The 230,150-nt window shown below is 71.3% G+C and carries 195 protein-coding genes and 3 pseudogenes; 91 read left to right on the forward strand and 107 right to left on the reverse strand.

Annotated features, from left to right (window positions below):
* Positions 1–277: 277 nt before the first annotated feature.
* The 3 genes from AC3ANN_RS13935 to AC3ANN_RS13945 are packed head-to-tail and all read right to left on the reverse strand — an operon-like array spanning position 278 to position 2,573.
* Positions 278–934 (reverse strand): spermidine/putrescine ABC transporter substrate-binding protein, encoded by a 657-nt coding sequence (locus AC3ANN_RS13935; protein WP_488337978.1) that lies wholly within the window; start codon positions 932–934, stop codon positions 278–280.
* 47 nt (positions 935–981) lie between these two features.
* Positions 982–1,557: a hypothetical protein gene (locus AC3ANN_RS13940; protein WP_488337979.1), complete on the reverse strand. Its 576-nt coding sequence runs from the start codon at positions 1,555–1,557 to the stop codon at positions 982–984.
* Entirely contained in the window at positions 1,554–2,573 is a 1,020-nt protein-coding gene (locus tag AC3ANN_RS13945; protein WP_488337980.1) for an ABC transporter, read from the reverse strand. The genes AC3ANN_RS13940 and AC3ANN_RS13945 overlap by 4 nt, the downstream gene beginning before the upstream one ends.
* Positions 2,574–2,721: 148 nt before the next feature.
* On the opposite strand from AC3ANN_RS13945, the gene AC3ANN_RS13950 reads away from it, so the two are divergent.
* A complete protein-coding gene (locus AC3ANN_RS13950) occupies positions 2,722–3,312 on the forward strand; it encodes a hypothetical protein (RefSeq protein WP_488337981.1) in 591 nt (196 codons plus the stop codon).
* Between the two features lie 5 nt (positions 3,313–3,317).
* On the opposite strand, the gene AC3ANN_RS13955 is transcribed toward AC3ANN_RS13950, so the two are convergent.
* On the reverse strand, positions 3,318–3,932 hold the full coding sequence (locus AC3ANN_RS13955; RefSeq protein ID WP_488337982.1) for a hypothetical protein: 615 nt from the start codon (positions 3,930–3,932) through the stop codon (positions 3,318–3,320).
* A 272-nt stretch (positions 3,933–4,204) separates the two neighbouring features.
* Here AC3ANN_RS13955 and AC3ANN_RS13960 point away from each other — a divergent pair, with 272 nt between their 5' ends.
* The 3 genes from AC3ANN_RS13960 to AC3ANN_RS13970 are packed head-to-tail and all read left to right on the forward strand — an operon-like array spanning position 4,205 to position 6,065.
* On the forward strand, positions 4,205–5,062 hold the full coding sequence (locus tag AC3ANN_RS13960; RefSeq protein WP_488337983.1) for a hypothetical protein: 858 nt from the start codon (positions 4,205–4,207) through the stop codon (positions 5,060–5,062).
* Positions 5,059–5,478 carry a phage holin family protein gene (locus tag AC3ANN_RS13965; protein WP_488337984.1) on the forward strand — a complete coding sequence of 140 codons (420 nt, stop codon included), beginning with the start codon at positions 5,059–5,061 and terminating at the stop codon, positions 5,476–5,478. Before AC3ANN_RS13960 ends, AC3ANN_RS13965 begins: the two co-directional genes overlap by 4 nt.
* Positions 5,475–6,065 (forward strand): DUF3618 domain-containing protein, encoded by a 591-nt coding sequence (locus AC3ANN_RS13970; protein WP_488337985.1) that lies wholly within the window; start codon positions 5,475–5,477, stop codon positions 6,063–6,065. The genes AC3ANN_RS13965 and AC3ANN_RS13970 overlap by 4 nt, the downstream gene beginning before the upstream one ends.
* A gap of 69 nt (positions 6,066–6,134) precedes the next feature.
* Here AC3ANN_RS13970 and rpoC read toward each other — a convergent pair whose 3' ends face one another.
* From rpoC to AC3ANN_RS13985, 3 genes are all read right to left on the reverse strand, one after another.
* Entirely contained in the window at positions 6,135–10,007 is a 3,873-nt protein-coding gene (rpoC, locus tag AC3ANN_RS13975) for a DNA-directed RNA polymerase subunit beta' (RefSeq protein WP_488337986.1), read from the reverse strand.
* A gap of 40 nt (positions 10,008–10,047) precedes the next feature.
* Positions 10,048–13,548, reverse strand: coding sequence for a DNA-directed RNA polymerase subunit beta (gene rpoB / locus AC3ANN_RS13980; protein WP_488337987.1), 3,501 nt, complete (start codon positions 13,546–13,548; stop codon positions 10,048–10,050).
* Between the two features lie 299 nt (positions 13,549–13,847).
* The gene (locus tag AC3ANN_RS13985) at positions 13,848–14,192 is read right to left on the reverse strand and encodes a hypothetical protein (protein ID WP_488337988.1); all 345 of its coding nucleotides are present in this window, start codon (positions 14,190–14,192) and stop codon (positions 13,848–13,850) included.
* 182 nt (positions 14,193–14,374) lie between these two features.
* On the opposite strand from AC3ANN_RS13985, the gene AC3ANN_RS13990 reads away from it, so the two are divergent.
* From AC3ANN_RS13990 to AC3ANN_RS14000, 3 genes are all read left to right on the forward strand, one after another.
* Entirely contained in the window at positions 14,375–17,005 is a 2,631-nt protein-coding gene (locus AC3ANN_RS13990; protein WP_488337989.1) for an ATP-binding protein, read from the forward strand.
* Positions 17,006–17,167: 162 nt separating this feature from the next.
* Positions 17,168–19,273: a DUF7363 domain-containing protein gene (locus AC3ANN_RS13995; protein ID WP_488337990.1), complete on the forward strand. Its 2,106-nt coding sequence runs from the start codon at positions 17,168–17,170 to the stop codon at positions 19,271–19,273.
* 35 nt (positions 19,274–19,308) lie between these two features.
* Positions 19,309–21,507: a caspase family protein gene (locus AC3ANN_RS14000; protein WP_488337991.1), complete on the forward strand. Its 2,199-nt coding sequence runs from the start codon at positions 19,309–19,311 to the stop codon at positions 21,505–21,507.
* Between the two features lie 19 nt (positions 21,508–21,526).
* Here AC3ANN_RS14000 and AC3ANN_RS14005 read toward each other — a convergent pair whose 3' ends face one another.
* Both AC3ANN_RS14005 and AC3ANN_RS14010 read right to left on the reverse strand, forming a co-directional pair.
* Positions 21,527–23,113 (reverse strand): 5-oxoprolinase subunit B/C family protein, encoded by a 1,587-nt coding sequence (locus AC3ANN_RS14005; RefSeq protein ID WP_488337992.1) that lies wholly within the window; start codon positions 23,111–23,113, stop codon positions 21,527–21,529.
* Positions 23,107–23,862: a LamB/YcsF family protein gene (locus AC3ANN_RS14010; RefSeq protein WP_488337993.1), complete on the reverse strand. Its 756-nt coding sequence runs from the start codon at positions 23,860–23,862 to the stop codon at positions 23,107–23,109. Before AC3ANN_RS14010 ends, AC3ANN_RS14005 begins: the two co-directional genes overlap by 7 nt.
* 187 nt (positions 23,863–24,049) lie before the next feature.
* Between AC3ANN_RS14010 and AC3ANN_RS14015 the strand changes: the two genes are divergently transcribed.
* Positions 24,050–25,831: an ABC transporter ATP-binding protein gene (locus tag AC3ANN_RS14015; RefSeq protein ID WP_488337994.1), complete on the forward strand. Its 1,782-nt coding sequence runs from the start codon at positions 24,050–24,052 to the stop codon at positions 25,829–25,831.
* Positions 25,832–25,888: 57 nt separating this feature from the next.
* Here AC3ANN_RS14015 and AC3ANN_RS14020 read toward each other — a convergent pair whose 3' ends face one another.
* From AC3ANN_RS14020 to AC3ANN_RS14030, 3 genes are all read right to left on the reverse strand, one after another.
* On the reverse strand, positions 25,889–26,851 hold the full coding sequence (locus AC3ANN_RS14020) for an ABC transporter permease (RefSeq protein ID WP_488337995.1): 963 nt from the start codon (positions 26,849–26,851) through the stop codon (positions 25,889–25,891).
* A 73-nt stretch (positions 26,852–26,924) separates the two neighbouring features.
* Positions 26,925–27,929 (reverse strand): ABC transporter permease, encoded by a 1,005-nt coding sequence (locus AC3ANN_RS14025; RefSeq protein ID WP_488337996.1) that lies wholly within the window; start codon positions 27,927–27,929, stop codon positions 26,925–26,927.
* Positions 27,930–28,033: 104 nt separating this feature from the next.
* Positions 28,034–29,707: an ABC transporter substrate-binding protein gene (locus AC3ANN_RS14030; RefSeq protein ID WP_488337997.1), complete on the reverse strand. Its 1,674-nt coding sequence runs from the start codon at positions 29,705–29,707 to the stop codon at positions 28,034–28,036.
* A gap of 255 nt (positions 29,708–29,962) precedes the next feature.
* Here AC3ANN_RS14030 and AC3ANN_RS14035 point away from each other — a divergent pair, with 255 nt between their 5' ends.
* From AC3ANN_RS14035 to AC3ANN_RS14045, 3 genes are all read left to right on the forward strand, one after another.
* On the forward strand, positions 29,963–30,826 hold the full coding sequence (locus AC3ANN_RS14035) for a spermidine synthase (protein WP_488337998.1): 864 nt from the start codon (positions 29,963–29,965) through the stop codon (positions 30,824–30,826).
* Positions 30,827–30,924: 98 nt separating this feature from the next.
* Entirely contained in the window at positions 30,925–31,452 is a 528-nt protein-coding gene (locus tag AC3ANN_RS14040; RefSeq protein WP_488337999.1) for a hypothetical protein, read from the forward strand.
* Between the two features lie 47 nt (positions 31,453–31,499).
* The gene (locus AC3ANN_RS14045; protein ID WP_488338000.1) at positions 31,500–31,988 is read left to right on the forward strand and encodes a SprT-like domain-containing protein; all 489 of its coding nucleotides are present in this window, start codon (positions 31,500–31,502) and stop codon (positions 31,986–31,988) included.
* Here AC3ANN_RS14045 and AC3ANN_RS14050 read toward each other — a convergent pair whose 3' ends face one another.
* Positions 31,989–32,630, reverse strand: a complete 642-nt coding sequence (locus AC3ANN_RS14050) for a 2-phosphosulfolactate phosphatase (RefSeq protein WP_488338001.1) — start codon at positions 32,628–32,630, stop codon at positions 31,989–31,991.
* Positions 32,631–32,758: 128 nt separating this feature from the next.
* Between AC3ANN_RS14050 and AC3ANN_RS14055 the strand changes: the two genes are divergently transcribed.
* Positions 32,759–33,286, forward strand: coding sequence for a hypothetical protein (locus tag AC3ANN_RS14055; protein ID WP_488338002.1), 528 nt, complete (start codon positions 32,759–32,761; stop codon positions 33,284–33,286).
* 28 nt (positions 33,287–33,314) lie between these two features.
* Here AC3ANN_RS14055 and AC3ANN_RS14060 read toward each other — a convergent pair whose 3' ends face one another.
* From AC3ANN_RS14060 to AC3ANN_RS14080, 5 genes are all read right to left on the reverse strand, one after another.
* A complete protein-coding gene (locus AC3ANN_RS14060) occupies positions 33,315–33,908 on the reverse strand; it encodes an NADPH-dependent FMN reductase (protein WP_488338003.1) in 594 nt (197 codons plus the stop codon).
* Between the two features lie 137 nt (positions 33,909–34,045).
* Complete coding sequence (locus AC3ANN_RS14065; RefSeq protein ID WP_488338004.1) at positions 34,046–35,539, reverse strand: ABC transporter permease; 1,494 nt, start codon at positions 35,537–35,539, stop codon at positions 34,046–34,048.
* Positions 35,536–36,330 (reverse strand): ABC transporter ATP-binding protein, encoded by a 795-nt coding sequence (locus AC3ANN_RS14070; RefSeq protein ID WP_488338005.1) that lies wholly within the window; start codon positions 36,328–36,330, stop codon positions 35,536–35,538. The genes AC3ANN_RS14065 and AC3ANN_RS14070 overlap by 4 nt, the downstream gene beginning before the upstream one ends.
* A 124-nt stretch (positions 36,331–36,454) precedes the next feature.
* Complete coding sequence (locus tag AC3ANN_RS14075) at positions 36,455–37,093, reverse strand: response regulator (protein ID WP_488338006.1); 639 nt, start codon at positions 37,091–37,093, stop codon at positions 36,455–36,457.
* A 46-nt stretch (positions 37,094–37,139) separates the two neighbouring features.
* On the reverse strand, positions 37,140–38,357 hold the full coding sequence (locus tag AC3ANN_RS14080) for a sensor histidine kinase (protein WP_488338007.1): 1,218 nt from the start codon (positions 38,355–38,357) through the stop codon (positions 37,140–37,142).
* Between the two features lie 117 nt (positions 38,358–38,474).
* On the opposite strand from AC3ANN_RS14080, the gene AC3ANN_RS14085 reads away from it, so the two are divergent.
* From AC3ANN_RS14085 to AC3ANN_RS14105, 5 genes are all read left to right on the forward strand, one after another.
* Positions 38,475–39,323 carry a nitrilase-related carbon-nitrogen hydrolase gene (locus AC3ANN_RS14085; protein WP_488338008.1) on the forward strand — a complete coding sequence of 283 codons (849 nt, stop codon included), beginning with the start codon at positions 38,475–38,477 and terminating at the stop codon, positions 39,321–39,323.
* A gap of 115 nt (positions 39,324–39,438) precedes the next feature.
* Entirely contained in the window at positions 39,439–40,872 is a 1,434-nt protein-coding gene (hydA, locus tag AC3ANN_RS14090; protein WP_488338009.1) for a dihydropyrimidinase, read from the forward strand.
* A gap of 12 nt (positions 40,873–40,884) precedes the next feature.
* Positions 40,885–41,901, forward strand: coding sequence for a TIGR03842 family LLM class F420-dependent oxidoreductase (locus AC3ANN_RS14095; RefSeq protein ID WP_488338010.1), 1,017 nt, complete (start codon positions 40,885–40,887; stop codon positions 41,899–41,901).
* A gap of 22 nt (positions 41,902–41,923) precedes the next feature.
* Positions 41,924–43,240 (forward strand): aminotransferase class III-fold pyridoxal phosphate-dependent enzyme, encoded by a 1,317-nt coding sequence (locus AC3ANN_RS14100; RefSeq protein WP_488338011.1) that lies wholly within the window; start codon positions 41,924–41,926, stop codon positions 43,238–43,240.
* A 66-nt stretch (positions 43,241–43,306) separates the two neighbouring features.
* Complete coding sequence (locus AC3ANN_RS14105; protein ID WP_488338012.1) at positions 43,307–44,839, forward strand: CoA-acylating methylmalonate-semialdehyde dehydrogenase; 1,533 nt, start codon at positions 43,307–43,309, stop codon at positions 44,837–44,839.
* A 95-nt stretch (positions 44,840–44,934) separates the two neighbouring features.
* On the opposite strand, the gene AC3ANN_RS14110 is transcribed toward AC3ANN_RS14105, so the two are convergent.
* Complete coding sequence (locus tag AC3ANN_RS14110; protein ID WP_488338013.1) at positions 44,935–45,909, reverse strand: diacylglycerol/lipid kinase family protein; 975 nt, start codon at positions 45,907–45,909, stop codon at positions 44,935–44,937.
* A 107-nt stretch (positions 45,910–46,016) separates the two neighbouring features.
* Between AC3ANN_RS14110 and AC3ANN_RS14115 the strand changes: the two genes are divergently transcribed.
* Complete coding sequence (locus tag AC3ANN_RS14115) at positions 46,017–46,979, forward strand: hypothetical protein (RefSeq protein ID WP_488338014.1); 963 nt, start codon at positions 46,017–46,019, stop codon at positions 46,977–46,979.
* Here the strand turns inward: AC3ANN_RS14115 and AC3ANN_RS14120 are convergent.
* Complete coding sequence (locus AC3ANN_RS14120; RefSeq protein ID WP_488338015.1) at positions 46,976–47,422, reverse strand: Lrp/AsnC family transcriptional regulator; 447 nt, start codon at positions 47,420–47,422, stop codon at positions 46,976–46,978. The two genes, AC3ANN_RS14115 and AC3ANN_RS14120, sit on opposite strands and share 4 nt — an antisense overlap.
* A gap of 112 nt (positions 47,423–47,534) precedes the next feature.
* Between AC3ANN_RS14120 and AC3ANN_RS14125 the strand changes: the two genes are divergently transcribed.
* The 3 genes from AC3ANN_RS14125 to AC3ANN_RS14135 are packed head-to-tail and all read left to right on the forward strand — an operon-like array spanning position 47,535 to position 50,785.
* The gene (locus tag AC3ANN_RS14125; protein ID WP_488338016.1) at positions 47,535–48,947 is read left to right on the forward strand and encodes a DUF6421 family protein; all 1,413 of its coding nucleotides are present in this window, start codon (positions 47,535–47,537) and stop codon (positions 48,945–48,947) included.
* Entirely contained in the window at positions 48,940–49,671 is a 732-nt protein-coding gene (locus AC3ANN_RS14130; RefSeq protein ID WP_488338017.1) for an SDR family NAD(P)-dependent oxidoreductase, read from the forward strand. Before AC3ANN_RS14125 ends, AC3ANN_RS14130 begins: the two co-directional genes overlap by 8 nt.
* A 37-nt stretch (positions 49,672–49,708) precedes the next feature.
* On the forward strand, positions 49,709–50,785 hold the full coding sequence (locus AC3ANN_RS14135; protein WP_488338018.1) for a threonine aldolase family protein: 1,077 nt from the start codon (positions 49,709–49,711) through the stop codon (positions 50,783–50,785).
* A gap of 106 nt (positions 50,786–50,891) precedes the next feature.
* Here AC3ANN_RS14135 and AC3ANN_RS14140 read toward each other — a convergent pair whose 3' ends face one another.
* The 3 genes from AC3ANN_RS14140 to AC3ANN_RS14150 all read right to left on the reverse strand — a co-directional run bounded on the left by AC3ANN_RS14140 (position 50,892) and on the right by AC3ANN_RS14150 (position 55,416).
* Positions 50,892–52,655 carry a DivIVA domain-containing protein gene (locus tag AC3ANN_RS14140; protein ID WP_488338019.1) on the reverse strand — a complete coding sequence of 588 codons (1,764 nt, stop codon included), beginning with the start codon at positions 52,653–52,655 and terminating at the stop codon, positions 50,892–50,894.
* Between the two features lie 222 nt (positions 52,656–52,877).
* Positions 52,878–54,791: a M3 family metallopeptidase gene (locus AC3ANN_RS14145; RefSeq protein ID WP_488338020.1), complete on the reverse strand. Its 1,914-nt coding sequence runs from the start codon at positions 54,789–54,791 to the stop codon at positions 52,878–52,880.
* 37 nt (positions 54,792–54,828) lie between these two features.
* Positions 54,829–55,416 carry an NUDIX hydrolase family protein gene (locus AC3ANN_RS14150; RefSeq protein WP_488338021.1) on the reverse strand — a complete coding sequence of 196 codons (588 nt, stop codon included), beginning with the start codon at positions 55,414–55,416 and terminating at the stop codon, positions 54,829–54,831.
* 99 nt (positions 55,417–55,515) lie between these two features.
* On the opposite strand from AC3ANN_RS14150, the gene AC3ANN_RS14155 reads away from it, so the two are divergent.
* The 5 genes from AC3ANN_RS14155 to AC3ANN_RS14175 all read left to right on the forward strand — a co-directional run bounded on the left by AC3ANN_RS14155 (position 55,516) and on the right by AC3ANN_RS14175 (position 59,433).
* On the forward strand, positions 55,516–56,136 hold the full coding sequence (locus tag AC3ANN_RS14155) for a hypothetical protein (protein ID WP_488338022.1): 621 nt from the start codon (positions 55,516–55,518) through the stop codon (positions 56,134–56,136).
* Between the two features lie 27 nt (positions 56,137–56,163).
* Positions 56,164–56,448 carry a CHRD domain-containing protein gene (locus AC3ANN_RS14160; protein ID WP_488338023.1) on the forward strand — a complete coding sequence of 95 codons (285 nt, stop codon included), beginning with the start codon at positions 56,164–56,166 and terminating at the stop codon, positions 56,446–56,448.
* 34 nt (positions 56,449–56,482) lie between these two features.
* Positions 56,483–57,151 carry an alpha/beta hydrolase gene (locus AC3ANN_RS14165; RefSeq protein WP_488338024.1) on the forward strand — a complete coding sequence of 223 codons (669 nt, stop codon included), beginning with the start codon at positions 56,483–56,485 and terminating at the stop codon, positions 57,149–57,151.
* A 306-nt stretch (positions 57,152–57,457) separates the two neighbouring features.
* Positions 57,458–59,128 carry an ABC-F family ATP-binding cassette domain-containing protein gene (locus tag AC3ANN_RS14170; RefSeq protein ID WP_488338025.1) on the forward strand — a complete coding sequence of 557 codons (1,671 nt, stop codon included), beginning with the start codon at positions 57,458–57,460 and terminating at the stop codon, positions 59,126–59,128.
* A 122-nt stretch (positions 59,129–59,250) separates the two neighbouring features.
* Positions 59,251–59,433, forward strand: a complete 183-nt coding sequence (locus AC3ANN_RS14175) for a PspC domain-containing protein (protein ID WP_488338026.1) — start codon at positions 59,251–59,253, stop codon at positions 59,431–59,433.
* Between the two features lie 40 nt (positions 59,434–59,473).
* Here the strand turns inward: AC3ANN_RS14175 and AC3ANN_RS14180 are convergent, their stop codons facing one another.
* Entirely contained in the window at positions 59,474–59,938 is a 465-nt protein-coding gene (locus AC3ANN_RS14180) for a hypothetical protein (protein ID WP_488338027.1), read from the reverse strand.
* Between the two features lie 110 nt (positions 59,939–60,048).
* Here AC3ANN_RS14180 and AC3ANN_RS14185 point away from each other — a divergent pair, with 110 nt between their 5' ends.
* The 11 genes from AC3ANN_RS14185 to AC3ANN_RS14235 all read left to right on the forward strand — a co-directional run bounded on the left by AC3ANN_RS14185 (position 60,049) and on the right by AC3ANN_RS14235 (position 75,745).
* On the forward strand, positions 60,049–64,875 hold the full coding sequence (locus AC3ANN_RS14185) for an Lhr family ATP-dependent helicase (protein WP_488338028.1): 4,827 nt from the start codon (positions 60,049–60,051) through the stop codon (positions 64,873–64,875).
* Positions 64,868–65,656, forward strand: a complete 789-nt coding sequence (locus tag AC3ANN_RS14190) for a DNA-formamidopyrimidine glycosylase family protein (protein WP_488338029.1) — start codon at positions 64,868–64,870, stop codon at positions 65,654–65,656. Before AC3ANN_RS14185 ends, AC3ANN_RS14190 begins: the two co-directional genes overlap by 8 nt.
* Before the next feature lie 284 nt (positions 65,657–65,940).
* Positions 65,941–67,107: an ABC transporter ATP-binding protein gene (locus AC3ANN_RS14195; protein WP_488338030.1), complete on the forward strand. Its 1,167-nt coding sequence runs from the start codon at positions 65,941–65,943 to the stop codon at positions 67,105–67,107.
* A gap of 132 nt (positions 67,108–67,239) precedes the next feature.
* Positions 67,240–68,424 carry an extracellular solute-binding protein gene (locus tag AC3ANN_RS14200; RefSeq protein WP_488338031.1) on the forward strand — a complete coding sequence of 395 codons (1,185 nt, stop codon included), beginning with the start codon at positions 67,240–67,242 and terminating at the stop codon, positions 68,422–68,424.
* The gene (locus tag AC3ANN_RS14205) at positions 68,417–69,358 is read left to right on the forward strand and encodes an ABC transporter permease (RefSeq protein WP_488338032.1); all 942 of its coding nucleotides are present in this window, start codon (positions 68,417–68,419) and stop codon (positions 69,356–69,358) included. Before AC3ANN_RS14200 ends, AC3ANN_RS14205 begins: the two co-directional genes overlap by 8 nt.
* Positions 69,355–70,272 (forward strand): ABC transporter permease, encoded by a 918-nt coding sequence (locus AC3ANN_RS14210; protein ID WP_488338033.1) that lies wholly within the window; start codon positions 69,355–69,357, stop codon positions 70,270–70,272. The genes AC3ANN_RS14205 and AC3ANN_RS14210 overlap by 4 nt, the downstream gene beginning before the upstream one ends.
* Before the next feature lie 84 nt (positions 70,273–70,356).
* Positions 70,357–72,012 (forward strand): amidohydrolase, encoded by a 1,656-nt coding sequence (locus AC3ANN_RS14215; RefSeq protein ID WP_488338034.1) that lies wholly within the window; start codon positions 70,357–70,359, stop codon positions 72,010–72,012.
* Between the two features lie 52 nt (positions 72,013–72,064).
* Positions 72,065–72,619, forward strand: coding sequence for a cysteine hydrolase family protein (locus AC3ANN_RS14220; RefSeq protein WP_488338035.1), 555 nt, complete (start codon positions 72,065–72,067; stop codon positions 72,617–72,619).
* A gap of 272 nt (positions 72,620–72,891) precedes the next feature.
* A complete protein-coding gene (locus AC3ANN_RS14225; RefSeq protein WP_488338036.1) occupies positions 72,892–74,322 on the forward strand; it encodes an NAD(P)/FAD-dependent oxidoreductase in 1,431 nt (476 codons plus the stop codon).
* On the forward strand, positions 74,319–74,666 hold the full coding sequence (locus AC3ANN_RS14230) for a cupin domain-containing protein (RefSeq protein ID WP_488338037.1): 348 nt from the start codon (positions 74,319–74,321) through the stop codon (positions 74,664–74,666). The genes AC3ANN_RS14225 and AC3ANN_RS14230 overlap by 4 nt, the downstream gene beginning before the upstream one ends.
* A 38-nt stretch (positions 74,667–74,704) precedes the next feature.
* Entirely contained in the window at positions 74,705–75,745 is a 1,041-nt protein-coding gene (locus AC3ANN_RS14235) for a zinc-dependent alcohol dehydrogenase family protein (RefSeq protein ID WP_488338038.1), read from the forward strand.
* Between the two features lie 18 nt (positions 75,746–75,763).
* Here the strand turns inward: AC3ANN_RS14235 and AC3ANN_RS14240 are convergent, their stop codons facing one another.
* Positions 75,764–77,425 (reverse strand): PucR family transcriptional regulator, encoded by a 1,662-nt coding sequence (locus AC3ANN_RS14240; protein ID WP_488338039.1) that lies wholly within the window; start codon positions 77,423–77,425, stop codon positions 75,764–75,766.
* A 90-nt stretch (positions 77,426–77,515) separates the two neighbouring features.
* Between AC3ANN_RS14240 and AC3ANN_RS14245 the strand changes: the two genes are divergently transcribed.
* The 4 genes from AC3ANN_RS14245 (at position 77,516) to AC3ANN_RS14260 (ending at position 81,651) form a co-directional block, all read left to right on the forward strand.
* On the forward strand, positions 77,516–79,063 hold the full coding sequence (locus AC3ANN_RS14245; protein ID WP_488338040.1) for a CoA-acylating methylmalonate-semialdehyde dehydrogenase: 1,548 nt from the start codon (positions 77,516–77,518) through the stop codon (positions 79,061–79,063).
* A 27-nt stretch (positions 79,064–79,090) separates the two neighbouring features.
* Positions 79,091–80,467, forward strand: coding sequence for an aminotransferase class III-fold pyridoxal phosphate-dependent enzyme (locus AC3ANN_RS14250; protein WP_488338041.1), 1,377 nt, complete (start codon positions 79,091–79,093; stop codon positions 80,465–80,467).
* A 133-nt stretch (positions 80,468–80,600) separates the two neighbouring features.
* Positions 80,601–81,008 carry a transferase gene (locus AC3ANN_RS14255; RefSeq protein ID WP_488338042.1) on the forward strand — a complete coding sequence of 136 codons (408 nt, stop codon included), beginning with the start codon at positions 80,601–80,603 and terminating at the stop codon, positions 81,006–81,008.
* A gap of 31 nt (positions 81,009–81,039) precedes the next feature.
* Positions 81,040–81,651 carry a thermonuclease family protein gene (locus AC3ANN_RS14260; protein ID WP_488338043.1) on the forward strand — a complete coding sequence of 204 codons (612 nt, stop codon included), beginning with the start codon at positions 81,040–81,042 and terminating at the stop codon, positions 81,649–81,651.
* A gap of 7 nt (positions 81,652–81,658) precedes the next feature.
* Here the strand turns inward: AC3ANN_RS14260 and AC3ANN_RS14265 are convergent, their stop codons facing one another.
* Positions 81,659–82,057, reverse strand: coding sequence for a DUF1304 domain-containing protein (locus AC3ANN_RS14265; protein WP_488338044.1), 399 nt, complete (start codon positions 82,055–82,057; stop codon positions 81,659–81,661).
* A 35-nt stretch (positions 82,058–82,092) separates the two neighbouring features.
* Here AC3ANN_RS14265 and AC3ANN_RS14270 point away from each other — a divergent pair, with 35 nt between their 5' ends.
* Positions 82,093–82,839 carry a LysR substrate-binding domain-containing protein gene (locus AC3ANN_RS14270; protein ID WP_488338045.1) on the forward strand — a complete coding sequence of 249 codons (747 nt, stop codon included), beginning with the start codon at positions 82,093–82,095 and terminating at the stop codon, positions 82,837–82,839.
* A gap of 194 nt (positions 82,840–83,033) precedes the next feature.
* Here AC3ANN_RS14270 and AC3ANN_RS14275 read toward each other — a convergent pair whose 3' ends face one another.
* From AC3ANN_RS14275 to AC3ANN_RS14290, 4 genes are all read right to left on the reverse strand, one after another.
* A complete protein-coding gene (locus AC3ANN_RS14275; protein ID WP_488338046.1) occupies positions 83,034–85,532 on the reverse strand; it encodes a CHAT domain-containing protein in 2,499 nt (832 codons plus the stop codon).
* Between the two features lie 49 nt (positions 85,533–85,581).
* Complete coding sequence (locus tag AC3ANN_RS14280; RefSeq protein ID WP_488338047.1) at positions 85,582–87,342, reverse strand: S8 family peptidase; 1,761 nt, start codon at positions 87,340–87,342, stop codon at positions 85,582–85,584.
* 69 nt (positions 87,343–87,411) lie between these two features.
* A complete protein-coding gene (locus tag AC3ANN_RS14285) occupies positions 87,412–87,879 on the reverse strand; it encodes a hypothetical protein (RefSeq protein ID WP_488338048.1) in 468 nt (155 codons plus the stop codon).
* Complete coding sequence (locus tag AC3ANN_RS14290; RefSeq protein WP_488338049.1) at positions 87,869–88,537, reverse strand: RNA polymerase sigma factor; 669 nt, start codon at positions 88,535–88,537, stop codon at positions 87,869–87,871. The genes AC3ANN_RS14285 and AC3ANN_RS14290 overlap by 11 nt, the downstream gene beginning before the upstream one ends.
* A 126-nt stretch (positions 88,538–88,663) precedes the next feature.
* Between AC3ANN_RS14290 and AC3ANN_RS14295 the strand changes: the two genes are divergently transcribed.
* Positions 88,664–89,407, forward strand: coding sequence for a glutamine amidotransferase-related protein (locus tag AC3ANN_RS14295; RefSeq protein ID WP_488338050.1), 744 nt, complete (start codon positions 88,664–88,666; stop codon positions 89,405–89,407).
* Positions 89,408–89,409: 2 nt separating this feature from the next.
* On the opposite strand, the gene AC3ANN_RS14300 is transcribed toward AC3ANN_RS14295, so the two are convergent.
* The 5 genes from AC3ANN_RS14300 to AC3ANN_RS14320 all read right to left on the reverse strand — a co-directional run bounded on the left by AC3ANN_RS14300 (position 89,410) and on the right by AC3ANN_RS14320 (position 94,508).
* Positions 89,410–90,234, reverse strand: a complete 825-nt coding sequence (locus AC3ANN_RS14300) for a tryptophan-rich sensory protein (RefSeq protein WP_488338051.1) — start codon at positions 90,232–90,234, stop codon at positions 89,410–89,412.
* A 79-nt stretch (positions 90,235–90,313) separates the two neighbouring features.
* Positions 90,314–90,799 (reverse strand): glutaminase, encoded by a 486-nt coding sequence (locus AC3ANN_RS14305; protein ID WP_488338052.1) that lies wholly within the window; start codon positions 90,797–90,799, stop codon positions 90,314–90,316.
* On the reverse strand, positions 90,796–91,998 hold the full coding sequence (locus AC3ANN_RS14310; RefSeq protein WP_488338053.1) for a cation:proton antiporter: 1,203 nt from the start codon (positions 91,996–91,998) through the stop codon (positions 90,796–90,798). The genes AC3ANN_RS14305 and AC3ANN_RS14310 overlap by 4 nt, the downstream gene beginning before the upstream one ends.
* Before the next feature lie 53 nt (positions 91,999–92,051).
* Entirely contained in the window at positions 92,052–93,305 is a 1,254-nt protein-coding gene (locus tag AC3ANN_RS14315; protein WP_488338054.1) for an alpha/beta fold hydrolase, read from the reverse strand.
* Between the two features lie 66 nt (positions 93,306–93,371).
* Positions 93,372–94,508, reverse strand: a complete 1,137-nt coding sequence (locus AC3ANN_RS14320; RefSeq protein ID WP_488338055.1) for a hypothetical protein — start codon at positions 94,506–94,508, stop codon at positions 93,372–93,374.
* Between the two features lie 65 nt (positions 94,509–94,573).
* Here AC3ANN_RS14320 and AC3ANN_RS14325 point away from each other — a divergent pair, with 65 nt between their 5' ends.
* Positions 94,574–95,176 carry a TetR/AcrR family transcriptional regulator gene (locus tag AC3ANN_RS14325; protein WP_488338056.1) on the forward strand — a complete coding sequence of 201 codons (603 nt, stop codon included), beginning with the start codon at positions 94,574–94,576 and terminating at the stop codon, positions 95,174–95,176.
* A gap of 188 nt (positions 95,177–95,364) precedes the next feature.
* Here the strand turns inward: AC3ANN_RS14325 and AC3ANN_RS14330 are convergent.
* The 4 genes and pseudogenes from AC3ANN_RS14330 to xylA all read right to left on the reverse strand — a co-directional run.
* Positions 95,365–96,060, reverse strand: a pseudogene (locus AC3ANN_RS14330) (GTP pyrophosphokinase); the annotation flags it as partial.
* A gap of 167 nt (positions 96,061–96,227) precedes the next feature.
* On the reverse strand, positions 96,228–97,073 hold the full coding sequence (locus tag AC3ANN_RS14335; RefSeq protein ID WP_488338057.1) for a transposase: 846 nt from the start codon (positions 97,071–97,073) through the stop codon (positions 96,228–96,230).
* Positions 97,074–97,210: 137 nt separating this feature from the next.
* Entirely contained in the window at positions 97,211–98,515 is a 1,305-nt protein-coding gene (gene xylB / locus AC3ANN_RS14340) for a xylulokinase (RefSeq protein ID WP_488338058.1), read from the reverse strand.
* 135 nt (positions 98,516–98,650) lie between these two features.
* Complete coding sequence (gene xylA, locus AC3ANN_RS14345; protein ID WP_488338059.1) at positions 98,651–99,841, reverse strand: xylose isomerase; 1,191 nt, start codon at positions 99,839–99,841, stop codon at positions 98,651–98,653.
* A 121-nt stretch (positions 99,842–99,962) separates the two neighbouring features.
* Between xylA and AC3ANN_RS14350 the strand changes: the two genes are divergently transcribed.
* Both AC3ANN_RS14350 and AC3ANN_RS14355 read left to right on the forward strand, forming a co-directional pair.
* Positions 99,963–100,970 (forward strand): LacI family DNA-binding transcriptional regulator, encoded by a 1,008-nt coding sequence (locus AC3ANN_RS14350; RefSeq protein ID WP_488338060.1) that lies wholly within the window; start codon positions 99,963–99,965, stop codon positions 100,968–100,970.
* Positions 100,971–101,069: 99 nt separating this feature from the next.
* Positions 101,070–102,833: a glycoside hydrolase family 35 protein gene (locus AC3ANN_RS14355; RefSeq protein ID WP_488338061.1), complete on the forward strand. Its 1,764-nt coding sequence runs from the start codon at positions 101,070–101,072 to the stop codon at positions 102,831–102,833.
* 52 nt (positions 102,834–102,885) lie between these two features.
* Here AC3ANN_RS14355 and AC3ANN_RS14360 read toward each other — a convergent pair whose 3' ends face one another.
* From AC3ANN_RS14360 to AC3ANN_RS14375, 4 genes are read right to left on the reverse strand one after another with little or no spacing between them, the layout of a single operon-like run.
* On the reverse strand, positions 102,886–105,210 hold the full coding sequence (locus AC3ANN_RS14360) for a beta-xylosidase/alpha-l-arabinosidase (protein ID WP_488338062.1): 2,325 nt from the start codon (positions 105,208–105,210) through the stop codon (positions 102,886–102,888).
* A gap of 2 nt (positions 105,211–105,212) precedes the next feature.
* Positions 105,213–106,103, reverse strand: a complete 891-nt coding sequence (locus AC3ANN_RS14365; RefSeq protein WP_488338063.1) for a carbohydrate ABC transporter permease — start codon at positions 106,101–106,103, stop codon at positions 105,213–105,215.
* Position 106,104: 1 nt separating this feature from the next.
* On the reverse strand, positions 106,105–107,130 hold the full coding sequence (locus AC3ANN_RS14370) for a carbohydrate ABC transporter permease (RefSeq protein WP_488338064.1): 1,026 nt from the start codon (positions 107,128–107,130) through the stop codon (positions 106,105–106,107).
* Between the two features lie 4 nt (positions 107,131–107,134).
* Positions 107,135–108,430, reverse strand: a complete 1,296-nt coding sequence (locus AC3ANN_RS14375) for an ABC transporter substrate-binding protein (RefSeq protein WP_488338065.1) — start codon at positions 108,428–108,430, stop codon at positions 107,135–107,137.
* Between the two features lie 134 nt (positions 108,431–108,564).
* Between AC3ANN_RS14375 and AC3ANN_RS14380 the strand changes: the two genes are divergently transcribed.
* A complete protein-coding gene (locus AC3ANN_RS14380; protein WP_488338066.1) occupies positions 108,565–109,722 on the forward strand; it encodes an ROK family protein in 1,158 nt (385 codons plus the stop codon).
* 704 nt (positions 109,723–110,426) lie between these two features.
* Here the strand turns inward: AC3ANN_RS14380 and AC3ANN_RS14385 are convergent.
* Together AC3ANN_RS14385 and AC3ANN_RS14390 are read right to left on the reverse strand one after the other, a co-directional pair.
* Complete coding sequence (locus AC3ANN_RS14385; protein WP_488338067.1) at positions 110,427–111,536, reverse strand: Gfo/Idh/MocA family protein; 1,110 nt, start codon at positions 111,534–111,536, stop codon at positions 110,427–110,429.
* Positions 111,533–112,225, reverse strand: a complete 693-nt coding sequence (locus AC3ANN_RS14390) for a ThuA domain-containing protein (RefSeq protein WP_488338068.1) — start codon at positions 112,223–112,225, stop codon at positions 111,533–111,535. The genes AC3ANN_RS14385 and AC3ANN_RS14390 overlap by 4 nt, the downstream gene beginning before the upstream one ends.
* Before the next feature lie 98 nt (positions 112,226–112,323).
* On the opposite strand from AC3ANN_RS14390, the gene AC3ANN_RS14395 reads away from it, so the two are divergent.
* The 3 genes and pseudogenes from AC3ANN_RS14395 to AC3ANN_RS14405 all read left to right on the forward strand — a co-directional run.
* Complete coding sequence (locus tag AC3ANN_RS14395) at positions 112,324–113,322, forward strand: substrate-binding domain-containing protein (RefSeq protein ID WP_488338069.1); 999 nt, start codon at positions 112,324–112,326, stop codon at positions 113,320–113,322.
* Positions 113,323–113,511: 189 nt separating this feature from the next.
* Positions 113,512–114,933 (forward strand): aspartate aminotransferase family protein, encoded by a 1,422-nt coding sequence (locus AC3ANN_RS14400; RefSeq protein WP_488338070.1) that lies wholly within the window; start codon positions 113,512–113,514, stop codon positions 114,931–114,933.
* A gap of 52 nt (positions 114,934–114,985) precedes the next feature.
* Positions 114,986–115,294, forward strand: a pseudogene (locus tag AC3ANN_RS14405) (DUF7882 family protein); the annotation flags it as partial.
* Between the two features lie 147 nt (positions 115,295–115,441).
* On the opposite strand, the gene AC3ANN_RS14410 reads toward AC3ANN_RS14405, so the two are convergent.
* Together AC3ANN_RS14410 and AC3ANN_RS14415 are read right to left on the reverse strand one after the other, a co-directional pair.
* The gene (locus AC3ANN_RS14410; protein ID WP_488338071.1) at positions 115,442–115,768 is read right to left on the reverse strand and encodes a DUF7882 family protein; all 327 of its coding nucleotides are present in this window, start codon (positions 115,766–115,768) and stop codon (positions 115,442–115,444) included.
* Between the two features lie 9 nt (positions 115,769–115,777).
* Positions 115,778–116,368, reverse strand: coding sequence for a TetR family transcriptional regulator (locus AC3ANN_RS14415; RefSeq protein WP_488338072.1), 591 nt, complete (start codon positions 116,366–116,368; stop codon positions 115,778–115,780).
* 104 nt (positions 116,369–116,472) lie between these two features.
* Between AC3ANN_RS14415 and AC3ANN_RS14420 the strand changes: the two genes are divergently transcribed.
* Positions 116,473–117,504 carry an SDR family NAD(P)-dependent oxidoreductase gene (locus tag AC3ANN_RS14420; protein WP_488338073.1) on the forward strand — a complete coding sequence of 344 codons (1,032 nt, stop codon included), beginning with the start codon at positions 116,473–116,475 and terminating at the stop codon, positions 117,502–117,504.
* Between the two features lie 55 nt (positions 117,505–117,559).
* On the opposite strand, the gene AC3ANN_RS14425 is transcribed toward AC3ANN_RS14420, so the two are convergent.
* From AC3ANN_RS14425 to AC3ANN_RS14450, 6 genes are all read right to left on the reverse strand, one after another.
* On the reverse strand, positions 117,560–119,119 hold the full coding sequence (locus AC3ANN_RS14425) for an SLC13 family permease (protein WP_488338074.1): 1,560 nt from the start codon (positions 119,117–119,119) through the stop codon (positions 117,560–117,562).
* A 34-nt stretch (positions 119,120–119,153) separates the two neighbouring features.
* Positions 119,154–121,208: an oxidoreductase gene (locus tag AC3ANN_RS14430; protein WP_488338075.1), complete on the reverse strand. Its 2,055-nt coding sequence runs from the start codon at positions 121,206–121,208 to the stop codon at positions 119,154–119,156.
* A gap of 20 nt (positions 121,209–121,228) precedes the next feature.
* Positions 121,229–122,389: a cystathionine gamma-synthase gene (locus tag AC3ANN_RS14435; RefSeq protein WP_488338076.1), complete on the reverse strand. Its 1,161-nt coding sequence runs from the start codon at positions 122,387–122,389 to the stop codon at positions 121,229–121,231.
* Positions 122,386–123,390 (reverse strand): pyridoxal-phosphate dependent enzyme, encoded by a 1,005-nt coding sequence (locus AC3ANN_RS14440; RefSeq protein WP_488338077.1) that lies wholly within the window; start codon positions 123,388–123,390, stop codon positions 122,386–122,388. The genes AC3ANN_RS14435 and AC3ANN_RS14440 overlap by 4 nt, the downstream gene beginning before the upstream one ends.
* Positions 123,391–123,635: 245 nt before the next feature.
* Entirely contained in the window at positions 123,636–124,100 is a 465-nt protein-coding gene (locus tag AC3ANN_RS14445) for a helix-turn-helix domain-containing protein (RefSeq protein ID WP_488338078.1), read from the reverse strand.
* A gap of 170 nt (positions 124,101–124,270) precedes the next feature.
* Positions 124,271–126,391, reverse strand: coding sequence for a RecQ family ATP-dependent DNA helicase (locus AC3ANN_RS14450; RefSeq protein ID WP_488338079.1), 2,121 nt, complete (start codon positions 126,389–126,391; stop codon positions 124,271–124,273).
* Between the two features lie 149 nt (positions 126,392–126,540).
* Between AC3ANN_RS14450 and AC3ANN_RS14455 the strand changes: the two genes are divergently transcribed.
* The 8 genes from AC3ANN_RS14455 to AC3ANN_RS14490 all read left to right on the forward strand — a co-directional run bounded on the left by AC3ANN_RS14455 (position 126,541) and on the right by AC3ANN_RS14490 (position 131,453).
* Complete coding sequence (locus tag AC3ANN_RS14455; RefSeq protein WP_488338080.1) at positions 126,541–126,870, forward strand: DUF6412 domain-containing protein; 330 nt, start codon at positions 126,541–126,543, stop codon at positions 126,868–126,870.
* 102 nt (positions 126,871–126,972) lie between these two features.
* On the forward strand, positions 126,973–127,725 hold the full coding sequence (locus tag AC3ANN_RS14460) for a YidC/Oxa1 family membrane protein insertase (RefSeq protein ID WP_488338081.1): 753 nt from the start codon (positions 126,973–126,975) through the stop codon (positions 127,723–127,725).
* Between the two features lie 54 nt (positions 127,726–127,779).
* Positions 127,780–128,088, forward strand: a complete 309-nt coding sequence (locus tag AC3ANN_RS14465) for a hypothetical protein (protein ID WP_488338082.1) — start codon at positions 127,780–127,782, stop codon at positions 128,086–128,088.
* Complete coding sequence (locus AC3ANN_RS14470) at positions 128,085–128,726, forward strand: SipW-dependent-type signal peptide-containing protein (protein ID WP_488338083.1); 642 nt, start codon at positions 128,085–128,087, stop codon at positions 128,724–128,726. Before AC3ANN_RS14465 ends, AC3ANN_RS14470 begins: the two co-directional genes overlap by 4 nt.
* Before the next feature lie 11 nt (positions 128,727–128,737).
* Positions 128,738–129,373, forward strand: coding sequence for a SipW-dependent-type signal peptide-containing protein (locus tag AC3ANN_RS14475; RefSeq protein ID WP_488338084.1), 636 nt, complete (start codon positions 128,738–128,740; stop codon positions 129,371–129,373).
* Position 129,374: 1 nt separating this feature from the next.
* The gene (locus AC3ANN_RS14480; protein WP_488338085.1) at positions 129,375–130,586 is read left to right on the forward strand and encodes a S24/S26 family peptidase; all 1,212 of its coding nucleotides are present in this window, start codon (positions 129,375–129,377) and stop codon (positions 130,584–130,586) included.
* Complete coding sequence (locus AC3ANN_RS14485) at positions 130,583–131,029, forward strand: hypothetical protein (RefSeq protein ID WP_488338086.1); 447 nt, start codon at positions 130,583–130,585, stop codon at positions 131,027–131,029. The genes AC3ANN_RS14480 and AC3ANN_RS14485 overlap by 4 nt, the downstream gene beginning before the upstream one ends.
* 31 nt (positions 131,030–131,060) lie before the next feature.
* A complete protein-coding gene (locus tag AC3ANN_RS14490) occupies positions 131,061–131,453 on the forward strand; it encodes a PPOX class F420-dependent oxidoreductase (RefSeq protein ID WP_488338087.1) in 393 nt (130 codons plus the stop codon).
* 43 nt (positions 131,454–131,496) lie between these two features.
* Here the strand turns inward: AC3ANN_RS14490 and AC3ANN_RS14495 are convergent, their stop codons facing one another.
* A complete protein-coding gene (locus tag AC3ANN_RS14495; protein WP_488338088.1) occupies positions 131,497–132,099 on the reverse strand; it encodes a TetR/AcrR family transcriptional regulator in 603 nt (200 codons plus the stop codon).
* A gap of 125 nt (positions 132,100–132,224) precedes the next feature.
* On the opposite strand from AC3ANN_RS14495, the gene AC3ANN_RS14500 reads away from it, so the two are divergent.
* From AC3ANN_RS14500 to AC3ANN_RS14515, 4 genes are all read left to right on the forward strand, one after another.
* Positions 132,225–133,043, forward strand: coding sequence for a sugar phosphate isomerase/epimerase family protein (locus AC3ANN_RS14500; RefSeq protein WP_488338089.1), 819 nt, complete (start codon positions 132,225–132,227; stop codon positions 133,041–133,043).
* On the forward strand, positions 133,043–134,170 hold the full coding sequence (locus tag AC3ANN_RS14505) for a Gfo/Idh/MocA family protein (protein ID WP_488338090.1): 1,128 nt from the start codon (positions 133,043–133,045) through the stop codon (positions 134,168–134,170). The genes AC3ANN_RS14500 and AC3ANN_RS14505 overlap by 1 nt, the downstream gene beginning before the upstream one ends.
* A gap of 139 nt (positions 134,171–134,309) precedes the next feature.
* The gene (locus AC3ANN_RS14510) at positions 134,310–135,452 is read left to right on the forward strand and encodes a carboxylate-amine ligase (protein ID WP_488338091.1); all 1,143 of its coding nucleotides are present in this window, start codon (positions 134,310–134,312) and stop codon (positions 135,450–135,452) included.
* Between the two features lie 262 nt (positions 135,453–135,714).
* Positions 135,715–137,178 (forward strand): HNH endonuclease signature motif containing protein, encoded by a 1,464-nt coding sequence (locus tag AC3ANN_RS14515; protein WP_488338092.1) that lies wholly within the window; start codon positions 135,715–135,717, stop codon positions 137,176–137,178.
* A 104-nt stretch (positions 137,179–137,282) separates the two neighbouring features.
* Here AC3ANN_RS14515 and panB read toward each other — a convergent pair whose 3' ends face one another.
* The 4 genes from panB to AC3ANN_RS14535 all read right to left on the reverse strand — a co-directional run bounded on the left by panB (position 137,283) and on the right by AC3ANN_RS14535 (position 142,306).
* Positions 137,283–138,155 (reverse strand): 3-methyl-2-oxobutanoate hydroxymethyltransferase, encoded by an 873-nt coding sequence (panB, locus tag AC3ANN_RS14520; RefSeq protein ID WP_488338093.1) that lies wholly within the window; start codon positions 138,153–138,155, stop codon positions 137,283–137,285.
* Positions 138,155–139,036: a pantoate--beta-alanine ligase gene (gene panC, locus AC3ANN_RS14525; protein ID WP_488338094.1), complete on the reverse strand. Its 882-nt coding sequence runs from the start codon at positions 139,034–139,036 to the stop codon at positions 138,155–138,157. The genes panB and panC overlap by 1 nt, the downstream gene beginning before the upstream one ends.
* Positions 139,033–139,782 (reverse strand): DUF2520 domain-containing protein, encoded by a 750-nt coding sequence (locus AC3ANN_RS14530; protein WP_488338095.1) that lies wholly within the window; start codon positions 139,780–139,782, stop codon positions 139,033–139,035. Before AC3ANN_RS14530 ends, panC begins: the two co-directional genes overlap by 4 nt.
* Before the next feature lie 169 nt (positions 139,783–139,951).
* Positions 139,952–142,306, reverse strand: a complete 2,355-nt coding sequence (locus AC3ANN_RS14535; protein ID WP_488338096.1) for an arylsulfatase — start codon at positions 142,304–142,306, stop codon at positions 139,952–139,954.
* A 334-nt stretch (positions 142,307–142,640) separates the two neighbouring features.
* Between AC3ANN_RS14535 and AC3ANN_RS14540 the strand changes: the two genes are divergently transcribed.
* A complete protein-coding gene (locus tag AC3ANN_RS14540; RefSeq protein WP_488338097.1) occupies positions 142,641–142,919 on the forward strand; it encodes a carboxymuconolactone decarboxylase family protein in 279 nt (92 codons plus the stop codon).
* Between the two features lie 15 nt (positions 142,920–142,934).
* Here the strand turns inward: AC3ANN_RS14540 and AC3ANN_RS14545 are convergent, their stop codons facing one another.
* A complete protein-coding gene (locus AC3ANN_RS14545) occupies positions 142,935–145,169 on the reverse strand; it encodes a winged helix-turn-helix domain-containing protein (RefSeq protein ID WP_488338098.1) in 2,235 nt (744 codons plus the stop codon).
* Positions 145,170–145,364: 195 nt separating this feature from the next.
* Here AC3ANN_RS14545 and helR point away from each other — a divergent pair, with 195 nt between their 5' ends.
* Together helR and AC3ANN_RS14555 are read left to right on the forward strand one after the other, a co-directional pair.
* Positions 145,365–147,524: an RNA polymerase recycling motor ATPase HelR gene (gene helR / locus AC3ANN_RS14550; RefSeq protein WP_488338099.1), complete on the forward strand. Its 2,160-nt coding sequence runs from the start codon at positions 145,365–145,367 to the stop codon at positions 147,522–147,524.
* Between the two features lie 122 nt (positions 147,525–147,646).
* Positions 147,647–148,528, forward strand: coding sequence for a manganese catalase (locus AC3ANN_RS14555; RefSeq protein ID WP_488338100.1), 882 nt, complete (start codon positions 147,647–147,649; stop codon positions 148,526–148,528).
* A 57-nt stretch (positions 148,529–148,585) separates the two neighbouring features.
* Here the strand turns inward: AC3ANN_RS14555 and AC3ANN_RS14560 are convergent, their stop codons facing one another.
* Positions 148,586–149,068: a YciE/YciF ferroxidase family protein gene (locus AC3ANN_RS14560; protein WP_488338101.1), complete on the reverse strand. Its 483-nt coding sequence runs from the start codon at positions 149,066–149,068 to the stop codon at positions 148,586–148,588.
* A 173-nt stretch (positions 149,069–149,241) separates the two neighbouring features.
* Between AC3ANN_RS14560 and AC3ANN_RS14565 the strand changes: the two genes are divergently transcribed.
* Positions 149,242–149,571, forward strand: a complete 330-nt coding sequence (locus tag AC3ANN_RS14565; protein ID WP_488338102.1) for a hypothetical protein — start codon at positions 149,242–149,244, stop codon at positions 149,569–149,571.
* Positions 149,572–149,664: 93 nt separating this feature from the next.
* On the opposite strand, the gene AC3ANN_RS14570 is transcribed toward AC3ANN_RS14565, so the two are convergent.
* The 6 genes from AC3ANN_RS14570 to AC3ANN_RS14595 form a co-directional block, all read right to left on the reverse strand.
* On the reverse strand, positions 149,665–151,431 hold the full coding sequence (locus AC3ANN_RS14570; RefSeq protein ID WP_488338103.1) for an ABC transporter ATP-binding protein: 1,767 nt from the start codon (positions 151,429–151,431) through the stop codon (positions 149,665–149,667).
* Positions 151,424–153,286 (reverse strand): ABC transporter ATP-binding protein, encoded by a 1,863-nt coding sequence (locus AC3ANN_RS14575; protein ID WP_488338104.1) that lies wholly within the window; start codon positions 153,284–153,286, stop codon positions 151,424–151,426. The genes AC3ANN_RS14570 and AC3ANN_RS14575 overlap by 8 nt, the downstream gene beginning before the upstream one ends.
* 7 nt (positions 153,287–153,293) lie before the next feature.
* Entirely contained in the window at positions 153,294–155,810 is a 2,517-nt protein-coding gene (locus AC3ANN_RS14580; protein WP_488338105.1) for a glycoside hydrolase family 38 N-terminal domain-containing protein, read from the reverse strand.
* 128 nt (positions 155,811–155,938) lie between these two features.
* Positions 155,939–157,306, reverse strand: coding sequence for an ABC transporter substrate-binding protein (locus tag AC3ANN_RS14585; protein WP_488338106.1), 1,368 nt, complete (start codon positions 157,304–157,306; stop codon positions 155,939–155,941).
* A 185-nt stretch (positions 157,307–157,491) separates the two neighbouring features.
* Positions 157,492–158,442 carry a carbohydrate ABC transporter permease gene (locus tag AC3ANN_RS14590; protein ID WP_488338107.1) on the reverse strand — a complete coding sequence of 317 codons (951 nt, stop codon included), beginning with the start codon at positions 158,440–158,442 and terminating at the stop codon, positions 157,492–157,494.
* Entirely contained in the window at positions 158,442–159,455 is a 1,014-nt protein-coding gene (locus tag AC3ANN_RS14595; RefSeq protein ID WP_488338108.1) for a carbohydrate ABC transporter permease, read from the reverse strand. Before AC3ANN_RS14595 ends, AC3ANN_RS14590 begins: the two co-directional genes overlap by 1 nt.
* A gap of 233 nt (positions 159,456–159,688) precedes the next feature.
* On the opposite strand from AC3ANN_RS14595, the gene AC3ANN_RS14600 reads away from it, so the two are divergent.
* A complete protein-coding gene (locus tag AC3ANN_RS14600) occupies positions 159,689–161,224 on the forward strand; it encodes an FAD-dependent oxidoreductase (RefSeq protein ID WP_488338109.1) in 1,536 nt (511 codons plus the stop codon).
* A 56-nt stretch (positions 161,225–161,280) separates the two neighbouring features.
* Here the strand turns inward: AC3ANN_RS14600 and AC3ANN_RS14605 are convergent, their stop codons facing one another.
* A complete protein-coding gene (locus AC3ANN_RS14605) occupies positions 161,281–162,276 on the reverse strand; it encodes an ABC transporter substrate-binding protein (protein ID WP_488338110.1) in 996 nt (331 codons plus the stop codon).
* A gap of 109 nt (positions 162,277–162,385) precedes the next feature.
* Between AC3ANN_RS14605 and AC3ANN_RS14610 the strand changes: the two genes are divergently transcribed.
* The 4 genes from AC3ANN_RS14610 to AC3ANN_RS14625 are packed head-to-tail and all read left to right on the forward strand — an operon-like array spanning position 162,386 to position 166,201.
* On the forward strand, positions 162,386–163,399 hold the full coding sequence (locus tag AC3ANN_RS14610) for a FecCD family ABC transporter permease (RefSeq protein ID WP_488338111.1): 1,014 nt from the start codon (positions 162,386–162,388) through the stop codon (positions 163,397–163,399).
* Positions 163,396–164,475 (forward strand): FecCD family ABC transporter permease, encoded by a 1,080-nt coding sequence (locus AC3ANN_RS14615; RefSeq protein WP_488338112.1) that lies wholly within the window; start codon positions 163,396–163,398, stop codon positions 164,473–164,475. Before AC3ANN_RS14610 ends, AC3ANN_RS14615 begins: the two co-directional genes overlap by 4 nt.
* Complete coding sequence (locus tag AC3ANN_RS14620) at positions 164,472–165,293, forward strand: ABC transporter ATP-binding protein (RefSeq protein WP_488338113.1); 822 nt, start codon at positions 164,472–164,474, stop codon at positions 165,291–165,293. The genes AC3ANN_RS14615 and AC3ANN_RS14620 overlap by 4 nt, the downstream gene beginning before the upstream one ends.
* 53 nt (positions 165,294–165,346) lie before the next feature.
* On the forward strand, positions 165,347–166,201 hold the full coding sequence (locus tag AC3ANN_RS14625) for a PHP domain-containing protein (protein ID WP_488338114.1): 855 nt from the start codon (positions 165,347–165,349) through the stop codon (positions 166,199–166,201).
* 142 nt (positions 166,202–166,343) lie between these two features.
* Here the strand turns inward: AC3ANN_RS14625 and AC3ANN_RS14630 are convergent, their stop codons facing one another.
* From AC3ANN_RS14630 to AC3ANN_RS14645, 4 genes are all read right to left on the reverse strand, one after another.
* Positions 166,344–166,562, reverse strand: a complete 219-nt coding sequence (locus AC3ANN_RS14630) for a hypothetical protein (RefSeq protein WP_488338115.1) — start codon at positions 166,560–166,562, stop codon at positions 166,344–166,346.
* 65 nt (positions 166,563–166,627) lie between these two features.
* Positions 166,628–167,227, reverse strand: coding sequence for a class II aldolase/adducin family protein (locus AC3ANN_RS14635; protein WP_488338116.1), 600 nt, complete (start codon positions 167,225–167,227; stop codon positions 166,628–166,630).
* Positions 167,224–168,477: a 3-oxo-tetronate kinase gene (gene otnK / locus AC3ANN_RS14640; RefSeq protein WP_488338117.1), complete on the reverse strand. Its 1,254-nt coding sequence runs from the start codon at positions 168,475–168,477 to the stop codon at positions 167,224–167,226. The genes AC3ANN_RS14635 and otnK overlap by 4 nt, the downstream gene beginning before the upstream one ends.
* A complete protein-coding gene (locus tag AC3ANN_RS14645) occupies positions 168,474–169,226 on the reverse strand; it encodes a DeoR/GlpR family DNA-binding transcription regulator (RefSeq protein ID WP_488338118.1) in 753 nt (250 codons plus the stop codon). Before AC3ANN_RS14645 ends, otnK begins: the two co-directional genes overlap by 4 nt.
* 94 nt (positions 169,227–169,320) lie before the next feature.
* On the opposite strand from AC3ANN_RS14645, the gene AC3ANN_RS14650 reads away from it, so the two are divergent.
* From AC3ANN_RS14650 to AC3ANN_RS14670, 5 genes are read left to right on the forward strand one after another with little or no spacing between them, the layout of a single operon-like run.
* Complete coding sequence (locus AC3ANN_RS14650) at positions 169,321–170,736, forward strand: FGGY family carbohydrate kinase (RefSeq protein ID WP_488338119.1); 1,416 nt, start codon at positions 169,321–169,323, stop codon at positions 170,734–170,736.
* Positions 170,733–171,596, forward strand: coding sequence for a hypothetical protein (locus AC3ANN_RS14655; protein WP_488338120.1), 864 nt, complete (start codon positions 170,733–170,735; stop codon positions 171,594–171,596). Before AC3ANN_RS14650 ends, AC3ANN_RS14655 begins: the two co-directional genes overlap by 4 nt.
* A 2-nt stretch (positions 171,597–171,598) precedes the next feature.
* Complete coding sequence (locus AC3ANN_RS14660; RefSeq protein WP_488338121.1) at positions 171,599–172,240, forward strand: aspartate/glutamate racemase family protein; 642 nt, start codon at positions 171,599–171,601, stop codon at positions 172,238–172,240.
* Positions 172,237–173,676, forward strand: coding sequence for an alpha-amylase family glycosyl hydrolase (locus tag AC3ANN_RS14665; protein WP_488338122.1), 1,440 nt, complete (start codon positions 172,237–172,239; stop codon positions 173,674–173,676). The genes AC3ANN_RS14660 and AC3ANN_RS14665 overlap by 4 nt, the downstream gene beginning before the upstream one ends.
* 20 nt (positions 173,677–173,696) lie before the next feature.
* On the forward strand, positions 173,697–174,341 hold the full coding sequence (locus AC3ANN_RS14670; RefSeq protein WP_488338123.1) for a class I SAM-dependent DNA methyltransferase: 645 nt from the start codon (positions 173,697–173,699) through the stop codon (positions 174,339–174,341).
* Between the two features lie 7 nt (positions 174,342–174,348).
* Here the strand turns inward: AC3ANN_RS14670 and AC3ANN_RS14675 are convergent, their stop codons facing one another.
* Together AC3ANN_RS14675 and AC3ANN_RS14680 are read right to left on the reverse strand one after the other, a co-directional pair.
* Positions 174,349–175,164: an endonuclease/exonuclease/phosphatase family protein gene (locus AC3ANN_RS14675; RefSeq protein ID WP_488338124.1), complete on the reverse strand. Its 816-nt coding sequence runs from the start codon at positions 175,162–175,164 to the stop codon at positions 174,349–174,351.
* 21 nt (positions 175,165–175,185) lie between these two features.
* The gene (locus AC3ANN_RS14680; protein WP_488338125.1) at positions 175,186–176,178 is read right to left on the reverse strand and encodes a helix-turn-helix transcriptional regulator; all 993 of its coding nucleotides are present in this window, start codon (positions 176,176–176,178) and stop codon (positions 175,186–175,188) included.
* Positions 176,179–176,284: 106 nt separating this feature from the next.
* On the opposite strand from AC3ANN_RS14680, the gene AC3ANN_RS14685 reads away from it, so the two are divergent.
* Positions 176,285–176,707, forward strand: a complete 423-nt coding sequence (locus tag AC3ANN_RS14685; RefSeq protein WP_488338126.1) for a VOC family protein — start codon at positions 176,285–176,287, stop codon at positions 176,705–176,707.
* 110 nt (positions 176,708–176,817) lie between these two features.
* On the opposite strand, the gene AC3ANN_RS14690 is transcribed toward AC3ANN_RS14685, so the two are convergent.
* Together AC3ANN_RS14690 and AC3ANN_RS14695 are read right to left on the reverse strand one after the other, a co-directional pair.
* On the reverse strand, positions 176,818–177,222 hold the full coding sequence (locus AC3ANN_RS14690) for a VOC family protein (protein ID WP_488338127.1): 405 nt from the start codon (positions 177,220–177,222) through the stop codon (positions 176,818–176,820).
* A 66-nt stretch (positions 177,223–177,288) separates the two neighbouring features.
* Positions 177,289–178,851, reverse strand: a complete 1,563-nt coding sequence (locus AC3ANN_RS14695; protein WP_488338128.1) for a beta-N-acetylglucosaminidase domain-containing protein — start codon at positions 178,849–178,851, stop codon at positions 177,289–177,291.
* 30 nt (positions 178,852–178,881) lie between these two features.
* On the opposite strand from AC3ANN_RS14695, the gene AC3ANN_RS14700 reads away from it, so the two are divergent.
* The 9 genes from AC3ANN_RS14700 (at position 178,882) to AC3ANN_RS14740 (ending at position 191,415) form a co-directional block, all read left to right on the forward strand.
* Positions 178,882–180,669 carry an alpha-galactosidase gene (locus AC3ANN_RS14700; RefSeq protein WP_488338129.1) on the forward strand — a complete coding sequence of 596 codons (1,788 nt, stop codon included), beginning with the start codon at positions 178,882–178,884 and terminating at the stop codon, positions 180,667–180,669.
* Entirely contained in the window at positions 180,666–182,513 is a 1,848-nt protein-coding gene (locus tag AC3ANN_RS14705) for an MBL fold metallo-hydrolase (RefSeq protein ID WP_488338130.1), read from the forward strand. Before AC3ANN_RS14700 ends, AC3ANN_RS14705 begins: the two co-directional genes overlap by 4 nt.
* Positions 182,510–183,535 (forward strand): LacI family DNA-binding transcriptional regulator, encoded by a 1,026-nt coding sequence (locus tag AC3ANN_RS14710; RefSeq protein WP_488338131.1) that lies wholly within the window; start codon positions 182,510–182,512, stop codon positions 183,533–183,535. The genes AC3ANN_RS14705 and AC3ANN_RS14710 overlap by 4 nt, the downstream gene beginning before the upstream one ends.
* Positions 183,536–183,545: 10 nt before the next feature.
* Complete coding sequence (locus tag AC3ANN_RS14715; RefSeq protein WP_488338132.1) at positions 183,546–184,442, forward strand: aminoglycoside phosphotransferase family protein; 897 nt, start codon at positions 183,546–183,548, stop codon at positions 184,440–184,442.
* A gap of 100 nt (positions 184,443–184,542) precedes the next feature.
* Entirely contained in the window at positions 184,543–185,526 is a 984-nt protein-coding gene (locus AC3ANN_RS14720) for an ROK family protein (protein WP_488338133.1), read from the forward strand.
* Positions 185,519–186,100, forward strand: coding sequence for a D-sedoheptulose-7-phosphate isomerase (locus AC3ANN_RS14725; protein ID WP_488338134.1), 582 nt, complete (start codon positions 185,519–185,521; stop codon positions 186,098–186,100). The genes AC3ANN_RS14720 and AC3ANN_RS14725 overlap by 8 nt, the downstream gene beginning before the upstream one ends.
* Positions 186,097–188,703 (forward strand): alpha-mannosidase, encoded by a 2,607-nt coding sequence (locus AC3ANN_RS14730; RefSeq protein WP_488338135.1) that lies wholly within the window; start codon positions 186,097–186,099, stop codon positions 188,701–188,703. The genes AC3ANN_RS14725 and AC3ANN_RS14730 overlap by 4 nt, the downstream gene beginning before the upstream one ends.
* Complete coding sequence (locus tag AC3ANN_RS14735) at positions 188,700–190,550, forward strand: hypothetical protein (protein ID WP_488338136.1); 1,851 nt, start codon at positions 188,700–188,702, stop codon at positions 190,548–190,550. Before AC3ANN_RS14730 ends, AC3ANN_RS14735 begins: the two co-directional genes overlap by 4 nt.
* A gap of 136 nt (positions 190,551–190,686) precedes the next feature.
* Positions 190,687–191,415 carry an alpha/beta fold hydrolase gene (locus AC3ANN_RS14740; RefSeq protein ID WP_488338137.1) on the forward strand — a complete coding sequence of 243 codons (729 nt, stop codon included), beginning with the start codon at positions 190,687–190,689 and terminating at the stop codon, positions 191,413–191,415.
* Between the two features lie 37 nt (positions 191,416–191,452).
* Here the strand turns inward: AC3ANN_RS14740 and AC3ANN_RS14745 are convergent, their stop codons facing one another.
* Both AC3ANN_RS14745 and AC3ANN_RS14750 read right to left on the reverse strand, forming a co-directional pair.
* Entirely contained in the window at positions 191,453–192,493 is a 1,041-nt protein-coding gene (locus AC3ANN_RS14745; RefSeq protein WP_488338138.1) for a Gfo/Idh/MocA family protein, read from the reverse strand.
* On the reverse strand, positions 192,490–193,497 hold the full coding sequence (locus AC3ANN_RS14750) for a Gfo/Idh/MocA family protein (RefSeq protein WP_488338139.1): 1,008 nt from the start codon (positions 193,495–193,497) through the stop codon (positions 192,490–192,492). Before AC3ANN_RS14750 ends, AC3ANN_RS14745 begins: the two co-directional genes overlap by 4 nt.
* Before the next feature lie 95 nt (positions 193,498–193,592).
* On the opposite strand from AC3ANN_RS14750, the gene AC3ANN_RS14755 reads away from it, so the two are divergent.
* Together AC3ANN_RS14755 and AC3ANN_RS14760 are read left to right on the forward strand one after the other, a co-directional pair.
* Positions 193,593–194,669, forward strand: a complete 1,077-nt coding sequence (locus tag AC3ANN_RS14755; RefSeq protein WP_488338140.1) for a Gfo/Idh/MocA family protein — start codon at positions 193,593–193,595, stop codon at positions 194,667–194,669.
* Positions 194,666–195,463: a sugar phosphate isomerase/epimerase family protein gene (locus tag AC3ANN_RS14760; RefSeq protein WP_488338141.1), complete on the forward strand. Its 798-nt coding sequence runs from the start codon at positions 194,666–194,668 to the stop codon at positions 195,461–195,463. The genes AC3ANN_RS14755 and AC3ANN_RS14760 overlap by 4 nt, the downstream gene beginning before the upstream one ends.
* 1,125 nt (positions 195,464–196,588) lie before the next feature.
* Here AC3ANN_RS14760 and AC3ANN_RS14765 read toward each other — a convergent pair.
* The 5 genes from AC3ANN_RS14765 to AC3ANN_RS14785 form a co-directional block, all read right to left on the reverse strand.
* Entirely contained in the window at positions 196,589–197,356 is a 768-nt protein-coding gene (locus AC3ANN_RS14765) for an ABC transporter permease (protein WP_488338142.1), read from the reverse strand.
* Complete coding sequence (locus AC3ANN_RS14770; RefSeq protein WP_488338143.1) at positions 197,356–198,165, reverse strand: ABC transporter ATP-binding protein; 810 nt, start codon at positions 198,163–198,165, stop codon at positions 197,356–197,358. Before AC3ANN_RS14770 ends, AC3ANN_RS14765 begins: the two co-directional genes overlap by 1 nt.
* Positions 198,162–198,530: a DUF1048 domain-containing protein gene (locus AC3ANN_RS14775; RefSeq protein WP_488338144.1), complete on the reverse strand. Its 369-nt coding sequence runs from the start codon at positions 198,528–198,530 to the stop codon at positions 198,162–198,164. Before AC3ANN_RS14775 ends, AC3ANN_RS14770 begins: the two co-directional genes overlap by 4 nt.
* Positions 198,530–198,907 (reverse strand): PadR family transcriptional regulator, encoded by a 378-nt coding sequence (locus tag AC3ANN_RS14780; protein ID WP_488340845.1) that lies wholly within the window; start codon positions 198,905–198,907, stop codon positions 198,530–198,532. Before AC3ANN_RS14780 ends, AC3ANN_RS14775 begins: the two co-directional genes overlap by 1 nt.
* Positions 198,908–199,092: 185 nt before the next feature.
* A complete protein-coding gene (locus AC3ANN_RS14785; protein ID WP_488338145.1) occupies positions 199,093–200,061 on the reverse strand; it encodes a squalene cyclase in 969 nt (322 codons plus the stop codon).
* A gap of 144 nt (positions 200,062–200,205) precedes the next feature.
* Between AC3ANN_RS14785 and AC3ANN_RS14790 the strand changes: the two genes are divergently transcribed.
* The gene (locus tag AC3ANN_RS14790; RefSeq protein WP_488338146.1) at positions 200,206–200,715 is read left to right on the forward strand and encodes a DUF2231 domain-containing protein; all 510 of its coding nucleotides are present in this window, start codon (positions 200,206–200,208) and stop codon (positions 200,713–200,715) included.
* Here AC3ANN_RS14790 and AC3ANN_RS14795 read toward each other — a convergent pair.
* The 12 genes and pseudogenes from AC3ANN_RS14795 to AC3ANN_RS14850 all read right to left on the reverse strand — a co-directional run bounded on the left by AC3ANN_RS14795 (position 200,694) and on the right by AC3ANN_RS14850 (position 214,886).
* Positions 200,694–201,695, reverse strand: coding sequence for an SDR family NAD(P)-dependent oxidoreductase (locus AC3ANN_RS14795; RefSeq protein ID WP_488338147.1), 1,002 nt, complete (start codon positions 201,693–201,695; stop codon positions 200,694–200,696). The two genes, AC3ANN_RS14790 and AC3ANN_RS14795, sit on opposite strands and share 22 nt — an antisense overlap.
* Entirely contained in the window at positions 201,692–201,979 is a 288-nt protein-coding gene (locus AC3ANN_RS14800; protein WP_488338148.1) for a hypothetical protein, read from the reverse strand. Before AC3ANN_RS14800 ends, AC3ANN_RS14795 begins: the two co-directional genes overlap by 4 nt.
* A gap of 59 nt (positions 201,980–202,038) precedes the next feature.
* The gene (locus AC3ANN_RS14805; RefSeq protein WP_488338149.1) at positions 202,039–202,617 is read right to left on the reverse strand and encodes a DUF6790 family protein; all 579 of its coding nucleotides are present in this window, start codon (positions 202,615–202,617) and stop codon (positions 202,039–202,041) included.
* 103 nt (positions 202,618–202,720) lie between these two features.
* The gene (locus tag AC3ANN_RS14810) at positions 202,721–204,190 is read right to left on the reverse strand and encodes a phytoene desaturase family protein (protein ID WP_488338150.1); all 1,470 of its coding nucleotides are present in this window, start codon (positions 204,188–204,190) and stop codon (positions 202,721–202,723) included.
* Between the two features lie 230 nt (positions 204,191–204,420).
* A pseudogene (locus AC3ANN_RS14815) lies at positions 204,421–204,861 on the reverse strand (SRPBCC family protein); the annotation flags it as partial.
* A gap of 77 nt (positions 204,862–204,938) precedes the next feature.
* Positions 204,939–205,616 carry a response regulator gene (locus AC3ANN_RS14820; protein ID WP_488338151.1) on the reverse strand — a complete coding sequence of 226 codons (678 nt, stop codon included), beginning with the start codon at positions 205,614–205,616 and terminating at the stop codon, positions 204,939–204,941.
* Positions 205,613–206,875 carry a sensor histidine kinase gene (locus tag AC3ANN_RS14825; RefSeq protein ID WP_488338152.1) on the reverse strand — a complete coding sequence of 421 codons (1,263 nt, stop codon included), beginning with the start codon at positions 206,873–206,875 and terminating at the stop codon, positions 205,613–205,615. The genes AC3ANN_RS14820 and AC3ANN_RS14825 overlap by 4 nt, the downstream gene beginning before the upstream one ends.
* Before the next feature lie 9 nt (positions 206,876–206,884).
* Positions 206,885–207,694: an ABC transporter permease gene (locus AC3ANN_RS14830; RefSeq protein ID WP_488338153.1), complete on the reverse strand. Its 810-nt coding sequence runs from the start codon at positions 207,692–207,694 to the stop codon at positions 206,885–206,887.
* Positions 207,691–208,602, reverse strand: coding sequence for an ATP-binding cassette domain-containing protein (locus AC3ANN_RS14835; RefSeq protein WP_488338154.1), 912 nt, complete (start codon positions 208,600–208,602; stop codon positions 207,691–207,693). The genes AC3ANN_RS14830 and AC3ANN_RS14835 overlap by 4 nt, the downstream gene beginning before the upstream one ends.
* Before the next feature lie 133 nt (positions 208,603–208,735).
* Positions 208,736–211,675 (reverse strand): family 43 glycosylhydrolase, encoded by a 2,940-nt coding sequence (locus AC3ANN_RS14840; RefSeq protein ID WP_488338155.1) that lies wholly within the window; start codon positions 211,673–211,675, stop codon positions 208,736–208,738.
* A 29-nt stretch (positions 211,676–211,704) separates the two neighbouring features.
* On the reverse strand, positions 211,705–212,325 hold the full coding sequence (locus tag AC3ANN_RS14845; protein ID WP_488338156.1) for a hypothetical protein: 621 nt from the start codon (positions 212,323–212,325) through the stop codon (positions 211,705–211,707).
* 134 nt (positions 212,326–212,459) lie between these two features.
* Positions 212,460–214,886: a family 43 glycosylhydrolase gene (locus AC3ANN_RS14850; protein WP_488338157.1), complete on the reverse strand. Its 2,427-nt coding sequence runs from the start codon at positions 214,884–214,886 to the stop codon at positions 212,460–212,462.
* A gap of 355 nt (positions 214,887–215,241) precedes the next feature.
* Here AC3ANN_RS14850 and AC3ANN_RS14855 point away from each other — a divergent pair, with 355 nt between their 5' ends.
* Complete coding sequence (locus AC3ANN_RS14855) at positions 215,242–216,237, forward strand: LacI family DNA-binding transcriptional regulator (RefSeq protein ID WP_488338158.1); 996 nt, start codon at positions 215,242–215,244, stop codon at positions 216,235–216,237.
* A 14-nt stretch (positions 216,238–216,251) separates the two neighbouring features.
* Here AC3ANN_RS14855 and AC3ANN_RS14860 read toward each other — a convergent pair whose 3' ends face one another.
* From AC3ANN_RS14860 to AC3ANN_RS14920, 13 genes are all read right to left on the reverse strand, one after another.
* Positions 216,252–217,010, reverse strand: a complete 759-nt coding sequence (locus AC3ANN_RS14860) for a GntR family transcriptional regulator (protein ID WP_488338159.1) — start codon at positions 217,008–217,010, stop codon at positions 216,252–216,254.
* A gap of 91 nt (positions 217,011–217,101) precedes the next feature.
* The gene (gene deoC, locus AC3ANN_RS14865; RefSeq protein ID WP_488338160.1) at positions 217,102–217,812 is read right to left on the reverse strand and encodes a deoxyribose-phosphate aldolase; all 711 of its coding nucleotides are present in this window, start codon (positions 217,810–217,812) and stop codon (positions 217,102–217,104) included.
* Between the two features lie 27 nt (positions 217,813–217,839).
* Entirely contained in the window at positions 217,840–218,298 is a 459-nt protein-coding gene (gene rbsD, locus AC3ANN_RS14870; RefSeq protein ID WP_488338161.1) for a D-ribose pyranase, read from the reverse strand.
* Positions 218,299–218,325: 27 nt separating this feature from the next.
* The gene (locus AC3ANN_RS14875; protein WP_488338162.1) at positions 218,326–219,882 is read right to left on the reverse strand and encodes a sugar ABC transporter ATP-binding protein; all 1,557 of its coding nucleotides are present in this window, start codon (positions 219,880–219,882) and stop codon (positions 218,326–218,328) included.
* On the reverse strand, positions 219,882–220,913 hold the full coding sequence (locus AC3ANN_RS14880) for a sugar ABC transporter substrate-binding protein (RefSeq protein WP_488338163.1): 1,032 nt from the start codon (positions 220,911–220,913) through the stop codon (positions 219,882–219,884). The genes AC3ANN_RS14875 and AC3ANN_RS14880 overlap by 1 nt, the downstream gene beginning before the upstream one ends.
* A 51-nt stretch (positions 220,914–220,964) precedes the next feature.
* Positions 220,965–221,963 carry an ABC transporter permease gene (locus AC3ANN_RS14885; RefSeq protein ID WP_488338164.1) on the reverse strand — a complete coding sequence of 333 codons (999 nt, stop codon included), beginning with the start codon at positions 221,961–221,963 and terminating at the stop codon, positions 220,965–220,967.
* Entirely contained in the window at positions 221,960–222,859 is a 900-nt protein-coding gene (locus tag AC3ANN_RS14890; protein ID WP_488338165.1) for a ribokinase, read from the reverse strand. The genes AC3ANN_RS14885 and AC3ANN_RS14890 overlap by 4 nt, the downstream gene beginning before the upstream one ends.
* A gap of 221 nt (positions 222,860–223,080) precedes the next feature.
* Positions 223,081–224,070, reverse strand: coding sequence for a serine hydrolase domain-containing protein (locus tag AC3ANN_RS14895; protein WP_488338166.1), 990 nt, complete (start codon positions 224,068–224,070; stop codon positions 223,081–223,083).
* A complete protein-coding gene (locus AC3ANN_RS14900) occupies positions 224,067–225,515 on the reverse strand; it encodes a rhamnulokinase (RefSeq protein ID WP_488338167.1) in 1,449 nt (482 codons plus the stop codon). The genes AC3ANN_RS14895 and AC3ANN_RS14900 overlap by 4 nt, the downstream gene beginning before the upstream one ends.
* Positions 225,512–227,548, reverse strand: coding sequence for a bifunctional aldolase/short-chain dehydrogenase (locus AC3ANN_RS14905; RefSeq protein WP_488338168.1), 2,037 nt, complete (start codon positions 227,546–227,548; stop codon positions 225,512–225,514). The genes AC3ANN_RS14900 and AC3ANN_RS14905 overlap by 4 nt, the downstream gene beginning before the upstream one ends.
* An 11-nt stretch (positions 227,549–227,559) precedes the next feature.
* Complete coding sequence (locus AC3ANN_RS14910; protein ID WP_488338169.1) at positions 227,560–228,426, reverse strand: alpha/beta hydrolase fold domain-containing protein; 867 nt, start codon at positions 228,424–228,426, stop codon at positions 227,560–227,562.
* Between the two features lie 71 nt (positions 228,427–228,497).
* Positions 228,498–229,664, reverse strand: a complete 1,167-nt coding sequence (gene rhaI, locus AC3ANN_RS14915; protein ID WP_488338170.1) for an L-rhamnose isomerase — start codon at positions 229,662–229,664, stop codon at positions 228,498–228,500.
* A gap of 17 nt (positions 229,665–229,681) precedes the next feature.
* Complete coding sequence (locus AC3ANN_RS14920; protein WP_488338171.1) at positions 229,682–230,029, reverse strand: L-rhamnose mutarotase; 348 nt, start codon at positions 230,027–230,029, stop codon at positions 229,682–229,684.
* Positions 230,030–230,150 lie beyond the last annotated feature (121 nt).

Below are 230,150 nucleotides of genomic sequence, written 5' to 3' on the forward strand. Positions count from 1 at the left end.
CTGCACGTTCTGAGATCGCCGACTGCGCACGCTCTGTGGAGAGTCCCCGTCGTCGGCGGCCTGTGGAGGAGCCAGGGCGCATGGCAGTGGAGTAGTCGGCTGTCCGTGTCCGATCGGGATCGGCGACCCGGCGCCCCGGTGGCGCGAAAACACCAGTCCGTCACGGCAACACGCCGTGCCGAGGCATCCGCCACCGGCGCGTCATCGTCGTCGACTGGTGTTTTCGCATCCCGGGAGGGCGGAGGCGGGTGACGGATGCCGCGAACGGGGGTGGCGGTCAGTCGTTGCGGGGGTCGTGGGGGTCGAAGGGGGCGTCGAGGGACTTCGTGAGGTCGGCGAGCATCGCCTCGATCTGAGGCTCCACGAACTCGGCGATCGCGGCCTGGATCCGCAGGCGGTGGTGCAGCAGGATCGTGCACACCTCTCGGCCGACCATGTTGGCGTAGTCGTCGGCGAGGCCGACCTCCTGCCGCAGCGCCGCCTTGGCCTCCTCGGTCAGCGGCGGCAGGTCGGGCACATCGGCATCCGACTGCTCGGCGAGGCCCGCGATCGTGAAGAGGAACGGCGCGCCGGGCACCGGATCGGGGTCGAGCGGGAGGCCCTCGAACTCGGGGTCGAGTCCTTCCGTGGGGCGATAGCTGCGCGCATGGTTGCGTGCGGCCTGCTGGTCGAGCTCGGCCTGAAGCATCGGGAGGTTGAGGGCCGTGTACTCGGCGACCGCGCGGTCGACGATGGTCTTGATGCGCGTCGAGAGCCCGTGCTGCACGCCGTGCGGCACGTCGGCGCCGAGACCTGCGGCCGACAGCACCGGCGACCCGAAGCAGCGGCGGCAGGGCGCGGTGCGTCCGCGATGCGTGGACGGCTCCCACCGCGGCAGCCACACGAGCCAGGCGTCCACCGCCTGGCTGACCTGGGTCTCGAGCGACCGCTCCACGGGCTCAACGGTAGTACGGGCCGGCGCCCGGCGCCCGGTTTCGCGCGTCACTCGTCGAACTCGTCCTCCCACGGCCAGCGCGGCCGGTGCGCGCGCGTGCGCACGAGAGCGATCCCCGCCCAGGCGCACACGAAGGCCGCCGCCGCGATCACCAGCCCGAACCACGACGTCGCGAGGCGTCCCACGACTCCCCCGGCGACCCCCGGCCCGGCGCCCGAGAAGACCGCCCCCAGCCACACTCCGGCGAGGTACGCGACGAAGCACGCGGCCGTCGTCCACGCCGCACCCCAGAACGACGGATGCCTCGGCCCGGCCGCACCGGGGCCGCCCCGAGGCGCGCCCGGCGCGGATTCTGCCGTCTCACCCGGTGCAGCGGCATCCGTCGCCCCCGCCCCGCGGATCGAGGCCCACAGCCCGCCAGCGAACGCGAGTGTCGCGAGCACCATGCCGGCGATCCCGGGGACCTGGCCGAGCCCTGGCGTGGCGATGACGTCCTGACTCGCGACCAGGCTCGTCATGCCGAGTCCGAAGATCGCCAGCGCAACGAACCCGACCGTGGCGAACGCGAGCGCCGTGACGGGGCGGACCGGACCGCCCTCGCGTCCCGGCGCCCCGCTCGTCATGGCCGGACGATCTGCGGCCCGGCCTCGAGCGTGCGCTCGTACTCTCGCTGCGCCTCGACGTTGAGCTCGGTGACGCGCTTGCCGCGCGCCGCCGCCCACGCACCGAACCAGATGGTCAGCTCGCGGCCGATGACGAATGCTGCGAACGCCATGGGCGTGAGCAGCTCGGCGCCGACCAGCTCCTGACCCTGGCTGAGCGTGAGCTCCCAGAACGGCGCCTGGAACAGCGCACCGAGGAGGTGGCCGCCGTACGCGGCGAATCCGACGAGCAGGCCGAACACCACCCACGCACCCCACCGCCCGCGGTTGATGATGGCGCCGAGCAGCCAGAACGCGACGAAGAAGACGATGACCGGAACCCACAGCGACCACGTCGCGAGGTACTCGAGGGCCACCGTGCCGACGTTGTCGGCGCTCACGTCGCCGCGGATCGCGCCGACGCCGAGCCACACGGCGAAGTACAGGATCGCGAACGACAGCGCTGCGAGCAGTCCGATGGCGCCCGCCGCGGCGCGATTGCCGCGCGGCCGGGGCGCCTCCGGCGCCTGCACGAAGATCGGCTGCGGAGCCGCCGAATACGCGGAGTCCGCGACGGGCTCACTGGGCGTCACGACCGGAGCCGCCACGACCGTCGGCGAGTCGTCGGCGGGCGTGTAGACCGCGGTGTCGGCGGCAGAGGAGCGGTAGTCGAGGGATGCCGCCTCCGGCGTGTCCCACGGGTCGGGCTCGGCGGGAGCCGGGGCGGGCGGCTCGGGCTCGGAGGCGCTGCCGGCACGCTCGGCGGCGCCCTGGTCGGACGCGGGCGCGGCGGCGGGCTCGGACACCGGCTCGGCGGCGACCGGCACGGAGGACGCCGCGGCGTCGGCCGAGGCATCCGTCTGCTCCGGACCGGGTGCGACCGCGTCGCGGCGGGCGGCCTCCGCCTCGGCGAGGCCCTCGTTGGCGCGACCGACGACATCGTCGACGTCGCCGGGCTCCTCGACGGGCTCGCCGTAAGACGACTTGGGGTCACTCATCGCAGGCACTCCTCACGCGGGCTTGTTTCCCGCAGTGCGAGAGTAGTCCCCGCTCGGGCGTCCGCCGCGGAGGCGTGCCGGGGGAATCCGCGACGTCCGGCGGCGCGGTGCGCACGGACGCGTCGACGGATGCCTCTACTCTGGGCCCATGTCACACCGAGCGACACGGGGCGCCGGCGTGGGGGCTCTCCTTCTCGCCGTCGCACTGCTCGCAGCCTGCGCCCCCGAGCCGGCTCCCACGGACTCCACGCCCACGGCGTCCGGTTCGGCGTCGTCACCCGAGAGCAGTGCGACTCCGACGCCCACACCGTCGGCGACTGCTCACGCGGAGATCCCCGACGACTGCCGCGGGATGCTCACGGCGGCGGTGCTCGCCGAGCTCGACGGAGTGCCGCTCAACGACCCCGCATTCGGACCGTCGGGGCCGCAGGACGACGGCAGTCTCATCTGCGCCTGGGGCGACCCTGCGGCCGACACCACGAAGCTCGTCACGACGATCTCCGCCGTCTCGCGCGGCCCCGCCCTCGACATGCTCAACGCGCTCGTCGCCGACGAGGGATTCACGTGCTACACCCCCGACGGCGGCACGCGCTGCGAGAAGACCTGGCCGAACGAGGTCTATCCGGTCACAGACGGACGCACGCTGTTCTGGCGCGACGACATCCTCATCGACTCGCGCTATTCGAACCTCGCACCGAGCGGGTACACCGCGGCGATCGTCGCGAGCGTCTTCGGCTAGGCCGTTCACCGGAAGACGTTGCGCTCGAGACGCGCGCCGTAGTCCTCGGGATGCCACCGCGTCTCGGCACTCACGAGCCACAGCCCGTCGCGCAGCGTGTGCTCCTCGAGCAGACCGGCCTCGGTGCGCGCGCACGCCAGAGCACCGCCGGAGGCGCTGCACGAGAACCCCTGCCCCGTGAGCGCCGCCTCGGCGATCGAGCCGGCATCGGCGTCCACGCGCGAGAGCGTCGTGACGATTCCGCCCTCGGACGAATGCCACTCGCACGTGATCACGACCTCCGGAGTCACCGCATCGGCGAACGAGGTCGCCTGCGTGGCCGGCGCCGCCGTGGTCTGGCTGAGCCGCGAGCCGGCGCGCCACGTGAGCTCGTTCCACAGGTCGTCGGGGTAGAGGTTCCGGCAGTCGATCTGTGCGCCCTCCGCCGCCTGCCGCGCGATCGAGGCCTCCGGTGTCGGCTCCGGCGGAGCCGCCGACGCTCGCCGCAGCGTGTCGCCGATCCACGCGGCCGTCACCGGCACCATCGGCAGCGCGAGATACGCGAGCCCCGCGACGATCGCGGCGCACACGACGCCAGCAGGCACGGCGATCCACGAGTTCCGACCGCCGACGCGCGCCATGGGCCCCCACCTCCGCCTACACGGTAAGCCGCGATCACGATGGCTTCGGTACGGCGCGCAGCGCACCGGCAGGATGCCTCGCCCCGAGGCATCCGCCATCCTCCCGTCGACCGGCCGCCGCGTGCGGAACGGGCGCACAGAATACCCGGTCGCCCTCGCAATGGCGACCCCCTTCGGCCGCATCCCGGCACAACGCATCGTGGTTCGCCACAGGGGCGACGGCGGGACCGGAACACCGGACCGCGGACCGCTGATGAGAGTGGAGGATGAGCATGTCTTCAGAGGGAATGGGGCAGCGCACCGACGCCGCCGCGAGCGGCGAGGATCTCAAGGAGCGCACCATCGAGACGGTCGCGGAGGTCGACGCGGCCGCCATGCACGTCGCCGGAGTGGCCGGCGACGAAGCGGGGCACGTGGCGCACGAGGCCAAGCGGGCGGCACGCGGCTTCCTCGACGAGACGCGAACGCAGGTGACCGAGCAGGCGTCGACGCAGCAGCGCCGCGCGGCCGAAGCGCTGCGGTCCGCGGGTGACGAGCTGAGCGAGATGGCGAGCGCCTCGCCGGCGGACGGCATGGCGACGGGGCTCGTGCGCGGACTGGGTCGCCAGTCGCGCGATGTCGCGTCGTGGCTGGAGCAGCGGGAGCCCGCCGACCTGGTGCAGGAGGTCCGCGGGTTCGCCCGCCGTCACACCGGCGTGTTCATCGTCGCTGCCGTCGGCCTCGGCATCGTGGCCGGGCGCCTCACGCGCGCCCTGATGGCCGAGCGCGACGGTGGCGCGGACGGTCGTGTGACCGCGGCGCGCCCGGCGACACCCGTCGGAGCATCCAGCGGGACGGGAGCGAGTCCGAGCACCGGCACCGGCGCGGGATACGGCTCATCGGGCGGGGGCTACGGCGCGACGGCCGGCGCGTACGGCGCGACGCCCGGAGGCGGCGAGGGGATGACGGCATCCGGCGTCGGCGAGGGGGTCCCCGGAGCGGGCGTCCGCAGCGGCGACACCCCGATCGCGGATTCGCTGGCCGGCGAGCCGGCCGAGCCCGGGTCGACCGAGCCCGGGGCGACCGGCGCCACCGGCAGCGGAGGTGGCGGCCAGGACGAATGGTCGCCGAGCGGTGAGGCACGACCATGACCGACATGCCGACGCCATCGCAGGAGAAGGCGGCCACGACATCGCTCGGCGAACTCGTCGGAGAGGTGTCGCGCGACCTGTCGGAGCTGATGCGCAAGGAGCTCGAGCTCGCCAAGGCGGAGCTCGCCGACTCCGCAAAGCGCAGCGGCTTGGGCGCAGGGCTGCTCGGCGGCGCCGGCTACGCCGCCATGATGACGCTGCTGTTCCTGTCGATCGCCCTCTGGTGGGCGCTGGGACTGCTCGTCGGCGGCGGGTGGTCGGGCGTCATCGTCGCCGCCATCTGGGCGATCGTGGCCGTAGTGCTGTACGCCGTCGGCATGGGACGCATCCGCTCCGTGCGCGGCGCACCGCAGACCGTCGAGACGGTGAAGGAAATTCCCGAAGCGTTCAAGAGGAACGAGGAGAACCGATCATGAGCACCCCCGACCAGATCCGCGCCGACATCGAGGTGACGCGAGGAGAACTCGGCCGAGACGTCGACGCGCTCGCCGACAAGGTCACGCCCGACAAGATCATGGAACGCCAGAAGACGCGCATGCGCCGCGCGTTCGAAGACGTCAAGGAGCGTGTCATGGGCGTCGCGGAGGACGTCGGTCACGCCGCGTCCGACACCGTCGACAGCGCCGGCCGGAGCATGGCCGAGATGCCGAAGCGGGCTGCACGCACCGCGCAGGGCGCGCCCATCGCCGTCGGGCTCGTCGCCTTCGGCCTCGGCTGGCTCGCGGCTTCCTTCGCTGCGCCCACCCCGGCCGAGCGCCGCCTCGCGAACTCGCTGCGCGAGACGGCCGCGCCGCTCGTGGACTCCGCCACCCAAGCCGCGAAGGATGTCGCCGCCGGGCTCGAGCAGCCCGCACGCGATGCCGTCGAGCAGGTCAAGGAGGAGGCCATGGACGCCGCCGAGCGGGTCAAGGACGAGACGCGCGACACCGCCGACCGCGTGAAGCAGAACGTCGCCCCCGGCAGCGGCGACGACGACACCGGGATGTCGCAGCCGGCCGGCTGAGGCATCCGTCGACACGAACGAAGGGCCCCGGCGAACCGGGGCCCTTCGCTCTGCTGATCTCGCTCGAGATCAGTTGTAGTCGGTGGTGAAACCGTCCGTGGAGAAGCTGTCGAAGTCGACGTAGCTCAGGTCGGCGTCGGTGTACGCGCCGTCCGAGGCGAAGATGCGGTTCGGGTACCGCTCGCTCTTGGCCTCCTCCGTCGCCTCGACCGTGACGTTGCGGTACTTCGCAAGACCGGTTCCGGCGGGGATGAGCTTTCCGATGATGACGTTCTCCTTGAGGCCGACGAGCGGGTCGCTCTTGCCCTCCATGGCCGCCTGCGTGAGGACGCGGGTGGTCTCCTGGAACGACGCGGCCGACAGCCACGACTCGGTCGCGAGCGACGCCTTCGTGATACCCATGAGCTCCGGACGACCCGACGCGGGGCGCTTGCCCTCGGCCACGGCCTCGCGATTCATGTTCTGGTAGCGCTTGAAGTCCACCAGCTCACCCGGGAGCAGCGTGGTCTCGCCGTGGTCGACCACGGTGACCTTGCGCAGCATCTGACGGACGATGACCTCGATGTGCTTGTCGTGGATCGGCACACCCTGCGAGCGGTACACGCCCTGGACGCCGTTGACGAGGTACTTCTGCACCTCACGGGCACCCTGCACGCGCATGACCTCCTTGGGGTCGAGCGTGCCGACCTGCAGCGGCTGACCCACGGTGACGTGCTGTCCGTCCTCGACCAGGAGCGTCGCGCGCTTCAGGACCGGGTAGACGTGCGGCTCGTCGCCGTTGTCGGGCGTGAGGATGACCTTCTTCGACTTCTCGGTCTCGTCGATCGTGATGCGGCCGTCGGCCTCGGCGATCGGCGACGCGCCCTTGGGGGTGCGGGCCTCGAACAGCTCCTGCACGCGGGGAAGACCCTGCGTGATGTCGTCGGCCGACGCCGAGCCACCGGTGTGGAAGGTACGCATCGTCAGCTGCGTGCCGGGCTCACCGATCGACTGGGCCGCGATGATGCCGACCGCCTCGCCGATGTCGACGATCTTGCCCGTTGCCAGCGAACGGCCGTAGCACTTGGCGCAGACGCCGACGGCCGAGTCGCACGTGAGCACCGAGCGGACCTTGATCGACTCGACACCCGCCTCGACGAGCTTGTCGATGAGGACGTCGCCGACGTCGTCACCGGCCGCCGCGACGACCTCGCCGTTCGGAGCGGTCACATCCGCCGCGAGCGTGCGGGCGAAGACCGAGTTCTCGACGTTCGCGTCGCGCACCAGGGCACCGTCGGCACCCGGAGCGGCGATCGTGAACTCGAGGCCCTTGGTCGTGCCGCAGTCCTCCTCGCGGATGATGACATCCTGCGAGACGTCCACGAGACGACGCGTGAGGTAGCCCGAGTCGGCCGTACGGAGAGCCGTGTCGGCCAGACCCTTTCGGGCACCGTGCGTCGCGATGAAGTACTCCGCCACCGACAGGCCCTCGCGGTACGACGAGATGATCGGGCGCGGGATGATCTCACCCTTCGGGTTGTTCACCAGGCCTCGCATGCCCGCGATGTTGCGGATCTGCAGCCAGTTACCACGCGCACCCGACGACACCATGCGGTTGATGGTGTTGTCCGCCGGGAAGTTGTCGCGCATCGCCTTCTGGACCTCGTCGGTCGCCTCGGTCCAGATCTTGATGAGCTCCTGGCGACGCTCGGCGTCGGTCGTGAGACCCTTCTCGAACTGCGCCTGCACCTTCGCGGCCTGCTTCTCGTAGCCCGCGACGATCTCGCCCTTGTTGGGGGGCGTGAGGATGTCGCTGAGCGCCACCGTGACACCCGAGCGGGTGGCCCAGTAGAAGCCGGCGTCCTTGATGCGGTCGAGGGATGCCGCGACCTCCACCTTCGGGTACTCCTCGGCGAGCTTGTTCACGATCTGCGACAGCTTGCCCTTGTCGGCCTGCTCGCGCACGAACGGGTAGCCCTTGGGGAGCGTGTCGTTGAAGATCGCCTGGCCGAGCGACGCGTCCACGAGACCGTGACGCTCATAGCCCTCGGGGGCTTCGCCCTCGAGGAACGTGAGACCCGGGATGCGGATGCGGACCTTCGCCTGCAGGTCGAGGGTCCCCTCGTCCTTGGCCAGGATCGCCTCGCCGACCGAGCCGAACACGCGGCCCTCTCCGGCTGCGCCCTCCCGGACCGTGGTCAGGTGGTGCAGACCGATGATCATGTCCTGCGAGGGCAGGGTCACCGGGCGGCCGTCCGACGGCTTCAGGATGTTGTTCGAGGCGAGCATCAGGATGCGGGCCTCGGCCTGGGCCTCGACCGACAGCGGAAGGTGCACGGCCATCTGGTCACCGTCGAAGTCCGCGTTGAACGCGGCGCAGACGAGCGGGTGGAGCTGGATGGCCTTGCCCTCGACGAGCTGCGGCTCGAACGCCTGGATGCCCAGGCGGTGCAGCGTGGGCGCGCGGTTGAGCAGCACCGGACGCTCGCGGATGATCTCTTCGAGCACGTCCCACACCTCGGGGCGGGTGCGCTCGACGGCGCGCTTGGCGGCCTTGATGTTCTGCGAGTGACCGAGGTCGATCAGGCGCTTGATGACGAACGGCTTGAACAGCTCGAGCGCCATCTGCTTGGGCAGACCGCACTGGTGGAGCTTCAGCTGCGGGCCCACGATGATGACCGAACGGCCCGAGTAGTCCACGCGCTTGCCGAGCAGGTTCTGGCGGAACCGGCCCTGCTTGCCCTTGAGCATGTCGGACAGCGACTTCAGCGCACGGTTGCCGGTGCCCGTGACGGGACGACCGCGGCGGCCGTTGTCGAACAGCGCGTCGACGGCCTCCTGCAGCATGCGCTTCTCGTTGTTGACGATGATTTCAGGCGCGCCGAGGTCGATCAGGCGGCGGAGTCGGTTGTTGCGGTTGATCACCCGGCGGTACAGGTCGTTCAGGTCGGAGGTCGCGAAGCGGCCACCGTCCAGCTGCACCATGGGGCGCAGCTCCGGCGGGATCACCGGCACGACGTCGAGCACCATCGAGGCCGGGCTCATGCCGGTCGCGAGGAACGAGTTGACGACCTTCAGGCGCTTGATCGCACGGATCTTGCGCTGGCCCTTGCCCTCCGAGATCTGCAGGTGGAGGCTGTCGGCCTCGGCCTGCAGGTCGAAGGCCTGGAGACGGCGCTGGATCGACTCCGCACCCATGTAGGCCTCGAAGTACTGACCGAAGCGGTCCTGCAGCTCGTGGAAGATCTCGTCCTCGCCCTTGAGCTGGCCGACCTCGAGCGTCCGGAAGTCCTCCCACACGCGCTCCAGGCGGGCGATCTGGTCGTCCGCGTTCTTGCGGATCGAGGCCATCTCCTTCTCGGCGGCGTCCTTGACCTTCTTCTTCTGGTCGGCCTTGGCGCCCTCCGCCTCCAGTGCGGCGAGCTCCTCCTCCAGCTTCTGCAGGCGGGTCGCCACGCGCGCGTCGCGGCGGTCGGCGAGCGTCTTCAGCTCGAGGCGGATGTTGTTCTCCTGCGTGGCGAGGTCGCGGTGGCGCGCATCCTCGTCGACCGAGATCACCATGTAGGCGGCGAAGTAGATGACCTTCTCGAGGTCCTTCGGCGCCATGTCGAGCAGGTACCCGAGGCGCGAGGGCACGCCCTTGAAGTACCAGATGTGGGTCACCGGCGCGGCGAGCTCGATGTGGCCCATGCGCTCACGGCGGACGGAGGACTTGGTGACCTCCACGCCGCAGCGCTCGCAGACGATGCCCTTGAAGCGGACTCGCTTGTACTTGCCGCAGGCGCACTCCCAGTCGCGGGAGGGCCCGAAGATCTGCTCGCCGAACAGACCGTCCTTCTCGGGCTTCAGCGTGCGGTAGTTGATCGTCTCGGGCTTCTTGACCTCACCGTAGGACCAGCGACGGATGTCGTCGGCGGTGGCCAGGCCGATGCGAAGCTCATCGAAAGTTGTTGCGTCGAGCACTAGTTCTCCTGTGTCGGAATTCTTGCGTTGCCTGGCCGGATCAGATCTCGTCGATGGACGAGGACTCGAAACGGCTGGAGATGTTGATGCCGAGCTCCTCGGCGGCGCGGAAGGCCTCGTCGTCGGTGTCGCGGAGGTTGACCGCCGTGCCGTCGGCCGAGAGCACCTCGACGTTCAGGCAGAGCGACTGCATCTCCTTCATGAGCACCTTGAACGACTCGGGGATGCCCGGCTCCTGGATGTTCTCGCCCTTGACGATCGCCTCGTACACCTTGACGCGGCCGAGGATGTCGTCGGACTTGATCGTGAGGAGCTCCTGCAGCGCGTACGCGGCGCCGTAGGCCTCGAGGGCCCACACCTCCATCTCACCGAAGCGCTGACCGCCGAACTGCGCCTTACCACCGAGCGGCTGCTGGGTGATCATCGAGTACGGACCCGTCGAGCGCGCGTGGATCTTGTCGTCCACGAGGTGGTGCAGCTTCAGGATGTACATGTAGCCGACCGAGATCGGAGCCGGGAACGGCTCGCCGGAGCGACCATCGAACAGCTGCGTCTTGCCCGACGAGTCGATCAGGCGGTCGCCGTCGCGCGTGGGGAGCGTCGAGTCGAGCAGACCCGCGATCTCCTCCTCGAACGCACCGTCGAACACCGGCGTGGCGACCTTGGTGCCGGGGGCGGCCTCACGGGCCTCCTCGGGCAGGCGCGCGGCCCACTCGGGGTTGCCCTCGACCTTCCAGCCCTGCTTCGCGACCCATCCGAGGTGGGTCTCGAGCACCTGGCCGAAGTTCATGCGGCCGGGGATGCCGAGCGGGTTGAGGATCACGTCGACGGGCGTGCCGTCCGCGAGGAACGGCATGTCCTCGACGGGGAGGATCTTCGCGATGACGCCCTTGTTGCCGTGGCGGCCGGCGAGCTTGTCGCCCTCGGTGATCTTGCGCTTCTGCGCGATGTAGACCACGACGCGGCGGTTGACGCCCGAGCCGAGCTCGTCGTCGCCGTCCTCGGCGTTGAACTCCTTCACCGCGATGATCGTGCCCTGCTCACCGTGGGGCACCTTCAGCGACGTGTCACGCACCTCGCGGCTCTTCTCGTTGAAGATCGCGCGGAGCAGGCGCTCCTCGGCCGACAGCTCGGTCTCGCCCTTCGGCGTGACCTTGCCGACCAGGATGTCGCCGGGGCGCACCTCGGCGCCGATGCGGATGATGCCGCGCTCGTCGAGGTCCTTCAGGAGGTCCGGGCTCACGTTCGGCAGGTCGCGCGTGATCTCCTCCTTGCCGAGCTTCGTGTCGCGGGCGTCCACCTCGTACTCCTCGATGTGGATCGAGGAGAGGGTGTCGTCCTTCACGAGGTCCTGGCTGAGGATGATCGCGTCCTCGAAGTTGTGACCCTCCCAGGTCATGAACGCCACGAGGAGGTTCTTGCCGAGGGCGAGCTCGCCGTTCTCCGTCGCGGGGCCGTCGGCGATGACCTCGCCGACCTCGACGCGGTCGCCGGCCGAGACCACGACGCGCTGGTTGTAGCTCGTGCCCTGGTTGGAGCGGTCGAACTTGCGCAGGAAGTAGTCCTGCGTGCCGCCCTCGTCGAGCTGCACCGTGACCACGTCGGCCGAGACCTCGACGACCACACCGGCCTTGTCGGCGGTGACGACGTCACCGGCGTCGATCGCGGCGAAGCCCTCCATGCCCGTGCCGACCACCGGCGACTCCGAGCGGAGCAGCGGAACCGCCTGGCGCTGCATGTTGGCGCCCATGAGCGCGCGGTTGGCGTCGTCGTGCTCGAGGAACGGGATGAGCGAGGTCGCGACCGACACCATCTGGCGCGGCGAGACGTCCATGTAGCCGATCTCGTCGGCGTGGAACAGGTCGACCTCGCCGCCCTGGCCGCGGCGGGCGAGCACGCGGTCCTGCGCGAACGAGCCGTCGGCCTTCAGCTCGACACCGGCCTGCGCGACGATGTAGTCGCTCTCCTCGGAGGCGGTCAGGTAGTCGATCTGGTCGGTGACCTTGCCGCTGACGACCTTGCGGTACGGCGTCTCGATGAAGCCGAACGCGTTGATACGCGCGAACGACGCGAGCGAGCCGATCAGGCCGATGTTCGGGCCTTCCGGGGTCTCGATCGGGCACATGCGGCCGTAGTGCGACGGGTGGACGTCACGGACCTCGACGCCTGCGCGCTCACGCGACAGGCCGCCGGGGCCGAGCGCCGACAGGCGGCGCTTGTGGGTCAGGCCCGCGAGCGGGTTGTTCTGATCCATGAACTGCGACAGCTGCGACGTTCCGAAGAACTCCTTGATCGCGGCGACGACGGGGCGCACGTTGATCAGGGTCTGCGGCGTGATCGCCTCGATGTCCTGCGTGGTCATGCGCTCGCGGACGACGCGCTCCATGCGCGACAGACCCGTGCGGACCTGGTTCTGGATGAGCTCGCCGACCGCGCGGATGCGGCGGTTGCCGAAGTTGTCGATGTCGTCGATGTCGAGACGGATCTCGACCTGCTTGCCGCCGCGCACGCCCTCGAACGTGACGTCGCCGCGGTGCAGGCGCACCAGGTACTTGATGGTCGCGACGATGTCGTCGACGGTGAGCACCGAGTCCGACAGCGGCTTGTCGAGACCGAGCTTGTGGTTGATCTTGTACCGGCCGACCTTGGCGAGGTCGTAGCGCTTCGGGTTGAAGTAGAAGTTGTCGAGGAGGGCGCGAGCGGCCTCGGCGGCCACCTGCTCGCCCGGACGGAGCTTCCGGTAGATGTCGCGGAGCGCGTCCTCCTTGGTGAGGATCGTGTCCTTCGACAGGGTCTCTTCGATGGACTCGAAGCCGGCGAACTCGGCGAGGATCTCCTCCGAGGTCAGGCCAAGGGCCTTGAGGAACACGGTGACCGACTGCTTGCGCTTGCGGTCGATGCGCACGCCGACCTGGTCGCGCTTGTCGATCTCGAACTCGAGCCACGCACCGCGCGAGGGGATGACGCGTGCCGACACGATGTCCTTGTCGGACGTCTTGTCGGGGGTCTTGTCGAAGTACACGCCGGGCGAGCGGACCAGCTGCGACACGACGACGCGCTCGGTGCCGTTGATGATGAACGTGCCCTTGTCGGTCTGGAGCGGGAAGTCGCCCATGAAGACCGTCTGGGTCTTGATCTCACCGGTCTGGTGGTTCATGAACTCGGCCTCGACGTAGAGCGGGGCGGCGTAGGTCTTGCCGCGCTCCTTGCACTCCTCGATGGAGTACTTCTCAGGCTCGAGGTAGGGGTTCGTGAACGAGAGCTGCATGGTCTCGCTCAGGTCCTCGATCGGCGAGATCTCCTCGAAGATCTCCTCGAGGCCGCTGATCTCGGGCACGTCGGTGCGGCCGGCGGCCTTCGCCTCGGCGACGCGCGCCTTCCAGGCCTCGTTGCCGACCAGCCAGTCGAACGACTCGGTCTGCAGCGCGAGAAGGTCGGGGACCGTCAGCGTGTCGGAGATCTTGGCGAACGAGAGGCGGGATGCTCCGCGTCCGCTCTTAGGGGTGGTGGTGGGGTTGGATGCGTTGCGCGCAGCAGCCAAGGGGATTACCTCCGTGGGCCCCGTCAGGGGCTCGTTTCCTTGTCGTCAGGTGGAGTGCTCCGGTCCCCGAAAGCCCGTGCGTCGCACACCGCAAACCGAGCGGGGGCACACAGGCACAGCCGACCACCATATGAGGGCAGGGGGAATCCAAGAGCGCAAAGACCCACTATATGCCAGAAGACGCGCCGTGTCCACCTGGATTCTTGAAAACTTCCGGATGCTGCGGTATAAGCCACCGGCGCGGCTCATGCCGCCCACCCCGGCGCAGGTTCACGAGGGGCGGGCGGCGATCGGGTGCGCTATTCCTCGTGGACCACGTTGCCGCGGCACGCGTCGCCGGGGCTCGGCACGAAGTCCTTCGCGCCGGAGCTCACGAAGGCGCCGTAGCTCTGCACGCCGTGGTAGCGGTCCTCGCCCCCCGGGCTCTGATTCCCGCGCTCCCCCGCCCAGTCGTCGTCGAAGCCAGGAGGGTTGCCCTCCCCTGCGTCGGCGACATCGAGGCCCGAGAAGTGGCACGCCGAATGCGGTGTGCCGCTGTTCTCGTTCGGGTCTCCGTTGCCCCTCGTCTCGCCGGCCATCGCGGCTCCGCCGCTGCCGAGCACGAGCGCCACGGCCACCGCCGCGCACGCCAATGTCTTCTTCATCGCGTATCCCTCCCCAGAGAAGACGCCCGGCGCGGCCCCCCAGCAGGTCGAGCGGGCGACGACCACAGCGGCGCCGCCGCGCGGCACGATACTCCTGCGCGGTCTCCGCCGGAAGAGCATCCGTCGCAGCCGCAACGCGACACCCGTGGCGCAACCGCACCGTCCGGGTCCATGATGTGCACATGACTGGGGAGGAACACCCCGTCATCCGCACGCCAGATCAGCGGATCCGGGTGTTCGTGAGTTCGACCCTTCGCGAGCTCGCAGAGGAACGGCAGGCTGTGCGCCGAGCCGTGGAGCGGCTGCGCCTTGCGCCGGTCATGTTCGAGCTCGGGGCGCGTCCGCATCCGCCGCGCGACCTGTACCGCTCGTACCTCGCGCAGAGCGATGTCTTCGTCGGCATCTACGGGGCCAGTTACGGCTGGGTCGCCCCCGGCGAGGAGGTGTCCGGCCTCGAGGACGAGTACAACCTCGCGCCCCGCGGCATGCCCCGGCTCATCTACGTGAAGGACGCGGATGGGCGCGACGGGCGCCTCTCCCAGCTGATCGCGCGGATCCAGGCCGATGACACCGCGGCCTATCTGCGCTTCACGACGGCGGACGAGCTCGAAGATCAGGTGGCCGGCGACCTCGCGATGCTGCTGGCCGAGCGATTCGACGAGTCCCGCGCCCCCGACGCGTCTTCCGAAGACTCCGGGCCCACCCTCGTCGGCCGTGTGCCCGTCCCGTACACGAAGACGATCGGCCGGGAAGCAGACATCGACGCGGTTCGGACGCTCCTCGCTCGCGGCACCGATCGCGTGGTGAGCCTCATCGGTCCCGGAGGGATCGGCAAGAGCCGCCTCGCGATCGAGACGGCGCTCGCGTGCGAGGACCTGTTCCCCGACGGCGTGTACTTCGTCCTGCTGGAGGGCGTGCTCGAGCCGGGACTGCTCCTGCCGACGATCGCCTACTATCTCGGCATCCGCGACAACGGCGAGGCCGCCATCGAAGAGCGCATCGCGCACGCGCTGGAGGATCGCCGGGTGCTGATCGTGCTCGACAATTTCGAGCAGATCGTGGATGCCGCACCCGTGCTGGTGCGGCTGTACTCGGTCGCGCCGAAGGCGACGTTCCTCGTGACGAGCCGCATCGTGCTGCACATCCGCGGCGAGCGCGTGTACGACGTCCCGGCGCTCACGACCCCGCCCGGCGACGCGCCCGCGAGCCTCGATCGCACCACCCGGTCGGCGGCCGTGGCGCTGTTCGTGGATCGCGCGCAGGCCGTCGACCCCCGGTTCGATGTCACCCGTGACAACGCCGGCGCCCTCGCCGACATCTGCCGGACGCTCGACGGACTGCCCCTGGCCATCGAGCTGGCCGCGGCGAAGGTGCGGCTGCTCAGTCCGGGAGAGATCGCCGAGCGGCTGGTGAACAGCCTGCCGCTGCTGACAGCGGCGGTGCGCGACCTCCCCGAGCGCCACCGCACGATGCGGGCCACGATCGACTGGAGCGTGAGCCTCCTGCCCGAGGCGCAGCGCGACCTCCTCGAGGACCTCGGGGTGTTCGCGACGCGCTTCACACTCGACGCCGTCGAGGCGATGGGCGCGGGTCGCTCGTGGGACGGTCAGGCGATCGACGCGCTCGCGGCACTCGTGGACGGCTCGCTGGTGAAGCAGGCGGAGATCGGCGGGCGGCGCGTGTTCTCGCTGCTGTCGATCGTGCGCGAGTACGCGCTCGGGCGGCTGAAGGAGCGCGGCGACGCGGACTCCGTCCGGGTGGCGCACGCCGACCACTACCGCGGGCTCGTGCGCCGCGTCGCGCCCGACCTCGGTGGGCCGGGTCAGGTCGAGGCGGTCGCCCGGCTCGGGCTCGACCTTCCCAACCTCCGTGCGGCGGTGCGGCATCTGATCTACACAGGTCGCCTCGACGAGGCCGGCGACTTCGCGTGGAGCCTCCTCATCTACTGGTGGATCTCGGGCTTCTTCGCCGAGGTGCGGCTGTGGATGCTCGAGCTCCTCGAGAAGCAGCACGAGCATCCGATCACCCCGCACACGCGCGCGATCGCGTGGTTCTTCGCGCTGTGGGGCGAGATGTGGCAGCGCCCCAGCGAGCAGGTCGTGGCGGGGCTCGGCGAGTGCGTGCGGCTGTTCGCCGAGAGCGGCGACGCGGACGCCGCGGCCATGGCGCTGGCGGCGCGCGCGACGGCGCGCGTGCAGCTGTCGGACCCCGATGCCGACAAGGCCGAGGCGGAGCTGCGGGAGGCCGTGATGCGGCTGCGCGAGCTCGGCAACGGCTGGGCCGAGGCGATCACCGAGGTCTCGCTGGGGCGTCTGGCGTGGGTGCGAGGCGCAACGGACGATGCGCTCGCGCACTTCGATCGCGCGACGACGGTGGCCGAGTCGGGTGGCGATCTGTTCACCACGTCGGTCGCCGGCAATCTGCGCTCGCGCCTGAACTTCCAGCTCGGACGCATCGAGGAGTCGGCGGAGGAGTTCGTGCACACGCTGCTGCTGTCGATCCGTCTCCACTACGACGAAGGCGTCGCGTACGGGCTCGAGGGCGTGTGCGCCGTCGCCGCCGCCCATGGCGAGGCGTGGCGCGCGGCTGCTCTCGCGGTGGCGGCCGGCGAGATCCGCCGGCGCATCGGGATCTTCGACGTCGAGGCGTTCACCGTCCACACGCCGTACCTCGAGATCCTGCGAGGGCGCGATCCGGCGAGCGTCGCCGCCGGCGAGGCTGCGGGCGCCGATCTCACGATGGCCGAGGCGCTGCAGCTGGCGCTTTCGGAGGAGGAGTTCGCCGGCGTGGCGGAGGTCGTGCGCACCTGGTAGCCACGCGGCGGACGTGGCGCAACCGTGCCGGACGGGTCCATGATGTGCACGTATCAGCGGGCGCGACCGGTCGCTCTCGGGCAGGGAAGGCGTGCCCGCGCATCGAGCCACGGACCTCCGGGCTGGGGCCGGGCTCGCGGGCGGGGTGAACGGGGAGTCGGGATGGATGGCGTTCCAGACGTGCCGCATGGCGTCGTCGAGATCGTCGGCGCCGGCATCGATGCGCGGGTCGATCCCGCGTCGGAGTCCCTGCCGAACGCGGAGGGCGTGAGGCTCCTCGCGGATGCGGTCGTCGAGTCTGAGCACGGCGGCGTCGCGACGATCCGCGTGGCCGGGGCCGCGGGTGAGCACTTCGCGGCGATCGTGAGCCGCGACGACAGCACCGAGTTCGTCCGCCTCGTGGGGGACGGCACGGGCCACTCGGCCCACGTCCGCGTCGCTGCGGGTGAGCGGGTGCACGTGACGGTCGTCGCGAGCGACTCATGGGCAGGTCTCGACCGGCTCGAGCGCGAGGTCTCGCAGGGCGGCATGGGTGCCGGGGGCGAGGAGGCGGGCGAAGACGGCGGGGTGCCGGAGACCGCGCCGGCTCCGCCGCCACCCGAACCGGCGCCACCGCCGCCTGCGCCGGTCCCGCCGCCCCCGACGCTGGAACCTCCGCAACCGCCTCCGCCCGCTCCGACACCTCCCGAGGTCGGCCCCGAGGAGGAGACCGCGCCGGAGCACGAGACGGCACCCACGCCCGCACACGTCGATGCCGAGATGCCGGCCCGCGCGGAGCAGGGGCAGGAGGTCACGGTGCGGGTGCGGCTGTCGCGCGACCCGCTCGCCCCCACGCCCGGCGCCTCTCACGACGACGCCGTGATCGCGATCGACGCCGCGCGGCCGGTCACGATCACGGTCATGCCCCGAGGTCTGCGCTTCCGCCGCGGGGCTCGCGCCACGCGCACACTGCGGCTGCCCGCCTCCGGGCGGCCGCCGGCACTCGCGGAGTTCCGCCTGGTCGCGGTCGACGCCGGGCGTGTCGAGGTGTCGGTGATCGTACGGCAGGAGCCGATCGAGCTGCCGCTGGCGACGCTGCGGCTCACCGCGGAGGTCGTCCGGCCCGGCGTGGCCGACGCCGATCCCGGTCCGCGGAGCGCGCGTGCCACGGTCTCGGGCCGATCCGCCGAGCTCGCAGAGCTTCCCACGATCCGCGTGGACGAGTCGATCGCAGGCGGACGCTCGACGCTGCGGATCGCGGCGTCGATCGGCGGCGAGCGCGCAGAGCACACCGCGGTCCTCGGCAGCAAGTCGCGCTTCGTCGACCTTCTCTACGGCAAGGTGCGCGGCATCCGTCAGCATCTCGACGGCTTCCCCGACGACGAACGCGCGAAGGCGGCCGAGTCGGAGCTGGCGGAGCACGGCAGCTGGCTGGCCAGGAGGATCCTCGGGCCGGACGTGCGCGCACTGCTGCTGCGTCACCGCGCCGAGCTGGACGGTCTGATCGTGCAGACGTCGGCCGAGGTCGACCTGCCGTGGGAGATCATGTGCCTCGCGGCGCCGGGAGCGGCCTCCCGGGCCTTGTTCCTCGGCGACGGCGGCCTCGTGAGGTTCGTGTACGACACCGCACGACCCCAGCGGATCCCCATCTCTCCCGACCGAGTGCTCACCGTCTCGCCCGACTACGCCGAGGAGGGGCTGCGGCTCGCCCGCACCGCGGAAGTGGTCGCTGCGCTGCGCTCGCGCTTCGGCGGGATCACACCCGCACCCGAGGACCGTGCGCAGCTGAGCGCGAGCATCGCCGCCGGGTTCGACCTGCTGCACTTCGCGGGCCACGGACGCTGGCGCCCCAGCGACCCCGCCTGCCAGGAGCTGCTGCTCGCGGCCTTCGCCGAGCCGGTGGCGCCCGACGGCTCCAGCTACGCCGAGACCGACGCCCGCGCCGATCTGCCCGACCGGGTGATCGCGGATGCCGACACGCCGGGCCCGTTCGTGTTCCTCAGCGCGTGCGACGTCGGCCGGCTCCAGTCCGGGCCCACCGGCCTCGGCGGGTTCGCCGAGGCGTTCCTGCGCGGCGGCGTGGCCGCGTTCGTCGGCTGCAGCTGGGCGGTGCGCGACGACGTCGCGTCGCGCTTCGTCGCCGAGCTCTACCGCGCGCTCTTCGACGACGGCCTTCCGCTCGCGGAGGCGACACGCCTGGCGCGAGCAGCGTGCCGCGACGCGGGCGACCTCAGCGCCTACGCGTTCGCCGTGTTCGCCGATCCCCGCGCGCGACTGAGCACCACGTGACCCAGACCACCACTCCACGACCGATGGGAGCCGACATGGCCACCACCTCACGCACCCGCGCCGCTGCGCCGGCGAAGCCCGACGCCACACCCGCTCCCGGCGCCGATGCCGGGGCAGCGCGTGGCGGGCTCACGCCCGCACAGCTCGCGGCGCTGCGCCCGCACGTCATCGCCACCCAGGACGGTGAGCTGGCGGACTCCCCCACCGCGCGCCCGAAGGACGCGGAGCAGTTCGCGACGACGGCCGCCGACATCCGCCGCATCTTCTCGAAGGACCTTCCGGCGTTCCTCGCGGCGCATCCGGAGGCGCCGGTGCCGATCGTGATCTACGCGCATGGCGGACTCGTCGACAGGGCCGCCGGCCTCGCCACCGCCCACGCCCAGGTCGACTGGTGGAAGCAGAACGGCGTCTACCCGATCCACATGGTGTGGGAGAGCGGTCTGTTCACGGCGCTCGCCGACGTCCTCCTGCGCCGAAAGCCCGGCAAGCGCGGATTCACCGACTACACCGACGGCGTGATCGAGGCCACCGCACGACTGCTGGGCGGGGTCCAGGTGTGGGGCGACATGAAGCTCGACGCCGCGGCAGGTTCGCTCGACGGCGGCGGGGCGTCGGTGCTCGCCGACGAGCTGGCGGCCTTCGTCGCCGCGCACGGCGACGAGGTGACCGTCCACGCCGTCGGGCACAGCGCCGGCTCGATCTTCCACTCCCACTTCGTGCCGCGGGCGCTCGCCGCGGGCGTGCCCAGATTCGACACGGTGTCGCTGCTCGCCCCGGCCGTGCGCGTCGACACGTTCGAGCAGACGCTCCTCCAGGCCGCCGAAGACGATCGGATCGGCGAGCTGTCGGTGTTCACGATGACCGATGCCAAGGAGCGCGCCGACAACTGCTTCACCCTCTACCGCAAGTCGCTGCTGTACCTCGTCTCACGAGCGTTCGAGCCGGAGCGCGACGCCGGGATCATCGGCATGGAGAAGTATCTGCGCGGCAGCCGGCGCACCGTCGACTACCTCAGCGCGCACGCCGACCGGCTCGTGCTGAGCCCGGTCGCCGGGCCCGCGCGCCGCAGCAGCGGTGCGACCACTCACGGCGGCTTCGACAACGACCCCGCCACGATGACCGCCGTCGCACTGCGGGTGACCGGTAGCGACACGGTCACGCCCTTCCCGGCGCGACCCCGAGAGGTCGAGATGCCGCCCCTCCCGGTGGACACCGGCGGCGACGGCTCTCGCGGCACGGCACCGGCCAAGCGGGCGCTCTGCATCGGCGTGAACGCGTACGAGGAGCCGGGCGACGTGCTGCAGGGCTGCGTCGCCGACGCGACCGCGTGGTCCGCGGCGCTCGGCGCGGCCGGGTTCAGCACCGAGGTGATCCTCGACGCGGACGCCACGCGCACCGGCATCCTGAGCGCGATGCTCGACATCGTCGCCGAGGCGAAGGCGGGCGACGTGGTGGCGATCCAGTACGCCGGCCACGGCACCTACGTCCCCGACCTCGACGGCGACGAGGACGCCGCGGCCGGTCCGACCGACGAGGCGCTCTGCCCTGTCGACTTCCGCCAGGGCCGGCTCATCGTCGACGACGACCTGGCGCAGATCTGGGACCTCATCCCCGAGGGCGTCGCCGTCACGCTGCTGTTCGACAGCTGCCACTCGGGCACCGCCAACCGAGGCGGACGCCCCGACCCCGCTCCGCCCGGCCCGCGCGCCCGCGCACGCCTGGTCAAGCCCGACAAGGCGCTCGAGGATGACTACGCCCGCAGCCGCGGCGTGCCCACCGGCGACGAACGACGCGAGCGGGCCCGCGAGGTCGTCCTCGCGTCGGAGCCCTCCCGCGGGCGCAACACCACGCGCAACCGCCCGACCGCGATCCGCCGCGAGGTGCTCATCAGCGCGTGCCTGCCGAACGAGGTGGCGATGGAGCGGGACGGCCAGGGCGTGTTCACCGCGGCCGCCCTGCAGGTGCTCGCGCGCGGCGAGTCGCTCACCAACCGCGCGTTCGTGGATGCCGTGATCGCCGAGCTCGGCGTGCGCACGCAGACCCCGCAGCTCACTGCCGACGACGTGCTCGCGGCGCGGCCGCTGCTCGCTCCGGCGATCGATGTCATGACCCTCGCGCCGCCGTCGGTGCCGCCGGCGAAGCGCGAGCACGGCGGAGACGGCAAGCGGACAGCGGCGATCGTCGCGATCCTGCGCGCCACCGCCGACCTGCTGGAAGAGGAGGGCATCGGCTGAGCGGGGTCCGTCCAGGCGGTCACGCGGTCGTGCGCGCGTGGCGGAACCGGATGCGCGTGCCGGGCCGGGCCTGCGCGACGAGGTCGAGTGCGGCATCCGTCACCACCGCGATGACGGGATAGCCGCCCGTGACCGGTCCGTCGGCGAGGAGGATCGTGGGCCGGCCGCTCGGCGGAACCTGCAGCGCGCCCGGGACCATGCCCTCGCTCGGCAGCTCGTCGGTGCGCAGTCGAGCGAGCTCGGGACCGTCGAGGCGCGCCCCGACGCGGTCGGCGGCGTTCGAGACGGTCCACACGGTGTCGAACAGCGTCTCGAGCGCGTGCGGGGCGAACCAGTCCGCGCGAGGTCCGGGGGCGAGCTCCAGCTCGAGCTCGTCGTCGTGGGGCGCTCCCCACGGGCTGGGCGGCGCGGCCGGGATGGGGGCTGTCGCGTCATCCCGCACGCCGACGACGTCTCCGGCCCGCAGTCGTCCGGGGCCGAGCCCGGCGAGCAGGTCGGTCGCCCGCGATCCGAGCGCCTCGGGACCGTCGAGTCCGCCTCGCACGGCGACGTACGCACGCGCGCCGTGCGCGAACCAGTCCAGGTGCAGCTCGGCGCCCGCGCGCCATCCGTGCGCCTGGTACGGGTCGACCTCGCGACCGTCGAGGCGGATCGGGCCCCACGCGCCGGTGACGGCGACCCACAGGTCGGTCTCAGCGATGGCGCGCAGCCCGCCCATCGTGACCTCGATCCCGGCGGCGCCCTCGGGGTTGCCCAGCAGCCGGTTGGCGGTGCGGAGCGCGCCGCGGTCGAGCGCTCCCGATACAGCGACGCCGACGGATGCGGCGCCCGCCCGTCCGAGATCCTGCAGGGTGGCCAGCAGCCCGGGCTCGACGATCCTGATGCCTGTCCCGTCCGCGAGACGAGGACTTCTCCCGGAACGAGGATCATGCGCGCGGGAATCTCCTCGATCCGGGATTCCGCCTCGTTCCGCGGCCCCGCCCCGCACCGGACGGAAGCGCACGCGTGTGCCGGGGGCGAGCAGGGCAGGGAATGCCGCGTCCGGGTCGAAGAGGCGGGCCCCGGTCGTGCCGATCAGGCGCCAGCCGCCCGGCGTCTCGCGCGGATACACACCCGTGAACCGTCCCGCGAGCCCCACCGAACCCGCCGGCACGCGCGTGCGCGGGGACTCCAGCCTCGGCACGTCGAACGTCCAGTCGTCGCTCACGAGGTAGCCGAAGCCCGGCGCGAACCCCGTGAACGCGACACGCCACTGCGCGGCGCTGTGACGCTCCACGAGCTCGTCGGGATCGAGCCCCAGCAGCGCCGCCGTCTCGGCGAGGTCGGCGCCGTCGTACGAGACCTCCAGCTCGACGAGCGGACCCTCGACCTCCGCACCGCGCACGGCCTCGGCGGCCGCGGCGAGCGCCCATGTGCGCGCCGCCGACACCGCGGCCCGCCGGGGATCCACGCGCACCAGCACCGTGCGCGCCGCGGGAACGAGGTCGACGACGCCGGTCGGCGGTGCCGCGGCCAGCGCGGCATGCACCGCGAGCACGTCGTCGAGGTCGCCGACCTCCAGGAGGAACGCCCGCTCCCCCATCGGCCGCACGGTGGCCGTCACCACGGCGCCCGCACCTCCACCCCGTGCTCCTCCAGCGCGGCGCGCACCGCGCGGGCCATGTCTACCGCCGCGGGCGAGTCGCCGTGCACGCACAGGGACGCCGCGTCGACCGCGACGAGCGCGCCGTCGACGGCCTCCACGACGCCGTCGTGCACGAGCCGCACCGCGCGCTCGGCCACCGCCTCCGGGTCGTCGAGCAGCGCTCCGGGCTGCGTGCGCGGCACGAGCGTCCCGTCCGCCCGGTAGCCGCGATCGAGGAACGCCTCACGCACGTACGGAAGGCCGACGGATGCCGCAGCCCGCGCCATCTGGCCGGAGAGGCCCAGCACGGGCAGGGGCCTGCCCCGTCGCGCCGAGAACGCGACGACGGCGCGGGCGACGGCATCCGCCTGCTCCGCGTCGGTGGTGACGGCGTGATACAGCGCGCCATGCGGCTTGACGTAGCGGATGTCGGCGCCCGCTGCAGCGAGCGCGTGCAGCTGCTCCTCGACGGCCATGGCGAGCAGCGCCGGGACCATGGCGACGCGCACGCGGCCGAAGTTCTTCCGGTCGGGATAGGACGGGTGCGCCCCGATAGCCACGCCGAACCTCGACGCGCGCTCGACCGCCTCACGCATCGACGCGGCGTCGCCGGCGTGGCCGCCGCACGCGACGTTCGCGCTCGAGATCACGGCGAACATCGCCTCGTCGTCGGCCGTTGGCCGGCCGTCGACCGTCTCGCCGAGGTCCGCGTTGAGGTCGATCACTGCCACGGCTTTACGGTAGCCCTGTCGCCTCGTGCGAAGAACACAGGAGATCCGTGCGCTCGAGCCTGGTTCAGGGTCGGGAGATCGCGTCCTTCCTGAATTCTCGACAGTCACGGGCGGCGCGCGTTACGGATGCGTAAAGGCTGGCGGTGGGGCCGTGCGAGACGAGGCCCCAGGAGGCAGGATGGAGCGCATGGCCCGAACCCACGAACGTCTCGCGGCCGGAGCGCCGCTGCTCCAGGTGCGTGACGTCGCCGTCGAGTTCCAGACGATCGACGGTCCCGTCCACGCCGTCGAGGCGGTCGACCTCGACCTCGCCGCCGGCGAGACGCTCGCCATCGTCGGCGAGTCCGGCTCGGGCAAGTCGACCACGGCGATGTCGGTGATCGGCCTGCTCCCCGGCAACGGCAGGGTCACGCAGGGCAGCATCCTCTTCGAGGGCGAGGACCTCGTGGGCGCGCCCGAGAGCGTCATGCGCACGATCCGCGGCCGATCGATCGGCCTGGTGCCGCAGGACCCGATGTCGAACCTCAACCCCGTCGCCAGGATCGGCTCGCAGATCGCCGAGACGCTGCTCGCGCACGGTCTCGCCACGCGCAGGGACGTCGATCGCAAGGTGGTGGAGACCCTCGCCGCCGCGGGCCTGCCCAACGCCGAGGAGCGCGCCAAGCAGTACCCGCACGAGTTCTCCGGCGGCATGCGCCAGCGCGCGCTCATCGCGATCGGGCTCGCCTGCGATCCCAAGCTGCTGATCGCCGACGAGCCCACGAGCGCCCTCGACGTGACCGTGCAGAAGACGATCCTCGACCAGCTCGAGCGCATGACGAGCGAGCGCGGCACGGCTGTCATGCTCATCACCCACGACCTCGGACTCGCCGCCGAGCGCGCGTCGCGCGTGGTCGTGATGAACCGCGGGCGCATCGTCGAGCAGGGACCGGCGAGGCAGATCCTCGAGGACCCGCAGCACCCGTACACGCAGGCGCTCGTCAAGGCGGCGCCGTCGGTCGCGGCCGTCCGGCTGCGCCCGGAGGTCTTCCGCACCGCGGCACCCGCGCCCACGACGCCCGACATCACCCCGCCCGACATCACCCCGGCCGTGCAGACGACGGATGCCGCGCCCGCGGCGGTCTCCGAGCCGCGGGTCGCAGGACCCGCTGCCGAGGCAGAGCCTCAGGGCGAGGAGCCCGTCGACAACATCGTCGAGGTCGAGGGCCTCACGAAGATCTACCAGGTGCGCGGCTCCAAGGAGGACTTCGCCGCCGTCAAGGACGTGTCGTTCGCGATCCCCCGGGGCGAGACCGTCGCGATCGTCGGCGAATCGGGCTCGGGCAAGACGACGACCGCGCGCATGATGCTGAAGGTCATCGACCCCACCGAGGGCTCGATCCGGTTCGACGGCGAGGACGTCGCGACGCTCAAGGGACGTCGGCTGCGGGAGTTCCGCCAGCGCGTGCAGCCGATCTTCCAGGATCCGTACTCCTCGCTGAACCCCATGTTCTCGATCGAGCGGATCATCTCCGAGCCGCTCGAGTTCTACAAGCGGGGCTCGGCGAAGGAGCGCGCCGCGCGCGTGCGGCAGCTGCTCGACGACGTCGCGCTGCCGCAGGCGATGCTGCGTCGCTACCCGTCCGAGCTGTCGGGCGGCCAGCGCCAGCGCGTCGCGATCGCGCGGGCCCTCGCGCTCTCCCCCGACCTCATCGTGTGCGACGAGCCGGTGTCGGCGCTCGACGTGCTCGTGCAGGACCAGGTGCTGTCCCTCCTGCGCGACCTGCAGCGCGAGTACGGCCTCAGCTACCTCTTCATCTCGCACGACCTCGCCGTGGTGCGCCTCATCAGCGACTACGTCTGCGTGATGAAGGACGGGCAGCTGGTGGAGGCGGCATCCTCCGAGGAGATCTTCACCAACCCCCGCGACCCGTACACGCGGCGTCTGCTCGCCTCGATCCCCGGTAACGAGCTCGACATCGCGGTCTGAGGCGCGACGCCCCCGGCGCGCACCCCGGCCGCTTCTCGGCGAGACAGGCCGGATGCCTCAGCGGGCGCGCGTGCGCGGATCCATGGCCTCGCGCAGCGCCTCGCCGAAGAGCGTGAAGCCGAGCGCGGTCAGCGTGATGCAGATGCCCGGTAGGAATGCGAGCCAGGGCGCGATCGCGAGCTCCAGCTGCGCATACGTGAGCATGCGGCCCCACTCCGCCGTCTGCGGGACGTCTCCGCCGAGGCCGAGGTACGACAGCGCGGCCGCCTCGATCACGGCGGTGGCGAGCGACAGCGTGGCCTGGACGATCACGGGGCCGACGGCGTTGGGCAGCACATGGCTCATCGTGATCTTCCCGCGGCCGAGGCCCAGGGTCTGCGCCGACAGCACGTAGTCTGCGGACCGCTGCTGCAGCATCGACGCGCGCAGGAGCCGCGCGAAGACCGGCACCTGCACGACGCCGATGGCGATCATGAGCGACGCCTGGTTCTGGCCCATGATGGCCGCGATCGACACCGCGAGCAGGAGCGAGGGCACCGAGAGCATGATGTCGACGATGCGCATGATGAGCGTGTCGACCCAGCCGCCGAACATGCCGCACAGGAAGCCGAGCAGCATGCCGCCGGCGAGGCCGATCGCGGTCGAGACGACACCGATGATGAGCGTGGCGCGGGCGCCCCAGATGAGCTTCGACAGCACGTCGCCGCCGAATCGGTCGAGGCCGAGCGGGAACTCGGGCACCTCGCCGGGCCCCGGGATGTGGGTCGGCGTGATGTAGCGCTGACCCGGGAGCTCGGTCGGCCCGTACGGCGCGAGGAGCGGTGCGAAGATCGCGACGAGCAGGAACACGGCGATGATGCCGGCGCCCACCCACGCGCTGGGGTTGCGCCGGAGACGGCGGAAGACGTCGCGCCAGAACCCGCCGCCCGAGGTCTTCGCGCCGAGCAGCTCCGCGTCGTCGACGGACGTGTCGTCGACCGGTCCGCCGCTGGGCGCGGGAGGGAGCATGGCGGAGGTCATACGGGACCCCCCGTCGCGGGAATGAGCACTGCGGTCATACGGGACCCCCCGGTCGCGGGAATGTGCCCTGTGGTCATGAGACTCTCACTCTCGGATCGATGAAGCTGTACGACACGTCCACGGCGAGGTTGATGAGGGCGTAGCCGATCGCGATGAAGATGATGAAGCCCTGCAGCACCGGGTAGTCGCGCGAGAAGATCGCGCGGTACAGGAACGACCCGATGCCCGGGAACGCGAACACCGTCTCGGTGAGCACGGCGCCCGAGATGAGCAGGCCCACCTGGAGGCCGATCGTCGTGATGACGGGAAGCATCGCGTTGCGAAGGATGAAACGGCTGCGGATGGTGGAGCGGGAGACGCCCTTGGCCATGCCGGTGCGCACGTAGTCGGAGTTCTGCACCTCGAGGACCGAGGCGCGCGTGATCCTCACGATGATCGCGAGCGGGATCGTCGCGAGGGCCACGGCGGGCAGGATGAGGTGCAGGAACGCGTCCCACGCGGCATCCCATTCACCGGTGAGGATGCCGTCGAGGACGTAGAAGCCCGTGTAGTGCGTCGCATCGAGGCGGGGATCCTGGCGGCCCTCCGAGGGCAGCCAGCCCAGCTGGACGGCGAAGAGCCACTTGAGGATGAAGGCGAGGAAGAACACCGGGATCGTGATGCCGAGCAGGCTCGCGCCGACGAGCAGATGGTCCGACGCCTTGCCGTGCCGGCGGGCGGCGAGATATCCGAGCGGGATGCCGACGCCCACGGCGATGATGATCGCGAAGATGCTGAGCTCGAGCGTGGCCGGCATGCGGCGCGCGAACTCCTCGACCACGGGGGCGCGGGTCTGCAGCGACGTGCCGAAGTCGCCGGACAGCAGCTGCCCGAGCCAGATGAAGTACTGCTCGATGAGGGGCTTGTTGAAGCCATACTGCTCGTTGATCTCGGCGATCGCCTCGGGCGTGGCGCGCTCGCCCAAGAGGGCGACGGCGGGACCGCCGGGAAGGGCGCGCACCCACAGGAACAGCAGGACGGACAGCCCGAACAGCGTCGGGATGAGCAGGAGGAGGCGATGGCCGATGGTGCGAAGCACGAGGTCGTTTCTCCAGGAATGGGCGGCCGTGGCCGCGGGGGCGAGCCGGCAGCGGGCGGGGCGCCGCGGTCGGATGAACGACCGCGGCGCCCGCTCGGTGGCCGTTACTCGCTGAGCTCGACCAGGTTGTAGACCTCGTCCTGCACCGGGCTGGCCGGGTACGACGTCACGCGCTCGGCGAACGCGAGGGTCGGCACCGGGTGCGCCAGCGGGATGCCGGGGAGGTACTCCATGATCTGCTCGTTGATCTCGAGGTACGCCGCCTCCTGCTCCTCCTCGGTGGCCAGGCCACGGGCCTCGGTCAGCGCGGAGGTGAGCTCCTCGTTGGTGAAGCCCCATTCGTTGCCGGGCGTGGCGAAGAACGTCCCGACGAAGTTGTCGGGGTCGTTGTAGTCGCCGGTCCAGCCGAGCAGGTGGATGCCGTGGTCGGCGCCGCCCTGGATGCGGTCGAGGTACGTGGGGTTCCACTCCTCGCCGACCGCGGTGAGCACGATGCCGACGGCCTCGAGCTGCGACGCGAGGTTCGCGTAGATCTGCTCGGGGTTGGGCATGTACGGCCGCGAGACGTTGACGGGGTAGTTGAACTGCAGCGTCAGCGGGTTGTCCGCGGTGAAGCCCGCCTCGGCGAGCAGCGCCTGGGCAGCCTCGGGATCGTACTCGTACGTGGTGACGTCCTCGTTCCAGCCGATGACGGCCGGCGGCATGAACTCGCGCGCCACCTCGGTGCCCTCGGGGAGCACCTGCGTGACCAACTGCTCCTTGTCGATCGCGTGGGCGATCGCCTGGCGCACCTTCGGGTCGGCGAGCTCCGGCACGGCCTGGTTCATGGCGAGGTAGAGGATGTTGAACGGGTCGCGGTTGACCAGGTTGAACCCGGCCTCCTCGAGCGCGCCGAGGTCGGCCGGCGCGACCAGGTCGTAGCCGTCGATGCTCCCCGATTCGAGCGCCTGGCGGCGAGCGGTGGTGTCGCCGATCACCTGGAAGATGACCTCCTGCACCTGGCCCTGCTCGCCCCAGTAGTCCTCGTAAGCGGTGAGCGTCACCGATTCGCCGGGCGACCATGACTCGAACATGAACGGACCGGTGCCGACCGGGTGGCCCTGGGCGTACTCGCTGAGCACGGGCGCCTCCGCGGTTCCGCCGACCTCGTCGGCGGCGTACTCCTCGAGCGCCGTGGGGCTCTGGATCGCGAACGACGGCAGCGACAGCGCGGGGATGAAGCCGGCGAACGGCTGCGTCAGCGTGATCACCGCCTCGGTCTCGCTCGGCGCCTCGCAGCTGCCGTAGATCGAGGTGCCGGTGTCGGCGTAGCCGCGCATGAGCTTGCCCCAGTAGTACGACAGGCTCTCGCTCGCCGCCACGCCGGTGAAGTTGTTCATCCGGTCGAAGTTGAAGCAGACCGCCTCGGCGTTGAAGTCGGTGCCGTCGTGGAAGGTGACGCCCTCCTTCAGCTGGAACGTGTACGTCAGGCCGTCCTCGGACTGCTCCCAGCTCTCGGCGAGACCCGGCGCGGGGTCGGCCGTTCCGGGCTCGACGCCCACGAGCCCCTCGAAGATCTGACGTGAGACGCGGAACGTCTCACCGTCGTTGGCCATCGCAGGGTCGAGGCCGGAGATGTCACCGGACGCGCCGAAGACGAACGTCGAGTCGACGTCGCCGTCGCCGTCGTCGGTGGCGCCGCCTTCGTCGCGCTGGCTCGCGCAGGCGGTGAGGACGACCGCACCGACGGCGATCGCCGCGGCGCCGGCGAGCCAGCGCCTTCTCGATGTGTGGAGCATGTGCTGTGCACCTTCCATATCGTGTGGGCCGGCTGCACGTCGTCGTGGAGCCCGGGTGCGCTCAGCCCTCATCGGGGTGTGATCCTCCGACGCTACCCGGACGTGACGGCACCGACGATTACACCTGTGTCTCGATTGTGTTTCGACATGGCCGGATGCCGGAATCCGGGCGATCTGCGCAGCCTCCGGTCCGATCGCTGAGCGAGGAGCGCAATCGGCGGCTCGATTGTCGTGCTGGACGATAGCGTGGTGGCCATGGCTCGGGCGAGGGAAGAGGCATCCGGTCCGTCCGCCCGGCTGAGCGACGGCACGCTCGCGCGCATCGTCCCGTCGGCGTTCGGCGGAGGGTGGGAGCTCGACGTCGACGGCACGCCGCAGTCGCATGTCGACCTCGACGATCCGACGCACCTGCACTTCGAGTACGTCGCCCGAATGGCGGCGGTGATCGACCGGCTGCGGATGCCGGGGCAGCCGCTGACGGCGGTCCATCTCGGGGCGGGCGCGCTCACCATCCCGCGGTACGTCGAGGCGACGCGGCCGGGGTCGCGGCAGCAGGTGGTCGAGCTCGAGCCTGCGCTGTGGGACCTCGTGCGGGAGCACGTGCCGCTGCCTCGCGGCGCGTCGATCCGGGTGCGGATCGGCGACGCGCGCGAGGTGCTGCGCCGGCTGCCGGCGGGTCTCGTCGGCGCCGCCGACCTCGTCGTGTCGGACGTCTACTCCGGCGCGCAGACCCCCGCTCACCTGACCACGGTGGAGTTCTTCACCGAGGCCGTGCGGTTCCTCGCGCCCGACGGCGTGCTGCTGGTCAACGTGGCCGACGGCGCCGGCCTGGCCTTCGCCCGTCGGCAGGTCGCGACCGTCCAGGCGGTGCTCCCGCACGTCATCGTGCTGGCCGAGGTGCAGACGCTCAAGGGCCGCCGGTTCGGCAACCTCGTGATCGCGGCGTCCCGCGCACCACTCCCGACGGAGTGGCTGCCGCGGCTCATGGCCGCCGGCCCGCATCCCGCCAAGGTCGCCGAGGGCCGCGAGGTCGACGACTTCGCGCGCGGCGCGCGGGTCGCCACCGACGCCGACGCGACGCCGTCGCCCAAGCCCTCGGCATCCGTCTTCGATCGCTGACTCGGCTGCGACGTCCCCGACACCGGCGTGGCACGCCGGGCACCGCCGGGCCGGGAGGCACACTGGAAAGGCCACCGGCGCGGCGAAGGGAGTCAGACGTGAGCTACATCCGCGGGTACGACCCCGACACTCTTCGCGAACAGGTGGACGCCCGGCAGTGCAAGGAGCGCCTCGACGAGATCGGCGAGCAGCGGAGCCTGCCCGCGCTCCTCGAGCGCGTGTGGCTGCTGAAGGTGCTCGATCGCACCGAGGACGCCCTCGTCGTCTCGGAGCAGTCGGTGCGCGTCGCCCGCATGGCGGGCACCCGCAAGGACCTGCTGCGCGCCCGCATCCTGCACGCCACCGTGCTGCAGGCGCGCGGTGCCTACGGCGCCGCCGAGCAGGAGCTCACCATGTGCGCCGAGGAGGCGGAGGGTCAGGGCTGGGCCGGTATCGCGGCGTTCGCCTACCAGCACCGCGGCAAGGTCCACTACGACGACGGCGAGTACGAGTCGGCCCGCAAGGACTTCAAGCGTGCGCTGTTCCTCCGCCAGGAGGCCGGCGCGACCGACGACCAGCTCGAGTCGACGCTGCTCGCCATCGACGCCGCCGACCGGCGCCGGGCCGCGGCATCCGTCGCCAGCTGACGCCGTCGGCCGCTCGAGTGTCGTAGATACGTTCTAGCCTCCCATTCATGTCGGAACTGCATCGCGTGCGGCACTGGGCCGAGGCCCTCATCGCCGCCCACCTCGACTCGTCGTGGACGTTCGCCTTCGACAGCGCCAAGCGCCGTGCCGGGCTGTGCGACTACTCGCGCAAGCGCATCAGCGTGTCGCGCTACCTCGCCGCTCGCTACGACGACGACACCAACCACCAGACGCTGCTGCACGAGGTCGCACACGCCCTCGCGGGTGCCGGAGCGGGGCACGGCCCGCGCTGGAAGGCGGTGGCGCGAGAGCTCGGCTACGTGGGCGGCACGACCCATCACGGCGAGACGGCGACGGAGCTCGCCCGATGGATCGGGGTGTGCCCGTCGGGGCACGTGGCGTACCGGCACCGCAAGGCGACGCGTCCGACGTCTTGCGCGAAGTGCGCCCGCGTGTTCGACGAGCGGTACCTGTTCACGTGGACGCGGCGCGAGATCACGCCCGCGGCGCGTCTGGCCGCGATGACCCCGCGCTAGTCAGTACGCCACGAACACGCCGTCGCGCAGCACCGGGACGACGGATGCCGCATCCACCGCGGCCGCGTTCAGCACGTGGTCGCGGCGGCCGAGGTCGAGGAGCTCCTGGCCCGAGCCGCTCGCAGTGAGAAGGTGCCGCACCGCCCCGCGCAGTCCCCGGAACGCCTCGCCGGCCGCTGCGGCCTCGGGTGACGTGTGGTCGATGCCGAGCGCGCCGAGGGCGTCGACGATGGCGCCGGCACCGAGCTGATCCTCGACCGCGAACCGCAGCGGAGCGCCGGGCTCACGGCCGGCCAGCTCGCCCGCAGCGATGATCGCGATGCTCGTGCGGTCGCCGCGGCGCCGCTGCTCGTCGAGGATCGCGCGCGCGACCGCGGACGCGTTGCGGAGGCATCCGAGCATCACGACGCCGCCCGCGCTCGCCGCGGCGACCGCCACCGCGGCGCCGTTCAGCGATACCGCGTGAGCGGCCTCGTCGAGCGCGACCGGCTCACCGCCGGCCACGGCATCCGCCACGGTCGTCGAGAACCGCAGCACGTCCACGACCACGACGACATCGGCCGGTGCGAGTCGTTCGAGTCCGGCAGCGCCCCACTCGTGGCGGACCTGGTATCGGTGCTGGTCGAACGCGCTTTCCGGCATCCGTCCAGCGTAGGCCGCGGCATCCATCCCGTCCGACCCGGCTGCGTCACTCGCTCCGGCCGGAAACACACTCCTTGCATGCCCGCAAGGCCCCGCCGGTCGCGCGGGCCCGAGTGCGAGACTGGAGCATGCGGATCCTGCTGAAGCTCGTGATCGACTGCGACCCCGATGCCGCATGGCGCGCGCTGCATTCGCCGCGCGCGGTGGCGGAGCTCTACGGCCCGCTGCTCGACGTCGAGCTCCTCGTGCCGAGCGGGCTGCCGACGTCGTGGAGTCCCGGCGACGACGTGCCGGTGCAGCTCACCGCGCTCGGCGTCGTGCCGATGGGGCGCCAGCTCATCCACACGAGCGACCGCATCGTGAACGAGCCGAGCGGCCCCGTGCGGATCTTCCGTGACAGCGGCATCCCGCTCACCGGTCCGCTCGCGAGCCTCGACGTGTGGGATCACCAGATGGCGATCTCGCCGGCGCCCCGCGTGCCCGGCAAGACGCTGTGGCGCGACCGCCTCGTGATCGGAGGCCCCACCGCCCCGGCGCTGTGGCCCGTGCTGTGGGGCGTGTGGCAGTGGCGGGCGGCGCGCATCCGCGCCCTCGCCCCGACCTGGGCGCATGACCCGGAGCTCGCCGAACCCCGCCGGGAGCCTGGCGTCGAGTGACCCGCCCGCCCGGCGTGGCGCCCGTCGATCAGTCCTGTGGGATGACCGTCAGCACGCGCGTCGTGTACTCGAGGAACTTCCGCATGAACATGCGGAGGAACTCCTCCGTGGACGGCACGCTCACCGCGCCGTCGTCGTCGATGAGGTCGGGCGTGAAATGGATGTACGCCTCGGGCGAGGTCATCTGCCGCGCGTTGAGGTAGCTCAGCGTGCTGCGCAGCGTCTGCTGGCCGACCGCGGTGCCGATCTGCCCGGACGACGCGCCGATCACCGCCGTTGGCATGTCGGACCAGGCGTTGTCGCCGTAGGGGCGGCTCCCCCAGTCGATCGCGTTCTTGAGCGCGCCCGGGATGGACCGGTTGTACTCGGGCGTGACGAACAGCACGGCGTCGGCCGAGCGGATGGCGTCCTTGAAGTCGCGCGCGACCTGCGGGTAGTCCGCGTCGAAGTCGCGGTTGTACACCGGCAGGTCGGCGTACGAGAGCTCGAAGAACTCGAACTCCGGCGGCGCGACGCGCTGCAGTGCGGCGGCGAGGCGGCGGTTGATCGACTCGCGAGAGAGGCTGCCGACGATGACGCCGACGCGGTACGGCGGTTCATGCTGCATGATCTCGATGTCCATGGACCCAGCGTGCGCGGAACCCTGCGGTTCACGCACCCCCCTTGCGCGACGGCGACGGATGCCTCAGCACGGAGTCGCGTGCTGAGGCATCCGTCGTCGCTTCCAATCGGTCCATCGCCGTGCGGGGGCGGCCGGTGTCAGTCGGCGAGGGCCTCCACCGGCGCGACGCGCGTCGCGAGACGCGTCGGAACGACCGCCGCGACGAGCGTGAGCACAGCCGTCGCCACCACGATGACGACGACCGGGATCCACGGGACGGCCGGTGCGACGAGAGTCGGCGCCGAGAACGAGGGCGGCATGGGCACTGCGCCGAGCAGCGACTGCGCGCCCGCCCACCCGTAGGCGACGCCGAGCACGAGTCCGGTCAGGGTCGCGGCGATCGTGATGTGCGCCGCCTCGAGGAGCACCATGCGGCGCACCTGACCCGTCGAGACGCCCAGTGCCCGCAGCAGGCCGAGCTCGCGCCGCCGCTGCACGACGCCGATCGTGAGGAGGTTCACGAGACCGACGGCGGCGATCACCGCCGAGACCGCGACCAGGCCCATCATGATGCCCGAGAAGGCGTCGATGAGCGTGGTCATCTCGACCGGCAGCTCGCCGCCGGCCGACGTCGTCAGCACGACCTTCACGGTCTCGAGCGCCACCGCGAACATCGTCACGAGCGTGACGCCCATGACGACGCCGATCGCCATGCGGCTGGAGCGCTCCGGGTAGCGCAGCGCGTTCTCGGCGGCCAGCCGCGCGGTCGCGGACCGGCCGAACAGGCGCCCCACGAGTCCCAGCACGGGTGGCATGATCAGCGTCGCGCCGAGGGCGAGGCCGGTGAACGAGAAGATCCCGCCGAAGAACGCCACGATGACGCCCAGGGGCGAGACGAGGCCGAGCAGGATCCCCCCGGCCAGGAGCGCCGCGCCGATCACGAACAGTGCGATCGCGGCCCCGTTGCGTCCGCCACGTCGCGAGAGGGCTTCGTGGGATGCCTCGACCGAGCCGCCGAGCGCCTGCAGAGGCGTGACGGTCAGTACCCGTCGCGACCCGGCCCAAGCCGCCGCCCACGTGGTGAGGGCGACCACGACGGCGGGGACGGCCAGCACCGGCTGGACGACGGCGTAGTCGACGTCCTCGATCCCCAGCAGCTGCTGCGCGAGGAGGATGCCGCCCCACGAGGCGAGAATGCCGGCGACCAGGCCGACGGTCGCCCCGATGATGCCCACCACCAGCCCCTGGCGCGCGACCTCGGCACGCTGCGATCGCGCGGACGCGCCGATGAGACGCAGCAGCGCGATGCGGCGGGTGCGGCCGGCGATGACGGTCGCGAACGTGTTCGCCGTCACGATCGAGGCGACGTACACGGCTACGCCGATCAGGAGCACCGACATGATGGCGAGCACGACGGCGAGGGTGCCGCTCTCGCCGATGAACGGGTCGGCCCGCATGATGGCGGCGATGTACCCCGTGGCGCTCAGCAGGAGCGCGCCGAACGCGCTCGAGATGGCCGCCACGAGGATGCTCGCGCCCATGCCGCGCTCCCGCAGCCACGCGAGCGGAGCGCTCGACGAGCCGGAGAGGCGCCGGGTGGCGACGGCTGCCCGGGCCTCCGGCATCCGTCCCGTCTCGGTCGCGGTCGTCATGACGCCACCGCCGTCGCGGTCGGCGCCGGCGCGGCGCCGAGCTCGGACGCGAGCATATAGGCGGAGATCTCCTCGGCCGTCTGCCGCGGCTTGTCGGCGACGATGCGCCCGTCGCCGAGGAAGAGCACGCGGTCGGCGTGCGACGCCGCGACGGGGTCGTGCGTGACCATCGCGATCGACTGGCCGTGCTCGCGGGTCGCCGCAGCGAGGAGCGCGAGCACCTCGCGGCCCGAGCGCGAGTCGAGGTTGCCGGTGGGCTCGTCGGCGAACACCAGATCGGGCGCCGTGGCGAGAGCACGGGCGATCGCCACGCGCTGCTGCTGTCCGCCCGACAGCTGATGCGGACGGTGCCCGAGACGCGGAGTGAGGCCGAGGCGATCCACGAGCCCGTCGATGCGTGCACGCTCGATCGCCGTCGGCCGCCGTCCGTCCAGGTCGAACGGCAGCAGGATGTTGCCGAGCGCGTCGAGGGTGGGCACGAGGTTGAACGCCTGGAAGACGAAGCCGACGCGCCGCCGGCGCAGCACCGTGAGCTCGAGGTCGGACAGGCCCGTGATGTCGGTGTCGCCGATCCACGCGCGTCCGCTCGTGGGCGCGTCGAGCCCCGCCATGATGTGCATGAGCGTCGACTTGCCCGAGCCCGACGGCCCCATGATCGCGGTGAACTCGCCCCGGCGGATGCCGACGCTCACCCCGTCGAGCGCGCGTACCGTGCTCTCGCCGGTGCCGTAGGTCTTGGTGAGCTGCTGCACCCGGGCCGCCAGGCCCAGGTCTGTCGATGAGAGTTCCATGCCTTCGACGGTATGGACGACGCGGTGCGGTCCGCGTCGCCCGGCAGAGGCATCCGTCTACATCTCGAGGATGATCTCGATACGGCTCGTTCCTCGCCTCGCGCCGCCGCGGAGCCGCAGTCGCCTAAGCCAGACCGTGCTCGAAGGCGAAGACCACGAGCTGCACGCGGTCGCGGAGGGCGAGCTTGGTGAGGATGCGGCTGATGTGCGTCTTCACCGTGGCCTCCGACAGGAACTCGCGTGCCGCGATCTCGGCGTTCGAGAGCCCGCGCGCGGCGAGCGCGAAGATCTCGCGCTCGCGATCGGTCAGCTCCGCGAAGGCGGGCGGCACGGGCGCGGGGGCCGCGCCGGCGAAGTGGGCGAACAGGTCGCGGGTGGCGGATGCCGCGATCACGGCCGATCCGGAGTGCACGGTGCGGATCGCCGCGAGGAGGAACTCGGGGTCGGCGTCCTTCAGCAGGAAGCCGCTCGCCCCCTGGCGGATCGCCCGTGCAGCCGCCTCGTCGAGGTCGAACGTCGTGAGCATGACGATGCGCGGCGGCTCGGCATCCGTCAGCAGCTCCGCCGTCGCGGCGAGGCCGTCCATGACGGGCATGCGGATGTCCATGAGCACCACGTCCGGCCGCGCCGCCCGCACCACGGCGAGCGCCTCGCGACCGTCGGATGCCTCGGCCACGACCTCGAGATCGGGCTGCGAGTCGACGAGCATCCGGATGCCGGCGCGGAAGAGGCCCTGGTCGTCCACGAGCGCGACGCGGATCATGCGCTCGCCCCCGGTGCCGGGCGAGTCCGGCCCGCGAACGCGCGGATCATGCGAGACCTCCGATCGGGATGGTGGCGCGCACGACGAACCGGCCCTCGGCCGCGCTGGCGCCGGCGTCGAGGCGGCCGCCCGCGAGCTGCGCGCGCTCGCGCATGCCGATGATCCCGTGCCCGCGCGGCCCGTCGGCGGGGCCGCGCCCGGTCTCGCCCGGCCCGGGCGGCGGGGCGAGCGGATTGTGCACCGTGAGCTCGACCCGGTCGGGCAGCCATGACAGGCGGACGTCGACGGGTGCACCCTGCGCGCCGTGGCGGAGGGCATTGGTGAGCGCCTCCTGGAGGATGCGGTAGACCGCGAGCTGCACGGCCGCGGGCGCCTCGCCCGGGGGCATCGGGTCGACCTCGACCCGCAGCGGCACCCCCGCCGCGCGCACCTGGGCGTACAGCTCCTCGAGGTCCGCGATCGTCGGCTGCGGTCCCGCGCCCTGGCTGTGCCGCAGCTGCGTGAGCAGGAGGCGCACGTCGGCGAGCGCCGATCGTGCGGTGGTCGAGATCGTGCCCAGGGCCGTCACTGCCGCAGAGGGATCGGATGCCGCGGCATAGCGCGCGCCGTCGGCCTGCGCCACGACGACCGCGAGCGAGTGGGCGACGACGTCGTGCATGTCGCGGGCGATGCGCACGCGCTCCTGCTCGGCGATCGCCTCGGCCTCGGCCTGCTGCTGCGCCTCGCGGTTCTCGCGCGCCCGCACCGCGGTGCGCACGAGCGCGCCGATGGTCCACGACAGCCCGAGCGCGAAGGCGGCGGCGACCAGCATCATGAGCGCGAGCGGCAGGGTCTCCCACGAGAGGCCGCCTCCCGCGTAGAGCGGCCCGGCCGTCAGGTACACCGCGATGACGAGGGCGCCGCCGAGCGCCGACGCGAACCCGGCCCAGTACACGCGCGGCGTTCCGTAGGCGGCGGTCGCGTAGAGCACCGCGAAGATCGCGACGTCCGCGAAGCTGGGCGGGCGCCCGAGGCCGACCTGCAGCAGTGCTCCCACCCACGCCAGTCCGAGCGCGAGGGCGGGCGAGAGCCGGCGCACGGCGAGCGCGCCGCTGAAGAGCACGGCGATGACGACCCCCGCGAAGAGCCCGAGGCCGCCCGCCTGCGACTGACCCGACCACCCCTGTCCGGTGGTGATCAGCTCGACAGGCGTCGCCACGAGGAAGAACAGCCCGGCCATCACCACGTCGACGACGAGCTGGAACGGCTTCAGGCTGCGGAACACCGTTTCACGGTACGCGAGACCGCGTGCCGGGGCATCCGTCGTGAGATGTATCGGCCTCCCCCTCTTGTCGCACGCGTCGAGAGGCCCTACTGTTCCCGACACGACGGACGGAGAACCATGACGACGGTACGAGCGGCGATCTCGCAGACGACGTGGACGGGCGACAAGCAGTCGATGCTCGACAAGCACGAGGGTTTCGCGCGGGATGCCGCCGCCCAGGGTGCGCAGGCGATGTGCTTCCAGGAGCTGTTCTACGGCCCGTACTTCGGGATCACCCAGGACAAGAAGTACTACCGGTACGCGGAGCCGGCGGACGGGCCGATCGTGCAGCGGTTCGCCGCGCTGGCGAAGGAGCTCGGGATCGTGATGGTGCTCCCGATCTACGAGGAGGCCGACGCCGGGGTGTACTACAACACGTCGGTGCTGGTGGACGCCGACGGCACCGTGCTCGGCAGCTACCGCAAGAACCACCTCCCGCACCTCGACAAGTTCTGGGAGAAGTTCTACTTCCGCCCCGGCAACCTCGGCTACCCCGTCTTCGAGTGCGCGATCGGCAGGATCGGCATGTACATCTGCTACGACCGCCACTTCCCCGAGGGCTGGCGCGAGTTCGGGCTCAACGGCGCGCACATCGTGTTCAACCCGAACGCCACGAAGCCGGGCCTGTCGAACCGGCTGTGGGAGGTCGAGGGTCCCGCCGCCGCGGTCGCGAACGGGTACTTCGTGCTGCAGCCCAACCGCGTGGGACGTGAGGACAACGAGTACGGGGACGAGGCCGTGACCTTCTACGGCACGAGCCAGGTGATCGACCCGCGCGGGAACTTCGTCGGCGAGCGCGGCTCGAGCGAGCACGAGGAGCTGCTCGTGCGCGATCTCGACATGGACCTCGTGCAGCAGATGCGCGACGACTGGCAGTTCTACCGCGACCGCCGGCCCGACACCTACACCACGATCGCGAAGCCGTGATGCCGACCCGGACCCCGAGCCCGAGGAGTCTCGACGAGACCGTGGGCCACGCCCCCGGTCTCGTCGAGACTCCTGGGTTTCGCTCACCGGCGAGCTCCGAGATGGGATGCGCAGAATGACGACCACACTCATCAAAGGCGGAACCGTCGTCTCGGCGACCGGACGCGGCGAAGCCGACGTGCTCATCGACGGCGAGACGATCGCGGCGGTGCTCGCGCCGGGCTCGCAACTGCTGGGGACGGATGTCGCGGCATCCGTCGACGCCGTCATCGATGCGACCGGCAAGTACGTCATCCCGGGCGGCATCGACGCGCACACCCACATGGAGCTGCCCTTCGGCGGCACCAACGCCTCCGACACGTTCGAGACCGGCACGCGCGCCGCCGCCTGGGGCGGCACGACGAGCATCATCGACTTCGCCGTGCAGCGCACCGGCGAGCGCGTGCAGGACGGACTCGCGGCCTGGCACGAGAAGGCTCGCGGCAACTGCGCGATCGACTACGGCTTCCACCAGATCGTCGGCGGGGTCGACGACGACTCGCTGGCGGCCATGCGCGGCCTCATCGACGAGGGCGTCACGAGCTTCAAGCTCTTCATGGCCTACCCGGGCGTCTTCTACTCAGACGACGCGCAGGTGCTGAAGGCCATGCAGGTCTCGGCCGAGACCGGTCTGCTCACGATGATGCACGCCGAGAACGGCCCTGCGATCGACGTGCTGGCGGCGCAGCTGGCGGATGCCGGGAAGAAGGCGCCGTACTACCACGGGATCGCGCGCGCCTGGCAGATGGAGGAGGAGGCCACGCACCGCGCGATCATGCTCGCGAACCTCACCGGCGCACCGCTGTACGTCGTGCACGTGAGTGCCAAGCAGGCCGTCGGGCAGCTGGCGTGGGCACGCGACCAGGGGTGGAACGTGTTCGGCGAGACGTGCCCGCAGTACCTGTACCTGTCGCTCGAGGAGCAGCTCGGCGGGTTCAGCGAGGAGTGGGGGCAGTTCGAGGGTGCCAAGTGGGTGTGCTCCACGCCGCTGCGCAGCCGCAAGGACGGGCATCAGCAACACATGTGGCAGGCGCTGCGCACCAACGACCTGCAGATGGTGTCGACCGACCACTGCCCGTTCTGCATGAAGGGCCAGAAGGAGCTCGGGCTCGACGACTTCCGTGCGATCCCCAACGGCATCGGCGGCGTCGAGCACCGCATGGACCTCATGTACCAGGGCGTCGTCACCGGCGAGATCACACTCGAGCGGTGGGTCGAGCTCACCTCGACCACACCCGCGCGCATGTTCGGGCTGTACGGCCGGAAGGGGGTCATCCAGCCGGGCGCCGACGGCGACATCGTCGTCTACGACCCGAACGGCCACACCTCGATCTCGGCCGCCTCGCACCACATGAACATGGACCACTCGGCGTGGGAGGGCTTCGAGATCGACGGCCACGTCGACACGGTGCTCTCGCGCGGCAAGGTCATCGTCGACGGGGGCTCGTACCTCGGGCGGCCCGGCGACGGGCGGTTCCTCCACCGCGGTCTGAGCCAGTACCTGGTGTGACGGAGGCGTGAGATGGACTTCGGCGTCGTCCTGCAGACCAATCCGCCCGCGGCCCGCACGGTGCAGCTGGCCAAGCTGGCCGAGGCTCACGGCTTCAGCCACGTCTGGACCTTCGACTCGCACCTGCTGTGGCAGGAGCCGTACGTCATCCACTCGGCGATCCTCGCCGAGACGAACCGGGTCTTCGTCGGCCCCTTCGTCACGAACCCCGCGACGCGGGACTGGACGGTCACGGCATCCGTCTTCGCCACCCTCAACGAGATGTACGGCAACCGCACGATCTGCGGGATCGGCCGCGGCGACTCCGCGGTGCGCGTCACCAACGGCAGGCCGACGACCATGGCCGAGCTGCGCGAGTCGATCCACGTCATCCGCGAGCTCGCCAACTCCCGGCCGGTCGAGTACAACGGCGCCACGCTGCAGTTCCCGTGGAGCCGCGGCTCGCAGCTCGACGTCTGGGTCGCCGCGTACGGTCCGATGGCCCTGAAGCTCGCGGGCGAGGTCGGCGACGGGTACATCCTGCAGCTCGCGGACGTCGACATCGCCGCGTGGATGATCAAGACGGTGAAGGATGCCGCGGCCGCCGCGGGCCGCGATCCCGACTCGCTGGCTTTCTGCGTGGCGGCCCCGATGTACATCGGCGACGACTGGCAGCACATGCGCGACCAGTGCCGCTGGTTCGGCGGCATGGTGGGCAATCACGTGGCCGACATCGTCGCGAAGTACGGCCACCACGGTGTCATCCCCGACGCGCTCGCGGACTACATCCAGGGCCGGCAGGGCTACGACTACAACACGCACGGGAGAGCGGAGAACGACCACGTCGACTTCGTGCCCGACGAGATCGTCGACCGCTTCTGCATCCTCGGCTCGGCATCCGACCACATCGCCAAGCTCGAACAGCTGCGCGAGCTCGGCGTGACGCAGTTCGCCGGCTACCTCCAGCACGACAGCAAGGAAGAGACCATGCGCGTCTACGGCGAGACCGTGATCCCGGCGCTGCAGACCCACGTGGCCGCCAAGTCCTGAAATCCGGCGAAGGAGCCATCGCATGACCGAAGACCTCGATGCCCTCGCGAAGCAGCTCGACCGCGACCACGTGTTCCACTCGTGGTCGGCACAGGCGGGACTCGACCTCCCCGTCATCGCCGGCGGTGAGGGCGCCGTCGTGTGGGACCACGCAGGCCACCGCATGCTCGACTTCGCCAGTCAGCTGGTCAACGTCAACATCGGGCATCAGCATCCCGCCGTCGTGGCCGCGATCCGCGCGCAGGCCGATCAGCTCGCGACGATCGGCCCCGCGACGGCGAATCTGCAGCGGGGCCAAGCCGCTCAGCGCATCCTCGCCAAGGCTCCGGACGGGTTCGCCAAGGTCTTCTTCACCAACGGCGGCGCCGACGCGGTCGAGAACGCGATCCGCATGGCTCGCCTCCACACCGGTCGCGACACCGTGCTGTCGACGTACCGGTCGTACCACGGCAACACCGGCGCGGCGATCGTCGCGACGGGCGACTGGCGACGGATGCCGAACCAGTACGCCCGCGGGCACGTGCACTTCTTCGGGCCCTTCCTGTACCGCAGCGAGTTCTGGGCCACGTCACCCGAGGAGGAGTCCGAGCGCGCTCTGCACCACCTCGAGCGGGTCATCCAGTCCGAGGGTCCGTCGACGATCGCGGCGATCCTGCTGGAGTCCGTGCCGGGCACCGCGGGCATCCTGGTGCCACCGCCGGGTTACCTCGCCGGAGTCCGCGCCCTCGCCGACAGGTACGACATCGTGCTGATCCTCGACGAGGTGATGGCCGGGTTCGGGCGCACCGGCCGGTGGTTCGCGTTCCAGGGCTACGACGTCGTGCCCGATCTCATCACGTTCGCGAAGGGCGTGAACTCGGGGTACGTCCCGGTGGGCGGCGTCATCGTCTCGGAGCCGATCGCGGCGACGTTCGACGACCGCGTGTTCCCCGGCGGGCTGACGTATTCGGGTCATCCGCTGGCCGCGGCATCCATCGTCGCCGCCATCGACGCGATGGAGTCCGAGGGGATCGTCGACAACGCCCGGCGCGTCGGCGAGGAGTCGATCGGACCGGGTCTGCAGGAGCTGGCCGAGCGGCATCCGCTCATCGGCGAGGTGCGCGGCGAGGGCGTGTTCTGGGCGATCGAGCTCGTGGCCGACCGCGAGACGCGTGAACCCGTCGGGGCCGACGTCGTCGGACGCCTCAAGAAGGAGCTCACCGGCCGCGGCCTGCTGCCTCTGACCGTCGACAACCGCATCCACGTCGTCCCGCCGTGCGTCGTCACCGACGCCCAGGTGGCCGAGGCGATCGCGATCTACGATGAGAGTCTGACGAGCGTCGAAGAAGACCTCTTGTGACGCGTGCATCCGCCGCCGCGCCGCCATCACGAATGGCCCGCGGCGCTTCCGAAGGAGGAAGACGACATGACTGACACGATGGAACGCACCGGGACCGAGCGCATCGGCGCCGCGGTGATCGATCACTGGGTGAGCGGCGCGCCGTGGGCCGGGGCATCCGACCGCACCGGCGACGTGTACAACCCGGCGCTCGGGACCGTCCAGAAGCAGGTGCGGTTCGCGTCGACGACGGATGTCGCGGCCGCGGTCGACGTCGCCTCGGCGGCGTGGGCGCAGTGGCGTGACACGTCGATCGCGAAGCGCCAGGCGGTGCTGTTCTCGTTCCGCGAGCTGCTGAACGCCCGCAAGGACGAGCTCGCCGAGATCCTCACGAGCGAGCACGGCAAGGTGCTCTCCGACGCGCTGGGCGAGATCGCCCGAGGCATGGAGGTCGTCGAGTTCGCGTGCGGCGTCGGCCACCTCACCAAGGGCGCCTATACCGAGAACGCCTCGAGCGGCATCGACGTCTACACGATGAAGCAGCCGTTGGGCGTGGTGGGCATCATCAGCCCGTTCAACTTCCCGGCGATGGTGCCGCTGTGGTTCTTCTCGGTGGCGCTCGCCGCCGGCAACGCCGTGATCCTGAAGCCGTCCGAGAAGGACCCGAGCGCGGCGAACTGGATGGCCGCGCTGCTCAAGGAGGCGGGCCTGCCCGACGGCGTGTTCAACGTCGTCCACGGCGACAAGGAGGCCGTCGACGCGCTCCTCGAGCACCCCGACGTGCGGGCGATCTCGTTCGTCGGCTCGACGCCGATCGCGAAGTACGTGTACGAGACGGCCACCTCGCACGGCAAGCGCGTCCAGGCGTTCGGCGGCGCGAAGAACCACATGCTGGTGCTTCCGGATGCCGACCTCGACCTCGCGGCGGACGCCGCCGTGAACGCGGGCTTCGGCTCGGCGGGCGAGCGCTGCATGGCGATCTCGGTGGTGCTGGCGGTCGACACCGTCGCCGACGAGTTCGTGGCGAAGGTCGCCGAGCGCATGAAGACCCTGCGCACCGGCGACGGCATGCGCGGCTGCGACATGGGCCCGCTCATCACCGGCCAGCATCGCGACAAGGTGTCGTCGTACATCGACGTCGCGGGGGCCGACGGGGCGACCGTCGTGGTCGACGGGCGCGGCGTCGAGGCCGACGGCGACCCGAACGGCTTCTGGCTCGGACCGACCCTCATCGACAAGGTGCCGACGTCGTCGACCGTGTACGGCGACGAGATCTTCGGGCCGGTGCTGTCGGTGGTGCGCGTCGAGGGCTACGAGGACGGCCTCGAGATCATCAACTCGAGCCCGTACGGCAACGGCACCGCGATCTTCACCAACGACGGCGGCGCCGCGAGGCGGTTCCAGCGCGAGGCGACGGTCGGCATGATCGGCATCAACGTGCCCATTCCGGTGCCGGTCGCGTACCACTCGTTCGGCGGCTGGAAGGCGTCGCACTTCGGCGACACCAAGGCCTACGGTCCGCACGCGTTCGAGTTCTTCACGGCCGAGAAGGCGATCACGTCACGCTGGCTCGACCCCTCGCACGGCGGCCTGAACCTGGGCTTCCCGCAGCACACCTGAGGCCCCGGGCGATGTCCAGGTTTCTCCCCTTCGTGTCCCGATCTCGTCCACATGAGGGGCGCTGAGCGACCGAAATCGGGACACGCCCTGAACGCTCACGCCGAGCGCGGTGGCGCGTAGACCGTCACCGCGCTCGGGATCGCGACGCAGCGCAGCGTGAACTCGGTGCCCGGGCGCTCTTCGAGCTCGCCGTCGTGGACGAAGACCGACGGATGCCCCGGCCCGGGCCGCACCGTCAGCTCGATCTCGGTCACCACGAGGCGCTCGACGTCCGAGCGCGGCGGCATGAGCCGCAGCGTCCGCAGCACCGCCGTGGTGCGGCGTCCGAACGCGAGCGAGGCGACTGCGCGCACGCGGGACCCGCGCGCGTGATGGATGCGCACATCGAGCACGGCCTCCTCGAGGTGCTCGCGCTGCATGGTCGCGACGCGCTGCGGGTTGTTGCGCCCGACGCCGACGAACACCGACCATACGCGGGCGCGACGGCCCTCGTGCACGATGACGAGGGGCTCCGCGTCGCGCAGGGCGTGCCACGCGGCGACCATTCCGCCGAGCCATTTGCCGAGCCTGGGCCGGCGGCGCTCGCGCTCGTCGATGAGCTCGGGGTACGCGCCGACCGACACGGCGTTCAGTGCGAGGATCGGGCTGCCGCCGTCGGCGTTCACCTCGGCAGCGCTGACCTCCACGGTGGTCCCCGCCTGCAGCGCGTCGATCGCGGTGTCGACGTCGATGAGCCCGGCGGATCGCGCGAAGTGGTTGAAGGTGCCGCCCGGCATCACCAGCAGCGGCCGCGCATACCGCCGGGCGAGGTCGGCCATGCGCGACACCGAGCCGTCGCCGCCGTAGACGCCCAGGACCGCCGGCGCGGCGGCATCCGTCTCCATCGCCACGCTCACCACGTCCGCGAGGTCGTCGCCGTCTCCGAGTTCGCACACATCGGCGTCCGGCAGCCGCTCGTCGAGGACCGGCGCGGGATCGGTGCGGATCACCGCGGTGCCGGACTGCGCGTTTCGCACGATGAACACGCCGCGACCGGTCGCAGCGTCCGACGGAGGCCGCTCGGAGATCATGGCCCGAGCGTACGCCCGGCAGCAGCCGGGCGGGCGGGCAGGCACCTGTATCTGGCCGGAGCACACGGGACTCTTCCTCGTGAACCCCTGAAGCGAGGAGCTCCGCCATGAACGATCCGCAGAACGACAGGGCTTCGGTCGAGGTCGACCCGGCCGCCCTTGCCCTCCCCGACGACTCGCGTTCCGCCGCGCACAGCACGCGCCATATCGAGGCAGCGCTGCGCGCGAGCGGCCTGGACTCCGAGGTCGCGGAGGTGCTCCCGGTCCGCGATCAGGGGCTCCCGGTGAGGGATGTGTGGGGCGAGTGGGAGGATGCCGCGTGGACGGGTGCGTTCGGCCGCAGGCCGCGACTCGATCCCGTCGCCGGCATCCGATGGCCGAAGTCGCTGTACATCCCGCGCGGCGCTGACCACCGCGACCACTGGCTGGTGCCGCCGCCCGACCGCCAGCGCTACGCGCTCGCGTGGCCGGCCGTGGGCAACGGCGCCCGGCCGGACTGGGCATCCGCCGACACGGGCGAGCTGTTCGCGTACACGATCGTCCCCTGGACCGAGCCCAGTGCCGACACGCGGTCCGAAGCCGGGATCGGCATCCTCTACTCCCCCGAGTTCACGCTCGGGACCGTCGACTTCGAGCCGATCGTGAACGTCAAGGACGGCATGCTCGCGTCGGTCCTGGAGTACTTCCCGTCACTGTCGGCGGGGAGCGTCACGCTCACCGCGAGCGTCGTGCTCGCCGCATGGCAGGTCATTCCGGGCGGCTACGACCTGCTCGACTACGCGAGTGTGCCCATCGCCCGGATCACGCGGGACCAGAGTCACGGCCCCGAGCGCGCCAAGCTCCCCGGGTCGCTGTACACCCCGCGTCCGTTCCGCAAGCGGTTCCTGGTGCAGAAGGGGCGCGAGTACCTGTTCGGCGCGGTGGGCCGCGTGCAGGCGACCTCGACGCTCACGGCGAGCGACGGCCGCCCGCTCGTGGGCCCGGACGGCTCGAACTTCAAGGTCTACGGCTGGATCACGCTCGGCATCCCGTACATGACCGTCGAGACGGCACAGGTGCACCTGCCCTAGGCGGGCAGGATCGGGCGGTTCTCGTAGAAGGTCTGCAGCACCACGGTGGTGCGCGTGTTGACCGACGCGGCCGAGCGGATGTCGCGGATCAAGGTCTCGAGATGGCGCGGGCTCGCGACCCGCACGAAGAGGATGTAGCTCGCGTCGCCGGCGATGGAGTGGCACGCCTCGATCTCTGCGAGATGCTCGAGCAGCTCCGGGGCGTTGTCGGGCTGGGCGGGGTCGAGCGGCGTGATCTCGATGAACGCCGAGAGCGGCTTGCCGACCGCCTCGGCGTCGACCGTCGCGCGATAGCCCGTGATGACGCCTCGCGCTTCGAGCCGCCGCAGGCGGGTCTGCACGGCCGACACCGACAGGCCCACTGCCGCGGACAGCTCGGCCAGCGTCGCACGCGCGTTGAGCGAGACTTCCTGCACGATGCGCTGATCGACAACATCCTCCATACGTGGAAGAATATCGGTCATCTGCGGTGTACGCCGTAAATCTTCCTGTCCGCACCATTCTTCTCGAAGATCGGAGGTTCCCATGCACCGCACTGAGCCTGTCGAAGTGTCCATGACCGCGCACAACGCGAAGTCCATCGTCGGAGAGCCCGAGGTCCTCGAGGACGCCTCGAGGGTCGAGACCCACTCCGCGTGGCTCGCGCTCAAGGAGGCGGCGACCGCACTGCAGTCGCTGCAGGTCCAGGACGGGTCGATTCCGGATACCGCGACCCACGACGACGCGCGGGCTCAGGTCGCCCGGATCGTGGCCGGCATCCGCGCGCTCGCGCCCGCCTTCCCGCACGACGCCGAGTACCTCTCCGCCTCGGTGCGGGACTTCGAGCGCTGGGCGGACAGCGGGTTCGGCGTGCCCGACTTCTACGACTCGCTGGTCGCGTTCCAGCCGCAGCGGCATCGGGTCGACGGCATCCGTCATCTCGTCGTGTTCCCGATGTACACGCAGAACGGCTCGAGCGACCGGCATGTCGAGGCCGTGCTCGTCGAGGTGATCTGGCCGGAGTTCATCGCGCAGCTCGAGGCCGGCGACTACGGCAACAAGCTGTTCGTGTCGCTGCGGTTCCTCGACTTCACACCCGGGTACGACACCAACAGCGCAGTGCTCTTCCCCGAGACCGTCGCGATGCGCGAGATCCCGGCGTTCACGTGGGGGGCGATCTTCCAGGACCGCGAGGCCGCGCGCTACCGCCGCGTGGTGCGCACCGCGGCCGAGATCACGAAGCTCGAGCTGCCCGATGACGCGGCACGCATGCTCGATGACCAGACGCTCACCGAGAAGACGTTCGTGATGTGGGACATCATCCACGACCGCACGCACATGCGCGGCGACCTGCCGTTCGACCCGTTCATGATCAAGCAGCGGATGCCGTACTTCCTGTACTCGCTCGAGGAGCTGCGCTGCGACCTCACCGCCTTCCGCGAGTGCGTCGCGATCGAACGACGGCTGTCGGCACGCGACGAGCTGTCGGCGGCTGAGGCCGAGATGCTCGAGCATGCGAAGCTCGTGCAGTACGCGGTGATCTTCGACCGCATCTTCCGCTTCGCGATCACCGGCTCGCGCGTACGGAACTACGACGGGCTCGGCGGCCAGCTGCTGTTCGCGTGGCTCCACCAGCACGGCGTGCTGCACTGGACCGACACGTCGCTCGCGTTCGAGTGGGACGACGTCCCCGCCGCCGTGATCGCTCTGGGCGCCGCCATCGACGAGCTCTACTGGCGCTCGATCGACCGTCCCAAGACGGCACACTGGCTCGCCGCGTACGACCTGGTGCGCTCGGTGCTCACGCCCAACCCGGCGTCCGCGTGGGCACGCGGCCTTCCCGACGAGACCCTCGCCGGTGCGCCCAAGGGCTACACCGACGCCGTGATGGACGACGAGTTCCCGCTGTCGATGTTCTACGAGGCGCTCGACAAGAAGATGAAGCCCGTCATCGAGTCCACCGCCGGGATCACCGGGAACGATGCCTGACCGCGTTTCGTCTGGGGTCTCGGGGCGTCTCGTGGTCATCGCCGGCGCGACCAGCGCGTCGGGACTCGCGGCCGCCCGCGAGCTCGTGGCCGCCGGCGCACGGGTCGTCGCCGTGGGAAGGGACCCCCGCAAGCTGCGGGAACTCGCCGATGCCGTCACCGCGACCAGCGGAGCCGCGGATGACGGTGGAGCGGGAACGCTCCGCACCGAGGTGTGCGATCTCACCGATGAAGCGGCGGTCGCCGAGCTCGTCGGCCGCGTGCACGCGACCGATGGCGCCGTCGACGGGGTGCTGCACCTCGTCGGCGGCTGGCGTGGCGGCGGAGGCCTCGGCGGGCAGAGCGACGAGGACTATCGCTTCCTCGAGCGCTCACTCACGGCACTGCGCCATGTGAGCCGTGCGCTCGACGCCGATCTGCGCGCGTCCGCGTCGGCACGCACCGCCATCGTGTCGTCGATCGCGGTCACCCGCCCGCTGGCGGGCGGGGCCAACTACGCCGCCGTCAAAGCAGCGAGCGAGGCGTGGGCGCGAGCGCTCGCGCAGGGCTTCGCGAAGGCCGCGAAGGATTCCGGGCAGCCGCTGGCCGCGGCATCCGTCATCTTCCGCACCAAGAGCCTCGACGGACTCGAGGATGCCCTCGCGCAGCGTTTCGCCGCTCTCTGGCTGTCGGACCCGGCCGAGATCAACGACACGGTCGTCGACCTCACCGACCCGTCGCTCTGACCGTGCCGGCTCGGCCGCGCATGACGACATAGATTGGATGCTCGTGACCACGATCCACGACCCGAACCTGCGCGGATTCGCCTCCGACAACTACTCCGGCATCCACCCCGAGGTGCTCGCGGCCATCGCCGCCGCCAACGACGGCCACCAGGTCTCGTACGGCGAGGACGTCTACACCGAGCGGCTGCAGGAGGTGTTCGCGCGGCACTTCGGCGAGGGTGTCGAGGCGTACCCGGTGTTCAACGGCACCGGAGCCAACGTCGTCGGGCTGCAGTCGATGCTGCCGCGCTGGGGGGCCGTGATCGCGGCCGGCACGGCGCACATCAACGTCGACGAGGGCGGCGCTCCCGAGCGCGTGGCGGGCATCAAGCTGCTCACCGTTCCGACCGACGACGGCAAGCTCACGCCCGAGCTCATCGACCGCGAGGCGTGGGGATGGGGCGACGAGCACCGCGCCCAGCCGCTCGTCGTCTCGATCACGCAGTCCACCGAGCTCGGCACGCTCTACACCGTGGACGAGATCGCCGCCATCGCCGATCACGCCCACCGCCTCGGCATGAACGTGCACATGGACGGCTCGCGGATCGCCAACGCCGCGGCGTCCCTCGGCGTCCCCTTCCGCGCCTTCACACGCGACGTCGGCGTCGACGTGCTGAGCTTCGGCGGCACCAAGAACGGCGCGATGCTCGGCGAGGCCGTCGTCGTGCTCAACCCCGAGGCGTCGCACGGGCTGACCTTCCTGCGCAAGCTCGACATGCAGCTCGCGTCGAAGATGCGCTTCGTGTCGGCGCAGCTGCTCGCGCTCCTCGAGGGCGACCTGTGGCTGCGCAACGCCTCGCACTCCAACGCGATGGCGCAGCGCCTGCGCGCCGGGATCGAGGCGGGGCTCGCCGACGGCTCGATCCGCGGCGTCGCGTTCACGCACCCGACCCAGGCCAACGGCGTCTTCGCGACGCTGCCCGACGGCGTGGCCGACCGGCTGCGGGAGTCGTTCCGGTTCTACGACTGGGATGCGGCGAAGAACGAGGTGCGCTGGATGTGCAGCTTCGACACGTCCGAGAACGACATCGACGCCTTCCTCGCCGCGATCGCGCGGGAGACCTCCGCCGCCTGACGCGGCCGCGGGACGTCCTCGGCGATCGGTTCGCAGGAGAGATGCGCTTCCGCAGGACGGATCTCGCGGATCGGTCCTGCGGAAGCTCGAATCTCCTGCTGAGCGCTCACGACTGAGCGGGCTCGGCGTCCTCGCTGGGCTCCTCGGCCGGGCTGCCGGCCTCCGACACGGGCGCTTCCTCGACCTCGGCCTCGGTGGACTCGCTCCGCTCGACCAGTTCGGCGAGCTCGGCATCGACATCGTCCACCGACACGTCCTCGAGCGAGGGTTCCTCGTCTCGGGGCGACTCGGCCGCGTCGGCCTCCTCCCCCGCCTCGGGCTCCTCGTCGGCCGCGGCCTCGGGCGCGTCAGCGTCGTCGAGGACGGCTTCGCTCGCCGCCCCCGGCTCGTCGGCGGCCCCGTCTCCGGGCTCCTCGGCGGCGTCCTCCGGCGCGTCGGCGGGATCGTCCGAGTCCTCGGCCACGGATGCCTCATGCTCGGCGTCGGCGGCGGTCGCGGCATCCGTCGACTCGTCGTCCGCGGCGGGCGCGATGGGCGACTCCGGGCGGATGAGCTCCTTGACCTCGGCCATGAAGCTCGTCAGCTGATGCTGCTGCCAGCGCAGCTGGCGGGTGCGGTCCTCGGCGTCGCGCAGCACGGCCTGCGAATGCGTGGTGACGAGCTCCATGATGCGCTGCGCCTTCGCGCGGGCCTGATCGAGGTGCTCGTTCGCGCGCAGTGTGGCGTCCGCCTCGATCTGCTGCGCCTGGGCGCGCACGAGACGCTCGAAGTCGTCGGCCTTCGCCGACACGCGCTGCGCGTGCTCGAGCGACGCGGCGACCTGCTCGTTGGCGTCCTGCGTGATGCGCTCCGCGTGCGCGACCGCCTGATTGTGCAGCACCAGGAACTCCTGGTGCGCGTCGTCCTGACGACGGCTCAGGGATGCCTCGAACTCGAGTGCGCGCACGCGGAGCTCCCGCACCGCCTCCTCCGCCTCGGACCGATCGCGCGCCGTCTCTCGGGCGACCATCGATCGCAGCGCCGCGGCGCCCTTCTCGGCCTCGGAGCGGATCGCGGCGGCCTCGCGCTCGGCCTGCGACACCTTCTCGGCCGCGTGCGCGGCCTCGCGCTCGATGCGCGCCTGATGCGCGGTCAGCTCGGTGTCGATGCGCAGGCGCACCTGCTGGGCCTCGTGCTGAGCCTGCGAGATGATGGCTTCGGCCTCGGCCTGCGCCGAGCGCCGGCGGTTGTCGATCTCTTCGCGTGCGGCCTCCAGCAGACGGTCGCCCTGCACGGTCGCGTTGCGGATCAGCAGGCTCGCCTGATCCTCGGCGACGCGCAGGATCTCTTCGAACTGCGGGCGGCTCCCCGACTCGGTCGCGGTGCCAAGGAGCTCCTCGCTGAGGGCCTGCACCTGCTGCTCGGCCTGCGTGGTCTTGGCGTTGGCGGCCGCGAGCTCCAGGCGCAGGCGCTCCACCTCCTCGCCCTCCTGCGCGCGGCTCGCAGCGAACTGCGCCTCGAGCCGCTCGATCTCGTCGCGGTGCCGGGCCTCGAGTTCGGCCAGTCGCGACCGCAGTCGCTCGGCCTCGTCTCCGCTCTGCGACTTGGCGGCCTCGAGCTCGGCCTCGAGCCGCTCCGCCTTCGCCCTGCTCTGTGCGACTGCCGCGCCGGCGCGCCGCTGGTGCTGCTTGACCTGGGCGAGCTCGTCGTTCGCGGCGCGCAGGCGAGAGTTCAGTCCCGCGAGCGCCGCGTCGACCTCGTCCTTGTCGTATCCGCGGAACGCCGTGGCGAAGGCCGCGCCGAACGAGGTCGTCGCGGTGTCGCCGATCAGGCTGTCGAAGGGGTGGGGCTCGTCGGGCGTGCCGTCAGGCGATGCGGCGTTGTCGGACATATGCGTCTCCGCTTCTGAAGAGTTGTCGGTCCGCGAGCGCGCGGCGGGAGCGGCCCTCCGCGCGGATGCGCCGAGGGGCGGAGCCGACGGCGCTCACCGCGGAAGCGCACCGTCCAGGACGACACCGGGGGGGAGTGTCGCAGGATGCCTGCGCTTCGGGGTTGGTCGAAGGATACCTCGCCCGCCTGTGTCTCCGGAACGGCGCCCTCCCGGCCCGCGCGGTCACTCCCCGGCGAGCCACTCCCGGTACGCGTCGAACCGCGACGGGCGGCCGAGGAACGCCTCGACCATGTCCTTCGCGTCGCGGGACCCGCCGCGCTCGAGCACCTCGGTGCGATAGCGCTCGGCGGACTCGGGGTCCATGAGCCCGTTCGCGAACCCGCTCAGCAGGTCCCGCGCGATCACGAGGCTCCACTGGTAGGTGTAGTAGCAGGCGCCATAGCCGGTGAGGTGGCCGAATCCGGCGTACGGATGCAGGCCGGGCAGCGGCTGGACGGGGCTGGTCGAGGCGTACAGCCGCTCGGTCTCGGCCTGCAGGTCGGCGGGCCGGTCGACGTGCAGCCGGTACGAGACGTTGGCGTGGCCGAGCTGCCGGCGCACCTCGAGTGCACGACCGAAGGCGTCGGCCGTGCGCATGCGGGCGACCAGGTCGGCTGGTATCGGGGCGCCGTCGGCGTCGGCCGTGAACGACGCCAGCACGTCGGCGTCCCACGCCCACTCCTCCAGCAGCTGGCTCGGAGCCTCGACGAAGTCCCACTCCGCCTGCACGCCCGAGAAGCGGGCGAAGCGCTGATGACCGCCGAGGATCTCATGGACGAGGTGCCCGAACTCGTGGAAGAACGTCACGACCTCATCGTGCTCGAGGAGCCCGCGCGAGAAGTTGCACAGCAGCGCCGCTTCGGGGATGACGCGTCCGAGCACGCCGGGCGCCAGGGGGAAGCACGCCGCGTGGCTGAACTTGCCGTCGCGCGGATGCAGGTCGAGGTGGATGCGGCCGATGCGCTCGCCGTCGCGCACCACGTCGTATGAGCGCACGTCGTCATGCCACGTCGGAACGTCCACCGGCACGTACTCGACGTCGAGCAGGCGCCCGGTGACGTCCAGCACCCCTCCGACCACGCGCTCGAACGGGAAGTACGAGCGCACCAGCTGCGCGTCGACGTCGTGACGCTCCGCCTTGAGCACGCTCAGCAGGTACCAGAAGTCGGCGATCGTGACCGTGTCGGCGTCGGGGACGTCTTGGCGCAGCCGCTCCAGGAGCAGCGGGTACTCGGCCTCCGCCGCGTCGCTCGAGGCGTCGTCGAGCCGGGTCAGGAACACCGGGATCTGCGCGCCGCTCCCGATCATGCGCGTCTCGGTCTCGTACTCCGCCCAACCCGCGTAGCCGAGAAGGCGCGCCCGCTCGGCACGCACCTCCAGCAGCTCGGCGAGCACGGCCTCGTTCTCGGGCCACGCCATGTCGTTGTACGCGCTCACCAGCGCGGTGCGGGTGGCGCGGTCGGTCGCGTACTCGCGCACCGGCATGAGGTCGGGGTAGTCCGTCGACAGCGTCACGAGCCCCCGCTCGTCGGCGGGATGCGCGTCGATGAAGTCCTGCGGGAGCCCCGCGAGCCCGGCGGCGGGCACCGTGACCTCGCGACGGCCCTCGCGGATGCTGCGCGAGAACGCCAGCGAGAGCTCGGTGTCGCGATCCGCGAGCACGCGAACGCGCTCGCGCTCGGCATCCGCCAGCTCGACTCCGCCTCGGCGGAAATCGCGCAGCAGGTGCGTGAGCAGCCGTGCCTCATCGGCGTCGAGGCCGTCGGCCGGAGTGTGCGCGAACGCACGCCACAGCTCGCGGTCGAGCAGCCGCTCCGCGGTGAGCGACTCGACCGCCTGCACCTGCTCCTCGGCGAGCGCGCGGACCGACGCATCGGGGTGCGCCTCGCTCACGACGTAGGCCTCGCTCAGCGCCTCGTGCAGGGCGATGTCGGCATCGTTCCAGAGCTCGAGCCGCTCGATCGTCGACAGCCCCGCCTCGGTCTTCAGCCGATCGTCGATGCTCCTGACACGGGCGATCCGCTCGGCGGGACGCTCGGCGGCGAACGCCTCCCAGCCGGCGGCATCGGACGGAAACGACAGCGGCTCTCTGGTCACCGTCCGAGCCTATTGCCGCGGTGCCGGAGTCGCGCTCTCAGCGCAGCGCGCCGACGCTCGCGAGCGCCAGCCGGATGAGCGTGCCGCGGCCGCCCTCCATCTCGGCGGAGAGGGCGTCGGATGCCGCTTCCTCGGGCGTCAGCCACGTCACCTCGAGCGCATCCTGACGCGGCTCGCACGTGCCGGTGACCGGCACCACGAAAGCGAGCGAGACGGCGTGCTGACGGTCGTCGTGGAATGCGCTCACGCCCGGCAGCGGGAAGTACTCGGCCACGGTGAACGGCACCGGCTGAGGCGGCAGCATCGGGAACGCCATCGGACCGAGATCGTTCTCGAGGTGGCGGAACAGCGCGTCGCGCACCGTCTCGCCGTACCTCACGCGCCCCGACACGATCGTGCGGGTGATCTCGCCGACGGGGGTGGCGCGCAGCAGGATGCCGACCTCGGTGACCTGCCCCATGCCGTCGGTGCGCACGGGGATGCCCTCGACGTACAGCATGGGCAGGCGCCGGCGCGCCTCTTCGAGCTCGATGTCGCTGAGCCAGGCGGGGTTCGAGACGTTCCCGGACGGCGGGCCGAACGGCTCGTCGCCCGCCGGCTCGGGGTCGGGGGTGCGCACGGACATGCCTCCTGTATACCCCCTCACCCCCGGTTGCGCCGCGCCGTTCGTCGCGTCGGCGGCCCGGCTCAGTACGCTGACTGTCATCCGCACCGGAGGGACGAGATGAACGCCGAGCCCGAGACACGCCTCACTCGCATCCAGGACATCGTGGGCGTGTTCCTGCTCTCGATCACCGCGGTCCTCACCGCGTGGTGCGGCTTCGAATCCTCCAAGTGGGGCGGCGAGATGTCGATCGCCTTCAGCGAGGCCTCGGGCGCCCGGATCCAGGCGGCGAGCGCGGCCGGTGAGGCCCGTACGGCCGAGCAGTTGGATCTCACCGTGTATGCGCAGTGGGTCGTGGCCACGGCCGACGGCAAGACCGAGCTCGCCCAGTACATCGAGGACCGCTTCACGCCGCACTTCGCCGCCGCGTTCGACGCCTGGCAGGCCGACGGCATGGCCGAGAACGGCCCGTTCGCCCGCGAGGAGTACGTTCCGCCGGGGCAGGCCGAGGCCGAGGAACTCAACGCCCGTGCCGACGACAAGTTCGCGCAGGCGCTCGTGAACAACCAGCGCGGCGACGACTACTCGCTTCTCACGGTGCTGTTCGCGCTCGTGCTGTTCCTCACCGCGATGTCGCAGCGCGATGTGAAGACGTGGATCGGGCGTGCGCTCCTGGGCCTCGCCATCGTCGTCGCCATCGTCGCGATCGTCATCCTCTTCACGTTCCCGATCAAGATCTGATCCCCGCGCGTCCCCCCGTCGCGCGCCTTGTCGCGGCCCCCCTCCGGGCGCAGCGAGCGAGCTGCCGGCCGTCTCGGGGCGCCGGCCCGACAGATCGAAGGCCTGACGGCCTCGACGGTCGCGGCCCACGTCGATGTCGCTCCCCGCAAGGTCGCGGGGCCCATCGTGGTGCCGCTCGATATCCCGAACGAGACGACGTTCGAGACCAGCGGCTGCGCGACGGCGGATCCCGCGCTCCTCGCCGCGATCGCCGAGAACCCGGTGCGCACGCCGACGTGTCCCGGAGGGGAGGTGCGTGACCGCCTGAAGTGAGGACGGCGTCGGACCGGCACGGCAGGATGGAGGCGTGAGCCCGCACGAGCCTCTCGATTCCGACGTCGTCCTATGGTCGGCCGAGCCCGCGGAGCGAGCCGGCCGGCCGCTGGTCGTCCTCCTGCACGGGTACGGCGCCGACGAGCGCGATCTGTTCGCCCTCGCACCGCACCTGCCCGACGAGTTCGTGGTGGCGGCCGTACGCGCCCCGCTCGCGCCGCCGTTTCCGACGCCGGGGTACTCGTGGTACGCCATCGACGGCCTCGAGAGCCGCGACCCCGCGCATGTCACCGCGTCCGCGCATCGGCTGATCGCGTGGACGGAAGCCGTGGCCGACGGTCACCCGGCGGTCGGCCTCGTCGGCTTCTCGCAGGGTGGCGCCGTGGCGCTGCAGGCCATGCGCCTCGAGCCGCAGCGCTTCGCGTTCGCCGTGAATCTGTCGGGCTACGCCACCCCCGGCGAGCTGCCCCGCGACGCCGAGCTCGCGCAGCTCCGGCCGCCCGTGTTCTGGGGCCGCGGCACGCACGACGACGTCATCCCCCCGTTCCTCGTCGAGCACACGACGCAGTGGCTGCCGGAGCACGCCGACCTGAGCGGCCGCGTGTACCCGGGGCTCACCCACAGCGTGTCGGAGCAGGAGCTCGCCGACGTCGTCACCTTCCTCGACAAGCAGCTCGAGCGCCTCGACACGACCGCGGGCTGACGCGGAGATGGCCCCGGAGCCGCTCCGCTCGCCCGCGAGGCGCCGAGGAGTCCGCGTGACTGCGGCGGCGGCATCCGCTATGGTGGCTGTCGGCCTTTGTCCCCGAGGTGAGGAACTCCCTTGAAGCTGATCGACGCGACCGCGCTGTAATCGCGCTGCTCCGTCGATCCTCGACGCTCCAGCGCCCCAAGATTCCGCGCTGGCGTCGATCGGCCGTTCCGGCCCCTGGTTGCTGAGCCCGTCATCGGGCGCGATCCCGGGCAGCGGCGGCTCCGGTGTCAGCGCTCGACTGACTCAGGAGGCCTCATGCCTGCACACACCCTCACCCCTGCCATCGTCCTCGACCGCGTCTCATTCGCGTGGCCCGACGGTTCCGTCGCACTGTCGGGCCTGTCAGGGTCGTTCGGCACCGGCCGCACGGGACTGGTCGGCCGCAACGGCTCCGGCAAGTCGACCCTGCTGCGTCTCATCGCCGGCGAGCTCACGCCGTCAGCGGGTCACATCACGGCGACGACGGATGCCGCGTTCCTTCCGCAGCGGTTGACGCTCGACGTCGACCGGCCCGTCGCCGACCTGCTCGGCGTCGGTGCGCCGCTGCGCGCGCTGCGCGCGATCGAGTCGGGCGACCCCGACCCGCGGCACTTCGACGCCGTCGGCTCCGACTGGGACATCGAGGCGCGCGCCCACGCGGCGCTCGCCGATGCCGGCCTCGCGCCCGACATGCTCGACCGCACCGTGGGTCGGCTGTCGGGCGGCGAGGCGGTGCTGACCGCGGTGGCCGGCATCCGTCTCCGCGGCGCGCCCATCACCCTGTTCGACGAGCCCACCAACAACCTCGACCGCGAAGCCCGTGCGCGACTGCACGACATGGTGCGGTCGTGGCGCGGGACGCTCGTCGTGGTCAGCCACGACACCGCCCTGCTCGAGCTGATGGACGACACCGCCGAGCTGTACGACAGCGAGCTGTCGGTGTTCGGCGGCCCGTACTCGGAATGGCGGGCGTGGCTGGAGGCCGAGCAGGGCGCCGCGCGCGACGCCGAGCGCGCCGCGAAGCAGGCCGTGCGGCGCGAGAAGCGCCAGCGCATCGAGGCCGAGACGACGCTCGCGCACCGCGCCGCGATGGGCCGCAAGGCCCAGCTCGAGAAGCGCGTGCCGAAGATCGTGGCGGGCGGCCGCAAGATGGCCGCCCAGGTCTCGGCCGGGAAGCTCCGCGGCGAGAAGGCGGAACGCGAAGCCAATGCCCGCGAGGCGCTGGACGCCGCCGAGCGCCGCGTGCGCGACGACGACTCCGTCAGGATCGACCTGCCCGATCCGGGAGTCCCGGCCGGCCGCCGCATCGCCACGATCGGCGACGGCGAGCGCACCTGGATCGTCCAGGGCCCCGAGCGGGTCGCCCTGATCGGGCCGAACGGCGCCGGCAAGACGACTCTCCTCGAGCAGCTGGTCGGGGCGGGTCGCGCGCGTGCAGAGAAAACAGGAGAATCGGGCGCCCTGCGTGCCGAGATGGGCGAGTACGCGGCGTCCTTCCTGCGTTCTGCACGCACGGAGCTGCACACCGATCGCGTCGGCTACCTGCCGCAGCGGGTCGACGGGCTCGACGACTCGGCGTCGGTGCTCGAGGTCGCCGCGGCGGCCGCGCCGAACATCGGCACGGTCGAGCTGCGCAACCGGCTCGCGCGGTTCCTCATCCGCGGCGCCGCGGTCGAGCGGCCGGTGGCGACGCTGTCGGGCGGCGAGCGGTTCCGGGTCGCGCTCGCGCGGCTCATGCTCTCCGACCCGCCGCCGCAGCTGCTGGTGTTCGACGAGCCGACGAACAACCTCGACCTCGACACCGTCGATCAGCTGGTGGACGCCCTCGCCGCGTATCGCGGTGCGGTGCTGGTGGTCAGTCACGACGACGCGTTCCTGAAGCGCATCGGCGTGGCACTCACGCTGGAGCTCGACCGCGACGGCATGCTCACCGAGACGGAGCTGTAGCGCACGAAGGCGCGGGGCCGCGGCATCTCTTCCCTGCGAAGACGGATGCCGCGGCCTGCGCCCCCGGCGATCCGGGGGTCAGCACCCCTGCGCCGAGCCGCCGCGCGGCGGATGATGGGGTCATGAACGCACTCGTGAGACCTCAGAGGGGCAGATGGATCGCCGGCGTCTGCGCGGCGCTCGCGGCCCGGTTCGGCTGGAACGTCACCCTGGTGCGCATCCTCACCGTGATCGCGGTCGTCTTCTTCGGCCTGTCGCTGTGGGCGTACATCCTGCTGTGGATCGTGGTGCCGAGCGAGCGCTGACCGCGCGCGCGGAGCGCGTCGGCTCCTGCGGCTGATCGCTCTACGGTTGCCGGGGCTTGTTACGTCCCGGCGCCGAGCCGCTGTTTCCGGGGGCATCCTCCTCGGCCGGCGCGGTCTCGGCCGGAGCCGGCGCCGGTGCAGGGTCGGCGACGGGCTGGGTGACGGGCTGCGTCGCGGGCTCGTCGGGTACGACCTCCGTCGGCGGCGCCGCCTCGGGTACGGGCGTCGAGGGGGTACGTGCCGGCGTCGGCGTAGGGTTCGCTCGCGGCGTGACGCCCGCCTCCGACACGGGAGCGGGCTTCGGGAGGACGGGCGGCTGATCGCCGGGCGCCGCGACGATCGACGACACCACGACCACCAGCGACAGCCCGAGGGCTCCGCACAGCGCGCCGAGCCCGAACGTCTGCGTCCGGCGGGACCGCAACCATGAGCGGTCCAATGCGGGGTTGGTGCGGCGGGTGAGCGGAGCAGGGTTCTCCGGCCCGCTCGAAGGCGTCGGTTCCATCACGCTCCTCGGCAGAGACGCGTGCGGGGGGACACACGCGGTTCGGAGCATACGCGATCGTCCTGAACCCGACCCGCCCCGATGTCGCCGATCCCTACCAAGATGGAGGCATGGGCGACGTCCTCGAGCGGTTCGGTCCTGCGACGCAGGACTGGTTCCGCGGCGCGTTCGCCTCACCGACGAACGCGCAGATCGGCGCGTGGGATGCGATCTCGGCCGGCAAGCACGCCCTGGTGGTCGCTCCCACTGGCTCTGGCAAGACGCTGTCGGCGTTCCTGTGGTCGATCGACCGCATCTTCCACGAGAAGCCGGTCATCCCCGACGGCGCCGCGAAACGCAGACGACGAGTCGATCCTGCGGCCCCCGCCACGCGCGTGCTGTACATCTCGCCGCTGAAAGCGCTGGGCGTCGACGTCGAGCGCAACCTCCGGTCGCCGCTCGTCGGCATCGGCCAGTCCGCACGCCGCCTCGGCATCGAGGTGCCCGACGTCACCGTCGGCGTCCGCTCGGGCGACACCCCGTCCGCCGACCGCCGCAAGCTCGTGCAGCATCCGCCCGACATCCTCATCACGACGCCCGAGTCGCTGTACCTCATGCTCACGAGCCAGGCGGGCGAGACGCTGCGCGACGTGCACACGGTCATCGTCGACGAGGTCCACGCGGTCGCCGCGACCAAGCGCGGCGCGCACCTGGCGGTGAGCCTCGAGCGCCTCGACGCACTCCGCCGTTCCTTCGCTTCCGACGCGCCGCCTGCGCAGCGAATCGGGCTGTCGGCGACGGTGCGTCCGATCGACGAGGTGGCCCGCTTCCTCGGCGGCGCCGAGCCGGTCGAGATCGTGGCGCCACGCGCGAGCAAGGCCTTCGACATGAAGGTCGTCGTGCCGATCGACGACATGCTCAACCCGCCGCCTCCGCCGAGCCCGTATCAGTCCGTGCCCGGGGCGCAGGAGAGCCCGGATGCCGCGGCCGAGGCTTCCGTCGACGCCGACGAGGCGATCGACGAGGACTGGTTCGCCGACGGCTCCACCGGCGGCAGGCGTCGGGCGTCCGGCGCGGGTGAGAGCGAGAGCACGGGTTCGGTGTGGCCGCACGTCGAGGAGGCGATCGTCGACCGCATCCTGCAGCACCGCTCCACGATCGTGTTCTGCAACTCACGGCGCCTCGCCGAGCGGCTCACCGGCCGGCTCAACGAGATCTACTCCGAGCGGCTCGGGCTCGATCTGCCCGAGCCCACGGTCCCGGCGGCGATGATGGCGCAGGCCGGTGCGACCGCGGGCGCCGAGCCGGTGCTGGCGAAGGCCCACCACGGGTCGGTGTCGAAGGAGCAGCGGGCGCAGGTCGAGGAGGAGCTGAAGTCGGGCGCGCTGCGCTGCGTCGTCGCGACGTCGAGCCTCGAGCTCGGCATCGACATGGGCGCGGTCGACCTCGTGATCCAGGTCGAGGCCCCGCCGAGCGCCGCGTCGGGACTCCAGCGGATCGGGCGCGCAGGGCATCAGGTGGGCGAAGTCAGCCGGGCCGCCCTGTTCCCGAAGCATCGCGGCGACGTGCTGCACACCGCGATCGTCACGGAGCGCATGCTCGCGGGTCAGATCGAGGCGATCGCGGTCCCCCAGAACCCTCTCGACATCCTGGCGCAGCACACCGTGGCCGCGGCATCGGTCGGCCCTGTCGACGTCGAGGGCTGGTACGAGACCCTCAAGCGCAGCGCGCCGTTCCGCTCGCTGCCGCGCTCGGCGTACGAGGCGACGCTCGACCTCATCGCGGGTCGGTTCCCGTCGGACGAGTTCGCCGAGCTGCGTCCGCGCGTCGTGTGGGACCGCGACCTCGGCGTGCTCACGGGGCGGCCCGGCTCGCAGCACATCGCCGTGACGAGCGGCGGCACGATCCCCGACCGGGGCCTCTTCGGCGTCTTCGTCGCGGGTGAGTCGCAGAACGCGCGCGTCGGCGAGCTCGACGAGGAGATGGTGTACGAGTCGCGCGTCAACGACGTATTCACGCTCGGCACGACGAGCTGGCGCATCGTCGAGATCACCCACGACCGCGTGAACGTCGTGCCGGCGTTCGGGCAGCCCGGCAAGGTGCCGTTCTGGCACGGGGACGGCATCGGGCGCCCCGCCGAGCTCGGCGAGGCGCTCGGGAGGTTCTCGCGCGAGGTGTCGACGGCCAAGCCCGACAAGGCGGAGGAGCGCCTGCTCGCGGCCGGACTCGACGAGTACGCGCAGGACAACCTGCTCGCCTACCTCGCCGAGCAGCGCGAGGCGACCGGGACGCTCCCGACCGACCGGCAGCTCACCGTCGAACGCGGACGCGACGAAGTGGGCGACTGGCGCGTCATCCTGCATTCCCCGTACGGCATGCAGGTGCATGCGCCATGGGCGCTGGCCGTGAACGCACGGATCCGCGAACGGCTCGGCGTCGACGGGTCGGCCGTCGCGAGCGACGACGGCATCATCGCGAGGATCCCGGATGCCGCGGCCGAGCCGCCCGGCGCCGACCTGTTCGTCTTCGATCCCGACGAGCTCGACCAGCTCGTGACCGAGGAGGTCGGCGGCTCCGCGCTGTTCGCCTCCCGGTTCCGGGAGTGCGCGGCGCGCGCGCTCCTGATGCCGAGACGCAACCCCGGCAAGCGCACGCCGCTGTGGCAGCAGCGGCAGCGGTCGGCGCAGCTGCTCGAGGTCGCGCGGCGGTATCCGACGTTCCCGATCATCCTCGAGACGCTGCGCGAGGTGCTGCAGGACGTCTACGACGTCCCATCGCTGCTGCGGCTCATGCGGGGCATCGTCGATCGCCGCATCCGCCTCATCGAGACAGAGCCGGCGCAGCCCTCCCCGTTCGCTCGCGACCTGCTGTTCGGGTACGTCGGGGCGTTCATGTACGAGGGCGACTCGCCACTGGCGGAACGCCGCGCCGCCGCACTGTCGGTCGACCCGGCGCTGCTGGGCGAGCTGCTCGGCAAGGTCGAGATGCGCGAGCTGCTCGACCCGGACGTCATCGCCCAGTTCGAGCGCGAGGCGCAGCGCCTCGATCCCGACCGTCGTGCCCGCGGTCTCGAGGGCGTCGCCGACCTGCTGCGCCTGCTCGGCCCGTTCGACGCCGCCGAGATCGCAGCCCGCCTCGAGCCGGTCGACGACACCGCCGAGCGCGCGACCGAGGCCGAGGCATCCGCTCTCGTCGACGACCTGATCGCAGCGCGCCGGGCGATCCCGGTCACGATCGCAGGAACCACGCGGGTTGCGGCGATCGAAGACGCCGGGCGTCTGCGCGATGCGCTCGGCGTGGCGCTGCCGGTCGGCATCCCGACGGCGTTCCTCGAGCCGGTCGCCGACCCCCTCGGCGACCTCGTCGCCCGCTTCGCGCGCACGCACGGTCCCTTCACGGCGGATGCCGTCGCCGGGCGCCTGGGCGTCGGCGTCGCGGTCGCGCGGCTCACCCTGCAGCGGCTCGAGTCGCAGGGCCGCGTCACGAGCGGGTTCTTTCTTCCTGAAGAGTGGGCTCCGCCGACCGGCTCCGCGTCTTTCCACGGGCCCCCGAAAGAGTCGGGGAACGGCGACGACGCCGAGTGGTGCGACACCGAGGTGCTCCGGCGTCTGCGGATGCGCTCGCTCGCGGCGATCCGCGGCAGCGTCGAGCCGGTGCCGCAGGACGCGTACGCCCGGTTCCTGCCGGTGTGGCAGCACGTGACGCGACCGCTCGAGGGCATCGACGGGGTCGCCGCGGTCGTGGAACAGCTGGCCGGCGTGCCGATTCCGGCGAGCGCGTGGGAGTCGCTCGTGCTCCCGGCGCGCGTGGCCGATTACACCCCGGGCATGCTCGACGAGCTCACGTCGACCGGCGAGGTCGTGTGGTCCGGGCACGGCAGCCTCCCCGGCCGCGACGGCTGGATCGCGCTGCACCCGGTCGACGCGCTTCCGCTCACGCTCGCCCTGCCCGACGCCGACGACGACCCGGCGCCCGGATCGCTCGACGCGCAGCTGCTGACCGCGCTCGACGGCGGCGGCGCCTACTTCGCGAGCCAGTTGCGCCCGGTGACCGGAGCCGAGAACGAGCAGTCCGTCGTCGAGGCGCTGTGGCGTCTGACATGGGCAGGCCGCGTCACGAACGACACGTTCGCGCCGGTTCGCACGCTCGTCTCGGGCGGATCCCAGGCGCACCGGGTCTCGAGGCGCACGCCGCGGGCACGCCTCTACCGGGGGGCTGCGGTGCGCGCGGTCGCGGCATCCGTCCCTCACCGTCCGCCCGCGATCGGCGGACGATGGTCGCTGCTGCCCGCGCCCGAGCCTGACGCGGCACTGCGCGCGACGGCGTCGGCGAGCCTGCTGCTCGACCGGTACGGCGTCGTGACCCGCGGGGCGGTTCAGGCCGAAGGCGTGCCCGGAGGGTTCGCGCAGGCGTACCGCGTGCTCGCGGGATTCGAGGAGGCCGGGCACTGCCGGCGCGGGTATGTGATCGAGAAGCTCGGCGCCGCGCAGTTCGCGGCCTCGGCCACCGTCGACCGGCTGCGCGAGTTCGCTGGCCTGTCGGATCCGCCCCCGTTGCGCACGGTCGTGCTCGCGGCGACCGACCCGGCGAATCCCTACGGTGCCGCCCTCGCATGGCCCGCGCTGGAAGGCGTCGGCCACCGGCCGGGGCGAAAGGCCGGCGCGCTGGTCGCGATCGTCGACGGCGCGCTGACGCTGTACCTCGAGCGCGGCGGCAAGTCGGCGCTCGCGTTCACGGGCGACGAGGCGGCGCTGGCCGCCGCAGCGCGCGAGCTCGTCGCGACGGCCCGCGCCCGTCGCCTCGACACCCTGACGATCGAGCAGGTCAACGGCGCGTTCGTGTACGGCACGGCGGTCGGGCGCGCACTGCGCGAGGCCGGCTTCGTCGAGTCGCCGCGCGGCCTCACGCTGCGCCGCCTCACCGCCGGCGACGCGGTGCGCGAGGGCGCCCGTGCCTGAGGGCGACACCGTCCACCGCACCGCCCGTCGACTGGACGCGGTGCTCGCGGGCGCGACGGTGACCCGGTTCGAGCTGCGGGTGCCGCAGGCGGCCACCGTCGACCTCACCGGCGAGATCGTGCACGGGGTCGTCGCGCGCGGCAAGCATCTGCTCCACCGCATCGGCGAGGTCACGCTGCACTCGCACCTCAAGATGGAAGGCGAGTGGCACGTCTATCGCCTCGGCGAACGCTGGCGGGCACCGGCCTTCCGTGCGCGCGCCGTCATCGCGGCGACCGCTCCCGGCGGAGCCGAGTGGGAGACGGTCGGGTTCGACCTCGCCGAGATCACGGTCGTGCCCACGCGCGACGAAGAGACGCTCGTCGGCCACCTCGGCCCCGATCCGCTGTCCGGCGACTGGGATCCGGCCGAGGCGGCGCGACGCCTGGCCGCGGACACCCGCCCGGTGCACGTGGCGCTCCAGGATCAGCGAAACATCGCCGGGTTCGGCAACGAGTACGTGAACGAGATCCTGTTCGTCCGCGGCATCCTGCCCACGACACCCGCGAATGAGACCGATGCCGCGGCCACCGTCGATCTCGGGGCCCGCATGATCCGCGCCAACCGCGACCGCGTCGATCGCACCTTCACCGGTGACGCGCGCCGCGGGCAGACGACATGGGTGTACCGCAGGGAGGGTCGCCCCTGTCGGCGGTGCGGCACGCTCATCCGCGGTGGCACTCTCGGGGCCGACCCGACACGGGAGCGCATCGTGTTCTGGTGCCCCTCCTGCCAGCGCTGATCCGGGGTCGCGCCGTCGGGCGCGCTTCATCACGATCGCGCAACGGACGATCTGTCGGCCGCGGCTGCGGCATCCGTCGACGTCCGGGCGTGCGGCCGCGGAAACACCGCGTTTTCCTGCCCGTTACACCCGGCCGGACGATCTGTCGCAGTGGACCCCAGAGGACCGCGGATCGTCCGGTTCGGCGGCCGGTGCGTTGCCCGAGCAGGCCGTCGCGATATTGAATACCTCACACACTCGACCGCGCACCGTCGCGCGGACCGCGATCAGGAGGGCGTCACCAGGTGACCACTGCGACCGAGGCGGACCCGACCGCCGCGAACACGGCCACAGACTCGCGCGGAGCCGTCGTGCTCGCGGGGATCACGAAGCTCTACGGCGACCAGGCCGCCGTCGACGACCTGTCGCTGACGATCCAGCCTGGCGAGTTCATCTCGCTGCTCGGCCCGTCGGGCTGCGGCAAGACGACGACGCTGCGGATGATCGCCGGATTCGAGCAGCCGGATGCCGGAGAGATCCGCATCTCAGGACGCGAGGTGCGCGGTGTGCCGCCGTACCGCCGCGACGTCAACACGGTGTTCCAGGCGTACGCGCTGTTCCCGCACCTCTCGGTCGCCGAGAACGTCGCGTACGGGCTGCAGCAGCGTCGCACACCGAAGTCCGAGGTCCGCGAGCGCGTGTCGCAGGCTCTCGACCTCGTGCAGATGCGCCGCTTCGGCGACCGCAGGCCGACGCAGCTCTCGGGCGGCCAGCAGCAGCGCATCGCGCTCGCTCGGGCGCTGGTGAACCGTCCCGCCGTGCTTCTTCTCGACGAGCCGCTCGGCGCCCTCGACCGGCAGCTGCGCGAAGAGATGCAGCTGGAGCTGAAGCTGCTGCAGGCGCGCCTCGGCATCACGTTCGTCTTCGTCACCCACGACCAGGGCGAGGCGCTGTCGATGAGCGACCGCATCGCCATCATGCGCGCCGGCCGGATCGAGCAGCTCGCCGACGCCGACACCGTCTACGCGCGTCCCGCGTCCGCGTACGTGGCGGCGTTCGTCGGTCAGCAGAACTTCTTCCGGGGTCCTGTCACCGAGGCGGGGGCCGCCGTCACCTCGACGCATGCGCTCGTGCGCGCGGCCTCCCCGATGCTCACCACGACGAACCTCGGCGAGGCGGCGGTGCGCCCCGAGTACATCCGCATCGAGAAGGAGGTGGCAGACGGCGCCCGGTCCGACGCGAACGTCGCGCGGGGCGAGCTGATCGGCGTCTCGCACCTCGGCGACACAATGCAGTACCTCGTGCAGCTCGGCGACGACCAGAGCCTCATCGTCCGCCGCCCGACACCCGACGCGCCCACGCTCGCGGTGGGCGACCGCGTCGAGTGCACGTGGGCCGCCCATCACGTCCTGCTGTTCCCCGCCGACGACGCCGCACAGGAGGGCGGCTACATCGCCCCGCCGACCGCCTGAACCGAACCGCAGCACCCGCCGCGCCCGCGCCGCCCGCGAGCCGAAGCCGCGGCATCCCGAATCACCTGCCGGCCACGCCGGCGCCACAGCACAGCCGCCTCACCGGCTCCCGCCCCGAACCAGGAGACACCGATGAACGAGTCCCGCAACCCACTCCGCATCCTCGCTCCCGAGGGTGCGTCGCCCGTCATCATGCGCGAGCTGTCGCGTCGCCGCTTCCTCAGCTTCGCCGCCCTCGCGGGCGGCGCGACCGTGCTCGCGGCATGCGCACCCGGCGGCGGCTCCTCACCGGCTCCGCAGGCCACGGGTGGCGACCTCGAGGGCAACCTCTCGGTGTACACGTGGGGCGAATACGACTCTCCCGACGTGATCTCGGGGTTCACCGACGAGCTGGGCCCCAAGGTGACCCTCGACTCCTACTCGTCGAACGAGGAGCTCATCGCCAAGCTCGTCGCTGCCAAGGGCACGTCGGGCTACGACATCGTCGTGCCGACCGGCGTCTTCATCCCGCAGATGATCGAGAACGGCCTGCTCGAGAAGTTCAACAAGGACCTGCTGCCGAACCTGTCGAACATGGACCCGGCGTTCCTCGGCCGCTCCTGGGATCCGTCCAACGACTATTCGGTGTGCAAGGCGTGGGGCACCACCGGGTTCGTGTACGACAAGACCGTCATCACCCGCGAGCTCACCACGTGGGCCGACTTCTTCGACGCCGCACAGAACGAGGCGAGCGGCAGCACGTCGATGTCGGACGACCCGGCGGGCGTGGTCGGCTCCTACTTCTGGGCCAATGGCATCGACTGGAACACCGAGGATCCCGACGAGCTCGAGGCATGCCGGAAGTTCCTCGTCGAGACCATCGCGCCTCATATCTCGGCGTTCGACTCGTACCCGGGCACCAACGCCATCCCGCAGGGCACGCAGGTGCTCATGCAGGCGTGGAACGGCGACGCGCGCCTCGGCATCCTCGAGTCGAGCGAGCCCGACCGCTGGCAGTGGGTGCTCCCCGGCCCCGAGACCGAGCTGTGGATGGACAACTGGGCGATCGCCGCCGGCGCCCCGCACCCCGAGGCCGCGCACGCTTTCATCAACTACTCGATGACGCCCGAGAACCTCCTGCTGAACCTCGACTACATCGGCTACAACGTGGGCGGGAAGGACATGGAGCAGGCCGCGATCGACGCCGGCGTCGAGCTTCCTGAGCTGATCTTCTTCGACCCGGCGCTGCTCGAGAGGATGTACGAGCAGGAGCTCAACGACTCGCAGACGACGCGCGTGGAGATCTGGAACGAGATGAAGGCCGCCGCCGGTGCGTAGCCGCTCGGCAGGAGCCGCGCTGGCCGTTCCGGCCTGGGCGTGGCTCCTGCTCTTCTTCGTCGCCCCCGTGGCGATGGTGGTGTGGTTCAGCTTCGGCTACAAGCCAGGCGTCTTCGGCACCCACGCCAACGACATCCTCTCGTTCGACCGCTACGTCGAGGCGGTGTCGCCGACCTTCTTCGCGACCTTCCAGAACACGCTGTGGGTCGGCGTCATCGGCACGGTGCTGTGCTTCCTGATCGGCGCGCCGGTCGCGTACTGGATGGCGTTCAAGGTCAAGCCGCAGCGGCGAGGTCTGCTCATCGCGCTCGTGCTCGTGCCGTTCTGGACGAACTTCCTCGTGCGCACGATCGGGTGGCAGGTCATCATGGCGCCGGAGGGCTGGCTCTCGTGGCTGCTGCAGTCGATCGGCGTGCTCGACGGCCCCCTCGAGCTGCTCTACACCCGCACCGCCGTCATCATCGGCGTGGTCTACAACTACCTGCCGCTGATGATCCTGCCGCTGTTCGTCGCGTTCGATCGCGTCGGCCCGGCGCTGCGCGAGGCCTCGAAGGACCTCGGCGCCGGCAAGCTCGCGACATTCTTCCGCGTGACCCTGCCGCTCTCTCAGCCGGGCATCGTCGCGGGCGTGCTGCTGGTGTTCATCCCGCTCATGGGCGACTACATCACCGCGACCGTGCTCGGCGGCGCCAAGGGCAACATGGTGGGCCAGCTTGTGGCGAGCCAGTTCCAGACGGCGCAGAACTGGGCTCTCGGCTCGGCGATGGCCGTGCTGCTGATGCTCGTGATCATGCTGACGATCGGCGTGGCCGCCGTCGTCATCTGGCTCGTCACGCTGCCGTTCCGCTCGCGGAACCGGCTCGTGCTCGGGCCCGTACCGGACAAGCAGACGACGGATGCCGCGACCCCGGCCCGTGTGGAGGTGACGACGTGACCCAGCAGACCGTGACCGAAACGCTGCTGCAGTCCCGCGAGAGCCCGGGCGCCCCGCGCGCTCCGCGCCGGCGCGCGCGCAAGTCGTGGTCCGACATCGCGTTCGGCGTGTGGGGCGTGCTCGTGATGCTCTTCCTGTTCCTGCCGATCATCGTGATCGTCATCTACTCGTTCAACAACGGGCGCCTCCTGGTGTCGTGGGACGGCTTCGGGTTCGACGCGTTCGCGACGATCCTCGAGAAGCCTGCGATCCAGAGCGCCGTGAGGGTGTCGCTCATCACCGCATTCGTCGCGGCGATCATCGCGACCGTCCTCGGCACGCTCGCCGGCATCGCGATGGCACGGTACCCGGGCAAGTGGGTGTGGTGGTTCCTCGGGCTTCTGCTGCTCGTCTCCGTGACGCCCGAGATCGTCGACGCGGTGGCTCTCCTGCCGTGGTTCGTGTTCCTCGGCCAGGACGCCGGCCTCGCGATGTTCAACGACGGCATCGTGCGCCTGTCGGTCGGCTCGTCGTTGTTCGCGACCGCCGTGGTGTCGTACCTCGTGCGTGCGCGGCTGGTGGGTCAGGACGCCAACCTGGAAGAGGCATCCGCCGATCTCTATGCGAAGCCGATCACGACGTTCCGCCGGGTGACCCTCGCCCTCGCGATGCCGGCGGTGCTCGCGGGCTTTCTGCTCGCGTTCACCCTGAGCCTCGACAACACGATCGTCGCCGCGTTCGTGCAGGTGTCGGGCACGACGCCGTGGCCGGTGTTCGTGCTCTCGGCGGTGCGGTCGGGCCTGCGTCCCGAGATCGCGGCGGTGTCGACCATCATGCTGCTGCTGACGCTCGTCGCCCTTGCGCTCGTCGCCCTCGTGCTGAAGCGCGCCGGCGACTCGGCGACCCAGATCGCCCGCACCATGACCGGCGGCTGACCCATTTCTCTCGCTCGCTTCGCTCGCTCGCCGGTCGTTGAGCGAGCGAAGCGAGACGAAATGCTGCGAACCGATAGGAGAACCATGCCCCACGCCGACCTCGTGTTCACCGGCGGACCCGTCTTCACCGCGAACACCGTGCGCTCGCGCGCGGGATCGGTCGCCGTCAAGGACGGACGGATCGTCGCCGTCTCACCCGGGGACCTCACCGACCTCGTCGGCCCGTCGACCGAGATCGTCGACCTGAGGGGACGGATGCTCATTCCCGGCTTCCAGGACGCTCACGTGCACCCGGTGTGGGGCGGGCTCGACATGCTGCGCTGCGACCTCGCCGAATACGCGACGGCCGACGAGTACCTCGATGCGATCGCGGGCTACGCCGACGCGCACGCCGACGACGAGTGGATCCTCGGCGGCGGCTGGCAGATGTCGGCGTTTCCGGGCGGCACGCCCACGGCGGCGACGCTCGACCGGGTGACCGGCGACCGACCGGCGTTCTTCCCGAACCGCGACGGACACGGCGCGTGGGTGAACTCCGCGGCCCTGCGGCTCGCGGGCATCGAGCGCGACACTCCGGATCCCGCCGATGGCCGCATCGAGCGAGACGCCGACGGCGCGCCGTCCGGCACGCTGCACGAGGGCGCCATGAGCCTGGTCAACCGGCTGCTGCCCGAGGAGACCCTGGAGCGCCTCACCGAGGCGCTGCTCGTGGGCCAGCGCTACCTGCACTCGTTCGGCATCACCGCGTGGCAGGACGCCATCGTCGGGTCGTACGGGGATGCCGGCGACCCGGGTCCCGCCTACCTCAGGGCGGCGGCGGACGGAACGTTGACGGCTCGCGTCGTCGGCGCGATCTGGTGGGATCGCACCGCCGGACTCGAGCAGATCCCCTCGATCCTCGAGCGCCGCGAGCGCTACCGCGGCGGGCGGTTCGCGGCGACCTCCGTCAAGGTCATGCAGGACGGCGTCGCCGAGAACTTCACCGCCTCGATGCTCGAGCCGTACTGCGACGGCCATGGGCACTTCACCGAGAACTCGGGCATCTCGTTCGTGCCGCCCGAGATCCTGAACGAGGCGGTTCCGATCCTCGACGCCGAGGGCTTCCAGGTGCACTTCCACGCGATCGGCGACCGCGCCGTGCGCGAATGCCTCGACGCCGTGGAGCACGCGATCGCCCGCAACGGCCGCGGTGACAACCGTCACCACATCGCGCACATCCAGGTCGTGCACCCCGAGGACGTCCCGCGCTTCCGCGAACTCGGCGTCGCGGCGAACATGCAGTCGCTGTGGGCGACGTACGAGCCGCAGATGGTCGAGCTGACCCTGCCCTTCCTCGGGTCGCCGCGGGATGCCTGGCAGTACCCTTTCGGCGACCTGCTGCGCACCGGCGCGGTGCTCGCGGCGGGCAGCGACTGGTCGGTGTCGACCCCCGACCCGATGGCCGCGATCCACACCGCGGTCAACCGCAAGGCCGCGCCCGGATACGAGGAGGGCGAGTACGACGCGTTCCTGCCCGAGCAGGCGATCGACCTCGCCACGTCACTCACCGCGTACACCGCCGGGTCGGCCTGGGTGAACCACCTCGACGCGACCACGGGCACGATCGAGGCCGGCAAGCTCGCCGACCTCGCTGTGCTCGACCGCGACCCGTTGGCCGGTCCGGTCGACGAGATCGGCGCCACCCGCGTGCTGCAGACCTTCGTGGAGGGCGAGCGCGTCTACTCCTCCCCCGACGCGTGATCCGCCGAGGCCGGCCGGCCTCGGCGCCGCGTCGCGCGCTTAGGCTGGCGGCGTGACCCGACTGCTGCTCCTCATCGACATCCAGCGCGACTACTTCCCCGGTGGACGGCATCCGCTCGTCGATCCGGATGCAGCGGCCGACGCCGCCGCGCGGCTGCTCGAGTCGTTCCGCGCGGCGGACGAGCACGTCGTGCACGTCCAGCACGTGTGGGATGCCCCGGATGCCGCATTCTTCGCCCCCGGAACGCCCGGGGTCGAGATCGACCCCCGCGTCGCACCCGTGGCCGACGAGCGGGTCGTCGTCAAGGCGAAGCCCAACGCGTTCCTCGGCACGGACCTCGAGGCGCTGCTGCGCACAGCTGACCCGGGCGAGCTCGTCGTGGCGGGGATGATGTCGAGCATGTGCGTCGATGCGACGGTGCGCGCGGCATCCGATCTCGGTTTCCGGGTCGCGGTCGCCCACGATGCGTGCGCGGCCCCCGACCTCGAGTTCGCCGGCTCGACCGTGCCCGGCGCCCAGGTGCACGCGGCCTTCATGGCAGCGCTCGGCAGCTACGCGCGCGTGACGGATGCCGACACCCTCGTCTCCGAGGTCGCCATCGCCTGACGCGGCGGCACCGTCGCCGGTGTCGCGTGCGCATCGGCCTTGCGAACGGGACGGGTCCCCGACTCGCGCCGTTCATAACTCAGGCAGAAACCGCAGCTGCACCCGCCGGCCCCCGGTCAACCCCTCGATCTGCCTGAGTTGTGCGCAGTCGAGCGCGCCGCCCGGCCCGACAGGGTGTCCGGCAGCGGCAGGAAGTCCCGACAGCGACCGGCTGCTGCAACCGGCGCCCGCACGGGAGGATGGACGAAACCGACACAACGGAGTTGATACCCGTGGGCACGACCGTCTTCGAACGACAGCGGCCGGCAGCATCCGTCGTCGACCATTCCCTCTCGGGCACCGCCCGGTCGGTGTTCTGGCGCGACGACCTTCCCGATTCCCTCACGCCCGACCGCCCACCGCTGGTCGGCACGCACCGGGCCGACCTCGTCGTGGTGGGCGGCGGCTACACCGGGCTGTGGACCGCACTGCTCGCGACCGAGCGGGATCCCGACGCGAAGGTCGTCGTCGTGGAGGCGCAGCGCGTCGGCTGGGCGGCGTCGGGTCGCAACGGCGGCTTCTGCGAAGCGAGCCTCACGCACGGGGACGAGAACGGCGAGGCGCGATGGCCGCGCGAGATGCCCGCGCTCAAGCGGCTCGGGCTCGAGAACCTCGACGCGATCGAGGCCGCCGGGGCGCACTACGGCATGGACTTCCAGTTCGAGCGCACCGGCCAGCTCGCACCCGCGATCGAGCCGCACCAGATCGAGTGGCTCGAGGAATGGGCGGCCGAGGGCGAGGAGGGCGTGGTCTTCCTGGATCGCGCGGCGGCTCAGGCATCCGTCGCGTCCCCCACGTACCTCGCGGCGGTGTGGGAGCAGCGCACGTGCGCGCTCGTCCATCCGGCGCGCATGGCCGCCGAGCTCGCGCGCGTGTGCGAGGAACGCGGCGTCGAGATCTTCGAGCGGTCGCACGTCACCGGGATCGACACTTCGGGCCCGGGCGTCGCCGTCGCGACCGAGAACGGGCGGGTCGAGGCATCCCGTGCCGTGCTGGCGACCAACGTGTTCCCGTCGCTGCTCAAGCGCAATCGGCTCATGACGGTGCCCGTCTACGACTACGTGCTCATGACCGAGCCGCTCACCGACGCTCAGCTCGCGTCGATCGGATGGAGCGACCGCCAGGGCATCGGCGACATGGCGAACCAGTTCCACTACTACCGGCTGAGCCGCGACAACCGGATCCTCTTCGGAGGCTACGACGCGATCTACCACTACGGGCGCAAGGTGCGGCCCGAGTACGAGAACCGGCCCGAGACCTGGCGCAGGCTCGCGAGCCACTTCTTCACGACGTTCCCGCAGCTCGAGGGCATTCGGTTCACGCACCAGTGGGCCGGCGCGATCGACACGTCGACGCAGTTCACCGCCTTCTTCGGCACCGCGCGCGAGCGCCGCGTCGCCTACGCCGCGGGGTTCACCGGGTTGGGCGTGGGCTCGACCCGGTTCGCGGCGGACGTCATGCTCGATCTGCTCGACGGCGTCTCGAACGAGCGAACCGAGCTCGAGATGGTGCGCAGGAAGCCGCTGCCGTTCCCACCCGAGCCGGCGGCTGCGATCGGCATCAATGCGACGCGGTGGTCGCTCGACCGTGCCGACCACAACCGCGGCCGACGCAACCTGCTGCTGAAGACCCTGGACGCCCTCGGCCTGGGATTCGACTCGTGACCGGGTCGCCGGATGTCGTGCCCGGGACGGTGACGGATGCCGCGACCCTGCCGCTCCCGCATGAGCCGGTGCCCACCGACCAGGTGCTGGCCGGTGCGCCGAGCACCGGCCTCGTCGAGTTGACGGACGCGATCGGCGTGTGGGAGATGTCGCCCGGCACGATGCGCGACGTCGAGGCCGACGAGGTGTTCGTCGTGCTCTCGGGGTCGGCGAGCGTCTCGTTCGAGGTTCCGGAGCGTCCGCCGATCTCGCTCGCGCCGGGCTCCGTCGTGCGCCTGGCCGCGGGCATGCGCACGGTGTGGACGGTGCACGAGACGCTGCGGAAGGTCTACATCGCCGGTTGACCCGGGCGTACGCACGGGCCGGATGAGAGGATGTCGCGGTGCGAGCTGTCGTGTACGACGCCATCGGCGTGGCGCCTGAGGTCCGTGACGTCCCCACCCCGACCGCGCCGGTCGGCGGAGTCGTGGTTCGGGTGCACGCCACCGGCCTCTGCCGGAGCGACTGGCACGCGTGGGCGGGGCACGACTACATCACCCTCCCCCACGTGCCGGGCCACGAGCTCGCGGGGGTGATCACCGAGGTCGGAACGGGCGTCGAGAAGTGGGCGGTCGGCGATCGCGTGACCGTGCCGTTCGTGTGCGGCTGCGGGCGGTGCGAGTGGTGCCTGCGCGGTGAGGCGCAGGTGTGCCCGGATCAGCAGCAGCCGGGCTTCACGCACTGGGGCTCGTTCGCCGAGCACGTGGCGCTGCACGCGGCCGACACGAACCTGGTCGCGATCCCGGAGGCTGTGAGCTTCGAGGCGGCGGCGAGCCTCGGCTGCCGCTTCGCCACCGCCTACCGCGGACTCGTCGGCCGCGCGCGGATCGCGCCCGGCGAATGCGTCGCGGTCGTCGGCGCCGGCGGCGTGGGACTCAGCGCCGTCATGATCGCGAAGGCTCTGGGAGCGCGCGTGGTCGCGGTCGACCGGAACTCGGCGGCCCTCGACGTGGCCCGATCGCTCGGTGCCGACGACGTGCTGGTCGCCGATGGGCGCGACATCCCCGGCGCCGTCCAGGCGCTGACGGACGGCGGCGCACATGTCGCGGTCGACGCGGTCGGCAGCGAGCAGACCTGCGCCGACGCGATCCACAGCCTCCGGCGCCGCGGCCGGCACGTGCAGATCGGTCTCCTTCCTCCCGTCGACGGTCATCCACGCGTACCGATGGCGCGGGTCATCGCGTGGGAGCTCGACATCCTCGGCAGTCACGGCATGCCCGCGGTCGACTATCCCGGCATGCTCGCGCTCATCGAGCGTGGCGCACTCCACCCCGAGCGGCTCATCGAACGGGTGATCGACCTCGACGAGGCCGCTCGGCTGCTGCCGACCTTCGACCGCGCCACTCCGGCGGGCATGACGATGATCGACCCGCAGCGGCGGTGACCGACGCGGCCGAGCAGGTCAGCGGCCGGCCGAGCGCCTCACGAGCAGCGCGAGGTGCAGGGCGGTCTGGGTCTCTCCGTCGTCGAGGTCGGTGCCGAGCAGCTCCTCGATGAGCGCGATGCGCTGGTAGAAGACCGAACGCGACAGATGGGATGCCGAGGCCGCCGCCGTGCGGTTGCCGGGGTGGGCGAGCATCGCCTCGAGCACGTCGAGCAGGTCGCCTGACCGCGACAGGTCGTGCGCGATCAGCGGCGCGAGCATGCGCTCGCCGTGCTCGAGCACCCGGTGGTCGTCTCGCAGCGCGGTCACGAGCTGCACCAGCGGCCGATTCTCGGCACGCCGCAGCTGCGGGCCGCGCACGGAACGACGGCGGCGACCTCGCGCGAGGCCGACCGCCTCGTGCAGCGAGGTCAGCGCGGACTCGATGCCGTCGGCTCGGCGCCCGACCGAGACCGTCACGCGGTCGACGTCGGCCTGGTCGACCAGCGCCCGGGCGAACCCGAGCGCGGCGTCGTCGTCGAACACGGTGCCACCCGGAAGCGAGAGCAGCATCGCCGCCGACGGCGCCGCCACCCCGTCGGGGGCAGAGCCGGCCAAGGCCCGTCCGCGAAGGGCGCGAGCCGCGGCATCCGCCCGCTCCGGCGCGATCGCCGCACCGGACACGACGAGTCCGTACAGCCCGGCGCCGTGCAACGGCAGGCCGGCTGCTTCGAGCCGCGCCGCGGCTCCCCCGACGCCCGCGAACCGGCCGGCGAGCAGGCCGTCGACGAGCCGTCGCCGGCTGATGCTCGCCCACTCGTCGGTGTCGCCGTCGGCCAGCCGACCGACGGCCAGCGCGATGGCCCCCTGCTCGAGCACGGCTGTGCGCCCGGCGGCGTGTTCGGGGCCGGGCAACGCGATGAGATTTCCCCAACGGATGCCTCGTGCCTCGACCGGGACGATGAGCCAGTCCTCCGCACCTGGCGCCACACCCTGCTGTCGGCGCTGCTCGGCGCGCCGGTGCGCGGAGCGCGACCGCAGCTCCCATTCGGTGAAGAGCTCCTCCTCCATCGCGAGCGGCACCTCCGCCGCCACGACCTCGTAGGCGAGGTTCTCGAGGATCACGGGCGCGGCGAGGGTCTGAGCGAGCTGGTGCACGATGAAGTCGGCGGGCGATCCTCGCAGCACGAGCGCCGTGAAGCGCTCGCGCACCTCGTCGCGGGCCCGCAGCGCATCGGTCTGGCCCGTGATGATGCGGCTGTGCACAGCCTCGGTGAGCGTCACGAACTTCACCTCGCGGTGCAGCACCACCAGTGCGAGTCCCCGCTCGCGCGCGGCGTCCACGAGGACGGCGGGCACGTAGTGGTAGTGCGTCCCGAGCTCGAGGACGAGGCCCGACAGGCCAGCGTCCGACAGCTCGCCGATGAAGCGGCGGAGTTCGGCGGGCTCGGCCGGCCACGACGACCCGGTCGACAGCAGCAGTTCGCCGCCGTCGAGCAACCGCGCGACGCCTGCGCTGTCGGACACGTGGAGCCAGCGCACTCGGGCATCGAGCGCGTCGCCGCCGACGATCACCTCCGGAACGCCCTGCGCGACGGCGGCGAGGGCGATCACCTCGCGCACGGTGGGCAGCGTCTCGTCGGCGAGCCGATCGCTCGGACGATCCGTGTGGATCGTGGGATCTTCGCGACGGTCGGGCACCGTGGTCGCCTCTTCTTCTCTGTCAGGCTGGGTTTCGCCAAGCCTACGTGATCGCCGCACGATCTGTCCGAACGACGAGAGGACGACCCCATGACCATCGCCGAGACCGTCGCCGACGCGACATCGAACGCCCGCGCGCGCGTGATCGGTCATTGGATCGATGGTGCCGAGCACGCTTTGGGCTCGGATCGGACGGCGCCGGTGTTCAACCCGGCGACGGGTGCGGTGCAGGCGGAGGTCGTGCTGGCCGATGAGGCGGGGGTGGATGCCGCGATCGCGTCGGCCGTGCGCGGGTTCGGGGTGTGGTCGGGGTTCTCGGTCGCGAAGCGCCAGGGTGTGCTGTTCGCGTTCCGCGAGTTGCTGAACGCCCGGAGGGAGGAGCTGGCCGCGATCATCACGGCCGAGCATGGCAAGGTGCGCTCTGATGCGATGGGCGAGATCCTCCGCGGTCAGGAGGTGGTGGAGCTCGCGTGCGGGTTCCCGCACCTGATCAAGGGCGCGTACTCCGAGAACGCGTCCAACGGCATCGACGTGTACTCGATCAAGCAGCCGCTCGGCGTGGTGGGCGTCATCAGCCCGTTCAACTTCCCCGCCATGGTGCCGCTGTGGTTCGTGCCGGTCGCGATCGCCGCCGGCAACGCGGTGGTCCTCAAGCCCAGCGAGAAGGACCCGTCGGCCGCGTTGTGGCTGGCGCGGCTGTGGCAGGAAGCCGGGCTGCCGGACGGGGTGTTCACGGTGCTTCAGGGCGACAAGGTCGCCGTCGACGGACTCCTCACCCACCCCGAGGTGCAGGCGATCTCGTTCGTCGGGTCCACCCCGATCGCGCAGTACATCTACGAGACCGCCGCCCGCCACGGCAAGCGGGTGCAGGCGCTCGGCGGCGCGAAGAACCACATGCTGGTGCTCCCCGACGCCGACCTCGATCTCGTCGCCGACCAGGCCGTCAACGCCGGATACGGCGCCGCCGGCGAACGCTGCATGGCCATCAGCGTCGTCCTCGCGGTGGAACCGGTCGCGGACGAGCTCATCGGCAAGATCGAAGACCGCATCGCGAAGCTGCGGATCGGGAACGGCGCCGGCGCCGACGGGGTCGAGCCTGACATGGGACCGCTCATCACCGACATCCACCGGGCGAAGGTCGCCGAGTACGTCGACATCGCCGAGCAGGACGGCGCGACCGTCGTGGTCGACGGCCGGGGCCTCACCGTCGACGGCCACGAGGACGGGTTCTTCTTCGGCCCCACCCTCCTCGACCGCGTGCCCACCACCTCCCGCGCTTACCAGGAGGAGATCTTCGGCCCCGTTCTGTCCGTCGTCCGCGTGAAGAGCTATGACGAGGGCCTCGACCTCATCAACTCCGGCCGGTTCGGCAACGGCACCGCGATCTTCACCAACGACGGCGGCGCCGCGCGCCGCTTCCAGAACCAGGTGCAGGTCGGCATGATCGGCATCAACGTGCCCATCCCGGTCCCCGTCGCCTACCACTCCTTCGGCGGCTGGAAGCAGTCGCTGTTCGGCGACGCCAAGGCCTACGGCATCCATGGCTTCGACTTCTACACCCGCGAGAAGGCCGTCACCGCCCGCTGGCTCGACCCCAGCCACGGCGGCATCAACCTCGGCTTCCCGCAGAACCACTGACCCCACCGGGCAAAGGACCTCCCCCCCATGACCGACACCGTTCTCACCGGCCTCCAGCCCGATCTCGAGGCCGACGCGCGCGTGCGTGCGGACGACCGCGGGCACGTGTTCCACTCGTGGAGCGCACAGGCGCTCATCGACCCGCTGCCGGTCGCAGCCGGCGAGGGCTCGACGTTCTGGGACTATGCGGGCAACGCCTACCTCGACTTCAGCTCGCAGCTGGTGAATCTGAACCTCGGGCATCAGCATCCGGATCTCGTCGAGGCGATCCAGCGGCAGGCGGGCCGTCTCGCGACGATCCAGCCGTCGATGGCGAATGATGTGCGCGGAGAGCTCGCGCGGCGCATCGCCGACGTCGCGGGCGACGGTTTCGAGAAGGTGTTCTTCACCAACGGCGGCGCCGATGCGAACGAGAACGCGGTGCGCATGGCGCGCCTCGTGACCGGCCGCCGCAAGGTGCTGTCGATGTACCGCAGCTACCACGGCAACACGTCGACCGCGATCTCGCTGACCGGTGACCCGCGGCGCTGGCCGAACGAGCCTGCGGACGGGTCGGTCGCGAAGTTCTTCGGGCCGTACCCCTACCGCTCGGCGTTCCACTCGTCGAGCCCGGAGGAAGAGACGCAGCGCGCGCTCGAGCACCTCGAGCAGACGATCGTGCTCGAAGGCGCGCCGACCATCGCCGCGATCGTGATCGAGACGATCGTCGGCACCAACGGCGTGCTGGTGCCACCGCCCGGCTACCTCGCCGGCGTGCGCGAGCTGTGCGACCGCTTCGGCATCGTCTACATCGCCGACGAGGTCATGGTCGGGTTCGGGCGCGTGGGCGAGTGGTTCGCGTTCCAGGCGTTCGATGTCGTTCCCGACCTCATCACCTTCGCGAAGGGGGTGAACTCCGGCTATGTGCCGCTCGGCGGCGTCGTCATCTCGGACCGCATCGCCGCGCATTTCGACACCGTCGCCTTCCCCGGAGGCCTGACATACTCCGGGCATCCGCTGGCGTGTGCGGCGGGAGTGGCGACGTTCGAGGTGTTCGAGCGCGACGGCATTCTCGAGCGCGTGCGCGACCTCGGCTCGCGCGTCGTCGAGCCGCGCCTGCGCGACATCGCGTCGCGGCATCCCTCGGTCGGCGACGTGCGCGGCATGGGCCTGTTCTGGGCGATCGAGCTGGTGAAGGATCGCCAGACGCGCGAGCAGCTCGTGCCGTTCAACGCGAGCGGGCCGGATGCCGCACCCGTCGCCGCGGTCGCCGCGGCGTGCAAGCGGGACGGCGTGTGGCCCTTCACCCATTTCAACCGCGTGCACGTGGCTCCGCCGCTCGTCATCTCGGAGGACGAGCTCCTGCACGGATTGGACGTCATCGACCGCGCCCTGGCCGCGGCCGACGAGCACGCTGCACGCTGAGACCCGGCGCGCTACTCCGCGATCCGCGATATCGCAACGGGGTAGCCCGAATCGTTCCGATGCGCGGGAATGAAACGACCGAACCCAAGGTTATCCATGTACTCAGCCCACTACCGGGCTGCAGGAGGGGACAGTGGGCAAGAACTACGTCGACATCGAGAACGACCGGGGCGAGACGCTGCGTTACCGCAAGCACGTCAACGGCCGGGGTCTGATCGCGCATGGAGCGAAGGTGCACCCGAGCGCCATCGTGGAAGCGGGGGCGTATGTCGAACCGGGCGTGCAGATCGCGGCCGGCGCACATGTCGGCCGCGGCGTGTGGGTGGAATCGGACGCCGTGATCGGCCCCGACGCCGAGATCGCGCCGCACGCGCACATCGGCCCGCGCGCCGCCATCGGCCCGCGCGCGAAGATCGGTGTGCGCACCCAGGTCGGCACCGATGCCCGCGTCGCCGGGGGCTCGCTCATCGGCGACGACGAGACGATCGCCGACGGCGAGCGCGTCGCCACCGACCGCCGGGGACTTCGCCTGGCCGCCTGACCTCGTCGTCGGCTGCCGCTAGCCTGACGCGATGACAGGCAGACGCTCGCGGCGAGGCGCCGTGTCGTTCGCCGCGGTCGCGGTCGTCGCCGCCATTGCGGCCGTCGCGTGGTTCGCCGCGGGCGGACGGATGCCGTGGGCCGAGGCCGACCCCGCTCCGAGCACGTCTGCCGCCGCGCCGACGACAACGGGCGACGGCATCCCGGCGCGGCCTCCCGATGCGTTCCCGCTCACCGTCGTGCACGTGTACGACGGCGACACGATCCAGGCCGTGATGCAGGAGCCGAACGACGTCGTGACGACGTCGAATCCGATCCGCATCCGTCTCATCGGCGTCGACACTCCCGAGGGCACGCCCGCACCCGAGTGCTGGGCCGACGAGGCCCGCACGCACCTGGCTCAGCTCCTCCCCGAGGGTGCGACTGTATGGGCGGCGCCCGACACCGAGACGTGGGACGACTACGACCGCCGGCTGTTCAACCTCTGGACCGACGACGGCCGATTCGTGAACCTCGAGCTCGTCTCGGCCGGTGACGCCGAGGCGATCCGGGTCTGGCCGAACGTCGAGTTCTTCGATCTGCTGACCGCCGCGCAGGCCGACGCCGAGGCATCCGGCACCGGCAGGTGGGGTGCGTGCGGCTGAGCCGTCTCTAGGCGAACAGGAAGAGCACGAAGCCGATCAGCGGCAGCGTGCCCTGGAGGAGCGCCGCACGAAGGTATTTCATACCGGTGGTGAGCAGCACGAGCGCGGCCGCGACCATCGAGCCGAGGCTGAACAGCACCAGCGCGAGGCCCGCCGCGCGCACGCCGCTCTCGTCGGCGCCCGCGAGGAAGAGGACGATCCCGAGCACGGCGCCGATCGCGAGGAACAGGTTGTAGAAGCCCTGGTTGTACGCCATCGGCTTCATCGTCTCGGCGGCGGCCTGGTCTGCGACGCCGAAGCGCCGCCAGATCCTCGGCTGCGTCCACTGCACGCTCTCCATCACGAAGATGTACACGTGCAGCAGTGCCGCGAGCGCGGCGAAGACGGTGGCGAGGATCGCGATCATGAGCGAACGATAGCGCCCGGGATACGCTGAGCGATATGGCGAAGGGCAAGGGCGGCGGGAGACCGCGAAGGGATGCCGCTCCCCGCCGTCGCGCGGGAGCCAGAGGCTCGGCGGCGCGCCCACAGCACACGCCTCGTCCCTCGCCCGGGCCGGCACCCGCGGATCCCCGCGAGTCCGATGTCGCCGAGCCGAGCACGTTCCGCCTCGGTGCGATCCCCGGCGCGACGCCCGGCAAGTGGATCGACGTGTGGAAGGAGCGGATGCCGCGCACCACGCTCGAACTCGTGCCGCTGCCCGTCGCCGGCCAGCGCCGGGCCCTCGACGACGCCCAGGTCGACGCCGCACTGGTGCGGCTGCCGATCAGCAGCGATGGACTCCACGTCATCCCGCTCTATGACGAAGTGCCCGTCGTCGTTTGCGCGAAGGACTCCCACCTGACGGCCGCCGAGGAGCTCGAACCCGGCGACCTCGAGGGCGAGGTGCTCATCGTTGCGCAGGACGACGTGCTCGGCATCCGGATTGCGGGAACGGTGCCGCCCCGCTTCGATGCGCCCGCCGACACCGCCGAGGCGATCGCGACGGTCGCCGCCGGCGTCGGGATCGTCGTGGTGCCGATGTCGCTCGCGCGACTCCACCACCGCAAGGACGTCGAGCACCGCCCGCTGCGCGACGGACCTGTCTCGACGGTCGCGCTGGCGTGGGTCGCGGATCGCACAACACCCGTCGTCGAGACGTTCGTCGGAATCGTGCGCGGCCGCACCGCCAACTCGTCGCGAGGGTGACGCGACAGGGGATGCCGCGCGCCCCCAACACCGCGGCATCCCCTCGCGGAACGGCTGCGAAGACGACGCTCCCCAGCCGCGTCCCCGATGTGATCTCCGTCTCGGCGCCGAGCCCCAGAGCCCGGACGGCTCAAGCCGTTCCATGCAGTGAGGAGCGCGCTGGGTCCGCCGTGATACATCGCCGGCGGGGGAAGTCAGAATCCGGCCCCGTGCACCTGGAACGGCGCGACGATGCCGGTGCGCTCCGAGGCCGCCGCCAATGCGTCCGACGGTCCCAAGCCGGCCGCGAGTCCTTCGTGCATCGCCCCCAGAAGCTCGCAGGCTTCATCGTCCGCGACCACGACCGGAGCAGCGACGACGGCACGCGTGCCGGCATGGAGCCATACTCGCGCCATCCCCACGGCCTCCTCGCCCCAGCGCACCGACGATCGTCCGATCTCGCAGGCCGACAGCACAACGGTGTCAGGCACGGGGGCGATGAGGTCGATGTCGTACCCGAACAGCGTGCCGTCCACCAGTTCCAAGCCCGAGAACATCGGGTTGTCGACCGCGTGGCGGCCATGCCCTGCGGCATGGAGCACGTCGACCCGAGAGGCCAGTTCCGTGACCGCGGAGACTGTGGCGGAACCATCGCTCAGTGTCGGCGCGTCCGGCCATGAGCCTCTCGCTGCCCCGACCTCCTCGGCCGCACGGGGGACCCGGGGTCCGATCACGAAACCGGCCGACGCGAGGCGGAACGGGCCGCGAGCTCGGCTCCGTGCCCATGCGGACGCTGATCCCGGCACCGTCAATGCCCGGCCGCTGAACGCCGGGAGCATCGACCAGGGGATGCCGGACAGCACACCTGGGGCCAGCACCGCGATGCGGTGCGCGGAAGCGATCTGCGACTGCACCGGCTGCACGAGGACGGTCGACAGGCGTTCGACGCGCGCGCGCAGGCTTCCGCGCACGAGCGTGGACATCGACCCGGACCTCACACGGGCGGCCACGTCGAGGTCGGCTCGCAGGCCTGTGAGCAGCTCTCTGACGTCCTTCCAGGACAGCTCGGCGATCGCGGTGGAGCCTTCGAACAGCGTGAGCGCGACCAGCCGTTCGCCATCGAAGACGTAGGCGATCAGGGCCTCGCCGTCGCCGAGGGCTTCGATGGCGTCGGGCATCGCGATCCTGCCGGTCGATCCGCCCGCAGTCGTCGAAGACCACTGCCGGTCTCGAATCCGCCGCTCGAGGGCTTGTGCACGGGGGTCAGCGAACCAATCGTCATCGCCGGCCGCGGCGCGGATGGTCCGCAGCTCCGCGAGATCCGCAGCCAGTTCCTCGTCCCGCGGGGGCCGAAGGGGCACCACATGCTGACTCATCAGGCGGGCGCGCTCCGACCAGTCGAAGATCACGTCCGGCCGGCCGGAGCGGAGCGCGGAGGAGAGTCCCTCTGTGAGCAGTCCACCCGCGCGCATGGCCGAACTCGTCTGCAGGTCGAGGCTCCCGAAGGCGCGCTGCGTCCGGACGAGCGCGTCGAGACCCCTCGCCGCGTGCCGTCGGCACTCAGCCTCCCGCCCTTCCACCGCAGCGACCGCAGCCCGGGTCTCGTGCGCCAGCATCGTCACTTCGAGGGGCATGCGCGGTGGTATTCGCACGGACACAGGCATCGGGCGGCGCTGCAGGCGGACCCTGGCACGCAGGTCCGCCAACCGGAGCGCCTCCGCCTCCGCGAGGAACCGATGCTGTCTCAGCGCGGTGATGACAGCCTCCACCATCGCCTCAGAGGGCAGACGACGTCCCTGCCGCGCCGGGCGTCCTGACCGGTCGATCCGTCCGACCGCCAGCTGCGCGCGCAGCTTGATCGCCTCGGCGCGCAGCGCCCAGCCGTCGCTTCCGAGCGCACGGAAACGACGACTGGCGACGCGCGCGGCGGTCACAGCGCGATCGGGATCGTGATTCAGGAGAGACCGCGCGAGCTGATACTCCGCGCCCGCCCGCTCGCGAGGTGCGCGCTTCCGGCCGAGGACGGCAGCCGCCTTCTCGAGCAGGGTCTCCGCCTCGGTCACCAAGCCCGCGTCGCGGAGCACTTCGGCGCGGTCCAGCTCGTTGATGGCAGCCCACACGTCCGAACCCTCGTCGAGGGGGTCGCGAACGCTCTGCATGGTCCTCAGCGCGGTCAGCACGTCACCGCGTCGCATCGCAAGGTAGCCCAGGTTGTGGACGGCCTGGTTCGCCTCCTCGACGAGGCCCGCCGCACGATAGATGCCCTCCGCCTCCTCGAGGTCCTCCTGTGCCGCATCGAGGCGGCCACGGTCCATCTCGACGAGGCTGCGGTTCATCAGCACGTTGGCGCGACGAACAGGCTCGCCACGCAGTCCGTTGGCGCCCTTCGTGAGCCATTCGGCTGCTCGGTCCGGATGCCCGCGCTCGAGCGCGAGCGCACCGAGCTGACCATGCAGCTGAGCGACCGTCACGTCATCGAGTCCCTCACGCGACAGCATCTCGAGACACAGTCGCTCGCCCTCGTCGACGTCGCCGAGCCGGGCGAGCACGTATGCGACCGTGCCGACGATGCGAGCCATGAGGTTGACGTCGCCGGCCGCCTCAGCGGCCTCGTACGCCGCAGCGAGCACTCGCCGCGCGTTCGAGTACCTGCCGCGATTGGCCAGATCGACGCCGCGCCGATGCTTCGCCGCAGCCTCGCCCCCGATCCCCATGAAGCCATCATGGCGCGATCCTCGAGGATCTGGGGCACGCGTGAAGCCGTTACCTCGTCAGTCGTGACCTGTCATCCTGCGTGAGCACCTCGAGCGCCTTCTCGACGGCGTTCGAGGCGTGTGCCGTCTTCGCGGCGTGCATCAACGACGGCGCGAGCTGCGCCGCAATCGTCGCCGAGACGAACGGAGCGGCGAACGAGGTTCCGCTCCACACCGCGAACCCACCACCGGGACCGCTGGAGAAGTCGTCAGGATCGAGGCTCTGCCGCCGCCTGTCGCCTTTGTCCGCGCGCGAAGCCGCCTGCATTCCGCCTTCGAACGAAGGGAATATGCTCAGCACCGACGTACCGGGGGCGTAGGTCGTCACCCAGTCGCCGACGTTGCTGAAGAGCGCGACCGAAGTGCGCTGCGGATTGAGCGCTCCGACAGCGATATGGCGCGCGGCATCCGTCGGCTCGTCGAAGGTGAGGTCGGGATCGCCCCAGTTGTACAGCGCCGCCGGGAACGCGGGGCGTTCGGTCGCGTCGTTGCCCGCAGAGCACACGACGACGCACCCCCTCGACCGGAGTGCAGCGAGCGCCTCGTAGAGGCGCAGGCTGAATCGTCCGTCCTCCGGGGTCTCGTGGTAGTAGCCGAGGGAGAGGTTCAGCACGTCCACGTGGTGCGGATCGTCGTCCGTGTCGGCGTCGATCCAGTCGGAGAGCTCCTCCAGCGCCGTGATGAGCTCGCTCTCGAGGACGCTGCCGTTGCTGTCGGCCACGCGGATCGCGATCAACTCGGCGTCGGGGCACACCTGACGCAGGATGCCCGCCACGAAGGTCCCGTGCCCGGCAGCGTCGTCGAGGAAGCCGTCCAGCGGTCCCGACAAGTCTCCGTACTTCTCCGGGTCGGTCCGCGCGTCGTCGACCCCGATGACCTCGCCGCTCGACGAGTGGATCGTGCGCACCACCGTGCGCTCGTCGGACGTCAGCCACGGATGCTCGCCGCAGCCCGTGTCAGCGAACGCGATGACGGGTCGGCGTCCGCCGTCCGCGACGGGATGGCGCTCGGCCGGCGGCGGGCCGACGTACGTCACCAGCTCGAGCCCACCGGACCCCGGGTAGGCGTACCCTTCCGTGCCGGCGGGGTTCGTGCGTCCGTGAGGGTTCGTGCGCCCGTGAGGGTTGGTGCGGCCGTGCGGATTCGTCCGGCCATGCGGGTTGAGGTCGATCGGATCCACTCCGAGCACGTGGTCGAGGCTCACCTGAGCGATGACCGGATCGTCTACCGCCTTCGGCGCGCGGGAGCGTGCCGACCCGCTTTGTGCCGCGGCGGTCGCCGTGCGCTGTCTCGGGTCGTTCGCGATGGATGCCGCGAGCGATACCGCTCGCGTCGCGTCGGTTCGAGACGAGGCCTCATCGGCTTCGGTCGACCGCTCCTGTCCGCCATCGGCCAGCCGCGCCGCGACGAGCAGGTCGCGGCGAGCCTGCTGCAGCAGTCGCCATGCATCGACCGGCGGCACGGGCTCGTCGTCACGTCCCTCACGCGGCGCCTGCACGATCCGCGCGCGGCTCAGGGTGTCGCTGCCGTCGCGCGCCCGGACCGTCTCGAGCTCGATGTCCCACCCCAGCTTCCCTGCCGCGTCCTTCAATACCCGGGTCGCGGCGGCCGGGTCGCCCGACACGACGAGGTGGCCCGGGACGTAGACCGTGCCATAGGCCTGGAGCCCCGGAACCGGCTCGCGGCGCGGATCGAGGACGACGCCCTTCGGCTCACCTGCGACCTCGCGTTCGCGCCAGGTGCGTCGCGGGGTGCTCTCGTCTTCGGGCATATGTACTCCTCACAGACAGCGGAATCCGCGGCCCCCAAGGCCGCGGCATCCGGTTCCTACTCGTGCGTGTCAGATCTCGAACTGCGGCGTCTGGAAGTCCCGGAGCTCGCCGTCGGCGGCTCGCACGACCAGACGAAGCCGCGCCACTCCCGGCGTCACCTCGTCGAAGGCGAAGCGGCCGTGCTCGCCGGGGTCGGCGGCCCATTCGCGCTCGCCCTGGACCAGCCGGATGGCCAGTGCCGTGGCATCCACCCACCCGTCGACGCGGCGGCCGCCGTCCTCGGTGGCCGTCACGTGCAGCAGCACGCTCGTCGTGCCGTCGCTGAACTGCAGCGTCGCCGTGTCGCTCTCGCCGCGCACTTCGGCGAACGAGCCCTCGACGAGCGTCAGCAGCGCATACTCGCGCGAGAGATCCTCGACGGCGACCGCCGCCACCATGCGGTCGACGAGGTCGGCCGGCACCGGGTCGATCTCCTCCCACATGTGCCGCATGCGCGCGAAGAGCGCGGCATCGGCCGCGAAGTCCTCAGTCTCCATCGTCTTCCCCCCATCCGTCGCCTACCAGTGCGGCGCGGAGCTTCGCGAGACAGCGCTGCCGCGTCGGTCCGATCGACCCGATCGGCATCGCGAGGTCCTGGGCGATGCGCGCGTAGTCGGGGCGGTCCTCGAACGCGACGATCCGCAGCAGGCGCTGGCATCGTTCGTTGAGCGTTCCGACCGCGGTCCACAGGCGACGGGTCTCGTCGTCGTGGGCGGCGGTCTGCTCGGCGGATTCGTGGACCGGCAGGTGGGGTTCGAGCGACTCGGCCTCGGTCGGGTCGGCCCGTCGGTGCTGCTTGCCGACGCGCCACGCCTCGCGGCGCGCGCACATCGTGAGCCATCCCGACACCGCCTGCGGGTCGTGGATGGTCTCGTGCCGGCGCACCAGCGTCAGCCACGTCGTCTGCACGACGTCCTGCGCGAGGGCGTGGTCGAGTCCATAGGCGCGCACGACGTGCCAGAGCGGTGGCGACATGAGACGGACGAGCTCGTCCATCGCACGGCTGTCACCCTCTCGCCATCGCACGAACAGCGTCGCGGCACGCTGCCATCGCGCCGGCTCGACGGAGTCGACGGATGCCTCGGCCTCCGCCGCGTGCACGTCGCGCGGCGCGTCGGGCCGCGGCGGCCCCGCCTCGGCGTCCGGATGCGTCATGACGCCCATTGTGTCCACACCATGCCCGAGTGCGATAGAGCGCGCCTGATACATCCGGTGCGGGAATCGGGTCGGCAGATGTCACTCCGCCTCGCCCGCACCGGCATCGCAACCTAGAATTCGGGCATGACGACCGCGCCCCTGCTCTATGTGTGCGTGCGGCCGCAGGAGGGCGCCGCCGCCGCAGAGTACGAGTCGTTCCGGTCGGCGATGCGCGTCTCGGAGGACGACTTCGCCCGTCACGATCTCGTGCGCGAGCCGCTTCCGTCCGACGCCTTCGAGCGTTACCGCGGCTTCCTCGTCGGCGGCAGCCCGTTCAACGTCGCCGACCCCGAGTCGACCAAGACCGACGCGCAGCGACGGCTCGAAGCCGACCTGGCCCGCATCGCGACGGCGGCCGCGGCGGCCGACGGTCCGGCCGCGCTCTTCACGTGCTACGGCATCGGGGTCGCCACGCGCGCGCTCGGCGGCACGGTCAGCCGCGCGTTCCCCGAAGACACCGGCCCGGTGTCGATCGCGCTCACCCCCGCGGCGGCCGGCGATCCGGTGTTCGGCGGGCTCGCCGACCGGTTCACGGCGCTCACCGCGCACAAGGAGGGCACCGAGTCGCTGCCTCCGGGAGCACGACTGCTCGCGTCCAATGAGGCGTGCCCCGTGCAGGCGTACGCGATCGGCGACAGGCTCTACGCGACGCAGTTCCATCCCGAGCCGACGACCAAGGCCTTCACCGAGCGCATGGCGGTCTACCGCGACGACGGCTACTTCGAGTCCCACGCGTTCGACGAGATCGCAGGGCGCGTGCTCGCGGCATCCGTCACCGAGCCGGCGCGCCTGCTTCGGGCGTTCGCGGAGCGTTTCGGCGCCGGCTGACTTCACGCCTCCGCGTTGCGCACCTCGACGACCTGCTGCAGTACCTTGCCGACCATCGGCGTCACCACGACGATCACAGCCGCGACGATCGCGGCGACGCCGATCGCCGCGTCCGCCGGGTCGCCTCCGAGGCGTGCGACCGCGATCCACGCCAGACCCCAGCCCATCGCGAGTCCCGGCGCCAGCCGCCAACGGCTCCACCACGCGACGACCACGCCGGCCGCGGCGATGAGCACGATCGTCGCCACGCCCCACCCGGTCGCGCCGCCACCTTCGCCTTCGGGCGTCGGGGCGACCCACGCGGCGATGTTCGCCACCGTCGCGACGGTCACCCACCCGAAGTGCAGTCCGGTGACGCCGTCGATCAGCACGCTGTCGGCGAGCCCCCGGCCCGGGAATGCCACCGTCACGTGGAACGCCACAGCGAGCGCGACCAGCAGCAGCACGATCACCAGAACGGTCAGCGGCAGCGACGCGAACTGCGCCGCGACCAGCCACAGGCCGTTCAGCACCATCGTGCCTGCTGCGAGCGCCCCCAGCGCGCGCTGACGATCGCGGTCGCGCTGGCGTGGGAAGGCCTGCCACGCGGTGTACCCGAGCAGGCCGAGGTAGATCGCGCTCCAGATGGAGAAGGCCGGGCGCGCGGGGGCCAGGTACGAGCCGTCGGCATCGAGGGCGCCACCCTGGACGTCCTGGATCGGCGTTCCGCCGAACACGCCGACGCCGAGGAGGGCGGCCGCGATCATGAAGCAGAACGCGACGATCACCACGACCTGGCGGGTCGCGTCCTTCCTGCGCTCGCGCACGTTCTCGGCCGGAGTGTCCATCCGGTCACGGTAGAGCCGCCGGCTCCGGGCATGCAGCGGCTTGACACGGGCACGCTCGCGCCCTAAGCGCTCCGGCGCGTCAGGCGCCCGGTGGCGGCTCGAGAAGCAGCCGGATCCGCTCGTCGAGGTACCGCTCGAGCGGCATGAATCCTCCCGCGGCGCTCCAGCGGACGCTCACGACGCCGTCGACGAGCGAGAGAGGGCCGGATGCCTCGCCCCGATCGACGGCGTCGGGATCCAGCATCCGCCAGCCGATGTGGACGGTCTCGCCTTCCGCGAATCCGCCGCGACGCGCGGCTGCGGCGAGCTCGGCGCGGCGTCGCTGCGACTCGGCCGTGTACCCGCGGCGCGCCTCCTGCCGGGCGCGCACGATGTCTCCTGTGGCGAGCACCGCATCGTCGGCGAGCAGCAGCACGCCGAGATGCCAGGCGTCTCCTCGGCGCACGATGCGGGGCGCGCGGGCGACGCCGAGGATGCGGCGCGGTTCGACGAGCTCACCGAGCGATTCACGGGGAGCCTCGCGCAGCCGCTCGCGTGCGGCATCGAGCAGCTCCCGTGTGCTCATGCCATGTCGTCCTGCAACGATTCGCTCGCCCGCACCTTGTCGCCCCGCAGCGTCATGCCCAGGAGCGGGAACAGCAGCACGGACAGCATGCCCGTCGCGACGAGCACGGCCTGCTGCGATGACGACAGGATGCCCTCGTCGACGCCGATCGCCGTGACCGCCACGATGATGGGCAGGCCGGTGGCGCCGAGCAGCGCCATCGAGAGCCGCTCGCGGCGCGAAGATCCTTCGGGCACGGCCAGCATCGACGGGATGCCTCGCACCACGAGCAGCGCGAGGAGCCCGACCGGCAGCAGCAGGAACAGCGTCGGCTGGTCGAGCAGGGACTGAAGGTCGAAGGTGACGCCGGTGTAGATGAAGAAGACCGGCACCAGGAAGCCGAACGCGACGCCCTCGATCTTGCTCTCGACCGCCTCGCGGTCGTGCTCGGACGCATCGCGCATGAGGAGGCGCCAGATCACGCCGGCCGCGAAGGCGCCGAGCAGCATGTCGAGGTCGAGCACGATGCTCAGCGCGATGAGCGAGCACAGAGTCAGGAACACCACGCGGATCGCGAACTGCCCGGACGTGTGCAGCGTCGCGTTCACGAAGCGGTGCATCGCGCCGCGCGGAACCTTGAACGCGAGCCAGATCGCGAGCCCGGCGATCGCGACGAAGGCGACGAGCACCAGGGTGGCAAGGCCGAGCTCCCGCCCACCGAGGAAGAGCGAGATCGCGATCAGCGGACCGAACTCGCCCACGGCGCCGACCGCTGCGACCGCCTGGCCGAACGGCGTGCGCAGCTCGCCGGCATCCCTCAGGATCGGCAGCAGAGTTCCCAGCGCCGTCGAGCACAGCGCGACGCCGATCACGACCGCCGCCTCACCCGGGGCGAGCAGGAATCCTGCCGCGACCCCCGCGATGAGGCTGATGAGCCAGCCGAGCGAAGCCCGCCGCCCCAGGCGTCCCCGGAACGACCCGAACTGGATCTCGGTGCCCGCGACGAAGAACAGCAGCGCCAGCCCGAACTCCGACAGCGTCTCGATGAAGGCGTGCTCCTGCGCCCAGCCCAGAACCGCAGGACCGATCAGGATGCCGAGCACCAGCTCGAACACCACCACCGGGATGCGCACCCACCGGCCGAGGCCCCGGGCGAGCAGGGGCGCGAGCACGGCGAGGAGCGGGATCAGCAGCAGCATCAGCGGTTGGGGGTCTTCCACGCGATCAGACTAGCGACGCCGGTCTGACGCGCCGTCGTGCAGATCGCGCGGTTTCACGGCGGCGTTCGCGAGCGCTCGGCCTCCACTCGGTCGAGCCAGCGAAGCAGGGCCGGCAATGCCAGGTACGCGACGGTTCCGTGATCAGCGAAGGGGATCTCGTTCAAGGTCACCGCGATTCCGAGGGATGCCTCGTGACGGGCGAACCGCTCGGTGTCGCCGGGCACGACGAGCTCGTCGTCCAGCCCCTGCGCGAGGAACAGCGGCGCATCGAAGGCCACCCCGCCGGCCGAGTTCTCTTCGAACAGCGACGCCCACGGCTCAGCGGTGGTGGGATCCGCGGTCGTGAAGTCGCCGATGAGCGGCTCCCCGATGCGGTGCAGCTCGGGGAGGTGCGACAACAGGCAGAGCTCGTTCATCCGCGGCACGAGCTCGAGGGCGGCGGGTGTCAGGATGCCGTCGAGCGGCGCGTCCGGGTATACCTCGGCATACGCGGTGAAGGCGTACGCGCCGATCGTGACGCCCGAGATGTCGTCGAGGTGTGCGCTCATGAGTCCGGGCAGGTCGGCCGCGGGCGCAGCTGCCGCGACCGCGACGATCGACAGCTCCGGCGCATATTCGCTCGCTCGCTCCGCGGCGAACAGCGCCGCCTGGCCTCCTTGGGAGTGCCCCCACAGCACCACCCGATCGGTCGCTCCCGCCTCCGGCGCCGCGCGCGCGGCACGCGCCGCGTCGAGGACGGCGTTGCCGCCCGTTGCGCCGACGAGATACGAGTCCGGGCCGTCCGTGCCCATGCCGACGTAGTCCGTCGCCACGACGGCGTAGCCACGATCGAGCAGGAAGCGCAGTCCCTCGATCCCGAGGAACGGATCGAACCCGTACGACGGCGCGCACGAGCGCGCGGCACCGGTGGTCGGGTGCCCCCACGAGACGACCGTCCGTCCCTGGGGCGGTGCGGGCGTCAGCGGGGCCACGAGCACGCCGGTCGCGACGACCGGGTCGCCGTGCACGTCGGTCGTGCGGTACATCAGACGCCATGCGCGACTTGCGAAGGGCGCGCCCAGCAGCGGGTCGAGTTTCACGAGGGTGCCGGGTTCGCCCTCGGCGGCTCCGACGGGCTGCTCATAGAAGGCGTCGATCCCGGGACGTTCGAGGAGGTCGCCGATCACGCGCCACTCCTCCGCGGCGACGACGCCGCCGAACAGGGCGAGAGTCGCGGCGACGAAGCCCGCCGCGAACCGGGCTCCTCGCCGCCTGAGCCGCGCGCGGGACGCAGCCCGCACGGAGACCGCGGGCTGCGTGCCGTCCACGCGGGATCGTGTCGGTCGCGTCGCCATCACTGCCGACCGTAGCGCCCCCGCCGCGGTCGCGTCCGGTCAGCCCCCGACCGCCTCCAGCTGCTCCGCGGGAGGCGTGAGCTCGGCGCGGCTGCGACGGTGGCCGATGAGGGCGAGCACGACGCCCGCGACCAGCCACGCGCCCAGCACCACCCACTGCGTCGCGGTCGCGGCATCCGGGAAGTACATCACGGACCGCAGCAGATTTGCCGACGCCCCGGGCACGAACCACTGTCCGATCGCGCCCCACGGCTCCGGCAGGAACTGCGGCGGCGCCGCGGCGGCCGCGATGGGGTTCGCGATCAGGAGCGTGATGAGGGCCGCCACGCCGATCCCGGGCGGCCCCATCACGGACGCCAGCCCGATCACGAGCGCGGCGGTCGCCGACACGCTGAGGCCGATGACCGTGGCGTTGAGCAGCCAGTCGCCCTGCAGGATGCCGAACCACGTCTGCATGACGAGGGTGATGAGCGCGCCCGCGGCCGCGCCGAACACGACCAGGCCGATCAGGCGCCGCACGACACCCTGGACGAGCAGGCTCAGCAGGATGCCGCCGAGCATCCCGCTCAGGACGAGGGGGAAGACGGATGCCGCGAGCCCGGCGCCCGTCGCGTCACCCTCGGCGAGCGGCACGAGGTCGGTGACCGCCACCTGCGGGATCCCGGGAACGTCGCCGGGCGCCGCGCCGTCGGGCAGCTGCGGTTGCTGGCCCGCCTGCAGCGCGGTCATGATCGCGCTGAGCTGGTCGGTGAGCGCAGCCTGGGCCCGCTGGTCGATCTGCAGCTGGAGCTGGGTCGCGACGCCGCGCAGCGCCTGCGCCGCAACCGGGCTCGCCGCCGTGGCGATGAGCACCTCGGGCTTCTCCCCGAGGAGGATCGCGCCGTACAGCTCTCGCGACTCGATCCGCGACACCGCGGCCTCACGCGAGTCGACATCGTGCAGCACGAAGGGCTCGGGGTCCTGTTCGGCGAGCACTCCCTCGACGGCGGATACGGCATCCGCGGGCCCGTCGATGCCGACGGGCAGGTTCTGCGGCTGCGATGTCGCGGCCGGCCACACGAACGCCATGACGATCACGGCGACGATCAGTGCGCCGGCGAGACCGAACAGGACCGCGAACCGCCAGCGGGTCGGCGGGACGGCGGAACGCGACGGGGCCTCGCGAAGGGTGTCCATGGCGACCTCCTAAAAGAGAATGTTGATTCTGTTTTGGAGAATAACAGAATCGCTATTCTGTTTCCATGCCCAGAGTGTCGGAGGAGTACCGGGAGGCACGTCGCGACGAGATCGCGCGTGCGGCGCTGCGGTGCCTGGAGCGAAAAGGGGTGAGGGACACCTCGATCGCCGACATCGTCGAAGAGTCGGGGCTGTCTACCGGCGCGATCTACTCCCACTTCTCCAACAAGGCCGAACTCGCACGGTACGTCGTCGGACGGTTCCTGCTCCCGCGCATCGACGCGCTCGAGACCGCGGCCGCACGCGGCGAGATCGTGCCGCCCCGTGAGGCCCTTCGCGGAATGCTCTCCGTGTTCGCCGAGACCGGGCTGCCGCCGTCACTCGTCGTGCAGTTCTGGGGAGAGGCGATGGTGCAGGCCGATCTCCACGCCGAGATGCTGCGGACCGCCGCACGCCTGCGCGACTCGCTGACGGCGGCCATCACGCCATGGGCGGTCCAGGAGGCCGCCTCCGGCGACGACGCGGAGGTCGACGCCGCCGCGCTCGCCTCCCGGCACGCCCGCACCATCGCCGCGCTGGCGCAGGGCTACGTCTCGAACTCCGCGATCTTCGGTCCGCGCGACGTCGACGAGTACGTCACGAGCGCAGCCGCCGTCCTCGCGAGCTGACGGCGGTCACCCGCGCAGGCTCAGACCGGCCCCGCGGCCGGGGGTACGGCATCCGTCGGCGAAGCAGGCTGCGCCGCGCCCGACGTGAGCGCGCGCGGCGCGGCGCCCTGGCTGCCCGTGCGCGGCTCGGTCTCGCGGCCGCGGATCACACGCGACCCGCCCGCGACGTCGCCCATTGCGCGGCTCCTGATCTCCCTGGCGCCGCCGCCCCTGATTTCACCGTGCAGCCGCTCCATGCGCTCGTCGAGCTCGGCCGCGGTCTCGGCGGCGTCCTTGAGGCTTTCGAGCAGCTCGTCGGGCACGCGCGTCGCGTACTTGTAGTAGATCTTGTGCTCGAGGCTCGCCCAGAAATCCATCGCGATGGTGCGGAACTGCACCTCGACGGGCACCTCGATGCGCCCCGTCGACAGGAACACCGGCACCTCGACGATCGCGTGCAGGCTCTTGTACCCGTTCGGCTTGGGCGCGGCGATGTAGTCCTTCACCTGGATGAGCCGCACGTCGTCCTGCTCGGTCAGCAGATCGAACAGGCGGTAGACGTCGGCCACGAAGCTGCACGTGATGCGCACGCCCGCGATGTCGGTGATGCGGCGCCGGATCGAGCCGAAGTCGGGATCGATCCCCTTGCGCTGCACCTTCTCGACCAGGCTGTCGGGTGACTTCACACGGCTCGACACGTGCTCGATGGGGTTGTAGTCGTGCGTGAGCAGGAACTCGTCGCGCAGGATCCCGATCTTGGTCTCGATCTCCTGCAGACCGAACCGGTACTCCATGAGGAACCGCTGCAGACCGTCGCGCATCTCGCGGAGCTCCGCGGGCGACACCGTGATCTCGGCATCGTCATCGGGGGTGGTCACGGGCACGAGGGGCGCGGGGGTGGCCATGTGCTCCACGCTAGGCAGAGCGGCTACGAGAGTCCTGTGAAGACCGGATGCCCGTCCCTGACGCGCGCGGCGTGTCACGACTCCGCCCGGGCCCCGGCCTCCGTCGTCGCGCCGGCCCACGGTCCGGTCGGACGTGACCGACGGTTCAGGCGGAGCTGTGGCTCGGTTCACAGCTCGTCGAGCACGCGCTGCGCGCGATCGGCCTCGCGCGCGGCATCCTTCGCCGTCTTCGCCGCCTCGGCGCGCTCGCGCTCGATCGCGTCGAGCTTGTCGTCCGCGGCCGCGGCCTCCTCCTCGAGGCGGGCGAGGTCGCGGCGCAGATCGTCGATGCGCTCAGCGAGGTGGTCGGCGCGCTCCTGCGCCTTCGTGCGACGGTCCTCGATGCGGGCGAGTGCCCGCTCGGCCTCGTTCGCGAGGCGCTCCGCCTCCCGCGCCGCCTTCTCGGCGTCCCTGCGCGCGCGGCGCTCGGCGAGGTCGTCGCGGGGCGGCGGCGTCACCACGCCCGGGACCGAGCCGCCGACCGCGTCGGCCAGCGCCTCGGGCTCGATGTCGCCGGCCTCCAGCGGCTTGACGAGACGCCCGGTCATGACGGCGGCGGCGGCCGCGGCATCCATCACCGCGGCGTTGATGGTCTTCTCGACGTCTTCGCGCGCCGCCGCGCCGACGTCGACACCTGCGTCCTTCGCGAGGTCCGCGGCCTGCTTCGCGAGCGCCGCGACGAGCTGCCGGCGCTGGCGTCCGAGCCGCGACATCTCGGCGGCGTCGAGGTCGTCCTGCGCTTCGCGCAGCGCCGCCGACAGCTCGAGGGCCTCGCCGAGCTGCCCGTCTCTGGCGAGCAGGTTCACCGCCCACGCCGCGACGGAGGGCTTGCGCAGGGTCTTGACCCGCTTCGCCAGCGGGCCGCCGGATGCCCCGGCCCGTGCGTTGCGCGCGGCCGTGAAGTCGGCGGGAGGCAGGGCGTACAGCTCGGCGGCGATCGCGTCGAGCTCGGCGTCTGCGTCGGCCTGCGGCATCCCCCCATTCTTGCGCTCCGGCACGCCCGGTTCTGGGCGATGTCGTCGGAGATTCAGGAGACACGCCGACGCAGCGGCGGCAGATCCGAGCGGGAGGCCCGTTCTTCCTGTTTTCTCGACAGTGCCGCGATCCAGGCCTAGGCCCGCAGCACCGCAGCCGCCTGTCGCGCGGCGCCGAGCGCCACGTACTCCCCTGGCTCGGGCACCGCGACCTCGAGTCCGAGGACGAGCGGCGCGATCTCGCGCACCGCCTCGGACTGCGCACCGCCGCCGATGAGCAGCGCTCGCTCGAGCGGGACTCCGAGCGCGCGCAGCGCCTCGAGCCCCGCCGCGAGTCCCGAGAGCATGCCCTCCACCGCGGCGCGCGCGAGATTCTCACGCGTGGTCGAGGCGAGCGTCATGCCGGTGAGCGAGGCGGTCGCGTCGGGAAGGTTCGGCGTGCGCTCGCCCTCGAAGTAGGGGACGAGCGCGAGTCCGCCGGCGCCGGGCTCGGCCGTGAGCGCGAGCCGCGACAGCTCGGCGTGGTCGACTCCCAGCACCCGCGCGATCGCGTCGAGCACGCGTGCGGCGTTGAGGGTCGCGACCAGTGGCAGGAAACGCCCGGTGCAGTCCGCGAAGCCCGCGACGGTGCCCGAGGGGTCGATCGTGCGCTCCTCACTCACCGCGAACACGGTGCCGCTGGTGCCGATCGACACCACGACGTCGCCCGGTCGCGCCCCGAGCCCGAGCGCCGCGCCCGCATTGTCGCCGGCGCCCGGTCCGACACGCCGGCCCTCGGCATCGGTCACCCACTCGTCGGGGCCGAGCACGCGCGGCAGCACCGCGTCGTGCCCGAGAGCGGCGACGAGCAGCTCGCGGTCGTAGCCGCCGGTGGCGGGGTTCCAGTAGCCCGTTCCCGACGCGTCGGACCGGTCGGTCACGAGCTCGTCGAGCACGGGTCCGCGCGGCGACTCGCCATCGGGCCCGAACCCGCGCAGGCGCCAGGTGAGCCAGTCGTGCGGCAGCGCGACCGCGGCCACGCGCGCCGCGTTGTCGGGCTCGTGGTCGCGCAGCCACCGCAGCTTGGTGATGGTGAAGGATGCCACGGGCACGAGCCCCGTGCGCCGTGCGAGCTCGACGGCGCCGAACTCGCGCGTGAGGTCGGCCGCGGCATCCGCCGACCGCGTGTCGTTCCACAGCAGAGCATCGCGGATGACGCGCCCACCGGCGTCGAGCGCGACCATGCCGTGCTGCTGCCCGCCGATCGCCCACGCCTCGACGCCCTCGAGGCCGCCCGCCCCGGCGATCGCGCTCTGCAGCGCGTCCCACCAAGCGTTCGGGTCGACCGATGTGCCGTCAGGGTGCGACGCGCGCCCCTCCCGCACGACCGACGCGGTGGCGGCGTCGACGACCACGACCTTGCAGGACTGCGTCGACGAGTCGACACCCATCACCAGTGCCATCGTTGCTCCTTCTTCACGACCTCGCCCCACCGGTTCACTTGCCCTGGGTGTACGTCGCCCGGGGCGAATCGCGTACGTTCAGGGCAAGTGAACAGGTGGGGGCGGGGGCTGACAGGCTTCGGCCGGCCGGACGCCTCAGCCGCGAGCGCCGAGCAGGTGCTCGGTCGCGAGCTGCTGCAGGCGGACGAACCCGCCGCCCTTGCCGCCGAAGTAGGCGCTCGGGTCGAAGTCCTCGTAGGCCGAGCGGTCGGCGAGGAAGTCGTCGTAGGTCTCGCCCGGGTTCAGCGTCGGCACCGACAGCTCGTCGACCTTCGCCGCAGCAAGGGCCTCCTGCACCTCGGGGTCGGCGCGGAAGGCCGCGGCGCGCTCCTTGAGCAGCAGGTAGGTGCGCATGTTCGCGGCGGCCGACTCCCACACGCCCTTCTCGTCCTCGGTGCGCGAGGGCTTGTAGTCGAAGTGACGCGGGCCGTCGTACGCCGGCACACCGCCGGGGCCGCCGTTCTCGAGCAGGTCGACGAGGGCGAACGCGTTGTGCAGGTCGCCGTGCCCGAACACGAGGTCCTGGTCGTACTTGATGCCGCGCTGGCCGTTGAGGTCGATGTGGAAGAGCTTGCCGTGGTACAGCGCCTGCGCGATGCCGGCGGCGAAGTTCAGGCCAGCCATCTGCTCGTGGCCGACTTCGGGGTTCAGACCCACCAGCTCGGGGCGCTCGAGCGAGTCGATGAACGCGATCGCGTGACCCAGGGTCGGCAGCAGGATGTCTCCGCGCGGCTCGTTGGGCTTCGGCTCGATCGCGAAGCGGATGTCGTAGCCCTTGTCGGTGACATAGTCGCCGAGCAGGTTCACGGCCTCGCGGTAGCGCTCGAGCGCCGCGCGGATGTCCTTGGCCGAGTCGTACTCGGCACCCTCGCGCCCGCCCCACATGACGAAGGTCTTGGCGCCGAGCTCGGCGCCGAGGTCGAGCTGGCGGAACACCTTGCGCAGCGCGTAGCGGCGCACGTCGCGGTCGTTCGCCGTGAAGCCGCCGTCCTTGAACACGGGGGCCGAGAAGAGGTTGGTCGTCACCATCGGCACGATGAGGCCGGTGTCGGCGAGCGCGCCCTTGAGGCGGTCGATCTGGTTCTGGCGCTCGGCATCGCTCGAGCCGAAGGCGAACAGGTCGTCGTCGTGGAAGGTGAGGCCGTACGCGCCGAGCTCGGCGAGCTTCTCGACGACGTGCACGACGTCGAGGGCGTTGCGGGTCGGCCCGCCGAAGGGGTCGGTGCCGTTGTAGCCGACGGTCCAGAGACCGAACGAGAACTTGTCGGCCAGGGTTGGAGTGGGCATGACGCTCCTTTGCGGTAAATGTTGTTGAAGACAACCTATACCATGACGGACGCCACGTCCAACCCGTGATCACACGAGTTTCGCGTCGGATCCCGAGAGTTTCGAGGAGTAGCATTCCTGCATGAGCGACACTCCGCGCATCACCCTGGCCGAGATCGCCGCCGAGGCCGGCGTGTCGCTGGCGACCATGTCCAAGGTCCTCAACGGTCGCACCGACGTCGCGCCCGCGACGCGCGCCCGCCTCGAGGAGCACCTCGCCCGCCACGGCTACACCCGCCGCGGCGTCCGTCAGCGCAACGAGTTCGTCGAGCTGGTGTTCCACGAGCTCGAGCCCAGCTGGTCGATGGAGGTCATCGAGGGTGTCGAGGACGTCGCGCACGCGGCCGGCCTGTCGGTCGTCCTCACCGTGAGCGGCGACCGCCACGCACCGTCGGCCGACTGGATCGACGGCGTGCTGCGGCGGCGGCCCGTCGGGGTCGTGCTGGTGTTCTCGGACATCGCCGAGCGCTTCCGCGAGAAGCTCCGCTCGCGCGGCATCCCGTTCGTCATCGTCGACCCCGCGGGCGACCCCTCCCCCGACGTCCCGTCGGTCGGCTCGGCGAACTGGTCGGGCGGGCTCATGGCGACGCGCCACCTGATCGAGCTCGGCCACCGCCGTATCGCGGCGATCACCGGGCCGGAGGACATGATGTGCTCGCTCGCCCGCGTCGACGGTTACCGGTCGGCGATGAACGCGGCCGGCATCCCGATCGATCCCGACCTCATCCGTTTCGGCGACTTCCACCCCGGGGGCGGCGAGCGCCACGCGCGCGAGCTGCTCGCCCTGCCCGATCCGCCGACCGCGATCTTCGCCGGCAGCGACCTGCAGGCCCTCGGCGCGATCGCGGCCGGCGCCGCGGCCGGGCTCCGCGTGCCCGACGACCTCTCGGTCGTCGGCTACGACGACATCGCGCTCTCGCGCTGGATGAGCCCGCAGCTGACCACGGTGCACCAGCCGCTGCGGCGCATGGGCGAGGAGGCCACGCGCCTCGCTCTCCGGCTCGCTGATGGCGCCGCCGTCGACACGCTGCGCATGGACCTCGCGACGCACCTCGTGGTGCGCGGCAGCACCGCCGCGTTCACCGGCTGACTCCCGTCGCGACCACGCGGATTCGGCAGGCCCGGCGATCCCCGCAAGGATGGGTCGAGGCATCCGTCCCCATCCCTGAGTGAGAGAGAGCCCAGCCCCGTGGCGACCTTCGAGATCGGCGAGACCGACTTCCTGCTGGACGGCCGGCCCCACCGCATCCTGTCAGGCGCGATGCACTACTTCCGCGTGCACCCGGATCAGTGGGCGCACCGCATCGCGCAGGCGAAGGCGATGGGCCTGAACACCATCGAGACGTACGTCGCGTGGAACGCCCACGCGCCGCGGCGCGGGGAGTTCCGCCTCGACGGCGGGCTCGACCTCGGTCGCTACCTCGACCTCATCGCCGAAGCCGGCATGCATGCGATCGTGCGCCCCGGGCCGTACATCTGCGCCGAGTGGGCCGGCGGCGGGCTGCCGGCCTGGCTCTTCGGCGATGCCCCCGCCGGGATCCGCCGATCGGATGCCGCATACCTGGCGGCCGTCGACGAGTTCCTCGACGCGCTCGGCCCGGTGCTCGCCCCGCGTCAGATCGACCGCGGCGGTCCGATCGTGCTGGTGCAGATCGAGAACGAGTTCGGCGCGTACGGCGACGATCCGGAGTACCTGGACCACCTCGTGGAGGCCACCCGGCGGATCGGGATCACCGTGCCCTTCATCACGGTAGACCAGCCGACCGACGAGATGCTCCGGGCGGGCAGCCGCCCCGGGCTGCACAAGACGGGCTCGTTCGGCGGCAACGTCGCCGAACGGCTCGAGACCCTTCGCCGGCACCAGCCGACCGGGCCCCTCATGTGCACCGAGTTCTGGATCGGCTGGTTCGACCACTGGGGCGAGCACCACCACACCACGTCCGCCGAGCGCGCGGCAGCCGATCTCGAGAAGCTGCTCGCCGCGGGCGCCTCGGTGAACATCTACATGTTCCACGGCGGCACGAACTTCGGCTTCACCAATGGCGCGAACGACAAGGGCGTCTACCGCTCGATCGTGACCTCCTACGACTACGACGCCCCGCTCGACGAGGCCGGCAACCCGACCGCGAAGTACCACGCGTTCCGCGACGTGCTGCGCCGCCACACCGGCGACCTGCCCGACCCGCTGCCGGCACCGGCCTCGTTCAGCGAGGCCGAGGCCGCGTTCACGCGGAGCGTCGGGCTGTGGGATGCCGTCACCCTGACTCCCGCAGGCGCACCGACGTCCGCGCCGGTCACCCTCGACGAGATCGGGCAGGAGAACGGCTTCGCGGTGTACTCATGCCCGCTGCCGGAGCGGCCGCGTCCGGTGCGACTGGACATCGGCGAGGTACGCGACCGGGCGCTCGTGTTCGTCGACGGTGCGCAGGTCGGCGTGCTGGCACGCGATCACCACGACACGACCGTGACCCTGCCTGCCGGTCCTCCCGGGGAGCTGCGCCTGCTCGTCGAGGACCTGGGCCGCGTGAACTACGGCCCCCGGCTCGGCGAGCCCAAGGGGCTCATCGGCACGGTCTCGCTCGATGGCGCCTCGCTCGAGGGATGGACCATCGCGCCCGTCCCGCTGGGTTCGATCGGGCCGATCGAAGACCTGCTCGCCGCCGCGGACGACGCCGCAGCCGCCGGGCCGGCCTTCGCCCTCGCCGAGTTCGACCTGCCCGCGGGCGCCTCCGGCGATCTGCTGCTCAGCACGCGCGGCTGGGGCAAGGGCGTCGCGTGGCTCAACGACTTCTGCCTCGGACGCTTCTGGTCTCGCGGACCGCAGCGCACGCTCTACGTGCCCGGGCCCGTCGTTCAGGCCACGGGCAACCGGCTCGTCGTGCTGGATCTGACCGGAGCACCGGATCGCGCCCGCTTCGTCGCCCAGCCCGACCTCGGTCACCTCGAGGACTGACCCACCGAGCTCCAGCCGTCGAGACGACGGATGCCGCCGCCCGCTACGGGTGTCAGCTGCGGACGATCACCTCGGGGCGCAGTGCGCGGTCGCGGCCGACGGGTCGCGGCGTGCCGCTGAGGGTCACCGTCCACGACGAAGCCAGGTCACCGCTCGAGCGTCCGGCGCTCAGCACGAGGTCGCCGGGCTCGACGATGCGCACGCCGTCGCGGCCGGTGAACGCCGCGAGGTCAGCGCTCACGGCGAACGACACGTCGGCGGATGCCCCGGCCTCGAGTTCGACCCGCGCGTAGCCGATCAGTCGCTGCACGGGCTGCACGACACTCGCGACCGGATCGCGCAGGTACAGCTGCACGACGTCGGCGCCGGCACGATCGCCCGTGTTGCTCACACGCAGCCGCAGCGTCACGGTGCCGTCGACGGACACGGTCGACGCGTCGCCCTCGAGCGGCGTCCACTCGAACGTCGTGTACGACAGGCCGTGGCCGAACGGGAAGGCGGCTCCCGGATCGACGTTCGAGACCTCGGTGCGCTGTGCGAGCGGCGCGGCGAGGTAAGTGCCCGGCTGCGCGCCCGCGGAGGCGGGGATGCCGACCGGCAGGCGGCCGGACGGGTTCACCCGCCCGGAAAGCACGCCGGCGACGGCGGGCGCGCCCTCCTCGCCGGCGAAGAACGCCTGGACGATGCCGGATGCCGTCCCCGCGGCGGCGCCGAGGGCGTACGGGCGTCCGGCGAGCATGACGACGATCACGGGGGTCCCGGTCGCGAGCACCGCGTCGAGCAGCTGCTGCTGGGCACCGGGCAGGGCGAGCGACTCGGCGTCGCATCCCTCGCCGCTCGTGCCGCGCCCGAACAGTCCGGCGCGGTCGCCGAGAACGAGCACCGCGACGTCGGCACCCTGCGCCGCGGCGACGGCAGCCGCGATGCCGTCGGTCTCGCCGCCGTCGACGGTCGTGCCGGCGGCGTGCGTGACCGCGGCCGAGGGGAATTCGTCGCGCAGGGCCTCGAGCAGCGTCGGGATGCGGATGCCCATCGCGACGCCCGGGTGCTGCGTCACCACGTGCGTCGGGAACGAGTAGCAGCCGAGCATGGCGTACTGGTCGTCGGCGTTCGGGCCGATCACGGCGATCCGGCCCGGCGCCGTGAGCGGGAGCGCGCCGTCGTTGCGGACGAGCACCACCGCCTCCTCGGCGATCCGCGCCGCGAGCGCACGGTTCGCGGGGGGATCCAGATCGATCGTGCCGCGCAGGGCCTCGGGGTCCGACAGATCGCGGCCTTCCAGCGCCGACGGCACCGCCGACCAGTCGGCGTCCAGCAGACCGAGCTCGGCCTTCTGCATCAGCACGCGCCGCAGCGCGGTGTCGATGAGGCTCTCGGCGATCACGCCGCCCTCGACGGCGCGCAGCAGCGGCTCGCCGAACGTGTTGACGGTGGGCAGCTCGACATCGATGCCCGCCGCGAGCGCCTGGCCCGCAGCATCCGCCCACGTCTCCGCCACGCCGTGCAGCAGCTTGAGGAACGCGACGGAGAAGTAGTCGGCGACGACCGTGCCCTCGAAGCCCCACTCGTCGCGCAGCAGCTCGGTGAGCAGGCTCCGGTCGGCGGCGGTCGGAATGCCGTCGATGTCGGAGTAGGAGTTCATGACGCTGCGCACGCCGCCGTCCCGCACCGCCATCTCGAACGGCGGGAGCAGCACGTCGTTGAGCTCCCGCGCGCCGATCGACACCGGCGCGAGGTTGCGCCCCGCTTTCGACGCGGAGTAGCCGACGAAGTGCTTGAGCGTCGCGACGATCCCTGCCGACTCGAGGCCCTGGACGTACGCCGTCGCGATCGTGGCGACGAGGTGCGGGTCCTCGCCGATGGTCTCTTCGACCCGGCCCCAGCGCAGGTCGCGCACGACGTCGAGGACAGGGGCGAGGCCCTGGTGGATGCCGACCGAGCGCATGTCGTCGCCGATGCGGCGCGCCATCTCGCCGACGAGCGCGGGGTCGAACGTGGCGCCCCACCCGAGCGGCACGGGGTACGCCGTGGCGCCCCACGCCGCGAATCCCGCGAGGCACTCTTCGTGCGCGACGGCCGGGATGCCGTGACAGGATGCCTCGCGGATCCGCTGCTGCGTGCGCATGAGGCTGAGCGCACCCATGGCGGGGTCGATGGGCCGCGTCCCGAACGGCCGCGTCAACTGGCCGAGACCTTGCGGGATCAGCTCGTCGAAGTCGAGGTGCTGATCCATGTCGTGCTGGTGCGGAGCGACATCGCCGCCGGCGTCGTCGGCTCCGACCCACACGCCGTACAGCTGGGCGATCTTCTCCTCGAGGCTCATCCGGCCGATGAGTTCGTCGACATCCGTCGCCACCGTTGCGACCGTCTCGTCCACGGTCATCCCTTCACCGCCCCCGTCAGCCCGCCGACGATGCGCTTCTCGGCGAGGAGGAAGAACACCAGGGCGGGGATCATGGCCAGCGACGTGTAGGCGAGCACGCCGCCGGTGTCCTGCGAGTACTGCGTCGAGAACTGGGTGACTCCGAGCGGCAGCGGCCACAGCTCCTGCGGCAGCGTGCCGGTCGAGATCACCAGGAGCGGCAGCAGGTAGCCGTTCCAGCTCGCGACGAACGCGAGGATGCCGACGGTGATGAGACCGGGCTTCGCCAGCGGGAGCAGGATGCGCCAGAAGAACCCGATGCGCGTGGCACCGTCGATCATGGCGGCCTCCTCGAGCTCGTCGGGGATGGCACGCAGGAACGGCACCAGGATGATGATCGTCGTGGGCAGCGCGAACGCGATGCCCGGGATGATCACGCCGAGGTAGGTGCCGTGGAGTCCCATCGTGCGCAGCAGCAGCGTGAGCGGCAGCGCGGCGACGGTGAGGGGGAACATCAGCCCCGCGGCGAACAGCGTGTACAGACCCTGCCGCCCGCGGAAGTCGTAGCGGGCGAGCACGAACGCGGCCATGATGCCCGCGATGACGACGCCGGCCGTCGTGGCGACCGCGAGCACGGTGCTCGCGAACACGTTGCCCCAGAACCGAGCGGAGCCGAGCACGTTGGCCCAGTTCTGGAACGTCCAGGGGTCGGGAAGCCCGGCGGGGTCGGCGTTGAGGTCGGCCGTCGTGCGGAAGCCGCTCACGAACACGTAGAGCACGGGCCCGATGGCGACAGCGGCGACGACGAGCGCCACGAGGTAGACGAACGGCTGTCCCCAGTCGAACCGGCGCCCGGCGGGCGCGGCTTCGCGCGGCGCCCCGGTGACGATCGTGGTGGTGGCGGTCATGTCACTCGCCTCCCTTCTTGGCGCGGCGGGCTCTGCCGGCACCCGGCCTGGTGATGGCCCCTGCCAGGTCGCGGCGCAGCGCGAAGCGCTGGTAGACCAGGGCGATGACGAGCGAGATGAGGAACAGGATGACCGCGATGGCGCTGCCGTAGCCCGGCTGGCCCGCGAACTGGCCCTGCTGCACCATGTAGGTCGCCATCGTCTCCGTCGAGATGCGCCGCACCGCGGGTGCGACGGTGACCCACACCATGTCGAACACCTGCAGCGAGCCGATGATCGACAGGAACGCCCAGATGCGGATCGTGGGACCGAGCAGTGGGATCGTGATGTGCCGCTGCACCTGCCACCAGCTCGCGCCGTCGATCTGAGCCGCCTCGGCGAGCTCGTCGGGGATGCCCTGGAGGCCCGCGAGGAACAGCAGGATGGCGAAGCCGACGTACTTCCACGTGAGGATCAGGAAGATCGTCCACAGCGCGATGCCGGGGTCGGCGAGCCAGTTGCGCGCGAGGTCGCCGAGGCCCATCGCCTCGAGTGTGGCGTTCACCGCACCGTTCGGCTGGAGGATGAGGCGCCAGGCGAGTCCGGCGATGACCTCGGCGAGCACGTACGGCACGAAGATGAGGAGCCGGAAAACGCTGCGTCCGCGGATGCGGCGGTTCAGCAGCAGCGCGACGCCGATCGCGATGGGTCCCTGCACGAGCAGCGACATCACGAGGATGAAGAACGTGTTGCCGATCGCACGCTGGAACTCGGGTGTCGTGAGCGCGCGGACGTAGTTGTCGAGCCCGATGAAGCGGCCGGACTCGGCCAGGTCCTGCCATTGGAAGCCCGGCGGCAGGTTGTAGAAGCTGTACACCCCGGCGAGGATCACCGGCAGGATCACGAAGCCGAGGAACAGCACCAGCGCAGGGGTGACGAACAGAAGGATCTCCAGGCGCTTGCGTGCCTGACCGCGCGGCGCGCGCGGAGCGGGAGCAGGGCCCGGGCCCGCGGTGATCGCGGGCCCGGGCGTGGTGAGCATCGTCATGGGCCTACAGCGTCGCTGCCGCGTCCTGCATCTTCGTGACGATGTCCTCGGGCGTGCCGGTGCCTGCGAAGAGGTTGACGATCCCCTCGTTCATCGCGTTGCCGACGGTGGTGCCGAACGCCGTGTCGAACCACAGCTGCACGAAGGATGCCGCGGCGAGGCCCTCGGCGACGGACTTGAGGTTCGGGTCCTCGAGCGACGCCTGGGCGGCCGGCACGGTCGGGATGCCCGAGCCGCTCTCGGCGAACTTCTTCTGGACGTCCTCGCTCATGATGTAGGCCAGCAGGTCGGCGCACTCCGGCGGGGCCTCGGCCGAGCAGCCGAACCCGTCGCCGCCTCCGAGAGCGGCGGTCGGGTCGCCGTCGGCCCCCTCGATCCCGGGGACCGGGAACCAGCCGAGGAACTCGGGCACCTGCTGGTCGGGCGTGAGACCGCCGATCGTGCCGGCGTTCCAGTGCCCCATGAGCTCCATGGCCGCCTGGCCGTTCGCCACCATGCCGGCCGAGCTGCCGGCGCCCTGCTGCGCCGGGGTGCCGAGGAAGCCGTCCTGGAACGGCTCGACCCCGAGGAACTCCTGCAGCTGCTCACCCGCCTCGACGAAGCACGGATCGCTGAAGTCGTACTCCGCCTCTGCCGCGGCGAGCGCCTCGGGCGAGCACGACTTGAGGGCGAACTGGTACCACCAGTGCGCGGCCGGCCAGTTGTCGCCCGCGCCGACGGCGATCGGGGTGAAGCCGGCCTCGCGAAGCGCGCCGACGGCGTCGACGAGCTCGTCGAAGGTGGTCGGGACCTCGACGCCGGCCTCGGCGAACTGGTCCTTGTTGTACCAGAAGCCCTCGATGCCGAACGTGAACGGGACGCCGTACGTGGCGCCGTCGACCTGCCATGGGTTGATCGTGGCGCCGACGCTCTCGATGGTGTCGGGGATGGCGTCGTCGAGCGCCATGAGATAGCCGTTCTCGACCTGGTCGCGCAGCTCGCCGCCGGGCCACACCTGGAAGAGGTCGGGCGGGTCGCCCGCCGCCAGCGCGTTAGGGATCAGGGTGCGCTGCAGCTCCTCATTCTGGTACCCGGTCTGTTCGACGTTGATGCCCGGGTTGGCCTCTTCGAACTCGGCCGCGACCTCTTCCCAGACATCCGGGAGAGGACCGTTGGTGGCGTTGTGCCACCACGTGATCGTGACCTCGTCGCCGTCTCCGCCCTCGCCGCCCCCGCCCGCGGAGCATCCCGCGAGCGCGCCGGCCGCGATGCCTGCGGCGGCGATGCCGGCGAAGACGCGCATCCTGCTGCGTGTGTTCATCTTCGAACCTCTCGAAAGTTTCGACTGCAACGTCGAAAGTGATGTGGACGTGGCCAGAGTACGACGCCGTGCGATTTGAGGTCAAGAGCAACAAATACCGATTCGGTCACGCTCCAGCCCGTACAGTGAGACGCGTGAGCGATCCGACCCCCGCCGAAGGCGTCCGCCAGCGCAATCTCGCCCGGCTTCTCCGCCTCGTTCACATCGAGGGCCCGCTGTCGCGCGCAGCGCTCACCGAGGCCACGGGCCTCAACCGCTCGACGATCGCCGACCTCGTGGGCGAGCTCGTCCGCGAAGGGCTCGTCATCGAGCGGGCCCCCGACCCCTCACGGCGCGTGGGCCGTCCCTCCCCTGTCGTCGTCGCCGACCCCGCGGTCGTCGCCATCGCCGCCAACCCCGAGGTCGATGCGCTCACGATCGCCGCGGTGGGGCTCGACCGCGGCATCCGTCTGCGCGAGCGCATCGAGATCGACCACCTCCTGACACCCGACGAGACCGCGGAGCTCGTCGCCGAGCGCATCGAGCAGTGGCGCGAGGGCGCGCTCGCCGACGCCCGCATCGTCGCCGTCGGACTCGCCGTCCCGGGGCTCGTGCGGGCTGCGGACGGACTCGTGCGCAACGCCCCGCACCTGCGCTGGATCGACGCACCCGTGCGCGACCTCGTCGCCGACGCGACCGGCCTACCCACCGCGGTGGGCAACGACGCGACGCTCGGCACGATGGCCGAGCACCTCTTCGGCGCGGCGCAGGGCATCGACCACGTGGTGTACCTGAACGGCGGCGCGAGCGGCATCGGCGGCGGCCTGGTCGTGCACGGGATGCCGGTCTCCGGCGCCGGCGGCTATGCCGGCGAGTTCGGGCAGAACCGCCCCGGCATCGCCGCCGAGGCCGACCGCCGCGCCGACCACGGCGTGCTCGAGGACGAGGTGAGCCGCGCGCGCCTTCTCGAGGCCGTCGGGCTCCACACCGCCGACGAGCCGACGCTCGCCGCTGCCCTGGCGGAGGCCGGTCCGGCCGCGGCCGACGAGGTGGGCCGGCAGCGCCGCATCCTCTCGACCGCCCTCTCGAACGCCGTGAACGTGCTCAACCCGTCGGTCGTCGTGCTCGGCGGGTTCCTCGCGACGATCGCGGACTCCGATCTCGACGGGCTCACCGCCCTCGTGCGCGCCCAGTCGATGGCAGCGACCGGCGACGACCTCGAGATCCGGGTCGCCTCGCTCGCCGAGGATCGCCTGCTCATCGGCGCCGCCGAGGCCGCGTTCGCCGACCTGCTGCGCGACCCGACCGCCTGACCGTCCCGCCGGCGTCTCGCGTTCACGTGGCACGACACGCGGGGTGCGCAGATCGATTCCGCGTGTTGTGACACCCGAGCTGCCGGGCGCACCTGCCGGCGTCCCGCCTTCACGTGGCACGACACGCGGGGTGCGTAGATCGATTCCGCGTGTTGTGACACCCGAGCTGCCGGGCGCACCTGCCGGCGTCCCGCCTTCACGTGGCACGACACGCGGGGTGCGCAGATCGATTCCGCGTGTTGTGACACCTGAGTTTCCCCGCGCACCGCCGGTCCCACCTTCACGTGGCGCAACACGCGGGGTGCGCAAATCAATTCCGCGTGTTGTGACACCCGAGCTGCCGGGCGCACCTGCCGGCGTCCCGCCTTCACGTGCCACGACACGCGGGGTGCGCAGATCGATTCCGCGTGTTGTGACACCTGAGTTTCCCCGCGCACCGCCGGTCCCACCTTCACGTGGCGCAACACGCGGGGTGCGCAAATCAATTCCGCGTGTTGTGACACCCGAGCTGCCGGGCGCACCTGCCGGCGTCCCGCCTTCACGTGGCACGACACGCGGGGTGCGCAGATCGATTCCGCGTGTTGTGACACCCGAGCTGCCGGGCGCACCTGCCGGCGTCCCGCCTTCACGTGGCACGACACGCGGGGTGCGCAGATCGATTCCGCGTGTTGTGACACCTGAGCTGGCCCGGGCGCGGACGCCGCTCAGCCCGTGCGCCAGTCCGCGGCGGGAGTGAGCGGCACGAGGTCGGGTCGGGTGACGGTGGTCGTGAGAGGCTCCTGGCCCGCCGACACGGCGGACTGCTGCAGCAGCGTCATGATCTCGAGCACGTGCAGAGCCATCTCGCCGCTCGCGCGGCCGGCGCCCGAGATGAAGTCGACGAGTCCGACGCCGCGCCCCGCGGCGACGTACCCGGCGGACGGCTCGAGCGACTCCCACTTGCCACCGCTGCCTCGCGCTGCGGCAGTGTGCAGCCGCACGTCGCCGGCGAAGAGGTTCGGGTCGGGCACGATCAGGGACCCCTCGACGCCGTGCACCTCGATGGGCGCCGCCGTCGAGGCGACGCCGTCGAAGCTCATCGTCACCGTCGAGATCGCACCGGACTCGTGATGCAGGATGCCGGTGAGGTGCGTGTCGACCTCTACGCCGACGCTCTCGCCGGCCCGCGGCCCGGATTGGATCACGCGCACATCGCGCGACCGCGACGCCGCGCCCGAGACGGCCCGCACCGGCCCGAGCAGCTGCACGAGCGAGGTGACGTAGTACGGGCCCATGTCGAGCAGCGGGCCGCCGCCGGCACGGTAGTAGAAGTCGGGGTTCGGATGCCACGACTCGTGCCCGGGCGAGACCCACATCGCCGCGGCCGACACGGGCCGTCCGATGAGGCCGTCGTCGATCGCCGCACGCGCCGTCTGCACGCCGGTGCCGAGCACCGTGTCGGGTGCGCAACCGAGCCGGACGCCGGCGGCTGCCGCGGCATCCGTCATCCGCCTCGCGTCCGTGAGCGACGCCGCCAGCGGCTTCTCTCCGTAGACGTCCTTGCCTTGCGCGATCGCTCGCAGCGCCACGTCGGCATGCGCGGCCGGGATCGTGAGGTTCAGGACGACGCGGATGCCGGGATCGGCGAGCAGTTCGTCGGTCGTGAGTGCACGGCACCCGGGGATGCGGTCCGCCACGTCGCGGGCGCGGGCGGCATCCAGATCGGCGACGGCGGCGATGCGCACGCTCGGCGCGGCCAGGAGCGTGTCGAGGTATTGGACCGAGATGACGCCCAGTCCGACGATGCCGACGTCCGTCACCGTGTCGCGCGTCATCGTGCCGCCCACAGCAGCCCCCGCTCGATGATGGCGCGGACGGCGGAGTGCTGGAGCACGTCGAGGCTGTGACCGGGCGTCGCGACGAAGATGCGGCCGGCGCCCCACTCCCGCGTCCACACCGCGGGCGACACGATGGGCCGGTGCCAGGGGTGGTGCGGCTGCACCGGGTGGGTCGTGGTGGCGAGCACGTCGATGAGATCGTCGTGCAGCACCCAGTACTGCTCGGTGCGCAGCGCGAAGTCGTCGATGCCCGCGGTGATCTCGTGCTCGCGTCCGAGGTCGGTGATCTCGATCACGTGGTCGAGGTAGTTGTCGGTCTCGTCGCCGTGCAGCTCGCCGGGGGCCTTCGACGGATGCGTCGCGAACTGACCGCCGATCAGCTGCAGGTAGTCCGAGCTGGCGCGGTACGAGTCGGCGATCCCCCCGTGCCAGCCGGCGAGCCCCGTGCCCGCGGCGACGGCGTCGCGCAGGCCCCGCAGCGCCTCCCCCGAGATCTCGGACATCGTGACGCACTGCAGCACGAGGTCGGTCGCTGCCATGCGCTCCGCGTCGGCGTACACCTCGGGACTGTCCTCGATGGCGACCTCGAAGCCGCTCTCATGCAGGAACGGCACGAACAGGTCGGTGGCCTCGACGGGATGGTGCCCGTCCCAGCCGCCGCGGACGACGAGAGCGGTGCGGGCCATGCGGCGTGTCCCTTCGACGGTGACAGGGGAGGTGTCTCGGAGTTCGAGGATGCCAGCGCGGGGTGCGCGCGTCGACACGATTGCGCAAAACTGGGCGGATGCAGCAGAGCGTGACACTGGCCGCCGTGGCCGCGCACGCGGGCGTCAGCGTCGCGACGGCATCGCGCGCCCTGAGCGGCCGCGGCGACCTGGCCCCGGCGACCCGTCGGCGCGTGCTCGCCGCGGCACGTGCGCTCGGCTACCGGCGCGAGCGGGCGGCGGGCGGACGCACGCCGAGGTCGGCGGGTCTCATGGATCTCGTGCTCAGCGGCTACCACAACCCGTACTCCGACGAGGTCACCGCGGGTGCGCGCAGCGCCGCCGCGGCGGCCGGGTACGACCTCGTGCTCACCGAGGAGCGCGATGAGCCGGACGACGACTGGCCCCTGCGCATCCGCCGGCGCGGCTCGGCCGGTGCCGTGCTGGGGCTCATCTCGCCGACCGCGTCGCAGCTGGAGGTGCTGACGGATGCCGGCATCCCCGCCATCCTCACCGATCCGCGGTCGGAGTCGACTCACGGCCTCGCGAGCGTGCGCACGACCGATCGCGACGGCGGCGTCGACGCCGCCCTGCACCTGGCCGAGCGCGGGGCGAAACGCTTCGCGGTCGTCGTCGGCACGCCGTCCTACCGCTTCGGCCGGGCCCGCCGCGAGGGTTTCCACGAAGGCGTACGGGCCACGCGTCCGGGCGTCGAGGTCACGGTGGTCGAAACGGATTGGAGCGCCACCGCCGCGCGCGACGCCGCGCTTCCGCTGCTTCGCGCGGCCGGCGAGGGCGAGCGCCTCGGCGTCTTCGCGTGCTCGGACGAGATGGCGGCGGGCGTCTACGCCGCGGCCGCGGCCGCAGGTCGCCGCATCCCCGACGAGGTGCTGGTCGTCGGGTTCGACGACGTGCGCGGTGCGCGCTGGCTCTCTCCGGCGCTCACCACCGTTCGCCAGCCGATCCGCGAGATGGCGGCAGCGGCGGTGAGCGCCCTCGCCGATGCCGCCTCCGGCGGTCCGCTCCCGTCCGCGCCGATCGTCCTGCCCACCGTCCTCATCGTCCGCGGCTCCACCTGACCCACCCGCCCCAGACCCGCTCGCCTCGACTCCCCCTCGCGACAGGCGAGCGCTGGGCGGGGTGGGGTGCGGCGACGCCCGGCGTCCGGACGGACCGGTGCCAGCGGCATCCGAACCGGACGAAACGTCGCACCACGCGCCGCGGGGCACGCGAGTAGCGTGGGAGCACGTCCCGACGGAAGGCCAGACATGTCGATCGCGACCGAACGCCACGCCCGAACCGATCGCCCTGCGCGCAGCGAGGCGGAGCTGCAGCAGATGGCCAAGGACCACCTGTGGATGCACTTCGCCCGTCAGTCGGTGATGACTGACGGACCGGGCGTCCCCATCATCGTCAAGGGCGAGGGCCACCACATCTGGGACTCGCAGGGCAAGCGCTACATCGACGGACTCGCGGGCCTCTTCGTCGTCGCGGCCGGACACGGCCGCAAGCGGCTGGCCCAGGTCGCAGCGAAGCAGGCCGAGGAGCTGGCGTTCTTCCCGATCTGGTCGTACGCGCACCCGGCGGCGATCGAGCTCGCCGACCGGCTCGCGGACTACGCCCCCGGCGACCTCAACAAGGTCTTCTTCTCGACCGGCGGCGGCGAGGCCGTCGAGACGGCGTTCAAGCTCGCCAAGTACTACTGGAAGATCCAGGGCCAGCCCACCAAGCACAAGGTCATCTCGCGCTCGGTCGCCTACCACGGCACCCCGCAGGGCGCGCTCGCGATCACCGGCATCCCCGCCCTGAAGTCGATGTTCGAGCCGGTCACGCCCGGCGGCTTCCGGGTGCCGAACACCAACTTCTACCGCGCTGCCGACATGGGCGCACCCGCCGACGACCTCGAGGCGTTCGGGGTGTGGGCCGCCGACCGCATCGAGGAGATGATCCTCTTCGAAGGCCCCGAGACGGTGGCCGCCGTGTTCCTCGAGCCGGTGCAGAACTCCGGCGGCTGCTTCCCGCCGCCGCCCGGATACTTCCAGCGCGTGCGGCAGATCTGCGACAAGTACGACGTGCTGCTCGTCTCGGACGAGGTCATCTGCGCGTTCGGCCGCGTCGGGCACATGTTCGCGTGCGACGCGTACGGCTACGTGCCCGACATGATCACATGCGCCAAGGCCATGACGAGCGGCTACTCGCCCATCGGCGCGACGATCGTCAGCGACCGCATCTACGAGCCGTTCGCGCACGGCGACCGCGCGTTCTACCACGGCTACACGTTCGGCGGGCATCCGGTGTCGGCCGCGGTGGCGCTCGAGAACCTCGACATCTTCGAGGAGGAGGGGCTCAACGAGCGGGTCCGCGAGTACTCGCCGCTGTTCCGGTCGACGCTCGAGAAGCTCACCGACCTTCCGATCGTCGGCGATGTGCGCGGCGACGGGTACTTCTTCGGCATCGAGCTCGTGAAGGACAAGGCGACCAGGGAGACGTTCGACGACGACGAGTCGGAGCGCCTGCTTCGCGGCTTCCTGTCGAAGGCCCTGTTCGACGCCGGCCTGTACTGCCGCGCCGACGACCGCGGCGATCCCGTCATCCAGCTCGCTCCCCCGCTCACGATCGGACCCGCCGAGTTCGACGAGATCGAGCAGATCCTGCGCAGCGTGCTCACCGAGGCGTGGAACCGCCTCTAGCCGCTGCGGGGCCGGTGGGGCAAAGGGGCCCCGGGAGGGTTATGGTTGGCCCGTGGGAACGATCTATTACGGCGGCGGCGCGATGCCGATCCATATCGAAGACCGCGCATTGGCGCACCTGAAGGTCGTCATCGCCACGAAGCTCCGGCGCGACGAGAGCTTCACCGTGTCCTGGCGCCATCCCGACGATCAGCCCCGGGGGCGCAGTACCATCTGGCTGCACCCGTCGATCCCCCTGCGCTTCGTCTTCGACGACCCCGAGCCCGCCGAACTCAGCCGCGACTGGATCGAGGAGCTCGCGAACTCGGCGAACTCCACCGGCGGCATCATGCTGGTCGCCGAGCACTTCGACACCGGGCCCGTGCCGGTGGCCGCGCCGGACGCCGGAGCCGAGGCCGAGACCGACAAGGTCTCGCTCGGCACTGTCGCGGTGGAGAGCCTCGAGATCGACAAGCTGAAGGTGGCCGGCAGCGACGTGAGCGGCACCGGTCTGGCGGGCTGACCCGGCTCAGCCCTCGGCGGCCGGCGCTTCGCCGTCCGGGAGTTCGGGCTCGGGGACGATGCTGAGGCCGCTGGGCCCGCTTGCCGCGAGCATCAGCTCTTCGATCCACAGTCGGTTGATGCGCGGCTGGCGGCTGCCGAAGAAGTGGAACTGCAGCGGCACTGCCGGGTGGATCCAGAAGCTGCGGCGGCCGCTGCCGTCGCCGATCTCGACATCGAACATGAACGGTTCCGAGCGCCGCAGCTTGTTCATCATGACGATTCTCAGGTGAGCGAGGGTGCGGTCGTCGATGTCGACAGACGTGCCTGAAGTGTCGTAGATGAACCTGCCCATGGCAGGAGCCTATCGCTCCGCGCGCGGCGAGAATGCGGCGTGGAACAGCGCACGTGCTCGTGCCGCCACCGCGGGGCGGTTCGCGGCGTCGGAGCGTGCGAGCTCGGTGGCCAGCATCCCCGTCGCCATCGTGACGTCTTCCGTCTCGAGGTGCGTGCCCACCCGCCCCGCCGCTCGGTCGCGCGCGACGAGGCGCTCCACGAGTGCGAAGTACCGCTCGCCGAGTTCGGCGACCCGGCGATCCGAGAGATCCGCTGTGATCAGCTCGATGAACGCGGTCGACACCACGGCCTGCTCCACCACACGGTCGAGCAGGTCGTCGATCGTGCGATCGGCGGGCGCCGTGTACTCCTCGAGCTCGCGGACGTTGTCTTCGAACACGGCGACGGCCAGAGCGGTGCGATCCGGGAAGTGGCGGTACAGACTCCCCTGCCCCACGCCGGCCCGCCTGGCGACGGCGCTGAACGGCGCACCGAGCCCGCCCTCGGCGTACACCTCGCGCGCAGCGGCGATGAGGGCGCGGCGATTGTCGGCGGCCGCGGCGGGGCCGCGGTTCGGTCGCGCAACGGCATCCGCGCGCGGGGCAGCGATGCTCGGCACGGGTGTAGCCTAATACCGGACATAGTTGTCCGGTAGGAGCCCGACCCGAAGGATCCTCGTCCCAGGTCGCAGCCCCGACGCACTGCACCACGAAGGGAACACCCATGAGCACCGACACCGCTCCGCTCACCGCAGCGTCCAGCATCCAGACATGGCTCGACCACCCGGCCGGCGGAGCAGCGCTGCGCGACCTGCTCGCCCAGGGAGGTCAGACCGCAGACTCCCTGGCTCCGATCGCGGGTCTTCCGATCAGCAGCCTCGTCGCGATGAGCGGCGGCGCCTTCCCGCAGGAGGCGCTCGACGCGCTCGTCGCGCGCGTGAACCCCGACGGCATCCCCGGCGGCGGGGCGGGCGCCTCCGAGACCCCGAGGGCGGAGTGGGCCGAGAAGGTCACCGATGGCCGGTTCACCGGCATGACCGTCATCGTCACCGGCGCGGGCTCCGGCATCGGGCGCGCCACGGCGTCCCGGGTGGCCCGCGAGGGCGGCCGCGTGATCGCGGTCGACGTCAGCCAGGAGCGTCTCGACGACTTCGTGGCGACGCACGCGGGTGCCGACGTCGTCGCCCTGACCGCCGACATCAGCGACGACGAAGGCGTCGCCCGGATCATCGAGGCTGCCGGCGACCGCATCGACGGTCTCGCCAACATCGCGGGGATCATGGACGACATGACGCCGGTCGGCGAGGTCAGCGACGAGGTGTGGGAGCGCGTGTTCCGCGTCAACGTCACGGGCACCATGAAGCTCATGCGCGCCGTCATCCCCGCGATGCTCGCGCAGGGCGGCGGGTCGATCGTGAACACGTCGTCCGAGGCCTCGCTGCGCGGCTCGTCCGCGGGGGCGGCGTACACGGCATCCAAGCACGCCGTCGTCGGTCTCACGAAGTCGAGCGCCTTCATGTACGGTCCGAGCGGCATCCGCGTCAACGCCGTCGCGCCAGGCGCGGTGATCACGAACATCGAGGCGAAGTTCACCTCGCCGCTCGGCGCCGAGCGTGTGCAGGCCGCAATGGCCGTGATGGCGCCGCCCGTGACCCCCGACCGCCTCGCCGCCTCGATCACGTTCCTGCTGAGCGACGATGGCGTCAACGTCAACGGCCAGAACCTCGCCAGCGACGGCGGCTGGTCTGTCGCCTGACCCGATCCCACGAAGCCCCGGCGGACCCGAACCGCCGGGGCTTCGTGCATCCGCGTCAGAACGGCCAGATGAGCGGCACGTAGAGCACCGACACCGCGAGGAAGAAGAGCGCGAGCGGCAGTCCCATCCGCCAGTAGTCGCCGAACCAGAGGCCCGCGGGCTCCATGACCATGAGGTTGGCCGGCGTCGCGATCGGAGTCAGGAACGACGCCGCTCCGACGACCGTGAGCGCCATCATGAACGGCTGCACCGAGAGATCGAGGGTTCCGGCGATCGACACGGCGATCGGCGCCACGATGAGCACCGTCGCCACGTTGCTGATGAGCTGGCCAAGCACGAGCGTGAGGACTCCGAGCGCGAGCAGCGCGACGTGAGGGGCGGCGTCACCCAGCATCGACAGCATCCACCCGGCGACGAGGTCGGCCGTGCCGGTGCTGATGAACGCGGTGGAAAGCGGGATCATGCCGGCGATGAGCACGACCGTCGTCCACGGGATCGAGTGGTACGCCTGCTTGACCGTGACCGTCCGCGTGAGCACGAGTGCGCACGCGGCGAGCAGTGCCACCGCAGCGGGCGGGACGAACCCCGTCGCGAGCAGGGCGATCATGACGATGAGGATGCCGATGGCACGCTTCGCGCCGCGCCCCAGCGGCACCGACCGCCGCAGTCGCTGCGGGTCGTCGACGACGAGCACCCCCGGCTCGTGCGTGTGGCGCAGGAGGTCGTCCCACGTCCCCTGGAGCAGGAGCGCGTCGCCGGCCTGCACCAGGACCTCGGGGCCGGTGAGCGGCTCGTCGCCGCGGCGCGCTCCGAGCACCACGAGGTCGCCGTCCGGCGTCGTCATGCCGGCGCAGACGTGGGTGCCGATGAGCGGGGAGCGCGGAGCCACCACGATCTCGGTCACGCCGGTCTGGGGACCGAGGAGCGTCGCTGTGTCGAGCGACACGGCGTACTGCTCGCGCAGCAGCCGCGCGTGGCGCACCAGATCCACGGGCATGAACGCGCCGGCGCGCTCGGGGACCAGCCGCCCGCCGAGGACGAGGATCGCGACGGTGCCCGCCACGACGGGGATTCCGGCCAGCGCGAACTCGAAGAACCCGAAGCCGCGACCGCCCGCCGCCACGGCGAAGTCCGACACGAGGATGTTGACGGGCGTTCCGGTGAGCAGCAGCAGCGAGCCGGCGGATGCCGCGAACGCCAGCGGCAGCAGCAGCCTCGACGACGCGATGCCCGCGCGCGCCGCGACCAGCACGACCAGCGGCAGCAGCGCCGCCACGGCGCCGTTGATGCTGATGAGAGCCGAGAGCACCGCGACCAGCACGGCGACCACCACGACGAGGCGCGTGCGCGTGTTGCCCGCGCGGGCGATCACCTTCTGCCCGGCCCATGCCGTCACGCCGGTCGCGTCGAGCGACTCGCTCACCACGAACAGCGCCGCGATGAACAGCACCGTCGGGTCGCCGAACCCGGCGAGCGCCTGCGGCAGCGTCAGGACCCCGGTGAAGAAGAGTGCGAGCGCGACCCCGATCGCGACCACTCCGATCGGCACGCGGTTGCTCACGAACGCGACGACCGCGAGGACCAGGATGACGAGCGTGGCGACGACGGGGTCCACGGGCCCAGCGTAGCCATCGGCCTCCGCGGGGCGGTCAGCCGTGCAGCGTGGCGAGGCCTGCGACGTCGTACGCGAGCTCGACGGCTTCGAAGATCGCCGCGTCGATCGTGCGGGGCGCGAACGCGTCGCCGATCGTGACGACACGGGATGCCGCGGCCGTGTGCCCGTCGGCCGAGCCGGCGCCGGCGAGCCCCGCGATGGTCACCGACGCGCGGGGCTCGATCGCGACGACGGCGTCGAGGCCGGCGAGCACGGCGCTCTCCCAGGTGAGCGCGTCGCGCACCTCGATCTCGCCGTCGCCGACGCGCTCCACGCGGTGCGCGGCGCGCCGGCGCAGCCCGCCGTGCGCCGCGAGCCGCTCGAGCAGCAGCGGGCGGTCGTAGCCCGCGCCGATATGCGGGAACGCGGTCTCGAACGCAGTCACGAGCTCGAGCTCGTCGACGTGCGGCAACAGCGTCAGCACGATGCCCGCGGCGTAGGCGGTGCCGTCGGCGTCGACCACGGCGATGCGGCGACCGACGGACGCCGGGAGGGATGCCGCCGCGAACGCGTCGACCGTGCCCTCGGCCGGCATCCCGCCGGCGTACGCGCCGCCGAGCGCGAGCGAGGTCGTGGCTGGGGCGACCGCTCCCGTCGCGATCACGATGCCGTCGGCGCGCTCGGCGCCGAGCGATTCTGCCGTGGCCTCGACGCCGAGGCGCACCTCGACGCCGGTCGCCGCCAGGTCGCGCACGAGGTCGTCGACGAGGAGCCCCACGCTCTCGCGTCCCGGCACCTGCCGCGCGAGTCGCAGCTGGCCGCCGAGCTCGTGCGATCGCTCCATCAGCGTCACGGCGTGCCCGTCCGCGGCGAGCTCGACGGCGGCGCGCATGCCCGCGGGTCCGCCGCCCACGACGATCCAGCGCTGCGGCGCCGCGGCCCGCGGCCGCTCGCCGCGCTCGAGTTCGCGACCGGCGAGCGGGTTCACGGTGCACGACATCGCGAGTCCGCGGCTGCCGCGTCCGAGGCATCCCTGATTCAGCCGGATGCAATGGGAGATCTGCCGGATGCCGCCGCCGCCGGACCTCGTGCCGAGGAGGAGCTTGCGGCCGAGGTCGGGGTCGGCGATCTGCGCGCGGGTGAGCGCCACCATATCCGCGACGCCCGAGGCGACGACCTCTTCCGCCTCCTCGACGGAGCGCGCCGCGCCGACTCCGAACACCGGCACGTCGGGGTTCGCCGCCTTCACCGCTGCGACGTCGTCACGCAGCCACGCGTACGGCATCGGCGACGATGGGAAGACGTAGTGCACGTTGTGATACCCGCCGGCGGCGAGGTCGAGGAAGTCGATCCGGGCTTCACCGCGCAGACGCGCGATCACCTCGCGCATCGCGCCGCCGTCGAGTCCGTCGGGGTGGAACTCGTTCGCGACGATGCGGATGCCGACCGTGAAGTCGTCGCCCACGCGGGCACGCACGGCGCGCAGCACCTCACGCGGGAAGCGGGTGCGGCCCTCGAGGTCGCCGCCGTACCCATCCGTGCGCGCGTTGTAGAGCGGTGAGAGGAACTGGTGCAGGAGGTACCCGTGCGCCATGTGGATCTCGACGCCGTCGAAGCCGCCGTCCCGTGCGTTCTCGGCCGATACCGCCCAGCCCTCGACGAACGCCGCGATGTCGTCGTGGTCCATCTCGCGCGTCGCGTGCGCGGTCGACGGCGAGAGCATGCGGGACGGCGCATACACTGCGCGGGGACCGTCCGGTCCGTCGGGCTGCGCCTGCGCGCCGTGGTGGTTCAGCTGCACCAGGATCTTCGCGCCGGCCTCGTGCACGGCATCCGTCATGCGCTTCGCGGCCGCGACCGACTCGGGACGGAACGCGTCCTGGAACCCGCGGATCGAGCCGCTCGGGTGCACGAAGTGGTTGCCGGCGACGAACAGTCCGCAGCCGCCCCGCGCGCGCCGCACGTAGTACGCGGTCTCGCGGTCGGACTCGACGCGGTCGGAGTACTGCTTCGAGTGCGCCGTCTGCATGATGCGGTTGGGCACCTCGACGGCCCCGATGCGCAGCGGCTGGGCCAGGAAGGACGAACGGATGCCGGTGCTCGCAGTCATCCTCCGAGCCTACGACCGCGTCACAGGCGGGCGAGGGCCTGACCGAGGTCGGCGATGAGGTCGTCGGCGGTCTCGATGCCGACCGACAGGCGCACGACCTCGGGCGGGACGGCGAGCTCGGTGCCGCGCACCGATGCGTGCGTCATCTCGTCGGGGTAGTTCATGAGCGACTCAACTCCGCCGAGAGACTCGGCGAGCTGGAACAGGCGCGTCGACTCGGCGAAACGGCGGGCGGATGCCGCGTCCGCCAGCGCGACCGACACGATGCCGCCGAACCCCGACATCTGCCGCGCAGCGAGCTCGTGCCCGGGGTGCGACGCGAGACCGGGGTAGTACACACGGGCGACCGCGTCGTGCCCGTCGAGGAACCCCGCGACGGCCTGCGCGTTCTCGGTGTGTCGCTGCATCCGGAGCGCGAGCGTCTTGATGCCGCGCGTCGTGAGCCACGCGTCGAGCGGACCCGACACCGCTCCCACCGCGAACTGCAGGAACTTCGCCTCGGCGTGCAGCGCGTCGTCGTTCAGCACGAGCGCGCCGCCGACGACGTCGGAGTGTCCGCCGAGGTACTTGGTGGTCGAGTGCACCACGACGTCGGCGCCGAGGGCCAGCGGCTGCTGCAGCGCGGGCGACGCGAAGGTGTTGTCGACGACCACGAGCGCTCCGGCGTCATGGCCCAGCCGGGCGAGACCTGCGATGTCGGTGATGCGCAGCAGCGGGTTGCTCGGCGTCTCGACCCACACGATGCGCGCCGGGCGCTCCTCGAGCGCGGACCGCACCTGGTCGAGGTCGCTCATGTCGACGACGCGGACGCCCACGCCCCAGGCTCCGAGCACGCGCGCGATGAGCCGGTACGTGCCGCCGTAGACGTCGTTGCCGAGCAGGACCTCGTCGCCGGGCCTGAGCACCGCGCGCAGCAGGGCGTCTTCGGCGGCGAGGCCGGACGCGAACGACAGCGCGTGAGCTCCGCCCTCGAGCGCCGCGAGCTGCGTCTCGAGCGCAGTGCGCGTGGGGTTGCCGCTGCGTCCGTACTCGTAGCCCTCGCGCAGTCGGCCGATGCCGTCCTGTGCGTAGGTCGTCGAGAAGTGCACCGGCGGGATCACCGCACCGGTCGTCGGGTCGAACGCCTGACCGGCGTGCACCGCGCGGGTGTCGAATCCTCGGTCGCTGGTCGGGTCTGTCATGCGCGTGGCCCTTCGTCGGTGGTGGTTCCGGATGCCTCAGCGGCGGGTTTCAGCGGCGGCTCGTGCACGGCGAAGCCGTGGTCGTGCATCCACTGATCGTCGTAGAACCTGTTGAGATACCCGCGCCCGTGGTCGGGCAGCAGGACGACCACGACGTCGTCGGGGCCGAGGTCGCGCGCCGTCCGCAGCGCGGCGGCGACCGCCATGCCGCTCGAGCCCCCGACGAGCAGACCCTCCTCGCGAGCCAGGCGGCGGGCCAGGTCGAACGACTGCGCGTCGGGGATGCGGTGGATCTCGTCGGGCACCGACGGGTCGTACGACTCCGGCCAGAAGTCCTCGCCGACGCCCTCGACGAGGTAGCCGTGGATCGGGCCGCCCGAGTAGATCGAGCCTTCCGGGTCGGCGCCGATGACGCGCACGGCGCCGCCCGACACGTCGTGCAGGTAGCGTCCGGTGCCGGTGATGGTCCCGCCGGTGCCGATGCCCGCGACGAAGTGCGTGACGCGGCCGTCGGTGTCGCGCCAGATCTCGGGACCCGTCGTCTCGTAATGACTGAGGGGACCGTTGGGGTTCGCGAACTGGTTGGGCTTGAACGCGCCGGGGATCTCGCGCACGAGCCGGTCCGACACGCTGTAGTACGACCCGGGGTCCTCCGGCGCGACGCTCGTCTCGGTCACGACGACCTCCGCGCCGTACGCCCGCAGCACGTCGACCTTGGGGCCGGCGAACTTGTCGGGCACGACGAAGATCATGCGGTAGCCGCGCTGCAGCGCGACGAGCGCGAGCCCCACGCCGGTATTTCCGCTGGTCGGCTCGACGATCGTTCCGCCGGGCTTCAGGAGGCCGTCTCGCTCGGCGGCGTCGATGATCCGGGCGGCGATGCGGTCCTTCGCGGAGCCGCCGGGGTTGAAGTACTCGACCTTCGCGAGCACCGTCGCTGCGATGCCGTCGGTGACGCGGGTCAGCTGGACGAGAGGGGTGTTGCCGACGAGGTCGGCCACGCTTTTGGCGTAACGCACGTTGAGTCCTGAGGTGTTGCCGCGCGGACGCGCGGGGAGATCTGTCGGGGGTCGCGGAGCGCTGTGAAGCGATGCTTCAGCAGGAGCGGCGACAACAGCGACAGGTCAACACGCGGGCCAGTCTAGACGGTCGATCTCCACGGCGTCGAGCGCGTGCCGCGCGGACCGGTGCCGCGGCCCGGCCGCGGCGCCCCCCGGTGCCGCGGCCGAGCCGCCGGTCGTTGCGCCTACGCCACCGCCGGCGCGGCGAGCGTGGCGGGCTCAGGGCACGGGGCGCACGCGTTGCGCGCGGCGACAAGCAGCTGCTGCAGCATGCCCACTGTCATGACGCCTCTGCGCCGCCCCATCCCGGCGAAGTGCGGAATGTGCAGCACCTCGTAGAGCACCGGCCGCCGCAGGCCGAAGAACCGCTCGAGCTCCTCGATGCCGAGCCGCGGAGGCAGCGCGCGCGTGAGCTCGCGTGCGACGTCGGGCGCGGCATCCGTCTGCACCATCCAGGCGCGACGGCGAAGGTGACGACGGAACTCGGCCTCCGGAACGAACCAGCGGCGGCCCAGGCGGTAACCCGGCAGGTCGCCGGTCTCGAGCCGACGGGTGAGCGTCGCCGGAGTGAGCCCGGCGATCTTCGCCGCGCCGCCGACGGCCAGGAACGGAGACCCGCCGGTTCCGCGACGCGTCGCGATGGTCTGCATGCTCACACCAATCAAGACGCCGTCCGCGGCGTTTCATGACGCGACCGGATCACATTCGTATGCGGCGTCCGGGAAGAGCGCCGACTCCACGCGAATCGGATGACCCGCGCGCGACGGCGCGCCATACGATGCAGCGAGACCGCGACGACGTTGCCGACCGGCGAGAGCGCCTACCCTCGCAGCGCGAGGGCGAACGGAAGCACCTCGCTCGCACCGGCGCGGCGCAGCTCGCGCGCCGCCACCGTCAGCGTCCAGCCGCTGTCGACCCGATCGTCGACCAGCAGCACCGGACCGTGCGGGACGTCCAGGCTCGCGGCCGAGAGACGGCCCCACACCCCGGCGACGCGGAAGGCGCTGTTCCCGCCCGGAGCGCCTGTCGGCCCGCCGTCGATGAGCTCGAGCGCGCCGAGGAACGGGAGGCGTCCGACGTCGGCGATGCCGCGGGCGAGCGAGTCGACCAGCTGCGGCCGAGAACGCGACGGCATCGCGACCACCGCGACCGGGCGCTCTACCCACCCCCAGTCGGCGAGCACCCGCACGCACCCGCCAAGCACGTTCTGCGGCACGGGGCCGTCCGGGGCGCCGGCGGCGAACAGCTCGCGAAGCACCCCTCCCCACCCCAGGTCGGTGAGCCGGGCGAGCGCCCGCCCCTCGGAGGCCTGCTCGTCCGCAGCGATGCGGCCTTTGACGGGCACGCCGAGCCGGTCGGCTCCCGTCGGCCATTGCCGTCGCGGTTCGATCGGCACGCCGACCCGGTCGAGTGCGGCGGTCGCGGCATCCGTCGCCCCCGCCGCGATCCCGGTCGCGAACCAGGTGCCGGCGCAGTTGTCGCAGCGCCCGCACGGTGCCGCGGAGTCGTCGTCGAGCGCGCGCTGCAGGAACTCCATGCGACAGCCGTTGGTCTCTTCGTACTCGATCATGTGCTGCTGCTCGGCGACGCGAGCGGCGGCGATGCGGCGGTAGCGCTCCTCGTCGTAGACCCACGGCTCGCCCGTCGCGACCCAGCCGCCGCGCACCCGATCGACCGCGCCGTCGACATCGAGCACCTTCAGCAACAGCTCGAGCGGCGTGCGGCGGATGTCGACCATGGCCTCGAGCGCGGGCGTCGACAGCGGCGAAGCCGAGCCCGACAGCGCGGTGAGCACGCGCTCTGCCCGCTCGCGGTCGGGCATCGACGCGGTGGCGAAATAGTGCCAGATCTCCCGGTCTTCGACGCCGGGAAGCAGCAGCACGTCGGCCGATTCGGTCGCCCGGCCCGCGCGTCCGACCTGCTGGTAGTACGACACCGGCGACGACGGGGCGCCGAGGTGCACCACGAATCCGAGATCGGGCTTGTCGAAGCCCATGCCCAGGGCACTCGTGGCCACGAGCGCCTTGACGCGGTTGTCTTTCAGCAGCGCCTCGGACTCCTCGCGCTCGTCGGTGTCGGTCTGCCCGGTGTAGGCGCGCACGTCGTAGCCGCGATCCCGCAGCAGTCGCGCGGTGTCGTTCGCCGCCGCGACCGTCAGCGTGTAGATGATGCCCGACCCGGGCAGATCGCCCAGGTGAGAGATGAGCCACGCGAGGCGGCTCGGCGCGTCAGGGAGCCGCAGCACCCCGAGTCGCAATGACGTGCGAGCGAGCGGACCGCGGATCGTGAGGACCCCGGATGCCGGAGCCCCCGGATCCTCGGCGGCACCGAGTTGCTCCGCCACGTCCGCGACGACCCGGCTGTTGGCCGTCGCCGTCGTCGCGAGCACCGGCACACCCGGGGGCATGCGCGCGATGAGGTCGCGCAGCCGCCGATAGTCCGGGCGGAAGTCGTGCCCCCAGTCGCTGATGCAGTGCGCCTCGTCGACCACGAGGAGTCCCATGCGCCGGATGAGCTCGGGGAGCTGATCGTCGCGGAACGACGGGTTGTTCAGCCGCTCGGGCGAGACCAGCAGGACGTCGACCTCGTCGCGATCGAGCTGCGCGAGCACGTCGCCCCACTCGTGCGCGTTCGTCGAGTCGATCTTGACCGCGCGCACGCCCGCGCGCGCCGCGGCCGCGATCTGATCGCGCATGAGGGCGAGCAGCGGCGAGACCAGCACCGTCGGCCCGCCGCCGCGGCGACGCAGCAGCAGCGTCGCCACGAAGTACACCGCGGACTTGCCCCACCCGGTGCGCTGCACCACGAGCGCGCGGCGCCGGCCGTCGACGAGCGCCTCGATCGCCTCGAACTGCCCGTCGTGGAAGTCGGCGTCGTCGCGGCCGACGAGCGCCCGCAGCACATCGAGGGCTTCGGCGCGGGTCTCGGTCGTGGCTGTCACGCCCTCCACCCTGCCTCATCCCCCTGACAGCAGCCGACGGATGCCTGGACCCTGCGTGCATCGGCTCTCTCACCGCCCCTGGGAGGAGCCGCTCCCCTCCGCCCGGCAGAAAGCCCGTGTTAGCGTGATCGCGGCGGAAGGAGGTGCCCGTGCTCGAGTCGATCGGCGTCGTGCTGCGCCTCCTCGCCGAGTTCGTCGGTCTGGCGCTGCGTCCGCTCTCGGAGCTCGCCGGCACGATCTCGTCGCCCGGTACCGGCGTCGTCGCGATCGCGGCGGCGACGGCCGCCACGGCCGCGCTCGTCGCCCTCGCGCTGCTCGCCGTCGCGATCGCCCTGTTCGCGCGGCCGTCGATCGCCGTCGCGAGCGCCCCGCACCCGCGCCGGGCGATCGACGACGCGACGCGGCTCACCGAGACGCATCCCGATGCCCCGGGTCACTCGCGTCCGCGAGCACCCGGGTTCGCGGCTTCGGCCGCGTAGCCCCGCCGCACGTCCCTTCCCCGCTCGTCCGAGCGGGAACCGCCGTGTCCGCGGTGCGTTCGTGGCCAGACGCCACGACCCGCATCGACGAACGGACACACCATGGACCTTTCCGCCTTCCCGCCCATCGCCGCGATCCTGGACGCGGCCTACGCCCTGCTCATGGGGCTCACCGCCCTGCTCGAACCTCTCGCCGGATCGGCGGCGGCCGCGGCATCCGTCGTCGTGATCACGCTCATCGTGCGTGCCGTACTGATCCCCGCGGGCATCGCTCAGGCCAAGGCGGAGCAGACGCGCAGCCGCCTCGCCCCGAAGCTCAAGGCGCTGCAGCAGCGTTACAAGCGCAACCCCGAGCGGCTGCAGCGCGAGACGATGAAGCTCTACGCCGACGAGAAGACCTCGCCGTTCGCGGGCTGTCTGCCGATGCTCGCGCAGGCGCCGGTCATCGCACTCGTCTACACGCTGTTCCTGTACGCGTCGATCGCGGGACACGCGAACGCGCTGCTGACCGAGCAGCTGTTCGGCGTCGCGCTCGGCACGAGCCTCATCGGAGCCGTCGCGTCGGGCACGGCGACCGCCGCGACCGTCGCCGTGTTCGCGGGCGTGCTGGTGGCGATCGCGATCGTCGCCGAGGTCACGCGGCGCGCGTTCCGGCCGCCCGTGGACGAATCGACGGATGCCTCGCCCCTGGCGGGCGTCGGAATGGCACGGCTCGCCGGGGTCCTGCAGTTCACCACCGCCGTGGTGGCGATGTTCGTGCCGCTCGCGGCTGCGCTCTATCTGGCCGTGACGGTCGCGTGGACGCTCGCGCAGCGGCTCGTGCTGCGGCGCCTCTACCCGCTCGCGCCCGCGTGAGCCGCCCGAAGCGGTGTCGGCACCCGGGGCCGGGCCCTCGCGATCCTCGAAGCGATGAGCACGACCGAGGCACACGGCATCCCGTCCGCATCGGCACGCCGGATCGTCGGTCACGGCGCTGCTCGCCGGATGGGTATCGCGGCGGCACGGCTGGGCCTGTCGGCGATCCGTCGCCCCGCCGTGCTGCTGAATCCGACCAGACCGCCACGTCGTGAGGCGGCGGCGAACGCCCAAGATCCGCTCAGCATCGGCCTGCCTGTCACGCCGCTAGATGAGAATCCTCTAATCTTTCGGTACATGGCTGGGGAGTCCATGCCTCTGGGGACCTCTGTATCAACGACCAAGGAACGGCAGGACCCATGAACGCTCTCTCCACCTCGACCTCGATGTCGCCGGGCTCCGGCGAACGGTCCCGCTCCGACCGCCGGCGCATGCTGCTCGCGCTCATCGCGGGAGGTGTCGTGCTGGGCGTCGGCACCGCCGTGACGCTCGCGGTGTGGAACGACTCCGAGTTCGCCACCGGCACCTTCTCGTCCGGGCAGTTCGATCTGCAGGGCAGCACCGACGGCGCGGCGTTCGACAGCTCGCCCACCGCGCCGGGCAAGACCCTCACCTTCGAGCTCGCCGCCGACGCGCTGTCGCCGGGGGCCGTCGTGTACGCGCCGTTCGCGGTGCAGCTCTCGAGCGACTCCGACTACGCAGCATCCGTCACCCTCGCGCAGCAGGTCGGCGGAACGATCGGTGCTGGCCTCAGTTACTCGGTCTACGACGTCGGCACGTTCGGGGCCACCTGCTCTGCCGCCACGCCTCCCACGGGCACGGCGCTCGTCGCCGACCGCGCGGCGACCGCCGCCGGCACCGTCGACGCCTTCGATCTGACCGCGGCCGCTACTCCGACGAACCTGTGCTTCGTCGTCACGGCCGGCAGCGGGCTCCCGCAGGGCGCCACCGGCACCGTCACGTGGGAGTTCGCCGGCACGTCGGGCGTGGCGCTGCCCTGATCGCCGCGCTGATGGACAGCAGACGCGCGCGGCGTGCGCGCGTGCGACGCCGCCGCGTGCAGGCCGTGCTGGCCGCCGGGCTCGTGCTCGGCATCGGCACGGCCGTGACGCTCGCGGCCTGGACCGACACCGAGAACGCGACGGGCAGCTTCGGCGCGAGCGTGTTCGGCACGGAGTCGCAGAGCGCCGGTTCCCCCACGTACGCGAGCAACACCGCCTCTCCCGGCGCGGCGCTGTCGTTCGGCGCGACCGGGATGTCCCCGGGCACGTCGTTCTACGCGTGGCTCAACGTGCGGACGACGGCGGCGTCCACCGTCGGCGGCACGGTGGCCCTCACGTCGGTCGCGCCGACGGGCGGGCTCGCGTCCGCACTGCAGTACCGAGCCGTGCGGATGCCGGGGCCCAGCCCGTCATCGACATGCAACGCCACGGCGTTCAGCGGCACACCGGTGTTCATCGCGGGCGCGGCCGCGTCGTACCTGCCGGTCTCGCAGGTGCCCGCGACGCAGGTCTCGAGCCCCATCGGCGCCGCCGGCACGCAGCTGGGCTTCTGCTTCGAGGTCAGGATCCAGCCCGGAGCGGCGAACTCGTTCCAGGGCCAGACCGGCACCGCCACCTGGACGTTCACGGCGACCTCGGAAGGCTGACATGGCACGCGACGCGACGGCGCGACGACGGTGGGCGAGGCTGGCGGATGCCGGTCTCGCGCTCGCCGCGCTGCTCGGCGCCGTGTGCATCGTGCTGGCGGTCGCCGCCGTGCTGTTCGACGTGCGGATCGTGATGTTCCGCACCGGATCGATGTCGCCGACGATCCCGGCGGGATCCGCCGCGGTCGTCCACGGCATCCCGGCGGCCGACATCCGGGTGGGCGACGTCGTCATGGTGGAGCGCGCTGGGCAGCTGCCGGTGACGCACCGCGTCGTCGGCGTGGACGCGATCCCCGGCGTGGACGACGCGCGGAGCATCCGTATGCGCGGCGATGCGAACGCGGTCGACGACCCGATGCCGTATGAGGTGACCGAGGTGCGCAGGGTCGTGCTTGCGGTGCCCGGCGTCGCACCGGTGCTCGTCGCGCTGGGCACGCCGTGGGTGATGGGCGCGCTCACCATCGCCGCGACGGCGCTGATCGTCGTGGTCTTCTGGCCGCGGCGCCGGAGGGACCGCCTTGCCCCCGAGCCCGACGAGACATCCCACGACGGCGCACCCCCGCCCGGGTCGCGGCGTGCGCGCCGGGCAGCCGGCGTCGGCGCCGCGGTCGCGCTGATACTCGCGAGCGGATCGCTGATCGTCGCCCCCGCGCCCGCTCACGCCGACGCGGGCGTCACCGAGTCCGTCATCCAGGGCCGCGTCCTCCGCATCGTCTCGATCGAGGAACCCGCGATGCGCGCTCTCGGCCCGGGAGCGAGCGCGGTCTGGCAGGTGGGGGTGACGGCGGATGCCGCGACGCCCGGCACGATCGCCGTCACGCTCGCGGGGACCGGCGCCGACGCGGCCGGCCTGCTGCTGCAGGTGGAAGGCTGCGCGCAGCGCTGGATCGACGGCGCGTGCCCGGATCCGGATCCCCTCGTCGCCCCAGGGCCGATCCCCGTCGACGGCGCCCCACGGACGCTTCGGACCATGCGCGACGACGAGCAGCTGTGGCTCCGGCTGGTCGTGACGATGCCGCAGGATGCCGGCGGTGCGGTGTCGGACGTGAGCCTCGTGGTGCGGGCGAGCGGCGCCGGCGACGACATCTCGACGGGGCCCGAGGGCGGGCTCGCCGCCACCGGGGCGGTCCCGAGCTGGGGACTGATCGGGGGCGGGATCGTCGTCGCGGCTGTCGGCATCGGACTGGTGCTGCGGGTGCGGAGGCGTGCGTGAGCCGGCAGCGTCGGTCGGCCGCGGCGGGCGTGATCCTCGCCGCGATGCTGTGCGCGGGGGCGCTCGCACCTGTGGAGACAGACGCGGCGTGGGTCGACGCGGAGGTGGCGACGAGCTCGAGCCTCGCCGCCGGCACGGTGTCACCCGTGGTGACGATGAGCTGCGCGCCCGGGCTCGGCCTCCTCGCGCCTGTCACGTTCTCGTGGAGCGCTCCTGTCGGCGGACTCGCACGCGCGGGATACCGCTGGACGGTGACCGGCGCGCTCAGCGGGTCCGGCGTCCTCGCCGCGAACGCCACCAGCGTCTCCCTCAGCTCGAGCCTCCTCGGTCTCGGCACTGGAACGTTCTCGCTGTACGCGGTCGGGCCCTCGCCGTGGGAGTCCGCGCCGAGGACGGGGACCATCACGTTCGTCACGGGCCTGCTGTCGTCCTGCTCGGCGTGACCGCGGTCCGCCGGCGCGGGAGGATGGAGCAATGCGCAGCCTCGCCTCCCTGAATGACGACGGTGCCCGGTTCGTCTCGGACTACCACCTCGCCACGCTGTCGACGATGGCCCGCGACGGCGGCATCCACGTGGTCGCCGTGGGCTTCACCGTCGACGCCGGCGTCGTGCGCGTCATCACGTCGGGCGACAGCCAGAAGGTGCGCAACGTCGAGCGCGACCCGCGCGCGACCGTCGCCCAGGTCGCCGGCCCGAGCTGGCTGAGCATCGCCGGGCACGCGACGATCGAGCGCGACCCCGACGCGGTCGCACGCGCCGTCGCGCTCTACGCCGACCGGTATCGCCCACCGCGCGTCAACCCGAAGCGCGTCGTCATCCGCATCGATCCGGTCAAGATCATGGGATCGGCCGACCTCTTCGCCTGATCCCGCGACGACGGATGCCGCGGGATCGGTCGGCGGACGGCTCTCAGTCGGTCGGGGTCAGCAGCCGCTCCAGCAGGGCGAGCGCGGCGTCCTGCGGCGCGTCGGCGTCAAGCAGCCATTGCGTCTGCAGACCGTCGGATGCCGCCACCACGAGCGCGGCGACCGCGTCCGGGTCGACATCGGCGCGAAGCCGACCGGACTCCTGGTTGTGCCGCACGCGCTCTGCCAATTCGGCGCGCGTGCGGGTGAAGCGCTCGGTCGCGAACTCGCGCGCGACGGGATGGCCCTCCTCGAGGGCGGTCGCCACCAGCGTCGAGTAGAGCTGCACCAGACCCGGCACCTCACGGTTGGACTCGGCCCAGCCGCGCATGAGCTCGACGGGCGTCGCCTCGGGGTCCTTGTGGTCGTCGGGGCCGTCATGGCGCTCCGACTCACGGTAGACCGCGACGAGCAGCTCTTCGAGCGAGCCGAAGTAGTGCCGGAGCGCGGCGTGGGTGACGCCGACCTCGTCGGCGATCGCGCGCAGGCTCGTCTTGTCGGAGCCTCGCCGGGCGAACACCTCGATCGCGCGGTCGAGGATCTCCTGGCGACGAGCGACGCCCTTGGCGTATGAGCCGCGTACGGCGGTGGGGCGCTCCTCCGGCATGGGCGCCATCCTACCCACGCCAAAACCTCCACCTGGAGGTTTTGTGCTATCGTCGTGCGTCAGACGAACGGCTCTCCCGCCGCACCGTCCCCCACCGTCGCCGCAGACACGAAGGAGCGCGACCGATGCCGGTCCAGACATCCATCCAGCTGTTCACCGTCAACACCGCGCTCGAGGCCGACCTCGACGGCACGCTCGCGCAGGTCGCGGCCCGCGGCTTCACCGCGGTCGAGCCGTACGACTTCGTCCGTCGCGCCGAGCCTCTCGCCGCCGCGCTGAAGGCACACGGGCTCGCGGCGCCCACGGGGCACGCGTTCCTGGCCTCGACGTCGTTCGTGAACCCCGACGGCAGCGGCACGACGCTTCCCGTCCCCGCACCGGAGGTCGTCTTCGAGGCCGCGAGGACCCTCGGCATGACCACCGTCATCGATCCGTACACCGAGCCAGCGCGCTGGCAGAGCATCGAGCAGATCGAAGAGACCGCGCGCCTGCTCAACGCCGCCGCCGAGATCGGCGCCGGGCTCGGCATCCGTGTCGGCTATCACAACCACGCGCACGAACTGGAGGCGACCTTCGACGGCAGAACGGGCCTCGAGGTGCTCGCCGACCTGCTCGATCCGCGAGTCGTGCTCGAGGTCGACCTGTACTGGGTGGCTCGCGCGGGCGTCGACTCGCCCACCCTGCTGCGCACTCTCGGCGACCGCGTGATCGCGGTCCACGTCAAGGACGGCACGCTCGACCCCGAGGCCGTGGCCGCCTACCCGCCGGCCGACCAGGTTCCGGCGGGCCAGGGCGTGGTGCCGCTCGAGGCGGCGCTGGACGCGGCATCCGCCCTCGAAGTCGCCATCGTCGAGTTCGACCACTACCCGGGCGACCTCTACGACGCGATCGAGCAGAGCCGCGTCTTCCTCGACGCGAAGCTCGCCGAGAAGGCGGCCAGCTGATGGCGGCGGCGAGCGCGCCCGTCGGCGTCGGCCTCATCGGCGCAGGCAACATCAGCGACCAGTACCTCACGCACCTCACGAGCTTCCCGGATGTGCGGGTACTCGCGATCGGCGACCTGATCGAGGACCGTGCCCGCGTGCAGGCCGAGAAGTACGGAGTTCCGCGTGCGGGCGGCGTCGACGTCGTGCTGGGCGACCCCGACATCGACATCGTCGTCAACCTGACCATCCCGGCGGTGCACGTCGAGGTGTCGCTGGCGTCCATCGCGGCAGGCAAGCACGTGTGGACCGAGAAGCCGATCGGGATCGACCGGGAGGAGTCGCAGCGGCTCCTTTCGACGGCGGATGCCGCGGGCCTGCGTGTCGGCGTCGCGCCCGACACGGTGCTCGGCCCGGGCGTGCAGACCGCCAAGCGCGCGATCGCGCGCGGCGATATCGGTCGTCCGCTTTTCGCGACCACGACGTTCCAGTGGCAGGGCCCCGAGCTGTGGCATCCGAATCCCGCCTTCCTCTATGCGAAGGGCGCCGGCCCGCTCCTCGACATGGGCCCGTACTACGTGTCGACGCTCCTGCACGTGTTCGGGCCGGTCGCATCGGTCGCGGCGCTCGGCCTGCAGGGCGTGCCGACCCGCACCGTGAAGTCGGGCGAGCTCGCCGGTCAGGAGTTCCCGGTCGAGATCCCGTCGACACTGTCGGTGCTGATGGAGTTCGAGCAGGGGGGTCAGGCGCAGAGCCTCTACAGCACCGACTCGCCGCTGCTGCGCCATGGCATCGTCGAGATCAACGGCACCGAGGGCACTCTCGTGATCCCCGACCCGAACACGTTCGGCGGCGACATCACGATCACCCGGCCGCTCACCGATGTGTCGGTGCGCGAGCCGGAGGTCGTCCGGGTGCCGCAGGAGGGCGTGCTGGCCGGACGCGGCCTCGGGCTGCTCGACATGGCCCGCGCGATCCGAGAGGGCCGCCCGCACGTCGCGACGGGCGAGTTCGGCTACCACGTGCTCGACACGCTGCTGTCGATCGAGGAGGCCGCCGAATCGCGCAGCTTCGTGCAGGTCTCGAGCACGCTCGACACGGTGGGGTCGCTGCCCGAGGGCTTCGACCCGCTCGCCGCCACGCTCTGACCGGCGCCGAGGCGCCGAGAGGGGAGAGCTCCGCACGTCCCTCGTGCAGAGCTCTCCCCTTCGCGATTCCCGGGGCGGGAGCGGGGAGGCGCATGTCAACCCCGTTCCCCTCGACGCCCCGCGAGGGGACAGTGAGGACATGACGCCTCGCACACATGGGTCGGCCGCGCCGACGTTCGGCATCGAGGAGGAGTTCGTGCTCCTCGATCCGGTCACACTGATCGCGACCGACCGGGCCGCCGAGGCCATCGACGCGCTGCGGCCGTTCGGCGGCGGCGTCGTGGGCAAGGAGTTCTTCCCCTCCCAGCTCGAACACGCCTCGCCCGTGCTCGCGACGGCCGGGGAGGCCCTCGACGCGGTGCACGGGTTCCGTGCGCGGCTGCGGTCGTGGGCGGATGCCGCGGGTCTGGTCGCCGCGGGCAGCGGCACGCCGTTCCGCACGCAGCCGCGCGCGGGCATCAGCGCCGACGCCCGGTACGCGCACATCGCCGGCGACATCGCGGGGGTGACCCCCGACCACCAGATCAACGGGCTGCACGTGCACGTGGCGATCCCCGACCGCGAGTACGGCATCCGTGCCTCGAATCTGCTGCGGGACTGGCTGCCGACTCTTCTCGCACTGTCGGCCGGCTCCCCCTTCTGGCACGGCGTCGACACCGGGTTCGACAGCTGGCGCTCGATCCACGGCCGCCGCTGGACGACGTACGGCGCGCCACCGCGATTCGCCGACGCGGCCGACCTCGACCGCACGCTCGCGGCCCTGCGGGGAGTCGGCGCGACGTCCGACCCCGGCACGATCAACTGGAACGTGCGGCTGTCGGCTCGCTACCCCACGGTCGAGGTGCGCGTCTTCGACGCTCAGCTCGACGGGCGTTCCAGCGTCGCCCTGGCTCTGCTCACACGCGCGCTCGTCATGGCCGCTGCCGAGGCGTCGCGAGTCGCCTCCGAGGGCGTCGACATCACGGATGCCGCGCTCTGGCACGCGGCGCGCTACGGCGTGCGCGCGGCCCTGGTACATCCTCGGTCCCTCCGGCTCGTACCGGCGCGTGAGGCGCTCCAGGAGCTCCACGCGTTCGCGGAGCCGCACCTGCTCGATGCCCACGAGCGCGAGCTCGTCGACGAGCTGTTCGAGCGCGTGCTGCGCGACGGCTCGAACGCCGCGCGGCAGCGAGCAGCGTACGCCGGCGGGATCGGCGCGCTGACGGAGCTGTACCGGAGCGAGCTCGTCGCGGGCATGCAGCCTGCGCCACGGCGGATGCCCCGGCGCGTCTTCACCGCGTGACCGGCGACGGATGCCGCGGCGGTGCCGTCCTCGGGAGGCGAGGGCTGCAGAAGCCGGTGTGGCCCCGTGAATTCCATCGCGTATTTGTTCTTGTGTTACGAGATCGCGGGCGATACTCTGTTAGCACAAAGGTTCGATGACTGAGACGGTCCTCACGGACGAAGAGCGGGCGCGGCGTAGCCGCTGATTGACGAGAGAGTGCTGGCGCGGATTTCGCGCAGGAGCCTCGTGCGTCCGTGATTCTTCCCGTCTGTGAGCGCCCATGTCTTCGCATCCTTCTCCCGGCTCCGTTCCGGGGTGCGCGCAGACTGACCGCATCGTCGATCTTTTCGAGGTCGGCCGTCGTGCTCGTGCTGCGGCGGATGCTGTGGAGATCCGATTGTTGGCGGATGCGGCGGCGTCGGTCACCGCGGCTGCGGACGCGAGCGCGGAGCAGCGGCGCCGGGTCGAGCTGGCGCGGCGGGCACTGGTGGCCGACCTCGCCACGTCGACTCGAGTGTCGGAGTGGACGGTGACCCGGCTGCTGTCGGAGTCCGCCGATCTGTGCGTACGGTTCGCGACCGCGGTGGACGCGTTGCAGCGGGGCGAGATCTCGCGACAGCACCTCACCGTGATCCACGACATCGGCGACCCCATCGACGACGACGATGCGCGCGCCGAGTTCGTGCGCGTCGCCGTGGACCGCGCGGCGTCGCTCACACCCGGACGACTCGCGCCGGTGCTGAAGGCGATCGCCGAACGATTTCTCGAGCAGCCGCTCGCGCAGCGGCATGCCGACGCGGTCGCCGCCCGCGACGTGCGGGTGATCGACCTGGCCGACGGGCTCGCCACGCTCTCCCTCACCCACGACGCCGTCCTCATCCACGGCATCCACGACCGGCTGACCGTGCAGGCCCGCTGCGTCATCGCGGCCCGCGACACCGCCACCGCCGCCGCCGCCGACGACGACGACGCCGCGCGCATCAGCAACGGCGATGGCGACGACGCGTCGCCGGCCGCCCACACAGACACATCCGACAACGGCGAAGGCGCCAGCGGTTCCTGCGGCGACCCCAGCGACACCCGCACCATGGACCAGCTCCGCGCCGACATCGCCGCCGACGTGCTGCTCACCGCGGGACCCGACGACTGCGTCGCCGGAACCGGACTCGCCGCCATCCAGGCCACCGTGCAGGTCACGGTCCCCGTACTCACGATGATCGGGGTCTCCGACGATCCGTGCCTGCTCGCCGGGTACGGACCCATCGATCCCGGCACCGCGCGCACTCTCGCCGCCACCGCACCCGGCTGGGAGCGCGTGATGACCTCGCCCGTCACGGGCAACGTTCTCGCCGTCGACCGATACCGTCCCGGCGCTGCGCTCGCCCGGTACCTCGGCGCCCGCGACGAGCGCTGCCGATTCCCCGGCTGCCGGCAGTCCGTCTGGCGCTGCGACATCGACCACACCGTCGACCACGCCCACGGCGGCGCCACCAGCCACCACAACCTCGCGCATCTCTGCCGGCGACACCACGTCCTCAAACACAACACCGCGTGGACGGTCCAGCAGACCGCACCGGGCACCCTGGTGTGGACCAGTCCCACCGGGCGGAAGCACACCGACCGTCCCGAACCCACCGTCCGGTTCCTCCCCGACCCGGACACCCTCGACCGCCGACGAGCGATGCGAGAACCCTGGCTGTTCCCCGTCGACGACCCACCCGCGACGGGCGGACCACCTTTCTGACCGTGCGCCATCGTGCTGGATCACGTCGATGCGGCATGTACGCGAACGCGGGACTCGGAGCGTTCGCCGAGCTGCGTTTCACCGCACGGCGTACGCGCCGCCTGTCACCACGCGGTCGACGAATCGCGCCGGGCCTCGAGCTCCGCCCGGGCTGCGGCGAGGGCGTCCTCGTTGGCCGCATAGCCGTGCTCGGGCGCAGGGAACGCTCCTGCCCGCACGTCGCCGGCGTACGCCCGCACTCCCCCGACCATGTCGTCGCCGATGGTCGCGTATCGCTTGACGAAGGTCGCAGCCTTGCCCTCGGTGATGCCGAGGAGATCGTGCATGACGAGAACCTGTCCGTCCGCGCGGCCCGCGCCGATGCCGATGACTGGGATCTCGAGCGCCGGCAGCACGACGTCCACGACCTCCGCCGGGACCGCCTCGACCACGAGCATCGCGGCACCGGCGTCCTGAACGGCGAGCGCCTCGCGCACGAAGCGCGCGGCCGAGTCCGCGGTACGACCCTGAGCGCGCAGTCCGCCGAGAGACACGGCCGTCTGCGGCGTGAGCCCGACGTGGGCCACCACCGGGATGCCGGCATCCGCGATCGCACGAATGCGGTCGACGCGTGCCGGGCCGCCGCCCTCGATCTTGATCGCGTCGGCGCCCGCCTCCTTCGCGAAGCGCACGGCCGTCTCGACCGCCTGCTCGTCCGACACCTCCGTCGAGCCGAACGGCAGGTCGCACACGACGAACGCCGACTGCACGCCGCGCCGCACGGCGCGGGCGAGAACGAGCATCTCGTCGACGGTGACCGCGACGGTGGAATCGTGGCCGAGCACCACCTGCGCCCCGGAATCGCCGACGAGCACCACGTCGACCTCGGCGCGATCCGCGATGCGTCCCGTCGGGTAGTCGTAGGCCGTCACCATGACGATCGGCTCGTGACCGGCCTTCATCTCGGCGAGCCGTCGAAGCGTGACCTTCTTGCGCATCACGCGCCTCCCTCGTGTGCCGCAGGCACGGTCTGCCGGACCGGCTCCAGCACGACGTTGTCGATGAGCCGCGTCCGTCCGACGCGCGCTGCGATCGCGACGAGCACCGGACCGCTTCGCACGGCGACGGGCTCGAACGACTCCGGGTCGACGAGTGCGACGTATTCGGACTCGACACCCGCTGCGTCCAGCACGGCCGTCGCCCGCGCCCGCAGCGCCTCCGTGTCGACGACGCCGGCGGTCGCGGCATCCGTCACCGCCGACAGGGCTCGCGCAATCGCGAGCGCCCGCGCGCGCTCCTCGGCGCTCAGCCTCGTGTTGCGGCTCGAACGCGCCAGGCCGTCGTCGTCGCGAGAAGTCGGACACACCACCACGCGGACCGGGATCGTCAGATCGGCGACCATGCGCCGGACCACGGCGACCTGCTGGGCGTCCTTGGCGCCGAAGTACGCCGCGTCGGGCAGCACCGCCAGCAGCAGCTTCGTCACGATCGTGGCCACGCCGTCGAAGTGCGCACGGCCCCGCTGAGCTCCCTCGAGCGTCTCGGCGACCGGCCCCGTCACGCTCACCGTCGTCGCGAACCCGGACGGATACATCTCCGCGGCGTCGGGCGCGAAGACGACATCGACCCCCGCCGCTTCAGCGACGGCGAGGTCGGCCGCTTCGGTGCGGGGATACGCGGCGAGGTCGGACTGCTCGTCGAACTGAGCCGGATTCACGAAGGTCGACAGCACCAGGGTGTCGTTGTCGGCACGGGCGGCGCGCAGCAGCGACACGTGTCCTTCGTGGAGCGCGCCCATCGTGGGCACGAACCCGATGCTGCCGGCGCGGCGGTCCCGCAGCGCCGAGCGCAGGTCGGCGACCGTCCGCACGACGATCACGACGGCACCCCGGAGACGGAGGCGTCCGACCGCACAGGCTGCGACGCGGCCAGCTGCCGCGTCGCCTCGGCGAGGGCGTCGAACAGAGCGAGCCGGTCGGGCATGCGATCGGCCACCGCGCTGCGCTGCCGCGCCACCGTGACCTCGTCGCCGCGGGCGATGGGGCCGGTGAGCGATGCGGCCGCCCCGTCGCGCTGCCAGTTGTCGACCGTCGCTCGCACGAGCGGCGCGAACGCATCGCGGGTGACACCGGCAGAAGCGGCGAGCTCCTCGGCGAACGCCTCGAGCGCCAGCAGGAAGTTCGACGCGATCGAGGCGGCCGCGTGGTACGCGGCGCGGTCGGCGTCTGTGACCTCGAACGGCCGCATCCCGAGCACGCGAGCCACCGCGTCCGCCGTGGCGAGCGCTCGAGGGCTCGCCCCGGCGACGGCCGCCGGCACGCCGTCGAACGACGTTCCCGGGCCGGTCACCGTCGTAAGGGGATGGATGCTGAACCCGTCGTGCGCGGCGAGCGGTTCGAGGGTCGACGAGCCCGAGAAGTGCCCCACGAGGGATCCGGCTGCCACAGACCCGGCCGCGACCGCGATCTCGGCATCCGGAACAGCCAGCAGCACGATCGACCCGCCGTCGACGTTCGCACCCCGCCCGAGCGGCCCGGCCACGTCGGCGCCTGCTGCCGTGAGTGCCGCCGCGACCGCACGGCCGACGCGACCGTCGCCGATGATCGCGACGCGATCGATCGTCACTTCAGGCGCCTCGGCGGGCGCGTGAAGGGGATCGCGATCCGGCATCGTCGTCGTCTCCTGTCGTGCGCGGCTGTGACGGCTCCGCGTACGAAACTACCCTCTGCGCGGCTGACGGCCCCCACGGGAGGATCCCGCGGGGGCCGTACGCGCTGCCCAGGTCGTGCGTGGACTACGCGTTCTGCGGCAGCTTGTATGCGATGTCGACGCGCTCGATCGAGCCGTCGAACGCGAACGGCATCTTGTCGACGTACGCACGCGAGACGGCACCGCCGTAGGCGCGACCGATGTCGAGGCAGTCGTTCGCCGAGAACAGCAGCGGGGCGCTGACGGGCACGACGCCCGACGCCACCTCGTCGCCGTTCACGCGCAGCGTGACGTTCAGCGGACCGCCCGGCTTCGGTTCGACGTACGTCGTCTCGATCTCGATCTCGACCTCACCTGCTGGGAGGGGGGAGGACGCCTCGACCTTCGTCCGCTGCACGAGGAACAGGTTGTACTCGTACTTGAGGATGCCGTCCTCGACGAACGCGGTCAGACCGCCGCCTGCGCCGCCGAGCTTGTAGAGCACGCCGTTCGCCCTCTCGCCGACGTTGGCCTTGATCGTGACGACGTTCGGCTTGTTGCCGAGCGCCGGGGCGCAGAACTCGGGGACGCGGACCGTGTCGCCGCCCATCTGCCACCGGGTGTACGGCACCGAGATGCGGTACTCGGGGTGATAGACCGGCACCCACAGGCCGGCGCCGACAGGAAGCACCTCGTTCTTGGCCGCCTCGATCGCGAAGAGCTCCTTCATCTGAGCGAGCTTCTCGGGGTTCTCGGCCGCCAGGTCGTTAGCCTGGCTCCAGTCCTCGTCGAGGTTGTACAGCTCCCACGTGTCGTGGTCGGGCGTCCAGGTCGCGATGCCGGGGGGCGCTCCGGGCACCCACGGGAGCCGTGGACCGGTCGAGGATGCGAGCCACCCGTCCTCGTAGATCGACCGGCTCGCCATGATCTCGAAGTACTGCACGCGATGGCGGCCCTCGGCGGACGGGTCGTCGACCGCGTAGGCGAGACTCGTGCCGTCGATCGGATCCTGGTGGATGCCGTTCACCGTCTCGGGGTGCGAGATGCCGAGGATCTCGTAGATGGTCGGCACCACGTCGATGACGTGGTGGAACTGCGTCCGCGGCGCGGGATCGTGCGTGATGCGCTCCGGCCAGCGCAGGAACATGGGGTTGCGCGTGCCGCCCAGGTGCGAGGCCATGAGCTTCATGCCCTGGTACGGCGTCGAGCCCGCCCACGCCCACGCGGCGTGGTACTGGTTGTCGGTCGCCGGCGTGCCCAGCGCGTCGAGCCCGCCGAGCTCTTCGAGCGCCGCGATGTGCTGGTCGATCGTGGTCGGGATCATGTTCTGCGCGAGCAGTTCGCTGATCGTGCCGTTCTGACCCTCGCCCGAGGAGCCGTTGTCGCCCCAGATGTACACCACGAGCGTGTTGTCGGCGTAGCCGAGTTCGTCGAGCGCGTCGACGAGGCGTCCGGCCTGCACATCGGCGTGCTCGCCGAACCCGGCGCACACCTCCATCAGGCGGGCCTGGAAGGGCTTCTGGTGGTCGGGGATGTCGTCCCACGCCTGGAGGCTGTCGGGGCGCGGTGTGAGCACCGCGTTCTCGGGGATCCATCCCGCCGCCTTCGCGTTCTCGAACGCGCGCTCACGGTAGACATCCCAGCCGTCGTCGAACTTCCCCTTGTACTTGTCGGACCACTCCTTCATGATGTGGTGCGGCCCGTGGATCGCGCCGGTGGCCCAGTACATGAAGAACGGCTTGTCGGGCGTCAGTGCCTTGTGGTTGCGCAGCCACCCGATCGCGTCGTCGGCGATGTCCTCGCTCAGGTGATAGCCCTCTTCGGGCGTCTTCGGAGGCAGCACGCTGGTCGTGTTGCGCACCAGGTTGGGCTCGTACTGCGACGCCTCGCCGGCGAGGAAGCCGTAGAAGTACTCGAAACCGTAGCCGGTGGGCCAGCGGTCGAACGGGCCGGCGACCGTCGTCTCCTCGGCGGGGGTGTTGTGCCACTTGCCCCATGCGGCCGTCGAGTAGCCGTAGTTGCGCAGAACCTCGGCCACCGTCGCACTGCTCTTGGGGATGTGTCCCGAGTAGCCGTCCCAGTCGTTGGCGAGCTCGGCGATCTGGCCGTTTCCGATCCGGTGGTGGTTGCGGCCGGTCAGCAGCGCACCGCGCGTGGGCGAGCACATCGCGGTGGTGTGGAAGCGGTTGAAGCCGATGCCCTCCTCGCGCAGGCGGCCGAGGGTGGGGGTGTCGATCGCGCCGCCGAGCGGTGCCGGCAGCGCGGGGCCGGCGTCGTCGATCAGGATGACGAGGATGTTCGGCGCGTCCTCGTTCAGATGGCGCTGCGGCGGCAGCGGCGCGTACGTCGACTCGGCGAGTGTGCGCCCGGCGAAGCTGCCCGAAGGCTTGGGTGGGAACGGGAGCGTCCGCGCCGGAGGCAGTGGCTCCCCCACGATCGAGTTCGAAATGCCGTCGGTCATGCGCGTCTCCTGTCGTCCTCTGCTCCGGGTCCCCCGAGCAAGCCGCCCTGCGGGCCGGAGCAGCCGCCGATGAGGTCGCCGGCGCCCGGACCGCGCTGCGGCCACGCTATCGTCGCGCGCGAACGAACGGCATCGTGTGAATCGCGTGAAGCGCGTCCGCGCGACACCGCCACCCGGCACAACACCCGGTACAGGGACGTATCACGCGATCTGCGTGGTGCGCAGACACGCCTCGGAGTGGTCTCCTCAGTACATGAGGGAGCGGTCCGACCGCAATGGCGGCGAAGTCGATGTGAGGGAGCTTCTTCGACGCTTCTGCGTCGACGATCCACGCGTGGAAGGCATAGCCGGCGACGCGTGGTCGCGCGTCATCGATCCGCGCACGGCCGCTCTCGTGCGCATCGGCGCGCTGATCTCGGCATCCGCTCCCACCGCGTCGATGCGGTCCGCCGTCGACGACGCGATCGCCGCGGGGGTCTCGGTGTACGAGATCGTCGCCGTCCTGGACGGCATGGTCTCGATCGCCGGTGTCCCGCGCGCGGTCGCCGCCGCCCCGCGCATCGCGGCTGCACTGGGATACGACGACGAGTTCGCGCCGGACGACGACGTGTGAGCGCCGCGGGGTCCGTCAGCCGCCCAGCAACCCGAGCGACACCGCGCGCTCCACTGCCGCGCCGCGGGTGGTGACACCGAGCTTGCGGTAGATCGACCCGACCTCGGAGCTCACCGTGTTGCGCGAGATGAACAGGCGCTGCCCGATCTCGGCGATCGTCAGATGCGTCTGCAGGTAGGGCAGCAGCCGCAGCTCCGCGGGAGTGAGCGGCACCGATCCGCCGCCTGACGGCTGCGCCCGCAGCGACTCCCGGAAGTCGTCGACCTGCGCGGAGACCGTGCCGATGTCGGGTCGCTTGTGGAGGAGGTCGTCGACCTCGCGCAGCAGGTGCCACGCCGCGGAGCGGTCTCCGAGCGCGACGTATGCCTTCGCGAGGTGGAGGCGCACGCGAACGGACAGGTACGGGAGCAGGTGCGTGCAGCCGACGCGAGCGCGCATGCCACGCGCGAGCAGCCGCTCGCCCGACTCGCGATCGCCCTCGTGGACGGCCACGCGCGACGCGACGGCGAGCGCCAGGGCCGTCGTCGGGTACCCGTCCATGTGACTCGCGTCGATCATGGCGACGCCCCGACGCGCATGGATGCCGGCCGGCTCCCAGTCGCCGCGCTCGATGGCCAGCAGCGCGAGCTCGGGCTCGCTGAGGATGATCGAGTCCGGATTGTTCATGAGGGTCGCCACGTCGATGGCCTCTTCGAACGCCGCGCGTGCGCCGTCACCGTCGCCCACCAGCAGGCACGCGGATCCCCACAGGTGCAGCGCCTGGTCGCGCCACGGGCTCGTCGCCGGCTCGTGCTCGAGCGCGTAAGCGGCGTCATCGCGGACGCGCTCGTGCCCGTCGACGCACATCGCCGCGCGCACCATCGCCCGCGCGGACTCGAACAGCACCCGATCCTCCTCGGGGAATCCGCTCGCATCGATGGTGTCGAGCACGTGCGCCCACCGCTCCCCCGCGCCTACATCGCCGAGCAGCACACCCGTCCACGTGATGGACACCACGAGCGCGGGGTGGGCCCGCACGACGTCGTCGCCGAGCGCAGCGAACCAGCGGCGCACGGTCGACACCTGGCCCTGCCCGTACATGGCGAGCGCGAGCTCGGCGATGCGCTCAGCGGCGTCCTCGGTCTCGCCCGCCTGCAGCAGATGCTCCACCGCCACAGCGGAGGCGCCGTGGTCCTCGTGCCATGCCGCGGCCCGGCGGTGCAGCGCCGCCACGCCTCCGGCGCCGTCCGCTCTCTCGAGGTCGGTGAGCAGGAACTCGCGGAAGAGCGCGTGGTAGCGGAAGAGACCGCGATTGCGGTCCATCGGGATCAGGAACAGGTTCGCGATCTCGACCTCGCGCAGCCGGGAGCGCGCGTCCTCGATGCCGAGGACGGCGTTGCACGCGGCCGGCGACATGGCGTCGAGCACCGAGCTGCGGCGCAGGAAGTCCTGCATGTCGTCGGGCAGCCGCTCGAGGCATTCGCGATAGAGGTAGTCCGCGAGATAGCGGTCGTCTCCCGTGACGGATGCCGCGTCCCCACCGGCACGCGCGACCAGTGCGCACAGGAACAGGCCCGTGGGCCAGCCCTCGCACTTCTGGACGATGCCGTCGAGGTCCGCATCCTCGACGCCTTCGACGCCGGCGTGGTCGAAGATCGCGCGCGCGCCGTCGTGACCGAGGGCCAGGTCGTCGATGCCGACCTCCCACACCTCGCCGGCAGCGCGCAGGCGCGCGATGAGGGGCGCCTCGCTCCTGCTCGCGACGACGACCTGCGATCCGCGCGGAAGCCGTGCCAGCAGCACCTCGAGCACGTCCTGGCAATCGGTCGACGACGCGCGGTGCAGGTCGTCGATGAACAGCACGAAGTCCGACGGAGCCGCGGCGAGCGCTGCGGCCAGAAGCGGGGCCGAGCGGCCGAGAGCCGACGCGCCGACGCCGCGCATGTCGGCGACGACGGATGCCGCGGCCGGCGACAGCAGAGAGCTCGCGGTCGCGATCGCCGACAGGAGGGAGGACGGGTCGTCGTCACTCCGGTCCAGCGACACCCACGCCACGTTGCGCGCCTCGCCGGAGGCCCATTCGGCGAGCATCGTCGACTTGCCGTATCCGGCGGGAGCCGTGACCGTGACGACGCGCGCGCCGCTCGCGCGCGCACCTTCGATGAGGCGATGCCGGCTGACAGCACCATCCGACAACGGCGGGATGTGGGTCTTGCTGTCCAGCAGCACCGTCTGGAGATCCGGTCCCCCCAGGACCGTTTCGCGGGGCACGTCGGCATCCTAGCGCCCGAGGGTGTCGCGTGGTCTCCGCAACCTCCCGCCACTACCAGGATAACGGCGGCAGGGGGCCTTGCGGCAAGGCCCCCTCGCTGGCGCATACTTGTCGGTCGCGACGCGCCGCACGTCGCGACCGACGTCAGGAGCCCCGCCGTGAACACCGCACAGAACAGAGCCTGGAACAGAACTGTGACCAGCCCTTTCCGTCTGCCCGAACGCCTCTCGGACAAGGGCGACCCCGCACTCATCGCTGACGACGAACGCCACTTCGCCGCGATCGGAAACGCGATCGAGCGATCCATCGCCGCGCTCACCGAACGCCTCGACGACGTGCGCCGGCACGCCGGGGGCGGTGGCCAGGCGGCCCTCGAGCGCGACCTCGAGGTGCACCGGCTGTCGGCGCGACTGCGCGCGCTGCGCCGGTTCTCGCTCGACGCATGCCTCGGCCGCATGGTGCCCGCGGACGGCTCGGACCCCGTCTACATCGGGCGGTTCGGGCTCATGGCGGAGCCGGGCGACGGACTCGGAGAAGACGGGCAGGACCGCCGTCTTCTCGTCGACTGGCGGACGCCGGCCGCCGAGCCGTTCTTCGCCGCGACGCACGCGAACCCCATGGGGCTCGCGAGCCGGCGGCGCTACCGGTGGACCGGCGGACGCGTGACCGACTACTGGGACGAGGTGTTCACGCCCGAGGGCCTCGAACGGGGTGCCGCGCTCGATGACCAGTCGGCGTTCATCGCGAGCCTCGGGGCGAGCAGATCGCCGCGCATGCGCGACGTGCTGGGCACGATCCAGGCCGACCAGGACGCCATCATCCGCGCCGGCTCCCGCGGCGCCCTGGTCGTCGACGGCGGGCCCGGCACCGGCAAGACGGTCGTGGCGCTCCATCGCGCCGCGTACCTCGTGTACTCCGACCCTCGCCTGGGCGAGGGGCGCGGCGGCGTCCTGTTCGTCGGGCCGAGTTCCGCGTACCTGTCGTACGTCGAGGACGTGCTGCCGAGCCTCGGCGAAGAGAGCGTGCAGACCTGCACGCTCCGCGACCTCGTGGCCGAGGGCGCGACGGCCCGCCCCGAGCGCGACCCCGTCGTCGCGAGGCTCAAGGCCGACGCGCGCCTCGTCGATGCGATCGAGCCCGCCGTCGCGCTGTACGAGGAGCCGCCGGCCGAGGGACTTCTCGTCGAGACGCCGTGGGCCGACCTCCGGCTCGGCCCGGAGGACTGGGCCGAGGCGTTCGCATCGGCCGAGCCCGGCACGCCGCACAACGAGGCGCGCGACCAGGTGTGGGAGACCGTGCTCGACATCCTCGCCGACCAGGTCGACCCCGAGGAGGTGCCGCTGCATCAGCTGCGCCGGGTGCTCGCGCGGCACGACGAGCTCACGCGCGTCTTCGCGAAGGCGTGGCCGCTGGTCGAGGCATCCGTTCTCGTCTCCGACCTGTGGTCGGTGCCCGCGTACCTGCGCCGCTGCGCTCCCTGGCTCACGGCCGACGAGGTGGACGCGCTGCAGCGGACGGATGCCTCGGCCTGGACCGTGTCGGACCTGCCGCTGCTCGACGCGGCGCGCGCCCGCCTGGGAGACCCCGGGGCGTCGCGTCGCCGGCGGCAGCGCGAGGCGAAGCTGGCCGGCGAGCGCGCGTACATGGCGCAGGTCGTGGAGCGACTCAAGGAGGCCGGCGACGAGATGATGCAGTGGCTCGACGGCGACGATCTGCGCAACAGCCTCGTCGACGAGTCCGTCCTCCCGTCGCACGACCACGATCTGCTCGCCGGCCCGTTCGCGCACATCGTCGTCGACGAGGCGCAGGAGCTCACCGACGCGGAATGGCGGATGCTGCTGGCTCGATGCCCGTCGCGCAGCTTCACCATCGTCGGCGACCGCGCGCAGGCGCGACACGGGTTCCGTGAGTCGTGGCGGGAGCGGCTCGAACGCGCGGGGCTCGCGGACGTGTCGATCGCGTCGCTCACGATCAACTACCGGACGCCCAGCGAGGTGATGGCCGAGGCGGAGCCGGTGATCCGCGCCGCGATCCCCGACGCGAACGTGCCGACGTCGATCCGGTCGAACGGCATCCCGGTGGGTCGCGCGGCGATGTCGGGTCGCGACGGGATCCTCGACGACTGGCTCGCCGCCCACCCCGAGGGCACCGCCGTCGTGATCGGCGATCCCGCGTTCGAGCCCCGCGACCGGGTGCGCTCGCTCACGCCGGAGCTCGCGAAGGGCCTCGAGTTCGATCTGGTCGTGTTCGTCGAGCCCGAGCGCTTCGGCGCGGGGATCGAGGGGGCCGTCGACCGGTACGTCGCGATGACGCGCGCGACCGAGCGGCTCGTGATCCTGCGCACGACGCTCTGACGCTCCTCCGCGACCGGGTCGCATTCTCACGTCCGGACGGACCCATGGCAACCCCCGTGTCGCATCCGCCCGTCGCGACTTGGGTATGCCGGACGGGGGAGATCCGAAACGAGGAGACCACCATGTACTTCCATCGTCAAGAGCTTCAGCACCAAGCGACCCCTGACGCGCCCGACGCCGTGTATGCGCGCAAGCTGCAGGAGGTGCTGGGCGGTCAGTATGGCGAGATCACCGTCGCACTGCAGTACCAGTTCCAGGCATGGAACATGCACATACCGGGCAAGTACCGGGACCTGGTCTTCGGCATCGGCGCGGAGGAGATGGGTCATGTCGAGATGCTGGCGGTGATGATCGCGCAGCTGCTCGAGAAGGCACCGCTGGGCGTGACCGAGGACGCCGTGCAGGACGACCCCACGGTCGCTGCGATCGTCGGCGGCACCGATGTGCAGCAGGCCATCGTGGCAGGCGCCGGCGCGCGTCCGGTCGACAGCAACGGCAACCCCTGGGTGGGCTCGTACATCACTGCGAGCGGAAACCTCCTGGCGGACTTCCAGGCCAATGCCAACGCCGAGATGCAGGGCCGTCTCCAGGTGGCGAGGCTCTACCACATGACGCAGGACCACGGGGTCCGGGATCTGCTCGCGTTCCTGCTGGCGCGCGACACGATGCATCAGAACCAGTGGCTGGCTGCGGCCGCAGAGCTGAGAGACGAGGGGGTGGAGGCGCTCCCCGTGCCGAGCAACTTCCCGCTCGCGAACGAGGAGCGGGAAGTGGCTTATCAGTACATCAACTTCTCGGACGGGGCCGCTGCCGCCGACGGCGCATGGGCCAGCGGTCCCACGCCGGACGGTCACGGCGAGTTCTCGTACGTCTCGGAGCCGCAGCGTGGGGTCCCGATGCCTCCCCCGACGCATCCTGACTCACGGTTCTACGGCACCACCGAGGTGCCGAACCTCGTCGAGAAGGCTGCCGGGGGCATCCAGGACGCGATGAAGAAGGAGTGACGCGGCGCGCGGGAGGGTCCAGCGGTTCGATCGCTGGACCCTCCTGCGACACTCGTGTCAGCCCACGAGCTCCTGAAGCTTGGTCATCAGCTCCTCACTCGTGTGCGTCTCCTGGTCGAGGTTGGCCGTCAGGAGCGCCACGGCGTCGGCTGCCCCCTGCGCACGCGTCGCGAGGATCAGCGACTGGTATGCCGAGATCTCGTAGTGCTCGTTGCCCAACGCGGCCGAGAGGGTGACCTGGTCGAGCAACGCGGGTGCACTGCGCTCCACGAGGGACCGCGCCTGCTTGGAGATGCCCTTCGTGCTCGGCGAGGCGGCCGTCGACTCGGGGAACTCCAGCAGACGGAAGACCTGACGCAGGTTCTCGATCTGCTCCTTGGTCTCGTCGGCGTGGTGGCGGAACATCTTCTTGACGTCCTGCGACCGCGCCGCCTTCTCGAGTTCGCCGAGCGCGGCCAGCGAGTCCTCTTCCATCGTCATGGCGGTGCGCAGCTTGAACCGCAGCAGGTCGGCCGGGGATTCCAGGGTGGTCTGCGACATGTGATCTCCTTTCCGGATGCTGCGAATCTAGGCGTCGCCGCCTCCTGGATCCCGGGGCTTGCGCCGGGCGCGCCTCGCCGCTAAACCGCGCGGGCCGTGCTGCTCGGTAGCCGCTTCGCGGACTCCCTGCAACCCCGTGTGCCATTCGAGAGTCGGCGAGTAGGACTGAACATGTGAAGAGGATCATCTACGCGGGCAGTGAATTTCTGACGGGGGACGAGATCGCCGTTGCGCTGTTGCGATACAGCGCGGCATTGGCGGAAGTCGGGGAAGCCGAGACCGTGACGATCCCCGCACTCGAGGAGGACGGCTCGATCGGGTCCATCGACCTGCTGGTGGGGCCGGCGAGCCAGATCGTCGCGAGGCCGGCCGGAACGGGAGCGACGGAGTTGATCGACGTCGGCGTGCTCGCAGAGCTGGAGGCTCGGACACGGCGGCTGAGACCGGTGGCGGTCGTCGATCCCGAGCCGCCCGCCGATCTGGACTTCGACCGCGGCTCCTGAGCGGCGCACCCGCAGGAGGCGGAGGTATCGGCTGGGACTCGGTCGACAGGCCCGGGCGCCTTCGGCTGACCTCCACCCCGGGCGGTACCCGCCTCAGTCGGCCGGTTCGGCAGCGGACTCGGCCTGCCACGATCGCCACAGGGCCGCGTACTCGCCGCCCTTCTCGACCAGTTCGTCGTGCGACCCCGACTCGACGATGCGGCCATCGCGCATGACGACGACGCGGTCCGCGTCGCGCGCGGTGTGCAGGCGGTGGGCGATCGCGATGACGGTGCGGCCCTCGAGCACGCGGTCGAGGGACTGCTCGAGTCCGCGCGCGGCACGGGGGTCGAGCAGGGATGTGGCCTCGTCGAGCACGAGAGTGTGGGGGTCGAGCAGCACGAGCCGTGCGAGGGCGACCTGCTGCGCCTGGGCCGGCGTCAGCACGACTCCGCCTGAGCCAACGACGGTCTCGAGGCCGTGCGGCATCGCGCGCACCCACCGCAACGCGCCCACGGCCTGCAGCGCCTCTTCCAGCTCGCCGTCGCGGGCGTCGGGTGCGGCGAGGCGCAGGTTGTCGGCGAGGGTGCCGACGAACACGTGGTGCTCCTGGGTCACGAGCGCGACGTGCTGCCGCAGCACGTCGAGCGGGATCCGCATAACGTCGGCGCCACCGACCGTCACCACGCCGTCCGAGGGCGCGGTGATGCCGGTGAGCAGCCGCGCGAGGGTCGACTTGCCCGATCCCGAGGGGCCGACGATCGCGACGCGTTCGCCGATCTTCGGCACGAGGTCGACGTCGCGCAGCACCTCGACGCCCTCGCGATACGAGAAGCGGATGCCGCGGGCGTGAAGCTCCTCGCCGTCCGGTGCCTGATCGGCACCGGGGCGGTCGGTGGGCACCTCGGCGACGCCGACGATCCGCGCCAGCGCCGTCGTGCCGACCTGGAGCCGGTCCATCCAGTTGACGAGCTCCTCGACCGGACCGGTCAGCTGCATCGCGTACAGCGCGATCGCGGTGACGTCGCCGGCCGTCGCCAGCCCCTGTCCCATGAGATACGCGCCCCACAGCAGCACGGCGATCACCGGGATGAGGAAGCCGAGGGTCGTGAGCGGGTACCAGACGCTCCGCAGGCCGAGCGTGTAGCGCTCGGCGGCGTTGCGGGCGGCCAGCGCGCGGTCGATCTTGAGTCGCTGCACCGGCGCGAGGTCGAGCGCGTCGATGGTCCGCGCGCCCTCGACGGTCTCGTTGATGACGCCGACGAGCCGCCCGTACGTCGCGAGCTGACGCCGGTATCCCGGTCCGGACCGCTTGAGGTACCACCGGCTGCTGAGCGCGATGAGCGGCACGCCGGCGAGGATCGCGAACGCCACGAGCGGGTTGATGATGAACGCGGCGCCGAGCGTCAGGATCACGGTCATGCCGGTCACGAGGATGCGCGGCACCCCGAAGCGGACGGTCTGGGCCACGGCGTCGACGTCGCTCGTGGTGCGCGAGAGCAGGTCGCCCGTGCCCGCCCGCTCGACGACGGCGAGAGGCAGCGAGGTCACCGTCGCGAGGAAGTCCTCGCGCAGCTTCGCGAACACCGATTCGCCGAGCCGCAGCGACCACAGCTGCGCGAACCGCGTGACGAGGGCCTGGACGACGACGGCACCGGCCAGCAGCAGGAACATCGCGTCGATCTGCGCCATCTTCGCCGTCCCGCCCGACAGCGCGTCGATCATGCGCCCGATCACCCACGGGCCGACGAGGCCCGCGAGTGCTGCGAACGCGTGCAGCGTGATCACGAGGAGCAGCTCGCCGCGATGCCGTCGCACGAGCGTGCGCGCGACCTCGCGGATCCTCTCCCCTCCCGCGATCGGAAGCGCCGTGTCAGTCATCGCCCGGTTCCTCCCGCACGGTTCGGATCGCCCCGGTCTCGGTCGCGCGCGTCCACAGCGTCTGGATCGACCCGGTCCATGCGGCCTCCAGCTCTTCAGCCACCACCGGTTCGGCATCGCTCGTGGAGCGTGCGACGACGTGCCGGTAGCGGGCGCCGAGAGCGTCGTCGCGGCGCATCAGCTCGGCGTGCGTGCCGGATCCGACGACGCGGCCGCCCCGCATGACATGGATGACGTCCATCCGATCCAGCAGCAGCGGGCTCGCGGTGACGAGCACCGTGGTGCGTCCCGCGCGAGCGCGGTGCAGCCGCGCGGCGATGGTGGCCTCCGTGTTGGCGTCGAGCGCGCTGGTCGGCTCGATGAGCACGAGCACCTCGGCATCCGTCAGGAGGGCGCGTGCGAGGCTCAGCCGCTGGCGCTGCCCGCCCGAGAGCACGCTGGCACGCTCCGGCACGTGCTCCTCGAGCCCGCCCGGCAGCGCCTGGACCGCGTCGGACGCGGCCGCGACGCCGAGCGCCTGATCGATCCGCTCGCGGCGCGCCGCCGGCGACGGGGCGCGGTCGGGGGCGCGCACGCTCTGGGTGTCGAGGCCGTCCCGCAGCCGCCCGGTGAACAGGTGAGGCGTCGCGTCGCTCACGACGATCCGCCGGCGGACCTCCTGCACCGGCATCGTGGTGTGATCGACACCGCCCCACAGCACCGGCGCGATCGCGTGCTGCCGGTCGTCGAAACGGCCGAGGCGGGTCGCGACGGCGGCCGCGGCATCCTGATCCTCGTCGACGAGCGCCGTGAACAGGCCGGGACCGATGACGGCGCCCGAGGCGACGTCCACGATCTCAGCGCTTCCCGGCGGCGGCGCCTGCGGGTGCTCCGGGTCGCGCACGGCCCGCTGCACGCGCAGGACATCGAGCACCCGCCCGGTCGCGACGAAGCCGCGTGCGAACGCCTGGCTCGCCTCGACCGTCGTGCGCAGCGGCACGATGAGGAACACCGAGTACCCGTAGAAGGCCACGAGCTCGCCCGGGCTGATCTCGCCGAGCAGCACGAGCCGCGCGCCGAACCACACCACCGCGGCGACGAACAGCCCCGGCAGCAGGATCTGCAGTCCGTCGAGCCAGGAGCCCAGGCGTGCCACGTCGATCGCGCGCCGGCGCAGATCGGCCGAGCGTCGCGCGTAGCGCTCGACGAACTGCTCCTCGCCGCCGATGCCCCGCAGCACCCGCAGCCCGACGACCGTGTCGGCGGCGAGCTCGGTGAGCGCGCCCTGCTCGCGTCGCCACGCCGCCTGCCGGCGCGCGAGCGGACGGACGAAGAGCGTCAGCACCACCACGAGCACCGGCATCCCGAGCAGCACGAACAGGCCGAGCGCCGGCGAGGTGAACGTCGCGATCACGCCGACCGCGATGTACGCCACGACTCCGCCGGAGAACCGCGCGGTCACGTCGAACATCTCGCCCACGCGCAGCGCGTCGTTCGCGACGGTCGAGGCCACCTCGCCCGCGGAGCTGTCGGCCGCGATCGCGGCGCCCGTCTCGGCGCTGTGGTAGCCGATGATGCGGGAGACGCCGAGCGAGGACCGCAGCCAGTTCGAGACCGCCATGCGGTGGCGCAGCACGGCGAACAGCGCCTGCGCGATGGCGATCGCGCCGAGCCCGGCGCACCACGGCAGCACGCCCTGCAGCCCGTCGTCGAGCCCGGCGTCGATGGCGCGGCCGAGGAGATGGGGCCAGATCACCTGGCACAGCATCCACGCCACACCGAAGACCACTCCGCCGACGAGGGTCCCGGGCTGCCGCGACGCCTGCCACAGCAGCAGCCGGAGCGGGGATCGCGTCGGAGCCTGCAGCGAGCTCATCGCGGCCTCACCGAAGCGGATCGGGCGCCGGATCGAGCAGCACGTCGGCGACACCCGCCGCCGGCACCGCGACCGAGACGCGTTCGCCGCCGCGCGTCACCGAAGCGGTGACGTCGTCGCCCGTGATGTTCCGCAGGCGCGCTCGCACGCGGCCGTCGACCGGACGCAGTTCGACGAGCACCGCGTCAGCCGGCACGACGTCGATCGGCGGCTGCGGCGCCACGACCGGCGGCGACACGACGTGCCGTGCGTGCAGCGGCTCGAGCAGGTCGCGGCCGTAGCGACGCACGTCGGCGGCGCTGACCCGCGGGACCGGCCGGAACCGGTAGCGGAAGCGACGCGTGACCTCCTGCCGCGCCTGGAAGTTCGTGAAGTGCAGGTTGTTCATCAGCCAGCTGTTGACGTGGCCTCCGGCCACCTCGAGCTCGGCCGCCCACTTCCCGGTGTGGTGGCCTCCGACCTGCACCAGCGGGGCATCCGTCGATCCCCACAGGAAGCCGCCGTCGCGGCCGGCGACCCCGACCGCGTGCTGGATCGAGTACCAGTCCTTGCTCGTGTCGGGGAGCTGCTCGCGGTCGGCCGCGAACACCGCCCCGGCCGTCTCGAGGAGGAACTCCGGTTCCGTCGCCGCGAAGGCGAACGTCACGAACACGCTCTCGGGGTCGAACCGCTCCGGTTTCGCGACGTGCACGTCGAGGTCGATGTCGGCGGCGCCGTCGGCGATGACGACGGTCGTCACGATGCTCGGGATGCCGGGGGTCGATGTCTGCCACCGGATCTCGGTCACGCCGGCCGAGCGGCTGACCCGGACCGGACCGTCGCCCGTCGCGACCACGCGGTCGAACGCCGGCCCCGGGTGGTCGGGGTGGAAGAGCTTCGGCGACTGCGTGATCATCGGATGCCGCGACCCGGCCTCGACGAGCTCGTCGACGACTGCGCCGAGGGGAGCCGCCGCCGTCGCGTCGACGAGCTCACGGTCATCGATCGTGTCGACGAGCGACACCACCCCGCCACGGGCCGGATCCACCGTCACCCGATAGCGGCCCGCTTCGATCGGGCCGGCCGCCACGTCCTCGACCACCGGGCCGGGCACCGGAAGCACCGCGACGCCGAACGGGTCGACGTCGGCGAGGAGCCGGATGCGGCGCGTGCCCGCGATCTCGACGTCGACGAGTTCGCGGCGCCGGGCCTCGGTCGGGTTCACCACCACGATCGCGCCCTCGGCCGGACCGTCGACAGAGGCCGGGCCCACGCGGCCGGGGGCTGTGGGGACCGTCGCGGCGCCACCGGCGTACGCGTACCGGAACCAGCCCTCGATCGCGAGGTCGCGTGCGTGGTCGAAAGCGTCGTACGCGTACGCGGAGGTCGCGTTGTGGTGCGAGTGACTGAAGGTCGAGTGCGGCTTCGAATACGTCTCCCAGCTGCCCCACGTGTGCTCGCCGTACAGCAGCAGCTGCTCGTCGACGTGCTCCAGGTCCTCGGCGATCTCGTCGTCGGAGCGGTGCCGCACCGGGCCGCGGCGATAGCCGAGCACGTCGAACATCGGCGTCGGAGTGCCGCCCGTCAGTCGCGCCAGCGCCAGCGTGCTCTGCGCGGCACGTGCGAACGTGCGGGCCTCGCGGTAGACCGCGACCTCGCGTGCCGTGGAGCCGTGGCCATGCGACCACCAGTCCGCCCACTCCCCGCGCACGGTCGGCACCTCGAAGCCCGCCGTCGCCGCCTCTGCCTCGAGGTCGTCCATGGCCTCGTCGATCGTCGCCGTTCGCATGGGCAGCTCAGGATGCCGCGCATTCCAGTGGCGCACGACCTCGAGGAACAGCGCCGTCGGCCAGCGGTTGTCGTTTCCCGCGTGCACCATGGCCGTGCCCCACGGGTAGTCGTCGCGCCGCTCGAGCTCCTCGACGAAGGCTGCGATGCGTTCCTCGGCCAGCTCGGCGTCGCCGTCGACGATCCCCCACTCCTCGCCGAACCCGTAGTGCGTCGACAGCCACACGAAGACCGAGCGGCCAGACGGCCCCTCCCAGCGGAAGCCGCTCGGCTGCACGAACGGCGGACGGCCGTGGTCGGGGTTGAGCGCCATCACGAGGCGCGTGATGCCGGCATCCGTCATCTGGTCCACCGCGCCCCACGACAGGCCGTTGACGTCGCCGTGCTGCTGCGTGCGGATGCCGATGCCCGCCGCCCTGATGCGCTCGAGCAGGTCGTACGCCGCGTCGAACTCGAACGCGCTCGGCAGCTGCGTCATGTTGAGGTAGCCGCCGGTGACCGAGATCGCGCCCGAGTGCGAGAGCTCGGCGAGCCTGCCGACCTGATCGGGCGTGGCGCGCTCCAGGAACGACAGCACCGGGCGTGCGACCTCGAAGGTCCAGCGGAAGCCGTCCGGTCCTTCGGCGGGGAACTCGGCGGCGAGCTCGAGGACGCGGTCGACGATCCGCCCGTGCATGCGATCGATCAGGCGCGGGCTGTTGGTATAGCCGACGTCGTGGTGGGTGTGGCCGATGAGGAGGATCTGTCGGATCGACATCGCTGCGTTCTGGTCCCTGTGATGTATCGGTCGTCTTCGGTTCGTGGTGGATGGTGGCCAGTGGGAAGGGGCGGGCCGACCGAAGTCGACCCGCCCCCGTCTCCCCCCACGCGGCGAGTGCGAAACCGTCAGCCTGCGGCGGTCGCGTTCTCGTACGCCCGCATCGCGGCGGCCTGCGCGTCGGCGAGCGCCTCTTCAGGCGTCTTGTCGCCGAGCAGCGCCGCGGTGATGGCATTGTTCAGTTCGTTCTGGATGTCCTGACCGGCCGGCGAGGAGCCGAACGACTGGCCGTAGTCGAGGACGTCGTAGTACGTCGAGATCACCTGGTCGAACCCGGCGTTGCCGCTCTCGACGACGTACTCCTCGCGGATCGACTGGTCGGGCCCGGGCGAACCCGTGAACAGGCCGGTGTTGATGCCGCCGTCCTCGGCGCGCGTCTCGGCGCGCGCGGCACCCGCCGCGGCCCACGCCTCCTCGCTCGTCAGCTCGACCATCCACGCGCACGCGGCGGCGGGGTTCTCCGCGCCGACCGGGATGACGAACGCCGTGCCGCCCGACACCGAGAACGGGTTGCCCTCGGCGTCCTTGAACGGCACCGCCTCGATCTGGATCTGGTCCACATACGGCGAGAGGACGTTCGGGTACCACTGCGCATTGACCTGCGCGCCGACCTGGTCGGCGACGTACTGGTTGTTGTCGCCGAAGGTGTCGAACGAGTCGGTGAAGCTCTTCACCGCGGCGTAGCCGCCCTGCGCGTCGTTGATCTGCTTGAGCAGCTCGATACCCGCGATGTTGCTCGGGTCATCGAGGGTCGGCGTGCCGTCCTCGTCGGTGAGCTGACCGCCCATGCCGAGGATCCACAGCGGGGCCTGGCCGGTCGACACCGGGTCGAAGCCGAGGCGCGTCGGGACGCCGCCGGACTCCTGGTACATCTTCGCGATGGCTCCGAGGAGGGCGTCGGGGTTCGACGTGTCGATCTCCTCGACGGTGACGCCCGCCTGGTCCATCACGCGCTTGTTCAGGATGATCGCCGGCGGCTGGTAGAACTGCGGCACGGCCCAGATCGCGTCGTCGTAGCGCACGTCGTCGACGACGAACGGGTACCAGTAGTCGTCGGGGCTGACGCCCTGCGCGTCGAAGCAGTCGTCGAGCGGCATGATGAGGTCCTGCGCCGCATACTGCGTAACGTACCGGCGGTCCATCTGCACGACGTCGGGCACGTCGCCGCCGGCGATGCGCGTCGTGAACTTCTGCGCGTCGAACGCTGTCGCGTCGAGGTCGACCTCGACGTCGCTCAGCTGCTCGGCGGCGTAGTCGAGGCGCGACTGGCCCACGTCGTCGGCGTTCTCGAAGCCCCACGCCGAGAGGGTGCCGGTGGGCTCGGCGTCGAAGTCCGCTTCGGCACCGGTGCCACCGCCGCCGCCACCGCCCCCGCAGCCCGCGAGCATGACGGCTGACGCCGCGATCGCGGCGATTCCGATGATGCGCTTGCGCATGTGTTTCCCTTTCGATCGAGGCGGCACCGTCGCCGCCACCACGTGAGCGGATTCCTGAAATATGGGAACCTTCCCACATGACGCTAGCCACCCGGCGGGTGCCGGGCAACGGTACAACCCGCGTATTTATTGGTTTGTGATGTGTACGTTGTGGAATCGATGCCACGCTGGGCGCGGCATCCGTCTCATCCCTTGCGGCCCTGCGTCGCGACACCTTCGATGAAGTAGCGCTGGCCGAAGGCGAACATGATGAGCATCGGCAGCGTGACCAGCAGCGATGCGACCATCACGTACTGGTAGTCGCCGTGGCCGCCCGCGGTCGGGCTGTACTTCGTCATCGCGTACGCGATGCCCAGCGGCGCGGTGAACTCGCTCACATTGCCCGCGTTCAGGTAGATCAGCGCGGACTGGAGGTTGTTCCAGCTCGCCTGGAACTCGAACAGGAACACGATGACGAACGACGGGATCGACAGCGGCATCGCGATGCGCCAGAACAGGCCCCAGTAGCTCGCGCCGTCCAGACGTGCGGCCTCGAACAGCTCGCGTGGCAGGCCCAGATAGAACTGCCGCTGCAGGAAGATGTAGAAGGCCGAGCCGAAGAGGTTCATGCCCCACAGCGGCACCCATGTGCCGAGGAACCCGGTCTCCTTCCAGATCAGGTAGATCGGGATCATGGTGACGGCGCCGGGGAGCATCATCGTCGCGAGCACGAGCCCGAACAGCAGCCCCCGCCCCGGGAACTTGAAGTAGGCGAAGCCGAACGCCACGATCGAGCTCGACACCGCGACGGCCGTGGCCGCCAGCAGCGCGATCGCGATGCTGTTCCACATCCAGCTCAGCAGCGGCAGCTGGTTCCACACCTCGACGTAGTTCTCGGGGACGAACGTCTTCGGGATGAGCGCGTTGTCGAAGACCTCGCCGCGAGGCTTGAAGCTCGCCGCCAGCAGCCACGCGAACGGGTACAGGAACAGCAGCGCGAAGCCGACCAGGACGACCGTCAGGATGATGCGGCCAGCGAACGTCCTCGGCTGCGCGATGTTGCGCCGCCAGCGCGAGCGCTTCGGAACGGTCACCGCGACGGTGGCGGCCTCGGGGACGGGGCGGGCCACGCCCGGGGTCTGCAGCGACGCCGACATCAGCGGTCTCCCTCGTAGTAGACGAACCGGTTGCCGAACTTCACCTGGATGACCGTGATGACCATGATGATGACGAAGAGCAGCCAGGCCATCGCGGCGGCGAACCCGAAGTTGAACTGACGGAACGCCTGCTGGAACAGGTAGATGGCGTAGAACAGCGACGCCTCTGGCGAGGCGTTGCTCTGATCTCGCCAGAACAGGACGTACGCCTGGTCGAACACCTGGAAGGCGGCGATCGAGAGCACGATGACGTTGAAGAACATCGCGCCCGAGATCATCGGCAGCGTGATCGAGAAGAACTTGCGGATCGGGCCCGCTCCGTCGAGCGAGGCGACCTCGTACAGCTCCACCGGCACGTTCTTCAGCGCCGCGAGGAAGATGACCATCGTGCCCGCCACGGTCCACAGCGTCATGATGACGATGCTGGGCTTGACCCACGCGGGATCCACCAGCCACTGCGGACCCTGGATTCCAAAGAAGCGCAGGCCTTGGTTGATCGCGCCGGTGTTGCCGTTGAGCAGCAGGAAGAAGACGGATGCCGTCGCCACCGCCGGCGTCATCTTCGGCAGGTAGTACAGCGTGCGGAAGGCACCCGCGCCGCGACCGACGCGATTGAGGAGCATCGCCAGCGTGAGGGCGAAGACGATCTCGAGAGGGACCGCCATCACGACGTAGAACAGGGTGTTCGACAGCGACACCGCGACGCGCGGGTCGTCGAACAGGTTGGCGTAGTTGGTGATGCCGACCGGGCGTGCGGTGTTCGTCGCGAGGTTGTAGTTGCTGAACGAGATGTACAGGCTGTACACCATCGCACCCGCCGTGAAGACGAGGAATCCGACGATCCACGGAGAGATGAACAGGTACCCCGCCAGCGCCTCGCGCTTGTTGTAGTGCACCTTGACCTTGGGGGCGCGCTCCTTGACGCGGCGGCGCGGCCGGCGGTTCCCCTTCGTGGTCGCGGACGCCTCCTCGAGCGCTTCGACGACGGCGTCGGGCTGCGAAGTGACACTCATCGCGAGGCCTCGCTCAACGCGACCTCCGGGCGATCCTTCTTCGTCATCTCACTTCTCCACTTCGAGATGTGGCATCGTTACCACATGGCCCCGACTATACGGCTCCCCGCCGACTCGACGCAACCGCGTGCCGTCCGCTCGAACGCGCACGCCGTGATGCTAGGCACGCCGCGCCCGCCGATCACGGGGCTTGCGCGAGTCGACTCTTCTGTGCTTCTCGGAGGCCGGGGTTCATGATCGCGGCGGATGTCGCGGTCTACGCGGCGACGTCCGCCGGGGTGTGCGCCGCGGTCGCCGCGGCCCGCGCCGGGGCCCGGGTCGTGCTCCTCGAGCCGGGTCGCCACATCGGCGGGATGACCAGCGGCGGCCTCGGCTACACCGACGTCGGCGACCTGCGCGCGCTGGGCGGGATGGCCGCGGAATTCCGCGCCGCCGTCGCAGCCCACTACGGCGTGCCGGTCGGACGCTACGCCGGACCCGAGCCGCACGTCGCCGAGCAGATCTTCGTGCGGTGGCTCGAGGAGGCCGGCGTGGCGGTCGCGCTCGACGCGCGGCTCGCCACGACCGAGGTGACGGACGCCCGGATCACCCTGCTCACCCTCGCCGACGGGGCGGTGGTGACCGCCGAGGTCTTCATCGACGCGAGCTACGAGGGCGACCTGATGGCGGCATCCGGGGTCTCGTATGCGGTCGGTCGCGAATCGCGCTCGCTCCACGGCGAGGAGTTCGCGGGCCGTCGTGAGGTCATGCCCGGGCGCCACTCGATGCCGCCGTGGATCTCGCCGTTCCGCGACGACCCGGCCGGGCTCATGGCCGGCGCGCTGCTTCCGCAGATCAAACCCGAGCCCATGGCGGAGGTCGGCGAAGGCGATGGCGGCGTGATGTCGTTCGGCTACCGCGTGTGCCTGTCACGCGCCGCCGACCGCATCCCGTTCCGCCGCCGTCCGGGCTATGACGAGACGCACTGGGAGCTCGGCCGCCGCCTCTTCGCCGACGCGGAGCGGCGCGGCGACGTGCACCCCGCGGGTCGCTACATCGGGCTCGAGCCGAACCTGCCCGGCGGCAAGGCCGACGGCAACTCGCTCGGGCCGTTCTCGCTCAGCGTGCTCGACGGCACCGCATGGGAGTATCCGGACGCCGACCCCGTGCGCCGCGAGGAGATCAGGCTGCACCACCTGCACCATGCCGAGGACTTCCTGTGGTTCCTCGCGAACGACCCGGCCGTTCCCGCGAGCGTGCGGCGCGGCATGCAGCAGTGGGAGCTTCCCGCCGACGAGTTCGCCGACACCGGTCACCTGCCGCATCAGCTCTACGTGCGCGAAGCGCGGCGCATGACGACGGATGCCGTCATCACCGAGCACGACCTGCGCGCCGGCGCCCTGCCGACCGACGTCGTCGCCCTCGGCTCGTACCACTTCGACATCCGCGAGGTGCAGCGGGCCTGGCGCTGGGTGTACGAGCACCCGGACCCGATCGCGATGGTGGTGTCGGAGGGCTATCTCTCGGTGCCCGTGCCGATCTACGGCGTCGGCTACCGGGCCCTCGCACCCCGGCGGGAGGAGTGCGCGAACCTGCTCGTCGCGGTCTGCGTCGCAGCTTCCCACGTCGCCTTCTCGTCGATCCGGATGGAGCCGCAGTACCAGATGCTCGGCCAGGCCGCCGGCGTGGCGGCGGCGCTGGCCGCGCGATCGGGCGTGCGTGTGCAGGAGGTTGATGTCGACGCCCTGCAGGAGCGACTTCGCGACGGCGGAGCGGTGCTCGACGTGTGACTGCACGCGGACGCCCCGCGACACCGAAGCGACGTCACGGGGCGGGGCCGCGGGGATCAGTCGAGCGGGTCGACGCCGTAGTGCTCGGCGAGCTCGGTGATCACGGCATGCGCGCCCTGGATCGACACCGACGAGACGAACGTCGTGTCGTCGACGGGCAGGACTTCGCCGGTGAGGCGCTCCCACAGCGGGTTCGATTCGAACTGCTCGCGCTGGGCGCGTGAGGCATCGCCCTCGGCGCCCTCGGGCTCCCACGCGCTGACCATGATCACCGACGCGTCGGCCTGCAGGATGTTCTCGGCCGACAGCGGCACGAAGATCGACTCCGTCGTGTCGGGTGCGTCCGCCGGACGCGGCAGGCCCATGTCGGCCATGATCTCGCCGATGAACGAGTCGCTCGAGTACAGGCGGGCCGTGTCCTCGCCGGCGAAGCGCACGAGGGAGTAGGTGGCGTCGGGGTTCTCGGCGAGGATCTGCTCGCCCACCGCCGCAGCGCGCTCCTCGTACTCGGCGACCGCCGCCTCGGCCTCGTCCTGGAGGCCGAGCGCCGTGCCGAGCAGCACGACGTTCTCCTTCCAGGTCGGACCGGTGCTCTCGGAGAAGACCGTGGGGGCGATCTTCGACAGCTGCGGGTACAGCGCCTCCTGGCGGACCTTCGCCGAGATGATGAGGTCGGGCTCGAGCTCGAGGATCTTCTCGAGGTCGGGCTCGGCGATCGTGCCGACGTTCACGGCGTCGGCGGTCTCGTCGCTCACATCGCCCAGGTACGGCGCGAACGGGTTCTCGGGATCCTGGCGGTACTCGGCGTACCCGACCAGCTCCGCGCCGAGCAGGAGCGTCGCGTCGACGTAGCTGGGGTCGAGCGCCACGACGCGGACGGGCCGCTCGGGGATCGTCGTCTCGCCCATCGCGTGCTCGATCGTCACGGGGAAGCCGCTGTCGGACGACGCTTCGGGCGTGGCTTCGTCGGCGGACGGGGACTGGCACGCGGCAAGGCCGAGCGCGAGTGCGCCGACAGCGATCACCGACAGGGCGGAACGGAGTGCAGACATGGAAGTGGCAGGTGCTTTCTCGTCGCGATTAGGATGGGAGAGATGCGCTTGGAAGCTAAGGCTTACCTAAGTTCGCGCTCTCGAATCTAGCAGACGACGAAACCCGAACGTGATCCGCACTTCCTCGCCGAGCCGGCGCGTCAGCCGCCCTCTCGTGCTCGCCGTCGCCCTCGCCGCGGTCGCCGTCGCCGCGGTCGTCAGCGTCTGCATCGGCGGCATGCCGACGTCCCCCGCTCAGGTGCTCGCCGCGTTCTTCGCCCCCACCGGCAGTGACGCCGACGTCGCCATCATGGGTCTGCGTGTGCCGCGCACCGTGCTCGGCACCGTCGTCGGCGCGTGCCTGGGGCTCGCCGGCGCGCTCGTGCAGGGACACACCCGCAACCCGATCGCCGATCCGGGCCTCCTCGGCATCTTCCAGGGGGCGGCGCTCGCGATCGTCCTGGTCGCCGCGACCGGCAATCCCTCGGGACCGGTGCAGGCTCTCTTCGCCTTCGGCGGTGCGCTCGGGGCGTCCGCGCTGGTGTTCGCGATCGCCGCGAGCTCACGCGGCGGGGCGACGCCGATCACGCTGGTCCTGGCGGGCGTCGCCGTCTCGGCCCTGTTCGGCGCGCTCGTGACCGCCACGGTGCTGATGAATCTCGACGCCCTCGACGCCCTGCGGTTCTGGCAGGTGGGCTCGCTCGCGACCCGTAACGGGGCACTCTCGTACATGTGGCCGTTCGTCGCCGTCGGGATCGTGCTGGCTCTGGCGAACGGCCCGGCGCTCAACGCGCTCGCGCTCGGACCGCAGGCCGCGGCATCCCTCGGAGTCTCCCTCCGGCGCGCACGCGTGCTCGGCATCGCCGCCATCACTCTGCTCGCCGGCGCTGCCGTCATGCTCGCCGGGCCGATCGCGTTCGCGGGACTCATCGTGCCCCATATCGCGCGCGCTCTCGTCGGGGCGGACTATCGCTGGCAGCTGCCTGCGGCGGCACTCGTGGGCAGCGCCGTCCTCCTCGTCGCCGACACCATCGGCCGCGTGATCGCCCAGCCGGGTGAGCTGTCGGTCTCGGTCGTCCTCGCCGTGGCCGGGGCACCCTTCTTCATCGCGCTCGCGCGCCGTCGCCGGCTGGTGTCGCCATGACCTCGACGACCGCGCGGCGGCCGCTGCTCCCCGTCATCCGGTGGGGAGCGGTGTCGGTGCTGTGGCGGCCGCGCACCGTCGTCGTGGTCGCCGCGCTGCTCGTGGCGACGCTCCTCGGCTGTGCGCTGCATGTCTCGCTCGGCGGCAGCGCGATCGACTTCGGCGCGGTGCTGAGCACGCTGCTCGGGGCACCACCGGATCCGCGGACCGAGCTGGCCGTGACGGAGTTCCGGATGCCGCGCACGGTCGCCGCGCTCGTGTCGGGGTCGGCGCTCGCCGTCGCCGGCGCCATCACGCAGACCATCGCGCGCAACCCGCTCGCCAGCCCCGACATCCTCGGCGTCACGGCCGGGGCGTCGCTCGGCGCGGTCGGCGTGCTCGTGCTCGCGGGCGGCGGAGCCGGAGGCTTGTCGGGCGCGGCGGCGCTCATCGGGATGCCGGCCGCGGCGTTCCTCGGCGGACTGATCGCGGGGCTCGCGGTGTTCCTCCTCTCCTATCGGCGGTCGATCGACGGCTACCGCATCGTGCTCGTGGGCCTCGGCGTCTCGTGGCTCGCGACGAGCCTTGTGACGTGGCTGCTCACCCTCGGCGACGTGACGAACGCCGCCCAGGCCCTCACGTGGATGTCGGGCTCGCTCAACGCCGAGGAGTGGACTCTCGTCGGCCCGCTCGCGGTCGCCGCGGTCGTGCTGATGGCGGCGACCGGCTTCGTCGCGCGCCCGCTGTCGCTGACGGCGTTCGGCGAGCCGACCGCGGTGGGGCTCGGCGCGCGCGTCAACCGCTCGCGCGCGCTGGCGCTCGTGGCAGCAGTACTGCTCGCTTCTCTCGCGACGGTCATCGCCGGCCCGCTCGGATTCGTCGCACTCGCCGCACCCCAGATCGCGCGGATGCTCGTGCGGTCCGCGACTCCCCCGCTCGCGGCATCCGCTCTCGTGGGCGCGCTCATGGTGCTGCTCGCCGACGTCCTCACCGCCCGCATCTTCCCCATACCGCTGCCCGCCGGCGTGGGGACAGCCATCATCGGGGTGCCGTACCTCGTGTGGCTGCTGATCTCGACGCAACGGAGGACGGCATGACCGCACGCCTGTGCGCCCGCTCGCTCACGCTCTCGTACGACGGGCGTCCGGTGGTCTCGGGGCTCGACTTCGAGGTTCCCGACGGTCAGGTCACCGCGATCATCGGTCCGAACGGCTGCGGGAAGTCGACCCTGCTGCGTGCCCTCGGACGCGTCATGGCGCCGGCGAGCGGAGACGTGCTGCTGGACGGCGTCTCGCTGCGCAGCATCCCCACGCGCCAGGTCGCGCAGCGCCTCGCGCTGCTGCCGCAGAACCCGGAGGCGCCAGCGGGCCTCACCGTCGCCGAGCTGGTCGCTCGCGGGCGACACCCGCATCAGCGGTGGTACGAGCAGTTCGGGCGCGCCGACGAGACGGTCGTGCGCGAGTCGATGGCCGCGACCGGCGTCGATCATCTCGCCGATATGCCCCTCGACGAGCTGTCGGGCGGTCAGCGGCAACGGGCTTGGCTGTCGATGGCGCTCGCGCAGCAGACCGAGATCGTGCTTCTGGACGAGCCGACCACGTACCTCGACCTCGCTCATCAGGTCGAGGTCCTCGAGCTCGTCCACGACCTCAATCGGCATCACGGCCGCACGGTGCTCATGGTGCTGCACGACATCTCGCTCGCCGCCCGCTACGCCTCGCAGATCGTCGCGATGAAGGACGGCCGCATCGTCGCATCGGGAACGCCCGACGAGGTCGTGACCGCCGACCTGCTCGCCGACGTGTTCGGCCTCCGCGCCGCCGTCGTGCGCGAGCCCGTGCACGGGCGGCCGCACGTCATGCCGCTCGGGCTGGCGGGACACCTCGCACCGGATCACGCGCCGGAAGAGCGCTGACGCCGGACGAGCGACGGATACCGCGAGCCCGAGACGGGGAGTAGCCTCGCGTCATGACGGCCCTCCCCGCCGATGCCCACGTGCACAGCGAGTGGTCTTGGGACTGGGCCTCGGTCCCGGGGTCGAGAGATTCGATGGTCCGCATGTGCGAACGCGCGATGCGGATCGGGCTCCCGGCCATCGTGTTCACCGAGCACCTGGACTTCGAGGACGACTGGATGGTGGACGACGGCGACCTCGGCGAGCACGGCCAGAAGTACGTCGACGCGGTCGGACATGTGCACCTGCCCGAGTTCGACGTCGAGGGCTACCTCACGGCCATCGAGCGCTGCCGTCACGACTTCCCCGAGCTTCGGATCCTGACGGGCGTGGAGTTCGGGCAGCCGCATCTCTGGGAGTGGCACGCCGCCGATCTGCTGTCCTCGGGCGCGATCGATCGCGTGAACGGATCCCTCCACATGCTGCCGTTCCGCGACGGCACCCGCACTGAACCGACGACGCTGTATCGCCACGCGCCGGCAGACGAAGTGATGTGGGCTTATCTGGAAGAGATACCGCGGATGGTCGCCGGTTCGGCCTCCTTCGAAGTGTTCACGCACATCGACTATGCGGTGCGTTCGTGGCCGGCCGCGGTCGCGGGTCCCTTCGATCCCCGCGATTTCGAGGAAGGCTTCCGAGCCGCGATGCGCGCGATCGCCGACTCGGACCGCGCTCTCGAGATGAACACGCGACGACTCTGGCCGTGGATCCCGCAATGGTGGGCGGAAGAGGGCGGGCGCGCGGTGACGTTCGGCAGCGACTCTCACGGCCCGGATGGACTCGCGGCGAACTTCCCCGAGGCGGTCGCGATGCTCGAGCTCTTCGGTTTCCGCCCGGGACGGCGGCCAGAGGACTTCTGGATGCGCTGACCAGGCGTCATTGCCGAAGGCGCGCCCAGGGGTGGGACGTGACAGGATCGAGCCGTGAGCGCGAGCATGACGCGGCCCGCCGCATCGGAGTGGCGCGAGCCCTCACCCGCCCCTCGCTGAGCGTTGCCCGCGACCGCGGGCGTCAGCCGGCCTGGGTCTTCGACTCGGGGGCGGTCGCGGCATCCGTCGCGGTCGAATGCAGGTGCATGAGCGCGACGGCATCGCGGAGCGCACCCGTCGGGGTCTCGACCGGCGCGTAATGGTGCGTGAACCCGTGCTCGTCGACGACGGTGATCGTAGCCATCACGAAGCCGCGCCGAGGCAGCTGGGTGCCGATGCGAGGGAGCCGAGCAGACTTCATGCCTCCACGGTAATGGGCACCCACCGACATCGACGGTGACCCACCGCGCCGAGGCGGAAAGCGCGTCAGCCCCAGGCCGTCGCCGGGTCGAGCAGACGAGCGTCGCGGCCGTGCAGCGCGAGCGCCAGTTCGGCGGCGGCCTCGAGCTCTTCGCAGAGGTCGACGGCGCGCACGAGGTCGGGAGCGCACACCACGCTGCCGTGATTGGCGAGCAGCATCGCGTGCGCGTCGGCCGCCGCCTCCTCGACGCCGTGTGCGAGTGCCTCCGATCCGGGTGGCGCGTAGTCGACGACGCGGACGCGACCGAGCGTGCGGAGGCGGTACGGCGTGTACGGCGGCAGCGGGTCGGCGCCGTGGTCGCACGCGAGGCACGAGACCGCCGTCGCGGCGCGCGAGTGCAGGTGGATGATCGCGCGCGCATCGGGCCGCGCACGGTAGGCCGCGACGTGAAGCGACCACTCCTTCGTGGGGGCCGGGCCCGAGACGTGCTCGCCGTGGAGGGTGAGCGTGCACAGGTCGTCGACGGTGACACGGCGCAGCGACGAGCCCGTGGGTGTGATCAGGATGCGGTCGCCCACGAGCACACTGGCGTTGCCCGAGCTGCCCGGCGACAGTCCCGCCCCTGCGACGGCACGGCACGCGTCGACCAGCTGCTGCCCATTCATCGGTCCTCCTCGAAGGCTGCGGCGAAGAAGTCCGTGCCGCCGAAATTGCCGGACTTGAAGCACAGGTCGAGCGCGCGGCCCGCGGTGTCCGCGATGGTCCAGGCGACGCCCGGGGCAGCCACGCGGCGCACGCGCAGCGTCGACACACCGAGGGCCGCCGCGACCGCTCCAGAGGTCTCCCCGCCCGCCACCAGGATGCGACGGACGCCCAGCCCCTCGACGGCGCCGACGGCGATGCGCGCCAGCGCTTGTTCGACGAGCGACGCGGCGCGCTCTCGCCCCCAGCGCTCCTGCGCGCGTGCGACCTCCGGCGGGTCGGCGGTGGCCGACACGAGCGGGATGCCGCGAGTTTCCTCGACGAACGCGAGCGCCTCGGCCACGGCCGTGTCGAGGTCTGCGGCGAGCATGTCGACCGCGAGGTTCCATCGCGGGCCGCCGAACGCGGCCACCTGCGCCCGCGTGCGCTCCGACCCGCTCCCCGAGAGGATGAGCGCGCGCCCGGGCGGTGGCGGCGCGACCGAGGACACGCCACCGCCGACGAGCCGGCGCGCAAGGGCGACGGCGAGGCCGGCGGCACCCGCGATCAGCAGATCACCGGATTCCTCGACCGCGGCGGCTGCGGCATCCAGGTCCGGCTCTTCCACGGCGTCGAGCAGCACATGACGCACGCCGTCGGCGCGCAGCTCGCGCACCAGCTCGGCCACGGCGGCCTCGCCGGCGTGGACCGTCTCGATCGGAACGAGCCCGACCCGTCGCGGCGTCTGCCGGCCGAGGACGCGCACGAGGTCGGCATCGCGCATCGGCGTGAGCGGGTGGTGCGCGAGCGACGACTCCGACAGCAGCCGGTCGCCGACGAACAGATGACCGCGGTGCATCGTGCGTGCGACGGCAGGCGTCGCGGGCGTGCCGACGGATGCCGCATCCGGGCCCAGCTCGTCGATCAGGGCGTCGGAGACCGGGCCGATGTTCCCCCGGTCGGTCGAGTCGAACGTCGAACAGTACTTCTGGTAGAGCCGCCGGGCGCCCCACGACCCGAGGATGCGCGCGGCCTCGACGCTCTCGGCGACCGCCTGCGCAGGCGGGGCGGTGCGGGACTTCAGCGCGACGATCACGCACGCGTCCGTCGGCGGAATCGACGGATCCGGCACGCCGAGTCGCACCTCGGCGCCGAGGCCGACCGCGCTCACCCCGGCGGCGACATCGCAGGCGCCGGTGATGTCGTCGGCGATGACGCCGAGCTCGATACTCATCGCGCGATCCTCACCTCGATGCCGGCCGCTTCGAACCGGGCCAGCGTCTCGCCGTCGGCGCGCGCGTCGGTGATGAGCACGTCGACGATGTCGAGGTCGGCGATGCGGACGACCGAGGTGCGCTCCAGCTTGTCGGCGTCAGCCAGCAGCACGACCCGCGACGACTGTCGTGCCAGCACCCGCTTGATCGCGGCGTCCAGCACGTTCGTCCCCCACAGCCCGTCCAGGCCCACGGCGGTCGCCGACAGCAGCGCGATGTCGCACCGGACGCCCCGCAGCGTCTCTTCGGCGAGGGGACCCGCGAAGCACCGGGTGTCGGGTTGATAGTGCCCACCCGCCGCGATGAGCCGCGGCTCGGGCTGGTGCGACAGCGCCTCGATCACCGGCAGGGAGTGCGTGACGATCGTGCTGCCGTGCAGCAGCGGTGCGACGGCGGCGACCGTCGTGCCGGCGTCGAGGGCGACGACTTCCGCACCCGCCGTCTCGGCCGCCGCGAGCTCCGCGATCGCGCGCTTCTGAGCGGCACCGACCTCGTCGCGGCGTTCGAACGGCACGCTCGCCGACGCGATCGTCGCGCCGCCTGCCACGCGCCGCAGCACGCCCTCCTGCTCGAGGAGGCGCAGGTCGCGCCGCACCGTCATCTCGGAGACCCCGAGCCGCTGCGCGACCTCGGCGGAGGCGATGTAGCCGTCGGCCGCGACCAGGCGCTCGAGCTCTGCTCGCCGTTCCGGCGCGCCGGTGTATCGCATGGGTCGCCCTCCTCCCGGTGACAGGACAGAACTCGATCCTGTTGATTATCGAACATGTTTGGCAAGTCTGTTCAAAATGTAACAAACTGGACGAGTGACACTCGCCCTGGGCCTCGACATCGGGAGCACGACGACGAAGGCCGCCCTCGTCGCCGTGGCCGACGATGCGGCCGACGGCGTGACGGTGCGGCACGTCGCGCGCACGCCGACGCCGGGCGACGTCGAGGGGCTTCTCGCCGCCGTCGCCGCGATCACGCGCGAGTGCGCCGCGGCGGCCGAGAGACCGGTCGCAGCCGTGGGCATCGCGTCGATGGCCGAGAGCGGCGCCGCGCTCGACGCGGACGGGCACGCGCTCACCCCGCTGCTGCGGTGGAACCGCCGCGTCGACCGGCGGCATCTCGACGACCTGCTGTCGCGGCATCCGGATCTTCCCGCGCGCACCGGGGTGCCTGCGACCACGAAGCCCACGGCCGTCACACTGACCGCCCTGCGCTCCGACGATCCCGACGCCTTCGATGCCGCGCGCCACTGGGCCGGCGTCGCGGACCTCGTCGCACACGCGCTCACCGGCGCGCGGGCGACCGACCACACGCTCGCGGCGCGCACGATGATGGCCGGCGACCGGGGCGAGGCATGGGACGCCGATGTCCTCGAGGGCCTTGGCGTGCGTGCCGACGTCCTCCCGGAGATCCGACGGCCTGGCGACCCGGTCGGAGCGGCATCGGGTGCGGCCCGGGCATTCGGCCTCGATTCCGGCATCCCCGTCTACATCGCGGGCCACGACCACGCCGTCGGCGCGTGGGCGAGCGGCGTGCGCACCACCGGCGCGGTCGCGGACTCGCTGGGAACGGCCGAGGCCGTCGTGCGGGTGACGGATGCCGTCGTCACCGCGGCTGCGGTCGCCGACGGGTTCTCGATCGGTCGCACGGTCGACGGCACAGCGCTCACCGTGCTCGGAGGCAGCCGCGCGTGCGGTGCGATGCTCGAGTGGTGGGCGGCAGAGCACCCGGCCGACGACGTGCCCACGCGCCTCGCATCGCTTCCCGCAGACCCGTGGGAGGGCACGCTCATGACCGTGCTTCCCTACCCGTCCGGTCGGCAGTGCCCGCTCCCCCACGCCGGCGCCGGCGTCGTCGTGCGGGGCGCCGCGAGCGATCCCGCGGTGCGCGCCCGCGCCGTGCTCCAGGGTCTCGTGTTCCACGCGCGGTGGATGCGCGAGGCGATCGATGCGCTCGCCGGCTCGACCGCGACCGAGATCACGCTGCTCGGTTCGCTCGCGGACCGCATCCGGGCCTGGGCGCCGCTCACCGCGACCGCCCGCGTCCCGACGTTCACCACCGCCGCAGCCGAACCCGTGGCCGCAGGCGCCGCGCTTCTCGCCGCCGTGCGTGCGGGTGCGGCATCCGCTCATCTCTCGCTCGCCCGTCACGACGTGACACCCGCGAGCGCACCCGACCTGGACCACGCCTACCGACGGTTCCTCGAGACCGTCCTCGAAGGAGAATCATGACCACCCTCGATGCCATCGCCCGCCCGTCGGGCGCGTTCGCCATGGTCGCGATGGATCAGCGCGAGAGCCTGCGCCACATGTTCGACCTCGCCGGCCACGGACGCCCCGCCGACGACGTGCTGATCGACTTCAAGGTCGCCGTCGCCGAGGAGCTCGGCCCGTACGCGTCGGGCTTCCTCGCCGACCGGCGGTTCGGGTTCGACCGGGTCAGCGCGGCGCTGCCCTCCTCGACCGGCCTGATCCTCGCGGTCGACGCGCTCGATCAGGCCGACGGGGGCCCGGTCGAAGACACGGCCCTCGACGAAGACGCCGTGGCCGCGATCCCGGAGGGCGTCGACGCGCTCAAGCTGCTTCTCATCTGGCGACGCGACGAGCGGCGCGAGGCGCGCGTCGAGCTCGCGGCGCGGTTCATCGACGTGGCGCGCGAGAACGGCGTGCTGTCGGTGCTCGAGCCGGTCGTGCGCGCGGCGCCCGGCGAGGAGGACTTCGACACGGATGCCGCGATCCGCGAGGCCGCTCGCGAGCTGTCGGCCCTGCACCCCGACCTCTACAAGGCGCAGGTCCCGCTCGCGGGCGCCGGTGACGAGGCGCAGCAGCGCGCGGCCAGCGCGGAGCTGAACGCGTGCATGACAGGACCCTGGGTCGTGCTGTCGCAGGGGGTCGAGCGCGATCGGTTCGCCGGCGCGGTGCGGGCGGCGTGCCTCGAAGGCGCGAGCGGATTCCTCGCCGGCCGCGCGCTGTGGAGCGACATCGTGGGCAGCTCCGATGTGCGCGGGGAGCTGCGCGCACGCTCGGTCGACCGACTGAAGGCGCTCGGCGACATCGTCGACGCGAACGCACGCCCGTGGCGGGAGGCGTGAGCATGCGCGTCGGCGTCCTCCACACGGTCCCCGCGCTCGTGCCCGTGTTCCACGGCCTGCTCACCGAGCGTCGCGGCGACCTCGACATCGTCCACACCGCCGACCCGTCGCTGCTCTCGCGCGCAATGGCCGGCGGCATCACCGACGACGTCGAGGCCGATCTGCGGGCTCACCTCGGTGCGCTGCGCGACGCAGGCGCCGAGTCGGTGCTGGTGACGTGCTCGTCCATCGGCGAGGCGGCGACGGATGCCGCTGCCGCTGTCGGCGTGCCGCTCGTGCGCGTCGACGCGGCGATGGCCGCTGAGGCTGTGCGGCGCGCACGAGCCGGGCAGGGGCGGATCCTCGTGCTCGCGACGCTGTCGGCGACCCTCGGACCGACGAGCCGCCTGGTGGGGTCGTCGGCCGCCGGATCCGACGTCGAGGTGACGGCGCGCGTCGTCGCCGAGGCCGCCGACGCGCGAGCCGCGGGCGACCTCGCGCGTCACGACCGGCTCATCGCCGAGGCGATCGCCGAAGCGGGCGACGTCGACGTCATCGTGCTCGCGCAGGCGTCGATGGCGACCGGAGCCGGGGACGACCCCCGCGTGCTGACCTCGCCCGCGTCGGGCGCGACGCGGTTCGTCGAGAGCCTCTCGGCGCGATGACCGGCGTCTCGCTCCTCACCTACGCCGACCGCCTGGCCGGCGACCTGCCCAGTCTCGGGCGGCTGCTCGCCGACGAGCTCGCCCCGTTCTCGGGCGTCCACGTGCTTCCCTTCTTCACGCCGTTCGACGGCGACGACACCGGCTTCGATCCGGTGGATCACACCGCCGTCGACCCGCGATTGGGCTCGTGGGGCGACATCCGCCGCATCGCCGAGACGCACGAGGTGACCGCCGACCTCATCGTCAATCACGTGTCGAACCGCTCGGCGGAGTTCGAGGACTGGCTTGCGCGCGGATCCTCCTCGCCGCACGACGGCATGTTCCTGACGTTCGGCCGCGTGTTCCGGAACGGGGCGAGCGAGGCCGACATCACCGCGTTCTACCGGCCCCGGCCGGGCCTGCCGTTCACGCCGTACCGCGGTGCGGACGGTGCGCGGCGTCTCGTGTGGACCACCTTCATGCCCTCGCAGGTCGACCTCGACGTCACCCATCCCGCCGGCCTGGCGTACCTCGAGCGGCTCGCCGAGACCCTCGCCGCGGGCGGCGTCGGCACGGTGCGGCTCGACGCCGTCGGCTACGCCGTGAAGACGCCCGGCACCGACTCGTTCATGACCCCGCACACGCTCGAGTTCGTCGCGCAGGCCGCCGACCTCATCCGCACGCGCGGCATGCGGGTGCTCGTCGAAGTGCACGCGCACTACACGCAGCAGCAGGCGATCGCGCCGCTCGTCGACCTCGTGTACGACTTCGCGCTCCCGCCGCTGCTGCTCGACGCCCTGGCGACGGGCCGGAGCGACCGGCTCGCGTCGTGGCTCGGCATCCGTCCCTCCAACGCCGTGACCGTGCTCGACACGCACGACGGCATCGGCGTGATCGATGCGGGCCCGTCGGGCGACCGCGCGGGCCTGCTGTCGCACGACGAGATGGCCGAGGTGTTCCGCCGGGCGCATGACGCCACGGGCGGGCATTCGTCCGTGGCATCCGTCGTCCCGGCGTGGATGACGCTGCCGCATCAGATCAACGCCACGTTCTTCAGCGTGCTGGGACGAGACACGCGACGGATGCTGCTGGCCCGAGCCCTGCAGGTGTTCCTGCCCGGCGAGCCGCAGTTCTACTACGTCGGCCTGCTCGGCGGTGCGGACGACACCGCACTCTTCGCGCAGACCGGGCAGGGGCGTGACGTCAACCGTCACCGCTACACCGCCGACGAGGTGCGCCGCGCGCTCGACACCGAGGTGACGCGTGGCCAGCTCGCGCTCGCGCAGCTGCGCCGGCATCCGGTGTTCGGCGGGTCGTTCTCGTGGGAGGCTCCGGATGACGCGTCCCTCCTCCTGCGGTGGCGCGACGAGCCCCACGAGGCCGTGTTGCGGGTCCGGTTCGACGACCCCGACTTCGAGGTGACGCTCGACGGGGAGCCGGTGCCGCCGGCGGGGTGAGCCGGGCCTACGATTCGGACGTGACGAACGACACACCGGACGGAACGCGGGCAGCGTACGACGTCGTCGCCGGGAGCTACGCCGAGATGATCCCCGATACGCGCTACGAGGCGCATCTCGACCTCGCGATAGTGCGGCACTTCGTCGAATCCCTCGCTCCGCGACCGGCGGCCGTGCTCGACGCGGGGTGCGGAACCGGGCGGATGATCTCGCACCTGTCCGCGCTCGACGGCGACCTCGTCCTCGCGGGGAGCGACCTCTCACCATCGATGCTCGAGGTGGCCCGGTCGACACACCCTGACCTCGAGCTGGTCGTGGGCGACAACGCCCACCTGCCGTTCCACGACGGCCGCTTCGACGGCGTGCTCGCGTGGTACTCCACCATTCACACGCCGCCGCACCGGCTCGGCCCGGTCTACGACGAGTTCCACCGCGTGCTGCGACCGGGCGGCGCGCTGCTCCTCGGGTACCAAGCGGGCACCGGGGAGCGACGGATCGACAGGCCGTACGGGCACGACATCGAGCTGACGGCGTACCTGCACCACACGCCGTACGTGCGCGACGCGCTGACCGCAGCCGGGTTCGCCGTCACCGCGGTGCTCGACCGCGGGCCCCGGCCGACCGAGAGGCATGCGCAGGGGTTCGTGCTCGCGAAGAAGCAGTGACGTCCCCTCAGCCGCCGGGCTGCGGCGGCACGGCCAGGTCTGCGACCAGGCCGTAGTGGTCGCTCGCCCACGCGCCGTCGCGCGGTCGGTCGTGCACACGCGCACACGATTCGACCAGGAGTGACGCCAGGCCGTCGCGGCGGCAGCGGACCAGGATGTGATCGATCTCCCGGTAGGGCCATCCCGGCATCGTGGTGGCGACGAGATCGTTCGCGGGATCGAGCGTCCAGCACGGGTCACCCGGATGGGCGGCGTCCCAGGCGCGGATGAAGGCGGTGCTCTCGCCTTCGAGGGACTGCCGGCCGAGCAGGAACCGCACGCTCGCGGCGTCGGGCTCCGCGTCGAGGTCGCCCGCGAGGACTGCCGGGATCTCCTCATCCGCCAGGACCTCGCGCAGGCGCCGTTCCACCATCACCGCTTGGCGCTCCCGCTCCGCCTCGCGATCGGCCGCAGCGTCGGGAAAGTGATTCACGACGAGGAGCGATCCGGACGGTGAATCGACCCTGACGAGCAGCGCCGCCCAGGCGAACTCGTCGATCGGAGGGCCGCCGACGGTGAGGGCGATCTCGTCGACGAGGTGCATCGGCCAGCGGCTGGCGATCGAGATCCCGCTGCTCTCCTGCTCCGATCTCCCCGCGGAGTGGATGATGTTCCACCCCGCGCCGACGATGTCGGCGGTCTCGTCGTAGTCCGACGTGAGCACTTCCTCCTGGAACAGCACGACATCGGGCTGCAGCTGCGAGATTCCATCGACGAGCAGTTCTCGGCGCCGCGGCCAGTCGGCGCGACGCGCGTAGATGTTGTGGGTGTAGAGCCGGACCATTCCGTCAGTCTGCCCACGCCCTCACGACACCGGAAGGCGGGTCTCCGCGATCGCGGACGCCCGCCGGCCGAGCTCGGCGAACGCCGCGGTCAGCTCCGTCGGGCCGACCACGTCGATCGACGCCTCGAACCGCAGCAGGAGCGCGGCGAGCGCACCCCACGACCACGCACCCAGCTCGACGAGGCAGGACTCGGCATCGACGGACTCCACGATGCCGTCGTCGATGAACGGGATGACCCGCGACGCGGGAGCGTGCAGCACGACCTTGCCCCGGCACGGCCACGCGTCGCCCTCGACGGCTCCGCGGAACCGGGCGCGCAGGAACGCGTGCGGATCAGCGCCCGGAAGCTCCCGCGGTGAGAAGCGAGCACCGCGGTGGGATCGCAGGGACATGCGGTCCACGCGATGCACGCGCCAGTCGTCGCGCTCGGCATCCCACCCGATCAGGTACCAGCGCCCGCGCGTCGCAACCAGGTGATGGGGCTGGACGCGCCGGGGACCGGCGGGGGCACCGGTGTCGGCATCCGTCGTCTCACCCGCACGGGTGTAGTCGAACCGCAGCTCTTCGCACGCGCGGATGGCCGCCGAGACCTGCGCGAGAGTGTCGTGCGAGACCGGCGCGCCCGCCTCGGACACCGCGGTGAAGCGCAGCCCGTCGAGGCGGTGACGCAGCCGGGCGGGCATCACCTGACGTACGGAGGTGAGCGCGCGCAGGGCCGCGTCTTCGATCCCGGCCGCCGACAGTGTCGCCGCCTGCAGCGCCACCGAGAGCGCGATCGCCTGCTCGTCGTCGAACAGCAGCGGCGGCAGCTCGTCGCCGGCCTCGAGTCGGTAGCCGCCGTCAGGACCCTTGATCGCGTGGATGCGATACCCGAGCTCGCGCAGCCGATCGACGTCGCGCCGCACCGTGCGCGCACTCACGTCGAGCCGTTCGGCGAGAACGTGCCCGGGCCAGTCGCGGCGCGTCTGCAGCAGCGACAGCAGCGTCAGCATGCGAGACGACGTTTTGGGCACGCGTTCATGCTCGCAGAAGTAGCGGACACGACCTGGCCTCTTCTGTCGAGACGATCGAGCGGTGCCCGCAGGGGGCGCGACCGACATCGAACGACAGGACACCGACATGACGATCTCCGTCACTCCTCACCTCAACTTCCGCGGCTCGGCACGAGCGGCGCTCGAGTTCTATCGCGACGCCTTCGGCGGGGAACTGACCGTCATCAGCTACGCCGACATGGGCAACACCGATCCCCAGACCGCCGACCATGTCGTGTGGGGCCAGGTGTCGGGGCCGAACGGGTTCCGGGTCATGGCCTACGACGTCTACCCCCACCTGCCGTGGGACCAGGGCGCAGACCCGTTCTTCGTCTCGGTGCGCGGCACCGACTCCGACGAGCTGCAGCGCTACTGGGAAAAGCTGAGCGACGGCGCGACCGTCCGCCAGCCGCTCGAACCGTCGCAGTGGGCGCCGCTGTACGGCCAGCTCACCGACCGATTCGGCGTGACGTGGGTGCTCGACATCGCGGCGGCCTACCCCGAGAGCTGATCCTCGGGTCAGGCTCGAGCACAGAGGCGGAGTCCTCGTGCGACACGCCGGGCAGCGCGGCCGCGCCCCGGCGTGTCGCGCATGATCTCCGCAGTTGCGGCGGCCCGCGGTCAGCGGTACGTGATGAACTCGAGCAGGCTTCCGTCGGGATCGCGGAAGTACACGCTCGCGCCCGAGCCCTTCGCTCCGGCGCGGGTCACCGGCCCGAGCTCGACCTCGACGTCGTGGGCACGCAGGTGCTCGATCGCCTCGGCGATGTCCCCCCACCACTCGAAGCAGAGATCGCTGTTGCCTGGCCGCACCGGCAGACGAGCGTCGTTCGTCGACACGTCCACCCCCGGTCCATGAACGTTCAGCTGCGTCGCCCCGGTCCGGAAACTCACCCGTTCGCCCTCGAGCGGCACGACGGTCGCACCGATCACGTCGCGGTAGAACGCCGTCGACCGTTCCCAGTCGGTCACGGCGATGACCACGTGATCGAGCCCGCGCACCCTGTGCTGAGCGGAATCAGACATGGCCTCATCGGATCACGACGCCGCCACCCCGTCAACGGGATGCCGCGCGCCGCGGCATCCGCCCCGTCAGGCGCCGGTGCGCTCGAGCGTCGCCCGCACGAAGGCGGGAACCACGTCGACGGCGACCTTCTTGTCGTGACCTTCTGCACGGGCGAGCGCCGCCTCGACCTCTTCGCGGGATGCCGCGCCCGCGGTGTGATCGAGGGCCGTGAGACCCGCGGCACCCATGTCGGCCGCGGCCGCGAGCCACTCGCGCAGCGAGCGGGCAGGTTCCGCTTCCACCGTGACCGAGCCGAGCGCTGCGAGCTCCTCGAGCCGCGCGCGCAGCTCGCCGTCGCCTCCTCCGTCCAGCGCCGCGTCCGCGGCGCGCGCCAGTGAGGGATCCATGGGCGCGGACGGCGGCCACGACGCCAGCGTCCGCACGAGCGGCGCGAGGGCAGCGGCATCCGTCCCCGCCACGATCCGCAGCGCCGCCTCGGCCGCACGATCGGGGTCGTAGTCGCGCGGGTTCCACGCCCAGTCCGCGAACGCGGCGATGCCGAAGCGCCCGGGGGCGAACTCGACCATCGGGTTCGACCACGCCCCGCGCAGCGCCGACCCCTCGACGTCTCGCGTGCGGCCGACGAGAGGACCGAGGAACGCCCGGCCGCGATCGAAGTCGTTGACCGGGAAGTTGTCCCACAGCAGCAGTCGGTCGCCGAAGACCGCGGCCGCCGCATCGATGTCGTCGCGCGTGATGTCGCCGACGACGATGTCGCGACCCGTCCACCACACCAGAGCCTCGTCGGGCAGTCCCGCGGCGAACGCCTCGCGATACGCCGACGCCTGCGTGCCCGCGTAGTCCGTGGGCACGACGAGCAGATCGGCGCCCGGGCGTCGCACGCGCACCACCGTCTCGGCGAACCGTCGCGCCGCCTCCGCATGGGCGGTGCCGAGCGCCGCCGAGTCGTCGCCGAAGCGCGCACGATCGGCGTCGTGCCGCGGCTCCATCGGCACGTCGTCGAACAGCAGGGCGATGCCGGGGATGCCGGCGTCCAGCAGCTGCGCCGCCTTGGCCGCGAGCAGCTCGTGCTCTGCGTCGTCCGAGAAGACCATCGACCCCGCCGGATGCAGGGCGACGATCACCTCGACGCCCTCGGCCGCGCCCACCCGCGCCAGCTCGGCGAGGCGTTCCAACTCGGCGGCGGGGTAGAGCTCGCGCCACCGCTCGCGATGCCACGGGTCGTCCTTGGGTGCGTACACGTACGAGTTGAGCTTCACTCGGCCCGCCAGCCGCAGTGCGGCCAGGCGCTCCTCGTGCGACCACGGCTCGCCGTAGAAGCCCTCGATGATCCCGCGGTGCCGCAGCACGGGTGCATCCTCGATCAGGACGCCCGGCACCGCGCCGCCGTGCGCGTCCGCGAGCTCGGCGAGCGTCGCGCGGGCGTGGCGGAAGCCGCGGGGATCGGAGGCCTCGACCACCGCGCGCCCGTCGGCCACTTCGAGCCGGTACCCCTCCGGGGGCAGGTCTGCTGCGGCGCGCTGTTCCACGGGGAACTGCGCGAGCGGCCGGCGGCCGGGGCGCGTTTCGAACCGCCGAGGGAACGGGATGACGGGCACGGGACCGGGGAGCGTGTCGGCGTCGAGCACGTGGGAACGTTATCACATAGACTTGCGGGCATGAGCTCCACTCCCTCGCTGACGAGTGACTCCGATCGACGGACGATCCGGGGAGCCCGCTACTCCCTCTCCTGGCGCACGGGTCCAGCCGGACTCGTGAAGTCGCCCTATCTCGAACTCTCCGATGCCGACGGCGCTCGCTGGATGCGGATCTGCGCTTTGTCGAGCGTGCACACGCGCACCGCGCGCGACGAGAGCATGAGCCTCTCCGAACCCGAGGTCCTGACCGAGGACGGCGCGATCGTGGTCACGATCGCGACCCGCTCCAGCGCGTGGGACGAGCGCACGCTCGAACTGCGCTGCACCGCGGAGGCCGTCGAGATCACGCTCGAGGCCCGGGGCACGGGCGAGCTCACCGACGTCACGATCCTCGGCGGCGACGGCATCCTTCCCACCGGCGCGAGCGGCACGTTCCGCTCGGGCTTCGACGCGCAGTCGCTCTACGTGCCGAGCCCGACCGAGCCGGTGGCGTTCGTGCGTCCTGTGTGGTCGGCCGCGTCGCTCGGCGTCGTCGGCGACGCCGACCCCGGCCGCCTCAACGGTGTCTTTTCACCGCCCCCGCTCGCCCTCGCGTTCGGTCGCGACCCTGCGACCGACGCCTTCTCGCCCGGACCCGGCCCGTGGCTGGCGATGTGGCTGCGGGCTCCCGTCGCAGACCTGCGGTTCACCACGATGCGCTTCGACCCGGTCGACGGCGGCGGCCTGCTCCGCCTCGCGCATGAGGGGCACACCGCGGTCGACGGCGTGTGGCGCTCGCCCACTGTCGTGATCCAGCCGGTGGCCGCCCCTTCCGAGGCGTTGCGCGACTACCGCGACGACCTGGTCCTCGCCGGGCTCGCTCCCGAGGCCGGCCCCACCATCCACCCGTGGTGGCTCGAGCCGATCTTCTGCGGCTGGGGCGCACAGGTCGCCCGCGTCACGCCCGGCGGACCGCCCGCGCCCGACCTCTGCCGTCAGGAGGCCTACGACGAGTTCCTCGCGACGCTGGCGTCGGCGTCCCTCGACCCCGGCACCGTGGTGATCGACGACCGCTGGCAGGCGCGGTACGGCACGGCCGAACCCGACACCGACGCGTGGCCCGACCTGCGCGGCTGGATCGACGACCGCCACGCCGAGGGGCGCCGCGTGCTGCTGTGGTTCAAGGCGTGGGATCCCGCAGGGCTGCCCGCCGCGGAATGCGTGACGGATGCCTCGGGCCGGCCGATCGCGGCGGATCCCGGAAGCCCCGCCTACCTCGCGCGCCTGGACGCGATCGTCGAGCGGCTGCTCGCGGCCGACGGCCTCGACGCGGACGGGTTCAAGGTCGACTTCACCCAGCGCGCCCCGAGCGGTGCGATGCTGCGCCCGGCGCCCGACAGCGACGGTGTGTGGGGAATCGCGGCGCTGCATCGGCTCGTCGCACGCATCCACGCCGCGGCCAAACGCATCAAGCCCGACGCGCTCGTCATCACCCACACCGTGCACCCCTCGTTCGGCGATGTCACCGACATGGTGCGCACGAACGACGTGCTCGAGCACGACGTCGCGGGCCGCCCGGTCTCGGTGGCGGCGCAGCTGCGCGCGCGCCACGAGATCGTCGCGGCGGTGCTGCCGGGGCATCCCGTCGACACCGACCAGTGGCCCATGCCCAACCGCGAGGAGTGGCTCGACTACGCCAGCACGCAGGCCGGACTCGGCGTGCCGGCGTTGTACTACCTCGAGCGCGTGGGACAGGATGAGCCGATCGACCTCGAGCACTTGACGATGATCGGCCGCACATGGGACGAGTACCGGAAGGGCCTGGGATGACGGTGACGGAGGTCGCGCGCGGCGTCTGGCGCATCGCCGACACGTGCCACGTGTACCTCGTGGTCGACCCCGACGCCCCCGAGGGCGAACGGGACGCCATCGCGATCGATTTCGGATCGGGCCTCGCGCTCGGCGAGCTCGCCGGGCTCGGCATCCGTCGCATCACCGACGTCTTCATGACGCACCACCATCGCGATCAGGGACAGGGACTGCCGCTCGCGGTGGAGCATGGCGCGAGGATCCACGTGCCGCCGGTCGAGCGCGAGCTGTTCGACCGCGTCGAGGAGATGTGGGAAGGCCGTCAGCTCGACAACGACTACAACCTGCGCCAGGACCGCTTCTCGCTGCTGGAGTCGGTGCCCGTCCACGCCACCTTGCCGGAGTACCGTCATGCCGGGGCATCCGGTGTGCGCCTGCTCGTGCTGCCGACGCCCGGGCACACGATCGGCTCGGTGACGTATCTGCTCGACCGCGACGGCGAGCGCATCGCGTTCACCGGCGACCTCGTCTACGCGCCGGGAAAGGTGTGGTCGCTCGCCGCGACGCAGTGGTCGTACACGCAGAACGAGGGACCTGCGATGACGGTGCTGAGCGCTCTCCTGCTGCACCGCCACCGGCTCTCGAAGATCGCTCCCTCCCACGGCGAGGTCATGCGCGACCCCGACCACGCGCTCGAGCTGCTCGCGCAGACCATGCAGGAGTACGTCGACTCGCGGCGCTCGTACCCGTGGGATCTGCGTGCGCGACTCGAGGATCCGTTCGTCGCGCTGACGCCGCACCTGCTGCTCAACCGCACCGCGATGTCGTGCTCGTACATCGTCCTGTCCGACACGCACGAGGCGCTGATCGTCGATTACGGCTACGACATGACGACCGGGCTCGTCCTCGGCCAGGAGCGCGCGTCGCGGCGGCCGTGGCTCGCCTCGATCCCGGCGCTGCGCGAGCTGTACGGCGTCACCCGCATCACGGTGGCGCTTCCCACGCACTATCACGACGACCACATCGCCGGGATGCCGCTGCTGCGCGAGGTCGAGGGCACCGAGCTGTGGATTCCTGAGAACGTCGCGCCGACGATGGCCGACCCGTGGTTCGAGGATCTCCCGTGCCAGTGGTACGACCCGATCTCCGCCGACCGCGTACTGCCCCTCGGTGAGCCGTTCACGTGGAACGAGTACACCTTCACGCCGCACGCGCAGCCCGGCCACACGCTCTACGCGGTGGCGTACGAGCTCGAGATCGACGGCGTGAAGGTCGTGTTCACCGGCGACCAGCAGGAGGGTCTCGGCGGCCGCGACGGCCGGCGGGACATCATGAACTACCAGTACCGGAACCTCTTCCGGCTGGGGGACTATGCGCAGAGCGCCGCTCTGTACCGGCGCATCGGCCCCGGGCTGATGGCGAGCGGGCACTGGGATCCACGATGGGTCGACGACGAGTACCTCGACTACCTCGCACAGTCGGCGCGCGAGGTCGACGACCTGCACGAGCGGCTGCTGCCGCTCCGAGACCTGACGATCGGTCCCGACGGGCAGACCGCGAGGCTCCTCCCCTATCGCCGCCGGGCCGTGGCGGGAGAGTCCGCGGATTACACCGTACGCGTGCGAAACCCGCTGCCCGAGCCCGCGCGCGCACGAGTGCGGCCGGTCCTGCCGCTAGGCTGGCGCTCATCCGAGTCCGAACTCGAGGTCGATCTCGGACCCGGCGAGGAGTCCTCTGTGCAGCTGACCGTGACCCCGGCGTCCATCGGACGCCGGCAGCGAATCGCGATTGACGTCGTCATCGGCGACCTCCGGCTCGGCCAGCATGCCGAAGCGCTGCTCGACGTCACGGAGCCGGTGTCGTGACCGAGAAGCGCCCGGCGTTCGCGCGTCCGACGATCCGCGAGGTCGCCGACGCCGCGGGCGTCTCGCGCTCCACCGCCTCCCGCGCCCTGTCGGGCAACGGGTATGCCGCACCCGACGTCCGCGAGCGGGTGCGCGCCGCCGCGAAGGAGCTCGGCTACGTCGTCGACGTGACGGCGCGCAGCCTGAAGCAGCGCACCAGCCGCTCGGTCGGTGTGCTCGTGTCGGACCTCCGCAACGTCTTCTACGCCGAGCTCGCGTCGGGCATCGGCGAGGAGGCCCGCGCCCACGGCCGCACCCTGGTCATGACCGATCTCCGCGGCGACAGCGCCGACGAGCTCGAAGCCGCCGAGGCCCTCGTCGCCTCGCGCGTGTCGGGCGTCATCGCGACGCCGGTGTCGCGCGAGCTGAGCGGATTCCTCAGCCGCATCGGCGTGCCGCTCATCGAGGTCGACCGCCGCTTCGACGCCGAGGCGACCGACGCCGTCGTCGTCGACAACCGTGCCGCGGCCCGCGACACCACCGCGCGCCTGATCAAGGCGGGGCACGAGCGCATCGCGCTGCTGATCGACGAGACCGAGTGGACCACGGGCGCCGAGCGCCACCGCGGGTTCCTCGACGCACTGGCGGCCAAGAAGATCCGCGCCGACGACTCGCTCGTCGTGCAGGCGGGCTGGGACGCGGAGGAGGCGATGGCCGCCGCGAAGCGCATCCTGTCCCGCACCGACCGCCCCACCGCGGTGTTCGCGGCGAACAACGTGCTCACCGAGGGCACGTGGCGTGCCGCGGCATCACTCGGCTTGAGCGTGCCCGACGACGTGAGCATCGTGGGCTTCGACGACGCGCCGTGGATGAGCATGGTCACCCCGGGGGTGTCGACGCGATTCCAGGATGCCGGGGCCCTCGGTGCGACAGCGATGCGAGCTCTCCTCGACCGTATCGAGACCCCGGACGCCCCGGTGCGCACCATCGTGATGCCCACCGAGTTCGTCGATCGCGGATCGATCGCGCCACCTCCCCGGTGAGGCCGGCGGCATGAGCGATCCCCGCCTCGACGTCGAGCGGATCTCGCCGGAGCGCATCGACGAGACCCTGGTGCGCGAGCTGCTCGCGGCGCAGTTCCCGCGGTGGCGCGACCTGCCGGTGCGCCCGGTCGCGCTCGGCGGGAACGACCACCGCATCTTCCGGCTCGGCGACCACCTGAGCGTCAGGCTGCCCAGTGCGCCCGGATACGTGCCGCAGGTGCGCAAGGAGCAGGCGTGGCTTCCGCGCCTCGCCCCGCAGGTGCCGCTTCCCATCCCCGCCGTCGAGGGCGTCGGCGAGCCGAGCGCCCTCTTCCCCGCGCCGTGGTCGGTGTATCGCTGGACGGCCGGGGAACCGGCATCCGTCGCCCCACCCGCCGATTGGGCGCGCTTCGCCGCCGACCTCGCCGCCTTCCTGCTGCGGCTGCGGACGGCGGATGCGACGGATGCCCCGGCTCCAGGCCTGCACAGCGCGTTCCGCGGCGGACCGCTCGACCATTGGAACGACGAGATGGCCGTCATCCTGCACCGCGTCCACGGGCGGGAGCGCGACCTCGCGGCGGGGATCTGGCGCGACGCCCTCGACGCGCCGTTCACAGGGCCGCCGGTCTGGTTCCACGGCGACGTATCGCTGAACAACCTGCTCGTACGGGACGGCGAGCTCGCGGCGGTCATCGACTTCGGCTGCTCGGCGGCCGGCGACCCGGCGTGCGACACGGTCTTCCGCTGGACGTCGCCGCACGGCGAGGCGCGCGCGCAGTACGCACGTGAGTACGCGGTCGACGACGCGACGTGGGCGCGCGGCCGCGGGTGGGCGCTGTGGAAGGGCCTCATCATGATCACGAACAAGCCGCCTGGGCAGGCGGAGTTCGCGCGCCACGTGCTGGACCGGCTCTTCGCCGAAGTCTGATCCCGATCCGGATCATTGTGCGGCGGGCAGGCTTTGCTACTATGTGGGAACGATGTCACATCGGGCGCGATCAAGGCTGTCGCGCAGGCCGGAGGAACGAATGGCAACGCAGCATCCCGTGCTCGCGCTCGACATCGGCGGCACGAAGCTCGCCGTGGCGGTGGTGACGGCCGATGGCCGCACGCACGGCGCGATCACCGAGCCGACCGACAAGCACCGCGGCCCCGACGCCGTCATCGCGCACCTCTTCGACATGGGTCACCGCAGCATCGCCGCCGCGGGCCTCGGCGCCCCGGCCGCGGTCGGGATCAGCTGCGGCGGTCCGCTCGACGCCGCAGCCGGCATCCTGACCGGTCCCCTGCATCTGCCGGGATGGATCGACGTGCCGATCGTGGCGATGGCGACCGAGGCGTACGGCGCGCCGGCCGTCGTCGAGAACGACGCGACCGCCGCCGTGCTCGGCGAGCACCGGTTCGGCGCCGCGCAGGGGGCCGACATCGCGCTCTACCTGACCCTCTCGACGGGCGTCGGCGGCGGCTCGGTCATCGACGGCCGGCTCCACCGCGGCGCGGCAGGCAACGGCGGGGAGTTCGGGCACGTGATGGTGCGGCCCGGCGGGCGGCGCTGCGAGTGCGGCCGCAACGGATGCCTCGAGGCCTACGCCTCCGGAACGAACATCGCGGTGCGCGCGAACGAGCTGCTGGCCGCGAGCGAGCGCGACTCGGTGCTGCGCGCCGAGGCCCTGGTGCGCGCGGAGCACGTCTCGGCGGCCGCCGCGTCCGGCGACGACCTCGCCCGCGAGGTGTGGGACGAGACCACGGCCCTCCTCGGCCAGGCCGTCACCGACCTCGTCAACGTCTTCGAGCCCAACGTCGTGGTGCTCGGCGGCGGCGTCACACGCTCGGGAGCGCTGCTGCTCGACCCGGTGCGCGAGACCGTCCGCACCACCGCGATGCGCCCGGCGGCCGAGCGCGCCGTCATCACCCTCGCCGGCCTCGGCGACGAGGTGTGCGTCGTCGGCGCCGGAGCGCTCGCCCTCGACCTCGCCCTCGCACTCGACCTCAAGGGGACCGCCCGTGTCTGACTGGCTCGACGAACAGCTCGACGCCCACATCCGAACCGCCCGCGACGCCGCGCCGCTGCTCGATCAGGTGCGCACGGTGGGCGCGATGCTCACGGGTGCGTTCGAACGGGGCGGCACGCTCTACACGTTCGGCAACGGGGGCAGCGCCGCCGACGCCCAGCACTTCACCGGCGAGCTGATCGGTCACTACAAGCGCGACCGGCGTCCGCTTCCCGCGGTCACGCTCACCACCGACGCGACGGTGTCGACGTGCATCGCCAACGACTACGCGTTCGAGGACGTCTTCTCACGCCAGGTCGAGGCCCTCGCGAAGCCCGGCGACGTGGTCGTCGCCTTCACGACCAGCGGGCGCTCCGCGAACGTCGTGAACGGACTCGCGGCGGCCCGCGCGAACGGCGCCACGACGCTGCTCTTCGCCGGCGGTGACGGCGGTCCGTCACTGGCGCTCGCCGACCAGGCGTTCCTCGCACCCTCGCGCGAGACACCGCGCATCCAGGAGCTGCACACCTTCCTCCTGCATGCGCTGTCCGAGATCCTGGACGCATGGGCAGCGGGAGAGGAGCCGGCGGCGTGAGCGCACATGACGCCGAGGCTCCCATCGCCAATGCTCCGTCGGGCGCGCAGCCGCGCAGGATGGCGCCCGCGTCGCGCCCGGCGGCGACGCCCGACCGGACGCTGCACATGATCGGCAACGCCCACCTCGACCCGGTGTGGCTGTGGCCGTGGCAGGAGGGGTACCAGGAGGCGCGCGCCACGTTCGCGAGCGCCCTCGACCGCATGGACGAGTACCCGGACTTCGTCTTCACGTGCGACCAGATCGTGCTGCTGTCGTGGGTCGAGGAGCAGGATCCGGAGATGTTCGCGCGCATCCAGGAGCGCGTCGCCGAGGGCCGCTGGGTCAACGTCGGCGGCTGGTGGGTGGAGCCCGACTGCAACACGCCGATGGGCGAGTCGTTCGCTCGGCAGGGCCTCTACGGTCAGCGCTACCTGCAGTCGCGCTTCGGGCGGATCTCGACCGTCGGCATGAACGTCGACCCGTTCGGCCACAGCGCCGCCCTCCCCCAGGTGCTGCGCGGGCACCGCATGGACTCGTACTGCTTCCTGCGCCCGGGGCCGCACGAGGGCGACCTCGACGAGACGCTCTTCCACTGGGAGTCGGCCGACGGCTCGCGGGTGCTCGCCTACCGCATCCCGTTCGAGTACTGCAGCCCGCCGGGCGACGTGTCGGGTCAGACCGAGAAGTCACTCGGGCAGCTGGACCGCTCGCTCGGCGAGATGATGGTGTTCTACGGCGTCGGCAACCACGGCGGCGGCCCGACCAAGGCCAACATCGAGTCGATCCACCGCTACGACCGCATGGGCAGCTTCGGGAGGATGACGATGTCGTCACCGCGCGCGTACTTCGACGAGATGCTCGCCCGTGGCGAGGGGTTCCTCGACGGCCTCACGGTGCGACGCGACGATCTGCAGCACCACGCGCCCGGCTGCTACTCGTCGCACTCGGGCATCAAGGCATGGCAGCGCAAGGCCCAGTGGACCGTCCTGTCGGCCGAGCGCTGGGCGGCCATCGACACCGTGCTGACCGGATCGGAGTACCCGCGCGAGGATCTCGAGCGCGCGTGGAAGCAGATCCTGTTCAACCAGTTCCACGACATCCTGCCGGGGTCGGCGATCGAGCCGTCCTACGACGACGCGCGCGACCAGCTCGGCGAGGCGATCGCGATCTCAAAGCGCATCATCACGCGCGCCCACAACCGCATCGCGCGCCGGATCGACATCCCGATGGATGCCTCGACCCAGCCCGTCGTCGTCTTCAATCCGCACCCGTGGCCGGTGTCGGTGGACGTCGACATGCAGTACGGCGCCCAGCCGCGCGGCGTGCGCATCGTCGACCACGACGGCGCGCCCGTCGTGTCGCAGGCGACCCAGTCCACCGCGACGACCGGCGACATGAGCCGCGGCGCCGTGACGTTCCGGGCCGACGTGCCGGCGCTCGGGTATGCGCTCTACCGCATGCTGCCGGGCCCGGCGCTGCCCGCCGACACCGGGCTCGGCGTCTCGGAGGACGGCACCGTCATCGAGAACGCGCACGTGCGCCTGGAGCTCGATCCGGCGACCGGCGACGTGGTGTCGCTGCTCGACAAGGCGAGCGGCGTGGATCCGCTCGCCGGCACGCGCGGACAGCCGCGCACGGCGGTGTGCGACGACCCGACCGACACGTGGGGGCACCGCGTGATCTCGTACGCGTGGCCGGGCTCGGCCATGACGCTCGACCGCATCGTCGTGCGCGAGACCGGGCCGCTGCGCTCGCGCGTGCGCGTCGAGAAGTCGTGGGGCGCGTCGACGCTCGTCGAGGAGTACCTGCTCTCCTACGACGCGCCCGCGGTGCGCGTCGACGTGACGATCGACTGGCGCGAGAAGGCGCACCTGCTGAAGCTCCGCTTCCCCGTCGGCCTCGACGACCCCGCGGCGACGTACGAGATCCCCTACGGCACGATCGAGCGACCGGTCGACGGCGCCGAGGAGCCGGCGCAGTCGTGGGTCGACCTCACCGGCACCGTCGGCGGCGTGGCCGCGGGCCTCACCGTGGTCGCGACCACGAAGCACGGGTGGGATGTCTCGCCCGCGGGCTCCGCAGGACTCGAGACCGCGAGCATCGGCATCACGGCCGTGCGCAGCCCCGTGTACTCGTGGCACGACCCGCGCCTGCTCGACCCCGAGGGCGTCTACTCGTTCCAGGACCAGGGCATCCAGCGCTTCAGCCTCGAGCTGATCCCGCACGGCGGCGACTGGCGCGCGGCCCAGCCGACCCGCCGCGCCGCCGTGCTCGGTTCCCCCGTGCGCGCGCAGCTCGAGTCGTTCCACGCGGGAGACCTGCCGCCGCGCGACAGCTTCGCCGACGACGGCGCCGACGCCGTCATGGTGACGGCGGTCAAGGGCAGCGAGGACGTCCCGGCTTCTGCGCCCGCCGATCTCATCGTGCGCGCGGTCGAGACGCGCGGCGAGGCGGCGACCGCACGCATCGCGCTGCCGATGGTGGGCCGCACGATCGAGGGCCGGTTCCGGCCGCACCAGGTGCGCACGTTCCGCGTGCCGCTCGGCAGCGACCCCGACGGCGGCGCCGACATCGTCGAGGTCGACCTGCTGGAGTGGCCGCTGGACGAGCAGCCGACGTGAGCGCGCCGTTCGGCACGTCGCCCGTGGCGGCGATCCTCGACGCCGATCCGGACGACTTCGCGGTCGACGTCCGCCACGACGGCGAACGGCACGTGGTGGCCGTGCGATTCACCGGCGCGCGGCCGGTCGAGGCCGCCGTGCGCGTGACGGTCGCCCTCGAAGGCGCCCGGGATCCCTGGTGGCTCATCCCCGGCCTCTTCTACGGCGAGAACCGTCCGGCTGCCAACGACCGGCTGTACCCGCGGTTCGAGGCGGGCGCGCGGAGCGCGCAGCAGCACCACGCCTTCGTCAGCGACGAATGGCACTTCCGCTCCGACCGCGCCGCGACACCCGTCGTCTTCGCCTGGCCCGCCCCGGATGCCCCAGGCGTCGCCCTGTCGGCGGACCCCGTGACGTCGCTCGGGCTCACCGGCATCGGCTTCGCGCTGCACGACGGCGTCGCCGAGCTCAGCGCGACCTTCCCGGCGCGCGAGTTCCCCGTGACGTACTACGGCGACGGCACGCCGCGCCCCGCCGACGTCCACCGGCATCGGTTCGAGCCCGGCGAGACGGTCGAGCTCCCGGTGCGCGTTCATGCCCTCGCCGCGGACCGGCACGATTACGCGCGCGTGCTGCGCGGCCTGCACGAGGCATCCGCCGCCGCCTCCCCGCTGCGTCCGTGGATCGATGTGCCGACCGCCGCCGCCCTGAGCGCGGAGGGCCTGCTGCGCTGGCACTACGACCCCGACCCCGGCGTCCTGCTCGAGACGGTCGGCTTCGACCGGGAGGTGTCGGGCCGCGACGGGAAGTCCGTCGACCGGCAGGCGATGCACGTGGGGTGGGTCTCTGGAGTCCCCTGGGCGTACGCGATGCTGCGCCACGCGCAGAGAACGGATGCCGCGGCCCTCCGCGACGCCGCGCTGTCGGTGATCGACTTCTGCACGGCCGACCTGGCGCCCAGCGGCACGCTGTGGGGCGTGTGGTACCGCGACAGCGGCTGGACCCAGAGCTGGACGACACGCAAGCGCGGCCTCCACGGCCGCACCCTCGGCGAGGCGACGCAGTTCCTGGTGCGGGCGCTCGCGCTCGAGGAGCGCGAGCAGTGGCGCCGAGCCGTGCGCTCCAGCCTGGACGTCGTGGTCGCGCGGCAGCGCGACGACGGGAACCTCGGCAGCATCCACCACGCCGAGACCGGCGAGGTGCTGTCGTGGGACGGCACCGCCGGTCTCGCATGGGTCGGGGCCCTCGTCGAGGCGGCGGACTGGGACGAGCGCTATCTCCCGTCCGCCGAACGCGCGGGGCGTTACTACGCGCGCTTCGTGCATGACGAGCACCTGCACGGCGCCCCCGAAGACGTCGACCTCGCCGTCACGAGCGAGGACGGCTACGTCGCGGTCATGGCGTACATGGCGCTGCATGGCGCCACCGGAGACCCGGAGTGGCTCGAGCTCGCGCGCCGCGCCGCCGATTTCGCGCTGACCTTCCGCTACACCTACGACGTCGAATTCGCGCCGACGACGATGCTCGGGATGTACGACTTCGGCACGCGCGGCGCCGACCAGGCCTCGGCGTCGAACCAGCATCTGCACGCCTACGGGCTGGTGTGCACGCGCGAGCTGCTCGAGCTCGCCGACGCGACCGGCGACGACCACTACCGCGAGCGCGCGCTCGAGACCCTGGCCTGCTTCCGGCAGTTCGTCGCCCGGTTCGACGGCGACTTCAACGCCTACCGCGGCATGGTCACCGAGCGTTACTACCAGACCGAGTGCTTCCAGCCGAAGGGCATGCTGCTGACCCTGTCGCACGCGTGGAGTGCCGGCGTGCTCCTGCTCGGCTGCGAGGATGCCCTGGCCGCCGACGCGGCCTGAGCCTCGGCATCCGTCGCCTCGACAACGGGCGACTGCCGTGGCCGGCGCTTGCACAGTGCGATCGGAGACGCAAGCCCCTCCGTCCCGATCGGCTCGGCAGGTCAGCATGACTTCCTGACCTGCGCTGGAGGTGCGAGTGGACGTCATTCTGGTTCCCGGACTGTGGATGGGCGCGTCGGCGTGGCACGACGTGGCGAGATCGCTGACGGACGCCGGACACGCCCCTCACCCCCTCACGCTGCGGGGCCTCGACTCGCGCACGGCCGACCGCAGCGGCACCATGCTCGCCGACCACGTGGCCGAGATCGTGGCGGCGATCGACCGCTGCGCCGGCAAGGTGGTGCTCGTCGGACATGCCGAGGCGTGCGGCCTCGTGCACGCGGCGCTCAACCGGCGCGTGGACCGCGTCGCCGCGGCCGTCTACATCGGCGGACTCCCGACGGCCGACGGCGCGCACGTGCTGAGCGGCTTCACCCTCGACGCACGCGGCACCACGACCCACACCGCCGGCTACCGCGCCGTCGACGCGAGCCTCGCCGAGTGGCACGACCGGGTGCGCGAGAACTCCGCGCACGTGCTCGATCAGGTGCAGAAGCTCGGCGACGAGCGCCGGCTCGCGGTGCCCGTCACGGTGGTGGCCACCGAGTACACGACCGACGACGTGCGCCGCTGGGCCGCGGCCAACATCGATCCGGCACGAGAGCTCGCGCTGCTGCGCGACGTCACGCTCGTCGACCTGCCGGCGGGTCGATGGCCGCAGATCGAGCGCCCGGACGAGGTGACGCGCATCATCCTCGAGGCGATTCCCGTGACGGATGCCGTCGGCCCGGGTGCGCAGCCCGCCCCCGCGATCCCCGGCAGCTGACCGCCCGCGCGGGCCCCCGCGGCGCTCGAGGCCGGGACTAGGCGTGCGCGGCAGCCACGGCGGCCGAGTGCTGCACCGGAACGATCGAGCCGGTCGTCGCGGACTCGTATGCCGCGAGGATCACCCCGAGCACGTCGATGCCCTCGACGTGCGTCTGGATCGGGCGACGACCCTCGAGGATGCACTCGGCGAAATGCGCCACCTCGGCGGCGAACTCGTGCACCGGCTCGAACGAGACGGTGACCGGCTCCTCCCCGCGCACGCGCGAGACGAGCGTGGTGCCGTCAGAGCTGAGCGAGCCCTTCTCTCCGACGAGCGAGAACTTCTCGGTGCCGACCGCGGGCTCGTACGCCCAGCTCGTGGTGACGTGGCCGACCACGCCGTTGTCGTAGCGCACCAGCACCTGGGCCGAGTCCTCGCCCTCCATGAACTCCAGGCGGTGGCGCGACAGCATCGCGGCCACCTGCACCGGGGTCCCGCCGGCGAAGTGCTGCAGCAGGTACAGCGGGTGGTAGCCGGTGTCGATGAGCTCGCCGCCGCCCGAGGTGGCGGCGCGAGCGCGCCAGCCCATGCTCTCGAGCGTGAAGTCGTTGTAGAAGCTGTCGGTCGTGCGCACCTCGAACACGCGCCCCAGAGCGCCGCTTGAGACGAGCTCCTTCGCGGCGGTGACGGCCGGCTGGAACAGCTGGTTGTGCGCGCACATGATCGTCACGCCGTTGCGCTCGGCGGCCGCTGCGATCGCATCGGCCTCCTCGATGGTCAGGCACAGCGGCTTCTCGCACAGCACGTGGAGCCCGGCATCCGCCGCCGCGATCACGGCGTCGGAGTGCAGGTGGTGCGGCAGGCAGATGTCGACCGCGTCGAGGCCGCCCGCGGCGATCATCTCGCGGTAGTCGTCGAAGATGCGCACGTTCTCGTCGTCACCGCGCCGCTTCTCGGCGCTCTCGCGCACCGGGTCGGCGATCGCGGCGAACTCGACCGTCTCGGGGTTGCGCAGGTACCCGGCCACGTGCGCGCCCGCGATGCCTCCCGCACCGATGAGTCCGATCCGCACCTTGCGAGCATCCGTGGCGGTCATGAGCGTCCTTCCCGTTCGAGTTCGACCGCTGCGCCGGTCGCGGCGGCGGTGTTGGCGGCGACGACGAAGCGGGTGAGCTCGATCGCCGCGCGCACGTTGTCCGTGGGGTCGGCATCGCCCCGGATGGCCTCGACCCACAGGTCGAACGGCGCCGCTGCGGGTTCGCCGAGCGCGACGGGAGCCCAGTCCTCGCCGAGCTCACCGCCTTTGCCGATGAGCTCCTCGCGCCCGAAGCCGAAGAGCAGCGACCCCGTGGTGCCGCGCACCTCGAACGCGAAGGCACCGGGCGTCGTGACGAAGCTCGCCTCGGCGACGCCGAGCGCGCCGTCGTCGTACTGCGCGACCACGACGGCGTTGTCTTCGACGGCATGGCCGGTGACGCGGCCGTACCCGGCCGTGATGCGCGACGGGTGCGCACCGAGGAAGCGCTGCACGAGGTACGCGGGGTGGCAGCCGAGGTCGGCGAACGCGCCACCGATTGCGGCCACGGGATCGGCGAATCGCTCCGGCAGCCAGCCGCCGAGCCATCCGTCGTGCGCCATCCGCACGCGCGCGTACGTGATCGTTCCGAGGGCGCCGGATTCGACGAGGGCGGATGCCGCGACGATCTCGCGCTGCGACAGCCGGGGCAGCGACACCACGAGCGCGACGCCGGCCTCGCGCGCCTGGGCCGCGAGCGCTTCGGACTCGGCGACGGTCGGCGCGAGCAGCTTCTCGGTGAAGACGTGCTTGCCTGCGCGGATCGCGCGCGAGATGACCTCGGTGTGATCGGCCGTCGCGGTCGTCACGGTGATGGCGTCGACGTCAGGACGCGCGAGCAGCGCATCCAGGGACTCCGCGCGCTCGACGCCGAGGCGCTCCGTGCCTTCCGCCGCGAGTGCGGAATCGGCGTCCCACCCCGCGACGACGCGGGCGCCGGGATGTTCGGTCGCATCGCGGGCGTAGTCCCCCGCGTGCACGTGCCAGAAACCTGCGATCCCCACCCCGATGACGTCGTTGGTCACGCTGTGCACTCCTCTGTGTGGCGTCGGATCCGTCGACGTGTGGCAACGTTACCAGATAGGCTCGCGGCATCCCATCGCCGCTGATCGGAGGATCGATGCGCCTGTACCTCGTCGGTGCCGGAGTGATCGCACGCACGCATGCCGCCGCGGCGGCGAAGCTCGACGAGGACGTCGAGATCCACGTCGCCGACCCCTCGGCGGCGGTGCTCGACGCCTTCGCGCGGGAGCATCCGCCGGCCGCCGGATTCGCTTCTGCCGACGACATGCTCGGGGCGACACAGGCACGCGAGGACGACGTCGTCGTGATCGCGACACCTCCCTCGGCCCACCTCGGCCCCGCGCTGGCGGCGCTGCGCACCGGGCGCCACGTGCTGTGCGAGAAGCCGCTCGCGATGAACGCCGGCGAGGCCGAGGAGCTCCTCCGGGCGAGCGAGTCGGCCGAGCGACTGCTCGGCGTCTGCAGCACGCGCTTCCGGGGACTGCCGCACACCGAGGCCGTCAAGGCGGTGCTGGCGTCGGGCGAACTGGGCGAGCCCTATGCCATGGCGTTCGCGACCCGGTGGGCGCGCAGCCGCGCCGGCATCGAGTACCAGCCCGCGAGCCGCTGGTTCCTCGACGCGTCGAAGTCCGGCGGGGGCGTGGTGATGGACTGGGGCCCGTACGACATGTCGACGCTGTTCGATCTGCTCGACCCCGTGCGCGTCGAGGTGCGCGACGCGTGGGTCGCTCGCCCCGTCACCGGCGCGGATCCCTCCGACGTGACCTTCGACGTCGAGACGGATGCCGGTGCCGCCCTGCGGGTGACGCGACGGGACGGCACCGTGCTCCCGGTCGCGTTCTCGCGCGCATCGGGCACGCACGCCACCGAGGTCGGCCACGCCGAGATCTCGGGAACGCGCGGAGCGGTGCACTGGACGCCGTTCGACTCGAGCAGGCCGGTCCGCGTGCGCACCGACGCCGAGGGCGCGATCGCCGAGCGGGAGGTCGAGCCGCCGCCCCGCCCCGACATCACGATCCTCGAGCGCCCGCTTCTCGCCTTCATCGACGCCGTGCGGGGCCGTCCCTCGCTCGCGACCATCGGCCGGCGAGCCGTCGCCGAGTTCCTCGTGCTGCAGGCGATCTACGCCGCCGCGCGTTCCGGCGCGCCGCAGGTCGTCGAGGTCGGCGCATGACGACCGCGGGGGTGGCGACCGCGCTCTATGGCTGGATGGAGCGCTTCGCGCGGGACGCCGTCGAATGGGACTGGGAGTCGCTGTACGCCGCGTGTGCGGCATCCGGTGTCGACGCCGTCGAGACGGACCCCACCCCGCCGAAGCGGGCGATCCTCGACCGGCTCGGCCTGCGCGTGTCGGCGTCGTACGTCGGGATGCCTCTGACCCCGCGGTTCGCCGAGCTCGACGTCGACGAGCGCGTGCTCCCCGTCGCGCGCCGGCTGGCAGCGGCGGGCGGGCGCGTGCTGGTGCTCAATTCCGACGGCCCGGGCGCCACCGGTTCGGCGGCGAAGACGGGGGCCGACGTGGCGCGGCAGGGCGCGAACCTCAGCCGCATCGCCGACCTCGTCGCCCCGCTCGGGCTCCGGGTCGCCTTGCACAACCACGCCGACGAGTACGACGCCGCCGCCGCGGACCTGGCATCGGTGGTCGACCACGCCGACGACTCAGTCGGGGTCTGCATCGACACCGGGTGGGCGCTCGCGGCCGGCCACGATCCGGTCGCCTGGGCGCGGGAGCTCGGCCCGCGTGTGCTCGCCGTGCACCTGCGCGACGCGCGGGACGGCGCGGTCACCGAGGCGCTCGGAGAGGGCGACCTCGACGTCGCCGCCTTCGTGGGCGCACTCGGCGACTACGACGGATGGCTCACGCTCGAACTGTGGCATCCCGGCACGATGACGCCTCGCGGCTCGATGCACGACGCCGTCCGCTCCTCGGCGGCACTCCTGCGCCGCATCACGGTGCACGGCCGCTAAGCGACCTCTCGGGTGTCACAACACGCGGCATCACATCGCCCACCCCGCGTGTTGCGCCACCCGAAGGCGCCCAATGCGCGGCATCCCTGACGGCCCCCGCTTCGGGTGTCAAGACACGCGGGATCGCCGGACCCATCCCGCGTGTTGCGCCACCCGAATGCGCGGCACCGTCGACGCCTCCGACCCTCGTGTTGCGCCACCCCAACGGGTGGCACCGTTGACACCCCCGCTTCGGGTGTCAAGACACGCGGGATCGCCGGACCCATCTCGCGTGTTGCGCCACCCGAAGGCGCGGCAGCACCCGTGACGGGCCCCACTTCGGGTGTCGAGACACGCGGGATCGCCGCACCCACCCCGCGTGTTGCGCCACCCGAAGGCGCGGCAGCACCCGTGACGGCCCCCGCTTCGGGTGTCGAAACACGCAGGATCGCCGGAGTCATCCCGCGTGTTGCGCCACCCGAATGCGCGGCGCCCTCGACGCCCCGACCCAGCGTGTTGCGCCACCCCGGCGGGTGGCACCCGTTGACGCCTTCGCTTCGGGTGTCAAGACACGCGGGATCGCCGCACCCATCCCGCGTGTTGCGCCACCCGAAGGCGCGGCGTCCCTGACGCCTCGGACCTCGCGTGTTGCGCTACCTCGACGCGGCACCGTCGACGCCTCCTGCTTCGGGTGTCGAGACACGCGGGATCGCCGGACCCATCCCGCGTGTTGCGCCACCCGAACGCCCAGCAGCACCTCTGATGACCCCACCCGGCGGGTTGCGCCACTCCGATACGCGGCGGCGGCTCGCTTGGCAAGCCCCTCACAGAATGGGCGCACGTCGGCTGGGGTGGGACTTCGAACCGCAGGCACGACCCGGAGGTCCCGTGAACACATCGCACGCCGACGCACCCTCGCCCGAGGACGAGGCACTGGAGGCGGACGAACCACGCGTCGCTCCCGCGCGGCCGGCCGGCGCGGTCTGGCCGGGATCTCCGACGCCCGCGCTCACCTACCCCGACCCGCCGACGCGGCCGAGCCGGCCTGCGACTGAGGAGTAGGCATCCGTCGGCACGCACGGAAGCCCCGCGGTCCCTGGCAGGCCAGGGAACGCGGGGCTTTCGACCGTGTCGCGGAGCGTCACGTCAGCTGATCTTCTTCCGGTAGATCGACATCGCGATGAAGTACGCGACGACCAGGATGCCGACACACCAGGCCAGAGCGACCCACAGTTCGGCGCCGATCGGCTGACCGGTGAAGATGTCGCGCAGCGAGTTGACGATCGAGGTGACCGGCTGGTTCTCGGCGAACCAGGCCACCGGCGCCGGCATCGTGTCGGTCGGCACGAACGCCGAGCTGATGAACGGGAGGAAGATGAGCGGGTATGAGAACGCGCTCGCTCCGTCCACCGTCTTGGCGGCGAGTCCCGCGATCACCGCGACCCACGTCAGGGCGAGGGTGAACAGGGCCAGGATGCCGATGACGGCGAGCCAGTCCAGCACGCTCGCGCCGGTCCGGAATCCCATGAGCAGCGCCACGCCGACCACGATGGCGAGCGAGACGAGGTTCGCGACGAGCGACGTGAGGACGTGCGCCCACAGCGCGCTCGAACGCGCGATCGGCATGGACTGGAACCGCTCGAAGATCCCGCCCTGCAGATCGAGGAACAGCCGGTACGCGGTGTACGCGATGCCCGATGCGATCGTGATCAGCAGGATGCCGGGAAGCATGTAGTCGATGTACGACGTCTTCGAGCCGAGGTCGATGGCGCCGCCGAACACGTAGGTGAACAGCAGCATCAGGGCGACCGGGGTCACGGCGGTGGTGATGATGGTGTCGGGGCTGCGCAGGATGTGACGCAGCGACCGGCCGGTGAGGATGGCGGTGTCGCCGAAGAAATGCGTGGTGGACATCATCGCTCCTTCGTTGTCTGCGCGGGCACGGCCGCGGTGTTGTCGGTGCCGGTCGTGCCGGTGATGGCGAGGAAGACCTCCTCGAGGGTGGGCTGCTTCTCGACGTACTCGACCTTCGCGGCCGGCAGCAGCCGCTTCAGCTCGGCCAGCGTGCCGTTGACGATGATGCGGCCCTGGTGCAGGATCGCGATCCGGTCGGCGAGCTGCTCGGCCTCGTCCAGGTACTGCGTCGTCAGCAGCACGGTGGTGCCGTTGCGGGCGAGCTCCTTGACTGTCTGCCACACCTCGATCCGCGCCTGCGGGTCCAGGCCCGTGGTCGGCTCGTCGAGGAAGATCACCGGCGGGTTGCCGATGAGGCTCATCGCGATGTCGAGCCGGCGGCGCATGCCACCGGAGTACGTCGACGCCTTGCGGCCGCCCGCGTCCGTCAGCGAGAACCGGGCGAGCAGGTCGTCCGCGATCTTGCCGGGGTTCTTCAGGTGCCGCAGTTGCGCGACGAGAACCAGGTTCTCGCGGCCGCTGAGCATCTCGTCGACGGCGGCGAACTGCCCCGTCAGGCTGATCGCCTCGCGTACCTGCTGCGGCTGCGCCGCGACGTCGAACCCGTTGATCTGGGCGGTGCCGGCGTCGGCCTTCAGCAGAGTGGACAGGATGCGGACCGCGGTGGTCTTGCCTGCGCCGTTCGAGCCGAGCAGGGCGAAGATGCTGCCCCGTGCGACATCGAAGTCCACGCCCCGAAGAACGTGCAGGTCCTTGTAGGACTTCTCCAGGCCCTTCACCTGGATGGCCGGTGCTGTTGCGGTGCTCACTTCTTCTCCTCACGCTCTGCGGCGTCGATCGCCTTGATGAGGCGCTCGCGCTCCTTGTCGATCCACTGGCGCCCGGTGTACGACTGGGCGAACGTCTCGGCGAACTCGACCGGGTCGTCGCCGACGATCTCGCGGACGGGGGTGCCGTCGGCGGCCGCGCGCTCCCACAGGTCGGCGAGGTCGACGAGCATGGTGACCATCGTGTCGCCGTCCGTGACGCTGCCGTAGTACATGAAGTACCGGTGGATGGCCTTCGCCGCGGTGCGGTACGGGTCGGGGAGGCCCTCGATGCGGGCCATGGCCTGCTTGTACTGCTTCTTCTGCTCGAGCGACCCGGTGAGGGTCTCGATCCACTTGGCGGCCATCAGTTCTCTCCTTCTTCGGTGTCCTGCGTGGTGTCGTGCGTCGTGCCTTGTGCGGTGTCGGTGTGGAGCTGTTCGATGCGTCCTGCGAGGAAGCTCCACGTCCTCCAGAACTCGGCGAGCTGGTCCTGTCCCTTCGCGTTGAGCGAGTAGACCTTTCGCGGCGGGCCCTTCTCGGACGGGACCTTCTCCACGTCCACCAGACCCCTCTGCTCGATCCTCACGAGCAGCGCGTAGACCGTGCCCTCGACGATGTCCGAGAAGCCGAGCTCTCGGAGTCGTGCCGTGATCTCGTATCCGTACGCGGGTCGCGCGGCGAGCGTCGCGAGCACGATGCCTTCGAGCGTGCCCTTGAGCATCTCGGTCAGCTGATTCGCCATCGTGATCACCCCCTCCTGACTACTTGGTGTTGCTGAGTACTACTAAACGGTAACACTAGGTACCGGTACTTGGCAACACTGAATAGCAACTTTTCTCGCACGCGCGAAGAAGGGGACGGAAGAAGGGGACGGAAGAAGGGGACGGATGCCTCGGCCCGCGGCATCCGTCCCCCTACCGCCGTGGTTCAGCGGGCGGAGTCCCACCAGTCGAGGACGCGCGCGCCGATCAGCGTGAGCCAGCGCGAAGACTCGCCCTCGCCGACGTCGACCGCGAACCACGTGCGGCCGGGCAGCGGCGTCGTCTGCAGCCATGTGCCGTCCGGCTGTCGGGCCGCGCGGACGGCGTCGACGGCGTCGCCGAGCCGCGGATCCGGTGCGGTGCCCTCGAGCAGCGCGGCGTCGCGGAAGTGGTCGAGCGCCGCGAGCGCGCTGTAGCGATGCCGATTGGGGTAGACGAACCTCGTGACGAAGTCGCCCACGAGCTCACCGGTCGCCGCGCGGTACATCAGCCGGCGCGACAGCAGATACTCCTCGCCGCCGTGGCGGGCCTCGCGCATGCTCGTGTCGCCGGTGATCCGCTCGTAGGCGAGCATGCCGCGCACCGCGTTGAGCGTCGAGTGGAACGAGGACCGCACCGAGTCTCCCTCCTCGGCTTCGCAGTTCCAGCCGCCGTCGGCGAGGCGGTGGGCCGGGAACCACTCGACCAGCCGCGAGACGTCCGCACCGAGCCAGGCACCGCTGGCGAGCGTGTACGAGTTGATGCAGACGTCGACCTCGCCACCCCAGTACGGCAGGTCGTCGTACTCCCAGCGGCTGTTGCGCGCGAGCCTCGCGGCTGTGTCGCCCAGGGCAGCCTCGTCGAGCCCCCACTCGCGCAGATCCTTCAGCGCCCACGTAGTGGCCGTCCACGGCTGACCCGGCGCGTCGGCTTCGGGACTGCCGAAGAACCCGGCGGGGAAGAACGCGCCGCCGGCCCATTGGCCGTCGTCATCCTGCTTCGACAGCAGCGCGGCGCCGAACCCCTCGGTCGCGACACGCGCCCTGGTCGCCTCCCACGTCTCAGGCGGCGCGCCCGCGAGGTCGCGCTCGACCTGCCACCGCAGTGCGGGATCGGATTCGAGCAGCCAGTCGAGCAAACGGCGATCGGTAGTCATGCCCGCACCTTAGCCGCGGCGGCCGACGCCCGGTCCGACGGAGTGCCACATCGCCGCGGGCGGCGCAACCCCCGCGCGCCCGGCGAGCCGTGGCGGTTCACTGGGCGCATGCCGCAGGCACGAGCACCACAGGAGGAGCCGGTAATGGACAGCAGCAACACACCTCTGGCCCGGGCGAAGCACCCCCGTACGGTCATCGCGGGCCCGTACGGGCACCCGTTCCATCCGATCCTCGTCACGATCCCGATCGGCACGTGGGTGGCGAGCTTCGTGTTCGACATCATCGCGCTCGCGGCCGAGGATCCGGCCCCGTTGGTCGTCGCGTCGAATGTGCTGATCCTGATCGGCCTGATCGGCGCTGTGCTCGCCGCGATCATGGGGCTGCTCGATCTCTCGCAGCTGGCGCGGGGCACCGCGGCACGACGCACGGCGCTCACGCATATGACCCTCAACCTCGTCGTCGTGGCGCTGTTCCTCGTCGGCCTCCTCGTGCGCTGGGGTCACGGCGACGACGACATCAGCGTCATCGGGTTCATCCTGAGCATCGTCGCCCTCGCGCTGCTCGGCGTCTCGGGCTGGCTCGGCGGCAAGCTCGCCTACCACTACGGCGTGCGCGTCGCCGACGAGAGGACTCAGGCCGAGGGCTTCCGCTGAGCCGCCCGCCCGCCGAGCACCGCGAGCATCGCGAGCACTGCGACGGCGATCGCGCCTCCCGCCCGCACCGGCCAGGATCGCCATCCTCCCGTCGTTCCGCCGGCGTTCACGGGTGGCGCGAACACGGTGCCGTCGGTCGCCGGCTCGCCCGACCCGCGCAGTTCGACCGTGCGCTTGAGCGCTCCGGTCGCCCAGTCGTAGAAACCCGGCGCGAACCGCTGCAGGACGATCGCGGCGCGCTGGGTCTGCCCGACATGAGTCGCGAACCGGCGGCGGTGCGGCGCCGCGATGATCGCCCGAGCGACGCGCTCGGGAGAGCTGATCGGCGGCAGCGGGTGGATCCGACGCCCCGTGACGTTGGCCGCGTTCTGGTAGATCGGCGTGTCGACGGTGGACGGCAGCACGATGCGGATCCGGATGCCGCGCTCGCGCCGGACCTCCTGTCGCAACACGATCGCGAATCCCAGCAGGCCGAACTTGCTCGTGACGTACGGCGAGACCAGCGGCGAGCCGACGCGCGAATAGAGCGAACCGACCATCACCAGGGCACCGCTGCGCTGCCGCCGGAAATGAGGCAGCACGGCGCGCGCCGCGTGCACCTGTCCCATGAGGTTGGTCTCCACCACCTGCCGGAAGACGTCGTGCGGGAGGACTTCGAAGCCGCCGTACGCGAAGACGCCGGCGGCCGTGACCCAGACGTCGATACGGCCGAACTCGCGCACAGCCCGCTCTGTGAGCTCGCGGACGGCCGCCTCGTCCCGGACGTCGGTCGGCACCGCGATCGCCTCGGCGCCCAGCTCGCGGCACTCCGCCGCGACCTCTTCGAGGGCAGCGCCGCTGCGTGAGGCGAGGACCAGTCGCGCCTGCTCAGACGCGTACCGCCGGGCCGTGGCCCGGCCGATCCCGCTCGAAGCCCCGGCGATCACCACGACCGACGCGGGCTCCCGGGCGGCACCTGTCCTCGCTCGCGTCCCGTTCATCCGTCGTCACGACCCGGAACGTGGAGGTCGTCGGGATCGACGTCGACGTCACCCGCGTCGTCAGGGCCGCCGGTGCCCGGGACCGCACGCACGTCGTCGGGGTCGATGTCGGGGTCGACCGTGCCGGGCAGTGGATCCTGCTGCTTCTCCTGTGTCTCGGTCTCGCTCGCCGGACTGTAGCTCGTGTCCTTGCGCAGGGAATCCTGCTCCGAGAGACCGGTGGGCGCGGGCGGCGTCTCATCGGTCTCACTCGCAGCGAAGCGCATCTTGTCATCGGCGTTCATGCGCTCGACCGTACGGCGCGCCGCGCCGCACGCTCACCCCCTTGACACGGGTGCGAGCCTCACGCGTCGACGAGGCCGACGGCCTCCCGCTCATCGGCGCCCACCCGCTCGCGGCGGCTGGTCGCGACGTATCCCCACAAGAAGACGAAGCCGGCGATCGGCAGCAGGATGTCGGTGTAGAGGATGCTGCCCGCGTTCCCCTGTGCCTCGTTGCCGGCCGTGAGCAGCTGGTAGATGTGCCCACCGGCGGCGCCCCACAGGAACAGCGCCGGACCGATGAGCGCCGCGAGCTTCACCATCCACGCCTGCCGGCGCGGGAACGCCAGGAATCCCACGGCGGCGAAGCCGAGGCTCGCGAAGGCCACCTCGAGCTGGAACGGGCTCTGCTCCCACCCGATGATCTCGGCGGTGAAGTCGCCGAACACGCTGTGCATGACGAAGTTGTAGAGGTAGCTGACGCCCACCGACAGCAGGAGGAAGTGGTCGAGCAGCCGTCCCCACACGATGGATGCCGTGAGCCGGCCATGACGCCGTGCCCGCAGCATCCCGATCCCGGCGGTGATCAGGCCGAGCACGAAGAGGGTGACCGTGAAGTTGGAGAGAAGGACGGTCGTGAGGTCGGTGAGGACTGCTTCCATGAGATCTCCCAGGCCGGGCCGCGAATCGGCGGCGGTCGCCGCGATTGCACTGTAGCGGTCGCGAGCGCTCCAGCCCGGGGTTGCCCAGCCGGGCGGCGTGCCGTCAGATGCGCGGCGAGAGGTCGGGAAGCGCCGACGTGCCGAACTCGTGTCGCAGCGCACTCAGCGCGGCGAACCAGCCGACGAGGCCGTGCACTCCGGGTCCGGGCGACGCCGACGCCGACGCGAGATAGACGCCGGGCATCGGCGTCCGCCACGGATCGGGGCTCAGTACCGGCCGGCGCACGAGCTGGCGGAGCAAGGGAGCCCCGGCCGCGATGTCGCCGCCGGGGTAGTTGGGGTTGTGACGCTCCACGTCGACCGCGGTGCGCGAGTTCGTCTCGAGGATCGTGTCGCGGAAGCCCGGGGCGAAGCGCTCGATCTGCGCGATGACCGCCTGCTCGCGGTCGGCGGGACTTCCGGACGGCACGTGCGTGTACGTCCACAGCGTGTGCCGGCCCTCGGGCGCCCGCCCGGGATCGAACAGGGACTGCTGCCCGACGAGCACATAGGGGCGCTCGGGCAGCCGGCCGCGATTGACCTCGTTCTCGGCGGCGGCCATCTCGGCACGGGTCCCTCCGACGTGAACGGTGCCGGCCCGCCGCACCTCCGGGTTGGTCCACGGCACCGGCTCGCTGAGCGCGAAGTCGACCTTCGCGACACCCCCGCCGTAGCGGAAGCCCTCGAGCGCCCGGCGGTAGCCCCGCGGCATCCGTTCGCCTGCCATGCGGATGAGCGCCCGCGGCGTGACGTCGAGGAGCGTGGCCCGAGCGGACGGCAGCTGGGCGAGCGAGACGACGTCGTGGCCGAGCACGACCTCGCCGCCGTGCGCGCGGAGGTCGTCGACCATCGCGTCGACGATGGCCTGGCTGCCGCCCACCGGAATCGGCCAGCCCCGTGCGTGCGCGTAGGTTCCCAGCGAGAGCCCTGCCCCCGCCGCCGCGATGCTCGGCTGCGACAGGATCGTGTGCGCGGCGATCCCGGTCAGCATCGCGGGAGCCGCGTCCTCGCGGAACCTCGCGTTCCAGACCGGGGTGCCCTGTTCGAGGGATCGCAGTCCGAAGAGCAGCGCCGCGACCGGATCCCGCGGTACGCGCAGCAGCGACGATCCGGTGAACTCCGCGATCGCCGTCGCGCGTTCGACCAGGGGCCGCATCAGCCGCTCGTACGCGCGGCCGTCGACCCCGAGCGCGTCGCGCGTGCGCGCGAGGTCGCGATACGCGATGCCCGCCCGACCGCCGTCGAGCGGCTGCGCGTACGACACCTCCGGGACGGCGAACTCGACGCGCGAGGGCAGGCCGAACTCGCGGAAGAAGCGCGACTCGAACGCGAGCGGATGCACCGCCGAGCACACGTCGTGCCAGAACCCGGGCAGGGTGAGCTCCTTGGTGGCCGCGCCGCCGCCCGCCTGGTCGGCGCGCTCGTACACTCGCACCCGCAGCCCCGCACGGGCGAGCGTCACCGCCGCCGCGAGGCCGTTGGGACCGGCGCCGACGACGACCGCGTCGAGCTCGGGACTGCCCGGTGTCGTCATGGAACCATCTCGTCGGGCCGCGGCTCGTCGTCAGTGGGCTCGTCACTCGCCGGCCGCGGGACCGGGGGCGTCTTCGGGCGTGCGGCGGTCCCGGGCTTGACCGCGGCGCTCAGCGTCGACGATGCCTGCGGCTTCGCGCCGGCCGACTTCGGCGTCACCGGCTTCGCGGTCGAGGCCTGCGGCTTCTCTCCGCTCTGCGCCATCTCGCGCTGCGCCGTCGTGGCTCGGGCCTGCGCCGCCGCCATGCCCTCCGCGAGGTACGCCAGCCGATGCAGCGTCTCGGCGTTGCGCCAGCGCAGCAGCACATCCATGACGGGCGCGGGCACGTACTTCGCCGGCCCCGCCACCGCCTCTTCCTGGATGCGCACCACGCTGCCGTCCCCTCGCGCCTTGACATCGATCGTCACACGAGCCTCGCCCAAGGGCCAGCCTCGCGCCTTCATCACGATCCGCCGCGGCGGGTCGAAGGCCTCCACGACGGTCGAGTCGTCGATGAGCACCGGCCACACGCCGACCGAGTGATGCAGCCTCGCACCCGCCGACGGCCACGCCTCGTCCACCTCCCGCATGCGAGACGCGCCGACCACCCACGACGGATACAGCCAGCCATCGCCCAGCACCCGGAACACGTCTTCGGGCGAGCACGTCAGGACCCTCACATTGCGCGACATGGTGCCGACGCTACGACGACGGATGCCGTGGCCACAGGCCATTGCGGTGGGCGCGGGGTTGTATTAACGGGCGCCGCCTACCGCACCAGGCCCAGGCGATAGGCGAGGATCACGAGCTGCACGCGGTCGCGCGCGCCGAGCTTCTGCAGCAGCCGCCCGACGTGGGTCTTGACCGTGGACTCCGACAGCACGAAGCGGGCGGCGAGCTCGTCGTTGGTGAGGCCTTCCGCCACTGCGACCAGGAACTCGCGCTCGCGGGGCGTCAGCACCTCGAGCACCGCGGATGCCTCGGTGGCGGCATCCGTCGCCTCCCCATCCTGTGCGAACTGCTCGATCATGCGTCGCGTGACGCTCGGTGCGAGGGCTGCGTCGCCGCGGTGGACGGCGCGGATCGCGCCGACCAGCTCGGCCGGCCGCGCGTCCTTGAGCAGGAACCCGCTCGCGCCCGCCCGGAGCGCCGCGAACGCATACTCGTCGAGGTCGAACGTCGTCAGCACGAGGATGCGCGGCGCGCCGCCCTGGTCCGCGATCCGACCGGTGATCTGCTCCGTCGCGGTGATGCCGTCGGTTCCCGGCATCCGCACGTCCATCAGCAACACGTCGATGTCGTCGCGCCGCGCGATCTCGATCGCGCCGTCCCCGTCGGACGCTTCGGCGACGACCTCGAGCTCGTCCTCGGCGTCGAGCACCAGCCGAAGACCCAGGCGCACGAGCTCCTGGTCGTCGACGATCCCGATCCTGATCGGCTGCGTCATCCGTCTTCCTCTCCGTGCAGCACCGCGTGCACTCGCCATCCGCCGCCCGGCCGCGGCCCGGCGTCGACGCTGCCGCCGTACATCAGCGCCCGCTCGCGCATGCCGATCAGTCCACGGCCCGCTCCCGTCGTGCGCGGCGCGGCGTGCGCCACGGCGTCGTCGTCGACTGTGACCCTGACCTCGTGGTCGGTGCACGCGACCGTCACGTCGACACGGGTCGCGGCCGGCGCGTGGCGGAGCACGTTCGTGAGCGACTCCTGCACGATGCGATGCACGGCGAGTCCCAATCCGGGGTCGGCCGGGATCGTCCCCGACGTCGACAGGCGCACCGGCAATCCCGTCTCGCGGAACCTCTCCACGAGCTCGTTCAGGTCGCCGACGCCCGGCTGCGGGGTCAGCGGCGACGAGTCGCCCGGCTCGGCGAGCACGCCCAGGAGCCGCCTCATCTCCGAGAGGGCACTGCGGCCGGTGTCGGCCACGCGGCGCATCGTCTCGGCGCCACGCTCGGGGTCGCTCGGTGTCACCGCGGCGGCGCCCTCGGCGAGGGTGACGACGACGGTCAGTCCGTGCGAGACGACATCGTGCATCTCCCGGGCGATGCGGGCGCGCTCCGCGGCGGCGACGAGCTGCGCCTCCTGGTCGCGCTCGCGGGCGAGGTCACGCGCCCGCGCGACGAGCGAGTCGATGTAGCGGCGGCGTCCCCCGATCGACACGCCGATCAGCACGGCGACCAGGGCGAACAGCACCGCGAGCACCGCCGACGTGATGCGGCCGGCGAGCGTCACATCGTCGGTCGCCGTGCCCACGAGGTTCGCCACGACGCTCGCGACGGCGGCGATCGCGAACCCGATCCACACCCTGCGCCCCACCGCATAGGCACCGAGGGCGTACAGGGCGGCGACGAGCGGCAGCACGCCCCCGCCGCTCATCGGCGAGGGCAGCGCCGAGACGACGGATGCCACCACCACCGGCAGCAGCGGCCACCGACGACGCCACAGCAGCGAGACGGATGCCGCGGTCGCCGCGGCCACGAGGCCCGCCGCCGCCCACCACGGGACCTGTGCCAGAGGCGCAAGGGCGACGCTCGCGACGAGAGCGGGAACTCCCGTGAACACCACGATGAGGACGTCGACGAGCCGCGGATGCGCCGCCCAGAACCGGCGGAGCACGCCCGGCGGACGTGGGAGTGCGAGCTCCGGCGTGCGCCGATCCCCGGCTCCCTTCATCGGGGAGCCGGGGATCGGAGACGCACCGGTCATACAGCGACCTTATGCGTCGCGCCGCACGACCACCGCCGCCGCCCCCGCCATCGCGACAGCCGGCCACGCGATCGTCACGAGCAGGTCGCGCCAGAAGTCGGAGTCGATCGCCTGTGCCGCTGCGAGGCCCGGGCCCGACGACGCGAGCGTGTACAGGCTGACATCCTGCACCCACTCCACCGGGATCGCGCCGAGCACCATCGGCACCACCAGCAGGAGGCCGAGCACGATCGCGATCGCACCCGCTCCGGCCCGCACGATCGCACCCACGGCGAGCGCGAAGACGCTGAGCAGAGCCAGGAAGAGCGCGCCGCCCAGGATCGGCAGCGCGACCTCCGTGCCGAACTCGGTGAACTCGACCGGCTGGTCCATGCTCGCGAACGTCATCGCGCCGGTGAGCGCGGCCGCGACGATGATCGCGAGGCCGACCACGAACGCGGTCGTGAACAGCACGATCGCCTTGGCGAACAGCGCGGGCAGGCGTGTCGGCACCGCGGCGAACGTCGAGCGGATCATGCCGGTGCTGTACTCGCCCGTGATGAAGATCGCGCCGAGCACACCGAAGACCAGCTGCGTGAGGAACAGCCCGAAGGTGCCGAGCTGGCCGACCGTGACGTTCATCGCGAGCTCTTCGGGGCCGGTGATGCTCCCGATGGCGAGAGCCGCGAGCAGGCTGATGCCCACAGAAAGCACGAACGCCGCGCCCAGCGACCAGTAGGTCGAGCGCAGGCTCCAGAACTTGATCCACTCCGAGCGCAGGGCGCCGCCGAACGTGACGTCGCGCCCGACACGGGTGCGGGTGAGGGTCATGGTGGTCATCGTGAGATCTCCGTCCGGTACTCGACGGCGTCGACGGTGAGGGCCATGTAGGCCTCCTCCAGCGACGCGCGCTGCGGGGTCAGTTCATGAAGCGGGATGCCGGCGCCCACGGCGAGCTCGGCGATCCGGGCGGCGGCGAGGCCGGTGACCTCGGCGAGGTCCTGCTCGAGCGCCACGACCGTCGCGCCCTCGGACTGGAGCAGCGGGCTGAGGGCCGCGGCATCCGTCACCCTCACCCGCACCGTCTGCCGCGACGCGCCGTCGACGAGCTCGCCGATCGGCGTGTGCGCGAGCACTCGGCCGCGACCGAGCACGATGACGTCGTCGGCGGTCTGCGCCATCTCGCTCATGAGGTGGGACGAGAGGAAGATGGTCCGCCCCTCGGCCGCGAGCGCCCGCACCAGCTGGCGCACCCACAGCACGCCCTCCGGATCGAGGCCGTTGACGGGCTCGTCCAGGATGAGCGTGTGCGGGTCGCCGAGGAGCGCCGCCGCGATACCCAGGCGCTGCCCCATGCCGAGCGAGAAGCCACCCACCCGGCGATCGGCCACCGAGCCGAGACCGGTGAGGTCGATGACCGCCTGCACACGGGAGTTCGGGATGCCGTGGGTCGCGGCGAGCGCGCGCAGGTGCGCCCGCGCCGACCGGCCCGGATGCACCGCCTTCGCGTCGAGCAGCACGCCCACCTCGGTCAGCGGAGCCTTGAGCTCGCGGTAGGGGCGGCCGCCGATGGTGGCGGCGCCCGCGTCGGGGCGGTCGAGGCCCACGATCATGCGCATCGTGGTGGACTTGCCTGCGCCGTTCGGGCCGAGGAAGCCCGTCACGGCGCCGGGGCGCACCTCGAAGCTGATGTCGTCGACCGCCGTCTTGGCGCCGAAGCGCTTGGTCAGGTTCTGCACGGTGATCATGCGTTCCACGCTAGGAACAGGCATCCGTCGCCCGCGTCGGAGCGCGGACCGATCTTGCCGGCGCCGATGTCGTACCACGGTGCCATGGTGCGATGATGCGGTGGCCCGGCAGTCGGGCCACCGCATCGTCGGGTCAGCCGCAGGAGTGCGCTGCGAACTCCGCCTCGAGCGCCGCCGAGAGCGCTTCGCCGCCGACCGTCGCGGTCGCCTCGCCGGTCACCGCGCCCGCCGGGATCGACACCTGGCGCGTCGTGAACGCATACGACGAGGACGTGTCGGGGGCGAGCGCGGCGACGGTCCTGGTGCCGAACGGGGTCGCCAGCTCCAGCGACACCGGCACGTCGTCGGCGTTCGCCACCCGAACGGTGAGCACCGTCTTGCCGACCACGCACCGCAGATCGGTCATGACCGTCACGTCGAGTGCGGGCTCCGCCTGCTTCAGCACGCCCAGTCGCGCGAGCTGCAGGCTGAGCGCGCGCTCCGGCGCGTCGATCTGGTTCTGCGTGCCGACCGTCCGCGCGCTCACCGCCTCGGCCTCGCCGAGGAGCTCCTCGAGCTCGGCCCACTCCGCGGCCGGGTAGTCGGCCGCCTCGAGCGTGCCGGCGTGCGCGATCGCTGCATCCAGGTCGCTCTTGTCGAGCGGGAGATTCTGCGACGTCAGCGTGTCGCTGAGCAGGTAGTGGTCGAAGTCGACGTGTCCGCCCGCCTGCTGGGTCGCGTACGCGAACAGCCCGACACGGTGACCCATGAAGTGGGTCAGGGTGCCGTCGAGGGTCTGGGGACCCACGCGGTTGCCGAGCTGGTGCCAGGTGACGCCGTCGAGGCTGTAGTGGAACGTGGTCCACAGCTGGCCCGTCGGGCTGGCGAAGTCGAGATCCGCCTTCACGTGCACCTCGGTCGCCGCGCCGAGATCGGCCGTGGTGCCAGGAAGGAAGGCCTCTACGGCCGCCTGATCGATGGTCGCCGCGAACGGCTGGACGCGATTGACCACGCCGACCGTGTTGATCCCGTTCACCCGCTTGACCGCGACGTACGAGAACCCGCGGTTGTAGGCCGCGAGCCCCGCCACGTCGCCGTCCTTCATACCCGAGATGTCAAGCTTCGTCTCGGCCGACTGCCGCGGGCCGAAGGTGCGCTGCGACAGGGTGTTGCGAGCCTCCTCGAGGAAGGTGAGCTCGTCGTCGTTCGCGAGCTTGAGGTGCTTGTACGCCCCGGTCACGACCTTGCCCGTGGTCAGCCGCAGCCATCCGTCCCGGTCGGTCAGCGACCAGTACCGGTTGTCGGGCGCATGGTTCCACTCCCACGGCAGCGCGAGACGCGACCCGTTCGGGGCGATCTCGTCGGGATGCGGCAGTTCGGTGGTGAGCGGACGCCCCTTCAGCGACACGTCGTCGACCGCGAAGTCCATGAGGTGCGTGTCGGGAGCGGCCAGTGCGTTGGCGTTGCTCGTCCACGGCGTCTCGAGGAAGATCCGCATCGACGACAGGCTCTGCGAGGCCGGAACGGTGAAGCTGCCCGTGATCGTCGCCCACTGGCCGCGCGTCGCGGTGACGCTCGCGAGGTTGGTGAACGTGCTGCTGCCATACCGCGCGGTGATCAGGAACTGCTTCGTCGCCGGGCTGTTCGGGTTGTCGTACTTCACCTTCGCCGACACGTCGTACGTGACGTTGTGCTGCACCTTGCCCGTGACGTCCTGCGCGGGCCCCGACCCGGTCGTCGTACGGCCCGACACGAGCAGCGCGCCGGCGCCGGTCGCGGCATCCGTCGACGCGGTCAGCGTCGCCGTGTCGTTCGCCGTCCAGCCGTCGGTGGCGTTCTCGAACCCGGGGTTCGTGAGCAGTTCGACGCCCAGGAGCGACTCGTCGACGTCCGGCGGGGCCGGGATCGTCCACTCCTCGTCCATGTACGCGCGGTGCGGAGCGTCGTTGTCGAAGTCGTCCGAGACGACGACGCTCTTCTGCCGCTCGTACAGCGCCTCCTCGGGACTCAGCTCGATCGGCTTGTCGAACGCGCCGTTCACCGGCACCGAACCGCCGTTGCCGAACGTCGGCCAGCCGTCGGCCCACGTCGCGGGGATCAGCGCGGGGATGCGTCCGATCGGGAACGTGTCACGGAAGAACATGCCCCACCAGTCGGTGCCGCCGTCCTCGCGCGAGATCGGCACGAGGCTGCCTTGGGCGAACCCGTTCGAGTTCAGCGCGCCTCGCGCCTCATACGGGTTGCTGCCGTCGGCGGTCGAGTATCGGCCGAGCAGCTCGTCGGAGCGGAACAGCACGACCTGTCGCCCGTGGCCCGACGGCCACGTGATGATGACGATGTAGTACTTGCCGTCGATGTACTGCACCTGCGCGCCCTCGAAGAGCCCGCCCAGGAACGGCGAACCGGGGTAGTCCGAGGTCCGCAGGATCTGCGGGTACTCGGCGACCACGGTCCTCATGTCGCTGCTCAGCTTCACGGCGCTGGTCGACCCGGAGCCGTAGAAGATGTACGGCGTCCCGTCGACATCGAAGAAGAGCGACGGATCGTGGAATGCGCGCCCGAGCGGGATGCGCTCCCAGGAGCCCTCGTCGATATCGTCGGTGACATAGATGTACGAGCCCCCGAGGTTGTTCGTGTTGAACGCGACGTACCACTTGCCGTCGTGGTGCCGCAGCGACGACGCCCACTGGCCCTGTCCGTACGAGCTCGGGCCGTTGCGCAGCGAGAACGCGTCGCCGATGTCGGCCCGGTCGAACACGTAGTTGACGATCTCCCAGTTGACCAGGTCGTACGACTTCATGATCGGAGCGCCCGGGCTCAGGTGCATGGTCGTGCTGATCATGTAGTAGATGTCGCGCCCCTCGTCGTTCTCGGAGGCGGGGATGCGCTCGACCGACACGTCCGGGACGTCGGCGTTCAGCAGCGGCACCGTGTAGGTGCCGTCGCCCTTGTCGGTCGAGGTGTAGCCGGAATCCGGCTGCCAGGGATCGGCCGCGTGCGCCGGCGGGACCGCCAGCAGCAGTGCGGCCGCGACGGCGGCGGCGCTCGCGAAGGCGAGCGGCCGCAGCCGGCGAGGGGCGGATGGCGTGGGCACGGTTCCTCCTCAGTCGCTCCGACCGCGGGTCAGAGCGCGTCTTCCCACAGCGTGAGGGTGAGCGTCGCGGAGTAGCTCCCGGGTGCGACATCGCGCGGCGTCTTCAGGTGCAGGTCGGCGTCCGCCTGCCACGTGCCGACGGTGCGCGCCTCACCGGAGTCGAGGGCGAGCGAGAGCAGCTCCTCGCCCGCGAGTCCGACGTTGTTCGGCGCCTCGTCGAAGACAGTGCCGACCTCGGGTCCCTCGGCGACCTGTCCATCGTTCTCGGTGAGCAGACGCGGGACCCAGCCCAGGTGCTCCGGTCCGATCTCGGGCACGCCGGGCGCCGAGAACGACGACGACTGACCCGTGATGTACCAGAACGCGCCGGCCGGCACCTCCTCGCGGTCGTCCGAGACGGTCACGGTCGGCAAGACGCCCGCGAACTCCCGCAGCTCGGGGTCCGAGGACTCCACCTCGGTGAGGCCGGTGGCATTCGCCGCGACCGACATCGTCAGCGCGCCGACCGGCGGCAGCGTCTCGATGTCGACGTTCACCTGCACGTCGTCGTCGCCGAGCTCGTCGGCCACGGCCGCACCCGCGGCGCCGAGCAGCAGCATCCCGCCGAGCACGCCTGCTGCGGTGCGGGCGAGGGTTCCCTTGTTCCTCATTCGTTCTTCTCCATCCTCGGCGGGGCGACTTCGCCGCGCCGTGTCACTGTGCGGCCGGACCCTCCGGCCGTCGATCCTGTGCGGGGCACGGGTGGCGGTCCGCCTGGCGCACCGCCACCCGTGTCACCGTCGGTTCAGCCGCAGGTGTGGGCTGCGAACGGTGCCGGCACTGTCGCCGACACCTGCTCGCCCGCGACCGTGGCGCTCACGCTCACCTCCGCGACCCCGGCCGGCGCATCGACGAGACGCGTCGTGAACGCCTTCGACACCGAAGCGCCCGCGGCGACCGTCACGGACGACTTCGACCCGTACGGCGTCGACACGGATGCCGTGACCGGCACCTCGTCCGCGTTGGAGACCGTCACCGTGAGCACCGACTTGCCGGCGACGCAGCGCGAGGCCGCCTCGGCAGTCACGTCGAGCGTGGGCGCCGTGGCCCGCGCGAACGACCACGTGTCGAGCTCGAACAGGTCGCCGCTGCCGCCGCGGTATGTGAAGAACAGGTCCTGCGTGCCGGTGGCGCCGTTCAACGCGCCCGTCAACTCGGTCCACTCTCCGACGGCGCCGGTCACCGGGATGGTGCCGACGACCGCGCCGGTCTCGCTCCCCGTGCGGATGTCGATCGAGCCGCCCGCCTGCAGCGCCTTGACCTTCACCGTGACGGATGCCGCGCCGGCGTCACCGAGTGCGACGGACGACAGTGCGGTCCAGTCGCCGTTGTCGATGTCCTTCACCACGAGGTTCGGAGCGGTCGCCCCGAACTGTGCCGACGCGCTGTCGACCTTCTGCGTCGCGATGCCCTTGCTCCAGCCGAATGTCTCGGCCTCGAACGTGCGGAACGGGTCGAAGTCCCGCACCTGCTCGACGCCCGCATACGTCCCGACGACCTGCTGGATCGTTCCGTCCTCGTTGAACGCGAGCTCCTGGATGTGGGGGCTGCGGTAGCCCTGCGTGGTGTTGCCGTTGATGCGCTTGTTCAGCGTCGGGGCGTGGTACGTGAAGTAGTACTTGCCCTCGAACTCGAACACCGACTGGTGGTTGTTGCCGCCCGTGCCCGCACCGAAGAACTGCGACTGGTTCGGGAACAGCACGCCGGCGTACTTCTCCTTCGGGAAGTTCGTCGGGCTGTCCGACATCATGTAGCCGATCTGTCCGCCGCCGGGGTAGCCGGGAAGCGGCGTCTGGTTGCCGCCGAAGTCCGTGCCGCCGAAGTGAGACGAGTACGACAGGTAGTACTTGCCCTCGCGCTCGAAGATGTGCCCGGCCTCGAACGAGACAGGCGTGTCGACGACCATCGCCGAGCCCTGCGTGTTGACCATGTCGTCGGCGAGCTCGATCACCCGGATGTTCTTCGGGTTGTTGAAGCGCTCGGCCGCGGGCATGCTCGTCGACGCCGGACCGCCACCGAACACCAGGTATGCCTGGCCGTCGGTGTCGACGATCGGCGCCGGGTCGAACTTCCAGGCGACGTCCTCCGCGCCGGGCGTCGAGCCGTTGATGAGCGTGCTGGTGCGCTCGCTCTTCCACGGGCCGAGCGGGCTCGCGCCCGTGATGACGTTGCTCGAGCCACCGCCGTTGGCGTAGTAGAGGAAGTACTTCTCCTCGCCGTTCACGACCTTCTTCGCGAAGCCCGGGGCCCACGAGTTGCTCGTGAACGGGGCGACGCCCTGAGGCCCGGCCACCTGGATCTCGCCGTGATCCGTCCAGTTGACGAGGTCCTCAGACGAGATCAGGGTGATCTGGTTGATGCTGCCGTAGTTGATCCCCGGAGACACGCCCGTCACCGGGTCGGGCGCGTAGCCCTGCGTGTCGTTCGTCATGAACATGTACACGCGGCCGTCCTCGGCGTAGCCGAAGCCATCGGCGCCGAACTTGTGGCCGATGAGCGGGTTGTGCTCGCCGGGCAGCTTGCCGACGACCTCGATGGTCTTCGACGGCGGCGGGGGCGGCGGCGCTCCGACGAGCGACACGTCGTCGACGACGAAGTCCATCAGGTGCGTGTTCGGATCAGCTGACGGGGTGCTCGTCCACGGCGTTTCGATGAACAGGCGAGCCGTCGCGGTGCTCTGGCCCGCCGGGATGGTGAACGTCGCGTTGATGTAGCCCCACTGCCCGCGCGCCGGAGTCGTGCTGCCGAGGTTGGTGTAGGTGCCGCCGCCGTAGTGCATGGTCGCGAAGAACTGCTTGGTGGCGGGGCTGCTCGGGTTGTCGTACTTCACCCGGGCTTTGATCGTGTAGGTCTGGCCGGACTGCACCTTGCCCGTCAGATCCTGCATGGGCCCGGAGCCGGTGGTCGTACGCCCGGTGACCTTCACCGCGGACGCGCCGGAGTACGCGTCGCTCACGACCGAGAGGGTGCCCCCGTCCGTCGCATTGCCGTTGTTCACGAACCAGCCTTCCAGGCCGCTCTCGAAGCCGCCGTTCACGATGAGCTCCTCGTCGGCGGCCGTCGCCGGCATGGCGAGTCCGCTGACGATGAGCGCCGTGGCGGCGACCGCGGCGCCCAGGACGCCGGCCATCCGGCGGCGTCTGGCCGCGGGACGGATCATCTCCTTGGTCAAGGTTCCTCCTCATTGATCGATCAACCTTGTTCCGCTTTCGCCACGTGAAAGGCGGGGGCGACATGAGGGCCGATCGGCGGCCCAGTCTTGCCTCGATATGCGGAACACGACTCCGTGTACAGCCTCCGAGGAGCGGACGGTTGCATGTTAGCGGTCACAGAATCGAGCTCGCAAGCGTTTCGGCCGAGAAATGTTCGCGCTATCACTAAGCCGGACCCGCAGGCGGACTCGAACAGACCCTCCGCCACGTGTTCCATGCCCCTTCCGCGGATAGAGTCGCTGTAGCCCATCGGCTCACATCGAACAGACCTGGATGCACCGACCACAGACAACGCACACCCGTCCGCATGTCACGATGCAGGACGTCGCCGAGAAGGCCGGCGTGTCGGCGCAGACCGTGTCGAATGTCATCAACGGGCGGACCGAACGCGTCAGCGCCGAGACCATCGACCGCGTCGCGAAGGTCATCGACGAACTCGGGTACCGCCTGAACCAGGCGGCACGCTCGCTCCGCAAAGGCACGACCGGCATCGTCGGGCTGGGTGTGCCGATCCTCGCTTCGGAGTACTACGGCGAGCTCGCGGAGCGCCTGTCGCATCGGTTCCGGGAGCGCGGCATCCGTCTCGTCACGGAGAACACCGGTGGTGCCATGACCGCCGAGGTGGAGTCGCTCGCGGCGTCCCATCTCGAGACGTACGACGGATTCATCCTCGCGATCGCTGCGAGCGATTCCGCCGATCTCGACCGTTTCCGTCCGACGAAGCCGATCGTGCTCCTCGGGGAGCGCGCCGTGTCGACGCGGTTCGACCACGTCCTCATGGACAACATCGGCGGCGCGGATCTCGCGACAGGACACCTGCTCGATCGTGGAGCGCGGGCCGTCGTGGCCCTCGGCGGATCGAGGGGCGAGGTGCCTTCCGTGCAGACGCTTCGCACCCGCGGCTACGTCGAAGCGCACGACCGGCGCGGAGCGCCGATGCGACCGGAGCTCATCGTCGGCACCGGGCTCGACATGTCCGATGGCTATCGGCTGATCTCGCGGCTGATCGAAGACGGCACGGAGTTCGACGGCGTCTTCGCTCTCACCGATTCGAGCGCGTTCGGCGCGCTCCGCGCGCTCGCCGATCACGGCATCCGCGTGCCCGACGACGTTCAGGTCGTCGGGTTCGACAACGTCCGCGCGGGCGAGTACAGCGTGCCGCGGCTGACGACGGTCGAGCCCGACAACGACGCGATGGCCGACGAGATCGTCCGCATCATGCTGGCGCGGCTGGGCGCGGACGAGAGTGGCGGCGAGCCTTCGCGGCACGTCATGCCGACGCGACTCGTCGTGCGGGAATCGACCCGCTAGGCGCTGGCTGCGGGTCAGCGGCGCGACAGCAGGGAGGTGACGCGGAGTCGCCCGGAGTGGATCCACACGTCGGAGTACTCCACGGGGCGGTCGGACGCGAGATACGTGACCTGCTCCAGGTACTGGACGGGGTCGCCGGTCTCGAGGCCCAGCTGCGCCGCAACGTCGGCGTCGGCGCGCTCAGCGCTGAACGTCCGTCGGGCAGAGGCGATCTTGAGCCCATAGCGGCCCTCGAGCACGCCGAAGAGGCTGGTCTGGGTGAAGTCGACGTCTTCGATGCCCGGGGCGTAGTCGACGCGTACATAGTTGTGCAGCAGCGCGACCGGACCGTCGACGGTGCTGCGCCGGCGCACGAGCTTGAGCGCACGACCCCCGGCGGAGACCTCGAGCAGCGCTGCGACGGGCCGAGGCGGTTCGATGAGCTCGCAGAGGAGCACCTCGGTGGTCATGACGATGCCCTGGCTCGAGAAGTCCTCCGACAGGGTGCTCAGCCGCTGGGCGATGGCCGGCTCGATGGTCGTCGACGTGACGAACGTGCCCTTCCCGCGGATCTGACGCAGCAGCCCCTCCTCGATCAGGGTCGTGAGTGCGCGTCGCAGCGTACCGCGGCTCACTCCGAAGTCGAGGGCGAGGTCCGGCTCGCTCTTCAGCCGGTAGTGCGCGGGCCACTCGCCCGACGCGATGCGGCTGCGGATCCGGTCCGAGATCTGCGCGTGGATCGAGACGGGAACACTGCGCTGGATGCCGTCGGCCGCGCTCGTGACGTCGGTCATCGTCCCACCCTCTCGTATCGGCCGGGTCGCCACCGCCCCGCCGGGCATCCGAGCGGGGCAGTGGCTTCCACGGTACGGTCTTCTGCGTCGCTCAGTAGCTCTGCGTGTTCTCGTCTGTGGAATCGGTGATGATCGACAGGCCCGCGCTGGTTCCCACGAGCACCGCGCCCGCGCGCAGAAGCGCCAGCGTCTGACGGTAGCTCTTGATGGAACCGGACGCCTTGACCTGAACCCCCTCGCGAGCGCGCTCCACGAGATAGCGCACGCTGTCGGGGTTGGCCGTCTCGATCTGGCCGCTGCTGGCGTTCTTGAGGAACGCCGCACCCGCCTCCATCGACAGTTCGACCGCCGCTTCCTTCTCGGCATCGGTGAGCAGCGGGAGCTCGAGCATGACCTTGACCGGGATGCCAGAGGCGCGCACGACGCCGGCGATGTCCTCGCGGAACTCGTCGTACATGCCGCTCTTGAGCCATCCGACCTGCACGCCCATGTCGAGCTGCGTCGCGCCGAGACGCGCGATCTCGGCCGCCTCGGCCGCCTTGCCTGCGCTGGTCATCACGCCGACCGTCGGGAAGTCGAGGGCGGACGCGATCTCGACACCCGTTCCGGCGAGCTCACTGGCGACGAGCGGCACCCACGAGGCGGGGACCATGGCCGCGTTGAAGCCGTGCTCGGCCGCCTCCCGCGCGTGGGTCACCATCTCCTCACGCGTCGAACCGGCTTCGATCTTGGTGTGCTGGATGTAGGGGGCGAGCTCAGCCGGGCTCAGGTTCAGGTCGCTGGTGACAGATGTGTCGGTCACGTCTCTCTCTTTCTCGGTGGGGTCTGCTCAGGCGAGCTTGGACGCGTAGTACTCGGGGGCGACGACACCGTCTCCGCCGAACCACTTGGGCACATCGACGCCGCAGAAGAGGCCGATGTTGCCCCACGGCTCGAACGCGCCGGTGCGCACGATGACCTTCGCCTCTCGAGCCAGTTCGCCGAGGACCTCGGCGTGGGAGCGGGTCGTGAACTCCGCGTCGCCGAAGCGCTCGCGCAGCCACTCGTCCAGGCGCGGGTTGTTCGACACGACATCCTCGGCGCGGACGACGCCCTCGACGACGATCTCGTCGGCGATCAGCCCGATCACGGTGCGCAGGTCGGGCAGGTTCTCTGCGATCGCCAGGTCGATCCGGTGCGCCTCGCGCGGGATCGGAAACCCGGCGTCGACGACGAGGATCAGGTCGGTGTGTCCGAGAGTGGCCAGTGCGCCGCTCAGCTCGGCGTTCAGAATGCCTGTGCGCTTCATGTGTTCGTGGTCCTTTCGATGGATGAGTCAGGCGGCGCTGGCTGCGGCATCCGTCGCCAGCGCCATGATGTTCTCTTCGGTGGCGTCCGCCGCGTCGAGCGTTCCCGCGACCGAGCCTTGGCACATGACCGCGATGCGGTCGCTGACCGTGAGCAGCTCCGGAAGGTCGGAGGACGAGCACACGATGGCCACGCCCTGGTCGGCGAGTGCGAACAGCTGCTCGTAGATCTCGACCTTCGCGCCCACGTCGACGCCGCGCGTCGGCTCGTCGAGGATCAGCACGCGCGGCGCGATCGAGAGCCATCGCGCGAGCAGCGCCTTCTGCTGATTGCCGCCCGAGAGGTTGGTGATCGGCTGGCCGATGCCCGCGGTCTTGACGCGAAGCCTCTCCGCGAGCGACCTGCTGTTGCTGTCGAAAGCACCTCGGCGAAGCAGGCCCGCCGTCGAGTACCGGGGCGCCGTGATCACGCCGATGTTGTCGCCCACACTCATGGTGGTGAGGATCCCCTGCGCGCGGCGCTCACCCGGAAGGAACGCCAGGCGCCGATCGATGCTGGCTCCGGGCGACCTGCGCGAATAGTCCGCGCCCTCGACGCGGACGATGCCCCTGCCAGGAGCCGCGCCGAAGATGTTGGCGAGCGCCTCCACGCGGCCCGAGTCGGGCAGCCCCGCGATCCCGAGGATCTCACCCGGCCGCACCTCGAACGACACGCCGTGATGCCGTCGCCCCGAGAGGCCGCTGACGCTGAGCGCGGGCGGCGCCTCACGGTCGTATGCGCGCCCCGCAACCTCCGCGCGGCTCTCGAAGTGGCCGAGCTCGCGGCCCACCATGGCCGCGACGGTCTGATCCGGAGTGACCTCGTCGCGTCGCCACGAAGCCACATGACGCCCGTCGCGCAGCACCTCGATGCGGTCGCTCAGACGGAACACCTCGGGCATGCGGTGCGAGACGTAGACCATCGTCGTGCCGTCGGCCTTGAGCCGCGCCATGAGGGCGAACAGACGCTCGGCCTCGACCGGTGTGAGCATCGCGGTCGGCTCGTCGAGGATCAGCACTCGGCACCCGCGCGCGATCGACCGTGCCACGACGATGAGCTGCTGGGTCGCGAGGTCGAGCGTACCGACGATGCGGTCGGGATCGAGGTCGATCTGCAGCTGCGCGAGCAGCTCCCGGGATCGCCGCCGCATGAGGCGGCGCGACGGGAAGAGCCGCGATCCCGGCTCGATGCCGGCCAGCATGTTCTCGGCGACCGACCGGTCCGGCAGCAGCGAGAGCTCCTGCGGCACGATGGCGACGGAGTGACGCGTGAGGACCGTGTGAGGGTCGAACGACGTCATCTGCTCGCCGAACACGGTGATGCTCCCGCCGCTCGGCGGCTGCAGCCCGGCGAGGATCTTCAGCAGCGTGGACTTGCCGGCCCCGTTCTCGCCGAGGAGAGCGGTGATCTCGCCCTCGGTGATGTCGAAGCTGACGTCATCGAGCGCACGGACGGGTCCGAAGCTCCTGCTGAGACCGCGGATCTGCACGGCGACGCCCGGCCGCGCAGTCACGGTGGCGGCGTCGAGCGGCGGGAGCATCGACATCAGCCCTCCACCGTCGCTTCGGCGAGGTTCTCCTTGGTGATGAACTGCGAGCCGGTGTCGACGCCCTCGATGGCGACGCCGTCCTTCAGGAAGTCCACGAGCACCTTGACCGCCTGGTAACCCTGTTCGGCGGGGTTCTGGCTGATGGTGAACGTGACCACGTCATTCGCGACGAACTCGGCGGTCTGCGGCAGCAGGTCGAAGCCGACCATCGTGATCGCTCCGGCGTTGCCGGACTGCTGCACCCACTGGGCGGCGGCGGTCGTCGAGCAGCAGTCGAGTCCCGCGATGGCGACGACGTCGCTCTGACCCGCCATCGTCGACTCGACGGTGTTGTACGCGGCGTTCGGCTCGTTGCCGACGTTGACCGGTCCGACGATCTCGAGACCGCTGCCGCTCAGGCCCTCCTCGAAGCCGCCGAAGCGATCATGCGACCAGCCCGCACCGGTGTCGAGCGAGAACACGACGACCTTGCCGGTCGCGCCGTCGCCCAGCACCGACAGGAGCTCTTCGGCCTGCGCCTTGCCCGAACCGGCGAGGTCCTGACCCACGAAGCCCATCTGACGAGAGCCGGGGTTGTCGGTGTTGAACGAGATGATCGGGATGCCGGCCTCGTACGCCTCGGCGATGACGGGCTTCAGCGCGTCACTCGAGGCCGAGGAGACCGCGATGCCGTCGACCGACTGCTGCTGGATCAGCGTCTGCAGCTCGGCGACCTGCTTGGCTGCGTCGCCACCGGTCGGTCCGATCAACTGGACGTCGGTGTCGAGCTCGGCTCCGGCTCGCTCCATGCCCTCCTTGATGGGCGTCGCGAACGCGAGCGACGGATCGTGGTAACTGAGCTTGATGCGCAGCGGCTCGCCGCTGTCGATGCGCTCCTGGATGTAGTCGGCGACCTGGAACTCGTCGCCGCTGCCGGCATCGGCGGAGGCGCCGCTGGTGATGGCGCCGCACCCGGTGAGCGCGAGCGCTCCAGCGAGGGCGAGGGCACCGGCGGCGAAGAGGCCGCGCGTTCTGTTGCGAAGGGACATGGGAACTCCTTTGTGTCGTCCGTTCGGGTGGGTGGAGGGTTGAGCGAAGGCTCAGGCTCGCGTCTTGCGCTTGCGCTGCCAGGTGTCGAGGGCGACGGCGGCGACGATGACGAGACCGGTCACGACGGTCTGCCAGAAGGACGAGATCCCGTTGATGTTGAGGATGTTCTGGAGCAGTCCGATGAACGCGACGCCGATGATCGTGCCCCACATCGTGCCCGAGCCGCCGAACAGCGCCGCACCGCCGATGATGACGGCCGAGATCACGGTGAGCTCGAGGCCGGTGCCGGTCACGCCCTGCACGTAGGAGAGGAACGACAGACCCAGCACGCCGGCTGCGCCGGCGGTCAGCCCCGACAGCACGAACGCCCAGACCTTGACCACCTTGACGTTGATGCCGACGAGGCGTGCGGCCTCCTGGTTGCCGCCGACCGCGTAGGTGTTGAATCCGAGCCGTGACCGCGAAAGCAGCACGATCCCGACCGCCGCGATGACGGCGAAGATGATGAACTGCATCGGCGCGACGCCGAACAGCCGACCTTGGCCGATGAGGTTGAACTCCGCGACCCCGGGCATCTGCGAGTTGAGCGAGATGGGCGCGCCGTCGGAGATCAGCAGCGCGACACCGCGGAAGACGCTGAGGCTTCCGAGGGTCACGATGAAGCTCGGCACGCCGAGCATGACGACTGCGAGACCGTTGAGCAGGCCCGCGACCGCGCCGACGCCGAGCCCGATCAGGACGGCGAGCGGCCATGCGACCCCCGCCACGATCGCCATGCCCGTCGTGATGGCGGTGAGCGCGTAGATCGATCCCACTGACAGGTCGATCTCTCCGTTGACGATCACGAAGGTCATGCCGATCGCCATGATGCCGATCTGGGCGATCTGCTGGCCGACCGACAGCAGATTGCCCGCCTGCAGGAAGCTGGGCGAGAGCACCGAGCCCAGGACGAACAGCACGAGGAGCGCGGCGAGCACGCCGGTCTCTCGGGCATGCAGGAACTTCTTCGGGTCGAAGCCCGTCCGGGCGGGGGTGGCGACGGCAGTCATCGATCGGCTCCGATCTGATCGCGGGTGGGGAGAGCAGGGATGACGCCCGCGATGGTCACGGCGTGCGCGCCGGCAGCGGCGGCGAACGACGCGGCGTCGTCGAGCGACGCGCCTTCGCCGAGCGCCACGGCGAGTGCTGCGGTGAAGGAGTCTCCGGCTCCCGTCGTGTCGACGACATCCGTCACGGGGTGGGGCGGCACGGTGCGGGAACCGGCGTCGTCCACGATGAGTGCACCCTGCGACCCGCGGGTGAGCACGACGCGGCCACCGGTGCGATCGCGCAACGCGGTCGCGAGCTCTTCGTCACTGCCGCCCGAGCGGCCGAGCAGGATGGGAGCTTCGGTCTGATTGGGCGTGATGACGTCCACGAGCGCCCAGGCCTCGTCGGGCAGCGGCTGCGCGGGCGCCGGGTTGAGCAGGGTGAGCGTGCCTGATTCGCGGGCCACGCGCAGCGCCGCCACGACGGCGGGCAGAGGGATCTCCATGGAGACCACGAGAACGGATGCCTCGGCGATCTCGTTGCGGAACGACTCGACCGTAGCGGCGTCCATCGTCGCCAGTGCACCCGAGGCGATCACGATGCGGTTCTCACCGCTCGGTTCGACGATGATGAAGCCCACCATCGTGGGCGCCGAGGCTGAGACGGCCACACGCCGCGCGTCGACGCCCTCGCGGCGCCACAGCTCCCGCGCATCGCGGCCGAAGGCGTCGTCGCCCACGGCCGTCAGGAAGGCGACGTCCGCGCCGAGGCGCGCTGCGCCGATCGCCTGGTTGGACCCTTTGCCGCCAGGGCCTTCATCGAACTCTCCGCCGAGGAGGGTCTCCCCCGCCTCCGGCAGACGCGGGACGCGCATCGTGAGGCCCACGCCGTAGCTGCCGACCACTGCAATCTTCATTGACTTCTTCCGAACGACTTTGTATGTGGACAACTATGTACATACACACTGGAGGGAAGCGCTCTGTTTGTCAACTCGGGCATGCGACGGCGCGCGGAAGCAGCGGCGACGCGCGCACCAGACGGCGCGCGGAGGCCGACGGCATGACGGTGGACAGCGCCGGCGAAGTCGGCGGACCCGGCCCGGCCAGGATCGTTCCGGGTGGGCCTCGGCGGTGCGGATCAGAGCGCCGAGATCACCGCGTTGTCGAGCTCGTCGAGGTCGACGCCGGGCCGCTCGTTCCGGTTCGTCATGAGCACGAACGCCACGCCCGCCGAGGGGTGGATCCAGAACTCGGTGCCCGCCCAGCCGCCGTGGCCGTAGACATCGCGGTCGATCAGGCCGGGCGCGCGGGTGCGGAGGTTGAAGGTGAATCCCCAGTCCTGTCCGCGCTCGGCGACGTACGGCTCGAGTCGCGGGATGTCGCCGGTGAGCGGCCGGAGCATCATCGCGAGGGTGGCCGGCTGCACGATGCCACCCGCTCCACCCTGCCCGATGCGCAGCAGCGCCGAGCCGATCGCGAGCAGGTCCGAAGCGGTGCCGATCATGCCGGCGCCGGGGTTGCGATGGCGGGCGAAGCTCCGCATGTCGAGGCCCTTCTCGGCCGCGTCGACCACCGCATGCGGCTCGACGGACGGGTCGAGCGTCAGACCGGTCGCGCCGACGGCTGCCGCCCACGCCGCGATGTCGGCTTCCCAGTCACGCCCCGTGACGTGCCGTACGAGCTCGGCGATGCCGTCGAACGCGACCGTCGAATAGCGCGATGCCGTGCCGGCGACGAAGTCGCGCCCGGGCGCGAGCAGCGCCGCCCGCAGACCCTCGGCAGGGTCGAGTGACGGCTCGCGGATGCCGGAGGTGTGACTCACGAGGTGGCGCAGACGCACGACGTCGTCCCGCGTCTCCCCGAACGTGGGGATCGCCGCCGCAAGCGGGGTCTCGGTGGTCAGAAGGCCGCGCTCGACGGCTCGCGCGGCCGTGAGCCCGGTGAGCACCTTGGTGATCGAGAACAGCCAGTACGGGTCGTCGACGCGCGCAGGCCGTCCGTCGGTCGCCCCGAACGCGTCGAGTGCGACGACGCCGTCCGCGGTCGAGATGCCGAGCACCGCCGTCGGCATGCGCCCGGCGTCGACATGGCGCCGCGCCCAGTCGAAGGCGGCTCCGTATCCGCTCATGCGACCGGGTCGCGTGTGATGTCGCGGCTGCGCGGCTGGTACCGCACGGGAGCGACGGATGCCGCGACCACGCGCCGCAGGTCCTCCAGCGTGGCGCCGGGGCCGAACCAGCCGTGGGCGCGGGCCTGCACCAGCACGTTGCCGAGCGCGGTCGCCTCGACCGGCCCCGCGAGCACCGGCAGACCGGAACGATCAGCGGTGGCCTGGCAGAGCAGGCGGTTCAGCGCCCCGCCGCCGACGATATGGACGACGTCGATCTCGCGCCCCGTCAGCCGCGCGGCCGTCGCGATTGCGTCGGCGAACGCGTGCGCGATGCTCTCGACGATCGTCCGTGCGAATGCCTCCCGCGTCGCGGGGACCGACGAGCCCGCCTCATCGAGCACCGCTGCGATGCGCGCGGGCATGTCGCCGGGGGCCGACAGGCGCGGGTCGTTGGCGTCGAACAGCGGAAGATCCCCCTCGACGGATGCCGCGGCATCCAGCAATCCCGGAAGGTCTATGGGCTCGCCGTCGTCTGCCTCCCACGTGCGCACCGACTCGCTGAGCAGCCAGAGCCCGGTCACGTTGTGCAGGAACCGCACGCGTCCGTCGACACCGCCCTCGTTGGTGAAGTTCGCGGCGCGCGCCGCGTCGGACACCACCGGCTCGTCGAGCTCCACGCCCACCAAGCCCCACGTGCCGCACGAGATGTACGCCGCGTCCGGCGTGCTGAGCGGGACGGCGACGACAGCCGAAGCGGTGTCGTGCGAGCCGACGGCGACGACCTCGAGCGGCGCGCCCACGCGCTCTCGCGCCTCGCCCCGCAGCGCGCCCAGGTGCGCACCCGGGTCGACGAGCGGAGGGAGGACGGATGCCGGAATCGCGAGCCGCGAGAGCAGCTCGGCGTCCCACTCCCCCGTGCGGACGTCGACCAGGCCCGTCGTCGAGGCGTTCGTGCGCTCTGCGACCTGAGCACCCGTGAGCAGGAAGGCGACGAGGTCGGGGATCAGGAGCGAGGCTCCCGCGTCGGCGAGCCGCTGTTCGACGGCGTACTGGTAGAGCGTGTTGAACGGCAGGAACTGCAGGCCGTTGCGGCGGTACAGCTCCTCGAACGGCACGCGCGCGTGGACCGCCTCGACGCCTCGCGCGGTGCGGTCGTCGCGATAGTGGAACGGCTCGCCGAGCAGCTCGTCGCCGTGGACCAGTCCGTAGTCGACCGCCCACGAGTCGATCCCGACGCTCGCGATGCCCGGCTCGCGCCGGACGGCTTCGGCGAGGCCTTCGACGATATGACGGTAGAGCGCGGTGAAGTCCCAGTGCAGCGCGCCGTCGGGGCCGGCCACCGGCCCGTTGGGGAACCGCGTGACGGCCTCGAGGCGCAGCATCCCGTCGCCCACGTATCCGAGCATGACGCGACCGCTGGTCGCGCCGAGGTCGACCGCCGCGACCACCCCGCCGGCGGTCATCGCAGGAACGCCGCGGCGACGCCGGAGTCGACCGGGATGTGCAGGCCCGTCGTGCGCGAGAGCTCCGGCCCGGTGAGCACGAACACGGCGTCGGCGACGTTCTCGGGCACGACCTCGCGCTTGAGGATCGTGCGGTTGGCGTAGAACTGGCCGAGGTCCTCTTCCTTGACACCGTAGGTCGCGGCGCGGTTGGCGCCCCAGCCGGAGGCGAAGATTCCCGAGCCGCGCACGACGCCGTCGGGGTTGATGCCGTTGACGCGCACGCCGTGCTCGCCGAGCTCGACCGCGAGCAGGCGCACCTGGTGGGCCTGGTCGGCCTTGGTCGCCGAGTACGCGATGTTGTTCGGGCCGGCGAAGAGCGAGTTCTTCGACGCGATGTAGACGATGTCGCCGCCGAGCTGCTGGTCGATGAGGATCCTCGCGGCTGCCTTCGACACCAGGAACGAGCCCTTCGCCATGACGTCGTGCTGGAGGTCCCAGTCCTTCTCGGTGGTCTCGAGCAGCGGCTTGGACAGCGAGAGTCCCGCGTTGTTGACCACGAGGTCGACGCCGCCGAATGCGAGCACCGCCTCGTCGAGCGCCGCCTGCACGGCGGCCTCGTCGGCGACGTTCGCCGCGACGCCGATCGCGACATCCGCGCTGCCGAGCTCCGCGGCCGCGGCCTGCGCCTTCTCGAGGTCGAGGTCGGCGACGACGACGCACGCCCCCTCAGCGGCCAGGCGCGTCGCGATCGCCTTGCCGATGCCGGAGGCAGCCCCGGTCACGAAGGCGATGCGCCCCTGGTGGCTCTTGGGCTTCGGCATCCGCTGCAGCTTCGCCTCTTCCAGCGCCCAGTACTCGATGCGGAACTTCTCGGCATCCGAGATCGGCGAGTACGTCGACAGGGCCTCGGCGCCGCGCATCACGTTGATCGCGTTGACGTAGAACTCGCCCGCGACCCGCGCCGTCTGCTTGTTCGCGCCGTACGAGAACATGCCGACGCCCGGCACCAGCACGATGAGCGGGTCGGCGCCGCGGATGGCGGGCGAGTCCGCCGTCGCGTGGGCGTCGTAATAGGCCTGGTAGTCGGCGCGGTACTGCTCGTGCAGCTCCTTCAGGCGGGCGACGGATGCCTCGACCGTGGCATCTGCGGGAAGGTCGAGCAGCATCGGCTTGACCTTGGTGCGCAGGAAGTGGTCGGGGCAGCTGGTTCCGAGCTCGGCGAGAGCCGGCGCCTTCTCCGATGCCAGGAAGTCCAGCACCTCGGGCGAGTCGGTGAAGTGCCCGACCATGGGCTTGTCAGTCGACGCCAGACCACGGATGGTCGGGGCCAGGGCCGCCGCGCGGGCGCGGCGCTCGGCATCCGGAAGCGCCTCGAAGCCGGCGCGCACGCCGCCGAACGGGTCCCTCCTGCCGTGCTCGTCGATATACGCCTGCGCGGTCTCGATGATCCACAGCGAGTTGCGCTCGGCCTCCTCCGACGTGTCGCCCCACGCCGTGATGCCGTGCCCACCCAGGATCGTGCCGATCGCCTGCGGGTTGCGCGCCTTGATCTCGGCGATGTCGAGGCCCAGCTGGAAGCCCGGGCGACGCCACGGCACCCAGACGACCTTCTCGCCGAAGATCTTCGCGGTGAGCTCCTCGCCGTCGGCGGCGGTCGCGATCGCGATGCCCGAGTCGGGGTGCAGGTGGTCGACGTGCGCGGCGTCGACGAGGCCGTGCATCGCGGTGTCGATCGACGGCGCGGCGCCGCCCTTGCCGTGCAGGCAGTAGTCGAAGGCGGCGACCATCTCGTCTTCGCGCTCCACGCCCGGGTACACGTCGACGAGGGCGCGCATGCGGTCGAGCCGCAGCACCGCGAGTCCCTCGGGCTTGAGCGTGCCGAGGTCGCCGCCCGAGCCCTTGACCCACAGCAGCTCGACGGGCTCACCCGTGACCGGATCGGTGTCGGTGCCCTTCGCCGAGGTGTTGCCCCCGGCGTAGTTCGTGTTCTTCGGGTCGGCGCCGAGGCGGTTCGACCGCGCGATGAGGTCGGTGACGGCCTGGTTGGTCATGATGTGGTTCCTTATGGGTTCGCGGAGGCGAGGACGGGAGTCGAGGGGAGGGAGCGGAGGCGGGTCGCGAAGCGGTCGATGGTGACGGATGCCGCAGCCTCGGCGGGGCGATTGAGATGGCCGTGCTCGGTGCCGGGCTCGGTGACGACCTCGACCGGGCGTCCGGCCTCGTGCAGCGTCGCGGCGAACGCCTCGCCCGACACGCGGAGCTCGTCGATCTCGTCGTTCACGATCAGCGTCGGCGGGAACTGCGCGAGATCCGCGGGAGTGGCGAGACCCGGGATCGCCCCGAGCGGGCCGTCCTCGAGCGGGGTCCCGAGATAGTTCTCATACATCGCGCGTACGGCCTCCGGGCCGAACCGGTCGGCGTCGGGGTTCGCGTCGAGCGCGGCCCTCAGCTCCGGACCGGGCGCGGGCTGCACGGCGAGGAGCGTCGGGTAGGCCAGGATCACGAGCGCCGGGAGCGTCGCGAACCCGCTCTCGATGAGCCGCAGCGTCGCACCCGCGGCGAGGTTGCCGCCCGCACTCGCGCCGCCCAGCGCGAGACGCTCAGGCGCGATCCGCAGCCGTGCGGCGTTGTCGACGGCCCACGACCACGCGGCGATCACATCATCGGATGCCGCCGGATAGTGGTGTCCGCCGCGCGGCGGGTGCTCGGTCACGGCCCATTCCTCCGGCACGGGCGCGAGGCGGTAGTCGACCGCCACGACCGTCGTGCCCCGCGCGGCCAGCTGCTGCGCGAGCCAGTCCGACTCGGGCATGTCGAGCTCGCCGAGCGCGAAGGCGCCGCCGTGCGCCCACACCAGGCCCGTGCCGTTCGGCTCGCGCGCGGGATACACGCGCACGAGCCCGTCGGCCGCGGAGTACGGCTCGCTCATCTCGGTTCCTTCGGTTGGGTGGTGCACCGGGAGCACGGAGATCGGCATTCCGCGCCCCCGGTGGGTCTGTGTCAGGCGCCCCAGCCCGCCTGCGTGCCGCCGACGCGGTCCTCGGCGATCTTGCGCTGGTAGCCGGATGCCGCGTACGCGGCCATCGGGTCGGCCGCGAGCCCGCGGGACTCGCGCCACTCGGCGAGCGCGGGGCGCACGTCACTGTAGAACGCGTCCATGAAGATCGCGTTGGCCGCGAGCACGTCGTTGGCCTGCTGCGCCGCGGCCAGCGCATCGCGGTCGACGAGCAGCGCGCGCGCCGTCATCTCCTGGACGTTGAGCACCGAGCGGATCTGGCCGGGGATCTTGTCTTCGATGTTGTGGCACTGGTCGAGCATGAACGCCACATCGGGGTTGTTCAGGCCCCCGCCGCGCACGACCTCGAAGATGATGCGGAAAAGCTGGAAGGGGTCGGCCGCGCCCACGATGAGGTCGTCGTCGGCGTAGAAGCGCGAGTTGAAGTCGAACGAGCCGAGCTTCCCGAGGCGCAGCAGCTGCATCACGATGAACTCGATGTTCGTGCCCGGCGCGTGGTGCCCGGTGTCGAGGCACACGACCGCCCGGTCGCCGAGCGCGGCCACCTGCGCGTACGACGTGCCCCAGTCCGGGACATCCGTGTGGTAGAAGGCCGGCTCGAAGAACTTGTACTCGAGCACGAGGCGCTGCTCGTCGCTCAGCCGCTCGTAGATCTGCTGGAGAGAATCGTGCAGGCGGTCCTGGCGGCCGCGCATGTCGTTCTGGCCGGGATAGTTCGACCCCTCCGCGAGCCAGATCTTGAGGTCGCGCGACCCCGTCTGGTTCATGATCTCGATGCACTCGAAGTGGTGGTCGATCGCCTTCTGGCGGATGCGGTCGTCGTGGTGCGTGAGCGCCCCGAACTTGTAGTCCTCGTCCTGGAAGGTGTTCGAGTTGATCGTGCCGAGGCTGACACCCAGGTCTTCGGCGTGACGGCGCAGGCCGGCGTAGTCGTCGACCTTGTCCCACGGGATGTGCAGGGCGACGGTCGGAGCCAGCCTCGTGTACGCGTTCACCTGCGCGGCGTCGGCGATCTTCTCGTACGGGTCGCGCGGCGTCCCGGGCGTCGTGAAGACGCGGAATCGCGTCCCGGAGTTGCCGAACGCCCACGAGGGCAGTTCGATGCCCTGGCCTTCGAGAGTGGAGAGGATCTCGGGAGACAGCGTCGTCATGATGCGGTGCTTTCGGTTCAGGCGTCGCGGGTCGCGGCGGCGAGTTGGTCTTCGAGGTGGAAGACCTCGGTGAGCGGGGTGGCGGCTTGGTCGGGGCGGCCGTCGAGCCCCACGAAGAAGCGGCTCATCTCGGCCTCCCACCGGGCGGCGACGACGGATGCCGCGAGATAGGCCTGCGCTGCGTCATCGTCGTCGGTCTCGTAGTAGCCGACGAGACGGCCGCCTTCGCCGAGGAACAGCGAGTAGTTGCGCCGGCCTGCCGCGGCGATCTCGGCGAGCATCTCGGGCCAGACCGGGGTGTGGCGGGCGACGTACTCGTCGAGCAGCTCCGGCCTGACCTGCAGTTGGAAGCAGACCCTCCCCACGTCCCCTCCACGCGGCGCTGGCGCGCCGCGCGGAGCCTCCGGACGCGTGGGCCCATTCGTCGCGGCCTCGCTCGTCATGGCGTCCTCGTTCTCGATCGGTCATGAATCGTTTCAAAGCATA

The sequence above is a fragment of the Microbacterium sp. STRO-2N genome, from assembly GCF_057747775.1.

Excerpts from the sequence above, each read along its gene's own strand:
- AC3ANN_RS13940 (WP_488337979.1), bottom strand. The coding sequence starts at position 1,557 with ATGACGAGCGGGGCGCCGGGACGCGAGGGCGGTCCGGTCCGCCCCGTC.
- AC3ANN_RS13945 (WP_488337980.1), bottom strand. The coding sequence starts at position 2,573 with ATGAGTGACCCCAAGTCGTCTTACGGCGAGCCCGTCGAGGAGCCCGGC.
- AC3ANN_RS13950 (WP_488337981.1), top strand. The coding sequence starts at position 2,722 with ATGTCACACCGAGCGACACGGGGCGCCGGCGTGGGGGCTCTCCTTCTC.
- AC3ANN_RS13955 (WP_488337982.1), bottom strand. The coding sequence starts at position 3,932 with ATGGCGCGCGTCGGCGGTCGGAACTCGTGGATCGCCGTGCCTGCTGGC.
- AC3ANN_RS13960 (WP_488337983.1), top strand. The coding sequence starts at position 4,205 with ATGTCTTCAGAGGGAATGGGGCAGCGCACCGACGCCGCCGCGAGCGGC.
- AC3ANN_RS13965 (WP_488337984.1), top strand. The coding sequence starts at position 5,059 with ATGACCGACATGCCGACGCCATCGCAGGAGAAGGCGGCCACGACATCG.
- AC3ANN_RS13970 (WP_488337985.1), top strand. The coding sequence starts at position 5,475 with ATGAGCACCCCCGACCAGATCCGCGCCGACATCGAGGTGACGCGAGGA.
- AC3ANN_RS13985 (WP_488337988.1), bottom strand. The coding sequence starts at position 14,192 with ATGAAGAAGACATTGGCGTGCGCGGCGGTGGCCGTGGCGCTCGTGCTC.
- AC3ANN_RS13990 (WP_488337989.1), top strand. The coding sequence starts at position 14,375 with ATGACTGGGGAGGAACACCCCGTCATCCGCACGCCAGATCAGCGGATC.
- AC3ANN_RS13995 (WP_488337990.1), top strand. The coding sequence starts at position 17,168 with ATGGATGGCGTTCCAGACGTGCCGCATGGCGTCGTCGAGATCGTCGGC.
- AC3ANN_RS14000 (WP_488337991.1), top strand. The coding sequence starts at position 19,309 with ATGGCCACCACCTCACGCACCCGCGCCGCTGCGCCGGCGAAGCCCGAC.
- AC3ANN_RS14015 (WP_488337994.1), top strand. The coding sequence starts at position 24,050 with ATGGCCCGAACCCACGAACGTCTCGCGGCCGGAGCGCCGCTGCTCCAG.
- AC3ANN_RS14020 (WP_488337995.1), bottom strand. The coding sequence starts at position 26,851 with ATGACCTCCGCCATGCTCCCTCCCGCGCCCAGCGGCGGACCGGTCGAC.
- AC3ANN_RS14030 (WP_488337997.1), bottom strand. The coding sequence starts at position 29,707 with ATGCTCCACACATCGAGAAGGCGCTGGCTCGCCGGCGCCGCGGCGATC.
- AC3ANN_RS14035 (WP_488337998.1), top strand. The coding sequence starts at position 29,963 with ATGGCTCGGGCGAGGGAAGAGGCATCCGGTCCGTCCGCCCGGCTGAGC.
- AC3ANN_RS14045 (WP_488338000.1), top strand. The coding sequence starts at position 31,500 with ATGTCGGAACTGCATCGCGTGCGGCACTGGGCCGAGGCCCTCATCGCC.
- AC3ANN_RS14050 (WP_488338001.1), bottom strand. The coding sequence starts at position 32,630 with ATGCCGGAAAGCGCGTTCGACCAGCACCGATACCAGGTCCGCCACGAG.
- AC3ANN_RS14055 (WP_488338002.1), top strand. The coding sequence starts at position 32,759 with ATGCGGATCCTGCTGAAGCTCGTGATCGACTGCGACCCCGATGCCGCA.
- AC3ANN_RS14060 (WP_488338003.1), bottom strand. The coding sequence starts at position 33,908 with ATGGACATCGAGATCATGCAGCATGAACCGCCGTACCGCGTCGGCGTC.
- AC3ANN_RS14065 (WP_488338004.1), bottom strand. The coding sequence starts at position 35,539 with ATGACGACCGCGACCGAGACGGGACGGATGCCGGAGGCCCGGGCAGCC.
- AC3ANN_RS14070 (WP_488338005.1), bottom strand. The coding sequence starts at position 36,330 with ATGGAACTCTCATCGACAGACCTGGGCCTGGCGGCCCGGGTGCAGCAG.
- AC3ANN_RS14075 (WP_488338006.1), bottom strand. The coding sequence starts at position 37,093 with ATGATCCGCGTCGCGCTCGTGGACGACCAGGGCCTCTTCCGCGCCGGC.
- AC3ANN_RS14085 (WP_488338008.1), top strand. The coding sequence starts at position 38,475 with ATGACGACGGTACGAGCGGCGATCTCGCAGACGACGTGGACGGGCGAC.
- hydA (WP_488338009.1), top strand. The coding sequence starts at position 39,439 with ATGACGACCACACTCATCAAAGGCGGAACCGTCGTCTCGGCGACCGGA.
- AC3ANN_RS14095 (WP_488338010.1), top strand. The coding sequence starts at position 40,885 with ATGGACTTCGGCGTCGTCCTGCAGACCAATCCGCCCGCGGCCCGCACG.
- AC3ANN_RS14100 (WP_488338011.1), top strand. The coding sequence starts at position 41,924 with ATGACCGAAGACCTCGATGCCCTCGCGAAGCAGCTCGACCGCGACCAC.
- AC3ANN_RS14105 (WP_488338012.1), top strand. The coding sequence starts at position 43,307 with ATGACTGACACGATGGAACGCACCGGGACCGAGCGCATCGGCGCCGCG.
- AC3ANN_RS14110 (WP_488338013.1), bottom strand. The coding sequence starts at position 45,909 with ATGATCTCCGAGCGGCCTCCGTCGGACGCTGCGACCGGTCGCGGCGTG.
- AC3ANN_RS14115 (WP_488338014.1), top strand. The coding sequence starts at position 46,017 with ATGAACGATCCGCAGAACGACAGGGCTTCGGTCGAGGTCGACCCGGCC.
- AC3ANN_RS14120 (WP_488338015.1), bottom strand. The coding sequence starts at position 47,422 with ATGGAGGATGTTGTCGATCAGCGCATCGTGCAGGAAGTCTCGCTCAAC.
- AC3ANN_RS14125 (WP_488338016.1), top strand. The coding sequence starts at position 47,535 with ATGACCGCGCACAACGCGAAGTCCATCGTCGGAGAGCCCGAGGTCCTC.
- AC3ANN_RS14130 (WP_488338017.1), top strand. The coding sequence starts at position 48,940 with ATGCCTGACCGCGTTTCGTCTGGGGTCTCGGGGCGTCTCGTGGTCATC.
- AC3ANN_RS14135 (WP_488338018.1), top strand. The coding sequence starts at position 49,709 with ATGCTCGTGACCACGATCCACGACCCGAACCTGCGCGGATTCGCCTCC.
- AC3ANN_RS14140 (WP_488338019.1), bottom strand. The coding sequence starts at position 52,655 with ATGTCCGACAACGCCGCATCGCCTGACGGCACGCCCGACGAGCCCCAC.
- AC3ANN_RS14150 (WP_488338021.1), bottom strand. The coding sequence starts at position 55,416 with ATGTCCGTGCGCACCCCCGACCCCGAGCCGGCGGGCGACGAGCCGTTC.
- AC3ANN_RS14155 (WP_488338022.1), top strand. The coding sequence starts at position 55,516 with ATGAACGCCGAGCCCGAGACACGCCTCACTCGCATCCAGGACATCGTG.
- AC3ANN_RS14170 (WP_488338025.1), top strand. The coding sequence starts at position 57,458 with ATGCCTGCACACACCCTCACCCCTGCCATCGTCCTCGACCGCGTCTCA.
- AC3ANN_RS14175 (WP_488338026.1), top strand. The coding sequence starts at position 59,251 with ATGAACGCACTCGTGAGACCTCAGAGGGGCAGATGGATCGCCGGCGTC.
- AC3ANN_RS14180 (WP_488338027.1), bottom strand. The coding sequence starts at position 59,938 with ATGGAACCGACGCCTTCGAGCGGGCCGGAGAACCCTGCTCCGCTCACC.
- AC3ANN_RS14185 (WP_488338028.1), top strand. The coding sequence starts at position 60,049 with ATGGGCGACGTCCTCGAGCGGTTCGGTCCTGCGACGCAGGACTGGTTC.
- AC3ANN_RS14200 (WP_488338031.1), top strand. The coding sequence starts at position 67,240 with ATGAACGAGTCCCGCAACCCACTCCGCATCCTCGCTCCCGAGGGTGCG.
- AC3ANN_RS14215 (WP_488338034.1), top strand. The coding sequence starts at position 70,357 with ATGCCCCACGCCGACCTCGTGTTCACCGGCGGACCCGTCTTCACCGCG.
- AC3ANN_RS14245 (WP_488338040.1), top strand. The coding sequence starts at position 77,516 with ATGACCATCGCCGAGACCGTCGCCGACGCGACATCGAACGCCCGCGCG.
- AC3ANN_RS14250 (WP_488338041.1), top strand. The coding sequence starts at position 79,091 with ATGACCGACACCGTTCTCACCGGCCTCCAGCCCGATCTCGAGGCCGAC.
- AC3ANN_RS14260 (WP_488338043.1), top strand. The coding sequence starts at position 81,040 with ATGACAGGCAGACGCTCGCGGCGAGGCGCCGTGTCGTTCGCCGCGGTC.
- AC3ANN_RS14265 (WP_488338044.1), bottom strand. The coding sequence starts at position 82,057 with ATGATCGCGATCCTCGCCACCGTCTTCGCCGCGCTCGCGGCACTGCTG.
- AC3ANN_RS14270 (WP_488338045.1), top strand. The coding sequence starts at position 82,093 with ATGGCGAAGGGCAAGGGCGGCGGGAGACCGCGAAGGGATGCCGCTCCC.
- AC3ANN_RS14275 (WP_488338046.1), bottom strand. The coding sequence starts at position 85,532 with ATGGGGATCGGGGGCGAGGCTGCGGCGAAGCATCGGCGCGGCGTCGAT.
- AC3ANN_RS14280 (WP_488338047.1), bottom strand. The coding sequence starts at position 87,342 with ATGCCCGAAGACGAGAGCACCCCGCGACGCACCTGGCGCGAACGCGAG.
- AC3ANN_RS14285 (WP_488338048.1), bottom strand. The coding sequence starts at position 87,879 with ATGGAGACTGAGGACTTCGCGGCCGATGCCGCGCTCTTCGCGCGCATG.
- AC3ANN_RS14290 (WP_488338049.1), bottom strand. The coding sequence starts at position 88,537 with ATGACGCATCCGGACGCCGAGGCGGGGCCGCCGCGGCCCGACGCGCCG.
- AC3ANN_RS14295 (WP_488338050.1), top strand. The coding sequence starts at position 88,664 with ATGACGACCGCGCCCCTGCTCTATGTGTGCGTGCGGCCGCAGGAGGGC.
- AC3ANN_RS14300 (WP_488338051.1), bottom strand. The coding sequence starts at position 90,234 with ATGGACACTCCGGCCGAGAACGTGCGCGAGCGCAGGAAGGACGCGACC.
- AC3ANN_RS14305 (WP_488338052.1), bottom strand. The coding sequence starts at position 90,799 with ATGAGCACACGGGAGCTGCTCGATGCCGCACGCGAGCGGCTGCGCGAG.
- AC3ANN_RS14320 (WP_488338055.1), bottom strand. The coding sequence starts at position 94,508 with ATGGACACCCTTCGCGAGGCCCCGTCGCGTTCCGCCGTCCCGCCGACC.
- AC3ANN_RS14325 (WP_488338056.1), top strand. The coding sequence starts at position 94,574 with ATGCCCAGAGTGTCGGAGGAGTACCGGGAGGCACGTCGCGACGAGATC.
- AC3ANN_RS14335 (WP_488338057.1), bottom strand. The coding sequence starts at position 97,073 with ATGCCGCAGGCCGACGCAGACGCCGAGCTCGACGCGATCGCCGCCGAG.
- xylB (WP_488338058.1), bottom strand. The coding sequence starts at position 98,515 with ATGGCACTGGTGATGGGTGTCGACTCGTCGACGCAGTCCTGCAAGGTC.
- xylA (WP_488338059.1), bottom strand. The coding sequence starts at position 99,841 with ATGCCCACTCCAACCCTGGCCGACAAGTTCTCGTTCGGTCTCTGGACC.
- AC3ANN_RS14350 (WP_488338060.1), top strand. The coding sequence starts at position 99,963 with ATGAGCGACACTCCGCGCATCACCCTGGCCGAGATCGCCGCCGAGGCC.
- AC3ANN_RS14365 (WP_488338063.1), bottom strand. The coding sequence starts at position 106,103 with ATGACCGCCACCACCACGATCGTCACCGGGGCGCCGCGCGAAGCCGCG.
- AC3ANN_RS14370 (WP_488338064.1), bottom strand. The coding sequence starts at position 107,130 with ATGACGATGCTCACCACGCCCGGGCCCGCGATCACCGCGGGCCCGGGC.
- AC3ANN_RS14375 (WP_488338065.1), bottom strand. The coding sequence starts at position 108,430 with ATGAACACACGCAGCAGGATGCGCGTCTTCGCCGGCATCGCCGCCGCA.
- AC3ANN_RS14385 (WP_488338067.1), bottom strand. The coding sequence starts at position 111,536 with ATGACGCGCGACACGGTGACGGACGTCGGCATCGTCGGACTGGGCGTC.
- AC3ANN_RS14390 (WP_488338068.1), bottom strand. The coding sequence starts at position 112,225 with ATGGCCCGCACCGCTCTCGTCGTCCGCGGCGGCTGGGACGGGCACCAT.
- AC3ANN_RS14395 (WP_488338069.1), top strand. The coding sequence starts at position 112,324 with ATGCAGCAGAGCGTGACACTGGCCGCCGTGGCCGCGCACGCGGGCGTC.
- AC3ANN_RS14400 (WP_488338070.1), top strand. The coding sequence starts at position 113,512 with ATGTCGATCGCGACCGAACGCCACGCCCGAACCGATCGCCCTGCGCGC.
- AC3ANN_RS14410 (WP_488338071.1), bottom strand. The coding sequence starts at position 115,768 with ATGGGCAGGTTCATCTACGACACTTCAGGCACGTCTGTCGACATCGAC.
- AC3ANN_RS14420 (WP_488338073.1), top strand. The coding sequence starts at position 116,473 with ATGAGCACCGACACCGCTCCGCTCACCGCAGCGTCCAGCATCCAGACA.
- AC3ANN_RS14430 (WP_488338075.1), bottom strand. The coding sequence starts at position 121,208 with ATGACTGCGAGCACCGGCATCCGTTCGTCCTTCCTGGCCCAGCCGCTG.
- AC3ANN_RS14435 (WP_488338076.1), bottom strand. The coding sequence starts at position 122,389 with ATGACAGACCCGACCAGCGACCGAGGATTCGACACCCGCGCGGTGCAC.
- AC3ANN_RS14445 (WP_488338078.1), bottom strand. The coding sequence starts at position 124,100 with ATGCAGACCATCGCGACGCGTCGCGGAACCGGCGGGTCTCCGTTCCTG.
- AC3ANN_RS14460 (WP_488338081.1), top strand. The coding sequence starts at position 126,973 with ATGGACCTTTCCGCCTTCCCGCCCATCGCCGCGATCCTGGACGCGGCC.
- AC3ANN_RS14465 (WP_488338082.1), top strand. The coding sequence starts at position 127,780 with ATGAGCACGACCGAGGCACACGGCATCCCGTCCGCATCGGCACGCCGG.
- AC3ANN_RS14470 (WP_488338083.1), top strand. The coding sequence starts at position 128,085 with ATGAACGCTCTCTCCACCTCGACCTCGATGTCGCCGGGCTCCGGCGAA.
- AC3ANN_RS14475 (WP_488338084.1), top strand. The coding sequence starts at position 128,738 with ATGGACAGCAGACGCGCGCGGCGTGCGCGCGTGCGACGCCGCCGCGTG.
- AC3ANN_RS14480 (WP_488338085.1), top strand. The coding sequence starts at position 129,375 with ATGGCACGCGACGCGACGGCGCGACGACGGTGGGCGAGGCTGGCGGAT.
- AC3ANN_RS14490 (WP_488338087.1), top strand. The coding sequence starts at position 131,061 with ATGCGCAGCCTCGCCTCCCTGAATGACGACGGTGCCCGGTTCGTCTCG.
- AC3ANN_RS14495 (WP_488338088.1), bottom strand. The coding sequence starts at position 132,099 with ATGCCGGAGGAGCGCCCCACCGCCGTACGCGGCTCATACGCCAAGGGC.
- AC3ANN_RS14500 (WP_488338089.1), top strand. The coding sequence starts at position 132,225 with ATGCCGGTCCAGACATCCATCCAGCTGTTCACCGTCAACACCGCGCTC.
- AC3ANN_RS14505 (WP_488338090.1), top strand. The coding sequence starts at position 133,043 with ATGGCGGCGGCGAGCGCGCCCGTCGGCGTCGGCCTCATCGGCGCAGGC.
- AC3ANN_RS14510 (WP_488338091.1), top strand. The coding sequence starts at position 134,310 with ATGACGCCTCGCACACATGGGTCGGCCGCGCCGACGTTCGGCATCGAG.
- AC3ANN_RS14515 (WP_488338092.1), top strand. The coding sequence starts at position 135,715 with ATGTCTTCGCATCCTTCTCCCGGCTCCGTTCCGGGGTGCGCGCAGACT.
- panB (WP_488338093.1), bottom strand. The coding sequence starts at position 138,155 with ATGCGCAAGAAGGTCACGCTTCGACGGCTCGCCGAGATGAAGGCCGGT.
- AC3ANN_RS14535 (WP_488338096.1), bottom strand. The coding sequence starts at position 142,306 with ATGACCGACGGCATTTCGAACTCGATCGTGGGGGAGCCACTGCCTCCG.
- AC3ANN_RS14555 (WP_488338100.1), top strand. The coding sequence starts at position 147,647 with ATGTACTTCCATCGTCAAGAGCTTCAGCACCAAGCGACCCCTGACGCG.
- AC3ANN_RS14560 (WP_488338101.1), bottom strand. The coding sequence starts at position 149,068 with ATGTCGCAGACCACCCTGGAATCCCCGGCCGACCTGCTGCGGTTCAAG.
- AC3ANN_RS14570 (WP_488338103.1), bottom strand. The coding sequence starts at position 151,431 with ATGACTGACACGGCGCTTCCGATCGCGGGAGGGGAGAGGATCCGCGAG.
- AC3ANN_RS14575 (WP_488338104.1), bottom strand. The coding sequence starts at position 153,286 with ATGAGCTCGCTGCAGGCTCCGACGCGATCCCCGCTCCGGCTGCTGCTG.
- AC3ANN_RS14580 (WP_488338105.1), bottom strand. The coding sequence starts at position 155,810 with ATGTCGATCCGACAGATCCTCCTCATCGGCCACACCCACCACGACGTC.
- AC3ANN_RS14585 (WP_488338106.1), bottom strand. The coding sequence starts at position 157,306 with ATGCGCAAGCGCATCATCGGAATCGCCGCGATCGCGGCGTCAGCCGTC.
- AC3ANN_RS14590 (WP_488338107.1), bottom strand. The coding sequence starts at position 158,442 with ATGTCGGCGTCGCTGCAGACCCCGGGCGTGGCCCGCCCCGTCCCCGAG.
- AC3ANN_RS14595 (WP_488338108.1), bottom strand. The coding sequence starts at position 159,455 with ATGAGTGTCACTTCGCAGCCCGACGCCGTCGTCGAAGCGCTCGAGGAG.
- AC3ANN_RS14600 (WP_488338109.1), top strand. The coding sequence starts at position 159,689 with ATGATCGCGGCGGATGTCGCGGTCTACGCGGCGACGTCCGCCGGGGTG.
- AC3ANN_RS14605 (WP_488338110.1), bottom strand. The coding sequence starts at position 162,276 with ATGTCTGCACTCCGTTCCGCCCTGTCGGTGATCGCTGTCGGCGCACTC.
- AC3ANN_RS14615 (WP_488338112.1), top strand. The coding sequence starts at position 163,396 with ATGACCTCGACGACCGCGCGGCGGCCGCTGCTCCCCGTCATCCGGTGG.
- AC3ANN_RS14620 (WP_488338113.1), top strand. The coding sequence starts at position 164,472 with ATGACCGCACGCCTGTGCGCCCGCTCGCTCACGCTCTCGTACGACGGG.
- AC3ANN_RS14625 (WP_488338114.1), top strand. The coding sequence starts at position 165,347 with ATGACGGCCCTCCCCGCCGATGCCCACGTGCACAGCGAGTGGTCTTGG.
- AC3ANN_RS14630 (WP_488338115.1), bottom strand. The coding sequence starts at position 166,562 with ATGAAGTCTGCTCGGCTCCCTCGCATCGGCACCCAGCTGCCTCGGCGC.
- AC3ANN_RS14635 (WP_488338116.1), bottom strand. The coding sequence starts at position 167,227 with ATGAATGGGCAGCAGCTGGTCGACGCGTGCCGTGCCGTCGCAGGGGCG.
- otnK (WP_488338117.1), bottom strand. The coding sequence starts at position 168,477 with ATGAGTATCGAGCTCGGCGTCATCGCCGACGACATCACCGGCGCCTGC.
- AC3ANN_RS14645 (WP_488338118.1), bottom strand. The coding sequence starts at position 169,226 with ATGCGATACACCGGCGCGCCGGAACGGCGAGCAGAGCTCGAGCGCCTG.
- AC3ANN_RS14655 (WP_488338120.1), top strand. The coding sequence starts at position 170,733 with ATGACCACCCTCGATGCCATCGCCCGCCCGTCGGGCGCGTTCGCCATG.
- AC3ANN_RS14660 (WP_488338121.1), top strand. The coding sequence starts at position 171,599 with ATGCGCGTCGGCGTCCTCCACACGGTCCCCGCGCTCGTGCCCGTGTTC.
- AC3ANN_RS14665 (WP_488338122.1), top strand. The coding sequence starts at position 172,237 with ATGACCGGCGTCTCGCTCCTCACCTACGCCGACCGCCTGGCCGGCGAC.
- AC3ANN_RS14675 (WP_488338124.1), bottom strand. The coding sequence starts at position 175,164 with ATGGTCCGGCTCTACACCCACAACATCTACGCGCGTCGCGCCGACTGG.
- AC3ANN_RS14685 (WP_488338126.1), top strand. The coding sequence starts at position 176,285 with ATGACGATCTCCGTCACTCCTCACCTCAACTTCCGCGGCTCGGCACGA.
- AC3ANN_RS14690 (WP_488338127.1), bottom strand. The coding sequence starts at position 177,222 with ATGTCTGATTCCGCTCAGCACAGGGTGCGCGGGCTCGATCACGTGGTC.
- AC3ANN_RS14700 (WP_488338129.1), top strand. The coding sequence starts at position 178,882 with ATGAGCTCCACTCCCTCGCTGACGAGTGACTCCGATCGACGGACGATC.
- AC3ANN_RS14705 (WP_488338130.1), top strand. The coding sequence starts at position 180,666 with ATGACGGTGACGGAGGTCGCGCGCGGCGTCTGGCGCATCGCCGACACG.
- AC3ANN_RS14715 (WP_488338132.1), top strand. The coding sequence starts at position 183,546 with ATGAGCGATCCCCGCCTCGACGTCGAGCGGATCTCGCCGGAGCGCATC.
- AC3ANN_RS14720 (WP_488338133.1), top strand. The coding sequence starts at position 184,543 with ATGGCAACGCAGCATCCCGTGCTCGCGCTCGACATCGGCGGCACGAAG.
- AC3ANN_RS14745 (WP_488338138.1), bottom strand. The coding sequence starts at position 192,493 with ATGACCGCCACGGATGCTCGCAAGGTGCGGATCGGACTCATCGGTGCG.
- AC3ANN_RS14755 (WP_488338140.1), top strand. The coding sequence starts at position 193,593 with ATGCGCCTGTACCTCGTCGGTGCCGGAGTGATCGCACGCACGCATGCC.
- AC3ANN_RS14760 (WP_488338141.1), top strand. The coding sequence starts at position 194,666 with ATGACGACCGCGGGGGTGGCGACCGCGCTCTATGGCTGGATGGAGCGC.
- AC3ANN_RS14765 (WP_488338142.1), bottom strand. The coding sequence starts at position 197,356 with ATGTCCACCACGCATTTCTTCGGCGACACCGCCATCCTCACCGGCCGG.
- AC3ANN_RS14775 (WP_488338144.1), bottom strand. The coding sequence starts at position 198,530 with ATGGCCGCCAAGTGGATCGAGACCCTCACCGGGTCGCTCGAGCAGAAG.
- AC3ANN_RS14780 (WP_488340845.1), bottom strand. The coding sequence starts at position 198,907 with ATGGCGAATCAGCTGACCGAGATGCTCAAGGGCACGCTCGAAGGCATC.
- AC3ANN_RS14785 (WP_488338145.1), bottom strand. The coding sequence starts at position 200,061 with ATGACTACCGATCGCCGTTTGCTCGACTGGCTGCTCGAATCCGATCCC.
- AC3ANN_RS14790 (WP_488338146.1), top strand. The coding sequence starts at position 200,206 with ATGGACAGCAGCAACACACCTCTGGCCCGGGCGAAGCACCCCCGTACG.
- AC3ANN_RS14795 (WP_488338147.1), bottom strand. The coding sequence starts at position 201,695 with ATGAACGGGACGCGAGCGAGGACAGGTGCCGCCCGGGAGCCCGCGTCG.
- AC3ANN_RS14800 (WP_488338148.1), bottom strand. The coding sequence starts at position 201,979 with ATGAACGCCGATGACAAGATGCGCTTCGCTGCGAGTGAGACCGATGAG.
- AC3ANN_RS14805 (WP_488338149.1), bottom strand. The coding sequence starts at position 202,617 with ATGGAAGCAGTCCTCACCGACCTCACGACCGTCCTTCTCTCCAACTTC.
- AC3ANN_RS14810 (WP_488338150.1), bottom strand. The coding sequence starts at position 204,190 with ATGACGACACCGGGCAGTCCCGAGCTCGACGCGGTCGTCGTCGGCGCC.
- AC3ANN_RS14820 (WP_488338151.1), bottom strand. The coding sequence starts at position 205,616 with ATGACGCAGCCGATCAGGATCGGGATCGTCGACGACCAGGAGCTCGTG.
- AC3ANN_RS14825 (WP_488338152.1), bottom strand. The coding sequence starts at position 206,875 with ATGACCGGTGCGTCTCCGATCCCCGGCTCCCCGATGAAGGGAGCCGGG.
- AC3ANN_RS14830 (WP_488338153.1), bottom strand. The coding sequence starts at position 207,694 with ATGACCACCATGACCCTCACCCGCACCCGTGTCGGGCGCGACGTCACG.
- AC3ANN_RS14835 (WP_488338154.1), bottom strand. The coding sequence starts at position 208,602 with ATGATCACCGTGCAGAACCTGACCAAGCGCTTCGGCGCCAAGACGGCG.
- AC3ANN_RS14845 (WP_488338156.1), bottom strand. The coding sequence starts at position 212,325 with ATGAGGAACAAGGGAACCCTCGCCCGCACCGCAGCAGGCGTGCTCGGC.
- AC3ANN_RS14855 (WP_488338158.1), top strand. The coding sequence starts at position 215,242 with ATGCAGGACGTCGCCGAGAAGGCCGGCGTGTCGGCGCAGACCGTGTCG.
- AC3ANN_RS14860 (WP_488338159.1), bottom strand. The coding sequence starts at position 217,010 with ATGACCGACGTCACGAGCGCGGCCGACGGCATCCAGCGCAGTGTTCCC.
- rbsD (WP_488338161.1), bottom strand. The coding sequence starts at position 218,298 with ATGAAGCGCACAGGCATTCTGAACGCCGAGCTGAGCGGCGCACTGGCC.
- AC3ANN_RS14875 (WP_488338162.1), bottom strand. The coding sequence starts at position 219,882 with ATGTCGATGCTCCCGCCGCTCGACGCCGCCACCGTGACTGCGCGGCCG.
- AC3ANN_RS14880 (WP_488338163.1), bottom strand. The coding sequence starts at position 220,913 with ATGTCCCTTCGCAACAGAACGCGCGGCCTCTTCGCCGCCGGTGCCCTC.
- AC3ANN_RS14885 (WP_488338164.1), bottom strand. The coding sequence starts at position 221,963 with ATGACTGCCGTCGCCACCCCCGCCCGGACGGGCTTCGACCCGAAGAAG.
- AC3ANN_RS14890 (WP_488338165.1), bottom strand. The coding sequence starts at position 222,859 with ATGAAGATTGCAGTGGTCGGCAGCTACGGCGTGGGCCTCACGATGCGC.
- AC3ANN_RS14895 (WP_488338166.1), bottom strand. The coding sequence starts at position 224,070 with ATGAGCGGATACGGAGCCGCCTTCGACTGGGCGCGGCGCCATGTCGAC.
- AC3ANN_RS14900 (WP_488338167.1), bottom strand. The coding sequence starts at position 225,515 with ATGACCGCCGGCGGGGTGGTCGCGGCGGTCGACCTCGGCGCGACCAGC.
- AC3ANN_RS14905 (WP_488338168.1), bottom strand. The coding sequence starts at position 227,548 with ATGACCAACCAGGCCGTCACCGACCTCATCGCGCGGTCGAACCGCCTC.
- AC3ANN_RS14910 (WP_488338169.1), bottom strand. The coding sequence starts at position 228,426 with ATGAGCGAGCCGTACTCCGCGGCCGACGGGCTCGTGCGCGTGTATCCC.
- rhaI (WP_488338170.1), bottom strand. The coding sequence starts at position 229,664 with ATGACGACGCTGTCTCCCGAGATCCTCTCCACTCTCGAAGGCCAGGGC.